The sequence below is a fragment of the Eudoraea adriatica DSM 19308 genome, assembly GCF_000382125.1.
Classification (GTDB): domain Bacteria; phylum Bacteroidota; class Bacteroidia; order Flavobacteriales; family Flavobacteriaceae; genus Eudoraea; species Eudoraea adriatica.
Genome location: NZ_KB907547.1, coordinates 1 through 230,686 on the forward strand (window position 1 = coordinate 1; position 230,686 = coordinate 230,686).

A 230,686-nucleotide genomic window follows, 5' to 3' on the forward strand; every position below is an offset into this window, starting at 1 on the left:
TACGCGTTACGCACCCGTGCGCCACTCGTCATCAAAGTGCAAGCACTTTATGTTACCGTTCGACTTGCATGTGTTAGGCCTGCCGCTAGCGTTCATCCTGAGCCAGGATCAAACTCTTCATCGTTGTATCGTAAAATACGTATTTACGCCTAGATAAACTATGAAAACCCTATCCTAACCCTTGTTTGTATTCTTATTCCAAAATAATTTAATTCTTCCGCCTATCCCATCCCTAATTAAAAAGATGAAATAAACAGAAAAACGCTGTCTGTCAATATGTCAATGAACTTACCTAATCAAAGAAATAAAATTCCAAGATGCTTAAACTGATATACTGCCCAGCTAAGCGGGTGCAAATATAGAGCACTTTTTTTGCTTGCACAACCCTAAATCAAAAAAAAATATCGTTTAAAAATTATTAAATTATAACATGCTGAAAATGAAGCTTTCACCATAAATATTCATTGGTAAAACCCCCGGATATTTAGCTAAAAACAAAGATAGGTGCAAAAGAACCTCAGAACAAAACAGCAGATAAAAGCCAGACCTTCCATTCCAGGCCGTATTAATTTTCGGTTTATATTATAATCAGGAAAAGAAATTCCACACCAAACCAAATCGTATTACAAAATCGCGATACGGGTAATTGGGGGAAGCATAAAAACTATTGCCGGTAAATGACGAATTAAAATGTTCTGCTTTAAGATATATCCTTGCAGTTCTGACTTTTGCGTTTATAAAAAAGTCTAATAATGGAAAGCCCCCCAGTTTCTCCCTGTTCTGTGTATAAAATTCTGCTAAAAGAGGATTATAAGCATCCATATTATAACTGCTAAAATATTTAAAGGTTATTCCTGTTTGTAAAAACATGGCCTTCTTAAAAACATCCTTGGAAAAATACAGCGTATTCCTTGTTACGAAAGCAGGCAGGTTTAAAACTTCATTATCCTGCGTGACGTTCTGATACATTAATGTATTGCTTAACGCCCAGTCTCCAAACTTAAATTCCTTACTGTATTTAACTTTAAGGTAGTTTATGCTATTTGCTTCCTGAACCGGCTTTATAAAAGCATTCTCTAAATTATCCCCGGCCTGTTCATCATTTGCAAGAGAAGTAAAATAAGTATAATTGTCTGTTGTCGTATATTTTGCGCTTATATTTCCCCATACCTGCGATTCCAGGCTAAATTGCAAACTGCTCAGGCGTTCCTTATCAAAGCTTTCAATGTTATACCAATTGTAATTTTCATAATCGGACTGATATAATAAGAAATTAAAATCAGGCAGTCTGGATGAAGAATGTATGCTTGCACTAATTTTATTCTTTTCATTTATTTGGAAACTTGCCGATGCATCCATTATATTTCCTGTTAACTTCCCGGAGATATTGTAGGCTATACCACCTTGAAGCATAAACCCTCCTATTTGTTTTTTATATTTTGCCCCCAAAGCTACTTCTTCCCCCCTTAACTTATTTGGTATAAAGCCTTCGCCTGTAGTAATTGTACTATTAAAAAAATAGTTGTAGCTGTACAAATTAACAGATGCTTTTAAAACACCAAGGGTTCTGTTGGAAAACTCTGCATTGATCTCATTATACATGGTCTTTAAGCTAGCCGCGTCATCAATTGGGCTCACCAAAGCATCTCCAAAGTATTCGTTTTCTGTATCCTGCTGAAATTGATAATTCTTGGTTTCATATGTAAAAACATGTCCAAACCCCAGGTAATTTGATTTGGAGCGAACAGAGTCCGTTTCACTTTTAAGTAATCTGTATTGGTGCTCCAGAAAATATCTTTTACCAATCAGGAAATTCTGGGCATCGGTAAAAAAAACATCTATTCTGGACCTGTCTCTAAAATCCGGGTCGTTAGATTCAAACTGAAGTTCTTTTTTGGAAATCCCTCCGTTTTCCTCTGCTTCCATTTCCTGCGACGTCCAGTGTGCCCTTAATCTGTAACGGCCATTCTCGGTTACATAATTGACCGTAGACCTGAAATTTCCCGATTTAACCTGGCTCCAGCTGTACTTTCCTAATGACCTAAAGCCCTTATAAGCTATTGAGATATTAAATCTTCTGGATGTATTAAAAGTAAGCATTGCATCCAACAGCTGACCCTGCTCGAAAGTAGTTTTAAAAAAAAGGTCCGTCATAGGGGTGGCCACATTGTAATAGGATATATCCTCCACTTCCATATAATTAAAATGTCTGGCTTTGGATCCAAGAGAGGGGTACAGGGTATTGCGCTCCAGGATTAGACCAAGGTGATTGTATGGCTGACCTACATTGGCAAAAGGCATTAATTCAAAATCATCCCTGCGCAAATAGTTATACCTATATTCTTTTTGAATGCTCAGGGTAGTATCCAGATAAGTGGTATCTCTGGAGTGGGAAACAATTTTATAATCCCTGATTGTAATTCCAAGGGAGTCCTTCTTTTTATCCTTTTTATTTTTTTTTGCGCTAAACTTCACAGTATCCTGCGCTTTAGAAGGCACGAGGGAATCATTCTGGGAAAAGAGTGAATGGCTAATAAAAACCAAAAGCAACAAAAGTAAATGTCTCATTGAAAAATTTTGGTTACTGTTTTTGAAATGCCTGATTCTTATACAACCTCTTAAAATTATAATGTAACAACTAATAAATGGATTAATCTGGGCTGGCCAAAAATAAAATTATGCTTCCGTAAAATCATACCTCTGTCAGCAAAGTTAATTTTTTTGTTCCTAACGAAATGTGAAAGTTTTATGTTGCTTAAGCCCTTCAAAAATTCAATAGACAGTAAACCAGAGATTTATCAAATCACAAATAAGTGTGGTTTAGCAGAAAAAATTGAATATTCTTACTTTTTTCAGCATATTTACAAAAAAAATTACATGTTAAGGAAATTGGTGGTTCTCCTCCTGCTGGCAGGAAGCTTTTCATATGGGCAGTTTAATGAAGGTGCGCCATGGATGAAAGATTTAAAAAAATCAAAGTCTTTAAATACTGCAGCTAAAACTGTAAATTCCACGTCAGACAACTATACCATTTATGAAATATCCAAAGCCTTCCATACCTATTGGGAAGGCAAGGATGAAGATAAAAAAGGTAGTGGCTATAAACCCTATATGCGATGGGAAAACTACTGGATGAACTTTGTAGACAGCCAGGGCAATCTGCCTTCCTCTGAACAATTGTGGGCCGCGTACAAGGCGAAAGAGGCAAATACTATTGGTTTGGCTATTAATCCGGTGAGCAACTGGTCGTCCATTGGCCCTTTCACGCATGGAACAAATTCAGGAAGCCTCCCGGGGCAGGGAAGGATAAATGCCGTTGCCGTAGACCCCAATGATGCCGATGTATGGTATGTAGGCGCTCCTGCCGGAGGGTTATGGAAAACTACAGACGCAGGTGGTAGCTGGACTAACCTGTTTGATAATTTTCTTCAAATAGGGGTTTCAGGGATAGCCATTGATGCCAACAATTCCAATATTGTTTACATTTCTACAGGCGATGACGATGCAGCAGATTCCTACAGTATTGGCGTTTTTAAATCAACCGATGGAGGTATAACCTGGCAGGAAACCGGGCTCAACACATCTACAGACCCCAATATTAATCTATTGACGAATGAAATTGTAATAGACCCCACGAATTCCGATATAATTTGGGTAGGTTCAAATCGCGGGCTCTGGAAATCAACAGATGCCGGGGCCACCTTTGAAGTAAAACGACCTGGTAATATTGCAGATTTTAAACTGAAACCCGGAGATCCCAATACAGTATATGCCGTTTCAGTCTCCTCATACTACAGATCCACAGATGGTGAAAATTTTACCAGAATTGATGCTGGCTTACCTGATGATTCAGGCAGGTTGGTACTTGGCGTTAGCCCTGCAGATCCGGACGTTGTATATATCTTAAGCGCAAATACCCAGAGCAGCAATTTTAGTTACCAGGGATTATACAGATCAGATGATAGTGGCCTAACATTTACTAAAACTGCAAATACTACAGATATCCTTGAGTCTAACCAGGCGTGGTTTGATCTTGCCATTGAAGTATCTCCAACAAATGCCGACGAAGTATATGCAGGTTGCTTGAATATCTGGAAGAGCACAGACGGCGGGGATAGTTTTGACCAGTTAAATCAATGGTTCAGAAACACTGCTGCGTATACCCATGCCGATATTCATACCCTAAAATTCTTCAACAACAAATTGTATTGCGGCAGCGATGGGGGCATTTATGTATCTGAAGACGGTGGGATATCTTTCGAGGATTATACTATAAATGGGATTGCTGTGGGACAGTTTTATCGTATCTCAGTAGCAAAAGACGACTCTGCCAAAATGGTGGGCGGATTACAGGATAATTCTGGTTTTGTCAGAAATAATGATGTCTGGAATGTATATACCGGTGGCGATGGAATGGATTACGAGGTAGACCCCAGCAATAATAATATTGTGTATGGTTTTGTCCAATTTGGAACTACTTTGTTTGTCTCCACAAACTCAGGGCAGACCGTGGGCATAGTCGATTCTCCTGCAGGCAGGGGAAATTGGATAACTCCCCTGGCATTGAGTAGCGAAGGAGACGTATATGCCGGATATGATGCCGTTTACAGATTAAATGGGAATTCCTGGGACAGGCTCTCCGATGATCTTGGAAATACGCCAATAGACGATTTGGAGGTAGACCCTAACAATCCGCTGGTTTTATATGCTGCCGAAGGAAACACGGTCTTCAGAAGTGCTGACGGTGGCACAACCTTTACGGAATTCCATATATTTGAATCTGGCATTTCAGATATTGCAATCAACACTACAGACGGGTCTTTTATTTATGTAACCACCTCCAATAGAGTTGGGTTCGCACAAAACCAACAACAAGATTTAAGAGGTGTTTTTAAAGTACCAGTAGAAGTAAACGGGTCTGCCGGGACAGTAGTAGACATCACGCTAAATCTGCCAACAGACCAGGCATACTTTGCCATAGCACATCAGGGCAGGAATGTAGACAATCCTATTTATGTTGCAACCAGCCTGGGGGTCTATAGATTGGATGACACCTTAACCGAATGGGAAGATTATTTCACAGGCTTACCCAGCGTTGCCGTAAGTGATCTGGATATAAATCTGGTTGATGGAATATTAACCGCTTCCACCTATGGAAGGGGTGTATGGCAGTCCCCTATCCCCCTCAAAATTCCCGATGATGACATTGAGCTTATATCCGTTACCCCTATTCCCGGTACGGTTCTATGCGGGGAATTTGCACCTGAAATAGTAGTCAAAAATAAAGGTATTAACAACATTACTTCAATTGATATGGTTTACAGCCTAAATGATGGTGGAGACCAAACTTTTCAGTGGACAGGCAGTTTGGCCAGCGATGCTGAAACCACCATAACATTGCCCTCACAAAACTTAAATATCCTTGGTTCGGTTACCTTAAATGCAGAAGTTACCATTGAAAATGATGCGTTTGCAGATAACAATACTATTAAAAGCACTTTTTACATCAATCCGTTTGGTCTGGGGGGCTTGGTAAACACCTTCGAAACACCGGAAGACGCACTCCTGACTTTTAACGACAGAACAGATGAAATCCTTTGGGAAAGAGGAGTTCCAACCGGCACAAAACTGGGTGCAGCAGCATCAGGAACGCAAGTATACGGAACCACGCTTAGCGGCAATCACCCGGACAATACAAAAGGGTTTTTAGTCAGCAATTGCTATGAGCTTTCAAACATAGTAGCCCCGGTACTTAGATTTAAAATGGCGTACGATCTTGAGCTTAATTTTGACATTGTTTATGTTGAATATTCTACAGATTCCGGGGTTAACTGGAGTGTATTGGGGAACATCAACAGTGAACCCAATTGGTACAATAGCGATAGAACTAATGATTCTTCAGGGACTGATGACGATTGTCAGAATTGTCCCGGTGCACAATGGACCGGGGAAATTCCTGATGGGCAGATAGGCGAATTTCAGGAATATGCCTATGATTTTGTGGCCAATGCGGCTCTGGGCGAGACTGATTTGACAGCTGAAAGTAATGTTATTTTCCGCCTTGTATTCCAGTCTGACCCCGCAGTTACAAGAGAAGGAGTAATAATAGATGATTTTGTAGTGGATGGTTTCCAGGATGACGAAGATGATGACAACGATGGCATTTTGGATGTCGATGATAACTGCTCCTTGATATCCAATTCTAACCAACTCGACACCGATGGAGATGGTGAAGGGGATGTTTGTGACACTGATGATGACGGGGATGGAATTTTGGACAGTAATGATAATTGTCCGCTTATAGCCAATGCTGATCAGGCAGATATAGACAACGATGGTATTGGGGATGTCTGTGATGATGACAATGACAATGATGGGGTCCCGGATGCTATAGATGCCTGTCCGAATACGCAGGCAGACGCCGTTGTAGATGTTACCGGTTGTGCTGTATTTTCTTTACCCGGTTCAAATTTCAGGGTATTGACAATTGGGGAATCCTGCATTTCAAGCAATAACGGAAGTGTAGCGATTGAGGCAGAAACTATCTTAAATTATACGGCCACTCTTACCGGCTCTGGAATAGACACTTCCAATAATTTCTCTGATGCTACAGTCTTTGAAAATCTGTCTGCTGGCAGTTATACGGTTTGCCTGACTGTGGAAGGACAAGCCGGTTATGAAAACTGTTTCGATATCACCATATCCGAACCGGAACCGCTTTCCGTTTCTTCAAAAATTAGTTCCCTTAACAATGAGGTGGTTCTAAATTTCAGCGGTGGCAAAAACTATTTTATTACGCTTAATGGCAGTAGGTATGAGACTTCCGAAAATTCTATTACCCTTCCTCTTTCGGGTGTTGAGAATAAATTATCGGTAACAACAGATAAGGATTGCCAGGGCGTCTATGAAGAAACCATTGTCTTAACAACCGAGCTGTTTATTTATCCAAATCCGGTGTCAGGTGGGAATATAAATGTCTATTTGGGCAATTCCCGCGGGACAAAGCAGGTAGAATTGGCCTTATTTACCATTGATGGCCTTAAAGTGTTCAGCAAGTCTTTTAACGTAATTGATAATGAAGTAAGCTTTAATGTAGATGCGTTAGCCAAAGGCATTTATTTACTCAATGTAAAAACAGAAAATACATTATTGAATTATAAGATCATAAGAAAATGAAAATAACAAGCAGAGTTTTTTCAGTACTAACATTAATTCTACTGGCTGCATGTGGTGGCAATTCATCCGGCGAAGATACCCCGCCACCTTTGGTTGTAGCCGCACCTTCGGCAACCACTTTGGTTTTTCCGGAGGATAATACTGAATGTAATGAGGGGGTAATTTCCGAAACTGATGAAACGAAAAGCGCCGTTACCTTTCAGTGGAATGCTTCGGAAAACACAGATACCTACGAGGTTAACCTAAGAAATATAAATACTAATACTACTACAAAAACCAATTCTTCCTCTGAAGATGCCACCATAACAATAGACAGGGGCACGCCCTACGAATGGTTTGTGATTTCAAAGGCAAATGGAACGAATGAAACTGCTTCAAGTGCAAAGGCAAAATTTTACAATCAGGGACCGGGAATCGAGAACTACGCACCATTTCCAGCGGAAGCCGTTAACCCGGCAAGAGGATCTACTATCCCTTCTGCTACCACGGTAAATTTACAATGGACCACCAGTGATATTGATGATGATATCGTTGGATACGCTGTTTTCTTTGGTACAGAGACTGACCCAACAACAGAAATAGGATCCACGGAAGAAAGCAATCTAGATGCTGCTATAGCTTCCGGAGAAACTTATTACTGGCGAGTTGTAACTACAGATAGTCAAAATAATACGTCCACCTCTGAAATTTTTGAATTTGGAGTAGAATAACTTCTGGTCAAAATTAGTAAGGTAAAGGTTAGAATTCCGGGCAATCTAAACTGCCGCGGTTATTTGAGCCTTAACCTCAATAGATCTCAATCGCAATTGCTCCGTGCGGCATTTAAACTGCAATGCATACATGTCTACCATCTGATATATATTAATATTACCAATATGTATTTAACAGCTGGGTTAAGATGACTTCTTTTATGATCCTAAGGATTAGCTTCAATAAATAATATTCTGACAGCAGACTTAATGCTAAAGGAGTAAAACACTATTCATAACCGTTATTCACAAAAGCTTAGCGGGTGTTTACCAGATACCAGCTCAAATCTTAAATGTATTTGATAAAAAATACGTTTATATGGAAGGAATAAAAAAGGGTCGCCATTTGCATGGCGACCCTCATAATTCATTAAATTAATTACGAATATCTAGTCAATATCCAGGATATTAACCGTGGTAGATCTCAATAAATCTGTACCACCACGACCTACTTCCAAAGCTCCCTCGGCATTGGAAGCTGTATCTAGTGTAACTATTAATGTCTTATCTCCATCGGCAACATCATCAGGCAAAAGTTCCACAATGATGTCCTCGTTAATAGGTCTTCCGTCAACAGCAGGTTCTGTTGGCAAATTGATTTCCAAAGTTCCGCCTGCACTTGTTGCCCCATCTACAATGAAGTCCGTCCCAAAGACAGCCGTACCACTGAAAGAGTAGGTTACAGTTACCGTAGATAAAGTTCCCGTAGGCACCTCAACGTTTAACTCTAAAGTACCTTCATCTTCCGTTACATCAACTGGACCTGGATTTACATTTGTACCGGGTGAATCAAAAGCCACATATCCGGGCAATTCTTCAACCGAAAGTCCTCGGTCATCAAGCTCATATTCTTCGGTACATCCAGTTAAAACAAGTACCAACGCGGATGCTATATATACTATTTTTTTCATCTTTTTTACGTTTTTATTAGTTTTCAAACCACATTGGTGTTTCCGTAGGCAAATTAGCCGGTGTATTTGGATTACTGGTAACTTCATCCGGAGGATAGTTAAATCTTCTCAATGTAGTACCGATTGTAGATGCAGGTGGTGCATCTAACACGGGGATCTGATTTCTTCTTACATGCGTCCATGCCATTACCGGCTGCAAGAATGCAGAAAGATATTGTTGATTGTAAACATCCTCAATAGTAGGAGCTGCTAGACTACTAACGTAGCCAGTAATATCAGCTTCTGAAAGAGTTGCCAATACGCCCGGTATATCCTGTCCCCACCATCTGAGTGAGTTTGTGACACCTGCTCTGTAATTTGCATCTGCAGATCCTGCAGCGGCAAATCCTTCAAGAGCTAATTCCGCCTTATAAAGATCAATTTCTGATGGCAACATTAACATATCAGGCAGATCAAATCTAATGATATTGTTGCTTAATACAGAAGTAGAATTATCCGGAAAGAATGCAAGTTCTGGTGCAGGCAAGTCATTTCTTGCTACCCAAAGGTCGTATCGCGGATCACCGGAATCTCTTAAAAGATTATCAATTGGTGGTCCGGGTCCAAATACATTCTGACTTTCATTGTCCGGCCCGAAGAATGCTGTAATAATGGTCTTCATTGCATTTTGAGCTCCCGGTGCGCCGGTATATATCAAATATGCCGCTTCATCATTACTAGACATTAAGGGCTGTGCTAAAGTAGCGTTGATCTGAGAATCTACACTGGCTCCTCCATTACGCAACAACATTAAAGCACGCAATTTCAAGGAATTTGCCAAAATTCTCCATTTATCCATATCACCTCCATAGAACTGATCGGCAGTTGTTTGTATCGCAAACTCACCATCAAGCTGTCTACTATCTATTAGAGCTATGGCCTCATCATACAAGCCAACCACAGCGTTAAGCACGTCTTCCTGCTTGTCAAAATTCGGTGCAGGAAAATCCTGTCCGTTAAGTGCTTCAGAATAAGGAACGTCTTCCCAAATACTGGTAAGCTCAAAATAAATATGAGCACTAAGAATAGTCGCTATTGCATTAACGTTGTTACTGGTAGGACCAGCCGCCGTAGCGTCAGCTTTAACCAAAGAAAGGTTACCCAATATCTGATTATACATCATGCCCCATGTATTTCCGGTAAGGAAAATACTGGTGCTTCCGTTTTTAGGACTGTTGAATGTGTTTGATATATATTGTGATACATCGCATATCCTTGTTCCCAGTTCTGTTACTTTTCTTGAAGAATACTGAACAAAAACAAAGGGTAGCACAGCATTTGGATCAGCACTAGTGGCTACCAAAGGATCTGTATTTATATCTAATTTGTCATCACAGGATGAAAACGTACCCGATATAAACACAAAACATAGTAGTATTAATTTTAGTTTTTTCATGTCTTATATTTTTTTTTATTAGAATGTCAACCTTATGTTAAACCCTACACTTCTTGTAGATGGAACACTGGATCTTTCGATTCCAAAACCATCCGCGCCAGAACCAAACAATGTGGCTTCTGGGTCTATGTGAGGAACTTTTGAATAAAGAAGGGCAAGGTTTCTTCCCTCAAGTCCAAGTGTCAGGCTTTTAATAAAACTATCTCCAAGTAATTTAGAAGAAAAGGTATATGATATACCAACTTCCCTTAATTTAACATAAGTTGCATCGTAGATATACGGTTCAGCAACACTGTTATCATTTAAGGAAGTCCAAAAATCCTGGGCATTCAACAAAGGAACATCGTTATCCCTCCTGTCAAAAGTGCCGTCACCATTATCTGTTACGATGATACCTTCTGTGTCAATAAAAGTTCCTTCCCTGTTTTGCAGGGTTTCTGTAACCAAACCACCGGTCTGTAAAGACTCAACAGTTGAGGATTTCATAACACCACCCCATCTTACATCTACGGTAGCGTTTAAACTAAAGCCTTTATAACTAAAGTTATTTATCCAGCCACCTGTCCAGTCCGGAAGCACTGAACCTAAAGTTGTAGCTTCTCCGGCTTGTCTTCTACCAGTGTTAGGGTCTATTATTGGTCTGCCTGTTTCTTCATCCTTCAGGTGAGGAATCGCAAACAATTGGAATTCTTCTCCGGGAACCGCAACAACCTGAACACTATTAAAGCCAGAAGCAATAACAACACGTTCAAGCCCGTCAGTCAACGAAACAACTTCCGAATCTACCTTAGAATAGTTGATTGCAGTATTCCATGCAAAATCTCCATTTTTACTTTGAACAGCAAGGGCATCAAGAGATATTTCAAATCCCTTCTGATCTACCCTACCTACATTTGTTGTTCTGAAAGCAAAACCCGTAGATTCCGGAATTGGAATATTCAGGATTTGGTTCTCATTTTTATTATTAAAGTAAGCCGCATCCAGATTTAACCTTCCGTTAAAGAATTTAAGATCCAATCCAAATTCATAAGAAGTTTGTTCCTCCGGAACCAAGTTACTTGGAGGAATTGTGTTTGATGCAGAATAAGCCAAAGCCCCGTTAAATGGAAAATTGTTATTCAGACTATACTGTCCTGTTGCCGTTGTTACGGGATTAAAGTTAAAGTTCAGTTGATATGCCGCAGTGTCATTACCTACCTTGGCCCAACTTGCTCTCAGTTTACCAAAGCTCAGGATATCGTTTGAGATACCAAAGGCATCCGTAAATACAAATGCTAAACTGGCAGACGGGTAAAAATAAGAGTTGTTATCCTCAGGCAAGGTAGAAGAATAATCATTTCTTGCTGTTAAGGTTAAGGTTGCCCAATTTTTATATCCGAGTTCTGCAGAACCATAGATACCAAACAACGACCTTTTGGTGAAATCTCTCTCAGGAATCGCCTGTGCTGCATTTGCAGGGCTAAACAATTCTGGTATTAAAAGGTCAACACCTCGTATACGTTGTCTTTGGAATGTCCTTTCATTATACTGAAAACCACCAAACACTGTTAAATCCCAATCGTCTGAAAATTGGTTGGCGTAAGTAAAAATTAAATCAGTAGTAAGTTCGTTTCTTCTTATTTCGTCCGAATCAAAGTCACCAAAAAGACGTTGTATGGTTCCTTTTCGGTTTGTAAGTAAACGTCTGTCATCCTGAAGGTCAATACCTGCCCTTCCCAAAATGCTAAAATTCCTTAATGGTTTCCAGGTAATTTGTGCATTACCAAATACACGATCATCATCTCTGTCATTTTTGTTCTCGTTTCTTAACCATAGTGGGTTATTGGATAATACTCCCTGGTTGTCAACAAGTTGGTTAATTTGATTGCCGGACTCATCTATCCATGGAGAAAACAGATTCTGATCAAGCGTGCTGCTAAAAGAATTCCCTAAATCAATAATGTTAGGATCATTTGCTCCTGTAGCCCCGGTACCTCTCGTCTTAGTAGTGGTATACTGAACTGAAAATCTGGATTCTAATTTTTCACTGTGTCTTACACCTGCATTCAAACCAACGGTAATCCTGTCTAAACTAGAGCCTGGCAATACCCCATTTTGGTTTAAAGAAGTAACACTTAGCCTGTAATCCATTTTTTCATCGGCATCACCTATGGCAAAATTGTTTATCCGTGTTACCCCGGTATCAAAAAAGTCATTGATTCCATTATCCTTAACTGCTCTTAGCTGTCCCGGTGCATTTGTAACCGGTGCATTAGGAACTGTCTGACCTTCTATTCTGGGTCCCCAGTCAAATCCAACGCTACCAGAATCATATTGACCATTGGTACCCATTGCATATTCCTGCTGATAGTCCGGAATACGGAACAAATTGTCAAACCTCGTTGAGGAATTAAAAGATACCGTAGCTCCACCATCTCCGCCTCTACCTTTTTTGGTAGTTACGATGATTGCACCTGCAGCAGCACGAGAACCATAAAGAGCTGTAGCGGCTGCACCTTTTAATACGTTGATATCTTCAACATCATCCGGGTTGATAACTGCAGCGCCATTGGAAAAATCCCTATTACCGGTAATTCTGCTTCCTGTAACTGTCTGCGAATTGTTAATTAAAACACCATCTACAACCCAAAGCGGATTGTTTGCCCCACTCAGGGAAGATACACCACGAATGATAATCTTAGATGACCCACCCAGGTTACCCCCGGTATTGGTGATCTGTACACCCGTAACTTTTCCCTGTAAAGAGTTTACAATGTTTGTTTCCCTGGCTTTTACCAGTTCCTCCCCTTTTACGACATCTGTGCCATATCCCAGGGTTCTGGTACTCTTTTGAATACCAAGGGCAGTAACAACCACTTCTTCCAATGCCTGAGCATCTTCTTCCATTTGGATATTGATGGTAGTGGCTGCGCCAACTGTTCTGTTTACGGTCTTTTGTCCTATATAACTATAGCGAAGAACATCTCCTTCATTCGCCTGAATAGAATAATTACCGTCAAAATCTGTTTGTGTTCCTGTAGTTGTAGTCACAACTACAATAGATACTCCCGGGAGCGGTAAACCGTTTTGGTCTGTCACATTACCCGAAATCGTTTTCTCCTGTCCATAAGAGAAAGTGATGAATAGCACCAAAAGAGGTGTTAACATCCAGGTTAACTTTGATCTCATTTAAATAGAATTTTTGAATTAGTCAGAGCAAAAATCCTAATTATTTGTTAACTATACAAGTAATATGTAGGCTGACGCTTCTTTTTTGTTAAAATATCCTTAATTATTATGGTATTCTAATAAATATATATGAATAGTTAAATTATGTTTAATATTTAAAGTTAAAAAAAGGAATATATCTAAATTTTTCCTGAATTTTGACCCTAAATACGGTCGGTAAATGTTAAAATATTACAGGAAAAATGAATTTGAAGCAGGAACGGATGAAGCCGGAAGGGGTTGTCTGGCAGGGCCGGTTACCGCTGCTGCAGTTATATTGCCCTCCTCATTTACCGAAAAATCACTGAATGATTCCAAAAAATTATCCGAAACAATCAGAAACAGGCTCCGTCCTTTAATTGAACTAAGGGCTTTATCTTTTAGTGTAGCACATATCCAAACAGATGTTATTGATAACATTAATATTCTCAATGCTTCAATTCTTGCCATGCACAAAGCTATTAATACCCTCTCCAGTAAACCCAGCTTTATAATTGTAGATGGCAACAGGTTTAAACCAATTAATGAAATTCCTTACGAGTGCATTATAAAAGGAGATTCCAAATTTCAAAGTATAGCCGCGGCATCCATATTGGCTAAAACCCATAGAGATGCTTATATGGAAAAAATACATGAAGAATTTCCGATGTACAACTGGAAACAGAACAAAGGCTATGGCACCCGGGAGCACAGAGAGGCAATTATGAAATACGGAATTACCAAATATCACAGAAGGAGCTTTAAATTAAAGCCCGATCAATTAAAGTTAAACCTATAATATAGGGCCGGCAGGTTTTCCATATCCTTTAAATGCCCAATATGCCAATTCGTTTAATAACATTGCTAACTTCCCGGCTTATGGCATAGATAAGAATAGATAAAGTTTTAAATTTGCCTCAAAGCATTTTACATGAGATTAAAATTAGTTTCCACCCTACTTCTTTTTGTCATCCTTTCCTGCCAGAAACAAAAAGATTTCACAACGCCGCTTCTTCAATTTTTACCCCAAAATGCTTCGGTCATCATTAAAATAAATAATCTGACAAAACTAAAAAGCGAACTAAAGAACAACGACTTTTTAAAGCCTTTGGCTTCAACCACAAATTATGACCATGTCCTGGGAAGGCTAAAATCATTAGAGTATATTCAAAGTGATACCACCGGTATACTTGCTTTTACAGAAATTGATTCTCTAAAATCAGAATTTATTTATACATCTCTTAAACCCCTTAGTTTTATTAATAGTACCGAGGAAAAAAGTACTACGGTGGAGGCTGTCACTTTTCAAGGCAGGACCTATAACAGATATGAAATAGAGCAAAGTACTTTTTTTAGTATTGAGCTGGATGAGCATATTATTCTGGGGTCATCACTAAACCTAATTGATTCTACTATCAATAATAGTAGCCAAACGGAAATAGATCCTATTCTCAATTCACTTTTTCAAACTTCGAATATTGATAAAGCTGCCTCGGTTTATGTAAACCTCGAACAGAGCAATTGGATGGATGATTACATTCTTAAAAAAGATGCAACCATCCAATTTTCAGGTTTTGCAGATTGGGTCACCTTTGACATAGAACCTTCTCAGGACTACCTGCAATTGAATGGGATATCCATCACTGATGATTTTACCAAAAACTTTCTAAGCCTGTTTAAGAATACAAGGCCATCACCAGGCGATTTAAGCATGAAAATGCCCGCAAATACAGATGCTTTTATTTCTTTTTCTTTTGATAATTATGATGTTTTTTCACAGAATCAGAAAGAATATTTAGAGGCGGCATTTAAACGAGACAGCGTTTTCAATACGGTTGAAGAAATTGGCGTTCTGTTCATTGAAAATAAAAAGGCTGTTATTTTAGGCACCTATGGCGCGGAGAATATTACGCGGTTTCTGGAGGATAAGAGCAGCAACAATTCCATCTACATGGGTCGGGAAACTTTTGAACTTAGCAGCAATAATTTTCTTTACGATTACTTTAATCCAATGCTTAAGGATTTTAAAGCCAGGTATTATACAATACTCGACAATACCTTTATTTTTTCCGAAGAGCCTGAGGTCATACAAGGAATAATTCAGGCCAATAGTAGTGGTACAACATTCGACAAAAGCATGTTGTATGAGACCTCACGGAACGTTCTGGCAGATGAATCCAGTATTGTTTTCATGGCCAATAAAAAGGGAATGGAAGAAATTCTGAAAATGCATTGCACCAGGGAGCTATTTACTGATTTTAATAAAACTACGGCCTCTGATTACATTTTTGCCGGACAGATTGTTGCCGATGCAAACTTTTATCACACCAATATAATCATTCAAAAAAAGTACAGGGAAAAAGTCAGGAATTCAATTTCTGCTCTTTTTCGTGTAGAATTAGACAGTGATTTAGCAACTAATCCTCAATTTGTAAAGAATCACAGGACCAACAAAAAAGAAATTGTAGTACAGGACCAGGAAAACAATTTGTATTTAATATCTACCAAAGGTAAAATACTTTGGAAAAAGCAGTTAAGCGGAAAAATACAAGGTAAGATAAGTCAGGTAGACCTTTACAAGAATGGACGATTACAGTTAGCTTTTACTACGGGAAATGAATTCCTGATTTTAGATAGAAATGGTAAAGAAGTACCGCCTTTTACCATGAATTTCGCCGGTGGAAACTTAAACGAACTGGCCGTTTTTGATTATGAAGGCAAAAAAAATTACAGGTTTGTGGTTACCCAGGGATCGAAGGTTTTTATGTATAATTCAAAAGGTAAAATCGTAAGAGGGTTTAAATATACCGAAACAGACAGTCCGGTACTTTTTGCCCCCAAACATATTAAAATTGCCAATAAAGATTATTTGGTTTTTATGCTCGAGAATGGGGACCTTAAAATAATGAATCGTGTTGGCAGGTCCAGAGTTCAGGTAAATGAGAAAATAGATTTTTCCTCGAACAAACCATATTTATATAATAACAACTTTATCGTAACAGATAAAACGGGGACTCTTTATTCCATTGACACCAAAGGCAAAATTTCGAAGACAAAACTCAATTATTCTGAAGACCACGGGCTAGATGCAACAATCAAAACCCTCGTAACCACCAATGAAAATATTCTGAGCATTAAAGGAAAAAATGTAACACTGGATCTAGGCGTTTACACCCACCCTGATATATTTTATGTTCATGATAAAATATACATTAGCGTAACGGACATTCAAAGTCAGAAGGTGTATCTGTTTGACAGTAATGCCCAGCCTATTGAAAACTTCCCCGTATTTGGGTATTCCAGGATAGACCTGGATGACATTGACAATGACCGTAAGATTGAATTTATATGCAAGGATGAGGAAAATGCACTTGTTCTTTACAAAATAAACTAAGCCTTCTCCGAAAACCATTTACACAATAAATTGATCAGTTCGTACAATTGTTTCGGGAACTAACTCATTTTTATTTAATTTTCTTTACAAAGTGCCAATAATTATGTCTTTCAACCTCTTTGTTGATAAAAAAAAGACTGGTTAAACCACTTCAAATTTGCCTTAAATATCGTATTTTTAAAATTGGTCAAAGATTACTTAAATCATGAAAGCACTGCCTCAATTTCGCACAATGCCTTTTCTCCTTTTAGCAATCTTTGCAGTTCCTGATACAAGCTCTCAATTATTAAAAAAATCGGGAAGCGGCTAAAAGGGAAAACGGAAATCTCCCGATGGTAAAACACGAAACTGAAGAGCAGAATTTATAAAAATCTAAATAATGAAACTAAAACTTATTTTTATTGGAATGCTCCTTTTATTGGCATTGCCTGTAACAGGACAAAATTGCAGCAAATACTACCCTATGCAGGAGGGCACTACTTTAGAGTACACTTCCTATAACGGAAAGGGTAAAACTCAAGGAACGATCAGTTATACAGTTTCCAACGTAGTAAATGAAGGAAGTACGTCTTCAGCTACGATGGATATGAAATATATGGATGATAAAGGGAAGGAAGCCTTTAGTTCAGAATTCACCTATTCCTGTACAGGGAATAAGGTAACCATAGACTATGAATCCTTAATGTCTAATCAGATGCTGGAGCAATTCAGTGATATGGAGATGGAAGTTTCCGGGACGGATATTGAACTGCCTAATGACCTGGAGGTGGGTATGGAATTACCGGATGCCAATGTTATCATGAAAATGAGCATGAGCGGCATCAATATGAATTCTCAGGTAGATATGATTAACAGAAAAGTAGAAAAACAGGAAACGATTGCGACTCCTGCAGGCACTTTTGATTGCTTCGTTATTTATAGTGAAAACCAGTCTAAAATGATGATGGCAAGTCAAAATTTCCCATCGCGCCTATGGCTGGCTGAAGATGTAGGAATGGTCAAGCAGGAAACCTATAATAATAACGGAAAATTAATGTCCAGTATGGAACTTACCAACCTGAGCAAATAGTTTTTAAAAATTTAAAACCGGGGTTTAGACCCCGGTTTTTTCTTTAGTAATTTGTGCATGAAATAATTCAGCAAAATGTTTTAGCAGTTTTTGTTTTACCTCTCCGATAGGTACTTCTTTTTGACCCAATTCCACATTCAATGAAGTTACCGACTTACCTTTAATGCCACAGGGAATCATCAAATCAAAATAACCCAAATCGGCATTTACATTTAAGGCAAAGCCGTGCATAGTGACCCATCGGCTCGCCCTTACTCCCATGGCACAGATTTTTCTCGCGAAGGGTGTGCCAACATCCAGCCATACACCAGTCTCTCCCTTTGAACGCTCTGCATTCAATCCGTATTCCTGCAGGGTAAGGATTACCATTTCCTCCAGTAAACGAAGGTATTTATGAATGTCGGTAAAGAAATTGTCGAGGTCCAGGATGGGATAGCCTACAATCTGACCGGGCCCGTGATAGGTTATATCCCCGCCCCTGTTTATCTTATAGAATTTTGCACCCCTCTCCGAAAGCTGTTCTTCATTGACCAACAGGTTCGACACATCTCCGCTTTTCCCCAAAGTATATACATGGGGGTGCTCAACAAACAGGAAGTGATTTGGTGTTTCCAAAATGCTTTCCTCCCGCCTGTTTTTGATTTTAAGATCAACCGTTTGCTGAAACAAGAGTTCCTGGTAGTCCCAGGTTTCTTTGTAATCCTTTAAGCCTAAATCCTGAATAGCAACTTTCTTATTCATCACAGGCAAAGATACAACCTTCAGCTCGGATTATTAAGGATTACGAGGGCTGCTATTACCCCGGGGACCCAACCGCAAAAAGTCAATAGCAGAACAATAAGAAAAGACCCGCAACCTTTACCAATGACGGATAAGGGCGGAAATATTATGGCCAGCAAAACTCTCCAAAAGCTCATAGTATAGGTTTTACAATCCCCCGCTCTATTGCGTGGGCTGTGTAATTATTGGACGAAATTTATCGCCGATTGTTACAATCCGGGTTCAATTAATTTGAAAATTCCAAGGTATAAATCAGGCCCTGCGTCAACAGGGCCTTAAAAGCTAATGAATCACTAACAATTAAATTAAATGACTCAGTGATTACAAAGATTCTTTATCAGCCTCAGATAATTCACAAAGTCCTTTCAAAGCATCTTCTATATCACCTGGTGTACTCATGATTTTCATAAAAGTACCCATTGACAAATCCGGCCAATGCAATGCCAAACGGTATTTACCGTGAAGCATAGTTGCGGTTTTGTCCTGCAGGATAATCTCATAGGGCATAGCCGCAATATGGTCTTCTCCAATAGTTGGTAAGAAATAGGCCTCACCTTCTTCCTGGTTTCCCAAACCAACCCCAAATACCGCTACTTTTTCATTATTGTAGAGAATTTTATATACCAGTACTGTTTCACCCTTTTTAGCTTTGAGGTTGCTTTCAATTACTTCTAGTCCTTCCTGAAATGAGGAAAATTCATTCAGGGTAACAGGATCTGTGAAATACGGCATCATTATTTTGTAGTGATATTTTTTTAATCTGTCCGCTTCTACTCCACCACCAAAGGGGGTGAAGTCCATACCTACAATTTCAAAAGTAGTTCTTAAGTCCTTGGTGAAATTATCAAATGTAGATTTATATTGCCCATAACTATCCCGCAAATATGCCCTAAAAAAATAATCCGGATTTGTATATGAAATAGTTACTACATCATTTTTCTGAACCAAACCAACCTTGAATGCCGCAGCCAAAGCCCCTCTGTCGGCAACTTTTACCACTGCATTCTCTATATCAGGCCTTGTAAAAACTATTACCTTTAAGGATTTCTTGTTTGCAGGATTGTAGGATCCCAGAATAGTATATGAATTTTCATTTAATACCGAAAGTATGTCATCAGATACCTGTTCAATATTTTTATTGGATTTGCCAATTTCAATGTAGGGAGCAATTTCCTGACTACCTATGTGCCAGGAGAAAGCAACCAATGCTACAATACTCAATACGATTTTTTTCATTTTTTAAAGACTTTTGTTTTTACTGGATTTTATGTAATTGTTTTTTTCTCAAAGCATTAAAGAATCCCAAAATTCAAGATGATTTCTCCAATAAAGCATAACAATAGAAATCAGGGACAAAGGAAGAAAAGATTAGATATGGAATCTATGATTTTTATCATGATTGTAAATTAGATTATACAAGGAAAACCAATTTCACAACAGATTGAAAATATTGGATTGATAGATTAGCTCATTGTACCTATATTTGCAGCTTTAACGACCAATTTATGCAACTGTCTGAGCAAGAAATCGTACGAAGAGAAAAACTGAATAAGCTCCGGGAAATGGGGATTAACCCTTACCCGGCTGCCTTGTTTCCCGCAGATACGACATCTGTGAATATTTCTACAAACTTCTTAGAGGGAAAAAAAGTTACCATTGCCGGCAGGTTGATGTCCAGAAGGATTCAGGGTAAAGCTTCGTTTGCGGAATTGCAGGATAGTGAGGGGCGTATACAGGTTTATTTCAACCGCGATGAAATTTGTCCGGGTGAGGATAAAACCAAATACAATGAAGTCTATAAAAAACTGTTGGATATAGGGGATATCATAGGAATAGAAGGAGAACTTTTTACTACCCAGGTAGGTGAGAAAACCGTAATGGTCAAAGATTTCACGATCCTAAGTAAAGCCATCAGGCCTTTACCTCTTCCCAAAAAAGATGCAGAAGGCAATGTCTATGACGAATTTAACGATCCGGAGCAACGCTATCGCCAGCGCTATGTAGATCTTGCTGTGAATCCTGCTGTAAAGGATACTTTTATCAAGCGCACTAAAATAACCAACAGTATCCGTGAGTTTTTAAATGACAAAGGCTATCTGGAAGTAGAAACTCCCGTTTTGCAACCCATACCCGGCGGGGCAGCCGCAAGGCCCTTTATTACACACCATAATGCACTGGATATCCCCCTATACCTCAGGATTGCCAATGAGTTATATCTCAAGAGATTGATTGTGGGTGGTTTCGATGGTGTATATGAATTTTCCAAGGATTTTAGAAATGAAGGGATGGACCGCACCCACAATCCGGAATTCACCATTATGGAACTCTATGTGGCGTACAAGGATTACAACTGGATGATGGATCTAACGGAACAGTTGCTTGAAAAAGTAGCCATAGATGCCAATGGCTCAACTAAAGTTACCATGGGTGATAAGGAAATCGATTTTAAGGCTCCCTTTCCACGCATTCCAATCCTGGAGGCCATAAAGAAACATACAGGTTATGAAGTTTCGGGGATGGATGAAGAGGCTTTGAGGGATGTAGCCAGAAAACTGGAACTGGAAGTAGACGAAAGTATGGGGGTTGGCAAGCTTATTGATGAGATTTTTGGCGAAAAATGCGAGGATCACTACATTCAACCCACTTTCATTATAGATTACCCGAAAGAAATGAGCCCCCTTACCAAGGAGCACAGATCTAACCCAGCCTTGACAGAGCGGTTTGAACTTATTATTAACGGCAAGGAAATTGCGAATGCATACTCGGAGCTAAACGACCCCATTGATCAGCGGGAAAGATTTGAAGAACAGTTGAAGCTTTCTGAAAAAGGCGATGATGAAGCCATGTTTATCGATCAGGATTTTATCAGGGCCCTCGAATATGGAATGCCACCCACAGCAGGGATTGGTATTGGCATTGACCGACTGGTTATGTTACTGACAAATAATGCCTCTATTCAGGAAGTGCTGTTCTTTCCTCAAATGAGACCTGAAAAAAAACCACTGGAACTAGGCGAAAATGAAAAAGCGATTTTTAACATTTTAAAAAATCAAAAATCCATGCCTTTAGCCAAATTGAAAGAAGCCGCCGGTTTAAGTAATAAGGCCTGGGATAAAGGTCTTAAAAGTCTTAACAAATTGGGGTTAACAAAAGTGGTAAAAGAAGAGGACACCCTGCTTTGCCAGATAAATGAGTAAAAAACACCTTCTTTTTTCATTCCATTCATTATCAGTATTTTAAGGGCTTTGTATTTCATCGAATGAGTGTTAAATTTTGAAATAAAAAGGCCGGTACTTTCGTTCTATAAAATAGAATCCCAAATCTGTTTTTATGCCGAAAATCTACTTTCTGATCATTTTAGCTGCATTTTTGACTTCCTGTTCTAAGGATACATCGCCTTCAGAGCCGGATAATCCTGATCCCAGCTCAAAATTAGAGGCTTGTTTTGAAGTAAGCAAAGAGATCCTTTTAGTGGGCGAAAACCTTCAAATAAACAACTGTTCTGTGGGGGCAAGCACATACTCCTATAATCTTGGCAACGGGGAAACCCGAACGGAAGAAAACCCAACTGTAGTCTATGGAAAGTCTGGAGATTATACCATAGCCCTGACCGTTACCAATAAAGCTAACGAGACAAAAACATTTTCCCGGCAAGTTCTGGTAAACGATGCTATTGTAGAAGACTTTTTTATTTTCCCCGAAGTGGCAGAAGGATTTAACGGAATTCCACTGGAAACCGGCATAAACCCGGTAAATGGTTCAATTTATTCTATTGAACTTTTGGAAGACCTTATAGGAACCGGAGGCTCAAAATTTTACTACGTAGAATTAAATGAAAGCTATGAATCCTCGGCTATATATTTGGCAGACAAACCTTATAATTCAAATAGTGCTTTTGTTAACTTCTACCCAAGCGGGAATATGAATTTTGTGTTCTCAAGAACATTGGATGGTCTTTATGGCACTCAGGAAGTAACCTATAATAATGCGTTTAACTTTCTTAATGGAATTAATTCATCTTCCAAGCACAGTTATGGTTACCTGACCGAAGGCACCAATTTCCTTTACTTTGGAACAGAGGAGGAAAATGGTATCTATAAGACAGCTGTGGAAACAAGGAATTCCTCTGGTGATGCTTTTACTGTAGTCCTCAATTCTTTTGGTGATGCAGATTCCATGATTGGGGATATGATTAAAGTTGATGGCGGTTACATTGCATTCGGGGCAGTTTTCAGCAAAAATCTTACAAATCCGAAAATAACAAACTATAAACCTTTATTAATATTCTTTGACTCCGGTCTGAATGTATCTACTCATGTTATTTTTGAGGATTCTGTATTGGACTCTAAAATCACCTCTTCCAACGACCTGAATGGAAGTTATCATCTGGAACAACTTAATAACGGCAATATTGCGATGTATGCCCATGGAGAATTAATAATTGCTAATGCAAACGGCACACGGATTTCATCGTCTTATTTTGAAGGCACAAAGAACAACCAGGCTATGCTGTCCTTAGGAGATTCCTTTGTAATATCGACTGATACTAATTTAAGAAAATTTGATGCAAATGGCAGTCAAATTAAAGAACTTAACTATCCGGGAAATTATTTGCCTGAAATTCTAAACTTAAATGGCAATCTATTTTTTATAGCCGGCTATGATATGGGTGGAGAGGTTAAATTGCTATATGGATCAACCGATACAGACCTGAATCCAATTAATTTAAATGACTAGTTCTTTACTGATAATTGAAAAGGGAGGAAGCTAACTCCCTTTTATTTTTATAACTAAAGTAAAAGGTATAGCTTAGGGCCTAAAATATTCTAAATGGGTCTTAACAAGAAACTCGGACTTATTTCCGGTCCGCTTCTTTTCTTCATTTTTACAAATTTACCAAACCTCATTCCGGAAAATGAAAATGCCAATGGTGTTATTGCCGTTGCTTTATGGATGGTGATTTGGTGGATTACCGAAGCTGTTTCCATTTCTGTTACCGCTCTTTTACCGTTGTTGCTGTTCCCGGTTTTGAATATTATGTCCATAACAGATGTAGGGGCGAACTATGGAAGTCCAATTATTTTCTTGTTTTTCGGAGGCTTTGTTTTGGCATTGGCTCTGGAAAAGGTAAACCTGCATAAGCGAATTGCCCTTAACATCATTAAAATTACGGGGACTACTCCAAATAAAGTGGTCCTGGGTTTTATGATAGCTACCGCATCACTGAGCATGTGGATAAGTAATACTGCCAGCACGGTGGTAATGTTGCCAATAGCTATGTCTGTAATTGGATTACTAATTAATGATGAAGACGGTTATACCAAAGATGACCAGAATTTTGCCCTCAGTGTTATGCTGGGGATAGCTTTTTCTGCAAATGCCGGAGGTATTGCCACCGTCATTGGAACTCCGCCCAACTCTGTGATGATTGGTCTGCTGGAAAATGAATATAATATTGAGATCTCTTTTCTAAAGTGGATGACCCTGGGTCTTCCTTTTTCTATACTACTTTTGATAATAGCATATCTTGTTTTGGTAAAGTGGATGTATCCAAACAAACAACTTCAATTCAAGGCATCCAAGGATGTGATAAACGCAGAACTAAAAAAATTAGGACCTGTATCGGGTAAAGAGAAAATGGTGTTGGTCATTTTCGGGATTACCGTATTTCTATGGATTTTCAGAACGGTCATAAACAAACTATTCCCTGGATTAGGCCTTTCAGACACCATAATCAGCATGTTGGCCGCAATTTCTCTTTTTTCTGTGCCCTATAATATCCGGAAGGGAGATTTTATCATAAAATGGAATGATACTCAAAAATTGGCCTGGGGAATTCTTATTCTGTTTGGTGGTGGACTGGCCCTTGCTAAAGGTATGTCTGTAAGCGGCATTGTGGCCATAGTCTCCAACGCCATTGCTACCAGTGAAATCAGTATTTTGTTTACGGCTTCACTTCTTATACTACTTATGTTATTTATGACGGAGTTAATGAGTAATGTAGCCCTGGTGGCGGTTCTGGCTCCTGTAGTCGCAGGTATTGCAATTGGCCTGGAGATACCAATAGTCTATCTTTTAATTCCGGTGACAATAGCCAGTAGTTGCGCATTTATGTTACCCATGGCTACCCCTCCAAACGCAATTGTTTTTGCCAGTGGCTATATTAAGGTTCATCAGATGGCAAAAGTTGGAATCATTTTAAATCTGATTGCTGTTTTATTATTGATCCTGGTTTTCCAGTATGTAATCCCCATGATATTTTAAAAAAAAGCCCCGATACAATGATCAGGGCCTGTTTATTGATGTGTTATACCAATTACTATATAGAAATATTGTCTGATTCTGATGTCCTTGAATACGGATTAAAGTCAGCAGGTAAATAATCTGCTGTTTCCAATTCTAATTGAATGTCATCCATAGGATCAATATAACTTACATTTCGAAAATCCGTCGGATTTCCATACACATTAAAATCTCTTGGTAAATTCTTTTCAGAATCAATATAAACATAAATGTCCTCCACGTAAGAAATAGCATTCAAATCCAAATAATGGTTATATGGATCAAAATCTTCAGGAAGGTATTCTGATGTATTAAAACCAAGATCAAAATTCTCTTCTTCTATATATTCTATGCTGCTGAAATCAAATTGGTTTTCATCACAATTTGGATCCTGAGCATTTAAGCCATTAATAGCTACTGCTATCATAAAGCTACTTACTATTGTTTTTAAATTTTTCATAACGCTATTAGGTTAAATATTTGTACAAAAATACAACTCGTAAATGCACTTCTTATTGCTCTTGATATAGTATTAACAATTGCCCAAATTCAGTTGAAAAACGATTTTCTTAGTCTCTATAGACAAAACTTATGGACTTTTCATAAAAGCTAAACAAAATCTATCAAGATATGGGTATCTATGCCTGGTTGTTAACAATTTGAGAATCCTGTTTTTTAAGTTAAATTTTTGTTAAGTACCTTTTATTCATTATGTATGCCTGCGATTTGGCACTAAAAAAGCCCTTGCAGAGCAAAGGCTTTATGGCGACTAACCCAATAATTCGATAGAAACAAGATCTATTTTCTATACCCTTATTATCTTGATAGAGGATTAAATCCAACCGGTAAATAATCCGCTGTGCTAAAATTAAAATCTAAATCATCTTCGTCTTCTATATACTCTACAGAATCCAGATCCAAATAGAATTCATGTGGATCAAAACCTTCTGGCAAATATTTTGCAGTATCAAAACCCAGGTCAATTGCTTCTTCTTCTATATAGTTAATAGCATCCAAAGTGCCGGGATTGGCATATGCGTTAAAATTTTCAGGCAAATACGCCGCGGTATCAAATCCCAGCTCTGTAACTTCATCATCAATGAATTCAACAGAATTAATATCAAAATAGACATCATAAGGATCAAAACCTTCAGGCAAATAATCTACTGTATCAAATCCTAAATCAATGGAAGTTTCTTCTTCGATATAAACTATTTCGGATACCTTAATATCTTCAGGTGCATTTACTAATGTCCTGCTTACAAGTTTTGGCGCTTTCCATTCAGTTTCAATTTGCATTGCAAGTACTTCAGGATTATTTACATCATCAATACTTACATGAGTACTATCTTCTGTTAAAGTACAATTTGTCGTTAATTTATTTTCTTGCGGCGTGGTGGTTGTGCCCAGCAGTACTAATCCACATAATAATAATAACTTGTTCATTTTATAATTGTTTTTTGTTGATCGTTGTTTGCATATAAGACGGCCGAAAAATTAAATTGTTACACTATTGGCTTTTGTTTAACAGATAATTTTAGCCCTAAAAGCATATCCCAATGAATTATCATTATCTTATATCTTATTGTTAATCAGTATATTAATTAATTAGCCATATAGAGGTTAAAAAATATTATTCTTAGGATTAAATTAACAATAGGCCGGATTAATTTTATGGTTTTTTATACAGTAACAAGCAAAAATCTGTACTATTTAATAGCTCACAATTTTTTCCAAATACATTTACCGGTATTAAATGTTTTAGGGTTACAAAAAATTGTTGGTAGGTATATCTTTAAAATTAAAACGCCTAAAACAGTGGTCAAAGAAGAAATATCAAGATCACAGAAAGATTAAGGCTCGTTGAAATACCTTATTTGAGGTACTAAATGCAAGGCGCTTTTAACCAAAAACCCGGCAAAAACGGGGCAGACCACAAATAATGCCTTTTTAACCATAAAAAAAGCAACATTCACAACAATCATTCCATTTGGCTCGTTATTGGTTATACCTTAGTAAGGAACAAAAACCCCCATAACTATGTCTTATAAAGCGAAAAGTCTTCTTTATTTTGTTTGTTTTGTGTTATCTGCCTTTACCTACTATGAACTGGACAGTTATGAGAACAATGAACAGAAGTTTTCTGCGGTAGCGGTCGTAGAAGTTTCCAATGACTATTTAGCACCTGCGTTCTTCATTGAGCTAGAAGATCTGAATTAGTAAAGCAAATCCATATATAAATTCCTATATAAAGGGCCCGGTATAAACCGTGCCCTTTTTGTTTGTAATAAAGATTTAAATAATACAACTGCAGACTTACCTGCCATGCCCGCTAAGTGTTAAAATTATTATAAACTCAGGACATGGTTTAAACCTAATCACGAATTAACAATCCAATACATATAACAAAAACATAAACACATGAAAAAAGTATTGGTTACAACCGTATTATTAATTGGATTGATGGGTTTTTCTCAAAGAGGGGGCCATTTTGATTCTGAACAAGGTGGGATGAAAGATATGTCTCCGGAACAAATAGCAATCCTCAAGACAAAAAAAATGAATTTGGCCCTGGATTTAAGTGCCGCTCAACAAAAAGAAATCCAAAAGCTCAATTTGGAAAATGCTAAAGAACGACAAGCTTTAATGTTGGAAAGGAAGTCAGTAAAGGAAGAAGAAGGCAGGATCAGGCCCGATGCAGATGAACGATTTGAGTTTCAAAAAGACAAATTGGACAGGATGATTGCTCAAAAAGGAAAAATAAAACAAATTCTTTCAGAAGAGCAATTCAAAAAATGGGAACGTATTCATCATCATCGCAGGAATCATCTAAAAGAAGGCAAGAGGGGCCATGATTCCCATAGGGAACATGGTAAATAGGTCTTAAGTATTAGGAAAAGCGGAATATAGAACAACAACTAATTTGTACTGTATTCCGTTTCTAATTAAAACAACTTCTATTTAAACCAAACTGGGCGCAATTTTCTTTAAGACTTCAATGGTATAGTCCAAATCTTCATAACTAATTGCATCATTGAGGAAATAGCTTTCAAATGCACTCGGTGGAAGATATATTCCTTCCTTTAACATTCCATGAAAATACTTGCGGAAGAATTCATTGTTCCCCTTAGCCGAGCTGTTAAAATCTATTACCGGGTTCTCGGTAAAATGAACAGATATCATTGAACCAAAACGGTTAATTTGATATGGGATTCCTTGTTCTTCCAATACAGAAGACAGACCATTATGAAGATAAATGGTTTTTTTATTGAGGCTTTCAAAAATTTGAGGCCTATTATTCAACTCTGTAAGCATGGCAAGTCCGGCACTCATAGCCAAAGGATTGCCACTAAGGGTCCCGGCCTGGTAGACAGGTCCTTCCGGAGCCAAATAAGCCATAATTTCATCTCTTGAAGCGAATGCGCCAACAGGAAGCCCTCCACCAATCACTTTTCCAAAAGCAACTATATCGGCATCTATTCCAAGGGCCTCCTGTGCCCCACCACGGCCCAAGCGGAATCCTGTCATTACTTCATCAAAAACCAAAAGAATATTTTCCTCTGTACAGATTTTTCTAAGTCCTTTTATAAAAGAATCTGAAGGAACTATACAACCCATATTACCGGCAACCGGCTCTATGATTACAGCGGCTATCTCTCCTTTATTAGCCGCAATCAATGTACGCACGCTATCCAGGTTATTGTATTGTGCAAGCAGGGTATCCTTTGCAGTCCCCTTAGTTACTCCGGGGCTATTCGGACTTCCAAAGGTTACCGCGCCACTACCTGCCTGAATTAGAAAGGAATCTGAATGGCCGTGATAGCATCCGGCAAACTTTATAATCTTTTCCTTAGCTGTAAAGCCGCGGGCCAGACGGATAGCACTCATGCAAGCTTCTGTTCCGCTATTCACAAATCTAATCTTATCAATATTGGGAACCATTGAAACTGCCAATTGCGCTAAATCGGTTTCTATTTCAGTAGGCATTCCAAATGAAGTTCCAAGCCTGGCTTTATCAATAACCGCATTGATCACAGGTTCATGGGCATGCCCCAATATGAGTGGGCCCCAGGAAGAAATATAATCAATTAGTTTATTTCCGTCCACATCGTATAAATAGGCTCCTTTGGCTCGTTCAACAAAAACAGGATCACCTCCAACGGCTTTAAAAGCACGGACAGGAGAATTTACACCGCCTGGAATATATTTCTTGGCCTCCACAAATAAGGCACTGCTTCTCTGATAAATCATACTAGATTATTTTACGCGTTCCGATTTAATAGTCAACTCCTGTCCAATAGACAAATTACTGGAGTTCATGTCGTTGAGTTTCATTAACTCATCGACGGAAATAAAATAAGTTCGGGATATGGAATACAAGGTATCCCCTTTCTGGACAATGTATTTTTTATAATCATATTCTTTAGGTTCTGCCTGAACCAGATATCCCTCGGATATAACTTCTTTATCGTATTTGTAAAGTTCATACCTTTCAATAAAGGAAATCAGTTTTTGAGGATAACTTTTATCCGTGGCATAGCCGGCTTTCTTCAGGCCTTTTGCCCAAGCCTTGTAATCATCGCGCCTTAATTCAAAAAGGGAGGCATAACGTGCTCTGGATGACAGAAAAATACTATGGTCACGAAACGAATACATTGGATGATTGTATTTTCTGAAACATTCCCCTTTTTCATCATCATCGTGATATTCAAACTCACCATTCCATCCATCATGACATTTTATCCCAAAATGATTATTTGTCTTCATAGTTAGAGTACCTGTACCATAGCCACTTTCCAAAATTCCCTGAGCCAAAGTAATGCTCGCCGGTATGCCATAGGCTTTCATTTCAAACTGGGCTATTTGCGAAAAGGTATCCAAATACTCTTCAATGGTGGAAGTAGAGATGTATGTAAACTTTTTGGCATCCTCCGGGAATGGAAACTTTGTATAATCTTTATTGGCTTTGTCGGACTTTACAACCTCAGAGGATGCATTCTTAGAATAGGTAGTTCTTTTTTTAGTTCCGCAACTCAGAAGTAAAAAAGCGAAAACAACTACCAGCGTAGCATGTTTCATATATCGATTATGGGTAAATTTTTACTTTTCAAATATAAATTTATTCCAGCAATTCCTTGCAATCCACCGGTATGTATAGCTAATATTTTTATCCCGGGATCAAAAAAATCCCCGGCAACCAGGTCCAGGACGCCAAAAATCATTTTTCCTGTATACACAGGATCCAAAGGGATTCCGGTGTTTTGATACATCTCATTTATAAAAGATATTAATGATTCATCCACCCTGGCATATCCCCCAAAATGGTAATCTTCACATAATTTCCAGTTCCCATTTTCAACAAATTTACAAATATCTTTTTTTAAAAAGTGGCCTTTAAGGGCAGGAAAACCGATGACCTGTTGGCTGGGAGTAGCACTATTAATTATTCCCGCCAAAGTGCCTCCGGTTCCAACGGAGCAACAAATTATATCAAATTCAGCGTCTTTTGGAGTAAGAATCTCTTCACAACCCCTTACCGCCAGATTGTTAGTACCACCTTCCGGAACCACATAGAATTCACCGAATTCCATTTTTAATTTATTTATAAATGCGGTAGATTCTTTTTTCCTGTAGTCTGTTCTGGAGACAAATTTAAACTTCATCCCCTGCTGATGTGCAGCCGATAAAGTTGGATTATCAGACCATCTCTCAGCTATTTCCTCTCCTCTGATTACTCCTATAGTTTGCATTTTATTCACCTTTCCGGCGTAGGCCGTTGCGGCAATATGATTTGAGTATGCCCCTCCGAAAGTCAGCAGGGTATCATATTTCAATTCCTTAGCCCTGAGGAGATTATACTTCAGTTTTCGAAATTTATTGCCTGAAATTTCAGGATGAATCAGATCTTCACGCTTCAGATGAAGTTCTACTTTCTTCTTCTCTAAGAGAGGATGGGATATCTTTTGATTGCTGACCAACACACCTTCAGGGCTTAATGGCTCCAAAGATATTTAATAAAACTAAACCGTTTTCTTTCTGAAAGGTATTCCATATTTAGTTCATTTTGATAGGCTTCTCGCTCAAAACTAATGTTTTGATATGCTTTGTAGCTGTCAAAATAAAGCAATGCTCTTAACAACCATTCTGTGATATATAAAAAATAAAAAGGAAGAATAAGGAGTTCCTGCTGTTGCCGTAAATGAATCCTTTCGTGATTAATTAAAACCTCATCCTGTTTCAAATAAACATTCTTGAGGATAATAAACGGCCATAGCGAAAGGCCAACATAATTACTGTAAAAAAAATGTCTAATTATCACAATCATAGGCAATTGTATAAAAAGCTGTATCAAATATAATTGTTAATTTTATTTTTGCCTATAAATGACGAAAGCTTACCAACATAATCGTTGAGTTGCCAAACTCAGGTTCTTAGTCAGTTTATCGGGTTTTGAACTGATGAGTACTACTTTATTAACAATATTCCTGTAATTTCGTGTTTATGAAAAAGATATTGCCGGTTGAAGAAGGTGATTTTTACTTATCGGAAGAAGGTTACCGCGTCTTCACAAAAAAGTATCATCTGAAAAGAGGTTATTGTTGTGAGAGCAGTTGCAGGCACTGCCCTTACGGGTATAATGCAAAGACAAATACCCAGTAATTTAACTACCTATTTGGCATGATAATTGTGCCATTATTCTTATCCAAAGATGGTTGACGAACCTAAAATATTTTCTGGTATGAAAAAGATAAAAATAGTTGTAGTTCCGGTGCTTTTCATTCTCTTCCTGACTTCTTGTGCTTCGGTAAATGTATTGTCAGATTATGACAGACAAACCGACTTTACGGCATATAAAAGCTATGCGTTTTATAAAACGGGAATAGACAGGGCGCAGATTTCCGATCTGGACAAGAAAAGAATCCTGAGGGCTATTGAAACGGAAATGGATTCTCTGGGTTTTGTTAAATCCGAAGAACCCGACCTGCTTGTTAGTATTTTTACCAATGAAAGAGTAGAAGTAGATGTTTATGGCCCGGCCTGGGGTTATGGCTGGGGCTGGGGATGGGGATGGGGATGGCCCGGATATTACAATCCTTACTTTTGGGGGCCCGGCTATTACGGCAATAACGTAAGCACCAGAACGGAAGGATCTTTGTATATTGATTTGATAGATGCAGAGAAAAAAGAATTAGTATGGCAGGGCAGAGGCGTTGGCACCCTGAATAATGTGAAAAATATAGAAAAAAAGGAGAAACGTATTCGAGAGTTCGTTTCACAGATAATGCGACAGTTTCCCCCGGAGGCCATGGCCGAAAATTAAACCTGTGACCGCCCGCTTTGGGCGGTTTTTTTGTATCTTTATAAGGCATCAATAAATTGTTATGTCTTTTGAAAGCAATCCTATTTTAGATAAATTACCCTCACATCTTAAACAGTATATAAAACCTCAGAACTATGAAGATTATTCAGCCATAGACCAGGCTGTATGGCGTTATGTTATGCGAAAAAATGTGGACTATCTGAGCACTGTAGCCCATAAATCATACGTGGAGGGACTTAAAAAAACTGGCATATCTGTAGATCACATTCCCAATATGTATGGGATGAATCGCATTTTAAAGGAAATAGGATGGGCCGCTGTAGCCGTTGACGGGTTTATCCCTCCGGCTGCCTTTATGGAATTCCAGGCCTATAATGTCCTGGTTATTGCTTCAGACATAAGACAACTTGAACATATTGAATACACACCTGCACCCGATATTATTCATGAAGGAGCCGGTCATGCGCCAATCATAGCAAATCCCGAATATGCAGAATATTTGAGAAGGTTTGGCGAAATTGGCTCTAAGGCCATTTCCAGCGCGAAGGATTATGAACTTTATGAGGCTGTCCGGTATCTCTCCATAATAAAAGAAGCTCCCGGTATCCCCCCGGCCGATATTGACAAAGCCGAGAAACATATCGAAGAATTGCAGCAGAATATGGGTGAACCCAGTGAGATGGCCCTTATAAGAAATTTGCACTGGTGGACCGTGGAGTACGGGCTTATCGGTACTGTTGAAGAACCAAAGATTTATGGAGCGGGACTTTTATCCTCCATAGGTGAAAGTGCCTGGTGCATGACTGACAAGGTTAAAAAAATACCCTATAGTATTGAAGCTGCGCATATTTCTTTTGATATTACCAAACCACAGCCACAACTATTTGTTACTCCGGATTTTGCCTTTCTGAGTCAGGTACTTGAAGAATTTGCCAATGGCATGTCTTTGAGAAAAGGTGGCCTCATGGGGGTGACAAAATTGATTAATGCTAATGAACTGGGTACTATAGAGCTTAGCACAGGTTTGCAGATATCCGGAATATTTACTGATGTGATTGCCCATGAAAACAAGCCGGTATATGTACAAACAACCGGAGAAACTGCTTTGTCTTACAGAGAAAAGGAACTGGTTGGGCATAGCAGGAAAGAACATGGCAGTGGCTTTGGATCGCCGATTGGTAAACTAAAAGGGATAAATCTGGCCATAGAAGATATGAGCCCCCGAGATCTGAAAGCATATAACATCTATGAAGGTGAAACCATTATACTGGAATTCGAGGGGGATATTACAGTAAAGGGTGAGATTATAACAGGCACCAGAAACCTTATGGGAAAAATTATTCTGATCACCTTAAGGAACTGTACGGTAACACATGGAAAAAATGTACTTTTTAAACCTGAATACGGCTTGTATAATATGGCTGTGGGAGAACGTGTAATATCGGCGTTTAATGGCCCTGCAGACCTCAGCAGTTTTGATTTAGTAACTCATGAAATATCTTCAGTAACAATTAAACCGGCAAAGTCTGAAGCTCGCAAAAAACTGGAACGGTATTATGAGCAGATAAGGCACTTTCGCGAGGGTAGCAATACAACAATATCTAGAAATAAGGTGTTTAGAGAAATACGTGAAAAATACCCCAATGACTGGCTTTTGTCAGTTGAACTCTACGAACTGGCTAAAAATAATAGTGATGATGGCTTCGCACAAGAAATTCGAGCCCACCTGGAGACGGTCAAACTTAATAATCCAAACGTGGGCCATTTAATAGATGACGGCTTAGCCTTAGTTGATGGTCATCTGGTCAGTTAATAAAAAATTATGAAAACGTATGTCTTATCCGCCTGTTTACTTTTTGCCCTCCAAACTATGAATGCTCAAAATATTGCTAATTACGATGAATCCAAGGTCCCGGAATTTGACCTGCCCGATCCTCTGACGACCTTTTCCAATGATAAAATTCGGACAAGTGCCTCCTGGAAAGAACAAAGAAGACCGGAATTGATTGATTTTTTTGAATCTCAGGTTTATGGCAAAGTACCGGGAACGGCAGATGCAATTGCTTTTGAAGTTGTTGAAGAAAGCAATACGGCACTAAATGGGCTTGCCAGGCGCAGGCAAGTAAAGGTAACGGTAAGAAAAAATGAAAGAACATTAAGCTACCTGATACTCTTGTACCTGCCAAAAAATATTGCCAAAGCCCCAATTTTTTTAGGTTATAATTTTCATGGAAATCATACCGTAATTAATGATCCGGCTATAATAATTTCCGAGGCCTGGTCCCTTAATAATGAATCAATAGGTATTACCAACCATATGCTTACTGAGGAAAGCAGGGGAATGCGATCCAGCAGATGGGCTGTAAATAAAATTATCGAAGCCGGCTATGGCCTTGCCACCATTTATTATGGAGAGATAGACCCTGATAAAAATGATTTTACAGACGGTCTCCATTCACTGTTCTACACGGGCGACCAGAAAAGACCTGCCCGGGATGAATGGGGTGCCATTGGAGCCTGGGCCTGGGCTTTAAGCAGAGCTATGGATTATCTGGAAAAGAGCGCGGAGGTTGATCGGTCGAAAGTTATTGTTTTCGGACATTCAAGATTGGGTAAGGCTGCATTATGGGCCGGTGCAATGGATGAAAGGTTTGCGGGGGTAATTTCCAATGATTCGGGCTGTGGAGGAGCTGCCTTATCTAAACGCAAGTTTGGAGAAACAGTGGCTCAAATAAATAAAAACTTTCCTTATTGGTTTTCTGAAAACTTCAAAAAATATAACAATGCGGAGGAAGATTTAATAGTAGATCAGCACGAATTACTGGCTTTAATTGCTCCTAGGCCTTTATATGTTGCCAGCGCAAAGGAAGATGAATGGGCAGACCCCAGAGGAGAATTCCTTTCCGCCTATTACGCCACTTCTGTCTATTCTTTATTTGGCAAAAAAGGCATCCCTTCAAATGAAATGCCTCCTGTGAATTCTCCAATCCAAAATACCGTAGCCTACCATATTCGGACCGGCAAGCACGATGTTACCGAATACGACTGGGAACAGTATATTAAATGGGCTGTTGAACAATTCAATTAAAAGTAATCTTCAGGCACCCATGGGATCAGTTGGATGGAAATAATTCAATAGCACCTTCTTTAATGATTTCATTGTTATATTCCAGGGTCCAGCCTAATGAATTGGTCAGAATATAAAATTTGGAGAGTTCACTTATTAGTCTGTTCTCTGCATTTTTTAGAAGTGAAGAACCCTTTACTTTTTTTAGCAGTGAAGCCTGCACATTTTCCTTAATCTTATTATAATCTTCTGCGCTAAACGGGTTAAAATAATCTGCGCTTACATCATAATATTCAAAATCCGGAGAGATTTTTATTTCCGGTTCCGGGATATGCAATATCCTTAAGGTTTTGGTGGCTTCATCTACCTCAAAATTGATCTCATTCAGATCATATGCCACGCTAACTTCTGCGTTGACAACCACCAATGCCTTCTTATCCGCTGTAAAATAAGGGCCAAATAATTGTTGAGAATCTTTATAACTATATACCTCAGAAAAGTGACCTTCGGTTACTATTAGCTTAGCTACATTTTCTATCTGTTGCCGGATAAGCATACTATTTTCTTTTAAAATAGATTTTTCCACCTTGCCTTTGTTCCACGATTGATAAATTAAAATCATGGCCATTGCGATTACAATTCCTATTAAAATTCGCTTCATGGTTTGAAATTCATAAATGGGAACTCCTTTTGCAGCACTAAAATTTTCTCATTCAGTGATTTTAAAAAAAGTTGATGCTGCTCAGAATCCTCGTTAAAAGGCTTATGGGACAATCCTTTCCGAATTTCCTCAACGGCTTTCATTACACTTCCCGTTTTCTCAGAAATCCAGACATTTTTAAACCTTTCCCAAATGTATTCTATTGCCAGATTATTTGGATGCACCATATCTTCCGCATAAAATCTGTAGTCTCTTAGCTCATCCAGCATAATTTCAAACGCCGGAAAATAGTGGAGGTTTTTAAATTGTTCGGTGGCTTCCATAATTTTCCCCACAGCCAAAATTAAATTTGCCTTACTGCGTTGATTTTCAACAAATCCATCCTTTAAATGCCTTACAGGCGAAATTGTGAAAATCACCGAAGCGCTTTCATTTATCTTTCTGATGTTTGCAATTATACGCTTAAGGCTTTCTTCAATCTCTTCTTCAGCCAGTAACTCTTTGGTAAAGTTCTTTTGGGGCAGCTTATGGCAATTGGCAACCGGCTTCTGGGTTTCAATACTTCTGTATACCCATGCAGTACCCAGGGTAATTATGATATGCGTGGCATTTTCAAGTTGATCTCTTGTTTTTATAAGTGCGCTATTTAAATTGCCAAGCAGCAACTCTTTAGTTGGATCACTCAGGTCTGAATGTGCATCAAAACAGTGCCATCGTTCGTTGAAATAAAAAACATCAGCAGCTTTATATGTCTTCTGCTCAATAGACTTCCCTATAAAGTTTTCTATGGCTAAGGGGTGAAACAAAATTCCAATCGGGTTTTGCAGGGTTTGAAATTGATAGTATTGAAGTTTCTTTCCAATATTTTGAACAAAACAAGAGCCCAGGAGAAATATTGAGCTTTGATAATCAATCTCTTCTTCCTCAGGTTGTAAAGGCACTATTGTTTGAAGTTTCATCCTGTCCATTTTACATGGTTACAAGCACTCGGAGATATTCTCCAGCATTGAATTATAATCCGCCTCCAATTTGGCATCAAACTGATTTATAAATCCGAGAATGCGAAGAAGACGAGCTATTTCCTGAGTTTGTAAAGCCTCTGCCGCCTTGCTAACTTCATTTTGGACCAGACGCTGAACGTTGTACATACTTTCCAGACCATAAAGACATTCATAGCCAAACGCATTAGTTATCCCCATATTCCTGGATGTTTCCCAGGCAATTTCTGATAATTCGGGGAGTTCAAGATTTATTTTGGTATCTCCAGAGTAGCTGTATATAGAATCATTTATTCTCAAAGAATCATTTATTAGCAAAAATCCGGGAAAACTTTTCTGAAATAGTTGCATTTCGGAGATACTAGAAATCACCTGCCCATCTGTTTTAGAGCGCATTTCTTTATATGCCTCTATGGCTTCCGGAATTTTAATATTTATATTCCGCGCAGCCACTAATTCCCTTAAATTATTTTGAATCTCTTCTTCTATTTTATCGATGGCAACCCTTTTATTCTCATCTATTTGATTCGAGGCATTCCAATTATTAAACCAAATAGCCAGGCTAATGCCAATAAATATCAAAAAGATTTCACCCAGAATATATTTCCAATTTACCATATTCGGCTTAAAAAGTCGCATATTTCTTATTTCAGATATTCTTTAGCTTTATCAAATGCCAGCGCAATTCCTTCGGGATTTTTACCCCCTGCAGTAGCGAAGAACGGTTGTCCTCCTCCCCCACCATCAATAAACTTTCCTAATTCACGCACAATTTGTCCTGCATTAAGGTTTTTCGATGCCACCAGTTCTTTTGAAATATAACAGGATAACATCACCTTGCCCTCCTGTACTGTAGCCAGCAGAAGAAATAAATTAGTACGACCCTTACCCAATTCAAAAGAAAGATCTTTGATCCCGGAAGCATTTAAATCTACTTTGTCTGCAAGGAATTCTACTTCATTTACGTTCTCAATCTTCTGGATTAAGGATGTTTGTAGGTTTTTAGCCTTTAACCGCATAAGGCCTTCCACCTCCTTTTTCAGTCTTGTGTTCTCTTCCTGCAATGTTATCAGCGCCTTTAAAGGGTCTTTTATCCCTTTTAATTGATCGCGTATTTCCCGTAATACTTTATCATTCTTTTCATAAGACTTTTTTACGGCATCTCCGGTAATAGCTTCAATCCTTCTTATTCCGGCAGCAATAGCACCTTCGGAAACTATTTTAAAATGCCATATAGAGCTCGTATTTTTAACATGCGTTCCTCCGCAAAGTTCAATAGAATTACCAAAGCGCACAGTCCTTACGGTATCTCCGTACTTCTCACCAAAAAGAGCCATTGCACCTTCATCCATTGCGCTTTTTAGCGGTACATTGCGTTTTTCTTCCAGTGGAATCTGAGCAGAAATTCTTGAATTTACAAAATCCTCAACCTCGGCAAGTTGTTCTTCCGTCATTTTGGTGAAATGGGAAAAATCAAATCTCAAATAATTAGCAAGCACCGCAGAGCCCTTTTGCTCCACATGATCGCCTAATATTTGTCTTAAGCCCTGGTGTAGCAAATGAGTTGCAGAATGATTGTTTGATATTCTTTCCCGATAAAGGCTATCCACTACGGCAATCATAGTCTCGTCGGGGTGTATAGGCAGGTTTTTAGAAAAATGTATAATTTCATTATTCTCCTTTTTAGTGTCAAGGATATAAACGACATCGCCATTAGGAACCTCCAAATACCCTTTATCCCCGGCTTGTCCCCCTCCTTCCGGATAAAATGGGGTTAGGTTGAATACCATTTGAAAAAGAGTTCCTTCTTTTTTAGATATTACTTTTCGATATTTAACTAATTTCACCTGGGTTTCAAGAACATCGTAGCCCACAAACTCTTGTACTACGTCATCCATGAGAATTGTCCAGTCTTCTTTAGATATTTCTGAGGCTGCTTTTGAACGGTCTTTCTGTTCCTTCATAGCCTTCTCAAAACCTGCCTTATCTAATTCAAAACCTTTTTCACTAAGAATCAATTCTGTCAGGTCTATAGGAAAGCCAAAAGTGTCGTAAAGCTCAAAAGCTTTTCTGCCATCAATTACCTTTCCCTTTGCATTCTCCAGAACATTATCTAATAAAAATAAACCCTGCTCCAGGGTTTTTAGAAAAGAAGACTCCTCTTCGCGAATTACATTTTCGATACCATTTCGCCTGTCTACCAACTCTGTATATGTATCTCCGAGGATAGATCCTAATGACCCTATCAAACGAAACATAAAAGGTTTCTTTGTATCCAAAAAGGTAAATCCATAACGAACTGCTCGCCTCAAAATTCTGCGAATCACATAACCGGCCCCCGTATTACTTGGTAATTGTCCGTCGGCTATAGAGAAGGCTACCGCCCTCACATGATCTGCAATAACCCTTATAGCGATATCTGTTTCTTCATCCTTTCCGTAGGTAGTATTTGTAATTGTTTCTATTTCCCGGATTAGGGGTGTAAAAATATCGGTGTCATAATTAGATTGCACCCCCTGCAAAACCATACAAAGGCGTTCAAAACCCATACCTGTATCCACATGCTTTTGAGGAAGCGGTTCCAGCTCACCATTCGCTTTTCGGTTATATTGAATAAAAACCAGGTTCCAGATCTCCACTACCTGCGGGTGATCCTTATTTACCAAAGTTGCACCATCCACCTTTTCCTTTTCTTCATCAGATCTTATATCTACATGTATTTCAGAAGAGGGGCCACAGGGTCCCTGCTCTCCCATTTCCCAAAAATTATCCTTTTTATTGCCCTTAATAATTCTATCCTCGGGCACAATGCCCTTCCACAAATTGAAGGCTTCCAAATCCATTTCCAGTTTATCTGAATCCGAACTCCCTTCAAATACGGATACATACAGGCTGTTCTTATCAATTTTACATACCCTGGTCAGGAATTCCCACGCCCAGTTTATGGCTTCCGCTTTGAAATAATCCCCGAAGCTCCAATTGCCAAGCATTTCAAACATTGTATGGTGGTAGGTGTCTTTACCCACCTCTTCCAGATCATTGTGCTTACCACTCACCCGAAGGCACTTTTGCGTATCCGCCACTCTTGGGTGCTTTATGGGCGAATTGCCCAAAAAGTACTCCTTAAACTGATTCATACCTGCATTGGTAAACATTAAAGTAGGGTCATCTTTTATGACCATAGGCGCAGAAGGCACAATTTTGTGGTTCTTTTCCTTAAAAAAATTCAAAAAATTTGCTCTTATTTCCCTGGAAGTCATCTAAAATGGCAAGGTTTTATTAAATTTAATGGTTTGTGCAAAACAATTTTTATATTTGTTTGTTTTGATAAGACGAAAGCACAAAAATAGGATAAAATCCATTCATGTCTAAAGTAAAATACTATTACGATCCGGACACCCTTTCATATCGAAAGATAGAGCCAAAGAAATCCCGGCGTTACAGGAATATTTTCCTTTTTACCCTGGGTTCAATAATCTCAGGTCTGCTGGGTTTAATTCTTTTGCTCAATACCAACGTTTTAAATACTCCCAGAGAACTTTCACTGCAAAGGGAGGCCAGGAATTATGAATTGCGCTTTGAGCTGCTTAATAAAAAGATGGCGCAAATGGAGCAGGTTCTGGCCAATATCGAAGATAGGGATAACAATATTTACCGACTTTATTTTGAGGCCAATCCTATACCAGAAGAACAGCGAAAAGCCGGATTTGGCGGGGTAAACAGGTACAAATCCCTGGAAGGATTCAATAATTCGGAGATGATAATTTCTACTACGACACGCCTGGATATTATACAAAAACAGATGGTAATTCAGTCTAAATCTCTGGACGAAATTACCAAACTGGCAGAGGAAAAAGAAAAGCTTTTGGCGGCTATCCCCGCCATACAGCCCGTAAATAACGAAGAACTAACGCGAATGGCATCCGGATTCGGATGGCGGTCAGACCCTTTTACGAAGGCAAGAAAGATGCATCGAGGTATGGATTTTACGGCACCTAAAGGCACACCTGTTTATGCTTCCGGAGATGGTGTGGTACAACGTGCAGATAATAGTGCCTCTGGTTATGGAAAGCATATTCGGATAGATCATGGATATGGGTATATGACATTGTATGCGCATTTAAGCAAATACAACGTAAACAGGCGTCAAAAAGTGAAACGTGGAGATCTTATAGGCTTTGTAGGTAGTACCGGCAGATCTGAAGCACCCCATGTTCACTATGAAGTGTGGAAGGATGGTCAGCGTATAAATCCTATAAATTTCTACTATGGAAGTTTATCTGCCGAGGAATTTGAAAACATGTTGAAATTTGCAACACAGGAAAATCAATCACTGGATTAATGCATATAGAATTACCCGAAAAATGTTATTATGGAATTGGCGAAGTTGCCAGGGCATTCGACGTTAATACGTCCCTCATTCGATTCTGGGAGAAGGAATTTGATGTTATCCAACCCAAAAAAAACGCAAAAGGCAATCGGAAATTCACTCCTAAAGACATCCAGAATCTTCAACTGATATATCATTTGGTCAAAGAGCGCGGATTTACGCTTGAAGGGGCCAAAACACATTTGCGTGAAGAAAGACAAAAGACATTATCTAATTTTGAAATCATTCAAAAGCTCGAGGGAATCAAAGCAGAACTGATCAAAATTAAAAGTCAACTTTAAACCTATACATTAAATTAATTATACGATTATGAAAAAATGGTTAATTCCCGTAATTATCCTCCTGGTCCTTGCATTTGCTATTTATAATTGGGCTGTTGGATTCAACAATACATCCGTAGAATATGAAGCCAATGCTAAAACGGCCTGGTCTAATGTGGAAAGTTCCTATCAAAGAAGAAATGATCTGATTGGAAATTTGGTAAAAACAGTACAGGGTGCTGCAGATTTTGAAAGAGGTACGCTTACCGATGTCATTGAAGCTCGTGCAAAGGCTACTTCTACAACTATAGACGTAGACGACCTGAGCCCCGAAAAAATGGCAGCCTTCCAGGAAGCACAGACAGGGTTATCCTCGGCCCTCTCGCGTTTATTGGTTACCGTGGAAAGATATCCGGATTTAAAGGCAAATCAAAATTTCCTTGAATTGCAATCTCAGCTCGAGGGCACAGAAAACCGAATTAATGTGGCCAGAGACAGGTACAACGAACAGGTCAATATCTATGATATCTACACCTCAAAATTCCCCAACAAAATATTAGCCGGTTGGTTTGGCTTTGAGGAAATGGCTAGGTACCAGGCAAATCCAGGCTCTGAAAATGCCCCCGATGTGAATTTTGAATTTAACTAATTCAGCTCCCATGTCAAAAGTAGAAGATTTCTTAACTGCTGATGAAGAACAGGAAATTGTTAATGCCATTCTTGATTCAGAAAAGAATACTTCCGGAGAAATACGTGTGCACATAGAAACTTCAACTTCCGGAGATCATTATCTGAGGGCGCAGGAAGTCTTTCATTTATTGAAAATGGATAATACCAGGGAAAGTAATGGGGTTTTAATATATGTTGCCGTGGATGACAAGAAATTTGTAATCTGCGGAGATAAAGGAATTAACGAGGTGGTTCCAAAAGGCTTCTGGGATACCACGAAAGATGTCATCCAGAACAAATTCAAAGAAGGAAAATTTAAAGAAGGAATTATAAACGGAATCCTCATGGCCGGTAATGAATTGCAGGCCCACTTTCCATGGAAACCCAACGACACAAATGAATTGAGCAATGAGGTATCTAAAACTTAGTCTTCTTCTCTTATTATTTTCCGGGAGCACTGCTTTAGCTCAATTCACAATTCCTGATAAACCAAAACTCCAAACCAGTGTTTACGATTATTACGGTTTATTATCCGATACTGACAAGAATGCTCTGGAACAGAAGCTGATAAGATACTCTGACAGTACCTCCACTCAAATAGTAGTTGCCATCATAGCATCAACAGAAGGTGAAAACATTAACTACCTGGGCGCCCAGTGGGGACAGGCATGGGGCATAGGGCAGGCAAATGAGGACAACGGAATACTAATCCTCCTGGCGCGGGAAGACCGCAGGATTGCCATTAACACGGGTTATGGCGTAGAAGCCTTACTCACCGATGCATTATCCAAAAGAATAATAGAGAATGTGATTATTCCCGAATTTAAGGAAGATAATTACTATGCCGGACTAGACAAAGGATCAGACGCCATCTTTAGTGTTTTAACAGGTGAATTTAAAGCGGAAAGCGATCCGGGAGGAAACGGGGAATTCCCCTTTGGGGCATTTCTGCCAATTATCATTTTTATTGTTATTATAATTATTCTCAGCAGCCGTAATAAAAGAGGCGGCGGCAAAGGAAGGGGTCGTAAAAGGGGCATAGACCTTTGGGATATAATCATCCTCAGCAATATGGGCCGCGGAGGATATGGAGGATCATCATCTTCCGGAGGAGGATTTGGAAGCGGTGGTTTTGGCGGTGGCTTCGGTGGAGGCGGTTTTGGGGGTGGTGGTGCGTCCGGAGGCTGGTAGGCGTCCTAAAATTGAATTGGATAACCACTTTTGGCAAGAAATTCTTTTGGATCGGTAATGGCAAGAATATCCTGAATAGCAACCTCTTTATCTTCGGCATTTTCGTAGTAGGCTTTAATGATCTTATAGCCCACGGCATACCCCAATAAAATAGGACGATCTTTTTGATCTAATGATTCCCACAACCAATAACTGCTATCCTGTTTATTTAAGTCTTTCTCGAACTTATCCCGTAACGCCTTTTCGTCATCTTCAAAATATTTTAACTGGCTGTAGTCTCCCTCATTATCGCGAATTAGATAGTAATTTATAAATTGGGCGCCACCCTCTCTCAATATCAAATCGAGCATGTTATTTGGTTTGCTGTAGGTCCCAACATACGTTTGGAAACCAAGGGACCTTGCCTGCTGAAAATGTGCAAGTTCATGGATAATTACATTAATCAATCGGTCTGGTCTTTTAAGGCTCCTAACAACGGTTATCAGCTGGCCTTGTGGTGAAGCCTGCGCTATTCCCCTATTCGCACCAATTAACAAATAAGTTGGCGGGTACATTGCATCCGGGATTTTTTGGCCAAACTTTACAAACTCTTTTAGCACTTGTTCATTAAACTCTGACAAAGAATCCAAAAAATAGGGAATCTCTGCATACGCCTCAGGAGCATTTCTAATGGCGCTACTTAAATTTTCCGGGGTTAATCCGTGCCTGTTACAATATTCTTTTAGTCCCGAAGATCCTTTATCAAAATAATATTCCCGTAGTATAGCCAAAGAATCCGATTCCGGGTTCAATAATTTATAGGCTTCTATAAAATTAACTATATCCGTACTTATAATAGATGCATCGGCTGGTGTTAAAGGGTATGCAGGCTGCCCCAGAGCTTTAAAACTTAGTATCCCGAAACAAATTATGGTAAAGTAAAATTTTGATATCATGAGTCAGTGTGGATTGGTTCATCTTTGCTAAAGAATAACAAAATGCAAAATTGTTACAAAAGAACCAAAATCTTAAGGCTATTTTTTTCTCATAAAGATGGTTACGGGCACGCCCGTAAATTCAAAATTCTCACGCAGTTTATTCTCCAGAAATCGTTTATAGGGTTCCCGGACATACTGGGGAAGGTTGCAGAAGAACGCAAATTGCGGATAAGGAGTGGGGAGTTGGGTAATATATTTAATTTTTACATATTTTCCCTTATAGGCCGGAGGCGGGGTATGCTCAATTATAGGGAGCAAAACATCATTCAGTTTGCGGGTCGCTATTCGTTTAGAACGGTTCTTATAAACCTCAACAGCCGTTTCTATGGCTTTAAAGATTCGCTGCTTGGTCAGAACTGATATAAAAAGGATAGGCACGTCCGTAAACGGTTCAATGGCCTGCTTTATTCTTTGGGTGTATAGCTTAACAGCGTGGGTATCCTTCTCTACCAGATCCCATTTATTAACAAGGATAACTATTCCTTTGTGGTTGCGCTGTGCAAGCCAGAAAATGTTTGCTACCTGTCCGTCAAATCCACGGGTAGCATCGAATAAAAGCAAACAAACATCACAATGCTCTATGGCTCTCACCGAGCGCATAACGGAATAAAATTCAAGATCCTCTTTTACCTTTGCTTTGCGTCGAATCCCTGCGGTATCTACCAAATTAAACTCAAAGCCAAAGCGGTTGTATTTTGTGTCTATACTATCTCGTGTAGTCCCTGCGATATCGGTAACAATATACCTTTCTTCACCTATCAATGCATTGATAAAAGAAGACTTCCCTGCATTGGGCCTTCCTACGACTGCAAACCTTGGAAGCTCATCGTCTGCTTCTTCGCTTTCAGGCAATATTTCAACAAGGGCATCCAGTAATTCACCTGTGCCGCTGCCATTAATGCTGGAAAGGTTGTAATAATCTCCTAATCCGAGTGAATAAAATTCTACAGCATCCTCTGCCCGTTTTGCATTATCAACCTTATTTACTGCCAAAAAAACAGGTTTTTTAGCACGGCGCAATAAATTGGCTACATCCTCATCCATACCAGTGACTCCGGTTTCTACATCTACCATAAAAATTATGGCATCTGCCTCATCAATAGCCAGTTCTACCTGCTTGTCTATTTCCTGTTCAAAGATATCATCACTGCCAAGGACATAGCCTCCGGTATCTATTAACGAAAATTCCTTCCCATTCCAGTCACTCTTTCCATAGTGCCTGTCCCGGGTTACTCCGCTTACCGCATCTACGATGGCTTCACGTCTTTGTATTAATCGATTAAAGAATGTAGATTTTCCAACATTCGGCCTCCCTACTATGGCTACTATGGCGCCCATACTTGCAAATTAGGGTGCAAAGGTAGTACTAATCCAGGGAATAATTGAATTTCTTTATAAGGCAAAATTTAATGTTCAAAAAACAATAATGCTTATTTAACGCGAAATATTTGATTATAATGGGTCGATGAAATTGCAGACTTTAACGTTTTTCTATTAAGTGATAAGTAAGATTCTCCAATAGATCTATTTCTGATAATCTTAGATGGTGAGCCATAAGACAATAAATGGCTTCCAAGATTATTTAACACTAAAGCCCCAGCACCCACAACAGTATGTTCCCCTATTTTAATATTCTCTATAATTTGAGCCCCTAAACAAATAGCTGAATAACCGCCTAATTCAAAATTTCCTCCTGTACATACTCCAGGGGCCAAACTGGAAAATTCATGCATATTACCATCATGATCTAGAGAAGACAATGTATTTAAAATACAATGATTTCCTATTGTTGAATTTGAATTTATTATTACTCCCGGCATAATAACAACTCCTGAACCAATAGTCACATTATTACCAATCACAGTATTAGGGTGAATTGATGAAATGAAGTTAAAATCTGGTACAATTTTAGTAATCTTTTTGACTAGGATACTTCTTGACCAATTATCCCCAACAGCGACTATGCCCTCTCTAAGATTATACTTATTGATCAAAAAAGGAAGTTCATATTCAGAGCCCAAAATTGGGTATCCATTGTGCTTACTGCCTTTTTTCTTAAACGAATCTAAGAATCCCGCAACCTTATATTTACCTTCTTTTTCAATACAATCTAAAACAGAGCTACCATGACCTGATGCACCAAAAATTATTATATCTTTCATCTTAAGAATCAATTTTGGTAATTTATCGATTAAACCGTACCGTTCATCGATATTTCAAATATACTAATATATATTGTAATGGTATTATTCAATGCTTTAGAAAAGAATATTATTTAGAATTTTCAATTAACTGCTTATGAAAAAACTGCCTAACGATATTGTTCTAAGGCCAAGGTTTCAGCTGGAGCTCTCACAACCAAAGGAAAGTGCCCTGGTATCTTTTGAGAAAAAAAATAAGGAACCCTTTCTGATTAACAGGGTAGATGATCATGTCTTTATAAAATTCCAAAAGAAAGAGGTTCATTTCTGGTCGCCACAATTGCATTTGGAAATTAATGAAATAGATACTGAAAACTGCAAAGTATATGGGCTTTTTGGCCCTAACCCCACGCTCTGGACATTTTTTATGTTTTTACATTTTGGGGTGGGAACATTTTTTATAATCTTCGGTATCTGGGCGTATTCCAGTGCTTCTTTAGATAAATCCTATGGATTACAACTGGGCGCCATGATATTTATGGTTGTCCTGTGGTTTGTTTTATATGCTTTTGGCAGGGCAGGCAGGAGAAAAGGCAAACCGCAAATGAACCAGTTGTTCCATTTCATGCGGGAGGTTTTAAAATTACATTAATTTACTTTTGATCGTACCCAAACCTTCGAAGTTGTCTCGGGTCGCTTCGCCAGTTTTTGTTCACTTTTACATATAGTTCAATATGGACCTGTTTGTCAAAGAATTTTTCCAGATCCTTTCTGGCAGCGATTCCTACCCGTTTTAGGGCAGCACCTTTATGCCCGATTATTATTCCTTTTTGAGAATCGCGCTCTACCATAATTACGGATCTTATCCGGATTATCTTTTCATCCTCCAAAAATTCTTCTGTTTCGATCTCAACAGAATAGGGAATCTCCTTTTTATAATATTCCAGAATTTTTTCACGTATAATTTCGTTAACAAAAAAACGTTCCGGTTTATCCGTTAACTGATCCTTTGGAAAATAAGGAGGAGCTTCCGGCAATAATTCCAAAATACGTTCAAATACTTCTTTTACATTGAAGTTTCGCAGGGCAGAAATTGGATGTATCTCTGCAGAAGGAAGTTGTTCCTGCCAGTACCTTATTTGCTCTTCAAGTGTGTGTTGATCCGAAGCATCAATTTTATTAAGCAAAAGCAGCACCGGAATCTTAGTATTTTTTAGCTTTTCAAGAAAAGAAGTGTCCTTTAATCCTTTTTCACCAATCTCGACCATGTAAATCAGAATATCCGCGTCTTCAAAGGCCGATTTTACAAATTTCATCATTGAATCCTGCAATTCATAGGCAGGTTTAATAATGCCGGGCGTATCCGAAAGTATCACCTGGAAATCCTCACCGTTCACAATTCCCAGGATGCGATGCCTGGTGGTCTGGGCTTTAGCAGTGATAATAGACAGCTTTTCCCCTATAAAAGCATTCATAAGGGTAGATTTCCCCACATTGGGATTCCCGATAATATTTACAAAACCTGCTTTGTGGGCCATTATACGTTGATTTTAGAAAAATAAGTTTTCATAGCTATATTAACTCTTGGCGACAAATAGAGCACCGCAATCATATTAGGGATTACCATAAGTGCAAAAGACAGGTCAATTAAATTCACCACAAGATCTACAGAAGCCACCGCTGCAAAAGTAATACTACCCACGTAAATATAATTATACAGTTTCCCCACTTTAACATTGGTTAAAAACGATAGGCATTTGGTGCCATAGTAAGAATATGTAAAGAGTGTTGACAATGCAAAGGCAGAGACAATAACCATTAATAGCACATCCCCATAACCAAAGAGCGATTTCTTAAACGCAATCAGGGTCATAACAATCCCATTGCTCTCCGCATCCAAATAGGCGCCACTTAAAATAATAACCACTGCTGTTAAGGTGCACACAACTATAGTATCTATAAAGGGTCCTAACATGGCAACCAACCCTTCCTGAACAGGCTCCGTAGTTTTGGATTGCCCGTGGTACATTGGTGCGTTACCCACTCCGGATTCATTGGAAAAAACGGCCCGTCTTATCCCAATGATTATGAGACCCCATAAACCTCCCTGAACAGCTGTTTTGAAATTAAATGCTTCTGCAAGAATTAGCTTTAAAGAGGGCCAGATTTCCCCCGCATTCATAGCCATAATTACTATAACAGCGAACAAATACAAAAGGACCATAAAAGGAACAATTGCCGTAGCTACTTTTGCAATTTTCTTTAAGCCACCGAAAATAACAAAAGAGGTTATGATACTCAACACAATACCAATGCCAAATTTCCAATTGAATTCACCAAAAACCGCAATAGTTTCGTTGGGGTTAATGACCCCCATCAGGGTTTGTGTAAACTGGTTTGTGGTAAAAGCAGGCAGCACTCCAAAAAGTCCTGCAATACAAAAGAAGACTGCCAAAGGCCTTGCTTTTTTGCCCATTCCCATCGTTATATAATACATGGGGCCGCCCTGCAAATTTCCGGCACTATCCTTATCCCGGTACATTATTGCAAGGCTGCAGGAATAGAATTTGATGCACATCCCTACCAGTGCTGTCATCCAGATCCAGAATACAACACCCGGACCACCCAGATAGATGGCAATAGCCACCCCTGAAATATTCCCCAACCCTACGGTAGCCGCAACTGCTGAAGACAGTGCCTGGAGATGACTTACCTCACCCGGATCATCGGGATTATCGTATTTCCCTGAGGTTATTAAAATTGCGTGTTTAAAATAGCGATATGGGAGCAATTTGGAGTAGGCAACCAGGTAAAGCCCTCCGCCGACTATTAAAAAGAGCATTACCCATTCCGTATAGGGAAGCACGGCTGCTAAAAAGTCATTGAATATCTTCATAAATAAACTTAAGCCCCGAAGTTATACAATTTAAGCTTTTGGGATGTGTCCTGGGATAAATAATTCCGGCATGAAGTTTTGATATAACTAAAAAAGCATCGTATATTTGCCGTCCACATCGCGGGGTAGAGCAGTATCCTTCGATTCCTCAGGACAGGGTACCTACTCGACCTTGGGAAAAGAATAAAAAACACTGCCAGTAAAAATATTGAAAGTTCACATCGCGGGGTAGAGCAGTATCCTTCGATTCCTCAGGACAGGGTACCTACTCGACCTTGGGAAAAGAATAAAAAACACTGCCAGTAAAAATATTGAAAGTTCACATCGCGGGGTAGAGCAGTAGGTAGCTCGTCGGGCTCATAACCCGAAGGTCGCTGGTTCGAGTCCAGTCCCCGCTACAAAGAAAACCAGATATGAAAGTATCTGGTTTTTTTATGGAACAAACGGCCAAGCTTGCTTGAGTCGTTTTGTGAAATAAAAAAATAGATAGCGCCTTGCGCTATTGGTTTTCTTTGTAAAGCCACTCCCCAGGCCGCTTCCGATCCGCTTAAGTTTTAACGAAAGTGGAGAGGAAGCAATCCAGTCCTTTATTGAAATTCAAATCTCAATAGTTGTGCTGAATATCTATCACTTTCTTTGCGAAAAACCAAGTTTACTTGAGCTTTTGAACGAAGGAAAAGAAACAGCATCGGTTTAGCGAGGTTGGTAGCTTTCTTTGTAAAGCCACCCCCAAGGCCCATTTCATGCGAAGCCATGAAATGAATCCAGTCCCCGCTACTAATATTAAAGTCAATTATTTGATAAACAAATAATTGACTTTTTTTCTTCCCGAATATTGTCCGAATAGTCTTAAAAGTAGCATTTTTCGTAGAGTCGATAGTTTTGTGATATCATAAGTTTTTAATTAGCCTGGTGCTTCTTTTACAAACTAAAATTATTAAATTAAATGGTTTTAGATTTATTTAAAAATTTCTCCTTTATATATCTCTCACTATAACCTACTCTTTTAGAAATGTCTTTAATAGAAAGGCCATTTTGATACATTTCAATAGCTGTTTCTTTTTTGCAATCTATTAGGACCTCCAAAGTTGTTTTTCCCTTCTTTGAAAGTTTTCTATTTAATTGAACTCTTGAAATCTTGATGTGATTAGACAGTTGCTCTACTGAGAGAATATTATTTTCTTTAATTATTGTTTTAAGATTCTCAATCGAAATTTCATTTTGTCTAAATAAATTATTTGGTTCCTGTTTGGCATAATATTTTTGTCTAAAAAGTATTATAGATGTCATTATAACCAATAAAATCAAAATTCCATATATGTATGGGTTAAGCCCATTTTGATTTTTCTTGTAATCAACTATTTGCAAATTATAATGGTTATTTAACCAAGCTTCTAAAGAATTAGCAGAGATTACATACAGCCCATTTATTGACCCTGCGTACAATAGCTCTTTATCATAATTCAAAGCATGTCTATTAAATTCCGTTTTAGAGACAATTGGAATTTTTAAGGAATTAACCCATGCATACAGACCTTGGAAGTTGGAGAAAATTAAATTTCCTTTAAAATCAAGCAGTTCATAAAATTCAGTTGAATTGCTAATTTGCTTGACCTCATCTTCTGAAAGTATAAACAATCCTGATTTACCTCCAATTAAAATATCATCATTTACAATTTCAATATCTTCAAAGGAATAATTGGTTTGAATTTTCTTTATATTTAATTGATTTGATATTCGATAAATGGCTCCTGTTCTAGATATTGTAATCAATTCTGAATCTATACTAATGGCTCTAGTTATTTCATCCTCGATTAGAAATGTAGAGGCCTCTTTTGTCTCCAGGTTAAATATGGCTACGCCATTATGAAAAATTATAAAAATATTGTCTCCGAATTCTATAAGTTGTATAATCTCATTTGACAGCGGAAATATCTTAAAAATATCTAATTTGTTAGTAGCCCTATCATATTTGAACAATTGATTGTCACGACAGAGAAAATAGTTCGATCCCACCCTTACAAATTCACCATTGGAATAGGCCCCAATCTTTTTCCCGTCGAATTTATCATGGGCGATCAACTCTCCCCCAAAAACGCCAGAATATGTTGAAATGATGCGTAAACCATCATCAGAATATATATGACGTACGGATTTGCCTTTATATTTTAAATTGGTCAGCATATTAATATGATACTCTAAAACATTTCCGTTGTAACATAAGTAGAGAGTATTATCAATTCTCGCTTTAGTTATTAAGGCATTGTATCGTCCAGGCAGTATGTCTCTGACTAGAGTTTCAGAAACGCGATATTCATCTAAGATCTGCATACCATGACTCCAAAAAAAACCATTCCCAACATAATTTTTATTAATAATTGAAAACCTTAATGCTCCTGGCTCTAAATAATTCAATCTTCCATTTCGATAATCATAGATTGAATCACCAATTCTTAGAAATAGATTATTGCCATCAGTTGATATGTTATTTACGTACTGGCCAAAATTATGTGACTGCCTAAATATAGTATCTTGAGCGTAAGTACTTAAAACAATTGAAAAATATATAAATGCTGTTATTTTTGAAAAGTTCATTCTTCATTTATTACACAATATGCGTGTAATGTAACAAATATTGCTTTAAATGATAATTATTTGTTAAAAAAAAAGCATCTATAATAATAAAATAAACGCAAACCATTATGAAGGTTGCAATTTATAATGGTTTATTTTGCGGTATACATTTATTTAACTAATAAAAATTAGCAATATGATAAAAATTGAAGCTAAAATTAGGAAATCTAAATTCAAAGAGGTAAAACGAACTTTAATTAAGGAAGGATTTGAATCATTTAATTATCATCTAACTAGGTGTATAAGTAAAAAATCTGAAAAAAGGTTTTATCGTGGTGTTGAATTTGATACAATCTCTTCAGAAAGAATTGATTTTTCAATTTACATTAATGATAAGGATGTTAAGAATGTTTTAGATATTATAGTGAATACTGGCACGACTGGAGATGCAGATGATTCCCTTATAGGTGTATTTAAGTTAACACAAGCTTTTATGGTTAAAAATAGTGATGGTAGTGATAAATTAATTGAGAAAATATAAGCGAAATGGAAAATGTAGGTATAGATACAATTTGGGTATTAGTAGCATCTGCTATGGTCATGTTAATGCAAGCTGGTTTTGCTCTTGTTGAGATCGGTTTAACAAGAGCAAAAAATTCTATTAATATTTTGATGAAGAATTTTGTAGATTTTTCAACTGGATCAATAATATTTTGGATTTTTGGATTTTCACTTATGTTTGGTGAAGATATGGCTGGATTTATGGGGATGGTAGATTTTATGAGCAATAGTAATGAAATCGATGGAATACCGTTCAAAGCAAGTCTGATCTTTCAAACAGTTTTTGCAGCCACTGCGGCAACTATTGTTTCTGGAGCTATTGCTGAACGCACGAAGTTTTCTGCATATTTAATTTTTTCAGTAATAATAACGGCTTTTATTTATCCGATTTCAGGTCATTGGATATGGGGTGGTGGCTGGTTATCAGAAATGGGCTTTCATGACTTTGCGGGATCCACAGTAGTGCACTCCGTTGGTGCTTGGGTAGGTTTAGCCGGTGCTATGATAGTTGGGCCACGTCTAGGTAAATATGGTGCTAATGGGAAATCGAGAGCGATACCTGGTCACAATCTTGCTTTCGGTGCACTTGGTGTTTTTATTTTATGGTTTGGATGGTTTGGTTTTAATGCAGGTTCACAATTAGCTGCTTCTGGACAAGACAATGCCACAGCAATAGCACATATTTTTTTAACAACTAATCTTTCTGCTGTTTCTGGTGCCATGTTATCCTTAATAGTATCCTGGTTTAGATATAAAAAACCAGCTTTGAGTATTACAATGAATGGTGCATTAGCAGGACTGGTTGGTATTACAGCGGGCTGTGATATCGTATCGCCAGGAGGTGCCATTCTAATTGGTATGATTTCCGGCACAGTACTTGTATTTGCAGTTGAATTCGTCGATAAGGTACTAAAGGTCGACGATCCGGTTGGTGCAGTTTCTGTTCACGGCGTTTGCGGTGCTCTGGGTACAATTTTAGTAGGTGTTTTTGCCATAGATGGAGGTCTATTGAATGGTGGGGGCACCGATTTATTGTTAACTCAATTACTTGGAGTTGGAGCGGTCTTCGTATGGGCCTTTGGCTTAGGGTATTTATTATTTAGATTAATAAAAGCAACAATAGGTGTGAGAGTTAGTGTTGAGCAAGAGGAAAAAGGGCTCGATATTACAGAACATGGTGAAGAAATTTATAATTAACTGAAATATAGAACAATATAAATTATTTCAAATTTGATTACACCAGGTTAGATTGATATAAACCGGTTGCTAGCATTAGAGGCAAAACTAAAGTCAATCATATGCAATCTTTTGATGGTTATGGAGCAAAATTGCCAATTTAAAAGGAAATTTTGTTACTCTTCCGGAGGGAAATATAAAATGTCAATCCTTTAAAAGGAATTAAATAAACATAATTTTTTAAACTAATAATCATGAAAAAAACAAATTTAAAAAACTACCTATTTGGAGTAATGGCTATTTTCTTTTTAAGTGCCTTTAATTCCAATACCGAATCATTAGTAGATCAAAAACATGAAATTACGATTCTTACTTCTTCTGATAATCTTGATCAATTCACAAGTAGTGAAGAGTTAACATTAAAGTTTACCTATGGATTAAATTTTGCCGGAAAGAAAAAGATTAAAAATATGGCCTTAGATAAATTTAAGGAACTTACTGAAAATAAAGGGTTTACTCATTTACTTATTAACGAGGAAGCTTCTTATAATCGTCAAAATGAAACAGGAAAAAGAAACTTTTCGGTTTTGTTGGTTGGTAAGGCGTTTAAACGATAAATTATTAAAATTTAGTATCAAGTATCTTTGCCATAATTGAGGAAAAAGGGCATGATATTACAGAACACGGTGAAGAAATTTATAATTAACTATAATATAATAAAAATGAGTTCGGCATTAACAGCTGTTAATGCCGAACTTTATACCATCCAAAATCAATCTGCTTGCTACAACAAAACCCAGAATTATGTTTGATTTTGAACATCAATTATGATTAATACCATTTTCAATATAATAAGTTCCGTAAATTACAGATTCTTTATTCTTCTTTTATTACTAGTACTTTTTCCTGTCAATACATTTTCGCAGACCAGCTCACTGCAATTTACTGAAGAGGAGAAATCGTGGATTGAAGCAAACCCAGAAATAAATGTTGGGAATGATCAATACTGGCCTCCAATGGATTTTTATTCTGAAGGTCAAGCTATGGGATATAGTATCGACCTGATGAATCTAATAGCCAAGGAAATAGGAATAAAAATAAATTATGTTTCTGGTTTATCTTGGTCAGAGCTGTTAGAAGCCTTGAAAAGTGGAGAAATTACTGTTTTACCCGCTATTAGTAAGACAGATGAAAGAGAAACCTATATTAGATTCTCAGAACCTTATATAAAACTTCCTTATGTAAAAGTTATTCATAGTTCGAGTGACAATGACACTATTAGCAGTCTTGAAGGAAAAAATATAGCAGTTTTCAAGGGAACAAACATTGAAAATGCCCTGGCATCTAATGTCCCTAACGCTAATCTCGTATATATAAATTCTATTGAAGAAGCTCTCCAAAACGTTTCAACAGGAGAGGTAGATGTTTTGATTGAGGACCTGGCGGTCATAAATTATTATTTAGGTCAAAGTTACTTTCCAAATATCACATTGAATTCAGACGACTTAGAGTTTTTAGGTTCATCTGAGGTTTTTATAGGGGTTTTAAAAGAGAATCGAGTTCTTGGTGACTTAATTGACAAGGGATTTGATGCGGTACCTAAAGAGGAACTGGATAGAATTCGTGCAAAATGGCTTGGAACAATTGAATATCCTACTGAAAAAGATGATTCCATCTCCTCCTATGAACTGTTGGAAATTCTAATATACAGTCTATTAGGGTTAATAATTTTAACTTTAGTAATTAGATTCGGCCTAAAGAAATTTTCAAATGAAAAAATATCCTTAGAATTTGGTTCCAGAAGATTTAGGATATTATCCGTTTTAGGAATGTTTATTATCGTTCTTATTATATCCTTAATCGGATGGTGGGCGTTGGATTATAATAAAAAAAGAATACTTTCAAATCTTGAAATCAGTCTTGAAACAACTTTAAGTAATACACATGAGAGGTTAAATAGTTGGGCGGATCAGTACAGGATTCTTATTGAGCAACTTGGAAGAGATCCTGACCTGTTGAGTGAAACAGAAAAAATACTAAAACTTCAAAATGATGATATCTTATCATCCCAGGCTTTGGCCGAATTGAAGTCTTTTTATGATAAACAATCGGGCAAACTTCAAAGCGTCGGGTTTTATATTATAGACAAAAAATTTAATAATGTTGCTTCTTCAAGAAATAGCGACATTGGCATTGAGAATCTTATATATATCCAAAAACCGAATCTGATTAATAAGGTCTTCAATGGAAATACAGTTTTTATTCCACCTATTAAATCTGATGTAGTTTTAGACTCAACAAAGGTTGGCAACTCTTCGTCTAAGCCGCCAACTATGTTTTTTGTTACTCCAATAAAAAATAATTCAGAAGAAGTGTTGGCAGCATTAGCTATCAGGATTGATCCGGCGGCGGGGTTTTCTAGAGTACTGCAATTGTCGAGAATTGGTAAAACAGGTGAGTGTTATGCTTTTGATATTAGTGGAAGGCTTTTATCAGAGAGTAGATTTGACGATGATTTACGGAAGATTGGCTTAATTCCAAAAGATGGAGAAGGTATCTTAAATATAGAAATTAGAGATCCTGGAGGCAACATGGTTACAGGATATCAGTCAAATATTCCCAGGGATCAACAACCTCTTACTCATATGGCTAAATCTGCAACCAAAGGTGGGTCGGAAACAAACATGAGCGGTTATAGAGATTACAGGGGTGTGTCTGTATATGGGGCTTGGTTATGGGACGAAAAATTGGGATTAGGAATTACAGTTGAAATTGATGTTGAAGAAGGCTTGTCTACTTATAACACCATGTTTTATACCATATCCGGAGTTATAGGCATAGCTTTATTGCTTATGATATTTGCCATTTTGTTTACCCTCAATTTGGGTGAGTCGGCTAATAAAGCCCTTGTAAAAGCAAAAGATCAGTTAGAAGATAAGGTGGATGAAAGAACCAAAGAGCTTTCTACTGCAAATAAACAAACCCAAGCTATTGTTGACAGTCTGGCCGATGCTTTGATCATCATCAATGAACTTGGAATTATTGTGTCATTTAGCCCATCAGCGGAAAAGATGTTTCAATACAAAAAAGAAGAAATAATAGGGCGAAATATCCAGGATTTAATGCCCTCACCTCATAAGGAGGCCCACGATGGCTATTTAGAAAATTATAAAAGAACGGGCATAAGAAAAATAATAGGATTCGAGCGAGAAGTTAATGGTCTCCGAAAAGATGGCAGTATGTTTCCAGCCAGCCTCAAGGTTAGCGAAGTTCTCACTGAAAAGAATAGCCTTTATGTAGGGTTAATGAGTGATTTAACTGACCAAAAAAAATCAGAGTTAAGACTTAAATCACAATCAGCCGCTCTTAAATCGGCGGCAAACGGAGTTGTTATTACGAACATAACCGGTGAAATTGTATGGGTCAACCCTGCATTTTCCGAGTTAACCGGATATTCATGGAGAGAATTAGTTGGTAAAACACCGCGAATTATAAATTCTGGCAAACAGGACAAATCTTTTTTTAAGAATATGTGGGATACTATTATGGCAGGAGATACTTGGCAGGGTGAAATTATAAATAAGAAAAAAAATGGAAGCCTTTTTTACGAAGAGATGACAATCACACCAATAATTAATGATAAAGGGGAAATCGATCAGTTTGTCGCTATTAAAAATGACATATCCGAACGCAAAAAAATGGAGGAAATTCTGATCAAAGCGAACGAACGAATGAGTGGAGAGCTAAATATTGCCAAAGAAATTCAAATGAGCATGTTGCCGTTAATATTCCCGGCCTTCCCTAAACGTAGTGAAATTGATATTTATGCCAATTTGATTCCCGCCAGGGAAGTTGGGGGTGATTTTTATGATTTCCAATTCTTGGATGATAATCATATTTATTTCGTTGTTGGAGATGTATCGGGTAAAGGAGTCCCTGCTGCTTTAATGATGGCCGTCACAAAAACATTGTTGAAGTCCACTGCCGGCAATGATAAATCTACAGCAAGTATTTTGACACATGTCAATAATGAAATTGCAAAAGACAATGATGCCTATATGTTTATCACCATATTCATTGCAATATTAAATACATCAACAGGAGAAATGGTGTATTCCAATGCAGGTCATAACCCCTCTTTTATCGTTAAGTCCGACAAAGAAATCATTAAGTTAGGAGAATTACATGGTCCGGTAGTTGGAGCTATGGAAGATATGACCTACACCGAAACAAAAGTAACTATTGACAAAAACGATATGGTTTTCGCCTATACAGATGGTGTTACTGAGGCTCAGAACCTAAAGGAAGAATTGTATTCCGATCCACGCTTAATTGATTTGTTGAAAAACGGTGAATACAAAGACCCCACAACTTTGATTAATCTTGTTGAAGATAGCGTTTTTGAATTTCAAGGTAAAGCTGAGCAATTTGATGACATAACCGCACTATCTTTACAATATTTGGGTGATAAGGAATACGTGATGAAAAACTCTTTTTCAGCAACAATCAAAAATCAATTGAACCAAATGCCTCAGGTTATTGAGGCATTTGAAGTGTTTGGAGAGAAGAATGAATTGTCGTTTGGTATAATTCAAAAGTTCAATATTGCCTTAGATGAATTACTGAACAATATAATAAGTTACGGTTTTCAGGATGATTCGGAGCATGAAATCCTAGTTGACGTGGAATTAAGGAATGAACGACTGATTATTACATTTACAGATGATGGCGTTCCTTTTAACCCTTTTAGAAATGACCCCCCCGATACAAAACTTTCAATTGATGAACGCAATATTGGCGGACTGGGAATACATATAGTCAAAAATTTAGTTGATGAATATGCTTATAGGCGTCATGCCGATAAAAATATCATCACCTTAGTGAAGTATAACATAAACAAATAGAATTATGGCATTAGAAGTACTATCAAAAGAGATCAATGACGTGATTGTTGTCGATTTAAAAGGAAATCTCGATACGAATACAGCTCCGGATGCTGAGACTTGTATAAACGATTATTTGGAGTCAGGAACAAAAAAAATCATCATTAATCTTGGGCAAACGCAATATGTCAGTAGTGCCGGGTTAAGGGTTTTCCTCGCTACAGCGAAGAAATTAACGGCTAGTGGAGGGGCCTTGAAACTATGTGGCGCCAATGAGGTTGTACAGGAAATACTGGACATATCAGGTTTCAGTACCATATTGGATATAAAAGAAACAGAGGAAGAGGCCTTAAGTGCTTTATAAAAAAGTACTTTGAGAAATAAATACTTAATTGAGATCTGAACTTGAAACTAAAGGTCATGAGGTTACTATATATTTCGAAGTAATAAGAAGTAAGGGAAAAACTTAAATAGGAAATAATGAAAAAAAGTATATCGGAAATTAAAGAACTTTATGGGGTGACTGATAAGGATGTTGCTCCTCTTTTGAAAATGAAAGAACCTGCTAAAAAGCAGATGGATAAAATTGTTGACAAATGGTATGAGTGGCTAAAAAAGCATCCTGAATTTGAAGAGTTTTTTGATGATGAAGACAATTGGAAACGAGTTATAGCTCTGCAAAAGAAATTTTGGCATCGCTTTTTTGAAGCAAGATTTGATGATGACTATTTAAGCGAAAGAGTAAGGGTTGGACAAGTTCATGCTCGAATTGGCCTCCCACAAGATATCTATTTAGCCGGGGTTGATAAATTCCTGGAATTATTTGTTGGAATGCTGGATGGCATGAAACTTAATCAGAAAGATTACAGGGACTGTAGAAGAGCTTTAAATAAAATGGCCCACATGGACATGATGATCATTGTTCAGAGCTATGAAGAAATTATAAACTCTAAGATTGCTGCACAGACAAAGTCTCTCATGGAGATGTCCACTCCAGTAACGCAACTTTGGACAGGTTTGCTTTTTCTACCTGTTGTTGGTTTGATAGATTCAAAGCGAGCCCAGGATATCATGAATAATTCATTGCACAAAATTTCTGATACCAATTCACAATGTTTTATTTTGGATATTTCGGGCGTAAGCGTTGTAGATACAGCCGTTGCGAATCACTTAATAAAAATCACCAAAGCGACCCGTTTAATGGGTTGCGAATCAATTATTTCTGGAGTTTCTCCATCTATCGCTCAAACAATTGTTGAATTGGGAATTGACATAGGTGATATTAGGACCACTTCTGATATGAAAGGGGCATTAGAGAGTGCATTTAGAATTATTGGTATGGATATCTCTGGTTAATCTCATAGAATTTTGCAGACAGAGGGAGTAGTAATACAAATACAAAGCGATTGCGTGCTAGCTAGCGTCCAAATGGATTTGGATAGTCAGTTTTTGGACAATCTCAAAAGGGATCTGCTTAATTTTTGCTTTAATAATAAATCTATAAGGGGTGTTATTCTCGATTTATCGGGGGTTAGAATAATCGATGCTGATGATTTTGAAGGGATTAAAAAAATAATTTACTCAATTAAACTAATGGGCTATCCCTGTGTTTTGTCTGGATTGGGAGCGCCAATTGTTTCATCTTTGGCAATATTAGGAACTAATTTTAAGGGGATAAAGGCGTATAATAGTCTGGATCAAGCACTTGCATCATTCGAATCAATATACAAATGAGTCGGTTAAGGCATTTAATTACGAACGAATTAGATATCCATTTCATGAAAAGTGAAGTGGATGAACTTTTTAATTCTTATAATTTGACCGATTCCTATCGAATGAAGGTTAATACTGTGTTATCAGAATTAGCTTATAATCAGCTCAAATACGCCAAAAAAGGTAGTATAGAAACGAGTTTCTTTAAACAGGCAAGTCAATTGGGAATTAAAATAAAGGCTGCTGATAAAGGACCAGGTATACCGGATATTGATCTTGCACTTAGAGATAATTATTCTACAAGTGGTACATTAGGGTTAGGATTGCCGGGAGTCAAAAGATTGGTGGATGAATTTGTAATTAAATCAGTAGTAAATCAAGGAACAACCTTGGAGGTTATTATTTGGATAAAATGAACGAAATAGAAAAATCCCAATTTAACAGGCCGTTTCTTGGTGAGAGAGTTTCAGGGGACCTCCCCTTTTTTCACGATGACGATTCTTTTAGTTATGCCGTGTTAATAGACGGTATAGGACACGGAGATTCGGCACATTTGATGGCAGAGTCCATTGGTCAAGAACTTATACACTATTGGTCTCCCAATCCTTCTAGAATGATAACCTATTTAAATGATCGTCTTTCAAAAAACATAGGTGCAGCAATAGGAGTACTTGTAATTAATAAAAATACTATGAAGTTTTTCTACTCGGGACTTGGAAATATACGCTGTAAAATTATTGGTAATGAAAGTACTACAAACTTAACCTCCACCGATGGAATTTTAGGAATGAGGTATCGCTCCACTAAAAATCACGAGGGTATATTAAGACCTGGAGATCTGGTAGTATTGTGCTCAGATGGAATCAGTAAATTGGATGAAATCGAAAATTGGAATAGGTTTAAAGCATTGAAAAGTTCTACTATAGCTAGACGAATTGTGAATAAGTACGGTACGGACTTAGATGATTCATCGTGCATAGCAATCAAGATAAATTAAAGTGATAATACTTTTTAAAAAAATATTGTCTACCGAGAAGGATATTACTTCATTAAGAAACAAGTTAAATGATGCTTTAATTATTTTAACGGACGATGAAATGTTTTCGACTCAAAAAGCAAGTACCTTATCGAGTGCACTGAAAAGAAGACTTAACGCTCATGCAGAGATATTATGCTCTATTTCTATAGGAACGAACGACACATTTCAAAATCGCTTGGAAATCGATTCCTTTCGCATTGAGCCTGCCTCTGGATCTAATGAAAAAACCTATACTTTGATAGATAAAACATCATTTGTCCATGCATTTGCCGTCAACGAGATAGAAAGTGCAAAGAAGGTTTTTGACGTCAAAACTGTCAACGAATTATTAATTGATATTCAACTTAAAAATACTGAACTAGAGCGGTCGCTTAAAAACTTACGAATAGCAAAGGATCAGAATGCTAGAATGGAGAGTGAATTGGAAGTAGGTCAATCCATTCAAATGAGCATGTTGCCAAAAGAAAAATACCAAAGTGACAGTATTAATCTTTATGCAAAACTGATTCCTGCGAGAGAGGTGGGAGGAGATTTTTATGATTTCTTTGAAGTAGATTCCGGGCGTTTAGGAATGGTGATGGGAGACGTTTCTGGAAAAGGGGTTCCTGCAGCATTGATGATGGCCGTTACTAAAACCTTATTAAAATCGAGAGCCGTTAATGATAAGTCAACAGCAAGTATACTCACTCATGTGAACAATGAAATTGCAAAGGAAAATGATGCCTATATGTTCATAACGGTTTTTATGGCAATACTTGATATCAATACAGGTGAACTCACCTACTCAAATGCCGGTCATAACCCGTCCTATATAATTAATAAAGAAAGTAGAAAGATCAAAAAGTTGAGTGATCTTCATGGTCCTGTTGTAGGGGCTATGGAAGGTATGGCCTATGGTGAAACAAAATTATCCTTGAAAAAAAACGATATTGTATTTTCCTATACCGATGGGGTCACAGAATCACATAATAGTGATGCGGAGTTATATTCCGATCCAAGGTTGGAAGAATTACTTAAAAGCGGAGAATACGATTCCACTAAAACACTTACGGACCTTGTAATTAGCAGTGTAAAAGAATTTGAGGGCGATGCAGATCAATTCGATGATATTACTGTTATGTCTATTGAGTATTGTCAAAGCCCCACTCTCACTTCAAGTATAGTATCATCTATAAATATTACAAACGACCTAAAGCAGATTGCGCAAGCCATAGAGTGGTATGAAGCATTCGCATTGGAAAACAAAATACCTTTCGCTGTAATTCAAAAAATCAATATAGTTCTTGATGAATTATTGAACAATATTATTTCATACGGTTACAATGATGAAGAAGAACATGAAATTGAAATTGAAGTACAACTCATAAAAAATCGACTAATTCTTATTATAAGTGATGATGGAATACCATTTAATCCATTTAAAAATGAAGCTGTAGATGTTAGTCGTTCCATAGAGGAGAGAGAGATAGGCGGTTTGGGGGTTCATCTGGTTAAAACACTAATGGACGATTACGAATATAATAGACTAGTAGACAAGAACATTATAACTTTAATTAAACAAGATATTTCTGCATAAAGGCAAGGGACTAGAAGTAAATATAAATCAAGTTCATGATGTGACAATCGTACATCTAGCGGAAAATCTCGATACGAACACAGTTCCAGATGCTTGAGTGCAAGAAATTTGGACATCTCTTGGTTTAGTGCCATTATTGATGTTAAGAAAACCTTAGAAGAAGCTTTAACTAATATTTGAAATTAAATTGATGCCTATCAGCGAATTTGGAGAGTTGAGAAAACGTTGGGATATAATTATTGCCATCCTAATAGTTATAAGCTGTCTAATTATTCCATTCCAAATTGCGTTTATTCATACAGCCAATCTTGTGGGGTCAATAATTATTTATTTAATAGATCTTCTCTTCATCTTCTCTATTTTCATAAACGCTAATACAACCTTTCGTGCCGGAGGTGAAGAGATAACGGACCAAAGGCGAATAAGGTCTCGATATTTTAAAAAGGAGTTTATTTTTGATTTCTTTGCGGCGTTTCCTCTGGAGGTTATAGTTTTATTTTTTCCAGAATCTGGATGGTACGGAATTTCCTTCATTTTATGGTTTAGGTTATTTCGTCTTGTTAGAATTAGGCAATTATTTGTTATCATTAAAAGATGGCAAAGACATTATGCCTTTAACCCCGGTTATCTAAGAATTGTTAGGTTTCTTTCGGTAATAACCCTCTTATCTCATTTTATCGCATGTAGTTGGTATTTGACTGCATTCATCTCGAAATTTCCAAAAGAAAGTTGGGCGGCCATTTCTAATATTCAGGAAGCTGATATTTTCACGCAATACCTAAGGTCTATTTATTGGACGATAACAACCATGACAACGGTTGGCTATGGGGATATTGTTCCACACCTCAATTATGAATATATGTTTACAATTGTGGTCATGCTTATTGGAGCTTCAACGTATGCCCTTATTATCGGTAACGTTGCTTCGCTTTTAAGTTCTTTAGATTCGCTTAAATCGAAATTTTGGAACGACTTAGATGCATTTAAAATGTATCTTAACGAAAGAGGAGTAGATAAAGTCACAAGTTCTAGGGTGAGGGACTATTTTGAGTACCGATGGGAACATCATAGGGGATATCACGAAGAAACACTTTTAAATAATCTTCCAGAACCATTGCGACTTGAGGTCATGAAGGAATTAGCAAAAAATTTACTGAACGAAGTGCCCCTTTTTAAACATTGTTCCAGTCAATTAAAGAATATCTTAATTCTCAATCTAAAAGCTGAAACCTTTAACCCAGGCAGCTTTATCTCTAGAGCAGGGGATATTGGAAAGGATATGATATTTATTACTAAAGGAGTGCTACAAATTTTCGATGAGAGTTCAGGGGAGGTATACTGCGAATATGGTCCAGGTGAATACTTTGGCAATCTTTCCATAATGCTAGAAGAAAAAAGAACAGCATCTATACGCTCAAAATCGTTCTGTGAAGTGTTTATACTGGATTCAGAAGCCTTTTTTAGGATTAAAAGAGACTTCCCAGAATTCATAGAAGTCATGAAGAAAACAGCCGCTGAAAAGTCGGATAAAACAAATCAACTATTAATGGATGGAATTATAATATAAGCTATGGTTAAATCAATTTTATTTACTCAATGCCTTCAAAACGACTACTGCAAACCAATAGGTAAGTACGACCCAATTCCTAATTTGGTACATATTGGTTATGAAGAATCTGTTCGATTAATGGGGTTGAATCCCAAAGAAGGCCCGGTGTCAAATATCATGAAATGGGCCTATGAGCAAAGTGATGAGGAGATGGAAATAATCCATTTACGGGATTGGCATGACCCGGAGGACGAGAACCAAAGAGAGCATTTGGAATTATATGGGGATCATTGTATTCAGTACACCGAAGGCTCCAGGTTTGCTTTTCACCTGGATAAATACCCGCGAATAGCAACCATTATTGAATCCCTGCAATTAAACGACTTCGTCGATACCGAACTCGAGGATATCTTAGCGCCTTATAAAAATGAGAAGATTCGGATAGGAATAATGGGTGTTATGACAGAGAGTAAAATATCTTTTCTGGCTTATGACCTAAAAACACGCTATCCACAATTTGACATTGCCGTATGTTCTGCTTTATGCGCGGGATCTTCTATTTCCAGTCATTACACCGCTTTGGACAATATGCAGAAGATTTTGGGAATTCGTGTTCTCAATTCACTTGGTGAATTTACCAGCTTTTTAACTGGCAACGATTCGAGTTTTGAAATTCAGGCACCTTCAAAAGATGATTTCCCTAGGCTTGCGTTTAATAAGGAAGCCAATGTTACAGAAGCAGATGATAAGATTATTAGATTTTTATTTAGAAATGCACGCTCTGTTGAATTATCTGTTTTAGATGGTGGCTATTCTGGTAATTTAGTGCTAGGTGCTAAAAGTATAGATAATGAAGGAAGAGAGGAGGCACCTCATGTTCTTAAAATAGGAAAACAAGAAGAAATTGGGAGGGAACGTATGTCCTTCGAACGAGTCGAGTCTGTTTTAGGTAATAGTGCGCCCAGAATTACTGACTTTATTGATTATAAGGGACGAGGAGGCATAAAATACCGATATGCCTCTATGGGCAAAGGAAATTCTACCACTTTTAATAAATTATTTACTTCAGGTGTCCCTCTTGATAAGGCAAGGAAGTATTTGGACATCGTATTTAAAGATCAGCTAGGTAAGTTTTACAATGCGCGTACGTATGAAAAGTCTAATTTGCTAGAATATTATGGACATGATCCTAAACGTGCTGAACGCCTAAAACCTCGTATAGAAGAAGTTTATGGTAAATCTGCGGATGATAAAACCCTTGTTCTTCCTACAGGTCAAGAATTTCCAAACCCATATATCTTCAATAGGGATGTCCTTAAGGACCTGATTCCATTAAACAACAGGTCGAGCTATTTTTCCTATGTCCATGGAGATCTTAATGGAGCCAATATTATGATCGATCCACAAGAAAATATTTGGCTTATTGATTTCTTCCATACACATAACGGGCACGTGTTACGCGATTTAATAAAGCTGGAAAATGATTTGCTATACATCTATACCCCTATGTATAGAGAAGAAGATTTAAATGAGGCAATAAAACTATCAAAAATTCTATTAGATGTTCGTGACTTGGCACAGCCCTTAAAACCTGTTGAAGAAACTGATTTAACCCATCCAGGTTTTATACGTACTTATGAAACCCTGAGAATATTAAGATCTTATTATCCATCTCTAATTGGACATGACAGGGATTCACTTCAGTTGCTTATTGGACAGTTGAGATATTCGTTACATACCTTAATGTTCTTTGAATCTAATCACTTCCACAAATTATGGGCGCTTTATAACTCTGGACACATTAGTGAAAGAATTGCTCAAAGAATTCAATCAGGTGGAAAGCTAAGAGTAGATTGGATTGATGACGAAAAAGTTGATAAAGGAGCTATTGGTTTAACAATCTTACCCGGACGTCAGGACTATAGTCGCTCTGTTGATGAGGATTTGAAACAACTTAAAAAATATGAAGTCTCTACTGTTATACCACTTATAACAGATGACGAAATGAGTCATTTTGGTGTAAGTGATTTATTAAAAAAGTATGACGATTATAATTTTCAGGTGAAAAGACTTCCAATTATGGATCAACTTGTAAGTTCAGAAGAAGAAATGCGCCAGCTTATATCCTATATTGATGAAAAGTTAAAAAGTGAAGAAAAAATAGTTTTACATTGTGTTGGTGGCTTGGGGCGTTCGGGATTGGTGGCAGCCTCTTACTTAAAGTTTAAAGGAAAAAAAGCTAAAGAATCAATAGAATCGGTTAGAAAAGTAAGAGGCCCTAGGGCAGTGGAATCAAGGATACAGGAAGAATTTGTTTACAATTTTGAATTTTAAAAGTATACCCATGACAAAGGATAAAAATAATTTAGAAGCATTAAATCAATTTTTAAACCAACATAATCTCACCGGCAATTCCAAATTGTTCAGATATACTGGTGTTCATTATATCAAACAGGAAGCTGGTGTTGATTATTTAATTGCTAAAGATGAATGCAGTGATATGGCCATTGATCATTATGAAAATAGAGGATATGTTTTCGTGTCACAAGAATTTGGAAAAGGCCTGTCTTTTTTAAGTAATAAAGAAGCCGAATATGAGAAACATGAAAGAATATGTGTATCTATTCAATTGAAGGACGTATTTGATCAAGGTGGATTAGTATATGAGATTACCTCATTGCCAGCTTATCTATCTGGCTACTTTGTATCTCTTCCAGAGGGGCGAATTAAGGTAAAACGAGAACAGTAAAGGTTAATTCAATAAACTCACTAGTTCATAAATTGAAAAAATTATTAGACTCAAAGGATAGTATCAAAGGATATAATATTGGAATAAACAATGGGGATATTGATAGACAATTCATATATCATTGCCATGTCCATTTGATTCCAAGAAGAGAAGGAGATGTTATAAATAAAGTTGAAAAGCTGAATCAATATATTAAGAAGTGATAAATTAAATTGGAGTTGAACAATATTAAATACTAAATAAAATTTTTAAAATGGAGAAACAGAAAGAATTATTGGCTTTTATGAAGGAAAACAAGCTTAACCCAGAGACCAAATTGTACAGATATACGTCTAAAGATTATTTGAAAAATATTGATGGTAAATTGTATTTGAAAGCGAAGACCAAACCAACTGATATGATTATTGATATTTATAATGGTTCTTCAGAAGTATTTATTGCTTCAGAAATGGGGCAAGGAATTTCTTTTTTGTCAAATAAAGAGGAAGAATATGAAAGCTTTGGTAGAGTTTGTATAGAAATAAAAATAAAGGATGTTCTTGATCAAGAAGGATTGATTTATCCTATCACATCGTTGCCAGAGTATTTAAAAGCGTTTTATTGTACCATTCCTAAGGGTTTGGTAAAAGTCAAAATTTCAGAAAAAATAAAAGTTAATAAACCCGAACAACAGGTGGTAAAGCTAAATCCCCGAGTTACTCAACTTTTTAAATCTCTTGATGTTCATAATCGAAAATATATTTATAAAAGTGATTTACTCGAAACACTTAATCGCTGTGGAATTTTATCAAATGACCTAAGAATTAAAAAAGTTGTAAATTCTCTTGATGAATTTGAAGATTCAAAAAAAATAGACTTAGAGGACTTTAATAAACTAATATATAAAAATGTAGGTATTATAGAAAAAACTATTAAGGGGGATTTGATAATTCCAGATTTTCATGAGTTTTGTAATGATATTACGAATATTTATAATGAAGTAAATACAATAAATGAAGGGGATGTTGCTGACTACATTCCTGAATTAGCAAAGGTTGATCCAAAAAAATTCGCAATCTCCATTTGTACAGTTGACGGTCAAATTTTCAACATAGGAGATAGTAATGATAAATACTGTATCCAGTCGACCTGTAAGCCCATCAATTATTGTTTAGCATTGCAAGAAAATGGAGAAAACAAAGTGCATCAACATGTAGGCTTTGAGCCAAGTGGTGTTAGTTTTAATGAAATAATACTTGGTAAAGGAGGATTACCTCATAACCCGATGGTGAATGCGGGGGCAATAATGTCGTGCAGCCTTATTAAACCTTCAATGGATGATGAAGATAGAATGGAGCACGTTTTAAATACGTGGCGAAGAATTACAGGAATTAAGCCTGCAGTTGATAATAAAGTTTACATGTCTGAACGTGATACGGCTGATAGAAATTTTGCCTTGGCCTATTTTATGAAAGAAAAAAGGGCATTTCCAGAGAATACAAATTTATTAAAAACATTGGAGTTTTATTTTAAATGTTGCTCCATTGAAGTTACGGCTCAAGAGCATGCAATAGTTGCTGCAACTTTAGCAAATGGAGGAATCAGTCCTGTTACTGGAAAAAAAATATTTAAACCTGAAACAATTAAAAATTGTTTGTCGCTCATGTACTCTTGTGGAATGTATGATTATTCAGGTAAATTTGCATTCAAGGTTGGTATCCCTGCTAAAAGTGGTGTTTCAGGAGCTATTTTTGTAGTAATTCCTAACGTTATGGGGATAACTATTTGGTCTCCTCCTTTAGATGAAATCGGTAATAGTGTTAAAGGATTAGCTGTCTGTACAAAATTGGTGAATTACTTTAATTTTCACACCTATGATCATCTGTTACTTTCCTCATCTAAAAAAGATCCGAGACTTCAAAAAAATCAGACAAAAATTGAAGGTATAAATAGTTTGTGTGCAGCAGCGAGCCAAGGTGATTTAGATGAATTTGAAAGATTAGCAAATAATGAGCTTGACTTAAATGAAAGTGAATACGATTATAGAACCCCAATTCATTTAGCTGCTTCAGAAGGACATGTCCATGTAATTAAATATTTTATAGAAAAAGGACTGAATCTTAGTCCAAAAGATCGATGGGGTGGTACACCACTGGATGATGCCTATCGGGGAAATCATCAAGAAGTTATTCAACTACTTGAAAAGCATCATGCACAGAAATCAAATATAAAAGGTATACCAATTAAAGAATTTTTACCTGACACATTAAAAAATATCAATTTGAAAGATTCAATTAAATTGTGCTGGGCCGCAAGTGAGGGAGATCTTATAGAAATTAAAAGGCTTGTTGCAAATGGTTTAAATTTGAATGCAGCAGATTATGATGGTAGAACAGCTTTACATCTTTCAGCTTCTGAAGGCCATATAAATGTCGTTAATTATTTAATTAAACATGGAGTTTATGTTAATCCTTTAGATAGATGGGGAAACACTCCTTTAACTGACGCATACCGACATGACTTTCAAAAAGTAATTAAACTTTTAGAAGAAAATGGTGGAGCTCGTTAAAAAAATGTGTCTTTTAAAGGTGTTAAAAATAAATTTAAAAGATTGATAGGAGGGTAAAGTATTATAAACCTTTTATATAAAAGGGTTTAGTAATTTTTTAATATTTATTAATATGTGTTACCTGTAATGAGGTGTAAATTAGTATCATTCTAAAGTTAAGTCATTGCTGTAAGTAATTAAAGTGTGTTCACCAGTTAGGCTTAAAATTAAGTTAGAAGACCATTGTGTCTGTACACAGGGCAAGATAATTCCTTTTAAAAATGTGTTCTATGAAGTTTATATCAGGAATAGGAAGAAAGAGTATAGAGCTTCCAAACATATCTGCTTAGATTGTCCTATCTATAGTGCGTGTTTAAAAAAGAGTCAGGAAAAGCGAATTACCATAACATATTATAATGAGGATTATGCGCGTAACAATTAACTTGTAAACAGTAGATGGGGAAAGTATATGAAAGGTGAACGACAGCGAGCTATTGAGCCTGTATTTGGTACCCTCACACAGTTTATGGGAACCAAAGAGATCAATGCAATGGGTATAGGTTAGGCCAATAAGGTCATGCATCTGTCAGCTATGGTCTATAACCTTATGAAGTACTTGAAATTTATTACCAATACTGTAAAAAGTGCTGCCAAGGCAGTGGGGTCGTTCCATTTTATGGTCAAAAAGGCTAATATCACTTCAAATAAGGCCATTGGACATCTTCAATTTTTAATAAGAAATAGGGTTTCCAAAAACAAAAGCCCCTTAAAAAGAGCTTTTGGATTACTATTTATATTTTTTAGTGCTTTGTGCAACGATTACCTATCTTGTGCGTAGTTTTTATTAAACCAAGCCATTGGAATGTCTGCTTCAAAATTCTCGGTTCCATTATTAATTCTTCTTTCAAATCTACCTTCAATTTTAAAGCCTAATTTTTCATAAAATGTTATTGCTTTTGTGTTACTTTCTCTAGCTATAAGTTCTACTCTTAAAATTTCAGTTCTATTGTCTTCAATATGTTTTAATAGAGATTTAAAGAGTAATTTACCAAGTCCTTGATTTTGAAATTTCGGGTCAACTACAATTGTCAATTCTGATAAAACATGGTCAAAAACGCTAGGAGTTAATTTATAACAATGTATTTCAGCTATTATTTTACTACAATTTGGATTGTCAACAATTAAAGAGATACCATTATCGATCGATTTTTTTAAATTATTGATAATATACGTTTCAGTAATTTCATTTTCAGTTCTTGCAATTCCTCCATTTATTTTTGAAACACGTTTGTAAAGTTTTAGGACATTTTCTTTGTCCGTCAAATTAGCAAATCTTACAGTATAACTCATTGTCAATTTTCATTTTTCAAATTTCACACAACTTGTTAGTTTAGGGCCAGTTGCATGGTTAAGCTCCCCCCAAGGCCCATTTCATGCGAAGCCATGAAATGAATCCAGTCCTTTATTGAAATCTCAATAAATGTACTAAATATCTGCTTCTTTCTTTGCAAAGCCCTCCCGATAGCTTCTCCTTCGTAATACTATGGAGAAGGAGCTATCGGGAGGGCTTACGATCCAGTTCCCTGAATAAATATCAAAATACAAAAGCCAATACTCCTAGATTAAATCTTTAAATTTGAATAACCTTAAAAACGTTAAAATATGAGAAGTCCAATAATTCTTTTTTTTGTCCTGACCCTCGTTTCCTGCAATGAAAAGGTTGCCAAAGGGGAATTAGAATCTTCAAATTCTGGTACTATTGATATTCAGGCAGAATTGGCATCAATAGAAAAAACACGTCAGACATTCATGAAAGCCGTAAAAGAAGGTGATGGTGAAACCATGGGTAAAATCGCGACTTCAGACATTAAGATCATTTCACCCGGAAGCAGCGATTGGATGGAAATGTACAAGGAAAGTAAAAACCAAGGTCCTTTCCCTTACGACAGTATTATCATGTCCCCTATAGAAACAATAATTGCATCAGACAGTATTGCATATGACCTTGGTATTAGTCGTGTATATTATACGAATAGTCAAGGAAATGTGGTTGAATTGAAAGATAGCTTTTTAGCCATCTTAAAAAAAGGTAAGGATGGTACCTGGAGACTTCATCGGGAGGTAGCGTCTTCAAATGTTACCGATTGATTTTTCTTTAATCAAACAAGAACTATTAGCCACAACAAAACCTAAATAATGATAAGAAACATTTTAAATCCCATTGGATTCCTTTTTTCTATTTTATTATTTATTTCCTGCGGGAATTCGGACGAACTTAAATTGTTTAATGGGGAATCGCTTGAAGGCTGGGAAGGGTCAAATACTATTTTCAGAGCGGAAGAGGGAGCCATAGTTGGTGGTAACCTAAAAAACCCAATTGATGAAAGTTACTACTTGTGTACGGAACAGAAGTATGAAAATTTTGAATTGAGATTATCTGCTAAATTTATTGCGAACGACATAAATACTAATGGGGGCATAAGCTTCAGAGCTAAACGCGTGCCCAATTCTAATGAGGTAATGGGCTACCAGGCCGACATAGGATATATTGATGCCACTGCAATTGCTCAATTTTCTGATTTTACACCGAAGGATACAACCGGCCTTTATCCGCTTTGGGGCAGCCTTGTAGATGAGAACAGGCCGGATACTAAGCGATACCCAAGACCAGATATCTTCCCTGTCATATTTTTTAAGGTAGCTGACAAAGAACTTATGGAGGAAATTATTGATCCTTTTGATTGGAATGAGATTAAAATCAAGGCTAATGGCCCGGATATTGAAATAAAAATCAATGGAGTTACAACGGCCAAATACACTGAGAAAGGCAATGTACCTTCAAACGGTTATATATGCCTGCAGGCACATTCCGGAGGGCCCTATGAAATTTGGTATAAAAACATTGTGCTGAATCAATTAGAACCATAATTGAAGGCTCATAACCATGAATATAAACCATTGGTATAGCCCGTTTACAAGACTGTACTTTATTAGTTTTTTGTTTTTCAATCTCATTAGTAATGGTGCAATATGAAATTAAACCTGAAAAGGATATACCCCTCAAATTGGTATTATAGTGGCCACCCAATCCTATACCCGGGTTGAAACTTTGGAAGAACGCAGCTGGACTGATGAAGAAGCGGAATTTTGGGAAGTTGCCGGAGGTTTGGGAGATGAATCAAGAGACAAATTAAAAGGAAAACCCATATAATATTATTTGGACCTTTGGGATCAGGTCCGGAAGGAAACACTCGAAGGTTTTAAAACCAAAGATGATGCATGGTTTGCTGCAAATATAGATGAAGGGGTAAACAACCATTGGGCGTGGTTTCATATTTTAGAGCATTCTGCCAATCATATGGGGCAAATAGCACTAGTTAAGAGCAGACTACCGGAGTAATTATTATTTTTCCATACATCATTCAACATTTTGATATATTTGAAACTATATATAGTCACGAGCTAAATCTTGCTATTAAACAACAACGGCGATAATTCTCCGGAGGTGGACAGGTTCATCAGGTTTGCCGGGGAGGAAATTATATACGGGGTTGGTGGCATTCATATATAATCGCTAAAAAAATGACTAAAAAGAATAGTGTATTTATTGCTACAAGTATTGATGGTTGCATCGCAGACAAAGATGGCGGAATAGATTGGCTTCATTCCATACCAAATCCCGATAATAATGATATGGGATATGTGGAATTCATCAGCAATATTGATGCTCTTGTAATGGGTCGGGCAACATTCGAAACAGTATGCAGCTTTGATATTGATTGGCCGTATGAAAAGCCCGTATTCGTATTGAGTACTACTTTAAATGAAATACCTGAAAGTCACAGGGAAAAAGCTTACTTGATAAAAGGAACAGCCGGTGAAATTATCGGGCAGATTAATAAAAAAGGATATAATCGTCTTTACATTGATGGTGGTGCTACAATAAGAAATTTTCTTAAAGCAGATTTAATTGACGAAATGACAATTACAATAATTCCGATAGTATTGGGTGGTGGCTCATCTTTGTTTTCAGAGCTTCCAAATGAGCTAAAATTCGAATTGGTAAAAACTAAGACATTTTTGAATCAAATAACTCAGAATCATTATAAACGAAAAAGATAGATACGAAATCCCAGGAGGGGTTTAGCGGTATTCCCGCCTGCCGGTCGGACAGGAAAATAGCCTTTATGCTTACATTGTAGGTAAGAAGAAAATAATTATAATTAATAAACTAAACTTTTATAAAATGAAGAATACATTAATCTATTTCGTTTGTATTTCAGTATTAGCCCTAACAGGCTGCAAACAATCATCTACCCAGGTTGGAGTAATGCAGTTCCCTGAGGGCGTTGTTCAGCATGTGGTTTATGCCAAAGACATTGAATGGAAACCATGTCCGCCCAACTTGCCCGAGGGTTGCGAAATGGCTGTTATGGAAGGCAGCCCAAAAAGCAACGACCTTTTTACTGTGCGTTTCAAAGTAAATGGAAAATTTATTATGCCCCCTCACACACATCCCAAAGACGAACGTGCCACTATTCTGCAAGGCAAAGCCTATGTTGCTTTTGGGAAGGATGCCACCAGAGAAGATGCAAAAGAATTCGGACCGGGTGATTATTACGTAAATGCCAGAAATGAGATTCACTCCGTTTGGGCCGATTCCAATACAATTATTCAGCTTACCGGTATAGGTCCCTGGGAGGCTAATTTTATTGAGGATTAATCAAATGCTATTACCAACAAAGCCTTAATACGAAAAAACCAGGTTTAGCCAAACCAATGATTAAAAATAAATTCAAACAAATGAATACAAAGAAAAACTTACTGCTGATTTTAGGAGTCATCTTTCTATTCTCCTGCAAGGACACTGATAAAAAACACTTAGAAAATACGGCGCAAGTATATTTTGGCGGCGATATTATTACCATGGTTGGGCAAGCGCCTGATTATGCCGAGGCACTTGTGGTAAAAGATGGCAAAATCAGCTTTGTAGGTTCATCTTCTGAAGCAATGACTGTAGCTGGCGCAGGGCACCAAATGATTGACCTTGAAGGGAGAACCCTTGTTCCGGGTTTTATAGACGGGCATTGCCATTTTGCTACTTTTGGTGCTCAGGCCATAGGCGGACAATTGCTGGCCTCACCGGATGCCAATGTAGATGACATAGAAACACTTATTTCTGTTATGAAAGAGTGGAACACACCCCAGAACAGAGAGCTTACGGGCTGGATTTTTGGTACCGGCTTTGATGATTCAGTTCTTAAGGAAAAAAGGTTTCCAACAAAACACGACTTGGACAAAATAAGTACCAAGTATCCAATTATGATAACCCACATCTCAGGGCATTTTGCTGTCGTTAATTCAAAAGGGCTTGAAAAATTGGGGATAAACGCTGATACTAAAAACCCGGAAGGTGGTATTATTAGAAGAGAGCAGAACTCCAATGAACCTAACGGTGTACTGGAGGAATTGGCGGCAATTCCATATATGCTGGAGGCAATAGGGCCCAAATCAGAAGAGGCCGGCATAAAATTCTTTGAGGCAGGTCAGGCAATGGCTTTATCTTACGGGTATACGACTGCCCAGGAAGGTCGTGCCATGCAAAACCATGAATTTTTGACAACAATGGCTGACAGTCAGAAACTAAAAATTGATGTTGTTAGTTATATCGACTATCTATTTGTGGATAAGTACATGAATAGTAAATGGAATAGCAAAGAATACATAAACAAATATAGAATTGGTGGCATGAAAGTCACTCTGGATGGCTCGCCCCAGGGTAGAACAGCATGGCGCACCCAACCATATTTGCTACCACCGGATGGAATGCCTGAAGACTATAAAGGATATCCTGCAATCCCCAATGACAGCATCTTATCCTCAATTTATGAGAAAGCGTTTGTAAATAACTGGCAAATCTTGTCTCATACTAATGGAGATGCTGCTGTTGACCAAATGATAAGGACATTAAAACCTTTAAATGAAAAATATGGCAATGAAGGTAGGCGTGATGTTATCATCCATGGTCAATATATAAGGGCAGACCAGTTGGATGAAGCCAAAAAGATGAATATGATAGCATCACTTTTCCCGTTGCATACTTTTTATTGGGGCGATTGGCACAAAGAATTAATTGGTGATTCACTTGGCAACAAAATTAGTCCTGTAAGAACAGCACTAAATAAAGGTGTTAAAATTACGATACATACAGACGCGCCTGTTGCCCTACCCAGTTTAATGCGCGTGCTTTGGACCGCTGTAGAGAGAACATCCCGTTCTGGAAAAGTGATAGGGGAAGATGAAAGATTAACCCCTTATGAGGCATTAAAAGCAATTACCATATGGTCTGCATACCAGCACTTTGAGGAAGACAAAAAGGGAACCCTCGAAAATGGAAAACTAGCTGATTTAGTAATTCTGGATAAAAATCCTTTGAAAGTTAAGGCAGATGAAATAAAGGATATACAAGTAATTGAAACCATTAAAAAGGGGGTAACAGTATTTAAAAAATAACTAATGCCAACATCTGACAAATGATAAAATGACGGAAAAAGAAAAAATGCTCAATGGGGATTACTACAATTCAAGAGATCCCGAATTGATAAGAATTTACCATCAGGCAAGAAAACTTTTAAAGGTCTATAACAATCTTGATTCTGAATTAATGGCCGAACGAGAACAGGTTTTAAATGAATTATTTGAATTTAAAGGTGATGGCGTTTGGATCGAAGCCCCTTTCTTCTGTGACTATGGGGAAAATATCTCAATTGGAGACAACACATTTATCAACACCAATTGTATGTTCCTGGACAATAACAGAATAACCATAGGAAAAAATGGACTTATCGCACCTTATGTCCAAATTTACACGGCAAGCCATCCATTAGAAGCTTCAAAAAGAATAATTGAAAATGGAAAAGAATCTGCTTATCTAACCTCTGCAAAACCGGTAACAATAGGCAACAATGTATGGATAGGCGGAAATTCAATTATTTACCCGGATGTGACTATCGGAGATAATGTAACAATTGGTGCCGGAAGTGTGGTTACCAATACTATTCCCGACAATGTATTGGCCCTGGGAAATCCATGCAAAGTAGTTAAGGAATTATAAAAAACCTATGCAATAAATGGCTAGCCGTAATGCCCACAAAAGCCGGCATAAGAATTTTTAATAGTACGATAAATGAAAAAACTTAAATTTCCAACGGCCCAGACCATACTTATACTCATAGCTGTATTTACAGCAATCTTAACCTGGTTGGTTCCTGCAGGAAAATACGATAGCCTGGCATACAATGCCACAAGCAATACCTTCACAAAAACAAGTTTAGAAGAAAGTACAGAATTGCCGGCAACAGTGGAAACACTTGAAAACCTCAACATTAAAATTCCTATTCAAAAATTTACAAATGGTGATATTTATAAGCCTATTGGCATTCCTGACACTTATAAAGAACTGGAACCAAACCCACAAGGCCTTGGAGCCCTGGTAAAATCGCCTGTAAAGGGAATAATCGCAGCAGCAGACATCATTTTTTTAATCCTTATCATAGGGGGCTTAATTGGGATTATGAACCTCACGGGAGCTTTTGATGCCGGAATATCCTGGCTTGCAAAAATTTTAAAAGGCAGGGAATATATTTTAATCGTTGTGGTAACCACACTTATTGCAGCCGGAGGCACAACCTTCGGACTTGCAGAGGAAACCATGGCCTTCTACCCTATTTTAATTCCAGTATTCCTAGCAGCAAAATATGACGGAATGGTTGGGCTTGCCTGCATTTTCCTGGGCTCTGGAATTGGATCAATGTGTTCTACCACGAATCCGTTTGCAACTATTATTGCTTCGGATGCCGCAGGAATAAACTGGACAACAGGGCTTAACAATCGCATAATTATGCTGCTGGTATGCCTGACCATTACTATTGTTTATATTCTTCGATATGCAAAACGCGTAAAAAACGATCCATCCAGGTCTCTTATTTTTGATCAAAAAGAAGCTCAGGAGAAGCTGTTTGGAATACATGATGCGAATACTACCACAAAATTCACAAACAGGCTGAGACTCATTATCACTGTATTTTCATTGTGTTTTATCGTGATGATCGTTGGGGTGTCATTTTTAGACTGGTGGTTTGTAGAAATGACATCCACATTTCTCTTAGGCGCAATCCTTATTGGTATTATTGGAAAGGTCAAAGAAATTGTTTTTGTGGAAGCCTTTGCAAAAGGGGCGGCTGAATTGCTCAGCGTTGCCTTTATTGTTGGTATCGCCCGCGGTGTAACCATTTTAATGGAAGATGGACTTATTAGTGATACCATTTTATATCATGCAAGTACTATAACACAAGGGATGAACAAAGGGGTGTTTGCAAATGTCATGCTCTATATTTATGGGGGTCTATCCTTTTTCATGCCCTCATCTACCGGGATGGCAGTTTTAACCATGCCAATTATGTCGCCATTGGCAGATACTGTAAATTTAGGAAGAGAGACTATCGTTGATACGTATCAATATGGAATGGGCCTCTTTTATTTAATTAATCCTACCGGTTTAATACTGGCAGCATTGGCCATCGTAAAAATCGGGTTCAATAAGTGGCTTCAATTTATGATGCCGCTCCTTTTTCTACTATTGATCGCAACCATGATCTTGTTGACCATTTCTGTTTACTGAAGGTCTAAAAACACCGCAGCAAAGTCAATGTAATTTAGAGGAATTACTTAAAAATTTATTAAGACATTTGCCAGTAAGTAAGAAATGATTTTTTTTTTACTAAGAACGAATCAGCTAATCACACAAGATACTATCAGGATTACATTTTATGAATTCAATGAACTTGTATACCGATGCCCTAATCCAAATGCTCGCAGCGAAAGCGGATGAAGATGTTCAAATGTCAGAAGTATTTTTAGTCGCCTGCGGAGGTTCTCTGGTAGACCTCTACCCTGCTAAATTCTTCCTGGCCAGTGAAAGCTGTCAGTTACGCTCTGAACTCTATACGGCCAACGAATTTGTTCATGCCGTGCCAAAGGTGCTTGGCGAACGATCTGTTGTCATCCTTTGCTCCCATAGCGGGGATACACCGGAGGCTGTTGAAGCGTCGAAAGTGGCAAAGGCAGCCGGCGCTCTCACTGTTACAATGACCCACAATAAATCATCGAAGATTGCTAATTATACCGATCACAATATTGTATACGAGTGGGGAGATGAATCCAGTGTTAAAAATAATCCGATGGCAATTACCCTGGCACTTTGTCTCGAAATAGTACAGCAAACAGAAGGGTATGCCAATTACAACGAATTCCAGGAGGCGCTTCTAAAGATAGACGATGTTATAAGAAAAGCACGTAGCAAAGCAGGCGATCGGGCAAAGTCCTTTGCAGAGACTTATCAGAATGAGAAATTGTTCTATATTTTGTCGAGTGGGGCAAGCTACGGACACGCCTATGGTTTTGCCATCTGTTCGCTTATGGAAATGCAAAGGCTGCACGCGAGCTCGATTCACTCCGGTGAGTTTTTTCATGGTCCTTTCGAAGTTACAGACAAAAAAACCAATTTCATTGTCTTGGTCAATGAAGGTCGCACCAGGCCACTGGATCTGAGGGTGATCACTTTCCTTAAAACTTATGCCAGGAATTATGTAGTATTAGACGCCAAAGAGCTGGGTATTGGCATACTTCCCGAATCCGTTGTCGAATTTTTCAATCCAATCCTGTTCTACAGTGTACTTTGTGATTACCGGGAAGCTTTAGCCAAAATTCGTAATCATCCACTTGAAACGCGGCGTTATATGGGTAAAGTTGAATATTAATGAAGATAATGGGGGATGGAACATTGAAAGTTATAGGTATCGGAGACAATGTAGTGGACAATTACATTGACATTCGTACCATGTTTCCGGGGGGCAATGCCCTCAACTTTTCGGTATATGCGTCAATGCTGGGCTGTGACTCTGCATATATTGGTGTTTTTGGAAGCGATGACGGCGCTAAGCATGTGCAGCAAACACTCGCCGACATAGGCGTAGACACCTCCCATTGCCGCATTGCTGACGGACCAAACGGACAGGCCATTTTGAAAATCGAAGACGGGGAGAGAGTTTTTATTTCATCAAATGAAGGTGGAATCAGCAAATCTGTGCCAATGGAATTCATATTTGATGATCTCGATTACCTGCAATCGTTTTCAATTGTGCATACGGGCACATATAGCCATATTGACCTCTATCTAAGCAAAATGAAACAACTTAATCCCCTGATCAGCTACGACTTTTCGGATGACTTCGAAAGGGACTATGCGTTATCGCTATGCCAGTATATCGACATTGGGTTTTTTTCCTGTAGCGAATGGGTCGAAAAAGCAGCAATAGAACTTCTTGAAGAAGCCGTGAATGGGGGCTGTACCATGGCCGTGGCCACTCGTGGGCCCCGGGAAGCAATTTTGTTCGATGGAAGATCCTGGTTTAGACAGACACCCCTGGCCGTGACACCAACAGACACGCTCGGAGCAGGAGATGCGTTCATTAGCGGATTCCTGATTTCCTATTTCAAAGGTAAAACCAATGGCAGTGATTCAGCAGACTCTTTGATTGAAAATGCCCTCAGCGAAGCTGCTGCATTCGCTGCAAAGATTTGCCAGGTGCAAGGTGCTTTTGGACACGGTTTATCCTATTGAACAGGTCATTCTCAAAAAATAAGATAGTTCAGCGAGCGTAACTCTAAAGAATTTAATCAACTATATTTGAAAAAACTATAATACCAGCTGTAATGAAATTAAATATCCTTTCCATAATTCTGCTGTTTTCAATTTCCGTTTCTGCCCAGGAAAAGAAAGAGACTACAAAACCAGTACCGGAAGCAAAATCGTTTGTGACCAATCATCAAATAACTAACGGAGGTAAAATAATCAGATATAAGGCTGTTGCCTCAGAGACCTATTTAAAAAATGATTCCTTAGAACCAGTAGCTTCCATATGGTCTGTAGCCTATATTCAGGAAGGAGTAAGCGATCCTGCCAAACGACCTGTTACTTTTGTTTTTAACGGGGGTCCCGGATCGGCATCGGTGTGGTTGCATATGGGAATGCTAGGTCCCAAATTGGTAAAAGTACAGTCAGATGCAAAAAAAGATGATGGAGCCGCACCCTATAATTTAATGGATAATAAAAATGGATTATTTGATTTGACAGACCTTGTTTTTATAGATCCGGTAGGTACCGGTTACAGCCAGGTCATTGGCAAGGGTAAAGTCAAAGACTATTGGGGTTTAAATGAAGATGCTAATTCTATCGCCAAATTTATAAGACAATGGGTAACAAAAAATAATCGCTGGTTTTCACCTAAATATATTGCCGGTGAAAGTTTTGGGACGGTAAGGGCTGCTGCTGTAGCCAATGCCCTGGAAGAAGGGGGTCAGAACATGTCATTAAATGGTTTAATCCTTATTTCCCAAGCCCTGGATTATGCGGGCTCAACATCTGTTCACGACAATATAACCTCTTATCTGACGTACTTGCCCAGTATGGCTGCAACCGCCTGGTACCATAAAAAAGCAGGGCAAGGAAAATCGCTTGAATCATTTATTGATGAATGCAGAAACTACACCTATGATTCATATGCGCCTGCGCTATACAAAGGTTCATTGCTTAGTGAAGCCGAACAAAACAAAGTTGCAGAAAGACTAAGCTATTTTACCGGGCTCGACAAGGGGTATATACTAAAGTCTGATCTAAGAATATTAATGCCCCGATTTCAAAAAGAATTACTTGCAGACAGGGGTCTGGCCATTGGCCGGTTAGATGGCCGTTTTATGGGTGAGGAAGTAGATGCCTTAACTGATGGGCCACATTTGGGAGACCCGGCAAGTTACCAGATTAGCGGGGCTTATACCGCTTCACTAAATCATTATTTGTCCTCCGATCTAAACGTAAGTATGGATCGACCTTATATTACTTCCAATGATAAGGTCTACAAAAATTGGAAATGGAGACCTATTCCGGAAGGAGAACAATGGGAGCCTTCCTTTGTCAATGTTACCCGAAAACTGGCAGAGACGATGCGGCGGAATACGGAAATGAGAGTGATGGTTGCTAGTGGTTATTATGATTTGATTTGTCCGTTTTTTGATGCTGAGTATACCTATTCGCGCAATGGGATAGACAGAGAAAAGATAGAAATGACCTATTATGAAGCAGGACACATGATGTACACGCACGAACCTGATTTCTTAAAATTATCGAATGACATTCGGGAATTTTTATCTGATTAAAATCACAATAAGAGCATCTCATAAAGAAACAATAGGTTTTCAGGGAACTAAACCATTTAAAACACAAAAGAAATGAAGTTTAAAACATTACTATTTTTTGCACTGGTCATAATTCTAACACCTCTAAAAAGCTATAGCATAACATTAAGTTCTTTAGAAGCAGGAAACTTCAACATAGAAAAAGACCTGCTTTTAGTTAATTACGATTGCAAAACCGATGTGGATGATCTACATTCCGTAGCTGCCTTTATTACACTTATGTCCGATCCCGCTTTTAAGAAAGTTAACTATCATGCAGTTGCAGGTACCTATGGCATTCAGGAAGGGCTGTATGTGCCACCCAATGATCTATTCAGGCTGGCATTTGGGGAAAACTGGACAGACGCACATGAAAATTTAGAAAGTGCTGTGGCTCGGGTTAAAGTACTGGCTAAAAAAACCCTTGCAAGCCAGGGCGATATCTGGATAGCAGACGCTGGTCAATCCGATTTTACCGCTGCACTTGTAAAAGAGCTTCAGGCAGATCTGCCAGAATTAAACATTTCGCAACGTATTCATGTGGTTCAGCATAGCGATTGGAATGAAGAAGTTACCGCACCCGAAAACCTGGAATTCGTAAAGAAAAATACTACCTATCATAAAATCCCTGATGGTAATGCCGTTGGAAACGGAACCCCGGGATTTCGCACCCCGGATTATACAAACTGGAAAGATAAAATTACAGACCCAAAGCTGGTTGCAATATGGCAGCTTGCTATTAACCTAGGAAATAAATACAATGGTAAAGATGGTCGCTACAACAATGAAGCGATTGCGGCTGGAGGATTGGATTTCTCAGACCTTTCCGAAGTGTGCTGGATCCTGGGATTAGGGGATATTAAGGATACCGCACATTTTTTTACTCTTTATTCCAATTAGGAAAGCACAATAAACATGTGGAAAGAAAACTTAGAACTATATGATTAATTAGGCGCTAGCTGTGAAAGCTTTAATAGAAAAGGCAAAACCATGCCCTATACATCGGCTAATGGTTATATGTTTTCCTTCTTCAACAAAGCCGATGAAATAGGAATAATGTTTTTGAAAAAAGTACTTGGAGAAAAATAATACGACCATTTACAAATCCTACAATGCTGTAATGAACGGTTATATTTTGATTTCGGAGGAAAGACTTGAGGACCTTAATAATGTTGCCAATCTATTGGATGGAAGCTATTAGTACGTCATGGGCCTTGAACCAAAATAAATACTGCCGTGAAAAAGAGCTAAATTTCTATTTCCTGCAATACCCTGATATCCCGTGAGGAAGTGCCTGACTGAATAGTGTAGCTGCCTTTTTCCAGGGCCCAATCAGATTTATCTTCATCCCAATAGCGCAAATCTGTAATAGGAATACTAAGTGCCAGGTCTGCTGACTCACCTGGTTCCAGGTTTTGGGTTTTAACAAAAGTCTTCAGTTCCTGAATTGGACGATCTATTAAAGTGCCGGGCTTTGAAACATAGAGCTGTATAACTTCCTTTCCTATCTTATCGCCTGTATTTTTAACCTTGAGTTGTACATGGATGCTATCGTTTTCAACAGCAACAGCCATATCACTAAATTCAAAATTAGTATAGGAAAGCCCGAATCCGAATGGATAGGACACCTTTAAATTAGCTTTATCAAAATGCCGGTACCCAACATAAATGCCTTCCTCGTAGATAGTAAAATCCCTGTTTTTAACCCTATCCTCTTCATCTACCTCATCTGCGAATAACATATCAGTTATTTTCAAAGGTTCCCCATCCTGAGGAAAGTTGGCATTTGAAGCATGGTCATCCAAATTTATCGGGAAAGTCATTGGAAGCTTTCCGCTGGGGTTTATCCTGCCACTTAGGACATCAGCTGCTGCGTTTCCACCTTCCTGACCACCCTGCCATGCAAGCAAAATGGCATCTGGTTGTTCTTTCCAGGAATTCGTCTCTATTACGCCTCCGATATTCAGTACTACTACTACTTTTTTACCTGCCTCATGAAAGGCCAGACAAGTTCTTGTAATCATATCTTGCTCCTGTTGCGATAAAAGGAAGTCGTCCTTTTCAACGCGGTCTCCCCCTTCTCCGGCATTCCTGCCAATTGTAATAATAGCCAAATCTGTTTCTGCAGCTATTTGATCTAATTGCTCTGAAGTATATATAATTTGAGGTGGGATATAGGGGGTAAACATGGCTTTAATCCCCTCTGGCCGCACAAATTCTTTGGAATTGGCCTCTCTGTGGTTTTCAAAAAGACTGCTGGCTGTGGCATTGATTTCGTAACCTGCATTATTCAGGCCCTCTTCCAGTGATACAATATACGCTTCATTGACATCTCCGGAACCCGTTCCTCCGGTTATGAAATCGTAGGAGGTGACTCCTAAAAGAGCGACATTTTTTGATTTCTGAATGGGAAGGGTGTTCTCATTTTTTAAAAGAACCATCCCTTCAGAGGCCGACAAGCGTGCAATTTCAGCATGTGCCGTTAAATCCGGGTTATTCCCGTATTGATAATTCTGCATTTTTCTTGATTCAAAAACCAACTTAAGGATTCGTTTAACGGAAGTATCAATATCCTCAATGGTTAAATTACCATTCTCATGAGCCTCTAGCAGGGCTTTCCATTGTTTCCTGGTTCCGGGCTCCAACAAATCATTGCCGGCACCTACCATAGCAGCTGCATCATTCCCACCAAACCAATCAGACATGACCAATCCTTCAAACCCCCAGTCATCCCTCAAAACACCGGTCAAAAGATCCCTGCTTTCTGATGTATATGTGCCGTTGACTTTATTATAAGAAGACATGATCGTCCAGGGTTGCGATTGCTTTACGATGATTTCGAAGCCTTTGAGGTAAATTTCCCGCATCGCTCTGTCTGAAACAATCACGTCATTGAAATTGCGGTTGGTCTCCTGATTGTTCGCTACAAAATGCTTAACAGATGTGCCTATGCCATTGGATTCTATGCCATTGACCATGGCTGCTCCAATATAGCCTGTGAGAAGAGGATCTTCTGAATAATATTCAAAATTTCTACCACAGAAAGGATGTCGCATTATATTGGCTCCCGGTCCAAGGATTACATCAATTCCGTATTCAAGAGCTTCCTGCCCCATTGCATTACCTACCTGGTGTATTAATTCCGTATTCCATGTAGAAGCCAGCAATGTACCAATGGGAAAAGCAGTGCAAAAATATGTTTTGTCTTCTCCTTTACGACGGGGTTCTATTCGCAATCCTGCAGGTCCGTCAGACAAATAAATGGTTGGCAATCCTAATCGTGGAGTTGGAACGATGGTGCCCACAGCCCCGGCAATTCCCTCACCAGGCTCAACCCTGCCCATCGCCGATGCGAGCCCCGAACCTTTGAGTAAATGTATTTTTTCCTCCAGTGTCATCAGAGAAAGGACATCTGTAACTCTTTCTTCAATGGTTCTGCGTTCATCTTCATAAATATCAAGTTTCCCGTTGCCATTTCTATCCAAAAACCGGTATCCATCAATGGTCATTTCATTGATCTCAGTTTTTTCAGCATACTCTTTTTCGAAATTGAGGAAAGATGAATTTACCCAAATCCAACCTCCTAATGCCAACAGAAGAATTAGAACTAGTAGTGATGTAAAAGTGATTAGGGTGATTTTAACTGGTTTTTTCATCTTCTCGCTTATATTTGTGTGAATTGGCGCTCTATAAATTTATAAAATTCGGAAGACAAACGACAGAAAGAATCCGGGATACCATATTGACTTAAACTGAATTCAGTGCTTATTTGAATTAAAAAACAACATACCCTGCATCACATATAGAGAACCTGGGTTTCATTCGTTTAAAGTTGTCCGGAATACAACAATAAAAACCAGATATAACATGAAAAAACAAACACTGCGGTACCTTTTTATTCTCTTTTCAATTTCTGCGATATTCGGACAAGCAACTGAACAGGAGAAAATAGATTTGATTAAAGCCCGGGTGCTGGTTGATAGCCTTGACAAACAATTCTCAAAACATTTTTTTGAGGGAGACTCCTTGGCATTGTACAATATGTATGCAAAAGGAGCTTACTTTGGCACATCAAAAGGAAAGGATATTCTCTCATCATGGGGCAGGCAGATACGTTATTCCATTGAGAATGATATGCCCAATTTGCTATTTGCAACAACTTCACTTACCACGGATAATGAATTTTTATTTGAAACAGGGAAATACCAAATGAAGGATAGCAAAGGTAATTTAAAAGGAGAAGGTAAATATTTATTGGTTTGGAAACAGGAAGACGGGCAGTGGAAAATATATCGGGACATGGGATTGTGATACAATTGCCCTATACGGGCTAACATCTCGTATATGCAGCACATTCATTTTACATCAAACCTGACTTTAAAAATTTCTTAATTTTAAATAAATCAAAGACTGGAAAATTAGGCGTAAATTCAAATTTTTATATTTATGAAATATACTCATCTAAATTCTATATGCATTCTCTTCTTTTTTCCAATCTTCCTTTTGAGCTGCCAACCCAAACCCGGGAATTCTGATGCAACACAGGCCGCTGCACCTGAGACCACAGAACCAACCTGGACACAGGAAGAAGCTGAAATAAAAGCTGCTGTAGACAACTTATTGATTGCTGCCGGCAACTATGACCTTGAAGCCTTGGACAAGGTAGTTTTTGATAATACAAACCTTGGAATAAGTAGCTTAAAAGACGGGGATTGGTCTAGTTCTGTGATCACTATTTATGACTACTTCGAAAATGTCAAAAATCGTATTCCTTTGCCCTATTGCGAAATAATAAGTGACTACGACATCCTGGTAAGTGAAAGCCAAATGGCTTTTGTAAGAGGTGATGCTATCGTTCATCGATTTGGAATTCCACAAACCCGCGAGATTAACCATTTTACCCTCTTAAAGGAAAATGGAATTTGGAAATTTTTAAATATTTCCTTTACTGTAAATCCGATAGCCGAAGAAAAAAAGAAATTTGACTTGGAAATTTTTGCCAGAAGCTATGCGCAGGCATGGTGTAGCAAAAGACCTGAATTTGTGGCCTCTTATTTTGCCAAAGATGGATCATTGCAGGTAAACAAGGGAGCAGCTGCCCGGGGCACTGCGGAAATAACCAAAGTTGCAAAAGGATTTATGGATGCTTTTCCTGATATGATTGTGACAATGGACAGTTTAGTACCCATAGCGGATAAGACCCGGTTTCATTGGACGCTTACCGGAACAAATACGGGGCCTAACGGAACAGGGAATAAAGTGAAAATTAGTGGATTTGAAGAATGGATTTTAGACGAAAACCAATTCATAAAAGAGTCTAAAGGCAATTTCGATGAGGAGGATTACAATAAACAATTAGAAGGGCTCTAAACTAACCTGCCATATCCAAGGCAAAAACATTTGGCCTAACTCCTATATTTCATTTAAAAGTGAGCCAATATCTTTAAAGAATGAAACTTGTTGCGATTATTTATAAGATACTTCCCTGCTTATTTCCACAAAAGGATGCTCGTAATAGTTTTCTTAAAAAAGCGGTTGTAATAAGTTTATTTTGTAACAATTCTTTTAATAGAGCTACCAATTAGCATAAATAGCCAAAACTTTTGAAAACAATGGCACTGACAAAAAAATCCGGGAGAATACTTGGTTTTCTATTTTTATTAACCGTCCTGGCAGGTGCTACGGGAACTGCCTTCAGAGGTCTTGGGGGTGCTGATGCCAATTCTACTGCGTTTCTCGAACAGATTATGCAGCTTACGGGGCAAATGAAACTTGCAATTAGCCTAGATATACTAGTGCCATTGGAGTTGGAATTGCTATCTTTTTATACGCCTTTATAAAAAAGTACGAGCAAAGACTGGCTATCGCTTATTTGGCCATTGCAGGAATTAACTTTACTATTATTGTAGTTAGCAATATCATTCATGTGAACCTGCTATCTCTAAGCGAAGAATTTGCCTTAACTACTTCGGCAACTAATGAATATTATACAACACTTGCCAAAATGCTTTATGACGCGTATTACTGGACACATTTTTTAATGCTCATGATGTATAGCCTTGGAGGGTTAGTGTTGTACTATTTCCTCTTTAGATCAAAACTTATTCCGGGCTGGCTCTCTATTTGGGGGATTCTTGCTTCCATAGTGGTCTTCTTTGGCGGAGCCCTGCAACTGGCCGATATAAAAGTTTCCGGCCTTTTGTTTGTTCAAAATGGTATCTATGTATTAACTTTTATCGTTTGGTTACTTGTAAAAGGCTTCAATCCAAAGTATATTAAGGAATTAGAATGAGATTCTAAGCGCAGGTGTTTTTTAGTACTCGAGTCATTCCCCCGACTTGCTAAGCTAATTCAAAAGAATGGCCAGACATATTAAAACAAAAAATTGCCATACCAAACAGTTTCCAACCATACTTAGGTAAAATAACACTTTAAGTTTAAGTCTTTAAAACTTGTGCTTTTTTAATACATTTATAGTATTCGAAAAATTAAAACCAGGCCAGCTCCTGTTATCATATGCCAACTCATAGAAATAATTAGACCATGAATGCTACTCTGAAAAATATCTTAGCCGTTGTATTGGGATTAATAATTGGAAGTGCTGTGAATATGGGTATAATTATGATCAGCAGCTCAATTATTGAACCTCCAAGTGGTGCGGATGTTACCACAATGGAAGGTTTAAAAGAGTCTATTCATTTATTTGAACCTAAACATTTCCTTTTTCCCTTTTTAGCGCATGCCCTGGGAACTTTCGCAGGTGCTTTTCTGGCAACATTGATTTCCACAAGTCACAAAATGAAAATGGCTTTGTTAGTTGGAATATTCTTTCTGATTGGTGGTATTATAAATATTATAATGCTTCCTTCCCCTGCCTGGTTTACAGTTTTAGATCTGGCAGGAGCCTATATCCCAATGGCATGGCTTGGATATAAATTAGGCAAAGTGGTTTAGAAAAAGTTCAAAAAGTATGTTGACGAAAAAAACACCTGCTTGCAATACTCACTTCACCACCTGAGCTTGTCATAAAAGCTGGTAATTATAAAATTATTACACTTATATTATTTCAAATGGAAAACGCAGGAGAACTTGCCAAACGTTTTAAAGAGGTAATTTTAAATGGTAAATGGATTGCCAATACCAACTATAAGGATCAATTAAACAATGTAAGCTGGGAACAGGCGACGACAAAAATTGGGTCGTTAAACACCATTGCTGCGCTGGCTTTTCATATTAACTATTACATTTCTGGAATTCTGGACGTTTTCAAAGGAGGAGAGCTTGTAATTCGGGATAAATACAGTTTTGACATGCCGGAAATAAAGTCCATAGAAGATTGGGATCAACTATTAAATGAGATATGGAATAATGCAGAACATTTTGCAGGTCATGTAGAAAATATGACTCAAGAAAAATTAGAAGAATTTTTTGTTAAAGAGGAATACGGCACTTATAGAAGAAGTATTGAGGGTGTCATTGAACATAGCTACTATCATTTAGGGCAAATTTCTCTGATCAAAAAAATGATACAGCAAGCAGATTAAGCAGCGCTATCATGTATCGGAATCTACCCCCTGATAAAATGTTTACAAAGGTTTATTGGTCATTCCCGGCCAAAAAAATCACTCTGAGCTATTTACATTTACGCCTTTTCCGGTCTATTTATTTAACCTAAGCATGCCAAATACTTAGTACATTTTTAATACATTTATTGCGCTAGAAAAATGATGCTTTTTATACACAAAACTATTACTAATGAATATTGAAAATATGAAATTTTCCATTTACCTGGTTCTACTATTATTTCTTGTAAAAGTGCAGGCCCAGGAATCACTGACTTATCAAAAACCATCAAAGGAAATACTTGAGCTTGTAGATGTGCCCCGGGCACCATCAGTAATTGTAGATGACAACAAAGATTTTATGCTCCTCCTTTATCGCGATGCCTTTAAAAGTATTGAAGAAATATCCCAGGAAGAATTAAGATTGGGGGGATTAAGAATTAACCCCAAAACCAATATTGGAAGCCGGGTGACCTATTATAACAATTTAAAGATAAAACCACTCAATAGCAATGAGTCCGAAGAAATCCAGGTGAGCGGATTGCCAGAAAAACCTAAATTGACCAATTTTAGCTTCTCGCCGGATCAAAAGAAAATTGCATGCACAAATACCACATCTTCCGGAGTTGAAGTCTGGGTGGTTGATATCCTTAAACAAACTGCACAAAAACTGACCGAACCAAAAGTAAATGCCAACCTTCGAAATGTGATAAACTGGTTCGAGGATGGGAATGCTATTTTGGTAAAAATGATCTCCCCGGGCAGGCAGGAGCTAATTGACACGAAGAATGCCGTTCCCACGGGACCTACCATTTCTGTGAATGACGGAAAAAAGGCCCAAAACCGAACGTATCAGGATTTATTAAAAAATAAAAATGATGAGCATAACTTTGAACAGCTTGCCCTATCAGAGCTTTATAAAGTTTCGTTGGATGGAAAAAGTGAGAAATGGCTGGAAAGTGATTTGTACAATAGTATAATATTTTCTCCGGATGGAGAATATGTTATGGTAACAACTGTTGAAAAACCATTTTCATACCTGGTACCTTATCGCAGATTTCCATCCAAAACCGTTGTTTATTCGAAGAATGGCCAAAAAGTTGAGACCGTTATAGAAGTTCCTTTGATTGAAGATCTGCCACAAGGTTTTATGGCTGTACGCAAAGGGAAAAGAAGATTTAGCTGGAGGAATGACCTGCCCGCAAGTTTGGTCTATGCTGAGGCTCTGGATGGAGGTGATCCTGAAAAAGAAGTATTGTACCGGGATGAAATTTTTCAATTGGATGCCCCCTTCAACGGAGAACCCAAAAGCCTGATAAAAACCATAAACAGATATGACAGTGCTGTATGGGGAGATGAAGATACAGCACTTATTAAAGATGACTGGTGGAATACCAGAAATACCAAGACGTATTTATTCAATCCGTCTGATTCTTCCATAGAACCTAAAATTCTTTATGACAGAAATTATCAGGATAGATACAGTGATCCAGGAGATTTTGTGACAAAAAGAAACAAAATGGGGAGTGATGTCCTGGCTTTGAAAGGGAGTGATGCCTTCCTCAAGGGAGACGGATATTCTGAAAAAGGACAATTCCCTTTTATTGATAAGATCAACCTAAAATCGCTTAAAACGAGTAGAATTTATCAATCGGGTTATACGGACAAACTTGAAAATTTCACAAGTTATGATGTCGACAAAAATGAGCTCCTGGTCAGACTGGAATCACCCAATGAGTATCCTAACTATTTTATCAGGGACCTGAAGAAAAATGACCTTACGCGGTTGACTGACTTTGATAATCCTTTTAAAAGTATCTCGGACATCCATAAAGAAGTAATTAGTTATAAGAGGGAAGATGGTTTGGATTTATCGGGTACTTTATATCTGCCCGTGGGTTACGATATGCAAAACAAAGAAAAAATGCCCATGATTTTATGGGCTTATCCTCGGGAATTCAAAGACCAATCGAGCGCTTCACAGAAGACTTCAAACCCGAATAAATTTACCTTCCCTTATTACGGATCCCCTATTTATTGGGTGACTAAAGGGTATGTTGTGTTGGATGGCGCTTCATTTCCGATCGTAGGTGAAGGTGATGACCAACCTAATGATACTTTTCGAACGCAATTAGTGGCGAATGCCAGGGCTGCCATCGACGCAGTTGATGCAATGGGTTATATAGACAGGTCCCGTGTTGCTGTAGGAGGCCATAGTTATGGGGCATTTATGGTTGCCAATCTGCTTTCCCATTCCGACCTTTTCGCTGCAGGAATTGCGAGGAGTGGTGCTTACAACAGAACCCTGACACCTTTTGGCTTCCAGAGTGAAGAAAGGAATTATTGGGAAGCTCCGGAAGTTTATTACACTATGTCTCCGTTTATGCACGCCGATAAAATGAAGACGCCCTTACTTATGACTCATGGCGAAGCAGATAATAATTCGGGAACCTATCCAATGCAAAGTATCCGATATTTTAACGCGCTTAAAGGGTTAGGTGCTCAGGTGAGGTTAGTGATGTTGCCAAACGAAAGCCATGGTTACAGAGCAAAGGAATCTATTCTGCATTTGCTTTGGGAGCAGGATCAATGGCTGGAGAAATATGTAAAGAACAAACCTTCCGGCAACGCTAAAAAAACGGAAATGAAGTGAGCAACGCATTAGGTTGTTTTCCGTCATAACACTGCTGATTGAAGATCAGGACTATTCCTAAAATATTTTAAGTTTTTGGAAAAGGCAGGTTTCGTGTGCAACAGGTAAATTTGTTATCAGAGAGGATAAAATTTGACCTTATAAAAAATAATGTACAAAGAATTCGAAACAGAGAGAGTACGCATTAAACCAACCTCTGAAGGAGATTCGGAGTTTATTTATAGACTTATGAATAGCCCGAAGTTCATTCAATATATTGGAGACAGGGAAATAAATTCAGTCATAAGTGCAAAAGACTATATTAAAACCAAAATGTTGCCCCAACTCCAAAGGCTGGGTTATTCTAATTATACCATTTTTCAGAAGACGGACAACACAAAAATAGGAACTTGCGGACTCTATGACAGGGAAGGTCTGGAAGGTATAGATATAGGGTTTGCCTTCCTCCCCGAATATGAAGGACAGGGTTTTGCCTATGAAGCTGCGAATAGATTGAAAAAAGCTGCTTTCGAAGAATTTGAAATTGAAGAGATAAAGGCAATTACATCCAAAAAGAATATTTCCTCCCAACGTCTCTTGGAAAAATTAGGACTAAAAATGGTGGATGTAATTATATTACCCAATGATGATGAGGAGCTTCTATTATATAAAATTCAGAAAAATATTCTTTAAGTATAGGCCACCGGTATTTAAACAGCAATTTATTCAAGCTTTAGTAACCGATTGAAAAACTGACTATTGAAGCCAAAGGAAATAAAGTTAAGGGAACTCCATTTATCTGATAAATCGCAATTGGCAAAACTTGCCAACAATAAGAAAATATGGGATAATCTTAGAGATTCTTTTCCTTATCCCTATAGCGAAAAAGATGCGGAGTTATTTATAAACTTAACCATAGAAGAAAACCCAAAACAAAATTTCGCAATAGACTACGCCGGTGATCTTTGCGGTGTAATAGGGTTAATCATTCAAAATGATATTTACAGTAAATCAGCTGAAATCGGTTATTGGATTGGAGAGTCCTTTTGGGGGAAAGGAATAGCAACAACTGCAATTGAATTAATTACCAACTATGGATTTGAGGACTTAAAACTGAATAGGATTTATGCGGGAGTTTTTGAATTTAATAATCTCTCCATGAAGGCACTTGAAAATAACGGCTATAAAAAAGAAGGTATTTTTAAAAAGGCAGTATTAAAGAATGCTAAGTTTTTGGATGAACACAGGTATTTTAAATTAAATACATGATAATACCACTCTTTAGAACCATGATGTTTAAATAAACCGGTAGAAAATCAGAACACGTCTGCTAATTTCCTATAAACTCCATGTATTCCCAACGTCGGAAAGCGGAATACAGCCAAGGAATTCTCCGGGGATAGGGTCATAATTCAGTACATTTTTACCAATTTCTTCAGAGGAAAAATACCCCCATAAGGCGAGCGATTTGATTGTCCGATAAAACCCTACCGGTTTTTGAGCGCCTACGGCAGTCCCCCAGACTTTACCATTAAATTTACCGGATTCAGCTTCATTTTGTTTCAAATATTCTTCTCGATCTGCGGTATTCAATTCTGTGAATTTACTTCCGAATTTCTCCGCAGACAATTCATCAAACCTGTCCATTTCTGCAATCATTGTATCCTGCCCCTTTTTATCAAACAACCTGGCAAATACTACATCAATAAAAAGATCTACCTTCATATCCAGTGCCCCGGGGGTTTCTGTTCTCGGCAATAATGCATCTACTAATGTGGAAATTAATTCGGCCTGATTAACACTTAAAAATATTGGTTCCCAACCCAGTCGCGGTTGCTGCTGACAGGACTGTAAAATGGAAAAAAGTGATGGAACCAGTGCCGCAGACCCTGCTAACACTGTTGTTTTCTTTAATGCTGCCCTTCTATCCATAATCTTATAGGTTTTTCTTTTTGAGTTCGGAAATTGCATGATTCACAGCCCGGGCCGTGAGAGCCATATATGTCAACGATGGGTTAACACATGAAGACGAGGTCATGCAGGCACCATCGGTTACAAAAACATTCTTTGCTGCATGGATTTGATTTGTGGCGTTTAGTATCGACGTCCCCGGGTCTCTGCCCATACGTGCTGTACCCATTTCGTGAATGCCATAGCCGGGCTCGTGCTCATTATCGAACCCCACAATGTCTTTTACTCCGGCCTTTTCCAGCATTTCCACGGCATCTTCCTTTATCTGCGAATTAATCGCCTTTTCATTTTCTTTAAACTCACAATCAATCGCCAGGACAGGCTGACCCCATTTGTCTACTTTCTCTTTATCCAGGGTAACCTTATTCTCGTGATAGGGAAGGCATTCTGCAAAACCTGTAATGAAGAATTCCCACGGGCCGGGTTTCATTAAGCTATCTTTAAACTCTCCGCCAAATTGTTCCTGATTTGCCCCGGCACTCCAATTACTGCGGCTGCCTCCTCCCTGATAACCAAAACCTCTTACAAATTTATCCGTTTTTGTTTTTTCATCAATATTCACATAACGTGGGATATAAATTCCGTTTGGTCGCCTGCCCTTGTAATATTTATCTTCATGACCTTCCACTCTTCCCATAGCCCCAACCCTATAGGTATGGTCCATTAGGTTATGACCCAGTTCCCCGCTGTCATTACCAAGACCATTTGCAAACCTGCCTGAAGTAGAATTCATTAATATCTGAGTAGTGCTTAAAGTGGAAGCATTGCAAAAAATAATTTTTGCATAAAACTCTATGTATTCATTGGTCTCTGCATCTATAATCCGGACCCCCGTAACCTTGCCCTTCTTATCATCATAAATTATGGAATTGACAATAGAATATGGCCTGATGGTTAGGTTTCCGGTAGCATTGGCAGCCGGCAGGGTTACTGCATTACTACTGAAATAGGCGCCATAAGGACAACCCCTGTCGCATCTGTTTCTAAACTGACATTGGCCGCGGCCATTCAATGGTTCTGTTAAATGTGCTACCCGGCCAATAGTCATAACACGTCCGGGAAACTCTTTTTCTATCCGGCTTTTGATATCCTTCTCAACACAATTGAGCTCCATAGGAGGAAGAAAATGGCTGTCGGGCAACTGGGGTAACCCAAGTGCCTGTCCGCTTATCCCGGCAAATTTCTCTACATAGGTATACCAATCTTCTAAATCCCTGTAACGAATAGGCCAATCCACCCCATAACCATCTTCTGCATTCGCCTTAAAATCCAGATCACTCCAGCGATAACACTGTTTACCCCAGAGCAATGAACGACCACCCATTTGGTGTCCTCTAACCCATAGGAAAGGTTTAACCTCCGTATATGGATTTTCTTCATCATTTGCATAAAAATGTTCGTTGTTAGCTCCAACAAATCCCGCCCGGGCACCTATGGCATGTTTTTGAAGATCTTCGGGGGTCAGGGCTCCTCTCAGTTCCAGATCCCATGGATCATTGTTCATGGTAGGATAGTCAACAACATGTTCAACGATCCTGCCCCGTTCCAGCACCAAGGTTTTTAACCCGCCTTCACAAAGCTCTTTGGCGGCCCATCCACCGCTAATTCCGGACCCTATGACTATTGCGTCATAGGTCATATTCTTCTTTGCATCTATATTATAGTTGGCCATTTTCTGCTATGATTTTCAATCTTTGAATTTAATGAATTATAAATCATTAAAGAAAACTAAATAAAAAGGCATTTATCCTAAAGTTTAGTAACTTAGAATTCTTGTAATTAACCAATCACAACTTAAAAAATGAAAAAATCCGACAAATTATTTTACAACACAACCTCACTTATTCTAATATTTCTTGTTGCATTTCTGGTTCAAAGTTGCAATCAGGCACCCAAGGCCGAAGAGAAAGAAATAGCCGAAGAGAAAGAAATAATTGTGGAACAGGAAAAACCCGAGTATTTCCTGCTTCGCCCGGAAACGGAAAAAGCGTACGGGTATTCGCATGCGGTGAAAATTGGTAATGACATTAAAATATCCGGAGCTGTAAGTATGGACGATGCCGGGAATCCAACGGCAGTAGGAGATTTTGAGCAACAAATGAAAAACTGTTATTCGGATCTGGAAAAGATTTTAACGCATTACGGCTGCACTTTTGATGACGTTGTTGTTGAGAATATTTTTACTACCAATATGCCCTTGTTTCTCGAACTTGCCGGGTACCGCAACACCATTTACACCAAGCAATTTCCTACAGGTTCCTGGCTTGGGGTAAAGGAACTGGCCCTGCCTGAGTTTATGATAGAAATTGAACTGGAAGTGCACAAATCGGAATAGCGGTTTTTAATGAACTTAAATCAAATAACTGTTCCTTCGCGCGATCTGGAAAAATCAATTCCTTTTTATGAAAAATTAGGTTTAAAACTAATCGTAAAGGCCATGCCCCGTTACGCAAGGTTTGAATGTCCTGATGGCGATGCCACTTTTTCCATACATCAAACTGAGAAACTTCCATCAGGGGATGGTATATATGTATATTTTGAATGCATCGATTTGGATAAATATGTTGATGAACTGCTTTCCAAAGGAATTGAATTTGATGAATTGCCGAATGATAAACCCTGGCTATGGCGAGAAGCCAGGTTAAAAGATCTTGATGGGAATCAAATCATTTTGTATTATGCCGGGAAAAACAGGAAGCATCCGCCCTGGAAAATTTAATATCGCATTTTGAAGGTTTCAATAAATAGTTGAGTCTCTATATAGTATCGGATTTATTTTTCTATTTTTAATACCCATAAAGACAGCACTTCCCGCCCTGTTTGTCTTTACAACCTGATGTTTATACTTAAGACAAATTTTTAGATCTCTAAATTATGCTGTTAACCATCCAAACCAGTTTTCCGAAGATCCTTTTAGTAGGGCTTACACTGCTGTCTTGCACTACATTTTATGCTCAAAAAGAAATAAATAAACCAGCCCCTTTTGTAAGAGTTTATGATTTAAATGGTAAAAAAACATCAAAGGGAAGAATTATCGAGATAACAGACAGTTCCCTTGTAGTCAGTCGCGGGGAAAAACCGGTCAGTATTGAATTGGGCAAAATTGGTTTTATAAAAACAAAAAGATCAGCAGGGAATAATATCCTTTGGGGAGCCGGAATAGGGGTAAGTACTGGTTTAATTGCGGGAGCAATTGAGGGTGAATCAGAAGGGTATTTTGGAACTACTATTCCTGCGGAGGAAAATATTATAACAGCCGCAATAGTTATGATGCCTTTTGGCGCGGCAATAGGGGCGATCACTGTTCTTTTTAAAAAGTCAAATACTTACCCGATTGCGGGTGATCCTACCATATGGCAAGCTTTCAAAAAGGCAATGCAAGAAGAATGAAAGTTATTTTAATAGAGTGCAAATTCAATTCCCGTTTATACCCCTGGTTATTTGTTGAAATGCCTTTAAAATTATACCCGTATCCACGGCATAAGAAATATATTGAACCCCTATCTTCTCCCACTTTTTGGCATCCTCAACAGTTTCAACAAAAGTGCCTACCACCTTGCCACTTTTTTTAGCTAAAACAACAGCTTCCTCCATCCGCTTTACCACCTTTTCATGGTGTACCTGTCCGGGGACCCCGCAGGATTGAGACAGATCATAGGGTCCCAAAAAGATTACATCAATGCCATCATTTTCGAGGATCGAAGGCAAATTTTCAAGGCCTGAAACCCCTTCAATATGGATGATGGTTACTATGTTTTCATTAGCCCTGCCAAAATGTTCGGCTTTATCAATAGCGGTATATTCCCCGGCCCTTACATAACGGCACATTCCTCGTTCTCCTTTGGGGTGAAACATAGCCGATTTCACTACTTTCTGTGCATCTTCGGGCGTAGCTATCTGGGGTACCTGAATACACTGTGCACCTATATCCAGCACGCGAAGAATTGAAGTTTCACTATTTTCAGTGACCCTTACTACTGCTGTAATACCCCGAGCCTCTGCGGCTCTTAGCATTTGCTGAACGGTTTCTATGCTATAAGGCCCGTGTTCCATATCAATAATCACAAAATCAAACCCGGCCAAAGCGGCTAATTCAACAACAGCAGGGTCCAGAATCTTACAGAAGGGTCCAAACACAGTTTTGCCTTCTTCCAAAGCCTTTTTCAAAATATTAATTTTCATGGTTATTATTGGTTTAACATTCTTTTCTACGGGTTGTATAATAATGGGAAAAATTTACCTTGCATTTTGTGACCTTTTGGAATTATAGGGACCCCGGATAAGAGCTCATCATCAGTATTGCTTAGCGTACCATCTGCAAAAACATTGATCACAAATGCCCGCCTGCTCATTTCAGATTTGTTTTCATAAGAGCCATGAACCAATAAAGGATGATGAAAGGTTCCAAAGCCTTTTTTCATTTCTATGGCAACCGGTTTAAACTCCTTTTTTTGCTCCTCGGTGAGATATTTCATTAATCCATTCATATCGCCCGCAAGAGAAGGTGCATCCAACAATCCCCATTTATGGCTTTTTGGAACATAGTGCAAACATCCATTTTCAGTGGTTGCATCATCAAGACCGGTCCAACAGGTTAAATGTTGCATAGCTATAGTACGGGTCCAATAAGAATAGTCCTGGTGCCATGCTACAACGCCCCCATGTTTGGCAGGTTTATAGAATAATTGATCATGCCAGAATCTTACCGGTTTATTCTCCAATAACTGATGCGCTGCCATAACGAATGCCGGGTTCCACAGAATATCGTGAAAACCACTGGCAATGCGCCATTGTCCCAGTGAATGGAATAAAACAGAATCGGAATCCTCAGACTCATTGCTATGAAACTCATAAAATAAATGGTGTGCGGGGTGCCTGGGATCCATAACCTCATCCAATTGCTGACATAAAACTTCAATTTGATCGTCTTCCAATAGTTTAATCCCGGCCAAATAACCAAACTCGTGAAAATGAGCTACCTGTTCATCGGTTAACCTGTATTGATCCCATTCTTCACGCGACTTTGGTTGTTTAAAAAGGTCTGATACTAATTCGTGATACTCCGCAAGGTCTTTTATTGCTGCCATAATGAATTTTCTAACAGTTTATTTACGATTCAAATTAATAGAATTACGATAAGTTACAAATAGTTTTAAGTTATTTGATAAACTTATTGAAGAACAGCAAACTATCCTTTATGTGTTCCTGCCAATAACTCCATTCGTGTCCTCCAGAAAACTCCTTATAATCATGCATAATTTGTGCCTTATTTAGTTGTTCGTTCAGAAGACGGTTTTGATCAATAAGCAAATCTTCCGTTCCACAATCAAACCTCAATTTTGGCAAATTATCTTTTCTTACCAGAGCCAGTTCAATAACGGATTCCTCCTGTCTGTTTTTCTGTTCATACTCCTTAAGTGATTCCTCTACGAACATAGACATTTGACCTAATTCTGTTATTGAAGAGTGTGCGGATACCGCTTTGAATTTATCTGCATATTTGATTCCCAGGCGCAGTGCTCCAAACCCACCCATAGAAAGTCCGGAAATATACAGGTCCGATTTTACACTAATTGCTTCAACACTTTCAATAACCGCCCTGGGAACATCTTCCACAATCCATTTTTCAAAATCTAAACCATTGTGCGGTACATATCCGGAACCATCCCCCCAGAGTCCGTCAGAGGGCATAGCAATTACCATAGGTTTTAATTCTTTCCTTTGCATCATTTTCCATGCGGCAATATGTACCCCTCCTTTTTGGGACCATTCCCAGGCGCTGCCATATACTCCATGCAGAAGAATTACCAATGGAACATCTTTAAGCCCTTCCAAAGGTGGAACGAAAAGACAGATATCACCCCTGCCCCTTAAGTTATTGGTTTTAACGGTAATGAAACTCAAGTGATTACTTTCAAACGCAGGGTTGGATTTTTGAATGGTTCTGAACATGTTTAAAATTAATCAAATAGTATAACTCCTTTGGCATTTTTTCCTGCCAGCATATCGTCAAACGCATCTTGTAATTGATGCAAAGTGTAGGTTTGGGTTATCATTTCGTCAAGTCGCAATTCCCCGGATTCATAATATTCAATGATTTTTGGGAAATCTTCCTGCGGTTTGCATCCACCATATAATGGGTTCATATAAATTTTATCCCATTCAAATAAATTCATATCTACGGTAATTTCCTGCTCAATTCCACTCACCTGTACCGCTGTGCCTGCATTCCTGACCATTGCCAGGGGTGCTGCACCCAGCTCCGGAACTGCGGTACATTCAAAGGCATAATCTGCTCCCCTGCCTTCAGTCAATGACTTTACTGCTTCTGCCGCCTTTAATAGCCCCTTATCTTCTTTAGCGGCAAGAATAACATTTGTTGCGCCAAACTCTTTAGCCATATCCAGTCTGTGTTCATTAATGTCTATGGCAATAATCATAGAAGCCTTACTTAATTTTGCTCCCTGAATAACGCTTAAACCAACCCCGCCTGTACCTAAAACAACTACAGAACTATTGGGTTTTACTTTTGCAGAATTTACTACAGAACCATATCCTGTCATTATTCCACAACTTATTATACTTGCTGATGCAAAAGACATGCCTGCCGACAGGTTCTTTACAACTGCCGAGGACTTTACCAGTGTATATTCAGATAAAGTCCCAATATTAAATGATCGTTCAATTGGGTTTCCGTTCCATAAACTTCCCCCCAGATGGGCATGACCTTCGGTATAGCCATTGGACCCCGCAACAACCGGGGAATTATTTTCACAAAGATGCTGATTCCCCGAATTACACTGAAAACAATTATAACAGGGAGTAGCCCAATTTAAAATAACAGAGTCCCCTACTTGTATATCTTTAACATCCCTGCCAACCGCCTGTACTATTCCAGCTCCTTCATGACCCAATATCAGTGGTTTTCCCCAATTTAACGAGTCGTAATCCGTATGGCATAAGCCGGCGGCCTTAATGGCTACTAAAACCTCATCTGCATGTGGTTCATTAACCACGATGTCTTCAATAGTGAAATTGCCATTTCCCAAAGCAACGGCGGCTTTACAATTTACAGGCATAATTTAGGTATTGTATTGCATTAATAAAGGGTATAGGAACTGGATTATACTTAAAATATGAAATATTTAAGCCAAGCTAAGAAAAACAACCGGTCTCTTCAAAGTTCTTTAAAGTATTCAATTGTAAAAATGTTTCATTCACTTAACCTTAGATTTGGTTTGCCTAACTTTATATACCGAATAAAATTAACATTTTAATTTTTTTGAATTAGTTTAGTAATGAGTGTTCCAAAAATTGTGCTCTTTAAAAATTATCAGCTCTATTGATGAAGTATATTGTATGTGAAAAACCCGGCAGGTTTAAGCTCAAAGAAAAAAGCAATCCACTAAAAGTAGCAGGAGAAGCCATTGTTAGTATTAAGAAAATTGGTATTTGCGGAACTGATTTACATGCATATACGGGAAACCAGGCATTTTTTACCTACCCCAGGGTACTGGGACACGAGTTAGCCGCTGAAGTCCTGGAAATTGAAGAAAATAACCAAAATATCCAGGTCGGGGATAAAGTAATTGTAATGCCCTATATAAGTTGCGGACACTGCGTTGCCTGTAGAAATGGAAAAACCAATTGTTGTAATAAAATCAGCGTATTGGGAGTACATGCCGATGGTGGGATGCAGGAGCAGATTTCCATACCGATAAACCTTTTGATCCCGGCGAACAGTTTAAGTTATGAGGAGATGGCAATTGCGGAACCTTTGGCAATAGGTGCCCATGCAGTGAGAAGAGCTCAGATACAACCCAACGAATTTGTTGCTATCATAGGTTGCGGACCAATTGGAATAGGTATCATGAAATTAGCACAGTTAGCCGGCGCCAAAGTAATTGCAATGGATAGAGATCCTGGCAGGTTAAATTACGTAAAAGATAAAATTGGAATAGATCATACTGTCCTCGCAGGAAATACAGCTCTGGATGTCATTATGGAGATTACAGATGGTGAGATGGCAACTGTAGTTTTTGATGCTACGGGCAACAAAGAAGCCCTTGAAAAAGGCATAAATTATATGGCTTTCGGGGGGCGATATATTTTAGTTGGATTATCTAAAGGGAAGCTGGAATTTGATCATCCCACCATACATGCCAAAGAAACTGCAATAATCTGCAGCAGAAATGCTACCTTGGAAGACTTTAAATATGTAATTGCTATTTTAGAAAAGGGTGAATTCCCGGTGAATTCCTACATAACACACAATGTGGGATTTACTGAAATGATACCTCAATTCGATAGTTGGTTAGACCCGGGAAATGGTGTGATCAAGGCAATAGTGAATGTTTAAAACGACTAAATCAAATTAATTCATGAAAAAAGTAGTCACTTTCGGAGAAATTATGTTGCGCCTTGCGCCGCCGGGATTTTTGCGGTTTTCCCAAACAAATTCTTTCGATATAATATATGGCGGAGGAGAGTCTAATGTTGCTGTATCCTTAGCCAATTATGGCATACCGGTTAGTTTTGTAACACGTTTGCCCAAGAATGATCTTGGAGAATGCGCTTTGATGGAAATGCGCAAAAGAGGTGTTGGTGTCGAGGATATTATTTTTGGTGGAGACCGGTTAGGGATCTATTTTCTTGAAACAGGTGCGGTATCAAGGGGAAGCAAAGTAATTTATGACAGAGCCCATTCAGCAATTGCTGAAATTAAATCGGGTATGATTGATTGGGAAAAGGTTTTTGAAGGTGCCGGATGGTTTCACTGGACGGGTATCACCCCGGCCATATCACAAGGAGCAGCAGATGTATGCCTTGAAGCTGTACAAAAAGCCTCGGAAATGGGAATAACTGTATCTACTGATCTTAATTACAGGGCCAAGCTCTGGAAGTATGGGGTTGAGCCCGAAGGAATCATGACCAAACTAACCTCCTATTGCGACATTATTCTTGGGAATGAAGAAGATGCTGAAAAACACTTTGGGATTAAACCCGAAGGTTTAGACATCACTACGCAGGGTCATGATGTAAAAGCCGAAGCATTCCTTTCGGTCTGCCAGCAAATGATGGAAAAATTTCCAAGGGCTAAAAAAGTGATCACTACGCTAAGGGGTTCCCTTTCTGCCTCACATAATACCTGGGCGGGGGTAATGTATGATGGTACGACTTTATTTGAATCGCCCCAATATCAAATAACCCATATTGTAGACAGGGTTGGTGGAGGAGATTCTTTTATGGGCGGATTAATCTATGGATTATTAAAGTATCCGGGGGATGATCAGAATGCTCTAAATTTTGCGGTAGCAGCGTCTTGTTTAAAACACACTATAAAAGGAGACGCCAATTTGGTAACAGTAGAAGAGGTCCGAAAATTAATGGGTGGCGATGCCTCAGGCAGGGTAGCCAGATAATTATATATAACATATTATGGCAAAATATTCAAGATTAGAAGTGGCAATGACCATGCGAGAAAGCGGAATGATTCCTTTGTTTTTTCATTCCGATGCAGAACTTGGCAAAAAAGTACTAAAGGCCTGCTATGTTGGAGGTGCAAGGCTTTTGGAATTTACCTCCAGGGGTGATTTCGCCCATGAGGTATTTGCCGAACTCAATAAATATGCAATGGCCGAACTACCGGGAATGATACTGGGTGTTGGATCGATTACGGATGCCGGGGCAGCCTCCCTCTATATGCAATTAGGGGCTAATTTTATAGTCACACCTGTACTAAGGGAAGACATTGCACTAGTCTGCAACCGGAGAAAAGTGCTTTGGTCTCCGGGCTGTGGATCCCTGACTGAAATAGCAAGAGCCGAAGAATTAGGTTGCGAAATAGTAAAACTTTTCCCCGGTTCTACCTATGGCCCGGGTTTTGTAAAAGCCATTAAAGGACCTTGCCCATGGACAGACATTATGCCTACAGGAGGTGTCAGTACTGAAGAATCTAATCTCAGGGGATGGTTTGAAGCAGGTGTAACCTGCGTGGGAATGGGGTCAAAATTAATTTCAAAAGAAATTCTCGTTCAAAAAGATTTTAAGAAATTGGAAGAAGATGTAAGAAAGACGCTGGATTTAATTAAAGCTGTAAGGAGTTAATTACTTAAAAGTTATGCCCAAAAAATATGTTCAAATAGATCCCAGGGATAATATTATCGTTGCTATAACAGACCTTCAGGAAGGCACCATCACCGATATAAATGGTATAAAAATTATTCTAAAGGAAAATATCAGGGCCAAACACAAATTCGCCATGCAAAATTTTGGTATTGGTGATGAGATCTATATGTATGGTGTCCTTATTGGGAAAGCGGTTAAACCAATTAAAAGCGGCTGCGCAATTACCGTAGAGAATGTCAAACATGCGTCATCAGCCTATAATAGCACAAAAGAAAACTTTAAATGGACTGCACCGGATATTTCAAAATTTAAGGAACGGACATTTCAGGGGTATCACAGGGAAGGTGGCAGTGTTGGCACTGCTAACTATTGGTTGATCATTCCTATGGTGTTTTGTGAAAACCGGAATGTAGATGTCTTAGAAGCAGCCTTATCCGAAGCATTGGGATATATAACCAAAAAGGATTTTGCCGTGGACACCCAGGCATTGATAACTAAATATCAATCCGGGGCTGATGAAGAAGAAATATTTGCTACTTCTATTATCCATACCAAAGATGAAATATCTAAAAACAGGATATTCCCGAATGTTGATGGCATAAAATTTTTAAGGCATGACGGAGGTTGTGGCGGGGTCCGCCAGGATTCTGAAGCATTATGCAGTCTTTTTGCCGGGTATATAACAAATTCTAATGTAGCCGGCGCCACTGTATTGAGTTTGGGCTGTCAGAATGCAGAAGTCCGGCAACTGCAAGAGTTCATTGAGCAAAAGGATCCAGACTTTTCAAAACCTGTATATTACCTGCGACAGCAAAATAGCAGAAGTGAACGGGAATTTATTGAAGAAGCAGTAAAGCGTACGTTTATCGGATTGACAAAAGCCAATAAATCAGAAAGAAAACCAGCCCCATTGAGTAAATTGATTTTGGGTTTAGAATGCGGCGGGTCTGATGGATTTTCAGGAATTTCAGCCAACCCTGCATTGGGATATGCTTCGGATTTATTGGTTGCCTTAGGAGGTACAACAGTTCTTTCGGAGTTTCCGGAACTAAATGGTGTTGAGCAAGAACTTATCAATAGATGTGAAACCGACAAAGCCGCAAAAAAGTTTGCAGCGCTTATGGATGCGTATGCTGCAGCGGCCAAAGCAGTGGGCTCAGCGTTTGAAAACAATCCATCACCGGGCAATATTAAGGATGGCCTTATTACGGACGCCATGAAATCAGCCGGAGCTGCTAAAAAAGGGGGGACTTCCCCGGTTGTTGATGTGCTCGATTACACCGAAAAAATTACCAGGCCCGGATTAAACCTCCTCTGTACTCCCGGTAATGATGTGGAGAGCACAACCGGACTTGCAGGTTCCGGATGCAATATGATAGTGTTCACGACCGGTTTGGGGACCCCAACAGGTAATCCCATAGCCCCTGTTTTGAAGCTCTCCAGTAATACTCACCTGTACGAAAAAATGAAGGATATCATAGATATCAACGCAGGTACGGTAATAAGTGGTGAAGACAGTATTGAAAGTATGGGGGTTAAAATTCTGGATTACATCATAGCAACGGCTAGCGGTGAAATAACAGCCAAAGCAAATCTAAAAGGACAAAACGACTTTATTCCTTGGAAAAGAGGTATATCCTTATAATGGAATAATTTAAAAACCCCGAGATTCCGGTAAACAAAATAACTTTTGAAAGCACTAAACAGAAGCACTGTAACTGCCAATTCCTATCCGGAAAGAATACTGCAATTCGGGGAAGGTAATTTTTTGAGGGCCTTTGCGGATTGGATGATCCATGAAATGAACAAAAATGCCAGTTTCAATTCTGGCGTAGTTGTTATACAGCCCATAAAACAGGGGCTGGTCAGAATACTTAATGATCAGGATGGATTATATACCCTGTACTTAAATGGGATCAAAAATGGACAGGCGGTTAGTGAGCATCAAATCATAGATTGTATTCAAAGAGCTATTAATCCCTATCAGGAATATTCAGCCTTCCTGGCTATCGCTGAAAATCCGGACTTGCGTTTTGTAATATCCAATACCACGGAAGCCGGCATTGCATATCATAAAGCTGATAAATTAGGAGATTCTCCCCAAAAGAGTTACCCTGGCAAATTAACCGCATTTTTATACCACCGATTCCGGTCTTTTAAAGGTGCTTCGGATAAAGGATTAATTATACTGCCCTGCGAATTAATAGACAGAAATGGTGATAATTTAAAAAACATAATTCTTCAATATGCTGTTGAATGGGATTTGGCCGGGGAATTTACCAACTGGATCAATAAGCACAACATATTCTGTAATACTTTGGTAGACAGGATAGTCCCTGGATATCCTAAAAATAAAACAGACAGAATTACAGAAGAATTGGGGTACAAAGACAATCTGCTCGTTGAGGGCGAACAGTTTCATTTATGGGTCATTGAAGGCCCCAAAGAAGTTAAAGAGGAATTTCCTGCCATGCAGAGCGGGTTAAATGTTGTCTTTACAGATAACATGGAACCTTACAGAACCAGAAAGGTCCGGATATTAAATGGAGCACACACTTCGCTAGTCCCCGTAGGTTATTTGTATGGCATAGAAAAAGTACGTGAATCTTTGGAAGACCCGGTAGTGGGTGCATTTTTAAAAAACGCCATTTTCAATGAAATCTGCCCAACCCTGGATTTACCTGAAAAAGAATTGATTCATTTCTCAAATGATGTTTTAGACAGATTTAAAAATCCCTATCTGGACCATGCGCTGCTGAGTATATCACTCAATTCTATTTCTAAATACAAAACAAGGGTTTTACCCTCTGTCCTGGAATTTATCAAAAGAAAAAAAACACTGCCCAGGCATTTATTATTCTCGCTCGCGGCCTTGATTGTCTTTTATAAAGGTGAAAGGAATGGCGAACCAATTGAACTTGCCGATGATCCGGAAGTCCTGGCCTTTTTTGAATCAAACTGGGCCAAAGTAACTGGTTCTAAAGAAAGTATCACCCAAATGGTTAATTTGGTGTTGTCCAATTCTAATTTCTGGGACCAGGATTTAACCAAAATCGAAGGGGTCCAAAACGAAGTTATTTTGAGCCTTATTTCAATACTAGACAAGGGAATGCACGGAGCTATTTTAAACTTGGCAGATTAAACCCAAAATAAAGCATTGGAGCACTTCAGAATAAAGGAAATAAATTGAATATGATATAATTTTATAATCTAAAAACAGGAGTATATGGATTTGGGATTAAAAAACAAGGTAGTGGTGATATCCGGCGCAGCCGGAATGAAAGGTAGTATTGGCGAAACCATTTTACATAGTTTGGTTGAGGAAGGAGCTATTCCGGCAATTATTGACAGGAATGACAGGGCTATTGAATACATAGATGAAATTCGCAAAAATGGTATTGATGGCCTCTTTTGCAAAACAGATGTTACAGATCCTGAACAAATTAAAAAGGCAATTGAAACCATCACCAAAAAGTACGGAAGGATAGATGTAGTCATTAACAACGTAGGCGTAAATGATGGAGCAGGATTAGACGCAACTTATGAGGAGTTCATGGATTCATTAAAACTAAACCTGGTAAGCTTTTTTTTGATAGTTAAATATGCCGTACCATTTTTAAAAGAATCAAAAGGGAATATTCTGAATATAGGATCCAAAGTTGCTTTAACCGGACAGGGAGGAACGTCTGGTTATGCTGCTGCCAAAGGCGGAGTTCTTGGTCTAACGCGCGAATGGGCTGTAGACCTTATAGAATACGGTATTCGCTCTAATGCTATAATTATATCTGAATGCTGGACACCATCTTATAAAAGCTGGATAGAATCTATTGATAATGGGGACCAAAAACTTAAATCCATAATAAAAAATATTCCCCTTGAAAACAGAATGACCACTCCTCAGGAGATCGCCAATACATGCTTGTTTACCATTTCCGAAAAATCCTCGCATACAACCGGGCAGTTCATTACCGTTGACGGAGGTTATGTCCATCTGGACAGATCACTTTTAACACAGGAAAATGACTAAACATTCGGGAAATTATCATTATGGAAAATAAGAAAAGAATACCGGTAGTCTCTAAAGAGGTGTTAATCCCTTTTGTATTAATAACTTCTTTATTCGCTTTATGGGGATTTGCCAACGATATTACGAATCCCATGGTTTCTGCCTTTAAAAAGATTCTTGAATTGAACAATACCCAGGCATCCTGGGTTCAGATGGCTTTTTATGGAGGATACTTTACCATGGCTTTTCCGGCGGCCATGTTTGTAAAAAAATACACCTATAAAAAAGGAATAATCCTGGGGCTGATCCTTTATGCCATTGGTGCCCTTTTATTTTACCCTGCTGCGGCCTATGAAGAATTTGGTTTTTTTCTTGCGGCCTTGTACATTCTAACCTTTGGTTTGGCTTTTCTTGAAACTACGGCCAATCCGTTTATATTATCCATGGGAAATGAAGAAACAGCTACGCGCAGATTAAACCTAGCGCAGGCATTTAACCCTATTGGAGCCTTGACAGGTTTATTTATAGCACAAACATTTATTTTAGGTTCTCTGCAGTCAGATGACCTGGACGCACAAGGAAATGTAATTTATGACACCCTTTCTGAAACAGCAAAAACAGCTGTAAGATCATCAGATTTAATGGTTGTGCGCAACCCATACGTTATTCTTGGCTTGTTTGTATTATTCATGCTTGTTCTTATTGCACTCGTTAAGATGCCTGAGAAAAAAGAAGAAGCGGGGGGTTCAGTAACTTCTGCAGTAAAGCGTTTATTTAAGAACAAAAAGTTTGTCGAAGGCACAATGGCCCAAATGTTCTATGTTGGGGCGCAGATTATGTGCTGGACTTATATTTATCAATATGCGGAAACTTTGGGAATTGATAACCGAAGTGCCGTAACATATGCCTATTGGGCACTGATCCTCTTTTTAATTGGTCGTTGGGTCGGCACCTATTTATTAAAATATATCCCGTCCGGGAAATTGCTGATGTATTTCGCATTCGGGGCCATTGCCTTTACACTCGGAGCGATTTTTATACAGGGTATGACAGGTTTATATTCCCTTGTTGGTATATCATTGTGCATGTCTGTGATGTTTCCCACAATTTACGGGATTGCGTTAGAGGGTGTTGGTGAAGATGCCAAATTTGGAGCGGCTTTTTTAGTAATGGCCATAGTAGGTGGGGCAATTATGCCTGTTCTGCAGGGCTCCATTTTAGACTTTGGTGGTTCAGGTTATACCGATATTAAAATCCTTGGTGTTCCGGAGGTAAATTTTTCATTTGTATTACCTCTATTCTGTTTTTTTGTTGTGGCAATTTATGGCTACAGAACTTACAGTATTCATTCCGTTAAGAACCAGATTTGGTCATAAAGCAATGAAAGATAATCAGACAGGGCAATAAACCGGAAAAAAAATTAACTTATTGGCGGCCAGACCTGATATTTCAGATTTTTATAAAACATTCCTTTTTCTTACATGGCTAATATCCAAAGTATCATTCAACTGCCGTTGTAAGTCTAATAAATCCTGAAAAAGATCATCTACTTTAGCCTGATAAGATGGTTCATTTGAAAGATCATTGATTTCCTCAGGGTCCTTTTCCATATCATATAATAAAACCCTGTCCAGCCCGGGATATACTATAAGTTTGAATCCTTCTTTGCGAATCATCCTTTGCAGGTCTACATAGGCCCCATAAATGCCGTTATAGGAGCTTTTGGCCTGCTTTCCTTCCAACAAATCCATCAAACTGTTAAAATAAATATAAGCCGGTTTCTGTATTCCGGCCAATTCCAGACTTGTAGCCATTGCATCCTGTAAATATATATCCGCAGAAATTATTTTTCCTTCAGGAACATTTGGCCCCATTATGACAAAAGGTGCCCGAATACTGTGATCGTACTGGCTTTGTTTGCCTAGCAGCCCATGCCTGCCCATTGCCAACCCATGGTCTGCCGTAAAAATGATATAAGTATTTTGCATTTGCCCACTTTCTTCCAGACTATCTAAAATAACCCCTATCTGATCATCCAAATGGGTTATGAGCGCATAGTACTCCTGTATGTGTTTTTTAATGGCATATTCTGTTCTTGGAAAAGGAGCCAATGCTTCATCCCTTAAATCAGGCCCGTTCCCGATGCCATCTTTAAAAGGATATTCAGGCAAAAAGCTTTCAGGAACACTGATATTTTCCAAAGGGTATTTATCCAGGTAGGCCTGAGGTGCCTGCCTTGGGTCATGCGGCGCATTAAAAGCGAGATACATAAAAAAGGGTTTATCACTTTTTTTAGTGTTGGCAACAAAACCAAGCGCATCATCCTTTAAGACTTCACTCCAGTGTTTTCCTCCTTCCCAGTATCCGCCATATTTTGGATCTGCAGCTGACCAGCTTGAATCTGCCTCGCTTATCGGTCGGTTATAGCCGACAGGCATAAACTTACCGGGTGATGTATCGGTACCTGCAATACTTTTGAAATTCTCTATCATTTCATCATTTTTCCAGGCATCTTTTGGCATACCCGGTCTCACATGGACCACATTTTGAAAAACACTTTCCGCTTCTGCATCAACATGCCATTTTCCTGTCATATAGGTATCGTATCCTGCATTTTCCATAAGTTTACCCCAGGTTTGGTCCATACCTCTGCCGAGAAGCCACTCCTGTCGAAATTTATTAGCATTCCAAACACTTCTGCCCGATATCATCATAGCCCTTGAAGCCAGGCATACAGCTCCGTTCCAGGCTCCCATATTATAGGCGTGGCTAAAAGTCGTACCTGTGTTTACTAATCGATCAATATTAGGCGTTTGTATTTCTTTATTGCCCAAAGCATTAATTGCGGAATAAGTTAAATCATCCGCAAAAATAAAGACAATGTTGGGTTGCCTGTTTTCTTCTTTATTTTGTTCCAAACAAGAAGCAAATAAGAATAGGCCTGCCAATAGGATTAATTTTTTCATGACTTTAATATAGTTCGGTCAGAGGGTTGCAATAATGGAATACTATGACGAATTAAAAATTAATTAAACAATGGAAATAATTGTGATTCTACTCGCGCATCCTTCATCAATTGGTTCATTTTGCTCACTATTTCCGGATGTTCGGAGGAGATATCATTGTTTTCCCATTCATCTTCTGCAAGGTTATAAAGCTGAATTTTGGGATTGGGATCTTTTTGCAAATCGTATACTACCGCTTTCCAATCACCCATCCGTATAGCTTGCCGACCACCTCTTTCACTAAATTCCCAATAGAGATATTCATGCTTTTTTTGTTCCTTTTGTCCCAATAATTCGGGTAAAAATGAAATTCCATCAGTTTCCGATTTTAGTTGAACCCCTGCAATTTCAGCGCATGTTGGCATTATGTCCCAAAATGCGGAAATATGATTTGAGGTTGCTCCGGCCTTTACTTTATCCGGCCAAACTACGATCATAGGTGTGCGAATACCTCCTTCATAGAGATCCCGCTTTACTCCCCGCAAGCCGCCTGCACTATTAAAAAATTCAGGATTTGCGCCTCCTTCCTCATGAGGACCATTATCACTGGCGAACATAATTATTGTGTTCTTCTTAATTCCAAGTTCTTCCAATTTAGTTACTATTTGTCCTACATATGCATCCAGGCGGGTGACCATGGAAGCGAAAACAGCATAAGGCGAATCCTGAGAACAATATTGATGTGGTATAATGTCCGGACCATAATCAGAAGTATAGGAATTTGTTGGTAAATAAGGTTTTTCTTCAAATTTCCCCTTAAATTGTTGCAAGAGCGAGTCATTAGGCGAAATCAATTCGGCATGAGGTAGTACCAATGGTACATATGCAAAAAATGTTGTGTCTTTATTTTCTTCAATAAACCGCAAAGTGGCTTCCTGAATTTTATCCGGAGCATAGGTAATCGTATTCGTCCAATCATTTCCTTTTAAAAATTCCTTTGTTTCATTATGCCATAAATAAGGAGGATAATACCTGTGTGCCATGCGCTGGCAATTATAACCATAAAACTCATCAAATCCCTGTTTATTTGGATCTCCCTCTTCACCAATAAAGCCGAGGCCCCATTTCCCAAAAGCTCCAGTCTTATAACCAGCTTCTTTGAGTAATTCGGCAAGAGTCAAAGAAGATGCCGGCAAAGAACTTTGCCCCTCAATTTTCAGTTCCTTGTTACCCCGAATAGGGGTATGTCCTGTGTGTAAGCCGGTCATTAAAGAAGACCGTGAAGGTGCACAAACGGTAGACCCACTATAATGCTGTGTAAATTTCATGCCCTGCCTGGCAAGATTATCCAGGTGGGGTGTCTGAAAGTTATGCTGTCCGTAGCAACTCAAATCACCATAACCCAAATCATCTGCCAGAATATAAATGATATTGGGCTTTAATTCTTTCTCCTGCTTTACTTCCGAGCAGGATAACACAAAAAGTGAACTTAGGAGGAATATTATAGTTTTCTTCATTAGTCAGCCTTCCTTAAATGTTCCAAAAATTCCTCATCCGGCCTATTTCTCCACTGCCCTGCTTTCCAGGAGCTTTCATATTCTTCCATAAACTGAGGATTAGTTTTTGGTAATTGTGCATTTACATCTTTCCGCCAGGTATTTAAATCGTTTTGAAGTTCCACCACCTTTTCCGGATAACTTAATCTCAGGTTGTTGTTTTCACCAATATCTTCTTTAAGGTTATAGAGCTCCACCTCTTCATTTTCAAAAATCTCAATTAGTTTCCAATCGCCTTTGCGTATTGCGCTATAAGGCTTTGCTCCCTCCAAATGATAATGTGGATAATGCCAGTATATGGCATTCCTGTGAATATCTGCTCCCGAAGTTAAAAGAGGAGTGAAATCTATCCCATCTATATTTTCAGTAGAATGCTCTTCTAGCTTAATACCTGTTAATCCAAGTATAGTAGGATAAATATCCGCAGAAATTATAGGAGTATCAGCAACCTGTCCTTCTAAAATATTATTGGGCCAATGAACAATAAAGGGAACCCTGACACCTCCTTCATAGACATCTCCTTTTCCGGAACGCAGCGGCAAATTTGAGGTAACTTTTTTTCTGTTATTTTCGTAATTGCCCCTAAGCCCACCATTATCACTGGTAAAAATAACAATTGTATTTTCAAGCATCCCGCTTTCCTCCAGCTTGTTCAATACTTTACCAACAGCATCATCCATATGCTCCACCATGGCAGCGTATATGGGATTTTGATGATTGGCACCTTGCTCAACTTGTTTTTCGTATTTTGTTATCTTATCGGCTTTCGCCTGCAGGGGGGTATGTACGTTATAGAACCAGAAGTTCATAAAAAATGGTGCCTTCTCCTGCTTATTTTCTTCAATAAATTCCAGGGCTGCATCTCCTAATCGTTCAGTAAGGTATTCTCCTTCTGGTCCATCACTTAAACGGGGGTTTAAATAAGGCGGGAAGTAACCATTTCCTCCATCTCTTTTTTGTGGGGCACCCATTGACCAGCCACCTATATTGATGTCAAATCCCTGAAATTCCGGCCAGTATTTGTCTTCTTCTCCCAAATGCCACTTCCCAATATGGATCGTTTTGTAGCCTGCCTTTTTGAATACTTCAGCCAATGTGGTTTCTTCCTGTGCCATATATTGCGTCCACTCCGGAATTTTCAATTTGGCAAAGGGTTTTTTATGCCCGCTTATCCAATCTGTACAATTGATCCGGGCCGGATATTTACCGGTCATTATGCTTGCTCTGGATGGCGAACATACGGTGCAGGTAGCATATGCGTCAGTAAATAACATGCCATTTTTGGCAAGCCTGTCCACATTTGGTGTCTGATATAAATCGCTCCCATAACTGGACAAATCAGTCCAGCCCAGGTCATCTACGACAAAAAGAACTACATTGGGTTTACCCTCCTTTGCTGAATTGCAGCTGACTATAAAAATTAACAAAAGCAGGAGTAAGGAACGCATCTACTGTCTATTTATAAAATTTTCATATTTAATCCTATATATTTCAACCGGCAGGTTCAATCTATAAAGCAAGTGTACTAAATGAAATCATGATATATCCCACAATTGCGAGAATCACTATAGAAGTAACAATATCCACCCAATTGTAACTGGCTTTATTTTCCGCCCTTTGTTCCCGGCTAATTGTTCCAAAAGTAAGGCCCTGCAATTGTGCCTGGGAGGGAGCCGGGTACATCATACTAACAACAACCGCTATTCCTATGCACATTGCAAAGAAATAGGCTCCAAAAACCAGCCAATTTATATCTGCAATGACATAAAGAAAACTCCCTTCTGTAAATCCCGATTTTACAATCTCCAGGGTTAGCTTTCCAAAACCAATGATAAAACCACCAATTAAAGTGGCTATAGCACCGTTGGCATTAATGCGCTTATAAAATATGCCCAGCAAGAAAACAGCGGCTATGGGAGGAGAAATATAGGCCTGTACATTTTGAAGGTACTCATAAAGTCCATCGGAAAGTGTTGTAATAATCGGGATCCATAAAAGACCAAGACCAACCACAAAAAAGGTGGCAATTCTGCCTGTTTTCACCAATTCTTCTTCCGGCTTTTCCGGTTTGAGTTTTTTATAAATATCGAGAGTAAATAAAGTAGAACAGGAATTAAATACAGAAGCAAGAGAACTCATCAAAGCTGCCAACAATCCTGCTGCAACCAATCCCCGAAGTCCGGAGGGCATTAAGTTGCTCATTAACACGGGAAAGGCCTCATCCGGACTATCCCAGTGAAGTTTGCCCTGCATTTTAAGAGCAAGTGCAATAACTCCCGGTATTAAAAAAAGGAATACGGGCATAAGTTTCAAAAGCGCTCCAAAAATACTTCCTCTCCTGCCCTCCTTTATATTTTTAGCCGACAGTACCCTTTGAACAATTACCTGATCTGTACACCAATACCAGATACCCACTACTGTACTGGTAATAAAAAGCGGAAGCCATGGATAATCGGGGTCAGAATTTGGGCGCCACATATTGAAATATTCCGGTCCTATTGTTTCCTTAAGCTCACCCCATCCTCCTACGGCATCCAAACCCAGAAAGGTCAATATGCCTGCGCCAAGTACCAGTATAACGGCCTGGATTGTTTCTGTATAAACCACGGCCCGCATACCTCCCAATACTGTATAAACACCTGTAAGAACTACCGTGGCAACTGCCCCGATCCAAAAAGGAATGCCCAGCAAAGCTGAAACCACTACACCTCCGGCATAGATAGTAACAGAAACTTTAGTCAATATATAGGCTATTAAGGAAACCACAGATAAGACCCATCTGGATCTTGAATCGAATCGTTTTTCAAGAAATTCCGGCATAGTAAATACCCCGCTGCGAGCATAGAAAGGAAGAAATACCCAGCCCAGCATTAAAACAATCCAGGCATGTAACTCGTAAATAAGCAAAGGCATTTTATCTCCGGCACCATTGCCCGCAAGGCCTACAACATGTTCAGAACCTATGTTTGAAGCAAAAATGGAGGCACCAACGATAAACCACCCAATGTTACGACCGGCAAGAAAATAATCTTCAGTATTCTTTTGTTTTTGTTTTATAACCCACCATGCAACTCCAAGTAATAGAAGAAAGTAGATTGTAATTACCACCCAGTCTAAGGTATCCAGTCCTTTCATAAATTATGATTTTAAAGGCCATTTCCTTCTAAAAAGAAAAATGGAATAAATGCTTGGAACAAAGTCTTACGCCAGGTAAGATAATCAAAACCTATTAACTATAAATTTTTATGAAGAAAATTGATCGGGTGTATGAGTTATTCTAAATTAAATGAAAGAGTGGATTAAATATAAAATATATAGGAATCCGGAGCCAAAGGGTAAGATGCTTTGGAAACGCAAATAAAAGTAAAAGCCAATGTGTTAAATTTTATAAAATAATGGAGTAAGGTATACTTATTGTTCCAGGCTATTGCCCTGGAAACTTTCGAGAATATTGTTATTAAATTGTGCTGCAACTTCTATCGGGTTACAACAAATCTCACAATCTTCCACGTAATTCTGCTGTTTGACGGAAGGATCTAACAGCATTGAAATTTCTTCCCAGCAATAAGGGCACTGAAAAAAGTGTTCATACATTTAAGTTATGCAACATTAAATTATTAATAGATTTTATGGAATTTGAGGAATTACATTAAAAATCTACATTCAACAATTGCCCGGTTAAATCCAATAGCTGTAATTCAGCCAGTTTAGCATCGTATTTAGCCAGGTTTTTGGTTGTTTGTGCAGTTAAAAGATTTATCTGTGCCTGTCGGAATTGAATTGAAGTAATTCTCCCAAGCTGGTATTGTTCCCTTGATCTTTCAAAGTTATTCTGATTGGTAATAACAGCTTTCTCCTGTATTTCATATATCGTCAATCTGTTTTCGTAAGTTTCCAGTGCATTCTGGATATCCCTTGCAACTTCCAGTTCAACCTGCTTCTTTAATAACTCCTGATTTTCATAAACTATTTTAGCGTTTCGAACCCTGGTTATTGTGTTTCCTCCATCGAAAAGGTTCCAGGTAAATCCGGCCCCAACGGTAAAATTTTGATTGTTATTAAGGGTACCAGGAAAGAAAGCGGATGCCGGATTCTGGTTTAAATTCCAGCCATAAGAACCTGTCAAACCAATGACAGGTAAATAACCCGATTTACTCACTTTGATATCATATTCATTTATTGCCAAATTTCGTTCAGTTTGCAGAATAGCCAGATTGTTTAAGGATACATCATCTATCATTGCCTGAATTTCGAGCATTGGGATAAAATTTATCAGGGTATCTACTTCATAATCAACCATAAGATCCTGATTTAGGACAACATTTAAATCTCTTTTGGTATTTTGTAATAATTGCTGTGTATTCAGTAGGATAATACTATCGTTTGTTACATCTACCTCAGCATTTAATACATCAAGCTGGGTGTTTTGGCCATACTCAAATGCATATTGCGCCCTTTCAATCCTATCTTTTGAAACCTCTAAAGCCTCCTTCTGGGCGTATTCATTTTCAGATAAACGGGCTACCTCAAAATAGATGCTGAGCAGTTGAAGTATCGTACTCTGAATAGTTTCCCTCGCCTGCAATTCTGTCAACTGATATTGTTCCTTAAGTCGCTTATAATTATAGGTACGGCCCAAACCATCAAATAAGGTATAATTAAGATTGAAACCCGCACCATAACGTTTCGTTTCTGCATTATTAATTTCTACATCCGGTCGGGGATTTCCGTTATCATCAACCTGACCAGGAAATTCGATGGTATTATTATCCTCGGCAAAACTTGCGTTGGCTGTTCCGGTAAGGGTAGGCAAAAATCCTGAATTTAAAATATCCTGATTATTATCTGCAATTTCTACCGTATTTTCGGCAACTTTTATTCCAAAATTCTGCTCTAAGGCAAGAGTGATAGCCTCATTTTTTGACAATACATTTTCCTGTGCTTTAGCATTAAAACCCATTGCTAAAAGCACAACAATCCAGATATAGTTTTTCATTTTTCTTTACCTTCTAATTCAATTGAAGCTTCTTTTTTGTTTTCTCCTTTCACAGAATTGTTAGGAGATTCTTTAATAAGTTTTGTAACTAATTGATTCTGTTGTTGAAGTTCCTCTTTTTGTTCTTTTATTGCACGTTCAACATCTTCCTTTGCAACCATATCTCCGGTCACCAGCCATTTAAACTGTACTTTAACCTTATTGCTAAAAGACAGGAAAATAGGCAACATTACAAGTGTAAGAACGGTAGCAAAAGCAATCCCGTAGGAAATTGAAATTGCCATAGGAATGAGGAAACGCGCCTGTCTGCTTTGCTCCAACATAAGTGGTGCCAACCCGGCAACAGTTGTCAAAGAGGTAAGGAAAATTGCTCTAAAACGTGACTTTCCTGCATCAAAAATTGCATCATCAAAGGTCATTCCGGACCGCAGGTTGTTATTGAATTTTCCTATGAGTACCAGACCATCGTTCACCATAACTCCAATAAGCGCAATAATTCCAAGCATAGAAATAATGTTAATAGGAAAATCATGAATCCAATGCCCCCATGCAACTGCAGTTAAACTAAAAGGCACCAGTAATAACAGCATCAAGGGTTGGCTAAAACTTCGGAAAGTAAAGGCTATAGTAACATAAATCAAAAACAATACTGTAAGGCCTACCATTCGAAGTGATCTAATAAGTTTCCCAGCCTCCCTGTTCTGACCTTCGTAAGATGGTGTTACTGTGGGATACCTCGATAAGATATCCGGCATTACTTCTGTCCTTATCTCTGTCATTACATCCGTGGCACTTACAACTTTTTCATCCTTTAAATCGGAGGAAATCTGTATTTCTCTCTGTCCGTTTAAATGGTTTATTGCCACCTCTCCCCTTACGATGTTATAACTCGCTATTTCTTTTAAAGGAATCCTGCTGCCATTTGGGGTGACGATACGCATTTCATCCAAATCTGTGATAGATGATCTGTTTTCTCTGTCGTATCTTACCCATACCCGGATTTCATCCTGTCCCCTTTGAAAACGCTGTGCCTGAACTCCAAAAAATCCGGCCCTTACCTGGTTCATAACAGATCTAAGATTAAGTCCTAACAAATAGGCATTATCTTTAAGTTGAATTCTGATTTCCTTTATCCCCACCGGATCGTTGTCCGCTATATCTTTCAGTGCAGGGTTATCCATCATAGCTTTTTTCAACTCCTCTTTCGCGGCTTTCAATTCCTGGATGTTATAGCCTAACAATGAAACAGATACAGGATCACCTCCAAAATTACCCCCTGAACCATAGATCAGACTTTCAACCCCTATTACAGGCCCTACTAATTCCCTCAACCTATTGGATACAAGTTCAGAGACAATGGCATTCGGTCTTTCTTCACCAGGCAATAAGTTTATAGTAAGTGTCGCTGCTGATGAGCCAGGCCCCAAATTTCTTATTACATTTTCAAAAAGCACTTTTCCTGTACCCTTGAGATATTGTTCAGTTAACTCCTGATTGACAATTTCTGCCTTCTCTTCAATCAATGAAATAATAGAATCTGTAACCTTCTCATGTGTTCCGTTTGGCATCAATAACTCTACCTGGACCCTATCACTGGCAACCCTGGGGAAAAAAGAAGTTCGAATGATTCCACCCCCAATAGATCCGAAAGTGAGGATTAGTGCAAAAACGAAAAAAGAAAAAGTCAATAATTTATAGCGCAGGGCAAATTTTAGTGTGGGACTATATGCTTTATCGCGGAACCAAATCATAATCTTGTCTCCACCTTTATTGATAGCTCTTAGCTTGGAAAATATTTTAGCAATCCCAGTCTTTGGTCTTTTATCTTCCTTGTGTAAGGCTTTGGAATGAGCCAGGTGAGCTGGAAGTATTATAAGAGCTTCTACCAGAGAAACTACCAGAGTAAGTATGACTATTACAGAAACTTCCCCGAAAAATTCTCCTATCCGTCCATCAAGAAATAAGAATATTGAGAAAGCTAGTACCGTTGTTATGATTGCAGATACAATCGGAGGAATTACTTCCATAGTGCCGTCTATTGCAGCCTGTACCGGTGTTTTCCCTCTCTCGTAATGCTGGTAAATATTTTCCGCAATTACAATCCCGTCATCCACAAGAATTCCAATAACGATGATCATCCCAAAAAGTGAAAGTATATTTATCGTGACATTAAACAAACCTGCAAAAACGAACATTCCCAAAAATGCTACAGGTAACCCAAATGCAACCCAAAAAGCCAAACGTGTATTCAAAAAAATCGACAAAAAGATCAAAACCAGGATCATACCCATTATAGCGTTCTTGGTAAGTAATTCTGTTCGCTGATTAAGTGTGGTGGACTGGTCATTGACCACATTTAATTTTATATTATTGTGTTTCTGATTAAAATCATCAATATAATTCCGGACTTTTTCAGCAGATGAAATAAGATCTTCGGTATTGGTGCTTGTAATAGAAGTGCGCACAGAAAGTTCTCCATTAAAATAAGATGCGTTTGGAGATTCTGCAAAACGATCCCTTATAATGGCCACATCCTTTAATCTTATTGTTTGCCCATCTTCATCTGCCCGAATAATTAAATTAGTAAGCTCATCCCCATAATAGGATCTATTATTAGCTCTGATAAGGTATTCCTCTTCACTGGTCTTAATATTACCTCCGGTTACAAGAATATTAGCATTGGATACTGCTTCTGCAACCTCTGAAAATGACATTCCATAGGCCCGTAAATTGTTCTCATCAACTGCGATTTCAATTTCTTCCTGAGGATAACCTCCCATTTCAATCTGAGAAATTCCATCAATTGCCCGAATATCATTTTCTATCTGACGTCCAATTTGTTTTAAAGTTGCAAGTGGAATATCCTTACCACTTATTGCAAAACTTATAGTTTGTCTTATAGCTTCCAACTTTGAGACAATAAGTGGCTCCATTCCAGTTGGGAAGGTTGGCACTCTGTCTACAGCATTCTTTACCTGTAAAAGCATAAAATCTACATCTCTTCCTTTCTCAATCTCTACATTGATATTTCCACTGTTCTCCCTGGATGTAGAAGTAACCCGATCTACTCCTTCAAGACCCTTGAGATTATCTTCGATTTTCAGCACAATACCCTCTTCCACTTCCTGTGGGGAAGCCCCGGGATAGGTAATGTTAATAGAGATGTTCTTAGAAGCTATAAGAGGGAAAAATGAAGATTTTAACGACGTTGCTCCTACAATACCAAAGATGAAAAACCCAATGATTATAACATCAACGGCGACATGATATTTAATAAAATAAGAGATTACTTTTTTCATTAGTTTTCTGTTTTGGCTGTTTCTCCCATATATTTTTTGACCAGCATACCCGCATATGCTCCAACAACGGGCTTCGTTAAAATAGAAATCCCATCTGGAACTTCCTTCAGAACTACTTTTCTATCAGAAAAATAAACAGGCCTTACATCGATAATGTCGAGTACCGAATCTCGCACGACAAAAATCTGGTTGTTTTCCAGCAATAAGTTTCTGTCTATTTCAATGGCTTCAATCTCCTCCTTTGCATTGAGGTTTGCTTCTAGATACATGCCCTCTTTAAGATCCGGGTCACTTACCTCAATAAACGCTTTAATGGTTTGTGTAGCTAAATCAATATTCCCGTTAATTCTGGAAACGACCCCTTTGTATGTTTTGGTACGATCCAGATTAACAAGGTCCACATGCTCATTAAGTTTTAAAAGATCACTATAAGTCTTACTGACCGAAACTTCTAATTCATAGATATCTGTGTTTATAAATTCTCCTAATTTCTGACCTGACCGCACAAGAGTGCCTTCAGTAACAAGGGCCTCTGTTAACACCCCATTAAAAGGGGCTGATATTCGATATTTACGCAAACGTTGTTCCTGATTCTTAACATTGTAGTAGTTAGTTATGATTCCACGGCCTGAAATAAAGAACTTTTCCTTCTCGCTGGTCATTTCAGGAAGCGGTGGGGTAGTTTGATCAAGGTCAAAACTACTAAGATACGCCTGCCATTTTGGAAATACTTCGGGATAATCCAGACGAAGGTCAGGCATAATGGAAGTGATCAAATTGTATAAATTACTTTTGGAAGACTGTACACTGGCATAATACTCAGAGGCATCAATTTTGATAACAGTCTCACCTGCGAAATAGCGCTGACCAGGTTTAAACAGCCTGTTCCCTTTTTGGAATACGCCCTGCACCTCGGAATAGAGTTCTACTCTCCTTTTGGCCTTCAGATTCCCATGCGCCTGTACAACAATAGGAACAGTCCCATTGGAGACCGTCTCTGTAAAAACAGTTTTCACTACTTTTTCTACTTTTGCCTTGGGCCTGGTTTTACTGTTAGCAATTTGTTTGGCCAGAAAAAAGGAGGCTATTATTATTAAGATTCCTAGTATTGATAAAATTATCTTTCTCATTCGATTGTTAATTAATTTGGGACTCTACTGAGCTTATGTTTTTTTGAATACGCTCAAGAGTGTTTATAAGTTGATATATATTTTCTTCTTTAATATTTTTTTCCATTATTTTTTTAAGTCCAACTATTATGGGCCGGGTCTGTCTAAATGTTATTCTTCCGGTTTCAGTAAGGAAAACGCGGTTTACCCGCTTATCGAATTCATCCTGTTCTCTGGATATATAATTTTTACGTTCCATTTTAGCCAGTAATCTCGCCAGAGAAGATTTGTCCCTTAAAGTCAGATATGCCAATTCATTTTGAATAAGGCCATCATTTTCATGTAATTTTTTAAGGACCACCATTTGCTCTTTACTAAGATCAAGCCCCTCGCTTTGAAAAGCTTCGTGCAAATAGTTGTCGACCATCTTGGCAGTACTACCGATCCACCGACCTACAGACGAATCAAAATCTACTAAAATATCTAAATTGTTCATGCGACAAAGATAACGCCAAATTTTATTAGTTGCATATGCAACTAACGTTAAATAAATCATAATTTATGTTTAAATTTTTTACTTTATTATAAAACAAAAAGGGATGCGATATGCATCCCTTTGGCTGAACTAACTAAAGTATAAATCAACTACTAATGTTCTTCTTCGTCCTCAAATTTCGTATCTGCCATGCGCGTTTTGGAAAAATTGACATCTTTGAAATCTAATTTTACATCGTCCTTATCATAGTCAAAAACCAAAAACTCTCTAGTATTCATAAGTTCCAGGTTTTTGTAAGAATTAAATTTGTTATTCTGAATTTGAAACACCTTCAAACTGGCCAATTGACCAAATTCCTTCGGAATCGCGCCGCCCAACTGATTATTAGCAAGTACCAGTTCTTTGAGCAAAACCAGTTGTCCCAGGTTTCCGGGGATATCACCTTCCAGTGCATTCTCAAAAAGTCCGAGGCTTTCAAGTCGGCTAAGATTTCCTATGGAATCGGGTATATGACCCTCAAAATTATTACTGGACAAATTTAAAACCCTCAGGTTAACTATATCTCCAATACTTTCAGGAATATTTCCCGAGAAAAAATTATTGAAAGCGGTGAGCTCTAGCAATTTTACCATATTTCCTAGCTCCGAAGGAAGTTTACCTTTCAATCTGTTCATCTCTATTTTTAGTACCTCCAGATTTTGTAACCGGGAAATTGTAGCTGGCAATTCTCCACTCAGGGTATTAAATGCAAGGTTCAGAATCCTCAGGTGCGTAAGCTTACCGATGCTCTGGGGTATTATTCCTGAAAGATTATTACGAAATAAACTTATCTCCACTACATGGTTCCCTTCAACAGTAACCCCATACCATTCGGAAACAGGCTGGTCCATGTTCCACTGTTTTACCCAGGACGTACCATTAGTGCTTTTATAAAGATCCAATAAAGCCATTTTTTCGGCTTTACTAACCTTTGCTTGCATCATCTGATTAGATGTTATTAATATAACCAGAAGCAGGAGCAGCTTTTTCATAAGATCAGACTTTAAGAAATACTTTACATCACTAAAGAATTGCCTTACAAATATACCAGATTGTATAGACAAAAAACCTAATTAATCGATAAAGTGCTTGTATTTGTTGTGAAAGGCTGTTTTTATGTTGTAAAAATTTTTTTGTCTTACATTTTATTCCTCTACCTCAGTGTTTTCAAGCTCTAAAGTTACTTTTTCCCAATTGGTCATCAATTCCTCCAGCTCCTTTTTTTTAGCCTGATAAGAATCAAAAAAGTCCGGAATAGCAATTGTAGCATCATAATCCATCAGCAGGTCATGATCTATCCTGGCAATCTCCTTCTCTAATCCGGCTATATTACTTTCAAGAGTACTTAACTTATTCTTTAACGACTTTAGTTTTTTCTGACTTTCGTAATCTGAAGGCTTATTGTTGCGTTTTTCTTTCTTTTTCGAATCGATTTGTTTCTTTTCAATCTCCCTGAAATCATCAACTTTTCGCTGTTCAAGAAAATAATCAATATCCCCTAAATACTCTTTAATTTTTTTCTCCTTAAACTCATAAACCTTGTTGGTAAGCCCCTGCAGAAAATCCCTGTCATGCGAAACTACAACCAATGTGCCTTCAAACTGTTTTAGCGCCTCTTTCAAAACATGTTTGGATTTGATATCCAGATGATTTGTTGGCTCATCCATAACCAGAACATTAAAGGGCTGAAGCAACATTTTAGCCAACGCCAGCCTGTTCCTTTCTCCACCTGACAAAACCTTGACATATTTATCTACATCATCCCCGCTAAAAAGGAATGACCCCAAAATATCTCTAACTTTGCTCCGGTTTTTCTCATTCGCGGCATCTATCATCGTGTCTAGTATGGTTTTATTACCATCCAGATAGTCCATTTGATTCTGGGCAAAATAGCCTATCTCTACATTATGGCCAGCTTTTAGTCTTCCCTGATATTCCAATTCGCCTACAAGGATTTTAGCTAAAGTAGTTTTCCCTTGCCCGTTCTGGCCTACAAAAGCCGTTTTGCTGTCCCTTTCTAAAATTATGTCTACGCCATTTAATACTTCTTTATTGCCATAACTTTTGGAAAGCTCCTCCATTTCAAAGATTACTTTTCCGGGGGTTACAGAGATTGGAAAGCGCAATTTCATGGCGCTGAGGTCGTCCTCATCCACCTCAATTCGCTCCATCTTGTCGAGCTTCTTAATCAGAGACTGAGCCATAGAGGCTTTTGAAGACTTGGCCCGGAATTTATCAATTAACCGCTCAGTTTGCTGAATTTCTTTCTCCTGGTTTTTTCTGGCGCTAAGTTGTTGCGCTTTTATTTCGTCCCTGAGTTTTAAATATTTAGTATATGGCTTATTGTAATCATAGATTCTGCCAAGAGATATTTCTATTGTTCTGTTAGTAACATTATCCAAAAACATTCTATCGTGAGAAACCAGCACCAGTGCCCCGGTAAAATTAAGAAGGAACTGCTCCAGCCATAGTATAGAATCAATATCCAAATGGTTGGTAGGTTCATCCAATAAGAGAACATCATTGTTCTGCAGGAGTAATTTGGCCAATTCTATGCGCATCCGCCATCCACCGGAGAATGTGTCTGTACTTTTGTTAAAATCTTCCCTTTTAAAACCAAGGCCTAAAAGGATTCTTTCTGTCTGACCCTGATAATTGTAGCCTCCATGAACTTCATATTGATGGGTTAAATCATTTAAGTCTATTATCAATTGATTGTAAACATCACTCTCATAATCGGTTCGTTCGGCTAATTGTAAATTTATATGCTCCAACTTCTGTTCAAGGGCTTTCAATTCAACAAAAGCTTCGTAAGCTTCCTCCAGGACAGATCTTCCATATTCAAAATCAAGATCTTGCTTCAGACAGCCTATTTTTATATCTTTTTCTGTGGCCAGTGTACCGGTGTCAGGACTCATTTCTTTAGAAAGAAGTTTAAGCAGGGTAGATTTCCCGGCGCCATTCTTACCAATAAGTCCTACCCTATCCCCGGCATTTAATCTGAAAGCGATTTCTTTAAACAGGTATTCTCCTCCAAAAGAAACAGAAAGATTATGAATATGTAGCATTTTTTGTAATTGATGTTACAAGTATAAACTTCTTAAAATTGTAGTTTTACCTAAACTTTTGCAAATGTTAAAAAAAGGAAACAAACTCTACAGTATTTTAACAGGAAGTTGTCCAAGATGCCACCAGGAAAGTATGTATATAGATCCTAACCCTTATCATCTGGGCTCCCTTTTTAAAATGTATACCCGGTGCGCACATTGTAATACAAAGTACAAAATTGAGCCTTCCTTTTTCTATGGAGCAATGTATGTAAGCTATGCTGTTGGAATAGCATTTGCGGTAGCGGTCTTTGTTATTGCTTTTTTAATTATTGGCATTGGTTTATTAAATACATTTATTGCAATAGTGGTTACAATGGTTGTCTTTTTGCCATTTATTATAAGGCTTTCCAGAAATATTTGGATCAACATCTTTATAAAATATGACCCGGCAACTGCCCGCATAGATTAAACTTCTATGTAGTCCTTATCATATCTCGAAATATCCATTTCAGGGTCTATAACCCTGCCATTTTCTATGAATTCAAGTAACTGGCGCGAAGCATAGGGTGCTATCATGACCCCTCTTGATCCAAAACCATTTAACAAGTACATATGGTTATAAACGGGGTGCTTGCCTACCAAAGGCCTTCTGTCGGCTACAGCAGGCCTTATTCCGGCCACATGGTTTACTATTTTATAATCGCAGTTTAAAAAGGTATCCAGCTTAGCTTTCAGTTCCCGTCTGGCTTCTAAGGTTGGTTCATTCGATTTATCCTTCCATTTGTAGGTAGCTCCTATTCTGTAAAGGTTATTCCCAACAGGAATAATAAAAACAGAGGATTTAATAACGCGCTCTTCTTTAAGAAGCGGGGCATTTATTGTTAAAAGCTCTCCTTTTGTGCCATTAAGCGGCAAATAATTGAAATACTTATTGCTTTTTAATCCATAGCCCGTAGCAAAAACAATTCTTTTGGCTTTTATGGTTCTATAAGAGAAGTAGTCGGTTCCTATCTTTAATTCATCAAAGTTGAAAGTTTCCGGGTCTAAAAGTTTCTTTTTGGACAAATAACCGGAATAGGCTTTTGCCAAAACCTTTGTATCTACTCTTCCGGTATGCAGGACCTCACCAAAGCCAAATGGTGCCTTAATACATGGATTATTATTATCCAGAAGTTTTGTAGAAAGATATGGCTGTAATTTTTTTTTGTCGGCGGCCTCAAACCATAAATTCTGTTCCTCTACAGAGGCGAAAATCCTTAAGACAGGAACCTTATAATCCAATGTTATTTTTAGTTTATCTTCCAGGTTTTTGTAAAAAGGCAGAATCATTTTCAATTGTTCATCTGCTTTCCAGGCAAGACTAAATCTTTTTAAGAGTACCGGATTATACAATCCTCCCGCAATATTCGAAGAGGTCTGTGAGTCATCATTAATTACACTGAATGTTCTGCCCTGCTGTTCGAGCCTTTCACAAAAAGCTATTCCGGCCAGGCCAAGACCTACTATTAAGTAATCTACCATAGTGTAAAATTAAAAAACGCTGCACCAATTGGTGCAGCGTTTTTTAATTTATATCTGAATTGGAATTCAAAAAATATTTCTAGTATGCCCACATATCCTGTTCCCTGTCTCGTATTGCTTCTTTAATACGATCTGCTTCAAGCAACTGGAACAGTGCATTATCGGCTATATAATCATTAATTACACGATCTCCCTGAACATTGTCCTCTCTATAGATAAGACCATTAAAACGTCTTGCATTCAATAACATATCAAAAGATATTGGCTGCGCTGAGTTTTGTTGGTTAAAAACCTTGGCTTTGTGTAATATCTCTCTGGCACTAGGATACCAAACCCAAAAAAGTTCAACTTTATTATCATTGGGATCCATAGATTCATCATCTATAAAGTTAACATCGGGAGCTACCGGGGCAATGCCCAACAGTCGATATTTTAATTCGCCCTGCCGCTTATCAAAATACCATATCCCTTTGATACGATACTCTTCAATATCAGCTGCAGTAAGTTCCCTTTGATTAATGTATTCGGGAGAAAGCTGCTCGCCGGCATTGATTTGCTCATACCCAAGATCTGTGGTATCTACTTTTTTCAATGTAGCTTCCAGGTCACTCAAACTCCTTTTTTCAGTAAAATAAGAATCTACATATACGTCAGTAAGCTTACCGTTTTTAATGTTCTTCATAAAAACATCATACAACGACCTTCTGTCCGCACCAATATCTATGGTGTCAAGCGGATAGTACAGTGGGAAATTTACTCTTTCATCAAGATCAATTACCTCCCATACGGTCTTGGACCAAAGGATATCCCTGTCATCTACGTAGCCGTATGGCAGCGGAGCATCATTATCCGCTGCTATTTGCGCTTCTGTCTTTTTACCAATTTCCTCTGGCAGTTTGGCATTTAATATATTAGCCTGTGCCATCATTGATATTGGTAGCAGCGCTACAGCTCCAGCAATTAAAACATTCTTCCAATTCATAAAATAAAAATTTATACTATTCTTAGTTTGTAATCTCCACAATAACCGGAGATACCTTCTTCAGTTTATAGCTTTTGTTATTCGTGATATAAGCTTGAATATCAAATACCTGAACAGCATCGCCTCTTTTTGCTCTTTGCAGGGCAGATTTAGCTCTATTATCCAATTTGTTGCCATTGACACTTACAGTGGGCTGACCCGGCACTTTGAATTTAAATCCGCTAATAGCCAGATTCAGGTCAAAATCGAAGTCTTCAAGCAATGCACCAATTGTTGCAATTTCAAGGTTTCTTCTAGGCATTTTTGCACTACCGGTTTCTCCTCTGATAGATCCGGATGGTCTTGGAATATCCTTGATCCTGAACTCAGATTTTGAGGAAACACGTTGTCCGTCAGGTAAGGTACCTGAGGCCGTTATTGTTACAGTCCTTCCTGTTCCGGGGTTCATGACATACTTGCTGCCTTCTCTCTTCTTGAGACCAGGTGCAGATGCACTAACCTTGTTATTTGGAATTCCGGGTATCGAAATCGACATTGGATTAGAAACTCCGCGATAAACCACATTCATCTTGTCTGCGGCAATTAATGCGGCATTAGGTTTTGTGATCGTTGCAAAAGTTTGAGAAACAGGAACTTCTGTTCTCTCACCATCCTGAATAAATACCAGATTACCGGCAATCTTATGGTCTCCGGGAGCTCCGGCACTAACTAAAAGTTTTACCTGACCATTATCGATCTCATAATCCTTTCCTTCGCTAAGTTTTCTGCCATCTAATGTAAGATTAACTTCATTTGGCCTAGTTGTAGCATCTTTACGACCTAATACAACTGCCCCTGCGAACTTCTCACCAGCATAAAAGGCTGATTTTTCCTGCTCTAAGAGCGTAGTATAATTAGTCATAGATACTTCACTGGTCAACTGACCTTCCAGCATAGACTTTAAAGCATCCTGCTCTGTAGCCTTAACATCAGCTTGTATCTGTGTTATCTTCGTTAAAGAAGCAACCACCGGAAAACCTTCGAAATGATAGTTTATCCAATCCTGTTTCGTACCATCTCTCTTCTCAACTTTGCCGTTAGCATCACCAGTTTCAAATCTGGTTTGAACAGAAGCCTTCACTTCACTCATGCCTTCCGGTAAAGTAGCTGAAATTTGTGTACGATAATCCGTAATCCTTTTTAAGAATTCTTTACCTTCCGGAGCCAGGTTATCCCCCTGAAAAAATTTCTGATCTAAATAATCAGATTTATCCATAACCTGATAATCTTTAGGATCTTTTATCTCGGTTAACATTTTTCCTTTAAGGGCTTCCAGATAATCATAATACTCCTGGGACAATTCCTTAATTTTTCTGGCATCTTCCAGTAGCGGACCAAATTTTTCCGCATTTTCCGATGCTTTAGTTTCTAAACCATTTAAGAACGCTAGATTGTTCTCAGTGGTTTTTGCGTTAGAAGCTTCCAGCTTTTCGTTCATAAGACCGAATGCCGCCAGAACTTCCTTACTCATATTTAACGCCAGCATTGCGATGAAGATCAAATACATTAAGTTGATCATCTTCTGACGTGGTGACAATTTTCCTCCTGCCATGTTTTCTAATTAGTTTTTGATTAAAATTTTGATTTGGGTTTACTAATACACTAATTAGTTTTTACTCATTGCAGATAACATACCTCCGTATACTCCATTTAAGGAAGAAAGATTGGAAGCAAGAGATTCCATTTGATCTTTAAGGGCACTTGCATTTTGGACAACTTCTTCGTTAACAGAAGCTTGTCTGCTGGCGCTTTCCAATTGTACTTTATATAAGCTATTTAAAGACTCCATTTGAGACGCTGCCTCTACCATTTCATCAGAATATTTCTTGGTAGACTCCATTGCATCCACTGAAGGAGCAATTCCTTTTGCAGCACCTTCGAAATTACGAATGCTTTCTCCAAGGCTTTCCATAAGGTTAGCATCAATGTTGGCTTCTTTTAAAAGCTCATCTAATTTTCTGGACAAAATTCCTTCTGCCTCTTTTGCATCCTGAACATCATTTTTACTTCCAGACATGCCGCCTGTTAATTCTGGATATACCAGAGACCAATCGTATTCATCATCTACCGGTTCAAATGCACTAATTGCAAAAATAAGTGCTTCAGTAATAAGACCTACTGCGAGTAGAAGTCCACCTGTAAGAGGTCCAAATTCCCAGTGCAGGATTTTAAACAACGCACCAATGATAACCACTGACGCTCCAAGCCCATAGGCCATGTTAAATAGTTTCTTTGTTGATTTTGACTGTGCCATAATTCTAAATTTAATTTAAGTTTAATGTTAAAAATAAGTATTTGGTTTATTGTTTGATTTATTTATGTACGTAAAAACTACTGTGTTGAGTCTTCTTCTCCCATATAATCTTGAACGGTTCTGAAACCGATATAACTTCTGGCAGAATCTCTGTACTCATAATCTCTGGTACTTACCTGTAGGAAATAAGCAACATCTTTCCAGGAGCCTCCACGTATAACTTTTCTTTTGTTTTCATAATCCCCGCCATTCGGATTCATGGTAGATACGTAATCGTAAGAATTTGGGTCATAGCTGGAATTGGTCCATTCAGAAACATTTCCTGCCATATTGTAAAGATTGTAGTCATTTGGCTCATAGGACTTTGCTTCTACAGTATATAAAGCTGCATCCGCTGCGTAATCACCTCGCTGTGGTTTAAAGTTTGCCATAAAGCAACCTGTATCACTGATCACGTAAGGACCACCCCAGGGATAGGTTCCACTTTCGATCCCACCTCTGGCTGCATATTCCCATTCAGCTTCCGTAGGCAATCTGAATCCATTAACAAACTGTTTGCCTCTGCTTCTCTGATCGTCATTTTTAAATTTCGTCCTCCAGTTACAAAAGGCCTGGGCCTGTTGCCAGGAAACACCAACTACCGGATAATCACTATAGGCATCATGCCAGAAATAGTCATTGTGCATTGGTTCGTTGTAGGAATACTGAAAGTCTCTTATCCAAACAGTTGTATCCGGATATATCTCCAATTCCTCATGCTTTATAAAATCCTTTCTTCTGGCATCTCTCGAACGCGCTGCAGCTTCGATGTCCATCCAGCTGTATTTATATTTCAGCTTAGTAACATCTATTGTGCGCTGCCCGTTATACGATTCCTCTTCCGGAATATATATTGAATCCATTATTTCTGTGTAGTATTCATCCGGGTATTCCGAAGTATCCCAGATTAAATCCTCATCTCTGTTTAATCCTCTCCCTTCATATCCGGTCTCACCCATGCCGGAATAATTATCCAGCATATATTTATCATAGGTAGACATATTAGTGGTGTCCGCATCTTTAAATGCATAATCACCAATGCCTCCGTCTTCCGGACCCATCCCCAGTTCGTCAGCCAGGATTGCCAACTTTGTTCTTACAATGGAATCTTTCACCCATTCTACAAATTGACGATATTCGCTGTTGGTTATTTCCGTATCATCCATATAAAAAGATCGTACGGTAACAGTTTTGGTTGGAGCGTTCAGAACTTTTGCCATGTCTTCCTCACTTTTACCCATGATAAATGATCCCCGGGGGATCAGTTCCATTCCATAAGGTTTTTCCGGATACCACTTTTTACCCTGGACTCCGACTAGTTCTCCTTTTGTTTTAGACCCACAGCTTGTGAGCAAAAAAACAAACGCTATAGATAATAACAATAGCTTCTTCATACTTTAGGTTAAATTTCGATTAAGACTATAAACAGTATTCACAATTATTATTCTCTAAAACTGCATTTTGAATAATTTATTGTATAAAACAGTCTATCCTTTAAAATAAATTAATGTTAGTTAAAACCTTTCTTATAGGCCTTGAACCACCTTTCGGGAATATTTTGATTACATGCGTCTAAATAGTCCTGTTCAGTGCATGGTAATAACGCAGGTGAATTTATTTTAGTATGTGAAGATAAAATTGATGGAATCTCGACCCACCATCTTTCGGTAAGCAAACTTTTGTAAAAAATCAATTGCTCCGTTTCAGTGGGTACATTAAACTTATTGAAGTCTTTGCTTTTAGCACTCGGTATTTCTTTTATTCTGTAGTTATATCCCTCTATAAAATACCATATAATTTGCGAAATTAATTGAATAGAATGGGGAGTATTCTCGCTTTCATATATTCCAAATATTGCAACATTGTCGCTCATACCGGCATACCTGGCTATTGCACAAATTTCTCTTCCGTTAAATCCATTTGGTGAAAAATTCTTTGACCCACCTATCTCTCCGGCTTTAATTGCCCGGGCATCCAGGCTTACAATATGTGCGTTCCGCAATACGGGTTCTGCCAATGAAATGTCTGATGTTATTTCTCCCAACCGGTATGCATCAAAAAACAAACGGTCCATAAGATCTATTTCTTCCTGGGCATTAAAATAACTTTGATAACCAATATTTGAAAAGTTAAATAGATTGTTAGGCTTATCTGTAATTATTTTACTCATATAGGAATGTGAAGAAATGAGCTCCTCATCTGCACCGAAATCGAACCTGCTGTCTATCGACACCAGATTTACCATATCCTTAATTTTATCAAAGGCCCTGTATGTAGGGTAAGTAATATCCTGGGTGGCCCCTATTATTATAGGAATAACATTTTCTTCAAGTAATTCGGCTACAATTTCCTTTACTACAAAATAAGTATCCTCCACCGATTCTCCTTCTTCTACATCACCAAGGTCTACTAAAACTGAATTCCAATTGCCCATCATAAGCTTGTAAAGCTGAATTCTGATCTCAGTCGTATCCAAACGCTCCGATTTCTTTTCAAATGCATTTCTGGACTCCAGAACGCCCATCAGGGCAAAAGAGGCATTAGCTAAAACTGGTAAACCATTTTTCTCAGTATGCTTATTAATATTTCTGCCAAGTGATTGTTGTGGTAAAAGTTCACAATGCGCCAGGGCCATATCATCTACAGGAAGCAAAAAATCGAATGCCATATATATGCTAATCTTAGGTTTTCTTGGTCTTTTTTGAAGGTTTTTTCTTTTCAAGCAATGCCTGTGCATCTTCCAGCGAGATTTTGGCAGCATCTACATCTTTGGAAAGTTCTACCTTCATTTTTCCTTTAATAATGCTATGCCTTCCCCATCGCGCCTTTTCAATCCGGATGCCCTCATCGGCCCATTCCCTGACAAGCTTTTCTGCCTCTTTTTGTTTTTTAGCTTCTATCAACTCAACTATATCAGCCTGGGTAAGATTGTCAAAATCATACTTTTTATTCACATTTATGAACATCCCATCCCATTTGATAAAAGGTCCGAAACGGCCTTTGCCTTTGATGACATCTTTATTCTCATAAACCGCAATAGGAGCATCTGCTTTTTGTTTTTCGCGAATCAATTCAATCGCCCTTTCTAAATCGACATCAAAAGCACTTTCCCCTTTATCCAGTGAAACGAATTTTTTTCCGTATCTGACATAAGGACCAAATCTGCCTACATTGGCCTCTACTTCTTCACCTTCAAATACCCCTAATTTTCTGGGTAATTGAAAAAGCTCCATGGCCTCTTCGTAGGTAATCGTATTAAGCGATTGTTCCGGGAGCAAGCTGGCAAATAATGGTTTGTCCTCTTCCTCAACGGTACCAATTTGAACCATAGGACCAAATCGTCCCAAACGAACCGCTACCTGTCTTCCGGATTTAGGATCTGTGCCCAGGACACGTTCTCCGCTGGCGCGGAGGGCGTTCTCTTCTACATCGAGTACTTGGGGGTGGAAATCCTCATAAAAGTCTTTCAATACCTTTTGCCAATCTTCCCTGCCTTCGGCAATTTCGTCAAAATCTTCCTCCACTTTGGCTGTAAAGTTATAGTCAAGAATATGCGCAAAATTATCTACCAAAAAATCATTGACGATAATCCCAATATCTGTTGGAACAAGCTTTCCTTTATCAGAACCAATTAATTCGGATAGTGATTTTTCCTCAATTTTATCTGACTCCAATATAAGTTGCGAATACTTTCTTTCCTCACCTTCAATACTGCCCTTTTCTACATAACCCCTATTTTGAATAGTAGATATTGTTGGTGCATAGGTAGAAGGTCTTCCTATACCCAGTTCCTCTAATTTCTTTACCAGTGTAGCTTCTGTATATCTGTAAGGAGGCCTTGTAAAGCGTTCCGTTGCCGTTATATAATTATAGTTCAGGTGATCACCAATTTTCATTGCAGGAAGCAGTCCTTCCTGTTCTTCAGCTATGTCCTCTTCGTCCTTACCTTCAAGATATACTTTTAAAAACCCATCAAATTTAATTACTTCTCCATTCGCGGTAAATTGCTCCTGATAGGAGTTGGTCTTTATTTTTACATTTGTCCGTTCCAATTCTGCATCGCTCATTTGTGAGGCAAGTGTGCGCTTCCAAATCAATTCATACAATTTTGCCTGATCTCTCTCCAATGAAGGAGATTGTAAATTCATATCCGTGGGGCGTATGGCCTCATGCGCTTCCTGAGCACCTTTAGATTTACCTTTGTAATTTCTGACTTTACTGTATTTCTCACCATAATTCTTAATGATGGTGTCCTTAGCCGCTCCTATGGCTTCCCCGGATAAATTTACACTATCCGTCCTCATATAGGTAATAAGACCAGCTTCATATAAGCGCTGGGCAACCTGCATGGTTCTTGCTACTGAAAAATACAATTTCCTGGATGCCTCCTGTTGTAATGTAGAGGTCGTAAACGGGGCCGCCGGGGATTTTTTAGCAAGTTTTTTATCCAGAGCGGAAACAGAAAATACAGCGCCGGCATTTTTATTCAAAAATGCGAGGGCCTCATCCTTTGTTTCAAAGTTCTTTAAGAGTTTTGCGCCAAATACACTGCCATTCTCCGTTTTAAATTCCGCCACTACCTTATAGGAAGCTTCCGGGTTAAAAGCATCGATTTCGCGTTCCCTTTCAACAATTAATCGAACAGCTACAGATTGAACCCTCCCTGCGGATAAGCCGGGTTTAATTTTTTTCCAAAGAACAGGAGATAACTCATATCCAACCAACCTATCCAGAACTCTTCTCGCCTGCTGGGCGTTAACAAGGTTATAATTTATTTCTCTGGGGTTTTCAATTGCCTTTTGGATAGCCGACTTGGTAATGGAATTAAATACAATCCGTTTAGTTCTGGATCGATCAAGGTTCAATGTCTCTGCCAAATGCCAGGAAATAGCTTCTCCTTCGCGGTCTTCATCACTTGCCAGCCATATGGTCTCTGCTTTTTTAGCGAGGTCCTTCAACTTTTTTACAACAGGCTTCTTCTCCTGGTCGACAATATATTTCGGTTTAAAATCATTCTCAACATCAACTCCTAATTCCTTGGAAGGAAGATCTGCTATATGTCCAAAGCTAGACTCAACTTTAAAATCTTTTCCCAGAAATTTTTCTATTGTTTTAGCCTTTGCAGGCGACTCTACGATTACTAAATTCTTAGCCATTCATCAGTTTTTGAAAAAACAAAAGTATATGAAATTTTTTATTCTAGCTGATAAGATCGCAAATCCAAGTCCTTAGCAAGTTCAAAGTATTAGTTATTTAGCGCCTTTTATTATGTATTTAGGATTTGTTTTTAATTGGCAAAAAGAAATAAAAAATATGTTATTTTTATCCAAATCGCTAACCCAACATATTATGCTTCACAAAATCTTTAAACTGGTTTTTATCCTTTTTCTAATTATTCCTATAACTTCAAATTCGCAAAGAAAAACTAAAGACAATAACTCTGCTATATATAATGAAGCCCTTTACAAAAGCATAGAATGGAGATTAGTAGGTCCGTTCCGGGGTGGCAGGGCCGGAACCGTAACAGGTGTAAAGGATAATGATTTGCTTTACTATATGGGAACTGCCGGTGGTGGCGTTTGGAAAACTACCGATGCAGGAAGCACATGGGAATGTATTTCTGATGGTTTTTTTGGGGGCTCCATAGGGGCCGTTGCCGTTTCAGAATCTGATCCTAATGTAATCTATGTAGGGGAAGGGGAACAAACGCTGCGAGGAAATGTTTCTTCCGGAAACGGGATTTGGAAAAGTGTAGATACCGGAGAGACATGGAAATTTATTGGCCTGGAAGGTTCCGAACACATTGCCAGAATACGGATTCACCCTACCAATCCCGATATTGTTTATGTTGCAGCCATCGGAAATCTATGGATTCCCAATAAGACCAGAGGAGTTTACAAAAGTCTTGACGGCGGTTCTTCCTGGGAAAGGATTCTTTATATAAGTGATAAAGCTGGAGCTGGTGATCTCATTATGGATCCTAATAATCCCAGAATTCTATACGCCTCAACATGGGAAATGAAGAGAAATGGTTATAGAATGGACAGCGGCGGACCAGATAGCAAACTATATAAAAGCACTGATAGTGGTATTACATGGACGGATATTTCAGAGTATGATGGGCTTCCTTCAGGACCCTGGGGTATTGTGGGCATTACCGTATCACCTGTAGATTCCAATAGAGTCTGGGCAATAATAGAAGCAGAAGATGGCGGGCTTTTCAGATCTGATGATGCAGGAAAAACCTGGAAAAAAATCAACGAAAACAGAGCGCTTAGGCAGAGAGCCTGGTACTATAGCAGAATTTATGCAGATACCCAGGATAAGGATAAGGTTTATGTAATGAACGTAAGTTATGGTGTGTCTGCGGATGGCGGCAAAACTTTTACCTTGAAAAATGCCCCTCACGGTGATCATCATGATTTATGGATAGACCCCACAAATAATCAGAGGATGATTATTGCGGATGACGGCGGGGCTCAGGTATCAAATGATGGGGGAACCAATTGGACAACCTATCACAATCAGCCTACCGCACAATTCTACCGGGTTACCACAGATAATGTTTTTCCATATAGAATCTATGGGGCGCAACAAGACAACTCTACTGTTAGAATCTCCCACAGGAGCTCCGGTAACAGTATCGGTGAAAAAGATTGGGAGCCCACAGCGGGTGGCGAGAGTGCGCATTTAGCTGTTGATCCAAAAAACAATGACATAGTCTATGGCGGCACCTACAAAGGATATATGATGCGATTGGACCATACATTAGATCAGACAAGGTCTACCAATGTCTGGCCGGATAACCCCGCGGGCTCGGGAGTAGAAATTATGAAATATCGTTTTAATTGGAATTATCCTGTTATGTTCAGCATGCATGACAAAAATCGCTTATATGCCGGATCGAATTTTTTGCACATTTCTACGAACGAAGGACAATCCTGGGAGATAATCTCTCCAGATTTGACCAGGGGTCTGCCGGAGACTATAAAATCCTCCGGAGGACCCATTACACAAGATAATACCGGGGCAGAGTTTTATTCTAATATTTTTGCGATCGCAGAATCATCCTTAGAGAAAGGGGTTATTTATATAGGGAGCGATGACGGCCTGGTACATATTACCAAAGATGACGGGAAAACATGGAAGAATATAACCCCCCCATCTCAACTATCACCTAAATTAAATATGATTAATTGTATAGAACCAAGTCCCTTCAAAGAAGGTGTTGCCTATTTGGCTGCGACGTCCTATAAGTTTGGCGACTATACCCCTTACCTTTATAAGACCATTAATTATGGAGAGAGTTGGACACTTATTACCAATGGGATAAAGAACAATCATTATACAAGAGCTATCAGGTCTGACAAAGTTAGGGAAGGCTTATTATATGCAGGTACCGAATGGGGAATGTACATTTCATTTGATGATGGACAGCATTGGTCTTCATTTAACCTTAATCTTCCGGTGACCTCAATAAGAGATTTAGCGGTTCGGGATAACGATCTTATTGCTGCCACACATGGAAGAAGTTTTTGGATGATTGATGATCTGACCCCCTTACATCAGCTCACCGAAGAAATGGCTAAAAGTGATTTTTATCTTTATAAGCCTGATATTACTTACAGAACGCAACAGTCCTCCAGCAGGAGCAAACCCAACCTGAAGTTGGTAGGTGAAAACCATCCTGATGGCGCCATTATAAATTACTATATAAAAGACAGAAAAGAAACAGATACCATTGCCCTTGAAATTTTGGATGCTAAAGGCGCATTAATTCAAAAGTATAACACAACCTCCAAAGCGGACAAACAGGATCCGTCAGCAACAAAACCACTAACAGTTGTAACAGGAGGCAATCGCTTTATCTGGGATTTAAGGTATCCGGGCTTCAAAACCTTTGAAGGAATGGTTTTGTACTCTTCTCCGAATACAGGCCCAAAAGCAGTGCCGGGCACTTATAAGGTAAGACTTACCTATAATGGGATAGCGTCTGAAAAGGAATTTACAATTGTAAAAGATCCAAGGCTCCCAAACACAGAGGCCGATTTTAAAAATCAATTTGATTTCCTCATAAAAGTAAGAGACCAGGTCAGCAGAGCCAACCAGGCAATTATTGATATCCGCTCTGTAAAAAAGGATATGGATTACTTAAAGAAAAAAGTTACAACCGATGAGGAGTTCAAAAAACTTTTAGACGAATTTGAAGCCAGGTTAAACCAGGTTGAAAACAGGATTCACATGACAAAAAACCAAAGCAGGCAGGATCCATTAAATTATGGCATAAGAATAAACAACCGCATGGCTTTTCTGATGTCAGATTCTCAAAGAGGGGATTACCCTCCAACGGATCAGGCACTTGCTTTTTTCGAGGATATTAAAAAGGAATTGGATATAGAGATTAACAGCTTAAACAGTTTGTTTGAGGCTTATATAAATAAAATTAATAGTCAGGTATTAGATAGACAGATTAAAATGATTTCTACCAATTAATACTTATTTAGAGTATCACTTAACTGTTATTCCGCCTTCAAGCTATCTGAATTTAATTCTAATTCAGATAAACAGATGTTTTATGGTGCTATAAACATTGACAAATAATTAACTGTCAATTTGTCACTAGTATGCAGAATGTGTTATCTTTGCAGACTGTTTGAGATACCTCTGGAAGAGACCATAGCATGGAGAAAATTATTGAAGAAAAAAATCAGGGCACTGCACTTACACTGGAAAAAGACCAGAAAAACACCCGTAATTTATATATAGAAAGTTACGGTTGTCAGATGAATTTTTCAGACAGTGAAATAGTTGCTTCCATCCTGGCGCAAGAAGGATTTAATACCACGAACTCTTTGGAAGAGGCCGATCTTGTTTTGGTAAACACATGTTCCATTCGGGAAAAAGCAGAGCAGACAGTCAGAAAAAGGCTGGAAAAGTTCAATGCAGTTAAGAAGACCAGGCCCCACATCAGAGTAGGGGTTTTGGGATGTATGGCAGAAAGGCTGAAGAGTAAATTATTGGAAGAGGAACGCATTGTGGATATGGTGGTTGGCCCTGATGCCTATAAGGACCTGCCTAACCTAATCCGTGAAATAGATGAGGGAAGGAATGCAGTCAATGTAATACTTTCCAAAGATGAGACCTACGGAGATGTAGCACCTGTGCGATTAAATTCAAACGGGGTAACCGCTTTTGTTTCCATAACCCGTGGCTGCGATAATATGTGCACTTTTTGTGTAGTACCATTTACCAGGGGTCGGGAACGAAGCAGGGATCCGCAGTCGATTGTGCATGAAGTGAATGAACTCTGGGAAAAGGGATATAGGGAGGTAACCCTGTTAGGACAGAACGTTGATAGTTATTTGTGGTATGGCGGGGGGCTTAAAAAAGATTTCGATGCAGCCTCAGCTATACAGAAAGCCACGGCTGTAAATTTTTCCAATTTATTGGCTTTAGTTGCCGAAGCCCAACCCAGGATGAGGATTCGTTTTTCTACCTCAAACCCTCAGGATATGACTCTTGATGTTATTGAAACTATGGCCAGGTTCAAAAATATCTGTAATTATATCCACCTGCCTGTTCAGAGTGGCAGCGACAGAATATTAAAGGCCATGAACAGATTACATACCAGGGAAGAATATTTTGAATTAATAAATAACATCAGAAAGATTATCCCGGACTGCGCTATAAGTCAGGATATAATTACGGGTTTTCCAACCGAAACGGAGGAAGACCACCAGGATACTTTGTCTTTAATGGAATACGTTAAATATGACTTTGGGTTTATGTTTGCCTATTCTGAACGACCGGGTACTTTGGCAGCAAGAAAACTCATGGATAATATCCCGGAGGAAGCAAAGAAAAGAAGGTTAAGTGAGGTCATTGATTTGCAATTAAAGCATAGTTTACAGAGAACAAAAGAACATTTAGGCAAGATTGAAGAAGTCCTCATTGAAGGAACATCAAAAAAATCTGAATTACAATGGATGGGACGAAATTCTCAAAATACGGTAGTGGTTTTTCCCAAAGAGAACTATGCTGTAGGAGAATTTGTAATGGTGCGAATAGAAGATTGTACCTCAGCTACTTTAATGGGCAAGGCGGTTGGCTATTCTGAAAATAATTAAGTATGGAAAGCGTACAGGCAATAAAACAACGTTTTGAGATTATTGGCAATGATCCAAAGCTTAATCGTGCACTGGAAAAGGCCATACAGGTTGCTCCTACAGACATTTCTGTTTTGGTTACCGGTGAAAGCGGGGTTGGTAAAGAGGCGGTGCCAAAAATTATTCACTCTTTATCTCATAGAAAACACGCAAAATATATAGCTGTAAATTGCGGTGCCATCCCGGAAGGCACAATAGATAGTGAACTATTTGGCCATGAAAAAGGAGCTTTTACCGGTGCAACGCAAACCAGAAGAGGTTATTTTGAAGTTGCCGATGGCGGCACTATATTTTTGGATGAAGTAGCCGAACTTCCGCTTACAACACAAGTACGACTGCTCAGAATTCTGGAAAACGGAGAGTTCATGAAAGTGGGATCTTCCCAGGTTCAAAAAACAAATGTTCGTATTGTGGCCGCCACTAATATGGATATGACAGAAGCCATCAAAGGAGGTAAATTCAGGGAAGATTTATTCTACAGGCTAAGTACAGTAGAAATTCATATTCCCCCTTTAAGAGAGCGAAGTGAGGATATCCATTTGTTATTCAGAAAATTTGCCTCTGATTTTGGTCAGAAATATAAAATGCCCACAATAAGGCTTCAGGATGACGCCATACAATTACTTACAAAATACAGATGGCCCGGAAATATCAGGCAATTAAGAAATGTTGCCGAACAAATCTCTGTGCTGGAATCAGAAAGAAATATAAGTTTGGCAACATTGAATGGTTATTTGCCGCATGCAAACGATTCTAATCTTCCGGCCGTAATTGCACGAGGGAAAAAGGAAAATGACTTCAGCAATGAAAGAGAGATACTTTACAAGGTGTTGTTTGATATGAAAGCAGATTTGAACGATCTGAAAAAACTTACCTTGAAAATGTTGCAGAACAATGATTCCTCGAAGGTACAGGAGGAAAATGAAAATTTGATACGAAAAATATATGGCACTAACGGTGAGGATATTGAGGATGTTGAGGATATTAAAGAAGAAAAGACCCGGGCCATGAAAGCTTTGCCACTTCCTGAGGCCAGAATAGAATCGAGCCCCGAAGTAGTGAAGGAAGACAAATACCATTTTGCGGAGGAAATTGAAGAAGAAGAAACACTTTCTTTACAGGAAAAGGAAATTGAACTAATACGGAAATCCCTGGATAGAAACAGAGGAAAACGAAAGGCAGCTGCTGCAGAATTAGGGATTTCAGAAAGAACGCTTTACAGAAAAATCAAACAATACGATTTATAACCATATATTTAGTTAATTAGTCAACTCTTTGAACTTTATCTTTTGAAAAAAATATTTAAAAATATCCTGAGCATCTCCCTGGTGTTTCTTACGCTTGGTTGCGGGGCATATAACTTTACCGGTGGCGATGTAGGTACGGCAACCTCGTTTCAGGTAAATTATTTTCAGAATTATGCTACGCAAAACCCCGGATCTACTTTTGATCCCGGTTTGGATAGAGATTTTACTTTGGCCTTACAGGATCTGATCCTTAACCAAACAAGCCTAGATTTAAGAAGTTCTGATGCCGATTTGATATATGAAGGAGAGATTGTAGAATTTAGGATATCTCCGATGACAGCAACTGCACAGCAGCGGGCAGCTCAGAATAGGTTAACCATGGGCGTAAACGTCCGTTTTTTTAACAGAACGAAGGAAGATGTAGATTTTGAACAGCGATTTTCCTTCTTTTATGATTACGATGCCAATACGCAATTCTCATCGGTTAGGGATGAAGCGCTGGGAGCTATTTTTGAAAGGATAACCCAGGATATATTTAATGAATCTTTGGCAGACTGGTAAAAATTGAAATATGCATGGCATGAGTTGTTTTGTTTTTTGTAAAACTTCAAAACGATGATTACGAGTTAATTCAAATGAACGTAGCAGATTTTACATTCTTATTACAGAATCCGGATAAGGTTTTAGAACCTGTCCAGACAAATCAACTGGAAGATATCCTTAAGGAATATCCGTATTTCCAGGCCGCCCGTGCACTTCATTTAAAAGGACTCAAAAATCTAAATAGTTTTAAGTATAATAACGCCCTGAAGGTTACAGCGGCTTATACGGCAGACAGGGACATTCTTTTTGACTTCATTACCTCTGACGTATTTCTTCAAAATTCAATTGCAGATACAATTTCGGGCAAATCATTACCCTTGTCAGACAAGGAGATCATCTCTGAAGAAGTTGAACCAAATCCGGATACAGATACCCATCTTATAGATGACTCTCAGGACCATCCTTTACCTCAGAGCACCAGGGATGCAGATAAAATTCTTGATCCCCAGCTTTTTACTTCAAAAGATCCCAAAGTAGATAAAGTCATAGCGGCCAAAAAAAAGGCAGAAGAAGAATTAGAGATAGGGAAACCCCTGTCTTTTACAAAACGGGAAAAGCATTCTTTTGGGGAGTGGCTGCAGCTTACTTCATTTAAATCTATAAAAAGGAAGAAGGAAGAGTTCAGGGAAACGGAAATGAAGGATATTCATTTTCCATTGGAGGAAGACATCCTGAAAAAGAAAAAATTTGAGATAATAGACAAGTTCATAGAAAACAATCCCAAGCTCGTACCAAAGGAAAATCTGGCTTCAAGCGTCAACATTAAAGAGTCTACCAAACTTGATAAAAATGAGTTGATGACGGAAACATTGGCAAAAGTATATCTGGAGCAAAAAAAGTATAAAAAAGCCATCCAGGCATACAAGATTTTAAGTTTGAAATATCCAGAAAAAAGTAGTTTCTTTGCAAACCGAATAAAAGCAGTAGGAAAGTTACAGCGAGAAAATAAAAAATAAATGAGCACATTTTCAATCTTTTTGGTCCTTATCTTAGTAGTATGTTTACTCCTGATATTGGTTATCATGGTACAAAACCCAAAGGGAGGTGGATTATCTTCTTCTTTTGGCGGTGGGGGTACCCAAATTGTTGGGGGTGTAAAAAAGACCGGAGATTTCCTGGATAAAAGTACCTGGACTTTAGCGACCCTGTTGATAGTTCTTATTCTATTATCTAATGTTGCTCTGAAAGGTAATTTTGCAGAAGCCGAGTCCAAATTACTTCAAGGTGATGATATTGAAAGTACAGTTCCCGAAACTGTACCTGAGGAAGTTCCTGAACAAGTTCCGGGATCTGAGGGCGGTAATTCTTCCGATACAATTCAATAGTGTTCAGAAATGACATATCCTAATGCCAGCAAAAATGACAAGCTGGCATTTTTATTTTAAAATTATGTCAGTTTTGAGCAATGGCATAATTTCTGCCTATTAAAAGGAGAAATTTATAAACTAAAAACTAAATAATATGGCTAAAGTAAACATTAAACCACTTGCAGACAGGGTCCTTATAGAGCCTATGGCAGCAGAGACAAAGACGGCATCGGGGATATATATCCCGGATACTGCCAAGGAAAAACCTCAACAAGGAAAAGTCGTGGCAGTTGGCCCGGGTACAAAAGATGAGAAAGTTACAGTTAAAGTCGGCGATAAAGTACTTTATGGAAAATATGCGGGCACAGAGCTAAAGCTTGAAGGCTCCGATTATCTTATGATGCGTGAAAGCGACATTTTAGCAATTATTTAATAACCAAAAACTACGAATAGAAAATGGCAAAAGATATAAAATTTGATATTGAAGCACGCGATGGTCTGCGCAGAGGCGTTGATGCCCTCGCTAATGCAGTGAAAGTAACATTAGGTCCTAAAGGAAGAAACGTAATAATTAGTAAATCGTTTGGGGCTCCTGCTGTAACTAAAGATGGTGTTACCGTTGCGAAGGAAATAGAATTGGCAGATCCTCTTGAAGATATGGGGGCACAAATGGTAAAAGAAGTTGCTTCTAAAACCAATGATCTTGCAGGTGACGGAACTACAACAGCTACGGTTTTAGCACAGGCTATTGTTAAGGAAGGACTTAAAAATGTTGCTGCGGGTGCTAATCCTATGGATCTTAAGAGAGGTATTGATAAGGCAGTTGAGGCAATTGTAATTAACCTGGCCAAGCAGGCTAAAAAAGTAGGTGATTCTTCTGAAAAAATTAAACAGGTAGCCACTATTTCATCAAATAATGATGAAAACATAGGAGAACTTATTGCCCAGGCTTTTGGAAAAGTTGGTAAGGAAGGAGTAATAACCGTTGAAGAAGCCAAAGGAACAGATACTTATGTAGATGTTGTTGAAGGAATGCAATTTGACAGAGGATACTTATCTCCTTATTTTGTGACAGATTCAGACAAGATGATCGCAAATCTTGAAAACCCGTATATTTTGTTGTTCGACAAAAAGATCTCGACAATGAAAGATCTGTTACCAGTTCTCGAGCCGGTAGCGCAATCCGGGAAACCACTATTAATTATTTCTGAAGATGTGGATGGAGAAGCATTGGCAACTTTAGTAGTTAACAAATTAAGAGGTTCCTTAAAGATAGCTGCCGTAAAAGCTCCTGGATTTGGAGATCGAAGAAAAGCCATGCTGGAAGATATCGCTATTTTGACTGGTGGTACGGTAATTTCAGAAGAAAGAGGATTCTCTCTTGAAAATACAACACTGGATATGTTGGGAAGCTGTGAGAAAGTGACCATAGACAAGGATAATACAACTATTGTCAATGGATCCGGAGCCGCCAAAAACATAAAGACCAGAGTTAATCAAATTAAATCTCAGATAGAGACCACTACCTCAGATTATGACAAAGAAAAACTTCAGGAACGTTTGGCTAAATTGGCCGGAGGTGTAGCGGTGCTCTATGTTGGTGCAGCATCTGAAGTAGAGATGAAGGAAAAGAAAGACCGCGTAGATGATGCACTTCATGCCACAAGAGCGGCTGTAGAAGAAGGTATTGTTGCCGGAGGTGGTGTTGCATTTATCCGAGCCAAGTCGGCTCTTACCAAAGTTTCAGTAGAAAATGCGGATGAAGAAACGGGCTTGCAAATAGTTACGAGGGCTATCGAAGCTCCATTGAGAACTATTGTATCCAATGCCGGTGGTGAAGGCTCTGTGGTTGTTGCAAAAGTTCATGATGGCAAAGGCGATTTTGGCTATGATGCCAAATCTGAGAAGTATGTCAACATGCTTGAAGCCGGAATCATTGATCCAGCAAAAGTTACAAGAATAGCGTTAGAGAATGCGGCATCAGTTGCAGGAATGATCCTGACAACCGAATGTGCATTAACCGACATCAAGGAGGAAAATCCTGCTCAGGGAGGACCACCAATGGGTGGCGGAGGAATGCCTGGTATGATGTAAGGTTCTGAATAATTTAAATTTAAAAACCGTTCTTTTTAAGAGCGGTTTTTTTATGGATACGCTTTAATTGTTATAAAAATCCGAAAGCTTCTCCTTATAATTTTTAAAGAAGCCCCTGATCCTTGAGGCTAAAAATAACATCAGATATATGCCCTTTACCTGTCTTCTCCAGAATATTTCTGCGATGAGTGTTCACGGTATGTACACTTAAAAATATTTTGTCAGCTATTTCTTCACTAGTTAGACCTGATGATACCAATTTAATAATTTCAAACTCCCGAGGAGTTAAATGATGACACATATTCAATAGTTCATCATTAGGATAGGCAAACAAAGAAACATCATCGCCAACATAATAATGAAAAGTATCTCTATGCATTTTAAACCAATCAATATTTGTATTTACCTGAAGATAATAAACAGATTTATGGGGTATTGGACTATAGAACATATAACATTGGAAAAGGAGGTCGGCATATTCCTGATCCGGTTTTAACATTCTTATATTGGTAGATAATAATGCTGCTCCCTTTTTGGCAATGAAAAGATCTTTATCCAGATCCAATAATTTCGACCTCCCTAAACCAAACCTGTGAAGATCTTCAGGATGTACTTTACTCATCATTTTTAAAGGGTCATTCTCAGCGGGCTTAATACCAACCATTTCAATACTTCGCTTACTTGTATAAATAATCTTTGTTTGTGTAAGATCCATTACTATAAGCATTTGATCATTTATCTCCATCAAACTTTCCAATTTACGCATGATCGGATCATTGGAGTCAATATTCAGAAACCCCGAAGGTAAATACGACTCAATAAAATCATGATAAATATTATAGTCATAAGGTGTCTTGAGCATTGTCGATTCCGGATAACAGTTCAATACCTACAAGGTAAGAAAAATACTCATTAATGAGTATTGTCTACCGTCCAAATATGCCATAATTTAGAATACAATTTATTTCCTTTAAACCGAACGAAATGGCAGAATTAACTGCAAAGTTATTTCGTAATTATTTTGGTGGGAGCTGGCTTGGTAAAATAACAAAGAACGGCGAGTTTCAACGTGAAATACTGTTTAACTGGCCCGTTGCATTTGAAAAATATTCTTCGATCGGGACAGAAGAAGGGTTAAAAACTCCTCAGGGTATTGGTTTTTATGACGACACCAATAAAGTGTGTATCGCTGGATGGCGTCAAGACGTTAAGAGGTGGTGCATGACATGGTTTAATGAATTTGGCGGCTATGGTGAGACACAATGGGTATCACAAGAAATCATAAATGGTGTAACTGTAATCTACGGTTATTGTAATGAGTGTAAACAGGAAAGTGATGATATAACCAATCACATTGTTTTATGCGAAATTACAGATCAGGACAATTTCAAATATTCGATAAATAGTTTTAAGAAAGGTCTTGTGGAAATTGAAGCCAGGAGGTTTCGTACGGCCAAAAAATTGAAATCGCTTATGCAGCAGGAGGACAACGCCATTGAAATGTTTACCGAAAGTATAAATTACACGAAGAAGTAGTTTTTTATGAGATCGATTTACATCACCTTAAAATTCAGCAAAAGCAAGGACGTGTGGAATAACCCTTTATTTGTCAATCCTTTAAAATGAAACAAATGAAACAAAAAAGGAGCGCTATTGCAAGGAAGTTGTTATTCTGCACTGCGTTTCTATGGGGGCTGCTGTACCCAACGCTGATATTTGGACAACTCGGTTCCGTCCAGAGCGGCGCAACTAAATCTTCAGCAATACAAGTTGATACTTCAGGAACCGCAGGAAGTGAAGGTTTTTTTAATCAAGAATATCTGACCGGTAATTGGTGGGGGGCACGTTCCTTCCTTGAAGACAGGGGTGTTAGTTTTGACCTGAGGTACAGCGCTACCTATCAGGGTTTAATAGAAGGCACCGGCGACAAAAGCTTTGATTATGGTGGCAAAGTGAATGCACTTATAAATTTTGAAACAGATAAGATGGGGCTTTGGAAAGGAGGGGGTTTCAACTTTCACCTGGAATACAGACATGGTCAGGCACAAGCCAATCTGGGTGGCACCGTCTTCGCAGTAAATACGGCGCTTTTTCTACCTTCAGATTCCCCGGAAGAGTTGATAGCTACAACAGTTACATATACGCAGAAAATAGGAAATGGACACTTAATTAAACTAGGCAAATTTAATCCCATTGATATCTATGCGACAGATCCTTTCTACGGGGGTTGGGGGGTAGACCGGTTTATGAATATCGTCCTTGTAGCACCACCCAGCGGATTGATTCCTGTAGTTTTTATGGGGGGGTTAGCCTCCATAAATCTGGAGCCAGTAACCTTAACTGCTGTCGTATTTGACCCGAATGACCGTACCAACGATTATTTCCCGGGGGACCTGTTCAAAGATGGCGTAACTTTCGGGGTAAATGCCACAAGGGTTGCTAAACTGGCTGGTCGCCACACCTCTTACGGTATCACAGGTTTCTATAGTACAGCAGAGGGAACGGATTACTCCACCCTTGGTAATGGTATCATTAATACATCTACCGAAACGGGAGCCTTTAACATCAATGTGCAATTTAAACATAATCTGCAAGAAAGCACCCGATATCCCAGCGCAGCCTGGGGGATTTCTTTTAAGACTGGAATCGCCGATGGAAATCCCAATTATGTTCGGGCGTCCCTGGTAGCAGGAATCGGAGGGAACCCATTGTTTTTTGGACGTCATCAGGATTCTTTTGGTATAGGTTATTTCTACTACAACCTCAGTGATGTCCTCGAGGATTCCTTTAACCCTCTGGTGTCCATAGAAGATGAATCCGGTATGGAAATATTCTATTCGTATTCTATTACCCCCTGGCTTTACATAGGGGTGGATATGCAATATATCAATCCGTTTAGAGAACGTTTTAAAAATGCATTTATAGGAGGGCTCAGAACTCAGATTCGAATTTAACTCAAAATGTATTTTACGAAAATTTATCGACGATCAAACTAACTAATTTTTACTTATAACTTATTGATTTTCAAGTTTAAATAAAATATTTACCCTTTCCGGAATTCATTAAAAATACCTATTAATAGGTATTTTAATTCGTGTCTATCTGTCGTATATTTATATACAATGTTCTATAGAAATCCTTAGTGCATTATACAAAAAAAACAGTACTGGACCTTCTTGTACTTACAAAGTTAGCGGGGAAAACTCCAGGATTGCGAAAAATTACATTAAAAGGAAAAGGAACCTGATTCTTCATGAATGAAGAAAACAAAATGGATTATAGATCTTATTTGACTGCTGAAAAGGAAGAAAAAGACGAGAATTAGATTACCTATTTCTCGCCAAGTAGAATAATATAAATATTAAAGTTATGGAAAATCAAGTTAAAAGATCCGCTCCAAACATGGATGAAATCCTGGCTGAAGCAAAAAAATTAGGAAAACTCGAGACCGTACCATTAGATTGGACCGAAGTGTATTATACAAATTGTCCACTGGTATCCGCCAGCAATGTGGATCAGGAATTGGGATGGACTAAAGGCGAGTTTAAAAAAATAGGTGTGAATTATCAATATTTGCGGGCTCGTCAAGAGAACAATTGGTACCCACACTATATACACAATATGGATAACTTAATCCGTTTTGGAGGTTTATTTCCTCCTGTTCATGTTCATGCCGATATTAGAAGAACAAAACTGCTTGGGGTAACTCAGGTATATGAAGGTGGCGTTATGATGGTGCGTTCAAGAGATGATATTTATAGGATGGCTGATCTTAAAGGTAAGAAGATTGGTCTTTCAAGAAGTCAGAATAAAATAAAGACTGACTGGTGGGGTATACAGGAAGAACAAGGTATTGAATTAATGTTGCGCATGAATGGCATGACCCGGGATGATGTAGAAATAGTAGAATTTCCGTATCCGGATGACTGGTACGACGTACCTGAAATGATGGGCCCACCTATGGAAAATCCGTCAGAACTTTGGTTAAAACGAGACCACAAACATGACCTTGCATTCCGTCCGCTGGAAACAGCTTTGGAAAATGGCGTAATTGATGCCATGTACAGTCAAAGTAAAGTGCTCAGTGTACTCTCTGAAACAACAGGTAAATTTAAGTCTATAGAGGATCTCTCCCATTATCCGGACTGGACATTGCAGATTGCCAATGTGCCTGCTGCTATTACCTGTACCGCTGAGATGGCTGAACAGCACCCGGAATTAGTGGTCACATTCCTGAAAGGTATGATTAAAGTAGGCCGCTGGGCTAATGAGCATAAACAGGCAGCAGCAGCCATTTTGGACAAACAGACTTTCTACAGGGACGTTGAAGACACATATGAAGGAATTAGACGTGTTGACCTGGTTCCAAACTTGTCGCCACAGAATTTAGTATCTGTTGCTATAGGAAAGGACTTTATGCATAGCCATGGTTACATTAAAAACGATTTTGATGTAAACGAATGGGCAGCGCCTGAATTCTTGGAACAGGCAGCAAGAGAATTGTTGGAAGAAGAATGGAAGAAAAGAACTACTTCAAAACTTCCAAAAGCAGCTGATCCTTTATCAGGCAGAGGTAGAGTTGGTTAGTTTTAAAAGATAAAAGAATATTAATGATGCCTTGGCACTGCAATGATGCCATAGCACTGCCAAGGCTCACTTTGTTTTCTTAATATTTTTATTCGTTTTTCAATTTAAATCCATACTAGTAAATGTTAAAAAACCAGATTATAAGTTGCATTTGCCATTATGAAAAACAATAAAGTAAAATCAGAAGTTGATACTCGTGAAGCTTTAGAGCCCAAAACTGACCTGGCTGTAACCCGAACTATTATGGCAGCCGACCGATCTTTGATGGCTTGGATTCGTACTGGGCTTGCTTTGATAAGTTTTGGATTTACTATTTATAAATTCCTGGATTATTCAAGAGAGCAATTTCTTGGATCTGGTGTGATTTCTCATTCTGCTTCAAGCCCCAAGATAATTGGACTTTTTTTGATTGGGTTGGGTGTTATTTCTTTACTAATGGGAATCATGGAAAATGAAGTGACCATAAGAAAGTTAAGGAAAAACTATGTATTCATTCAAACCAGGTATTCCCTTATTATGTCCATAATACTCATGATTTTTGGGGTTCTTCTTTTTTTTGGAGTGGTTTTACGAATCTCGGTATTACAATGAATGGGTGTTACACTGTCAATCTAAAAATAAAGTGAAATCCGAAATAATAACAGACTCAGAAATATTATAGCCAAAATACATTATTATGACTCCATATGCCCAAATAATAACATTTCTCTTTTTGATGCTAGGGCCTTTTAAGATAATAGCCCCTTTCGCAAAGATTACGGTGGGAGCTGATCCTTCTTTAACTAAAAAAATAGCTTTCCGCTCCATCCTCTACGCATCTATAGCGCTCCTGCTGGCAGGCTCATTAGGGGAAACCATTTTAAGCAAATACGGGATCCCTATCCCTATCCTGGCCCTGGCTGGCGGGATTGTAATTTTCTTGGTGGCTCTTCTCGAAATCATTAAACAATTTACACCTCATGAAACCCCTGAAGCGAATCAAATTACTCCTTCGTTAAAGATGGCGATGAACCCCCTGGCCTTCCCGACCATCGTTACACCCTATGGAATCGCGACCATCATCGTATTTCTTAGCATGTTTTCGGATTCCAGGAGTCAGTTGATCATTGCTGCCATAATTGTTGGGATCATGTTATTAAACCTGGTCACTATGCTCGTGACCAAACGCATTTTTAAATACTTGAGTGTAGTGCTCCCCATACTGGGTGCTGTTCTGGGGATTGTACAGGTAGCCCTGGGCTTACTGATCATTTATAATCAGTTGAAGGAATTGGTTGGCATTTAAAAAGGTGGATCTGGCAAACTAATTTTTAAAAACTCACTATTATGATAACACAGAAAATGAATAAGATACCTAATCTAAGTCCGGGAGGTCCTGGCGGATTATCAAAAGAAAAGGTCAGGGACACGCCCGTCAAAAATAAGACCCCTATGAATGGATATGATACATCCGTAGCTACTAAAAAGTCCAACATATTAATATTGATTATCACCATGAGCATTATCGTAACACAACCAACTGCCGGGCAGGACAAAAGCCCCGGGCTTCCAGTAGAAAAGCAAACAACCCTGGGACTCTACGCAACTGCCAAAGAAGCGTATGAGAAATGGCAACAAGCACCCGATGAAATCAACATACTGGATGTACGCACCCCTGAGGAATACATTTACATAGGGCATGCGCCAATGGCCTGGAACATCCCTGTTTTTATTCAAACCCACGACTGGGATGCCGAGAAACAACATTTTTCAATAAAGCCTAGTGCGGCTTTTCTTAAACAGATCAAAGAAGTTTTTAAATCAACCGATACTATTTATGTTATGTGCCGCTCCGGCGGAAGAAGTGCCTGGGCGGTAAATCAATTAGCTGATGCAGGGTATAAGAATGTTTACAACATTACCGATGGTTTTGAGGGTGATGCTGTATCAGATACCGATAGCCTCTACAAAGGCCAACGACTAAAAAATGGATGGAAAAATTCCGGAATACCATGGACATACAAAGTGGAAAGGACCCTTATGAAACTACCAGAGGAGAACTAATCTGACAACTAACGACCATGAGAACAAATCAATGTTACCTTTTACCTATATTTCTTTTTGCGGGCATATTACTCTCCCTGTTTTCCACAGATCTACGTGCACAGAAAGATGAAACTTCAGCCGCAGGCAAAGACCAATGGTCATTTTTAATTGAGCCCTATATGCTGTTTCCCAACATGAAAGGTTCCGTGGGGCTGGGTGTTTTACCAGATGCTCCGATAGATGCAAACACCAATGATATTTTTGGGAATCTGAAAATGGGGTTTATGCTCAATCTGGAAGCCTCCAACGACACCTGGGCTGTGGGCTCGGACTTTATTTATATGAATCTCTCGAGGGGAGTAGAATCAGGGATTTTAATTGATAGTGGTGATATTTCTGCAAAACAATTTGCATGGGAAATAATGGGGTTGCGAAGAATCACGCCATGGCTTGAAGTTGGTTTGGGAGGAATATTAAATTCAATTAATGCCGGCGTCGACCTAAACCTAAATGCCATAGGGGGTGGTACCACACCTCAAAGCAGGAGTCTGACCAAAACATGGTTCGACCCCATGATCATTACCCGTATAAGGAATGGGGCAGGTGAAAAATTCATATACCAGTTCCGGGGAGAAATAGGAGGTTTTGGGATCGGCTCTGATTTTGCCTGGCAGATACAGGCCTATGCAGGCTATCGATTCTCAAAGCTATTCCATGTCACGGGGGGCTATCGAATTATCAGCCTGGATTATACAAGCGGGAGCGGACAAGATCGGTTTATGTATGATGTAGATACTTCCGGTCCGGTTATACGACTGGGCTTCAATTTTTAGTGCTATTTTTTTTACTCTGAGCTAAGCCAGGATATCTCAAATTAATTGAGAGCATCAAATAGGTAATGGCTAGTTATGACTCTCATGTCCTGTCATTACTTGTTCGGCTTTTTCGTTCATCATGGATTTTTTTCCTTTGAGTTGCGCCGCAGCATCTACGGTAAAGGTGCCATTTGTAACGATTTCTTCCCCTTTTTCTAAACCCGACAAAACAACATAGCCATCATTAATTAGATCGCCAAGGGTTATTTCGCGCATGGTAAAAGTTGGGTTTTCGGGGTCAGTTTTGATATAAACCACTGAGCGTTCCCCGGTCCAAAGAACAGCACTTTCCGGAATAACAAGCATCTCGTTTTTCATTTTCGATCTAAGCCCAATTACGCCAGAGACAAACATTCCCGGTTTTAGCTGGCCTCTTGAATTTTGCAAAACTGCCCTGACCTCAATGGTCCTTGTTGCCGAATTCAATACAGGATCTATAAAGGATATTTTGGCATCGAATTTGGTGTCGGGATAGGCCTTGGCTACAATGTCTATTTTTTGGCCTTCCTTTAAAAGAGAGACCTGATTTTCGTAGGCATCAAAAACCGCCCATACAGTATTTAAATTTGCAATTTTAAACAAGGGTGACCCTTGTTCCACATAGTCTCCTGCTTTTACCATGATTTCCGTTACCGTTCCTGAGACATTGGCATATACAGGGAAGTTTTCTCTAACCTGGCCAGAATTCTCGATTTGCTGGATTTGCTCTTCAGATAATTTCCACAGTTTAAGCTTATTTCGGACGGCCCGATACAAATCTGGCTGGGATTCTTTCAGGCTGGCAGCCGTAATCAATTCCTGTTGGGCCGAAACAAGTTCAGGAGAATAGATTGTAGCCAGTTGTTGTCCGCTTCGGACTTGCTCCCCTTCAAAATTAACAAATAACTTTTCTATCCGTCCGGCAAAGTAGGAAGCTTGTGTTTCCATAGCTTTTTCGTTCTCCTTTATTTTTCCCGAAAGTTTGAGGACATTATCGCCCGAAGCAACCAAACCAACTTTGGTAGTACGAATATTGGCCAGGGCCATTGCATCCTTAGTCAATTTAAACTCATTTATTGCCAAACCATTGGTTTCGGCCTCTGCAGGGATCAAATCCATACCACAAATCGGACATGAACCAGGTTCTGGTTGCATAACCTGCGGATCCATAGAACAGGTCCACATCTGGCTTTCTGTCATTTCCTTACTATGGTCATGTTCTTCGGATGAACTTTCATTTGAGTTATTTCCAAAAATCAGGTATCCGGCCAACAAACCCCCGATTACTGCTAATCCGATATAAAGAATATTTTTTTTCATAATTCAAAAATTTACTTTTTTGTCTTTCTAATAATGGTTCACGACATATGCTAAACCTATGGGCCTACCCCCACCCCGGATTGGGATATGATTCCCCTGTTTTTATACTATTTTACTTTGAACCATATGTTTAACCTATCATCGCATTTCTCAATCTGAGCGAATTGGCAATTACAGAAACAGAACTAAAGCTCATGGCTGCAGCAGCTATCATCGGAGATAGCAATATCCCAAAAAAGGGATACAGAACTCCTGCCGCAATTGGCACACCAAGGGTATTGTACACCAAAGCAAAAAACAGGTTCTGCTTTATGTTCTCCATTACCTTGTTGCTTAGGTTTCTTGCCCTTACAATTCCATGTAAATCTCCCTTTACCAAAGTAATGGCTGCACTCTCAATAGCCACATCTGTTCCGGTACCCATAGCAATACCAACATCGCTTTTTGCCAGGGCCGGAGCATCATTGATGCCATCACCTGCCACGGCAACAAGCTTCCCTTGTTTTTGTAGTCTTTCTACTTCCTGTAGCTTATTTTCCGGAAGCATTTCCGCTTTAAAATCCATCAGACCGAGTTCGCCTGCCACGGCCTGTGCAGTTTCATAGTTGTCACCCGTAAGCATAATAACTGCAATACCATTATCCTGCAAATCCTTGATTGCCTTAGCACTGGTCTCTTTAATTTTATCTCCAATAACAATATAGCCAACGATCTTTTGATCAACAGACAGGTAAGAAACTGTTTTGCCCTGCTTTTGATAGATCCGGGATTCGTTTTCCATTTCCTTCAAATAAGAAGCGTTAGTCTGTTCCATCATCCTGGTATTGCCCAAAGCGGTTTTCTTTCCATTGACAGTTCCTTCAACCCCTTTGCCTGTTACCGAATTGAAACTATCGACTTTGAGGGATTCCACACCTTTTTCTCTGGCATATTTCAGGGTAGCTTCCGCTAAGGGATGTTCGCTTTGGCTGTTGAGCGATACAATGTATTTTAAAACATCATTTTCATTAAAATCATCCCCAACTGCACCTACTTTTTCAACCGTTGGTTTTCCTTCGGTAATAGTTCCGGTCTTATCTACTATCAGGGTATCTACCTTGTTCATGGTTTCCAGGGCTTCGGCATTTTTTATGAGTACTCCGTTCTGCGCGCCCTTACCAACACCTACCATGACCGACATGGGTGTAGCAAGACCCAACGCACAAGGGCATGCAATTATCAATACCGCAATCGCATTTATTAGTGCATATACATAAGTTGGCTCCGGCCCCCAAACAGCCCAGGCTATGAAAGTGATGACCGCTATAATTATGACTATCGGAACAAAATAGCCCGATACCGTGTCCGCCAGCTTTTGAATTGGTGCACGGCTGCGACTGGCATCGTTGACCATTTGGATAATTTGCGATAGTAAGGTATCCGAGCCAACTTTTTTTGCCTTCATCAAAAAAGACTGATTACCATTAATAGTTCCGCTGCTAACCACATCTCCGGGACCTTTACTCACAGGAATGGGTTCTCCCGTGATCATAGATTCATCAATGGACGTTACACCTTCAGTAATTATACCATCCACAGGAATTTTCTCGCCTGGTTTTACTCTTAGAATATCATCTAATTGTATTAGGTCTATGGGAACTTCGCTTTCCTTACCATTAACAACCCTTACTGCCTTATTGGGAGCCAGCTTCAGCAATTCTTTTACCGCAGTATTTGTTTTGCTGTGTGCCTTTGCCTCCAGTACCTGACCTAACAAGACCAGGGTAAGAATGACCGTAGCGGCTTCAAAATAGACATGAACGCTTCCCGATTCCGTTTTGAATTGGGCAGGAAAAAAATCCGGAAAGAGTATCCCAAACAGGCTAAACAGCCAGGCTACACCTGCACCTATCCCAATTAGGGTAAACATATTAAGGTTCCATGTTTTTATGGAGCGATAGGCCCGTTCAAAAAAGATCCGGGTTGTATAGAAAACAACAGGGATAGAAAGTACAAATTGTACCCAGTTCCAGTTTACCTGATCCATTATGGCATAGAGTGGATTATTGGACAACATTTCGGACATTGCAATCAAAAAAATGGGAAATGTGAAGGCCAGTGATATCCAAAACTTTTTTAGCAACTTTTTATAATTCTTTTCCTCTACGGAAAGTTCTGGTTGCATCATTACGAGTTCCATTCCACAGATTGGACAACTCCCCGGTCCTTCCCTGATGATTTCCGGGTGCATGGGGCAGGTGTATTGTACTGAAGATACAGAAGCAATGTTTTGTTCGCTCACCAAGTCCATGCCGCATACCGGACAATCACCAGGATGCTCATACGTCTTTTTGCCTTCACAATGCATAGGGCAATAAAATGGCCCGTTGCCTTCTTCCTTGGGCGTACTCATTTTCGTTTCTTTACTATGCCGATGCTCTCCTTGGTTGTGTATGCTATACCGTCCGCCAAAACTTGCCAGAGCACCTTGTAATCTATCGATGGAAATGTGATTTTCCATCTCAATTGCTGCCTCGGCTTTTTCTAAATCTACCGCAACTACAGTCACACCTTCCACATTTTGGAGAGCTTCCTCCACATGGGTTTTGCAACCGTTACAAGTCATTCCGTGTATGTGATAGGTGTGTTTCAAATTATATTAATTAATTATTTCAGTTACTTTTCCACATTTCAACATTTTATCTCCATAATACGGATTCCTGATTTCCTCAACGTCGGAAATCCAATACCCGCCTTTTCCTTCAAAAGCCATTGGGCAAAACTGCTTGTAGATCGCACCTTCAGAAATAGATTCTTTGAACAATGTTTCCACCTCCGCTGTCATTTGGGAAAACAACTCCCTTTGTTTTTCAATGTCATTGGTTTCAGCCATGGCCATAACCATGGAATTCATCGCATCACCTTCTCCGGTCAGACTTTTGTAGAGATTTCCGGCGGCCAGATTCACTTCTTCGTTATCAGAATTAACCAAAGCAATACGAATCTGCTGATAAGCATTGAATACCTTTCCGGTCATTTCATCGGAAAAGGAAGCGTCAACTATTTCAGGGGTGTCAGCCTTTTTAGTTTCAATTTCTTCTGGTGTACTTATTTCGTTATTCTGCTTCTTCCTGGCATCCCCGCATGAAGCCAAACCAATTAGTAAGATTGTCATGATCGTTAGTGTTACATTACGTTTCATCATTTTGCTTATTTTAAGATTTATATTTAAAATTGATAATCAGTTAATTGTATTTTCTATTGATTAGTGAGGTAGTTGATTATTGCCGTTTGAACATAATTATCTTTTACTGCCTCGATTAGTTTCAACTGGAACCGCAATTGCAGTTCCTGTATATCAAGTACATCGTTAAAATCTATAGTCCCCGTTTCATAGTTTTTTATAAGGATTTCCTCTGCATCTTTTGCCTGTTCCAAATTCCTTAGTTGTGTTTGGTGTTTGATATAAGAGGCTTCCCTTTTATTAAGTGCATCACTCAAAATGGATTCCAATAGATTTCTTCGATTGGCCTTTTGAGAATTGATTTCCTCTTGTCGAAGTTCATTCTGCACGGTTCTCGATTTATAGTTGTTGTTAAAAATGGGAATAGACAGGGATACCATAGGCATGAGAATATCTTTCCCATTATCGCTAAAATCCGGACCCGGTCTTTTCGCCACAGGTATATAGTCCAGTCCAAATCCAATGTTGGGGTTTCCATCCTTCTGATTCAAAACTTCTGAATGTGCCACTGATTCATATAGTCTGTCATATTTTTCTAATTCCGGATGCAGTTCCAGTTGATTCAGTCCTACTTCAATGGGCTCGTATATTGCCAGGTCATCCACTACGGCGATAGAACTATATTCATCCCTATTCAAAAGATTATTGAACTTCGTTTGGATTGCCTGAAATTCCTGTTCCAGAATTAATTTGTCTTCCATCAGTTCATTCTGTCTTATTTGGAGTCGAAGAACATCAACTGCTGATGCACCTCCAACCTCAACAGAGGTTAAGGCCAGCTTTTCATAGGTTTTCAGAAGCTGGATGTTTTCCTCCAACACTACTTGCTTTTCGTTAATGGCATATAGTTCATAATAAGATTGTGATACGGATAGACGTAATTTTCTTTTGGTAATAACAATATCCAAATAATCTACTTCGGCCAGAGAACTTGCATAGTTGTCTCTTAATGTAATGGTTCCAAACCAGGGAAGCATTTGTTTTACTGAAAAACGTGCTTTTTGAGCACCGGTTCTTGTTTCAGGCTCGCTAACAAATACCCCTGCACTTAATTCAGTCCTTGGAAAGGCATCCGCTTCTTCAACCTTTTCCTTTGCGATATTGTATCGCAATTCAAATGCCTGCACTTCGGGATTGTTGTTTTCGGCCTCCAGAATATAAGACTCCAGGGTCTGAGCTTTTACCGCTGTAACCATCAATAATCCGGCAATTATGGTCATTGTATTTTTCATGCATTAATTCTTTTAAGTTGCCATTCGCTTTTCCAACTATACAATACCGGCACCACCAAAAGGGTAATAAGGGCAAACAACATGCCCCCGAAAGAGGGTATTGCCATGGGAATCATAATATCGCTTCCCCGACCAGTAGATGTCAGTATGGGCAATAAGGCCAGAATGGTAGTTGCCGTGGTCATCAGACAAGGACGTATCCGTTTTTCTCCTGCTTCCACAACCGATGCCCTGACAGCTTCAATTGTGTCAGGTTTGTTCCTCTCGAAAGTCTGGGTAAGGTAAGTGGCCATAACAACACCATCATCTGTAGCTATTCCAAAAAGGGCGATAAATCCTACCCAAACCGCTACACTGAGATTAATGGTATGCATCTGAAAAAGATCCCTTAAATTTTCCCCAAAGAAATTAAAATTCAGAAACCAATCCTGTCCGTAGAACCATATCATTAAAAACCCTCCTGCAAAAGCCACGGCAATTCCGGAGAAAACCATCAGTGAAGTTGTTACAGAACGGAACTGGAAATAGAGTATTAAAAAGATGATAAGCAGTGCCAATGGCACAACTACAGACAAAGTTTTTTCGGCCCGTAACTGATTTTCATAGGTCCCCGTAAACTTAAAGTTGATGCCTTTTGGAACCAGCAATTCACCGCTATCAATTTTTTGACGGATAAGTTCCTGGGCATTCTCTACCACATTCACTTCTGCAAAACCATCTAACTTATCGAACAAGACATATCCCACCAAAAAAGTATCCTCGCTTTTGATAACCTGAGGCCCCTTTTCGTATCGGATGTTTACCAATTCATTCAATGGAACTGGGCTGCCTTTAGCCACCGGAACATAAATATTCTTTATGTCCATTGGATTTTCCCTAAGCTCCCTTGGATAGCGTACCCTAACCCCATAACGTTCCCTGCCCTCAACTGTCTGGGTTAGTATCATACCACCCACTGCCACTTCCAAAACCTGTTGAACGTCTTCTACCTGTATGCCGTATCTAACCAGAGCCTCTCTGTCAATATCAATTAGCAAATAAGGTTTACCAATAATCCTATCAGCGAATACGGCTTCTTCCTTAACTCCTTTCACATCTTTCAGAATATTTTCCAATTGGATGCCAAAGGCTTCTATTTCCCCTAAATCCTGACCCTTGACCTTGATACCCATAGGCGCACGCATTCCTGTCTGGAGCATGACCAACCTGGTTTCGATAGGTTGTAACTTGGGAGCAGAAGTAACCCCCGGCAAACGTGTTACACTGATAATTTCCTCCCAAATGTCATCGGGTGAATTAATTTCTGGTCGCCAGTTACGGTAATATTCCCCGTTGGGATCTGCCACCAAATCATTATGCCTTATTTCCGAGAAATCTTTGATCTCTGCTTCCTTGGAAGTATCCATATTTTCTTTGAGCACCGTATTTGGGTTTAAAGTGAAATTACCGTCTTTTAATACAAATAATCCGTCTTCATTTACCTTAAACCGTTGCCGTTTACCAGCTTCGTTAAGCATGTATTCCCGCTTGTACTGAATCACATTTTCGTACATTGATAAAGGCGCTGGGTCCAGTGCTGATTCCGTTCGCCCTGCCTTGCCTACCACAGTTTCGATTTCCGGGATGCTGGCTACCGCCATATCCAATTGTTGCAATACCCGTTTGTTTTCTTCCACTCCGGCATGGGGAAGGGAAGTCGGCATCAATAGAAACGAACCTTCGTTCAGGGCGGGCATAAACTCCTTGCCCGTATTCTGCATGATGAGTACTCCAAAGAATACCATCACTGCCGGCACAGACAGGAACAATACTTTGTTGCCAAGAGCCCAATTCAAAATACTGGTGTAATATTTACGAAAGCTTTTGAAAACTGCCAAAAGTCCAAAACAGATAAGGGCTACAAAGAGTAAATTCCAGAAAATATTCCTATCCCAACCTAAAGGCCTCCAATATTCCGCAAGAAGAAAAATGATAACCAAAACGGAAATCGCAATATTGATGAGATTTGAACTTTTATCTGTTAATGAGAAGCCTTTGAAAAAGCGCGAACCCAGATCCGGGTTCTTTAAAAGTCCTGCTATCCCAAATGCAACTAAAGCCAATCCTGTCCAGTACCCAAAACCTATTGCCAGAATTCCCAGAAAGGCAATAATTCCATTTATTATATAGCTTAAGGTTTTTTTATTGCTTCTCTTTCTAAAGAGAAAAGCAGCAAATGGCGGTATAAGGAACAAAGCAATTATTATGGACGCAGTCAAGGCAAATGTTTTCGTAAATGCCAAAGGACGGAACAGTTTTCCTTCGGCCCCTATCATTGTAAATACGGGAATAAAACTGATAATGGTGGTCATGACTGCCGTAACTATAGCTCCGGAAACCTCTGCCGTTGCATTATAGACAACTGTATTTATAGGAAGCTTTTCTCCATCTTCGTCCAGATGTCGGATGATATTCTCAGAGAGAATAACACCCACGTCCACCATTGTTCCGATTGCGATAGCGATCCCGGAAAGCGCTACTATATTGGCGTCCACTCCAAAAAGTTTCATAGCAATAAAAACCATCAAAACGGCTACCGGCAATAAACCTGATATTAAAATAGAAGCCCTTAAGTTGAATACCATAATTACAATTACCAAAATAGTAATCAGTATTTCCAGGGTTAGCGCTTCATTTAAAGTTCCCAGTGTTTCTTCTATGAGTTCTGTACGATCATAAAAAGGAACAACTGTTAATTGGGAAATACGTCCGTCACTTAACTGTTTGGATGGAAGTCCTGAACTCAGCTCCCTGATTTTTTCCTTTACATTGTTGATGACTTCAAGTGGGTTTGCTCCATATCTGGCCACGACAACACCACCCACAACTTCCGCCCCTTCCTTATCGAGAATACCGCGCCGAACAGCAGGGCCCAATGATACATTGGCTACATCTTTTATGCGAATGGAGGTGAATTCTTCCGAAGTTACTACGGCGTTTTTTATATCATCCAATGATTCCACATAGCCAAGGCCTCTAACCAAATATTCAGCCTGATTGATTTCCAGGGTCTGCGCGCCAATATCACGATTACTCTTTTTAACTGCATTGACCACTTGATGAAGGCTAATATCATATTGTTTCATCAATTCGGGATTAACATCAATCTGGTATTCCTGCACAAAACCACCTATAGAAGCTACTTCGGAAACACCACTTGCTGAGGAAAGGGCATATTTTACGTAGTAATCCTGAATACTCCTCAATTCCTGGAGATCCCAGCCACCTGTAACGTTCCCTTCATCATCCCTGCCTTCCAGTGTGTACCAAAAAATCTGACCTAAACCTGTTGCATCAGGCCCCAATGCAGGATTTACCCCATCCGGCAATAAATCAGTGGGCAACGAATTTAATTTTTCAAGTATTCTGCTGCGGCTCCAATAGAACTCCACATCCTCTTCAAAAATGATGTAGATGCTCGAAAACCCAAACATAGAGGAGCTTCGTATTGTTCTTACTCCCGGTATACCCAAAAGAGAAGTTGTCAATGGATAGGAGATCTGGTTTTCAATATCCTGGGGAGAACGACCGGGCCATTTGGTAAAAACGATCTGTTGGTTCTCACCTATATCCGGAATAGCATCCACCGCAACGGGATTACTGGGTAAAAATCCAACCTCCCAGTTAAAAGGGGCGTTCACAATGCCCCATCCTACAAAAAGGACTAGCATCAGAACAGCTATCAGTTTATTATCTATCAGGTATTTAATGCTCTTGTTTAGCATATGAATTGATTATTAAACAGTTAGAAACCAGAGTTGGTAAAATCTATACCAACACATTAAGCCCGGTGTACAGTCTTAACTGTAGGGCCTTAATTTCAATGTTTAAAAATCAAATGAGAAAGGTCTGATCCAGAATCTGAATGTCCCTGATCAGAGGGGGCGGGGAATACTCCTTAAAGGAATTTATGTTATTATCAACTCCTTTAAACAAGTTTATATAGGTGTAAAAGAATGTTGAGACAAAGATCTGTTGCTCGAAAGTTAAATTATCGATCGAGATTTTCAGATCATCCCGGCCTTCCATTACTATTTCTAAATCGGTGCAGCAGTCCATCTCCATTTGCATAATAGAATTCTCTCCCGGTGATGCAGAAGGACTTGTTGCCATTGAACAACGATCTGCAGCCTCAAAAAAACTGTAATCAACCAGCTGATCCCCACAATAATGCATATCTACCGTAAAAGAGAGGGTAGAGAACAAGACCATGAGAGCCATGCAAAATGATGCTATTTGACGCAAAGTTTCCTTCATCTGAATAACAAAACTACTAAATTTTGTCTTTTATTGCATTGATTAACATAAGTTTAAAAAATAATTTTCCCTAATTCGCACTCTTACAGAGGTAAGATTTATACTAATCCGCGCAATTAAAATTGCCAATTTGAATACTTTTACAAAAAAAAGAGATATGCTGAGTGAATTACACCCGAAAATTGTTTCCATAATACATTCGAATGCTGAGGTATCCCTGCGCCTTCAGCAAATATGTGATCTTCTTCAGGAGTCTGTCCCATATTACGACTGGGTGGGTTTTTACTTTAAAAATGGCAACAAAGAAGAGTTAAAACTCGGGCCATATACAGGTGCTCCAACAGACCATACTATTATTCCTTTCGGGAAAGGAATTTGCGGTCAGGTAGCCCTGAGCAATGAAAACTTTGTTGTACCCGATGTTAAAGCACAGGATAATTATATCGCCTGCAGTATAAACGTAAAGGCAGAAATCGTTGTCCCCCTTTTTGTAAATGGCGAGAATATTGGTCAAATTGATATCGATTCCAATACCCCTGACCCATTTACACAGGAAGATGAAAGGTTTTTAGAATTTATAAATAAGGAGGTAGCGAAAATTCTTTAAAACTTTAACTCTTTTGTTAATAACACTCTCTAAATAATAGCTCCAAAAAAATTACATTTGTTTCCTTTGGCTATTCTATTTAAGCACTACAAAATGAGCACTACAAAAAAAATTAACTCGGCCTTAATTTCAGTATTTCACAAAGATGGCCTGGAACCTATTGTAAGGAAATTTGACGAGTTAGGAATTTCAATCTACTCTACAGGTGGCACCGAAAAATTTATCAGGGAATTGGGAATTGATGTAATCCCTGTTGAAGAAGTTACCAGTTATCCTTCTATTTTGGGTGGAAGAGTAAAGACACTGCATCCAAAAGTTTTTGGCGGTATTTTAAACCGGCAGGATAACGAAGGGGATGTAGCTCAACTGCAAGAGTTTGATATCCCTCAGTTAGATGTAATAATTGTTGACCTCTACCCTTTCGAAAAAACGGTATCCGGAGGTGCATCTGAACAGGAAATTATCGAAAAGATTGATATTGGCGGAATATCCCTTATCAGAGCTGCCGCAAAAAATTATAAAGATGTATTATGTGTTTCTTCCATGGAAGATTACGGTGAATTCCTGGAATTAATTAATACATCGGGCGGGGAGAGCACGGAGAAAGACAGAAGGCATTTCGCCACAAAAGCATTTAATGTTTCCTCGCATTATGATACTGCAATTTTCAACTACTTTAATAAGGAATACAAAAAGCCCGCTTTAAAGATTAGTGAAACCAAGGCGAAGGTTCTGCGATACGGAGAAAACCCACACCAAAAGGGATTCTATTTTGGAGATTTCGAGGCCATGTTCAACAAGTTGCATGGCAAGGAACTCTCCTACAATAATTTATTGGATGTAGACGCCGCTATAAATCTCATGAATGAATTTAAAAATGACGACCCTACTTTTGCCATTCTTAAACACAACAACGCATGTGGATTAGCTACACGAAGCACTATACACCGGGCCTATGTTGATGCGCTGGCAGGAGACCCGGTATCTGCTTTTGGAGGCATCTTAATAAGTAATGTAAAAATTGATGTTCCAACAGCACAGGAAATACATAATTTATTCTGTGAAGTGGTCATTGCACCAGCTTATGATGACGAGGCCTTAAGCATCTTAAAAGGCAAGAAAAACAGAATTGTATTAATTCAAAAAGAAACAGCACTGCCCGATATGCTGGTGAGAACATGTTTAAACGGATTTCTTCTTCAGGACAAAGATTTTAAGACAGATACCCTGGAGGATTTAAAATATGTAACAACCAGGACTCCCAGCCGGGAGGAATTAGATGACCTTATCTTTGCATCTAAACTTTGTAAGCACACAAAATCAAATACGATAGTTTTGGCTAAAAACAAACAGTTGTGTGCCAGTGGCACGGGCCAGACATCAAGGGTAGATGCCTTAAACCAGGCTATCCATAAAGCAAAATCCTTTAATTTTGATTTGGAAGGGGCTGTAATGGCAAGTGATGCATTTTTTCCATTTCCCGATTGTGTAGAGATTTCATACAATAATGGGATAAAGAGCGTTATACAACCAGGAGGCTCAATCAAGGATCAATTGAGTATCGATTATTGTAACGAAAATGGAATGTCAATGGTAATGACAGGGACTCGTCATTTTAAGCATTAATTTTACTACTTTTGTCGATGAAATTCACCCTTTAAACCGAAACCAAACTAACGCAAATGGGATTTTTTGATTTCTTAACTGAAGAAATAGCTATAGACCTCGGCACTGCAAATACCCTTATTATCCATGCAGACAAGGTGGTTGTGGACAGTCCGTCTATTGTTGCAAGAGACAGAATAACCGGCAAAATAATTGCTGTGGGAAAGGAAGCTAATATGATGCAGGGAAAAACCCATGAAAACATCAAAACCATCCGGCCTCTCAAGGATGGCGTAATCGCAGATTTTGATGCTTCGGAAAAAATGATCAATATGTTCATTAAGAACATTCCCGCATTGAAGAAAAAATGGTTTCCACCTGCTTTGCGCATGGTAATATGCATTCCTTCGGGTATTACAGAGGTTGAAATGCGTGCGGTAAAAGAATCTGCAGAACGGGTAAATGGTAAAGAAGTTTATCTTATACATGAACCCATGGCCGCAGCAATTGGAATTGGCCTGGATATTATGCAACCCAAGGGTAATATGATTGTAGATATAGGTGGTGGAACAACCGAAATAGCAGTAATTGCTTTAGGAGGTATTGTTTGTGATAAATCGGTTAAAATAGCCGGTGATGTATTTACCAACGACATCATATACTACATGCGTACACAACATAACCTCTACGTTGGGGAAAGCACCGCAGAGAACATTAAAATAACAATAGGGTCTGCGACCGAGGACCTTCAATCTCCACCAGATGATATGTCTGTGCAAGGTCGGGATTTGCTTACAGGAAAACCAAAACAGGTTTCAATTTCCTTTAGAGAAATTGCCAAAGCTTTGGACAAGTCTATTTTGAGGGTAGAAGATGCCGTAATGGAGACTTTGTCGCAAACTCCTCCGGAATTAGCGGCTGATATTTATAATACGGGTATTTACCTGGCCGGGGGTGGATCAATGCTTCGCGGACTGGACAGAAGGTTATCACAAAAGACAGATTTGCCGGTCTATATTGCTGAAGATCCATTGAGAGCGGTAGTTAGAGGAACAGGTATTGCCCTTAAAAATCTGGAACGCTACAAAAGTATTCTTATTAAATAACCTGAATTCCTCAGGGATTTGAGTTATGACTTGGCATCTCATTTTAAACGCTTAACATAACAAGTGAATGCAGCAGATAATCAATTTTATCATCAGGTATAAAACCTCGCTGCTTTACCTTTTATTGCTGTTAATTTCCCTGGCCTTTACAGTTGATTCACATTCCTATCATCGATCAAAATTCTTTAATTCTTCGAACCGAATATCTGGTTCAATATACAATGCTGCGGATGGTATTACGCGTTATTTTAACCTGAATGAAGAAAACAAAAAACTGGTCGAAGAAAACATTAAATTAAGAAGTTTACTTTTTAATTCAAATAGTGGAGATACAGTCGAATTAGATACTACGAAGTTTAATTTTACCACAATATCCGGAAGAATTATAAAGAACAGTTATGCCAGCCCTAATAATTATATAACAATAAACAGGGGAACAAACCATGGCATTAAACAGGATATGGGCGTAATTACGGCTGAGGGAATTCTCGGCATTATTGAACATACAACAAAAAATTATGCTTCCGTTCAAAGTATTTTGAACACTAAATCAAATATAAATGCCAAAATTAAGAATACTAATTATTTTGGGTCTTTGATTTGGGACGGACGGAGTTATAACCAGGTAAAACTGGAGGATATTCCCAGGTTGGTGCCTCTTTTAATTGGAGATACCATAGTTACAGGTGCCATGTCGAGTATTTTCCCCGAGAACATTCCAATCGGGACTATTAAAAAATTTGACCTGAACGAATCCAAGAGTTTTTATAGTATCGATGTAGAACTTTTTAACGATATGTCTAATGTGAAAAATATCTATATCATATACAACAAAAACAGACCTGAGATCCTGGAGCTCGAAACTAAAATAGCCAATGACCAGTAGTTATTACTATATAAATATTATTAGATTCATTTTACTTGTACTTGTTCAGGTATTGGTATTTAACAGGTTGAATTTTTTTGGCTTTATAAATCCAATGGTATATATTCTTTTCCTCTATTGGTATCCAATAAAGGAAAATAGGATAGTCTTTATATTCATAGGTTTTTTACTTGGTTTGTCTATTGATTTTTTTTCAGACACCATGGCCTTGCACGCGGCATCAACGGTTACCATAGCTTATCTGAGACCAACAATTATGCGTTTTGTTTTTGGTGTTAATTACGAATTTCAAAGTTTCAAATTATCTAATACTACCAGAGTACAACAAATTGCCTTTTTGACGTTATTAATTGTAGCACATCATATGATATTCTTTACTCTGGAAATTTTTAGTTTATCAAATTTGCTGCTAATTTTGAAGAAAGTAATTTTTACAGGAATTGCCACGCTCATATTGTGTTTACTTTTTGGTTCACTTTTCAGTGCTGAGAAAGAATAAATTGGTAATACAACAAAGTATTGAAAGCTAAATTTCAATGAAGAAAATATTATTATCTTCCATAATCATCCTCATCGGGATAACCTTTATAGGCAGGCTATCCTATTTGCAAATATTTAGCTTTTCACCGGATCAGGTATTGGACGACCCGGCCATTAAGGCTATATACGATTATCCGGAACGAGGTTACATCTATGATAGAAACGGAAAACTTTTAGTAGGAAATGACCCCGCCTACGATGTGATGGTCATTCCACGGGAAGTAAAACCTCTGGACACCCTGGAGTTTTGCAGCCTTTTAGGAATAGATAAAGATAAATTTGTACAAAAACTCCGTAAAGCCAGAATTTATTCTCCACGTCTGCCCTCGGTACTGGTGCCGCAACTTTCCAAGGAAGACTACGCAAGGCTTCAGGAGAAAATGAGGAAATATGAGGGGTTTTATATTCAGAAAAGATCTTTAAGATATTACGACACCAAAGCAGCTGCAAACGTGCTGGGATATATCAGGGAGGTAAATGAAAGAGACCTGGAAAGAAACCCTTATTACGTGCAGGGAGAATTAACCGGAGGCAAAGGTGTTGAACAGCAATATGAGGAAATCCTTAGAGGCAGAAAAGGGGTTCAATATATTCAGAAAGACAGATTCAATCGAGATATTGGCCCGTATAAAGGCGGTATACTGGACACTCTTCCGGAGCAGGGGAAGGAAATTAGCCTTACCATAGATAAGGAACTCCAGGAATATGGAGAATTGCTAATGAATGGTAAATGGGGCGGAATAGTTGCCCTGGAACCATCCTCCGGGGAAATATTAGCGATGATCTCCGGACCAACCTATGATCCAGCACTGCTTGTAGGCAGGGAGCGTTCAAAAAATTACAGCAAACTACATTATGATACTATATCCAAACCTCTGTTCGACAGATCTATTTCTGCTGAAGGTTCACCGGGATCACCGTTTAAAACGCTAAATGCCCTCGTAGCTTTGCAGGAAGGGGCAATAAAGCCCGGCACAACTTTTCAATGCTATAATGGATTTTATGTAGGCAGGACAAAAAGGGGATGTCATTGCGGAGGTGGAATAAGAAATTTAAATAGTGGTATATATAATTCCTGCAATGCATACTTTGCAGGAACATTTCGAAAATTTTATGAAAAATTTCCAACGACAGATGAAGGTCAGGATGTTTGGCAAAAACATATGAATAGCTTTGGTCTTGGAAATTTTCTGGGATATGATCTTCCAACCGGAAGACCGGGAAGGATCCCGGGTAAAGCCTACTATGACAAATGGTATGGAGATGGTCGCTGGGCTTCATCATATATTATTTCCAATTCCATCGGGCAGGGCGAAATTGCAGCAACCCCCGTTCAATTAGCCAACATGACTGCTGCTATTGCAAACCGGGGTTATTATTACACGCCCCATATTCTGAAAAAAGTTGAAGGCGAGGATATTAGTATGCCAGAATACGTTCAACCAAAGTATACTACCATAGACAAAGAGCATTTTGAACCTGTAATAAAAGGCATGGCCGATGTTTATAAAAAAGGTACAGCCAGATGGGTACAAATACCCGGAATAGAAATTGCAGGCAAAACAGGTACTGTAGAGAATTATACTATAATTGATAGTGTACGCACACAGCTTACAGACCATTCCGTATTTGTTGCTTTTGCACCTGTAAACAATCCTAAAATTGCTTTGGCAGTTTATATTGAAAATGGCTATTATGGATCCAGATACGCAGGTCATATAGCATCTTTGTTAATAGAAAAGTACTTAAAAGGAAATATTACCAGAAAGGATCTTGAAAAAAGAATGCTCGAAAAAACTCTTGAACATGAATATGCCAAACCATACAGCGGAGAAGAATTCAAGATAAATGAGTATGTTTGGTAGAAAGGCATATAAGCGAATTGATTGGCTTACCGTACTGTTTTACCTTTTGCTGGTGGCGATAGGTTGGCTAAATATTTACTCCAGCACATTTACTGAAGGCGGCGCTTCTATTTTCGATTTTGGCGAACTATACGGAAAACAATTGTTATTTATAGGTTTAAGCCTAATTAGTATCCTGGCATTACTTGCACTGGAGGCTAGTTTTTATGAACGTTTTTCCAGCGTTCTGTACATTATTTCTATGGTTCTTCTTCTTGGGCTATTTGTCTTTGGCAAGACTATTGCCGGAGCGACCTCATGGTACGACCTTGGGTTTTTTAATTTTCAACCTTCCGAGCTTGCCAAGGTTGCCACCGTTTTGGCTTTGGCAAAGTATTTAAGTGACATTCAGACAGATATTAAAAACCGGAAGGATCAATTTTATTCTTTTTTAATTATCCTGATACCGGCCATTTTAATCATTCCGCAACCAGATCCGGGCAGTGCGCTGGTGTTTTTTGCGCTGGTCTTCGTTCTTTTCAGAGAGGGATTACCCCTGTTTTACCTGGGTATTGCCTTTTTAGCCGTGATTGTTTTTATAACCACTCTGATGTTCGGAACTACCTGGGTGGGAATTGGCTTAGCTTTGATAATTGCTCTTTTTCTCTTACTTAAAAGAGCCTCTTTTAAAATTCCGATCTTCCCTTTAATAAGTGTTTTTATTATTACTATCGCTTTTTCGCTTTCCGTAAATTTTGTATTCAACAATGTCTTTGAACAACGCCACAGAGACAGATTCAGCCTCTGGCTTCGTTTGGAAAAAGATCCTGCCAAACTCGAACAAATTCGCAAAACTATAGGCTATAATACATATCAATCTGAAAAGGCTATTGAATCTGGTGGGTTCTTTGGAAAGGGATTCCTGGAAGGTACCAGAACAAAAGGGGATTTTGTTCCTGAACAACATACAGATTATATTTTTAGTACGGTGGGTGAAGAGTGGGGATTTTTGGGCACAACTATCGTTGTCATACTTTTTACACTACTACTTCTACGGCTTGTTTACCTGGCCGAAAGGCAAAAAAACGATTTCAGTCGAATGTATGGCTACGGAGCAATATCAATTTTGTTAATTCATTACTTTATCAATATCGGAATGGTCATTGGTGTGCTGCCAACCATTGGGATTCCTTTACCATTCTTTAGTTACGGAGGATCTGGCCTATTAGGTTTTACAATTCTACTGTTTATATTTCTGAAACTGGATGCAAACCGATTAAATGAGTGGGGCTAGAAACTCCAATATTCTAAATTTATGCTCTGTTCCATTGGAGATTCAATATCTTCTGTCGCAGGTGGGGGGGAATACAGGCAGGGAATATTAAATTTCTCAAACATCCTGGGACATGGAATACAAGGAATTAACAAAGAAATATATATGGTTTGTTAGCCCTCTGTGATCTTCCATGCAACATGATTTATATTTGGTTTAATTCCATTGAATTTTTAATTGAACAGATTGTAAGTCAGAGGTATTAAATCCGACTTAAATTACTTATTTTACCCATTGGTAAAACTTTTAAATTTTAGTATTCACTATAATAATAATTCTATGTTGACCTGGAAAAACATAATAAACTTTACGGTAAACGGAAATCCCGAACCAGACAGGCGTGTTGAAAAAACAGAAAATGAATGGCGCGAAATACTTACGCCAGACCAATTTCGTATTACCCGGAAAAAAGGAACTGAAGCGCCTCATTCAGGGGCATTATGCAGCATCCATGATGCAGGTAAATATTCCTGTGTATGTTGCAACACTCCCTTGTTTGATTCTACTATAAAATTTGAATCAGGCACAGGATGGCCAAGTTTCACTCAGCCCATAGCAGAGAATGCTATTAAATATGAAAAAGATGTCACCTTTGGAATGATAAGGGTAGAAGTATTGTGCAATACTTGCGATGCGCATTTAGGACATGTATTCCCTGATGGCCCGGAACCCAGTGGTCTTCGCTATTGTATCAACTCGGAGTCCATGGTAATTGAAAAGGAGGTTGTTGATGGAAAGTAAAAAATTGGAAATAGCAACCGTGGGTGGAGGATGTTTTTGGTGTACTGAAGCTGTTTTATCAGAGATTAAAGGAGTAGATAAAGTGGTCTCCGGATATTCAGGGGGCAATGCTCCGGGTAAACCAACGTACAGAGAAATATGCTCCGGACGTACCGGACATGCCGAGGTAATACAGATAAGCTTTGATCCCGACATTATTTCTTTTCGCGATCTATTACTTGTTTTTATGACTACCCATGACCCTACAACACTAAACAGACAGGGGGCAGATGTTGGAACACAATACCGTTCTGTCATTTTTTACCATAATCAAAATCAAAAAGAAATAGCGGAAGAAGTTATAGCTGAAATGTCTTCCTATTACGAAAATCCGGTAGTTACAGAATTGAGTCCGTTAAAAATATTTTATGAGGCAGAGGACTATCATCAGAATTATTACAACAATAATCAAAGTCAGGGGTATTGCAATTTTGTAATTACTCCAAAGTTGGCTAAACTAAGACAAATACATGCAGATAAACTAAAAAGCACAAGTTAGTAAGACGAGGATTGGATTAACTATGGCTAAAATGTTTATGCCAGGTGTTTCTGATAATACGGCAAGATATTTTAATAAAAAAAATCTCAATTAACTTGAATGCTTTTATCCAGGTATATTCAAATATTTTATCGCTGTTAATGGCCCTGGAGAATGAAAATAAAAAAGAGCTCCGGCAAAAAACCGGAGCTCTTTTTTTTAAAGTAACATGTACTTCTTAGCCTTTAACGCTGGCTAATTTACCGTTTTTGATATTGTTTAATTTCAAATCCTGAAGCACATTTATTGCCTCTTCCACATAGACATCTTTTGCAAGATTATTATGCCAACGGTCGCGTTTTTCTCTTAATACTGGGTCTTTTGTAAAAAGTTCTTCTTCGTATTTGAGAGATTCAAATGTTAAATGCGAATCGTAATCCGATATGGTCTTAAAATATGTAGATTTTTCTTTATCCTTTTTCTCTTCGCTCTTGTAGATATCATAATTGAGTGAAACTATATTTTCATCCTGCTGCTCCTTAAGCCATTTGGCGTTTTCTTCAATTAAGGCAATCTGCGGATTTTGCGCCATGCGCTTGGCACTATTCTCAATTGTAGCTTCATAATCTATATAACCTTCCCAGGGCTCATAATCTGCCGGTGATATTTTATCCCACGTCAACGGATTTCGCTGATCCCTTTCCCCTAAATCAATATAACTATATCTGTCCGGAACAACAACATCACTTTTAACTCCTTCTAACTGTGTTGATCCACCATTTATCCTGTAAAACTTTTGAGTTGTTAGTTTTATTGCTCCAAGATCACCATGCTCATTGCTCCTAACAATATTTTCCAGGGGGATCACATTTTGCACTGTTCCCTTGCCAAAAGTTTGTTTACTGCCAATTACTACAGCTCTCTTATAGTCTTGCATGGCAGCTGCCAATATTTCAGAAGCAGAGGCAGAAAGTTCATTCACCAAAATAACCAGTGGACCATCCCATTGAATCCTTTCATCCTTATCTTCATATACGTCCTTTTCTTTTCCGGAAGACCTTACCTGAACCACAGGACCATCTTTTATAAAAAGACCGGCCATTTCCACAACTGTTTTAAGAGAACCTCCCCCATTGTCCCTAAGGTCAATTACAAGGCCTTCTGCGCCTTCTTTCTTTAAACGCTCAACCTCCTTGGCCACATCCGTTGCTGCATTTCTCTCGGCATAATCATTAAAATCCACATAGAATTTTGGAAGGTTAATAATACCGTATTTTTCATTCTCCTTAATAACCGTTGCTGATTTGGCATAACTCTCTTCAAGTTCAACTACATCTCTTATGATAGAAATTTCTTCTATGGAGCCATCTACTTTTCTAACGGTTAAATCAACTACTGTGCCCTTAGGGCCTTTAATTAGTTTGATAGCATCATCCAAACGCATCCCGACAATATTTACCGGTAATTCTCCATCCTGCCCAACTTTTAATATTTCATCACCTACTTCCAATTGCTGGTTTCTCCAAACGGGGCCGCCCGAAATTATCTCAACAATCTTAGCTCCCTCCGGTTTTTTCTGCAATCTTGCGCCAATGCCTTCAAATTTACCGGACATACTAATATCAAATTTATCTTTATCCTCTGGAGCAAAGTAATAGGTATGAGGATCAAATTCATCTACAATTGTATTGATATAATATACGAACCAGTCTTCCCTTTTAAGATCATCTACAAAGTCGAAATATTCATCCAGCGTCTTTTTAGTAGATTCTCTGGCCTCTGATTCCATTTGCTCCAGCGACATGCTTTCCGTATTGGGATCGTCTTTCTTTTTTTGTTCCTGGACCTTAAATTTAGAATCAAAAGTTCCGATGGTGGCATATTTAAGTTGTTTTCTCCAGCGTTCTTTAAGTTCATTTCTGGATGCCGCAAATGACTGGTCTTTATAATCTATGTTAATGGATTCTTCGATTGAATAATCGAAAGGATCACTTAAAACCTCCGCATAAAGCGATTTGGCATTTTCCATTCGCTTCATGAATCTTGCATAAACAATATTGAAAAAGGATATATCTGTATTTCTTATCTGATCGTCTATTTGAAATTTGTATTTCTCAAACTCCAAAATATCCTCCTCGAGAAAATACCTTTTTGTAGGGTCTATAACATCGATAAAATCTTCAAAGACACTAACCGAGAAATCGTCATCAATTTCCTTGGGCTCATAGTGTCCGCGTTCTAAAATATAAGTAATAAGATCTAAGAGTAATTTATCCTTATCATCATTTTCAAATGACTTATTGGTAAAACTGCATGATGCAATTGCAATAAGTAGCACCAAAAATCCAAGTATGAGATTTCTTTTCATGTATTTTTTTTTAGGTGTGGTTACTATTGACCCACTTACTAACAAACTAAAATTATAAACAAAAACATGGCAAAGCCAACGAATTCCCTAAGATACTGAAAAAACCATGCCACTTTAAAGCGTGTAGCATTAATTTTTTGTTAAACACCATGAGGGTTTGTCTCCAATAAGGTAAATAATTAATCCGTTATACCGGATTTTTAAGTAATGAGGAAACATATTCAAGAACCTACCATAACCCATGTTTTTGAACAGGCCCTCTATAAGCGCGCCATAATAACATATTAAAAACGTATTTTTACCGGAGAAAGTATACAGTATGCAAAAACCCCTTATTCTGGTAACCAATGACGATGGAATAACGGCTCCTGGTTTAAGAGCTTTGGTTCGTTACATGAAGGAAATTGGCGAAGTTGTTGTTGTGGCACCAGACAGCCCGCAATCGGGAATGGGGCATGCAATAACACTGGATAATGCACTTTACTCCAAGAAAGTTACCATAGATCTTGAAAATGGTGGCCATGAGGAGTACAGCTGCAGTGGAACTCCTGCCGATTGCGTAAAATTAGCACTTCAGGAGATACTTGGCAGAAAACCTGATCTGTGTGTAAGTGGAATAAATCACGGTTCCAATTCTTCTATAAATGTTATCTATTCAGGAACAATGAGTGCAGCTATCGAAGCAGGAATTGAAGGCATACCTGCCATTGGCTTTTCATTATGTGATTATTCCTGGGAAGCTAATTTTAAAAGCACTGAAACAGAAGTGAAAAAAATTGTTGAAGAAGCACTGAGTAATGGTATTCCTAAAGGTGTTGTTCTCAATGTAAATATTCCGAAAACAAAAGGCGAAGGTGTAAAAGGCATTAAAGTGTGCCGCCAGGCAAGAGCCAATTGGAAGGAGAAATTTGATAAACGAACCAACCCAATGGGTAAGGACTACTATTGGCTCACAGGTGAATTTGAACTTTTGGATAAAGGAGAGGACACGGATGAATGGGCCTTGAGTAATGGCTATATTTCGATAGTTCCCACACAATTTGATTTAACCGCGCATCACGCTATACAGGATATAAACAACTGGTCTTTTAATGAATAATAAAAAGGAAATATTAATTGGTTTCACAGTAGGAATTATTGCCAATGTAACCGGCACACTTTTGTACATACTGTTATTTTCCGATTTTGGAATTATGGAAACATTCAGGGCGGCCGTTCAACAGGGACATATTGGAAGTTTACTGGCTCTTGGCGCAATTTTAAATCTGATCGCCTTTTTTGGCTTTCTAAAAATAAGAAGGGATCAAAGAGCAAAGGGGGTATTAATAGCCACTTTACTCACTGCTTTGGTTATTCTCTATTATAAGATTTTCTAAAATGAAGTATTATATCATCGCCGGTGAAGCCTCCGGGGATTTGCATGGATCAAATCTTATTAAAGCAATTCTTGCTAAAGACACCAATGCCCAAATCCGCTGTTGGGGAGGTGATCGAATGCAAAAAGCCGGCGGCACACTTGTAAGGCATTATAAGGAAATGGCTTTTATGGGTTTTGCAGAGGTTATTACTAATCTTAACACCATCTTTAAAAGTATAAAATTCTGCAAGGAAGACATTAAATCTTATAATCCGGATGTTATTGTATTTATAGATTTTTCTGGTTTTAACTTGAGAATTGCCCGCTGGGCCAGGGAAAACAAATACCACACTAATTATTATATTTCACCCCAGATTTGGGCTTCAAGAGAAGGCAGGATCAAAAATATCAAGAGAGATATTGATGCCATGTATGTCATCCTGCCATTTGAAAAGGAATTCTATGAAAAAAAACACAACTATCCTGTAAATTTTGTGGGGCATCCATTAATTGATGCGATAGCACAAATTGAAATTGGCAACGCAAAGGATTTTAGAACCGAACACAATCTGGATCCTGATAAACCAATTATTGCACTTCTTCCGGGTAGCAGAAAACAGGAGGTTCGGCAAATGCTTGGCCTGATGTTAAAGATTAGCCCGTCATTTTCAGAATACCAGTTTGTAATAGCCGGGGCTCCCAGTCTGGACATTGATTTCTATTCCGAATTCTTAAAAAATTATGATGTAAGCCTTGTTTTTGACAGGTCTTATGAATTGCTGAGCCATTCACACGCAGCTTTGGTGACTAGTGGTACTGCCACTCTGGAAACAGCTTTATTTAAAGTGCCTCAGGTTGTCTGCTACAAAGGCAGCTGGATTTCCTATCAGATTGCGAAACGGATAATTACGTTGGATTATATTTCATTGGTCAATTTGATTATGGGCAAAGAAGTAGTAAAAGAACTTATTCAGGCCGATTTGAGCACAAAAAACCTGGAGGTGGAGTTAACCAAAATACTGGTTGGCCCTGCACGTGCAGCACAAATAAAAGCTTATAAAGAGTTGGAAAAAAAGCTGGGCGGCAAAGGCGCAAGTGAGAAAGCTGCTGCACTTATAATAGAAAATGCTTAATTTTAGTTCCTGGTAAATCATATATATCCCGGGATGAATAGAAAGATTTTTGTTTTTTATATCAGCATACTCCTAACCGGATGCGGTGTAGTTAAAAAGAAAACCACCTATGGCAAGGAACGAACTGTTACTGTTGCCGCGGTAGAAAAGGACACTTTAAGCACGATAGAAAATATTCCGGTGGCAGAAACGACAGTTGTCGTCCTCGAAAAAGCAGATCGCATTATTAATACTGCCATGGCTTACTCCGGGGTAAGGTATAGGTATGGTGGAACCACAAAAAAAGGAATGGATTGTTCGGGCCTGCTATATGTTTCTTTTGGAGAAAATGATATTCCTTTACCCCGGGTGTCTTATCAAATGGCTGACGAAGGCCAGAAAATTAAATTGAATAAAGTCACCAAAGGAGATCTTCTGTTCTTTAAAACCAGCAAGAAAGGAAAAAAAATTAATCATGTCGGGCTTGTAGTTGCAGTAGACGGGCGTGATATAAAATTTATTCATGCCACTTCTTCGAGAGGAGTTATCGTTTCTTCATTACAGGAAGGTTTCTGGAACTATGCTTTTGTAAAGGCCACAAGAGTACTTTGAATACAAACTGCATCTTCTGCGGATTGTTTTGCCTAATAATTGATTTCATCTAAATTTTCCTCACTGAACCTAACATTCAGTACCCAATGCTACTTTAATAGCTCGTACAATCAACCAAATAAACTCCATGAAATTATTGGATTTTATTCCGATAAAGCTCACTCTGTTTCTGATATTTGGGATTCTTGCAGGGTATTATTTTACTATATCCCTTTGGTTAGCAGCAAGCCTTAGTTCTGGATTCCTGGTCTTAATGGGTATATCCCGGAGCGGTAAAAACATACTGGATAATCTGCCCTTCGGTATCCTTTCCCTGTTATGTACAATTTGTTTAGGCATGATGTCTGTAGCACTGGCATTACCAGAAAACAGCATAAAATATTACGCCAACTTTAAACTTCCAACGGAACAATATTTACATCTTAAAATCAATAAAACCCTAAAACCAAATAGTTATAATGAACGCTATATTGCCAGTGTAATTGAAGTTGATGGTATTGCAGCAAAAGGTAGAATTCTTCTTATTTTTAAAAAAGACACTTTATTAACCAAATTCAATGTAGATGAGGAAATCTACACACTTAGTCTTATAGAAGAAATTGGTTTGCCCCTAAATCCATATCAATTTAATTATCCTAATTATCTCGAAAAACTAGGAATTAATTATCAACTTAAATTAAATCGTCAGGATTGTATAATCAGGAAAAATCCTTCCTCAACTTTACCTGGTTTGGTTGCTGCTTTTAGACTTAAAATTGTTTCAGGCCTGGAGAAGTTAAATTTTGGCAAAGAGGAGCTCGGCATAATCCAGGCACTGATTCTGGGACAAAGAGAAGAATTAAGCGAGGAAACGTATACCAGCTATAAGAATGCAGGCGCAGTGCATATCCTAGCTGTCTCCGGGCTGCACATTGGAATAGTATTACTGTTTTGTAAATTTCTGCTAAAACCCCTGGAGCGTTTACCCGGGGGAAAGACATTGGTCCTGATATTAACTGTGATTATTTTATGGGGCTATGCCATTTTAGCAGGTTTATCCCCTTCTGTGATAAGAGCGGTATGTATGTTTTCTTTCGTTGCCTATGCTTTGTATCTGAACCGGCCAACCAACACATTTAATATCCTTGCTTTATCCATGTTTTTTATTCTGTTGGCCTATGACCCGATGTTATTGTTCCAGGTAGGATTTCAATTGAGTTATGCAGCTGTATTTTCCATTTTTTGGTTATTCCCCAGGCTACAGCAATGCTGGAATCCTGAAAATATACTTTTCAAAAAATGCTGGCAATTGGCATCAGTTTCCTTAGCCGCGCAAATTGGCGTGCTCCCTCTAAGCCTTTATTATTTTCACCAGTTTCCCGGTTTATTTCTTATCTCTAATCTTATAATTATTCCTTTTTTGGGCGTAATCCTGGGAGCAGGTTTTCTGATCATAGTCCTGGCACTATTGGATATGCTCCCGGATGCACTGGCTGTAATATATAATAAACTCATTAACCTGATGAATCTGGCTATAGAATGGATAGCCCGGCAGGAATCCTTTATTTTCAAGGACATTTCCTTTGATTCCGTACAGCTTGTACTATGTTATCTTTTAATTATTACTGCAGTATACAGCCTCACGCAGAAGAAATTTAAAAATATTCTGGCCTTAGCATTATTCGTAATAGCCTTCCAATTATGGCTCATTTCCACAACGATAATAAAAAGCAGGCAGCAAAAAATCATCGTCTTCCATAAAACAGGAACTTCGGCCCTGCTATATCAAAAAGGAATTTCATTGGAAATAAATTGTTTGGACTCTGTTTCAGTGCTAAGCCTGATTAAAAATCTTAAGGTAGAAGAAAGCATCCAAAAAGTTAACTACAAAACGCTGAAAAACAAATATAAAATTAAAGATCATGATTTATTGATCTTGAATAACGCTCAAATGACCTTCCATAAATTGCAGAAAACTGATTATGTTTTGCTCAGTAATTCTCCCAAAGTAAATTTTAACCGATTCCTGGACTCCGTGAAACCGAAAAGCATAATTGCGGATGGAAGCAATTACAGGAGTGATATTGAAAGATGGAAAAAATCTTGTTCAAACAGAAACTTACCATTTTACTATACCGGTGAAAGGGGTGCATTTATTCTGGAAATAGAATAAAATCAGCGCACCCCATGCATAAGTCTTTTTAAAACCGGGTTTAGTATTATAGAAATTATACCAAAAGCAATAGGTACCAGGGTAAACATCAGAAAGAATATGCTTAAGGAATATTGTTCTGAAATTTTATCTATCATTCCGCCCATAGTGCCTGCCGTCTTTTGCCCTATGGCAATTGCGAGATACCAAATACCAAACATAAAACCAATCATTCTGGCTGGCACCAGTTTGCTCAGATAAGACAGTCCAACGGGTGAAAGACATAATTCTCCCATGGTATGAAGCAAATAGGCCAGAATAAGAAAAATCATGCTTACCGATGCCGTTTTGGACCCCTGTACAACACCGGCAGATCCATATGACAAAATAGCAAATCCAAGGCCCAGAAGAATTAGTCCCAGGCCATATTTCATGGCAGCACTAGGATTATATTTGCTCTCCCACCACCGTGAAAATAAGGGGGCTAGTGTAATGATAAAAAATGAGTTTAAAATTCCAAACCATGATGCATCTATCTGATTTCCCTCTTGTGAAAATTTGTCAATCAAACGATAAACAACTAATCCCCAAATCCCGACAAATGCCAATGCCAAAACAATATTGGAGAAAGCAATTCTGGAATACGTTTTTTTAAACAGGAGATACAAAACCCAGGTAATAATAATGAGTGGTACGGTTGTAAGCAGGGCATCCACAATTTTGAAAACCATGGCTGATGACCCCACCAAATTTCTATTGGTGTAATCTCTTGCAAACAAAGTCATAGAACCCAGCGCCTGTTCAAAGGCGGCAAAGAAAATCACAGTAAAAATCCCGAAGAATACAACTGCAATAATCCTGTCTCTTACCAGAGGAATGTATCTCGAAATCCTTGAAACAAGGAGAATGAGAAACAGAACCAAAGCAAAGAGTACTATGAAATTGGAGCCAGATAAACCCCAGATCTCAAAAGGCAATAAATTTTCTCCGCTTATCTTTTCAATTGGGTCGTTAAAGAGGTAGAGTAATCCACCTATGGCGGACAGAGCAATAAGTATATAATCTAAAGTTAAAAACGGATTTAATTTTTCCGCTGCTTTTTCCTCTTCAATAATCTTCGGAGATTCTTCATTAATGTTTTGTGGTAATTCTACTTCATATTTTTTACCTGGTTTTCCGCCAACGCTGCCAAATAATTTTTTAGCCAGCAAAAATTGCATCATCCCGAAAAACATAAAAATACCTGCCAGTCCAAAGCCCCAGGACCAACCAAAATTTTCTGCCAGATACCCGCACAACATCATCCCGAAAAAAGCTCCGGCATTTACACCCATATAAAAGATGGTATAAGCCCCATCTTTTTTGGATTCTTTGCCTTTATACATTTCGGAAATAATAGAAGTAATATTAGGTTTAAAAAAACCAGTTCCTATGACCAAAAAAGCAAGACCCAGATAGAAGGTAGCAGTAGTTTCTAATGCCATAAAAGCATGACCCAAGGTCATAATAGCACAACCTATTACAACAGCTATGCGATATCCCGTAAGTTTATCGGCAATATAACCACCTATAATTGGGGTTAAATAAAGTAAGGAAGCATAGGTTCCTATAAGTGCCAGGGCGTTTTCGCGTGGCCAATCCCATCCCGGATTATCACTGGCAAAAGGTGCAGTAAGAAAAAGGATTAAAAGAATACGCATTCCATAAAATGAAAAGCGTTCCCACATTTCTGTAAAAAATAAGACCATTAATCCTGCTGGATGGCCTAAGACCTTATCCTTAAACAGATTCTCGATATCGGTATTCATTGGTTTTGGTTTGATTTGTTAACAGTATAGGTAAACCTCTTAAAAAACAGTTTCTTAGTCGGTTATGGCTCGTTCATCCTCTTCAGCGCCATGGGTCAGCCTTTTTAAAGGTTTCAGGATAGCGATCACAAGTAGCCCAAAGGCTACGCAAAAAATAGTAATCCCGGCAAAGATATTCAGCTCACCGGCCTCCGAAGCCGATTCCCCGATTAATCCGGCTACCTTATTTCCTAAGCCGGTAGCTGCAAAATATACACCCATCATAAGGGCGCCATATCTAATGGGTGCCAGCTTGGTTATAAAAGATAGGGCAACCGGCGAGGCGCATAATTCTCCTATTGTGTGAAAAAGATAGGCCAACGCCAACCAGTAAAGTGCAGATTTACCAAGTGTTTCATACTGCATTGAGGCAAATACCATAAAAACGAACCCCAGTCCCATTATAATAACTCCATTTGCCATTTTAAAAAGAGAAGAGGCTTCTTTTCCCCTGTGCTTCCACCACATCCAGAAATTAGCTACAGGCACCGCAAATACTATTATGTAAAAAGGATTGAAAAACTGAAAAGCCGCTGCAGGAATTTGATAGCCAAATAAAAAGCGGTCTGTCCTGTTCTCTGCGTACAAGTTCATCAGGCCACCTGCCTGTTCAAAAGCACCCCAAAAGACAATGACAATAATAAAAGATAGTAGCAATACCAAATAACGATCCTTTTCTACTTGAGAATGAAGGTCCTGGTATATAGTCAACATCATTCCTACAACAACAGAGAGGAAAATAAAGAAAATTATATAGGCCAGCCTCTGGTCTTCAATAAAATTCCATGCGATAACACTTGAAGCAACCGCTAATAATAAAGTTATAGTTAGCGGGATACGGGTACTAAATTGCTGTGTAAAAATATCCTTAATGGACACATCGTCACTATTTGCCTCCTTTTCTTTGGGTTTATTCCCGACTGTAACGAGGTATTTTTGTCCGGACAGATAGATTACCTGACCCATGACCATGCCAATGGCAGCCAATCCAAATCCTGCATGCCAACCCCACAAGTCGGCTACCCATGCTACAACAAGGGCTGCCAGGGCTGCTCCGGTATTTATCCCGATATAAAAAATTGAAAATCCCTTATCCCGGCGTTCGTCACCCTGTTTATACAAACCTCCGACCAGAGTAGATATATTGGGCTTAAGCATCCCTACCCCGGCGATGATAAGTCCTAGGCCGGAGTAAAAGGCCCACATGAGTTCTATAGATAAAATTCCATGACCGGCCACCAGTAAAAAGCCACCTATCATAACTGCCCTTTTTTGTCCAATTATCTTATCCGCTATAATACCTCCCGGAATTGAAGCCACATAGACCAACATAGTGTACCATCCGTATAAGGATAAAGCTTCTCCGTCTAACCATCCTAAACCCGGGTTATCACCCCTTGTCTGAGCTGTCAGATACAACACAAGGATACCCCGCATTCCATAGTAGGAAAAGCGCTCCCACATTTCAGTCATAAACAGGATATAGAGTCCGGCAGGGTGTCCAAAGAGTTCTCTCTGGTGTACTGGTTTTTTTGTCTTAGCCATGGTTTGTTTTGGTTTCTTACAGATTATTTTTTATGAAATTGGTCATTTTAGTATATAAATGCAGGCTGGTATTCCCACCGTAAATTCCATGGTTCTTGTCGGGATAAATTGCCCAGTCAAATTGCTTATTAGCCTGGACCAGGGCTTCTATCATTCTCATGCTGTTCTGCACATGCACATTATCATCACCGGAACCGTGAACCAACAAATAATCTCCCTTTAATAACTCCGGATAATTAAAAGGTGAATTCTCATCATAACCTCCGGGATTCTCAGCCGGAGTTCTCATAAATCGTTCTGTATAAATTGTGTCATAAAAACGCCAGCTGGTAACAGGCGCAACCGCAATAGCCATTTCAAAGGTGTCACTGCCTTTCAGAAGGCAGTTTGTAGACATATGACCGCCAAAACTCCAGCCCCAGATCCCTGTTCTATCCGGGTCTATAAAAGAATATTCACTTAGTTTTTTAGCCACAGCAATTTGATCCTCAGTTTCGTATTTTACTAAATTCAGGTAAGTAACTTTCTTAAAATCACGTCCTTTAAAGCCGGTGCCTCTTCCATCCACACAAGCTATAATATAACCTTCTGAAGCCAGGATCTGGTGCCAATAGTCATTTGAACCCATCCAGGTATTGGCTACTTGTTGAGAGCCCGGCCCGCTGTACTGAAACATCAATAAAGGATATTTTTTGGAAGGATCAAAATCTTTTGGCTTCACCATCCACATATTCAATTCATTACCGTTGATTGCTATTGTAGAAAATTCTTTCGGGCTCATCTCATATCCGGAGAGTTTTGCTGAAAGCTCCTTATTATCCATGATTTCTTTTAATTTAATTCCCGATTTAGTTTTGTGCAGTGTAAATTGATCAGGTGTGGTATTGTTGGAAAACTTATTAATGAAATAGGTAAAATCTGCACTAAACTCAGCAGAATTAGTCCCTTCTCCGGTAGACAATCGCTTTTTATTCTTAGCGCTGATATCAATACCATAGACATCTCTGTTTATTGATCCATTTTCCGTTGATTGGTAATAAATTCTTTTCTCGCCCGGATCATATCCATAGTACTTGGTTACTTCCCAATCCCCCCTGGTAATCTGGTTCTTTAATTCCCCACTGTTCGAATGCAGATAAATGTGGTTATAGCCATCCTTTTCGCTCGTCCAGATAAAGCTGTCATCGGGCAGAAACGTAAGGTTATCGGAAACATCAACATATGCCTCGTCCTTTTCCTGAAGTAAAAGAGATACTGAATTGTCCTGCAGGTTTACTGCATATAAATTTAAATTATTCTGGTGCCTGTTTAAAGTTTGAACACTTATATAATCTGAATTGTTCATTCTGTCTATCCTGGGTATGTAATAGGAGTCAGGAAGTGAAATATCTGAAATTCTATTTGATTCAATATCATAGGAATGCAAGGTGACAACGGAATTATTTTCACCGGCTTTGGGATACTTAAATATATATTGAAAAGGATACAAGTCTGTTCCATAAACATCCATAGCAAATTCGGGAACAGTGGTCTCATCAAATCTTAAAAACACAATTTTAGTGCCGTCCGAGTTCCATTCAAAAGCCCTGACAATTTTAAACTCCTCTTCATATACCCAATCTGCTATACCATTAATAATACTATTCTTTTCTCCGTCAGAAGTTATTTTTACTATTTTACCATCGCTTATATTAAATAGATATAAATTATTATTGTTTCCAAAGGCCACCTTTTTGCCATCCGGTGAAAAGGTGGGTTCCTGAATCCAGCTATCCGCAATTTGAATTATATCTTTAGTGATAAGGTCATAAATATAATAGATCCCCACTTTGGAACGCCTGTATATTGGAACCACTTCCGTTGCCAGCAGCAGTTTGGATTCGTCTGCGCTAAAGGCATATGAGCTAAACACCGCCTTTGAAGGTGTCTCCTGCGAAGTAACCACAGTTTCTATCTTTTCCAGAGTACTGTAATCATATTTATCAATGCTAACAACACCTGTATTTTTATTCGTATTCAACACTGTGTAGTGTTTGCCATTTTTTAAAGGATATATAGCTTCCATGCCCTTGGTGACAAAGGCGCCTGACCAAAGTTCTTCCAGAGAGAGTTTTTTTTGTTGCGCAGGAGCGTAATCTATAAAACAAAAAATAAGAAAAATCAGGAGGAAAGATTTATTCATAAATTCTAAAAAATTTGTTATAAACTACCAAGTTTACTAATATTTTTGCTAAAAAAATAACTTTAAACTTAAAATATTGCAAGTTAATCGCTGATACCCGTAATGAAGAAACTCCCTGCAATAATTGTGTAATCACTATATTTGCCCTTATACAATAAAAGCTCATGAAAACACCTATCCAGGGTTTTTCGAAACTTTCCAAAGAAGAAAAAATCAAATGGATTGCCGATAATTATACTGATAATTCGGATACTACTATACAAATTCTTAAAAAATACTGGAATCAGGATAATGAGTTGCAAAAACTCCATGACGAATTCATAGAGAATACGATCAGTAATTACTACCTTCCTTTTGGGATTGCGCCGAACTTTTTAATTAATGATACCCTATATGCCATTCCAATGGCTATCGAGGAAAGTTCAGTTGTTGCAGCCGCTAGTAAAGCTGCAAAATTCTGGCTGGATAAAGGTGGGTTTAAGACCCGGGTATTAGGAACCCAAAAGATTGGGCAGGTACATTTTATCTTCAAAGGCCCTTCTGAGAAGTTACAGGAATTCATTGATGCAATAAATCCAATTTTAGTTAGTGATTGTAAATCCATCACCCAAAATATGGAAAAGCGCGGCGGTGGAATAACATCAATAGAACTTCGGGATCGAACACATAAACTTGATAATTACTATCAGTTGCACTGTAAATTTGAAACCCTGGATGCCATGGGCGCAAATTTTATAAACTCCTGTTTAGAACAGTTTTCCTCTACTTTGAAAAGAGAAGCGCTAACCTATACATCGTTTAATGAGGGTGAACAGCGAATAGAAGTGGTCATGAGTATTCTTTCCAACTATGTCCCGGAATGCCTTGTGCGGGCGGAGGTAAGTTGCCCGATTAATGAATTGGAGGCAGAACAGTCTGTTTCCCCTGAGGAATTTGCAAAAAAAATGGTAAGGGCTGTAGATATCGCCAACGTTGAACCCTACAGAGCGGTTACACATAACAAGGGAATAATGAACGGTATTGACGCAGTTGTGCTGGCCACAGGGAACGATTTCAGAGCTGTTGAAGCAGGCATCCACGCATATGCAGCTAAAGATGGTTCCTATAAAAGTCTTACACGCGCCTCTCTTGAAGATGGTATCTTCAAATTTTGGATCGAAGTGCCTCTGGCCCTGGGAACCGTTGGGGGACTAACCAGTTTGCATCCCCTGGTTAATCTCGCTTTGGAGATTTTGCAAAAACCTTCAGCCCGCGAATTAATGCAAATTGTTGCGGTAGCGGGATTAGCGCAGAATTTTGCAGCGGTGAGATCATTAGTGACAACCGGAATTCAGGAAGGACATATGAAAATGCATTTGCTTAATATCCTTAATCAAATGCGTGCCTCTGAGGATGAAAAGAAAACTTTAGTCGCCTATTTTAAGAAGAATGCCGCGACTCATAATGCAGTTGTTGAAGCACTACAAAATTTACGGAACAAATTATGACCCGGCGGTTCTACAGCAATGGAAAATTGCTACTAACGGGCGAGTACGCAGTTCTGGATGGTGCTTTATCCTTTGCACTTCCTGCCAAATTCGGGCAAACCCTGACTATAAGTGAGGCAGATTCTCCATACCTTAGTTGGACAAGCCTGGACGAGAAGGGTGAAAAGTGGTTTCATACCTCGCTACATCTGGATCTTTTTCGCAATTCGCAAGAGGGGGGTTCCTATGAATTGAAAAATCTGCCTGCATCGGAAGATAAGGTATCTGAAATGTTGCTCAGAATTTTACTTGAGGCTAAAAGGTTGAATCCGGATTTTTTAAAGGAAAAAATTGGCTGTGAAGTTCAAACGGCCCTTAGTTTTCCCAGGGAATGGGGGCTTGGATCTTCATCCACCCTAATTAATAATGTTGCTCAGTGGGCCAACGTTGATCCTTTTGCCCTTTTAGCTAAAACATTCGATGGAAGCGGTTACGATATTGCCTGTGCCCGGCATAACCATCCACTTCTTTATAAGATAGAGGATGGAAAACCATTTATAAAAGAAATTGAGTTTAACCCTCCTTTTAAAGACGCATTATACTTTGTACACCTCAACAGGAAGCAGAATAGCAGAGAGGGGATAAACAGATACAAGGAAAAGGAATTTGATAAAGAAACTTTAATTAAGACAATTTCAGAATTAACCAAAGAGTGTATTCATTGCAATGAACTAAGCAGGTTTAAAGAATTAATGAATGCACATGAATTACTTTTGGCAGACATCCTTGAACTAATACCTGTGAAGGAAAAACTCTTTCAGGGTTTTAAAGGGGCTGTAAAAAGTTTAGGGGCATGGGGTGGAGACTTTGTGCTTGCCATAGGAGATAATACTACTCCTGAATATTTCTTTAAGAAGGGGTATAAGACTGTAATTCCATATGCAGAAATGATACTTTAAAAAAAGCCTCCCAAATGAGAAGCTTCTTATGATGCCAATTAAAGCACTATTCTTTTCCTGACGTCAAAACCCCAAAGCACTATATTTCTTAATAGAAAGTTGCTCTGTTATCTGCAATCTCTGAATTTTCTTTCAAGGCATCAAATACACTGGTATTAACGCGGGTTCCGTTTGAAGCCTGAATAGAATTGGCGAAAGTGGAATAATTTTCCAACGCAGGACCTTCTTCTTTTTTGGTTACTTCAACTTTAAAAACTCCGGTCTCTCCTTCAATAAGATCTGAAACACTACCTTCTGCCAAGGCATAAGCGGTTCCCACGACCAAAGGCTCTCTTCCTGCACCCGCTATGGTTGGAGTTTTAACTGTTAAGGCAGAAGCCGTTGATATATTGGTGTTGTTATCTGATGCCAGGTCCTCCAATGATTTTCCCTGATTTTGAGAAATAATCATTGCTGCTTTTTTTCTTTTCCTGATTACTGGGAGAACAGAAGCGGAAGCATCTTCAACAGACATTAAGCCTTCTTCATACTTTGCCGTTAGCTGTACAACGGCATAACCGTTGCTAATACCGAATCTCTTAATATCTCCTATTTCCGTTTCGGAGTTAAAAGCCCACTGAACAATAGCCCTCTGGTTTGAAAGTCCGGGAAGGTTTTCGTCCAATTCATTTATTTTATTCACCGGCCTTACAACATATTCATTTTCTTTGGCCAAATCAGAAAAAGACTTTTCAGACGAAGTTGCCGCCATTTCAAATTTAGTAGCATCTGTAAAAAGTGAATTTAGTGTTTCATCTGAGGCTTCTATTTCCCTGCTAAGAGTTGCCAGCTGAACCAAATCCTGCTTATCATCTACGCGCACAATATGATATCCAAATTCTGTTTCAACCAATCCGATATGACCTGCCGCGTTTCCAAATGCAAAATCATTGAACTTTGGAGTCATTACCCCTTCCTGAAAGTAACCCAGGTCACCTCCTCTTGGAGCAGAGGGGCCATCAGAGTTATCTCTAGCCAGCTGGGCAAAAACCGCACCTTCTGCCTTAGCTTGCTTCAGCAGATCTTTTGCTATGGCCTCGGCTTCTTCTTTGGTTCTTTTTATTTCGGGGTTTGCCCTTTCGGCTCCTTCCCATGTAATCAAAATATGACTGGCCTTTACAGATCCATTGGGTTTTTTGTTGACCATTTTAGTAATTTTCCAACTTTCACCGTCATTATAAGGCCCAAATAACTCTCCAATATTTAAGGCCATCAGGGTATCTGCAAACTTTAATGGCAACTCATTTTTAGACTTATAAATAGTGTCGAATTTGATGTCCGAATTTCTGTCAAGAAAAGCAGCGTTATCTGTTGTATTCCTAAATCCGGGAATGGTATCGGTTTCATCGCGTTCTTCAAAATATTCAACGGTATCGCCAAGAAGCTTTGTAATTTGATCTTTTATAACAGCTTCATCCTCAGCGGAGGCTTTATCTTCAAAATAAACAAATTGGATATCTCTGGACCTCTGTTGCTTGTAATCCTGCGGATGTTCATTAATATAGTCGGAAATCTCCTTTTTGGTAATTATAAAAGTACTGTCGGGGATTGAAGCATAAGGAATGCGTACATATCTTATATCTACTTTGTCGGTAGTAAGTTTATAATCTAATTCTCCCTCCTTTAAAGTGGCACCAACTCCTGCTCTAATTAAGTTAAAATAGGTTTGCTCCTTTGCGCTTTGAATAATGGCCTCTTCGTCTTGCAGCCAATCGTTATATTGTGCCGGGGCATTGATTTTCAATTCAGCAATAAAATCCCTGAATTTTGCTTCATCAAATATTCCGTTCTCATCTGTAAATTGCGGGTTTTGAGCTATCCCGGGACTAGATTTAATGACATTTATTATCTGGTCCTGCTCAATATCTATACCCAAATCCTCTATCTGTTGCCCAAGGATTGTGTTTCGTTCAACCTGGTTCCAGACAGTATTTACCAATTGCATTGATGAATTTGTGGGCCCGGATCTTCTTGATGCCCTCTCAATCTTTCGCCTGAAGTCATCGATGGAAATTTCTTCACCATTTATTTCACCTACAGCAGACCCAACTTTTCCACCGGAAAAATCATTGCTGGTAAAAATTCCAGAAATCACGAACGCAAATAAGGCCATCCCTATGATCAGGATTAAAACAGTAGTTCGTTTTCTAATATTCTCTAGAATTGCCATTTTTCGTTTATTTTAAATCAGTTGGCGAAATTAGTATTTTCCATCTAGAAATAAAAACTTAAAGTTGGCTATCTGACTGATATTAATTGGTCTAGTCTTTTTCTTTGACTTCAAGGGTCACCAAATCTATTTTTGTGCTGGAAACTTCCAGGATAGTAAACAAATAATGTTCTATAAGTATTTCAGAATTCTGGTCCGGGATCTCACCCGTTACATTGACTATGAGGCCTCCAAGCGTTTCGTATTCCTCACTTTCAGGAAGTTCCAGCTTGTATTGTTCATTCAGATAATCTACTTCCAGCCTGGCAGAAAATTTATAGGTAGTACTATTGAGTTCCTCTTCCATTAAATCTGTCGAATCATGTTCGTCCTCAATTTCTCCAAAAAGTTCCTCCACAATATCTTCAACGGTCATTATTCCGGAAGTACCTCCGTATTCATCGAGCACTACGGCAATACTTTTTCTTTTTTTTGTCAAAACATTGAGAATATCCTGGATTAACATTGTTTCCGGGACGAATTCTACAGGCAGGAGTATACTTTTTATTGTTTTGGGCTTGCTAAATAACTCATACGAATGAATGTACCCGATAATGTTATCTATGGTATCTTTGAAGACCAATATTTTTGACAAGCCGGTTTCCGTAAAAAGTTTAGCAAGGTTTTTTGGGGTTTCATGTAATTCTACTGCAATAATCTCTGTCCTGGGAACCATAACCTCCCTGGCCTTAACCGCTGAAAATTCAAGTGCATTCTGAAAGATCTGAATCTCAGAATCTATATCATCCTCTTCCATCACCGTTTCCATTTGTTCGGTAATATAGTCTCCTAATTCAAGCTTGCTAAACGCAAGTTGCACTTCGTCTCCATCTGTCTTAAAAAAGGTTTTGAGAAGCACATCGGAAACTTTTATGACAAAATCGGAAACGAAAGAGAACAACAAATAGAAAAAATAGGCAGGTGCTGCAAGAATTTTGAGCAGTTTGTTTGCATAGATCTGAAAAAGTACCTTGGGCAGAAATTCTGCAGTGAGCAAAATTATGATTGTGGAAATAAGTGTTTGGGTTAACAGGCTGAAGTCGGTAAACATCAGTTGAACAAAGTTATTGTCAGCTGGTAATTTGGTTTGGAACCAATTCATTAATAAATCTCCCATGTACAAACCGTATACCACCAGTGCAATATTATTACCGATGAGCATGGTGGCGATAAACTTTGAAGGTTTATTTGTTAAGCGGGTTAGTATCTGCGCCAGAATACCTTCCTGTTTTTTTTCAATTTCAATATGAATCTTATTCGCAGAAATAAAAGCTATCTCCATTCCTGAAAAAAATGCAGATAACACCAAACAAATACAAATGATAAGTATGCTGGAGTCCACGGCTATTGCTGATTATCCCGTTTTCGCTTTTCAAAACGTTTTCTGTAGTTACGCCTGAAAATAAACATTCCAACAGAGACTATTGCAAAGAAAATAAAGATGTATGTGCCCTCTCTGTTACTATTCCAGAGTTCAATTATCTTGTATACTGATATAATTGCCACTACCAAGTACAAATATTCCGTATATCTCAATATTTTAATCATGTTTGATCTTCCTTAATTGTGATTAATCCGTAGGTTTTATGGGCATTGAAAAAACTAAAGTCTTTATTGAAATCCATTCCCTCACCATCCATTATTGTTCCATCTTCCGGATTAGTAAACTTAAATTTCCGCTGCGTAAATATCCATTCATTTGACTGATCATAAAAAAGTTGGGGGGCTTCAAGCTTTTTTCCATCATGAGATTCTATTACAACATTACCCTGCAGGTCTATTAAATTAGTGTTGGAATAGATAATACCGTAATCGGCCCTGATTGTGCTTTTGTTGTCCTCTGCATCAAACAAATCTACTTCTAATCCATTTGGAAAAGTCCTGAACTTAAATCTCATATTGTCATAGTCTTCACTCAACGGGCTTTTTAAGATAGCAATAACCTTTGAATTCTTAATGTCTTCGCTTCCCAATTTTTCCGGAGTCTCTGTATAGGTAAGAATGAAATTCTGAGCAACCCCCTGAGGGTAAATTGTTTGCTGCGCTTCTTCTCCAACCCTTTTGTAATTATCCTTACAGCCATAAAAGAACAATGCCACAGTAAATACTATGGCAATGCTTATAAATTTATTTCCGATAGGATTATTCATTGTTACAAACTGGGCACGGTTACACTGCCTCCAACCCAACAATTAAACGGAATTGTTTTACCTGCTAATCCAGAATTAAAGATATCTGTCTTAGAGGGCGCCTTTGCACTATAGCTGGCTGCAGCCTGATTGGCATTTCCGCTTAATGAGGGATCTACCCTGCCCGCTCTTCTGGCCATATCTGCGGCTTTCCAATAAATTGCTCTTTTCTCAAATGGAGTACTTCCACAATCATTTGCGCTCGTGGCATATAAATTGGCTATAAGTAAATATGCCCTTCCGTTTGATGGATTTGCGTCTATGGCCTTCTGTGCATAGCTTCTGGCTGTAGACTTACTAGACCTTCTGTAACTTGTTGCAATTTTGTATGCAATATTTGATTTCTTTCTAGGATCGGTTTCTAATTCAAGGGCTTTGTTATAATCTGCTATAGCACCTTTACTATCACCGGCCTTATTCTTCAAGGTTCCACCATATACATAGGCATCTGCCGAAGGATCCAATGCCAGCTGTGCTTCAAATAGTTTTTGAAACATCGGATCATCTATGCAATCTTTGCTAAACATCCTTCCCACTGCTCTTTTAACCCAGGTTACGTCTGTTTTTTTGGATTCAAAATTCTTTTCGTAAAGCGGAATCAGGTTGTCGCAATCTGCCAAAGCACCTAATTTTGAATCCACACTTCCGGCAATCTTACCATAAGATTCCGAATTAGTTGTAGCAACCTTCAACCTCCTATTTTCTTTAGAAGTAAGGGTACCCGCCTCTTCCTTCGGAAGCAATTGGCTGATGATATCTGTTAATTTTGTATTCTCTTCTTCAATCTTTTCCGTAACGTCATCGTAAGTATCAAACACTGCCGAAAGATCTTTTTTTCCTGCATTATAAAGATCTACCAGACTTGAAAAATAAAGATAAAGTGCTTTTGGGTTTTTAAAATTGGCCTCATCCTGCTTAAATGCATTATCAAGCAAATTGTAGAGCTCTTCATCAGAAGCCATTTTATTGTCATATAAAAGTAATGCCTTGTCTATGGCAACAACCGCTTTTGGAAATTTATCCGGGAAAACTTTTAAGCTGTTGTCATATAAAGCAAGTAGGTCATTTATATAACCATCTTTTTCTGCGCCTGAACTATTATCAATCTTATAGGACAGAATTTTTTCCCCAAGAGAAAAATTAGCCTTATTAATAGACGGACATGTTTCATATACCATTTTCCATGGTGTATACGCAGCATCATAATTTTTCACTTTTGCATGCTCAGCATAAATAGAAAGATTGGTCATACATTCCGGATTTTGGGCTTGTGCATTTGCTGTGCCCATTACTGCCAGTAAGCCAATCATCATACAGTAAAACTCCTTTTTCATCGTATATAAATTTTAAAGTGGTTAATGTACTAAATTTTTATCAATTTATTTTCCTTTTTTGGAACCATTTATCGTTGAATGACAGTCCCACACTGACTTTGAAGTAAGTTTCCTCAACTAAATTTGCCACCGTAGTTCCCCGTTTTCCATATTCAAAACCTACATTCATATTGGAAAAACCTCCTCCAACCGGTAAACCTAAACCAAAAGTTATGCCAAAATCATGAATGGATTGATCATTTACCATTAAGCCGGTCTTCGAAGTGTGTGCACCTGCCCTGTAAGTGACTCTTTTTAAATAACTTGTAAACGAAGCATAATCGGGCACCAAATACCCGCCTATTCTCAGCGTATTGGCATCTTCATAGGTAACATTATCCGGATCAATAAAATCGTTCCTAAATGAACTCACCCCCTGAAGACTATATTCAGCTCCTAAAAACCACTTTTTATCCCGTCCAAATCCAAGCCCAAAAGTAGTGGTTGTAGGGATTTTTAATTCTGTATTCCTAAGATTTGCAGGTTCTAAATTTACATCCCTTACTTCAATTTCCTCTCCCGTGCTTAATGAAAATGAACCTAATCTTTCCGTATTTGAAGATACCAGGTTTGCCTGTGTATTTACGGTAACTGAAGTAAACAAAGTGTATTTGTCTTTAATTCTGGGAGTATACGTAGCACCATAATTAAAATCATAACCATTTACTTCAGATTGCCTGGTGTTTATTGTGCCATACTGCACTCCTTCAACACTTTGAACACTTTGGTATTGTAAGTTCCCAAAGCTAAAATTGACAGTTGCACCAACGTGCAGGTTTTTGGTAATTTCATATCCTGCAGATAAAAACACTTTATTTAATCCGCCATCGCCAGTAAACTGATTTATCACTGTATCCTGAGTGGCATTGGTGCTTTCGGAAAAAACATTGTATCCTACAGCAGTATAAGGAAGAACCCCAAGCCCGACACCAAACTTTGGCGATAAGGGAAATGCCAGGGCAATATATTCCAGAGAGGTAACAGAAGAACTTTCCTGTTCTGTAAAATCTTTCAGTTTCACTTCTTTATGTCCGCCTGCTGCTGTATAGGTTACCAATCTAAGTTTGCCGTAAGCTGCAGGGTTTCTAAGGTTTACATGAATACTATCCGTGTACATGCTTAAGCCTCCCATTGCCTGATTTTCTATAGTAGCCTGCGGTCTGAAATCTCCAATGCCACCAAATGAATAAGGTGACACGGTTCCGTCACCACTCTGGGAGTAAGCTGTTATTGCAGTTATGCAGAGTATAAGCAATACGAATTTCTTTACCATCTAGCGTTTGTTGTATTCCAGCAAATAGTTCAAGCCTTCTAGGAGAAAATTAGAATTCGCAAAGATGGTATTTTTTAATCGTTTAGACAAAATTTGAGCGTCACCGCCTGTTAAAATAACTGTTAAATCTTCAAAACGCGATTGGTATTGGTCTATTACTCCATCTATCTCCCTGCAAATACCATTTAAAACACCGCTATGGATACTTGCATTTGTTGAATTTCCAATTATATCAAGAATATCCTGAGGCTCAAGCAGTGGCAACTTTGCAGTATATTCATGTAGTGCACTATAGCGCATACGCAGACCCGGAGAAATTGCACCCCCAAGATACTCCCCATAATCATTCATCATATCATAAGTTATACATGTACCTGCGTCTATAACAAGGGTATTTGCGCCAGAATTTTGATAGAACGCCGCTGTTGCAAGTGCAACCCTGTCCATCCCCAGGGTCTGTGGGGTGGCATAGGAGTTCTTAAATGGAATTTTTGTGCTATGACTCAATAAATGAACCTCAGCAAATACGGATAATACCGAAATATATTTTTCATCAAATAGCCCTACCGATGAAATCATTGCCGCTTGTATGGCAGGGTATTTTTTAAATACTTTTTTAACCTCCTTTGGAAAGTCATCTGGTTCGTGCTTTTGTTGCCATAAAAGGGTATTCCCGCTAAAAACAGCCAGCTTTATATTGGTATTCCCTACATCAACAATAAGGTTCATACCGCAAAGATTGTAAAATGAAAAAAAACAGCAGGCTTTTTTTTCTTTTTTGTTTGTAGTTCCTAAATTTGAAAGTATATTTGCCCCCTCCTACGCACTGCGCTTTTGCTTGTGCTTCGGAGGGTGCAAACCCTAAATAAGGTACCTTAGCTCAGTTGGTAGAGCAACGGACTGAAAATCCGTGTGTCCCTGGTTCGATTCCTGGAGGTACCACTTAAAGCACCAAACCCACTCCTGTACAAGAGTGGGTTTTTTATTTGCTCAGATATGGAAGAAGGGAGTTATCTCCCGGAAGACCTAGAAAGAACAATAGAACTACAATTCCAGCAAGATCGCCATGATATTTACCCATGCAGTCACAAAAGTTATTCTTATCCGGAAAATTTTTACGATAATGAGGTATATTAGTATGCATATAACGAGTTGCAAGTAATTGTAAATAAAATAAATAGATTAATTATATTTAACCTTCATTAAATTTTTTCTTTGCTCAATTCCTTAAAAATCAACACAATGAAAATCACTAAAATTAAACAGTACAAAAAAAACACGATCATGCTTGCCTTTGTTTTTTTAACATTCGGGTTGAATGCTCAGAGCAACGATCTTTCTGACTCAGAAACTTCTATTAACACAACCATAGATAATAAGGATTTGAAATGGCTACCTGCTCCAGATTTCTTTCCAGATTGTTCCTTTACAATACTTCATGGAGATATATCTAAACCTAATTTGGATTTTTTCTTTAAAATTGAACCTAATACTCAAGTTGTGAATCATACTCATAATTCTCCTGAAAGAATGATTTTAATTTCAGGAGATTTGGAGGTTCAATACGAAGGAGAAAAACCAGTGGTATTAAAAGCTGGCTCTTATGCTTATGGTCCTGCAGGAAAACCACATAAAGCAAAATGCCTAGATAATGGCCCTTGTGTTTTATTTGTCGCTATGGTCGATCCTTTTGATGCAGTGCCTATTATAAAAAAAGATTAAGGTAGTTTGTAAAATCCAAGCAATTAAAAAACAACTACTTGCTACAATGTATAAACTACACTAAAACATAGTTTATACGAGACCGGTGTGCTTCATTATTCCTACGCTGAAGCTTCGGAATAGAAACTATGACCAACCAATAACTAATGATTAAATTCTTTAGACACATTCGACAGCGACTACTCTCTGAAAATAAATTCAGCAAGTATCTTCTTTACGCCATTGGAGAAATAGTTTTGGTAGTCCTTGGAATTTTGATTGCACTACAAATCAATAATTGGAATGAAAATCGAATTAATTCCCGGAGAGAGAAATTGATCCTAAATAGTTTAAAGTCGGAGCTAATAATCAACCTGAATGAATTAAATACCGATTATGAAAGAACAATCGAATTTCATCAGGCTACCATAAATGTCTATGACTTTATACAAAAGAAGCCGATGGAAATGGAATCTATGTATAAAGATTTTTTTAATTGCGTTCAATTCACTTATTTCTTTCCAAAGACTTCAACATACGAAACTTTAAAATCCGGAAACCTGGAACTAATCAGAACGGACAGTCTGAGGGAAATTATTACTGATGTTTATGAAACTGGTTTTAAGAGAATCGTAAACAAAGTGGATACAAGGAGAAATGCAGCTCGTCTTCTATTTCCTTATTATCAAAAGCATTTTAAAACAAAATTTCTTAAAGATAGAGATAAGGTGGGTTTTCGGGAATATGAATTCATGATTGGTGTACCTAATAATTATACATTCCTTTTAAATGATCCGGAATTTGAAACCTTATTAGTAGAGGCAATTAGTGGCAGGGCAAATTTTCTAAGAGATTATGAAAGAACAATTCGTAATGTAGAATTATGTCTTAGCCAGATAAATAAATATTTAGATAAATGAAAAAGTATGCAGATTGGTTCTTTTTATCATAAAGTAAAACCAAAGGCTAATAAGGTGTATTAGGACATAGGGGCTAATCGCCAGTATTCTTAATAAACATAAACGTTGTGCTTCATCCCCAAAGTTATTGGAACATGCAACCGCTTTTAGCCGGGAGGATGGCGGCAAGCATTGAACCCGGATATATTAATCATTATAAAATTCAAACATGAACAATTTCATTAAATTACCACTCAAATTGATTTTTTTATTTTCTATCTTCATTCTCATGGGAAGTGAAACTTTACATAAACAATCGGATAGTAGCGAAACAAAAAATACAATTGTAATTTTAAAATTCAAAGCCCAACCGGAGAAGGGTAATGAAGCAGTTACTGAGTTGATCAAACTCCTGGAAAAAGTTAAGCATGAACCCCATTTTGTAAATATTAAGCTGCACATTGACCCAAACGACAAATCAAACATAATGCTATATGAAGAATGGGATGACGCTTCTTATTACAACTCGGAACATATGGGGACTGATCATATTCAAGAATTTATGTCAAATTCCAGTAACTTCTTGGTCGGACCGCCGGATATATCTTTTTGGAACATCCAAAATGAATTTAATTAATAATGTCACCTGCTTAACTAGTATATAGGTTATTTCCGCCGGACACACGGGTAAGGAAACGGCTCATAACCTTGTGCTTTGCTCCATTATTTCTGCGCCAGTCTCCTAATTTAGTCAACGTGCTATATGGTAAACCGTTAGACAAAATAAAATGATGAAATTAATCCGACTGATATTACTAACAACCCTAAGCATAATGGCAATAGCTTGTCAATCCCAGCGCAGAGATTCTGAGAAGGAGAAGGAAACAATTGGCAGTGATTTTGCAAAGTAGAAATAACAGATAAAAAAGTATATTTAGTACTGGCAGACAATTTCCGTGGGAAATGTCAGTAACAAATCATTCACGAACCGTTGTAAGTCATTAAAAGAACAATATAATGAATTATGAAATTATTATTAATTCAATAGCAAGTATAGGAGTTATCTTATCAGTCATTTTTCTTGCATATCAAATAAAGAAAAACACAGAAGCTTCCAGGGCTAATTATTATGATTCTCTGAATAAAACAAATATGGAGTTTCTTAGACAGTTAGTGGAAAATAGAGAACTTGGAGAACTGCTTGAAAAGGCGACATCCAATTGGGATAATTTAAATGAAGATGACAAGCGAACTTCTAATTATTTATTTATTCAGCTATTTAGACATTGGGAAAATATGTTCTATCAGCACAAGTTGTCTGTATTGGATAAACAACTTTGGTTAAACCACTTGAATACTATGATTGGATATTTTCATCACGACGGAACACAAGAATGGTGGCTTAAACGCAAAATGGCTTTTGCAAAAGATTTTAGAGATTTTCTTGAAAAAACTGAAAAGCCAAAACAAATTTATCCTACAATTAAGGATTTAACGATCGAAAATAAATAACGCCTTATAACAAAGTATATAAGCCATTAAAACGGCTCGTATACGAGACCGTTGGCATTCATTCCTCTGGATTAGAAAAATGAAAAAATACTTTCTCCCCTTAATTATTACAATTATTTGTTTCTCATGTAACCAGAGACCAGAGAAGATTCATGAGAAACCAATTACAGATGGTATCGCAATTTTTGAAGTCTACCTAGAAGATACCCTTGCAGTTAATAATTTGAGTAACATCCTACGAGACACTCTAAAATTACCTGTTGAATGGGAACCCTTTGATATATTCGGAAATGAGGTAGTTTATGATGCGGCATTCTATCTAGGAAATACAACTTTAGAACTTCTTTCAGTCAACCCTCCGATTGAGGGTATCAAAACTCCAGGTAAATACAATAGATTATTGTTTCATTCCAATAATATCGATTCTTCTTACTCGGCCATAACGGCCAAAGGATTCTCGTCCAAACCCCCTTTTGATTTTAATATTGTTTCAGATGGGGCAGAATTGTCAATTGGCAAGCAAATCAATTTGGATTCCTTAAGTAAGAAGTCCAATGTGAATGTTTCATTGTGGCAGTATCTCAATCCTGGCTACCACTTTAAAGAAAGGTTCATAAAAGAAAATAGTAAGGAAGAATTACTCATGAAATTAGATTCGGAATTTAAAGCCAATCCAATGGGTATTATTGAATTAAAAGAAATCCATTTAAAAGTAACCAAAGAGGTCCTAAATAATTGGAGATTGTTAATGGGTCCGGATACCGATCATAAATGGTTTCTTTCAAATGGCCCTATCGTATCCTTCGAAATCTCTAACGAAAATATTGGTGTAGATTGGATTACCATAGGTGTTCAAAATTTAGATAAAGCTAAGGAGTTTTTATCTAGCGTGGAATTGCTCGCAATCCGGAATAATAGAGTAACTGTATCACAACAAAAAGTGTATGGTTTGAAAATTTATGTGGAAGAATAGAACGACATGCCAACACATTATAAAAACCATTAAAACAGTCTTTATTCCTAACCGTTACCCACAAGCTGAAAACCCACCGCACAAACAGCACATTTATTTTTTGCCATCGCTCAATTCCAACGCTCGAAAAAATAAAAGAGCTGTTTGTGCCAACGCGCGAAACAAAAACTTTGAACGCTAAAATTTTAATCGTAATATTGCAATGTATTAATAAAAGACGAAAATGGGATTAGCGAAAACCGAAATGTTTACAGACCAACAAAATGAAATTTCTCTTTTTGCGAAAGTATTCGGACATCCGGCAAGAGTAGCTATTTTACAACATTTGTTTAAAATCAACTCTTGTTTTTGCGGAGATTTGGTAAACGAAATTGGGTTAGCCCAACCTACAATCTCGCAACATTTGAAAGAACTGAAACATTTAGGCTTGATTAAAGGAAATGTAGAAGGAACAAGTGTTTGTTACTGCATTCATCAAGAAAATTGGACAGCAATGAAAACTGTAATGATCGAATTTCTAAACCAAGACTTAACCGAAAACCAAGATTGCTGTTAAAAAAATTTGAATTAATTAATCGTATTATCGCAATAAACAAATAGTCTTATGAAATTATCGCATGCAAAATCAGTATTAAAAGAGATGGAAACTATACGTTTTCAATTACCAAACGGAGATTTAGTACCAAACCACTTTCACGTAACGGAAGTTGGTAAAATCACAAAACATTTTATCGATTGTGGCGGAACTGAAAGAAATGAAGAAGTCGTAAACTTCCAACTTTGGAATGCAAACGACTATGACCACAGATTGCATCCAGAAAAGTTATTAAACATCATTGAACTTTCTGAAAAAGTTTTAAAAATAGGAGATTTAGAAATCGAAGTAGAATATCAAGCAGATACGATTGGGAAATTCGGACTTGATTTTGACGGGCAACATTTCTTGCTAACCAACAAACAAACAGACTGTTTAGCAAAAGACAAATGCGGAATTCCGGTAGAAAAAACTAAAGTAAAATTATCAACTTTAACTGATGAACCTTGTTGTTCACCTGATGGAAACTGTTGCTAAAACCATTTTAATTTTACAAAAAATGACAACCTCAAAACCAACTCTATTTTTAGAAATAGAAAATTTAATCAAAGAATTAAATCATCAAACAATTTCAAACGAGCGAAAAGAAGTTTTACAACAGCTAACCGATTTTATTCAGTCGAAGGTTTCCGAAAACCAAGAAATCCGTATCAATTTCATTTGTACTCACAATTCAAGAAGAAGTCATTTATCGCAAGTTTGGGCACAAACAATGGCAAACTACTTCAATATTAAAAACGTGTTTTGTTATTCAGGAGGAACAGAGGCAACAGCACTTTTTCCATTGGTTGCAGAAACTTTGCAAAATTCAGGGTTTCAAATAAACACTATTTCAAAAAACGATAATCCTGTTTACAGCATTAAATATGCTGACAACGAGCATCCAATAATTGGATTTTCAAAAAAATTAGATGACGATTTTAACCCAAAATCTGAATTTGCAGCAATTATGACTTGCGATTCGGCAAACGAAGCTTGCCCATTTGTTCCAGGGGCTGAAAAACGTATTCCGATAACTTTTGAAGACCCAAAAGCGTTTGACAACACACCACAGCAGTCAGAAAAATACAAAGAAAGAAGTATGCAAATTGCAACTGAAATGTTTTACATATTCTCTCAAATAAATTCATAAAAAATGGCTTCAAAAAAATTAAGTTTTCTTGACAGAAATCTAACACTATGGATATTTGTTGCAATGGCTTTTGGAGTTAGTATTGGTTATTTTATACCAACATTCCCAAATATTATAAACTCATTTAGTAGCGGAACTACAAACATTCCAATTGCAATCGGTTTGATTTTAATGATGTATCCACCTTTGGCAAAAGTCAATTATTCCTTATTACCAAAAGTTTTTAGAAACACCAAAATCCTTTCTATTTCACTTATTCTAAATTGGATAATTGGTCCTGTTTTAATGTTTATTTTGGCAATTACATTTTTACGAGATTATCCAGAATATATGGTCGGACTAATTTTAATTGGTTTGGCTCGCTGTATTGCAATGGTCTTGGTTTGGAACGACCTCGCAGAAGGAAGTAGCGAATATGGTGCAGGTTTAGTTGCCCTGAATAGCATATTTCAAGTGTTTGCTTACAGCTTTTATGCCTGGGTTTTTATAACGGTTCTTCCACCCTATTTCGGATTTGAAGGGGCTATTGTAGATATTTCAATCCGAACGATTGCAGAAAGTGTCGCCATTTATTTAGGTATTCCTTTTGTAATGGGAATATTGAGCAGACTAATTTTAGTGAAACTAAAAGGCGAAGATTGGTACTCAAATAAATTTATTCCGACAATTTCGCCAATAACCTTAGTTGCGCTTCTGTTTACAATTGTAGTTATGTTCTCTCTTAAAGGAGAATTGATTGTAGAAATTCCAATGGACGTTCTGATTATTGCAGTTCCTTTGCTTATCTATTTTGCATTAATGTTTATCATTGGATTTTTCGTCACCAAAGCAACGGGAGCAGAATATGACAAAACAGCTTCAGTTGCATTTACAGCAGCAGGAAATAATTTTGAGTTAGCGATTGCAGTTGCAATTGCAGTTTTTGGACTGAATTCAGGACAAGCATTTGCAGGAGTTATTGGTCCTTTAGTTGAAGTGCCAGCTTTGATTTTATTAGTTCGAGTTTCCTTTTGGTTGCGGAAAAAATATTTCGGAAAAGGCATCGCTTAAAGCCATACACATATGCAATTAGCACCAGCCAACGCTTCGCCAAAAATTGCAAAAGAACATGTCTTTGCCAATGCTGATAACCAAGCTGAATGAAAAAAGCCAGTGAGTAACAACGTATTTAAAAAATAGGGGTTTAGGTGCAAATCTGAACCGCTTTTGCTTTTAATTAAGTATATTGTTTTCCGAAAAGTTCGTGCAAAAAATCCGCTACTTTTCATATACAGGACCGTTAGGCAAAATAGAAAAAATGAGATCAAAATTGTTATTAATAGCTGGGATATTTGTTTTCATTACAGCATGTCAGAATCAAAAAAAAGAAAATCTGAAAAGTAGTGAGAGCGTACCAGAGGAGAATCACTTTGATTTCCCTGATAGTTTATCTGCCAGGAGAATTTCTTTCGTTCTAAACCTAAAACAAGCTGTTGCTAAAAATACATGGCCCGACTTTGGTAAAAAAAGCACTGAAGGCACTTTGATTTACTTTAATACAAACAAGTCTGAAGTTTTCTTTCCCGATTCGCTGGTAATTAAAACTTTAGTGGCCTTCGATAAGTACAGTGATGATTATTTGTCTGCATCAAGGACAGACAGTATTCCTTATCATATGGAAAATATGTTAAGTTTCGACCCTGCAGATTCCACTCATTTCTACTATGATAATCCAGTAGAACAATATTCTTCTGTTGAAGAAATTGGTAATTATATTCCCTCTGTAGAGAGCTCTGAAATGTGGTCTACAATGGTGATACATGAAATGTTTCACCATTATCAATTCAACAATGTTAACTATAAAGAATATGCTAGAAATGAAATTAACCCACTATCATTTAATCCTAATAATTTATATTCTTTATGTAAAGAAGACGAAAATTTTTTGACAATGATTCAAAAAGAAAACGACCATCTTATGAAAGCCATTTCGGATAATAATGGAAGTGGTCGTGATTCATTAATTTCAACCTACCTGGAAAAGAGAAAGAATCGTATTGAGAAATATAGCATGGAGTATCCAGATTTAGAGAAAGTAGAAGATTTCTACGTCATTCAAGAAGGATCGGCCAGGTACATTGAGTATAAAAGTATGTTTATTCTTTCCGACTATGCCAACAGTTCAGATTCCATTGTCATTTTAAATGACCCAATGTTTAAATCATATGTCGAGTTTAAAGAGGTTGACCTAACCAAGCAAGCATTTAGTTATCTAACATATGCAGCTCCTTCGGATTATCACTATACTATTGGATTTAATATAATGCGACTTTTGGATGTATTAAGAATTGACTACAAGCCCTATCTGCTCAACAAACCACAAAATGGTTTGCACAAATATTTAGAAGATTATATAAATACTTTGCCAAACAATAGTTATGTGCAATATTAAAAAACAAGAATAAAAATGAGAAGATTATTACTTATAACTCTAATAGCAATCTCTCTGGTTTCTTGCCAAGACAAAACTAAAAAGACGGAAGATTCCATTAGTACCATTCCTTTGAATTCTGAAAGAACAGTTAAGGCTGATATTAATTTTAAGAGCAACCCCATAGCTGAAAGTTACAGAACTGTAATCACCGAAAAGTATAATGAACTTGAGGTGAATTTTGCTTCCTATTATGTAATTACAACTTGGGGTTGTGGTTCTGGTTGTGTGACCGGAGTAATGGTTGATATTCGAGATGGTTTTGTTTATTCAATGCCTGAAGACAAGGATTGGGGAGGTAACGGAACATATATTGAATCAAAAAAAGAAAGCAAAATTCTTAAAACAGTTGCAGTAGCTCAATCGTCATCAGCAGAAATTGAAGAGAGCAGGAAATACTGGGAATGGAATGAGGATTTAAAAAAATTCAGGTTTATAGAAGAGGAATCTGTTTTAGTGAAGAAATAAGAATACAACAAGGTAAAACAAAGAACTGAGCTAAAAAAAAACTCTTTTCTAAGCTAATTTACCTCTGTAATTTTCATCATAATTCAACCCTGATTTTGCGATACCGTAAGCCTGTTTTATTAGCTTATTACTAACTGCTATCAAGGCTAATTTTGACTTCTCTCGACAACTAGATTCAAATTTTCTTATTGAATAAGTATTAAACTCCCAAACAAGTGCCAAAATCTGGACAAATTTTAGGTAGAATTAACCATACATGAATAAAAAAAAGAATTATAAAAAGAAGACCAATTAGTAATGCGTGACGGATATATATACTTCATCTCCTGCTGGTTTTAGTTTTGGCCACAACAATCCAAAAATACCTGTCACAAATAATAAGAAAGGAACTCCAGAGAAAAAAACGAGAAATTGCAAGCTAAATTGTTCTTGTAACGAACCGTAAAAAATAAATCCAATAATTAATGAAAGTATTAAAGGAAGCAAGTAGATTATTTTTCGTGGGTTACTTTTAGGCTTTTTATGATATATAGTTTTTTATAGATTAAAGCTACTTAACTAAACTATTTTGAGAAATGACAATCATCACTTGTTACATTTTTATGTCCTTATTCTGAATTTTTTTAAACATCAGTTAATAAAAAGAATATATACGGTTAGACAAATTTTGAAATCGATAAAAATAAATTATAAAAAAGCCAGATGCCCAGGCCGTTGTGCGCAATAGTTAATATGCCCTACTTCTGCAATTTGTAAATGACATACGGTGCAATCGTTACCCATATCAGAACTAAGATCCAAACTCTCCCTTTTACAATATTATAATCATGAAGCAACTTGTCCCAGGAATGTCCAACAATATAGTGTCCAAATAAAAACTCAAATATTACTGTGAATAAAAGCCAAAACACGCCTATCATTAGTGCCTGATTGGTAGTTTCAGGCTCCCATATTTTAAGCAGCACCCATACATAGATGCCAAAAAGCAGAATCATGGAAGCAGTGGAGGCTTGGTGAGCCTGAAGTTCATTTAAACGTCCGGCTAAGAATTTCTCTCGAAATAATCCGTTGGCAATTGCTATAATAATCATGGGAAACCAGGCTACTATATATTTACCCATTAGAATAATCTTTTATAAATGATTTGACTTAATCTGTAAAATAAATGTACGCAACTAAGCACTGCATTTTAATGACTTTTTTCACTATATGGTACAAGATGGTGTATTGCCCACAACTCGTGATATACTCAAAAATTCATTAACTTTCACTCTAATAAATTTTTGTGTGGCCAGTGCAACTGTTATTCACAGTGCAGGCCATATAAAAGACCGTTGGCTGTAATTAATATCTTGCAATAATATTTATGAATTCTCTTCAAACTGCTTTTTATGTTAGTATAATATCACTTTTCTTACTTCCTCGAATTGTAATGGCTCAAGACAGCCTTTTGGTAAGGTTGGCTATTGACAATCAAAAAGAATTCAATCTAGAGAACAATAAATTTCATGGTGAAGGATGGGAATATATAAAAAGGAAAACCATAAATAGTAAAAATATACTGGTGGGAGAAGATCATTTTTCTAATGAAATACCGGTTTTTGTGAAAGCTCTAACTGACATAACATCATTTGATAATTTCTATATAGAAGTTGATCCATACAGCACCAGGATTCTCGAGAAGTCTTTAAAAGAGTATTCGGATTCTGAACGGCAAAAATTTAATGCCGTGTATGGTGAGTTGTTTTCATTTTATTCTATGGAACCTGAATATAAACTTTTAGAGCATATTGCCAATAACGGGATTAACTTATTGGGTTCGGATCAAATAGTAATGTATGCCGACCGGTTGATTGTCCAGGATTTAATGACCAGATCAAAAAACCCATCTGCAAAAGAAATCTACTCGAAAATTATTGAAAAATCCCTAATAGAATTCGAAAGGTTTCATGAGGTCACAAAAAATCCATTGACAATGTATTTTATGACCTCAGAATTTTTGGATGATATAAATAAGCTGGAGGCACTAGTATTAAGTGAAGAGGAGGATATGATTATTGCAGACATGAAAGAATCTGTAACAATATATAAAGAACAAAATCACAGAAAAAGGGTGAGACTGATTTTAAATCAGTTAATGAAAGATTACCCGGAATGGAAAAATTCAAAAAACCTTTTCAAATATGGAGCAAATCATATGGCAAGAGGAGAAAGCTTTTTGACAACATTTGATATAGGCAATATGGTGGCAAATATCACAGAAAGTAATTACCAAGAATCCTTCCATATAATGATTATAGGTGAAAGTGGAGCCTTAGGTTCTCCCTTTAAGTCTTTTCCTCCAAATCCCATAGATATTGAAAATGGGTTTTATTTAAGTTATTTAAAACCGTTTTTTAATATTACAAAAGGCACAAATTGGAAAATGTTTAATCTAATCCCCCTTAGGAAGATGGTAGAGAGGAGAAAGCTTCAATTAGATAACATAAATTTACTTAGAGTCATAAAGGGGTTTGATATTTTAGTTATTGTTCCAGAGGTAACCCCAGCTAAACTATTAACAACACCAAACAATAAATAATTACTAAGGAAACAGTTCTTATACGAAACAGTTGTTAGTAATTAAATACAACCAATTAACTTTTTAAAAAAATAGACATTATGAAAATCCGAATACAATTATCAATAGTTCTTTTTTTAATTGTTGGACATAATTCTAATTTATTCAGTCAAACGCATCCAAAGGACTTTGATTGGGACGAATTCAATAGGAAGGCAACTTATTTGAGTGATCTTCAATTTTCACCGGATGGCAATTATATTCTATACGCTACGAGGAATTCAGATTTTGATTCAAATAAATGGGTTGTCGAACATCATGTAATGAATATTTCGAACAAGAAGGATTCCATTTTAAAATTTGAACATAAAGGTGTTCGTGAAATTAATTGGTCTCCTTCAGGGAAATATTTGTCATATTTAGCTAATGAAGATGGTAAAAGCCAAATATTTATTCAGGAACTGCCAACTGGAAAAGTAAAAGTTATTAGCAATCATTCTTCAAATATTTCCAGGTTTTACTGGAGTCATGACGAAAGCAAAATAGCTTTTATAGCAAAGGATACCCCAATTGAAAAAGAAGAAAATGAAAAATTTATTTCCGCTTTTGAAGTCGGACCACAAGGGTATCTCAGTGACGATCAATATTTACCCTCTCACCTCTATCTATTAGATGTTAAAACCCAAAATGAAGAACGATTGACCCAGGGAAAATGGACCATCAATTCTGCTGTAAGCTGGGCGTTAAATGGCGAAAAACTTGTGTTTGCAAAAAAAGCAGATGCTTATTCTTCTCGCTGGAATGATTCTGAAATCATGTTTTATGATTTAGCAACCAAGTCTTTGATTCCATTTTCCAAAAACAACAAATTTGAATTTAATCCTGAATTTACACCAAAGAATAACCGGATGTTATATTGGTATAAAACAGATAAGAATCCCGCAGGATTAACGGACTTATATATCAGAAATGAAGACAATACATCTGTAAACCTTAGTTTATCTTTAGATAGAAATATAAAATCCTATGTTTGGCTCAGTTCTGATGAAGGAATTCTAGCATATGGCCAAGACGGCACTAAAGATGGTGTTTGGATTATTTCTCTTGACGGCAAAATCAGAAAAGCATCTTTCAGCAATTCTTTGGTGATTTCCAGTTTGACTATTAATAAAAATGGGGAATTAGTATTAATAGGCTCTAAAGGGAATCAACCTTTGGAATTGTTTTATCTAAAAGATCATTCCTCTGCACCAATTCAACTTACTCAATATAATGACACTTTTAAAAAAATGAAACTTGGTAGCGTAGAAACCATTGAATGGAAAACAGATCTGAATTTAACAACAGATGGTGTAGTAACCTATCCACCAAATTTTTCAGCCAGCAAAAAATATCCCTTGGTGTTGTTAATTCATGGAGGTCCAACTGCCTCATCAATGGAGTCATTTAATCCGGTAGCACAAGAGATGGCAGGTAACGGATGGATTGTATTCCAACCAAATTATCGCGGAAGCAACAACCGTGGCGATTCATTCCAGGAAGCGATTATGAATGATGGTGGCGAGGGGCCGGGCAGAGATGTAATGAAAGGCATTGAGGCCTTGAAATCCCGGGGATATATTGATGAATCCAAAATAGCGGTTTCGGGTTGGTCGTATGGAGGTTTTATGACCTCATGGCTTATTGGAAGATATCCCGACGTCTGGAAAGTTGCAGTAGCCGGTGCCGCTCCAATCGATTTTACAGATATGACCAGTCTAAGTAATATGAATCTTACCTTACGTCATGCTATCACTAATTCACCATGGGTAGGAGATAACTACAAGGATCATTACAATATGTCCCCTTTAAAAAATCTATCTAAGATAAAAGCTCCAACATTAGTAATGTCTAAGGTAGAAGACCAGGTTGTAACAGTGACAGGATCATATAAATTATATCATGCTTTATTGGCAAATAACATCCCTACAAAGTTCATTGCTTATCCCGGAGGAGGTCATTTCCCTTCCGACCCTATAAACAGAAAAGATGTCTATGACAGGTGGATTAGCTGGTTAAAAGAATATTTGAATTAATAAAACATGAAAAATATTCTGCTCTGCATTGCTATCGTATTATTTGTTTCCTGTGAAAGGAAATCGAACAAGGCATTGGACCTTTCGGATGGGGTTTCGAAAGAACTTGCATCGTATCGAAAAAATCAGGTTTCAAACGTCAAATACCACCTTTTCTTTAAAATACCTTCAACTAAAGAAGACTCCATAAATTCCAAACTCATTTTAGAATTGTCAGTACATGATTTAAGTAACCCTCTGTTCTTAGATTTTAAGTCGAACAAAGAAACACCTCAATCATCGGTTGTAAACGGCAAAAGTGTTCCAATTCAATATCAAAAGGAACATTTAACTATCCCCGTTGAACATTTGGTAATAGGCAGCAATAAAATTGAAATCGAATTCATAGCAGGGGAAATGTCATTGAACAGAAACGATGACTATCTGTATACCCTGCTTGTACCAGACCGGGCAAGAACTTTATTCCCTTGTTTTGATCAGCCAAATATTAAAGCAACCTACCTGTTAAACATTAGTGCCCCGAAAGACTGGAAAGTGTTATGTGGGGCACCATTAGACAAAACTAAAGACAGGCCTGGTTTTGTAGAATATCAATTTAAAGAATCTGATAGAATGAGCACCTACCTATTCTCATTTGTCGCAGGAAAATTTGATGAAGTAACCTCAACCGAAACAAGATTCAAAATGTCTTTACTTCATCAGGAGAAAGACAGTACTAAAATTCAACTAAGCACTTCAAGAATATTCGATTTACACCAACAATCCGTTGACTTTTTAGAAAAGTACACGAACTATAATTTTCCTTTTCAAAAATTAGATTATGCCTCCATATATAGTCATCCTTACGGTGGCATGGAACATACCGGGGCCATCCAATACCGGCAATCCCCGCTCTTCCTGGATAAAAGTGCCACTCAAAACCAGAAATTAAGGCGAGCCAAACTAATAGCACATGAAACTGCTCACATGTGGTTTGGAAATTTAGTGACCATGCAATGGTTTAGCGATGTTTGGCTAAAAGAGGTCTTTGCCAATTTTATGGCAGACAAAATTGTAAATCCACAGTTTAAGAGTATAAACCACGATTTGTCTTTCTTTATCGATCACTATCCGGAAGCCTATACTATAGACCGCAGCACAGGGGCAAATCCCATCCGCCAAAATCTTGACAACCTCAACAACGCAGGGTCGCTATATGGTAATATAATCTATCATAAAGCACCAATAATGATGCGCCAACTGGAGGCCCTAATTGGGAAAGACAATTTCCAAAAAGGCATAATTGAATACATAAAAACGTTCGAAAATGATAATGCTGATTGGAGCGATCTGGTAAATATCCTCGATAAATATTCGGTGTTAGATTTAAAGGAATGGAGTAATGTATGGGTTAATTCACCGGGGCGCCCCATTATTGAAAGCACTATTCTCTATGATGATAGAAATAACATTAAATCCTTTGATATTGAACAGCAGTCAGAAGATAATTCCGGAAATATCTGGCCTCAGCTATTCGAAATATCACTTATTTATCCGGACAGTGTGCATATAATAAAAGTTGGTTTAAAAAAACAAAAAATCCGGCTTACGGAAGCAGTGGGTTTGCCAAAACCAAATTACGTAATATACAATAGCAATGGACTGGGGTATGGGGTATTTCCGGTATCAGATACAGCCTTGGAATTTGCGTCAAAAGTTAAGGATGAAATAGCCCGGGCAAGCATATACCTTAGCTGTTATGAAAATGCATTAAACGGTAATATCTCCATAAACAAAGCATTCGGGATTTTACAGGAGGGGTTAAAAAAAGAAAAAAACGAGTTGCTGTTATCATTACTCTCCAACCAAATAATTCATTTGTACTGGACCTATTTTTCGGAAGAGGAACGAAATAAGAAACAAAGCGAAATAGAGGAACTCCTGTTTACCCGGCTCCAACAGGATGAAGAACCGAGTATTAAAAAAACACTGTTTAATACATTTCAATCCTTTGCTTATACCGGGATTGCCCGGGATAGACTTTACAAAATCTGGCGTAAGGAAATAGTCATTCCCGAATTGCTTTTAAATCAGGACGACTTTACAGGAATTGCAATGAGATTGGCCCTTTATGAACACAAGGCAGCACCTGAAATACTTGACGAATCAAGGGCAGCCCTCAAGGATTCTAATAAGGTGAAACGATTTGATTTCCTAATACCGGCACTGTCTGCTGAAAATGAAGTCAGGATGGATTTTTTCAGGTCACTGGCAGATAAAGAGAATCGGGAGAAAGAAAATTGGGTGCTGTCTGCCTGCTATTACATCCACCATCCTTTAAGACAAGAAACGCCTATTGAATCGCTGGACCTTAGCTTAAATCTAATTGAAGAAATTCAGCAAACCGGGGATATATTTTTTCCAAAAGGATGGTTAGACAACACTATTGGCTTACATTCATCCGGTGAGGCATACGCCATCTTAACGGAATTTCTCCAGGCTAATCCCGAACTGAACCCCCAACTCAGGTTGAAGATCTTACAAGCCACAGATGATTTATATCGAATTCAGCGTAAAGGCAATGGAAAACCTTAAATTAGGATAATGTCAAAAAACACTACAACAACAATTATTATAAACAACTAAAAATGAAACAATCAACTATTTTTTCAATATCCAAACCCAAAGGCTATCTCACTCTTATTTTTTGGATTTTTATAATTGTATTTGGTGGTAGTTTTATCTTAAAAGATGCTCTGCCCTATTTCGGATTCAATGAAGATATCCTCGGCAGATGGTGGGAGTACAAATGGTCTTTAATAGGACATATTTCAGGTGGTCTTTTGGCGATATCAATTGGGCCATTTCAATTTTGGAAAGGTTTCAGAAATAAATACCTGAAAACGCACAGGTGGTTGGGGCGAATATATCTAATTGCCATTTTAATTGGAACCATCTCAGCAACTCATTTGGCATGGACAAGTGCATTGAAAATCCATTGGACCTGGGCATTTGCACTTCAAGGCTTAGCCATTGCATGGATTATAACCGCTACCATGGCATATGTTTCAGTTATGCGAAAACGAATCCAGCAACATAAAGACTGGATGATCAGAAGCTATGTAGTAACTTTTGCTTTCGTAACATTTCGATGGTTAACTGAATTGCCAATGGTTCAGGAGTTGGGTTCATTCGTGGAACGGGGGCCTACGACAATTTGGGTTTCCTGGGCAATCCCATTATTAATCACTGAAGTATTTATTAATTGGAATAAGAAATAATTACTGAATTAATTATTATCTTGAAACAGCAGGCTTTTTTAAAACACAATAATGAACAAACTTATTATTTACCTGTGGACAGTTTTGGCGCTACTCATACTTTTGGTCGTTGGTTGTGAGTCTAAAACCAAGCTTATTCCTGGGGAAGGCTATGTGCCAGTTAAAGGTGGACAAATATGGTACAGAATTGTCGGTGACAGCGATAAAACCCCGCTGCTATTAGTACACGGTGGGCCGGGATTCCCGAGTTACTATTTAAACCCATTGAAAGAATTAGGTAAGGACAGACCGGTAATTTTTTTCGATCAGCTTGGTTGTGGAAGGTCAGAAACTGAGGTTGACAGCACATTGATGACCATTGATAATTTTGTGGAACAACTTGAAACCCTTAGGGTAAATTTAGGGCTGGAAAAATTTTACCTCTATGGTCATTCATGGGGTACAATGTTAGGAATGGATTATTATCTTAAATATCCCGACCGTGTAAAAGCACTGATCTTTGCAAGTCCGGCACTGAGCATTTCGAAATGGACAGAAGATACAGCAGAATTAATAAAGACACTCCCGGATTCTATCCAATCTGCTATTAAAGTTAATAATGAAAACGGTACCTATGATTCACCTGAATACCAACAGGCCATAAATATATTTTATGAGAATTTTGTGGCTAAAAAACTGCCATGGGATGCCAATATGGATAGTACTTTTACAGGGGCAAATATGAATATATACAATTATATGTGGGGGCCGAGCGAATTCAATGCCACGGGGATACTAAAGGATTATGAACGGGGCGAACAATTAAAAGAAATAGAAATCCCTACCCTGTTCGTTTGTGGTGAGTTCGACGAAGCCAGACCTTCAACAGTACGGCATTTTCAAAGTCTTGTTCCAAACTCAAAGATGGTCGTAATTGAAGATGCCGCTCACATATCTATGCATGATAACCCAGATGAAAACAACCAGGCAATCAGGGACTTTTTGTTCGAAGTGGAGAATTGAATTAAACATTATTCGTAATTAGTTATTGTTGCTGTAGAAAAGCTTGTGAAATCAAACCTTCGGGTAGTAAATAAAAAAATATGCAGACAATATTAGGAGCTGGTGGAGCCATTGGGGTAGAACTAGCCAGGGCATTAAAGGATTATACCAACGACATAAAGTTAGTTAGTAGAAATCCGAAAAAAGTGAATGAGACGGATGAACTTTTTAAGGCAGATCTCCTCAATGCCTCGGAAGTTAAGAACGCCGTGAAAGGCTCATCCATAGTCTACGTTACAGTTGGGTTTCCATATAATCTCAAAATCTGGAAAGAATGCTGGCCAAAATTTACAGAAAATGTTATTGATGCCTGTATGGAATATGATTGCAAACTGGTATTTTTTGATAATATCTATATGTATGATCCAAACTACCTGAACGGTATGAATGAGGAGACACCCATAAATCCCCCAAGTAAAAAAGGTAAAATACGTGCACAAATAGCAGATATGATCCTGTCTAAAGTGAAAGAAGGAAAACTTACTGCCCTTATTGCCCGTTCGGCAGATTTTTATGGCCCGGGCATTAAAAACACAAGCATGTTAACAGAAACGGTTTTTAATCCTTTCTCTTCAGGCAAAAAGGCAAACTGGATGGCTTCACTAAACTACAAACACTCTTTTACCTATACTCCGGATGCGGCCAAGGCCACAGCACTACTAGGCAACTCTGAAAAAGCATATAACCAGGTATGGCATCTTCCTACTGCTAAAAACCCGTATACCGGACGCGAATGGATTCAGGCAATTGCAAAGGAAATGGGCGTAGCACCTAAAACGCAGACGGCTGGCAAATTTATAGTACGCCTGCTTGGGCTTTTTATTCCCCTGATGCGGGAAATGCCGGAAATGATGTACCAGTACGACAGGGATTATGTCTTTAATTCGGATAAGTTTGAAAAATATTTCGATTTTAAACCCACTCCCTATCCGGACGGAATAAAGGAAATTGTAAAATCAGATTACAGTAAATAACAAAACTTAGTAATAGAATTATCAAATGAGGAAAATTGGTTTTTACATCACAATATTAGTTGTAGCTATAGCTTGTCAGACTCATACTAACATAGTATCTGTTGAGCCCGAGGGCCTGGACTGGCTTCCGGAAAGTGAGGAATTTAATGCCGGGGCAATCCTCGTACCTGAGAATCATGATAACCCTGATGGTAAAAAAATTCAGATTACGTATATCGTTATAAAAGCTAAAGACACCCTTTCCAAGGAGTTTCCAATGATCTTCTTTTCCGGTGGCCCGGGAGGCAATACGTTAAGTCCCGGGATGATTCAATTTTTAAAGGAACACCCACTGAGAAATGAACGTGATATTATTTTGTTTGACCAGCGTGGTATAGGCTATTCATCTGCCATGCCGGATATGTCTTTTGATGCTTTTAATATTATGGCTGAAGACGCTAATGAGGAAGAAGAACTGGCATTAACCGTTAGCATGATAAGTAAATATAAAAAGATGTGTGAGGAGCAGGGCATTAACCCGGAATATTATAACACCATACAAAATGCCCGGGACGTAGGAATGCTTTTTAGACATTTGGGATATGAGAAATACCATCTCTTTGGGGGTTCTTACGGCACCCGCATCGCACGGGTGGTTCAGGATATGTTCCCGGAATATATTCATAGTTCTATCCTCGATTCACCTGCACCATTAAGTGGTGATTTTCTTGTCAATCGCCTGGACAGCTATTCACTGGCCCTGGGTAGGATTTTTGAGTTTTGTGATAACGATCCCGATTGCAAAACAAAATATCCCGATCTTAAAGAGGATTATTTTAAAGCAATATCTGCTTTAGAGGAAAAGCCATTGAAAACAAGCCTGAACGATTCTATAAATGTAACTATTAATGCACAGGACGGGATTTATTTATTGCGGAGGTTGTTGTATCAAAGTAATTCCAGGGAAAAAGCCCCGGAGCTCATAAACGCATTCAATGAGGGAGGCGGTGATGTAATTAATGAAGTTTTGTCGTTTGAATACCAGTTAATAGGCGGACTAAATCTTACAATGTTATTATCTGTAGAAAAATACGAAAACTTTAATCCGGCTAATACGCCTGAAGTTATCCTGGAGAACTACAAAAAATATCCCTTGATTCCAGTTAAACTAGGCTTTTTTGATGCTTTCTACATTGCCGGGATGAATTGGCATTCCAATAATTTACCCATGGAAGATCGCAAATTTCAGGATTCTGAAGTGCCCACCCTTATTTTCGTAAACAGGTATGATCCTGTTACCCCTCCAAAAAACGGATATCTTTTTAAAGAAAATCTCAGTAACGGAACACTGCTGGTACTTGATGAAGGAGGGCATGGTGGTGGAAACGAAGAATGCAAAGACAAGGTTATGATCAATTTCATGAACAACCCGAATGCGAAGCCGGATGTCTCCTGCCTGAATTTATTTGAAGAATAAAATTGAACAAGCAGTTTAGGCAATTGATTCCAAAGGTACTAAAGTTGGAAATGCTTTAGGAAAAAGCTGTTTGAAGAATTTCGTAAATACCATGTTCCTGAAATGGTATAAAAAATCTCCGGAAAGCGTAAGTATTTATTTGGTTTTGGGACTATATTGCAATAAAATTAGCACTCTTTGATAGCTATAGATACCCATACATCCATACCCACCCTTCAGAAATTACTGGAAGACAACAATTGGTTAAACCCAAATGAAAAAATAAGTGCACTGTCCAAGCCGGGGGAAGGCAATATGAATGTAGTGCTTCGCGCAGAAACAAATCAGCGCTCCTTTATTCTGAAACAATCACGCCCGTTTGTACAAAAGTACCAGCAAATTGAAGCCCCGCTTAACAGAATAGAAGTGGAATATAAGTTTTATAAAGCCATCCATGATGCATCCATAACTTCTCACATCCCTTCAATTTTAGGCTTTGATCCAAAAAATTACCTCTTGCAAATGGAAGACCTTGGGCAGTGTGAAGACATGACATTTTGTTACCGGGATCGCAGCATTGCGCAGGAGATCCTTGAAAAACTGATCAACATAGCAGCAGCTATCCATAAAGTAGGTCCTTTAAATGACTTTCCCGAAAATATGGCTCTCAGGAAGTTAAATCACCAGCATATTTTTGTGCTGCCATTTCTGGAAGACAATGGATTTCAATTAAATGATGTGCAGGAAGGTTTACAGGAATTATCACTTCCATATAAAAGGGACAATACAATTAAAGCTGTTGTTAATAAACTTGGAGATATGTACCTTTCCAAAGGAAATGTTTTGATCCATGGCGATTATTACCCCGGAAGCTGGATGCAATTGGAAGATGAAGTTTATATCATAGATCCGGAGTTTGGTTTTATCGGTTTCAGGGAGTTTGATCTGGGTGTTATGACAGCTCATTTAATCCTGGCAACTATGGATCCATCTTCCCTGAAAAAAGTAATGCAACTTTATAAGTCAGATGCAAATGCCGGTCTGGTTTCCCAGGTGGCAGGAGTTGAAATTATAAGGCGCTTAATTGGCCTTGCACAGTTACCCCTAAAAAGAAGCCTCAGTGAAAAAGAGGATCTTTTAAAGCTCGCCAGAAAAATGATTTTAGTATGAAATATCCCATTTTAATTATCAGTTTGGTTTTGTCCGTAAGTCTGTTATCATGCAAGGATCAGAAAGCGCAAATAGATATCCCTGAGCCAAAGAAATCTGCTTACGCCAAGGATTCTCTTGTTTTAGACAAGGAAGAACTTTATGACAAGATTCTTGGTGCACTGGTTGGTTCTGCAATAGGAGATGCCATGGGTGCATCTACCGAGATGTGGCACAGATCTGACATTCAGAATAAATATGGATATATTACCGGACTTACGCCCGCGGAGCGTATTCAATCTCCTGAAGGAACCTGGGAGCATAACCTCAATGCCGGGGCTACTACGGATGATACAAGATGGAAGTACTTTATGGTTTCTTATATTGAAGCAAATTCACCCGACCTCAATGCCAATAATTTTGCAAAATTTATTATAGACTATTATAAATCTATTGCCTCAAAGCTTGGCGATAAAGCAATCCTGGCCTCGCCAGATGCCCTGGATTCGAGATTAGAAAAGGTTGACTGGATTAAAGAATGGGCAAGGGTAGCAATGGCTTATCAGAATAGCACGGAGGAGTATCTGGAGGCCCAGAATAGGTTTTACGGAGGGGAAATGTCCTGTGCAGGCATGTTATACACCCCGATGTTTGGTTTGTTGGAACCCAACCCCGAGATTGCTTATCTCACAGCCTACAAACATTCGCTTTTTGATATTGGATATGCCAAAGACATTTCCGGACTGGTGGCCGCTATGACACAAATGGCTATGCGAACCACAAATATGGATTCTATACTCAATACGGCTGTCTTTATAGATCCTATGCGTTATCAGGATAGCAGGCTGGTTGGGCGACTTTCTTACAATACTGCAAACGCCACCCGAAAATATGTAAACCTGTCCAGGGAAATAGAAATATCAGATTCCATCTTGTCAAAGGATGCAATGGCAATGAAAATTCCTGATCGCTATAATGGGACAAAAGAAGATTGGATACAGCAAGAATTTGTTTATGCACTATTGGAGGAAGACGAAAAGGCCGTCCCTTTTCATGCAGGTGAGATCTGGCAAATATTAATAGCCGGACTGGCTTTCGGGGAAGGCGATTTTGAAAAAAGCATTCAGTTTATTGTAAATTATGGCAGAGATAATGATACCGTAGCCGCGGTAGCCGGAATGATCCTTGGTGCCAAGGACGGATTTAATAAATTACCCCCTGAATTGCGCACTGAAGTACTTCGTGTTAATAAGGAACAATTGGGAATTGATCTGGAGGCACTTGCATCCAGGATGGTTGAATCAATGTTGCCGGCAACCATAACAACAAATTAATATGGCTATAAAAAACTTTATACACGAAGATTTTTTATTGCAGACCTCTTTTGCGAGCAGGCTGTACCACGATTACGCCAAAGACCTGCCCATTATTGACTACCACAATCACTTGTCTCCCAGTAAAATAGCAGAAGATTACAAGTTTGAAAATATTTCTCAGGTATGGCTATATGGTGACCATTATAAATGGAGGGCAATGCGTACGCTAGGTATTGCTGAAAAATATATTACCGGGAAAGCCTCGGATTCAGAGAAATTTATGAAATGGGGGGAAACTGTTCCATATACAGTCCGAAATCCCTTATATCACTGGACCCACCTTGAATTAAAGCGCTATTTCAATATCGATGACCTGCTGGACCAAAATAACGCAGAGGAAATTTACAACACTTGCTCTGAACATTTACAAAGTCCGGATTATAGTACTTTGGGTCTCCTGGAAAAAATGAAGGTTGAAGTCGTCTGCACCACGGATGACCCTCTGGATACGCTTGAATACCACAAAAAAGCAAGTAAAAATGATGGCTTAAAATTGATGCCCGCATTCAGACCAGATAAAGCCTATGCAGTTGAAAATACAACCGCCTTTCTTGAATACCTGGGCAAATTGGAAGGAGTTATCAATGCTCCAATCCATTCCTACCCCGATCTTCTGGATGCCTTAGAATCAAGGATTAATTATTTCCATGAAAATGGCTGCAGACTTGCGGATCACGGTTTGGATTATCTCCCTTTTTATAAAGGTGAATCTTTCAATGCCTCTAAAATCTTTAGCACCTTAAAAAATGGAGTCTCGCTGAATTTGGATGAAATCGCATATTTTAAATCTGATATGTTAAAATTTCTATCGAAGTGTTACCATAAAAAGGGTTGGGTGCAGCAATTTCACCTGGGCGCCCTCAGAAATAATAATCAAAGAATGCTACAACAGCTGGGGCCGGATACCGGATTTGATTCTATAGGCGATTTTTCGCAGGCAAATTCCCTGAGCAATTTCCTGGATTACCTGGACAGCACCGATGAGTTATGCAGGACCATTATTTATAATTTAAACCCGGCAGACAATGAAGTCATTGCTGCGATGATCGGGAATTTTAACGATGGGAGTGTAAAGGGTAAAATTCAATTTGGCTCTGCCTGGTGGTTCCTGGATCAAAAAGATGGGATGGAAAAACAATTGAATTCTCTTTCCAACATTGGCCTGCTTAGTTGTTTTGTAGGGATGTTAACAGATTCCAGGAGTTTCCTGTCATTTCCGAGACATGAGTATTTCAGGAGAGTACTCTGCAATCTTATTGGCAATGACGTAGCAAATGGGGAATTACCGGAAGATGAAAAGTGGTTGGGTAAAATTGTGTCTGATATTTGTTACCACAATGCAAAGGCATATTTCCCATTTTAGTTTGGGAGGTACTTTAAGAATTTAACTTACTTAAGTTATATTTGGAAACAATAAGCAGATTTAGGGAATCTGTATTTAAGAGCATCCTAAATGAATTACACCTAACAAAGCATCTATGTCTGATTTATTTTCGGTAGACAACAAAATTATTGTCATTAGTGGGGCCACGGGTATATTGGGTTCTGCTATTACGGCATATCTGGCAGAGCAGGGAGCCAATGTAGTTGCTTTGGGCAGAAATCCGGATAAAGTCAATACCTTAATCGGGGAAATTAAAGGTACAAAGCATAAAGTATCTCCGCTGATTGCGGATGTGACCAATGCGCAAGACCTGGAGCATGCAAAACTGAAACTTGAAAATGGATTCGGCAAAATAGATGTCCTGATCAATATGGCAGGTGGGAATATGGCCGGGGCAGTAATTACTCCTGAACAAAGTATATTGGATGCCGGCATAGATGATCTGAACAAAGTAATGGAATTGAATTATATGGGTTCCTTTCTTCCAATTAAAACATTCCTGCCCTTGTTTCTCAAAGATTTGAAGGGAAGTATCGTAAATATTTCTTCCATGGCTGCCCAAAGGCCTGTTACCCGAGTTCTGGGATATGGCTCAGCCAAGGCGGCCATTGATAACCTGACCAAATGGTTAGCGATAGAATTTTGCCATAAACACAGTGTGGAATTAAGGGTAAATGCTATTGCACCCGGTTTCTTTTTAACAGAACAAAACCGCACCCTGCTCACCGGGGCAGATGGCGAATTAACAAAACGCGGCAGACAAATTATAGCGAATACCCCAATGGGCAGATTTGGTAAACCCGATGAACTGTTTGGTGCACTTCAATGGCTGTGCAGTGATGCCTCAAAATTTGTTACGGGAACAATTATTCCGGTCGATGGCGGTTTTAATGCTTATTCAGGCGTATGAGAACAATGGAACAAACTATGCGATGGTACGGGCCAAAAGACCCCGTAACCCTGAGTGATATAAGACAAGCCGGAGCAACAGGTATTGTAACTGCTTTGCATGAAATTCCAAATGGCGAGATATGGAGCGTAGAGGAAATACAAAAACGAAAAGGTCTCATAGAAGATGCCGGACTGAGATGGTCTGTTGTAGAAAGTGTCCCTGTACATGAATTCATTAAGCGGCGCAGCGGAAACTTTCAGGAACTTATAGAAAACTACAAGAAAACAATCATAAATCTGGCCTCAGAAGATATCAATATCATCTGTTACAATTTTATGCCCATTTTAGATTGGATTCGGACTGAATTGGATCATGAGCTTCCCAATGGTGCAAGAACATTAAATTTTGAAATGAAGGCTCTTGCCGCTTTTGACTGTTTTATACTCAGGCGAAAAGGTGCCATGGAATCTTATCCTCCGGGCATTATTAAAAAGGCTGAATCTTATTACGCAAATTTGGATACCAAAGGAATAGAAAAGCTAAAAAGGACCATCCTGGATAATCTCCCCGGGGCAGAAGTTGGCTATACCCTGGATGAATTTCAACAGGCATTGGATAATTATCAGAATATTGATCGTGCTATTTTAGAAAGGAATCTGCATCTTTTTCTGAATGAAGTACTACCTGTTGCTGAGGAAAATAATGCTTTTATGGCCATACACCCGGATGATCCACCTTATCCAATTCTCGGTCTGCCAAGAATTATGAGCACTACGGCGGACATTGGGAGAATCCTGTCAGAAAATAATAGCCCAAATAATGGAATTACATTTTGCACGGGTTCACTCGGGGTAAGGAAAGATAATGACCTTGTACAAATCGTAAAAGATTACGGAGATCATATTCACTTTGTTCATCTCAGAAGCACTAAAAGAGATGAAGAAGGAAATTTCTATGAAGCATGCCACCTGGAAGGAGATGTGCCAATGTATAAAGTAGTAAAAGAACTCCTGCAATTACAGGAAAAAAGAAAGAAGCAATTACCCATGCGCCCGGACCATGGGCAACAAATCTTAAACGACCTCAGCTCCAAGACCAATCCGGGTTATCCCGGTATTGGCCGCCTTAAAGGACTGGCAGAATTAAGAGGGCTAATGCATGGTATTTTAAATCAAAACAATTAAGGGCTTACCATATTGACTCGGCCCGGCTAACTTCAAAATCATTGATTATCAAATTTTCAGCAGAAACATTTTTGAAGGTTAGGTATGTATAGTTTTCATTGGGAAATATCTGTGCAGTCAACACCCGCTGACCATTATTGATAAAAATTTCAACAGATGACCAATCCATCAAAACTCTCACTTCAATTTCCCCGTCCGGTATATCGGTGATGGGCGCTTTCTGAATAATTTTTCCAAACTCCTCTTGGAAATCGGTTTTTCCGGATTTACTGCGGTCTAACAAAAACAGTTCCTTCTCCCCATCTAAGGCCATGGATAACTGCTCCCCTAAACCATTGCCAAAGATAAATTCAAAATTTCGGTTAGGAGTTTTAAACCTTATTTCTGACTGATTAAAATGATCAAAGGATATCATTTCTGAACCTTCAGCCACCAGTTCAAAGTCCTTTTTCAATTCCGGTTTAAAAATAGTCCCTAAATTATCCAAAGGGTAATTCGTCAATTCATATGAATTACCCGATTTATTCAGTGATAAACTTCTTGGTACGGTCATAGCACTTCGCCATTCCCTGGTTGGTGTATCCCTGGCATAGGCCCAATTGCTCATCCATCCGATAAAGATTCGTTGGTCATTTGGTTCATTATTGTATGTTATCCCGGCATAATTATCCGTTCCCCAATCTATCCATTTTTCCTCCTCCTGGTCAGATGTAAAAGTAGTGCCATCAAATCCCCCAATAAAATATTGGGTGCCACTACCACCGTTTGGCGCACCGGGATTTATGCTAATAATAAGAACCCATTTTTCCTCCCCCGAATCAGAGACCTTTAATGGAAAAAGATCAGGGCATTCCCAAACGCCGCCATGTGCTCCGGATTCTTTTCCAAACTCACTTAATAAGTTCCAGGAAATCAGGTCCTCAGATTTGTAAAACCGGGCATGGTCGCCCGCAACCAGTACCAATATCCAACTTTGCGTGGGGTCATGCCAAAAAACCTTAGGATCCCTAAAGTCCCTTATCCCTTCATTGCCTAATACAGGATTAGACTCATATTTAGTCCAGGACTCGCCATTATCGAGGCTATAGGCAATACCCTGTGTCTGAAAATCATCGGAACCGTCTTTCTCTTTATTTATATCGTGGTAGGTAAATATGGCCACTAAAGGCGGGTTATCCGGTGTTCCCAATCCGGAGGTATTATTTCTATCTACAACGGCGCTCCCTGAAAATATATAACCATTTTCATCAGGGAATAGTGCAATAGGTTTATGCTCCCAATATATAAGGTCCTTACTGGTAGCATGGCCCCAATGCATAGGGCCCCAAATAATATCTTCAGGATAGTACTGGTAGAAAAGATGATATATCCCATTATGGTAAACGAGTCCGTTGGGATCATTCATCCACATCTCTGCGGGAGTGAAGTGAAATTGTGGTCTGTAAGGTTCCTTAAATAAGGATAATTCGGGTATCGGGGCTGTTTCAGTATTATTCTCTTCTTTATTCCTGCATGAAAATATGGAAACTACAAATAGGCATATAAAAAGATATATTAATTTGACTCTCATAGTAAACACTTTAATTTTATAAAACTACATTTTATTTGTTGGACCTGAAAACCTGAACTTTCAGGAAAAATTTTACCTAAATGAGTATCTTTACACCTTGTATAATTCTAATACAATGCAGTATTTTATAAACTTATTGTTTTCTGGTTTTCTGTTACTTTCTGCTTGTGCACAGTCTTCAATAGACGAGGCTCTTGAGAGGTATAATGATGAAAGTGTCCCTTATATTACGGTTGCAGAAATGCAAAATTTCCAGAACAAAATTATTCTGGATGCCAGAGAGCGGGAAGAATACAATGTAAGTCATCTGAAAAATGCCATATGGGTAGGTTATGATAATTTCAAAATTTCGGAGATAGAACAAATATTGCCGGATAAAAGCGCAGATATCGTTGTCTATTGTTCCATTGGCGTGAGATCTGAGAATATTGGCGAAAGACTTTTGGAATCCGGGTTTTCCAAAACCAAAAATTTATATGGAGGCATTTTTGAATGGACCAATCAGGGGTATCCTGTTTATAACTCCAATGGTGAAAAAACCAAAAAAGTACATGCCTATGGTAAGTTATGGGGAAAATACCTGACCAAGGCGGAAAAAGTATATTAGTATTAATTCATAGATGAAGTTGGAAGAAACTAAAGAAAGATTGCTACTTATTTTTTCGAGAAATCCCAAATTAGGAAAGTGTAAGACAAGATTAGCAGCAACAATAGGAGATCAGGCTGCACTGGATATTTATATGATCTTACTAAGACACACCGCTGAGATTACTAAAGACCTGAATTGTTCAAAAGAAGTTTATTATACTGAGGAACCTTCGGCAAACGATTTATGGGATATAAAAACCTATTCCAAACATTTGCAAAAAGGCAAAGACCTGGGAGAGCGAATGTACAATGCTTTTAAATCAGGATTTCAAAAGGGTTACAAAAAGATAGTCATAATAGGAACTGATATTTATGATTTAAACAGCATAACCATTGAAGAAGCTTTTACAAAATTGGAAAAATCCGACTTTGTAATAGGACCCGCAGAAGATGGGGGCTACTATCTTCTGGGGATGAAATCAATAAATAAAGAGATATTCTTTAACAAGAAGTGGGGAACAAATAGTGTGCTGAAAGACACTCTCAATAACTTAAGTCACAAAAATGTAGCACTGCTTCAAACTAAAAATGATATTGATGTCTACGAGGATTTAAAGGATGTTGATATTTTTGAAACTTTTTTAATAGCGTAAGTCCATGACACAAAAGCTGCTGGAAGAATCTTGTCTATACCTGAAAAATAAAGGCTTTGAAAATCCGGAAATCGGAATTGTCCTGGGTACAGGGCTTGGCAGGCTGATTGACCATATTGAATTTGCTGTTGTTGCTCATTACCACAACATTCCTTTTTTTCCCCTGGCTACTGTAGAATTTCACAGCGGCAAGCTAATTTATGGCACGCTCGAGGATAAAAAAGTAGTGGTTATGCAAGGTCGTTTTCATGTTTACGAAGGTTATGAATTTGAGGAGGTTACCTATCCTATTCGGGTAATGCGGGAATTGGGAATAGAGAAGCTTTTCATCTCCAATGCAGCAGGAGCTGTTAACCTAAACTTTAAAAAAGGTGAGCTTATGCTGATAGAAGATCATATTAATCTCCAGGGTGGATCCCCATTGGCATTTAAAAATGTTGCAAACTTTGGAATTCGATTTGTGGATATGAGCCAGCCATATGACCTGGAGATGTGTGAAAAAATTAAATACATTGCCCGGCGCGAAAATATTGTCTTGCATAAGGGCGTATATGCTTCAGTAGTTGGGCCTCAGCTCGAAACAAAGGCCGAATATCGAATGTTAAAAACCATAGGCGCAGATGCCGTTGGCATGAGCACCGTACCCGAGGTAATTGTTGCCAACCATTTAAACCTCCCGGTAGTAGCAGTCTCAGTGCTCACAGATGAATGTGACCCTGATAATCTGGAGCCGGTACATATATCGGAAATAATTAAAGTCGCTGAGGAAACCGAGCCTAAAATGATAAAATTATTTTTGGAATTGATTAAAGATTTATAAATAAGTCATATGTCACATTAATTTATGGGTAGTTAATGCCGGGAATTAAACTCTCCATGCAACCAGAAAAATTTGTAAGTTTTAAGCTGCCTGTTCAACTAATAATTTAAAATTTTCAATGCTCCGAATAAGCATACTTCTTTTATTTCTTCTTTTGCAGCCTATATCACTGTGGTCGGACTCAGTAGCTATAGTTCCAATTACAAATGAACAGAATTGCGCCTCTTTAGACCATAATATCTGGGACAGATTGCTGAATAGCTTCGTTGACGACAATGGGAACGTAAACTATATTGGCTTTAAGAAGGAATCAGGAACATTAAACCGGTACCTGGAGCAATTAGGCAGTAATACGGTAAATGAAGACTGGTCCAGAGAAAAAAAGCTGACATATTATATTAATCTTTACAATGCCGCCACGGTAAAATTGATACTGGATAACTATCCGTTGGCAAGTATAACAGACATACCTAAACCCTGGGATAAAAAATGGATAAAATATGGTGGAGAACTCATTTCTTTGGGAGAAATAGAGCATAAAATCCTTAGAAAAATGAATGAGCCCCGTATTCATTTTGCCATCAATTGTGCCTCATTTTCATGCCCGAAATTACTAAACACAGCCTATACAGAAGATAAGCTGGATAAGCAATTGGACATGGCGGCTAAAGATTTTATAAATGACCCCAGCCGAAATATTATATCTGAAAACAAAGTACAATTGTCCAGGATCTTTAAATGGTATAAAAAAGATTTTGAAAAAAACGGTTCCTTAATATCCTATTTGAACCAGTATTTAAAATCTTCAATAAGTCCGGATACGAAAATTGAATACATTAAATACAATTGGAGTTTAAATGAAATTAAGTAATAATCCCAGTCTTAGCATAATAATACCTGTTCTAAATGAAGAAAGCAACATAGTTAGGCTTTTGGAATATATTCAGGAAAATTCAAGCAATGTCAATATCAAAGAAATTCTTGTAGTAGATGGCGGGAGTACGGACGAAACCAAAGAAGCCGCTTCACAATATGATGTTCTGGTCCTCCATTCTGAAAAAGGTCGTGCAAGGCAAATGAACCTGGGCGCGGAAAATGCCAAAGGTGAAGTACTGTATTTTCTTCACGCAGATACTTTTCCGCCAAAAAACTTTGACAAGATAATTTTAAATGCCATTAAAAAAGGAACAAAAACGGGTTGTTTTAGAATGAAATTTGATAGTGATAGCCGGTTTTTGAGTTTCTTCTCCTGGTTTAGCAGGATAAACCATAAAATATGCAGGGGTGGAGACCAGTCACTTTTTATAACCAGGGAATTATTTAATAAATCGGGTGGCTATGATGAAGCCTATAAAATATACGAGGATAATGAATTCATAAGTCGCCTCTATAAGATTACTGATTTTAAGATACTTCCCGATCAGGTACAAACCTCAGCAAGAAAATATGAACAAATAGGCAACTTCAAACTTCAATTTTATTTTGGAATAATTCATCTTAAAAATTATTTAGGGGCAGATCCCGAACAGCTGTACCGATATTACAAAAGAAAAATTTCCACTTAATCCCGGCTGTGAATATTTAATCTTTACTCCGCCTCGTAATCAAGAATTACACCTTCAGAAATCCATTTAGCCAGGGCCTGCCTATTATCGTAATCAAGAATGCGTCGCTGGTCCTTTTTATTTCGAATATTCCCAATTTCAATAAAAGTCATTGCAGGCAAGGTTTTCTTTACCAGGTATAAATTGCTCCTGTCTTCAAAAGTTCCCGAATAACTTCGATTTGGCTGGTATTTTTTGTATTTATTTTTAAAAGTATTGTGAATACTTTCCGCTAGTTTTTTGCCTTTCTTGCTTTTCTCGTGGTAGTAGAAAAAAACATCAATATTTTGCCCTTTACTGCGGCTGTCAACATGGGTAACTACCAAACGCTGATGCTTGCCTTTATGCTTAACATATAATTTATTGACGGCATTTACCCTTTGCTCCAGTCTGTCCTTTTGGTTCAACGGAATAGCCTGGTCCGGTATGACCAACTCGTCCTTATCCATTTCCAGAATTCGCTCATCTCGTATACCATCATCAGGATCCCTCACTATAACATATACCAATGCGCCATGGGATAGTAATTCTCTGGCCAATCGCAAAGTAACATCATAAGCGTATTCATCCTCCGAAATAGACTTCCCGGCAGTTTGAGTCATTGCTCCCGGATCAGGGCCACCATGACCTGAAATTAAATAATAAACCGTTCCTTTTAAGCGCTCACTTTTACTAATTACCTCAGCATATTTCTCGCCAAATATATCATAGGAATTAGTCTCAATCGAATTGTTTGATCCTTCCGTCTTAGTTTCCTCTTTAGCTTTTTTCAGGCTTTCTCCTACCCCTTCAGGAATTATATAAGACATTCCCTCGTATAAATGCATACTATCCCTGAGTCTTGGAAGATTCAAAGCAATGAAGTCATCATAGGTAATATAAGGATCAACACCCTGCTTGCGGAGCAAAGAATAAATCCCGTCCCCTTTTTGGGCAATTACCGTATTCAGAGAATCCTGGGCAATTAAGATAGCGAAGGGAAAACACAACAGAAGTACTAATAGGGATTTTATAGATTTCAAAAGCACAATAATCTTTTTTTACAAAGATTATCAAAAATGTTACCAAATTGCAAATACTTCCGCTTAGGAAAAATTAAAAACAATTAGTTGGTCAATTGGTTTGATAGAATAATTTAATGATTTCTTCGGCAGGTTTATTTTGAGGTGTAAACCTGTTGTCCATTCCACCACCGGCCTTTTCGTGATTAATAAACCACTTCCAGACAAACCCCCCTGCAAACCATTCTTCCGCCCAAAATTCTTCAAAAATCGCTTTTTTAGCGTTTACCTGCGCCACCAGGTTTACCCCTTCTTCATTGCGATCAACAAGCCAGGGTTTTTTAGCGGTGTAATCCATACTTCTATATCCGAATTCGGTAAAAAGCACAGGGCGTGAAGTCTTCTTTGCCAGGGCAGCTATATTCTCCTTCCAGGGCCTCCAACCCTCTTTTAATTGCTCTACACTTGGAGTTTTGGCATCAGATAACGGAAAATAAGCATCAATCCCAATATAGTCCAGGGATTCCCAAAAAGGAGTTCGCTTATATTCATCCCAGTTGGAAGCATATGTAAGTTTCCCTTTATATACCTTTCGGATTTTAACAATTAAATCTTTCCAATACTGTGGCCTGTTACTAACAAATTGCTCCAATTCTGTACCAATGCAAAGAATTTCGGCTTTGGTATCCTGGGCCAATTGGGCATAGGTAAGCAAAAATTTTTCATAGGATTCCTCCAGAATCTTCCAGTCTTCCTCTGTTTCCATCTTTAGGCCTCCGGTAAATGCCCCGCGCCATATCCAGATTTGCGGTTTTAGCATCACCTTTACTTTGTTTGCCCTCAGGAGTTCAATATATTGCCTGGCACCACCCTGGGTTTCGCCATACCACTGGCGATCTGTATCAAATATTATTTCCGGACTTTTAATATCCCGGATGAAACCAAAAGGCATTACAGCCGCATGATCCGCATGAATCTTCAGAAAAGCATCTACATGCTCCTGCACCGCTTTATCCCTGGAAGCAACAAAACTTATTCCATTGATCTTATTAACCGATTGGCTGGAACAAGAAATCTGGAGAAAGGCTAAAAGTAAAAACCCGTATCTTTTCATAATTGGTTTAAAAGGACATTTACAAAAATAAGGTAATAAAACTTGATATAATTTTAAAATTGCTGTTAAGTAATTTTCTTTATATTCGACTTAATAGCTATCAACCTGTTAACAGTATGGAAAATATTGTAATAATTGGGAATGGAGTCGCAGGGGTAACTGCCGCCAGACATATCCGCAAGAACTCAAACAAGAGAATTATAATAATTTCAGCTGAAACAGACCATTTCTTTTCCAGAACAGCATTGATGTATGTTTATATGGGTCATATGAAATTTGAACATATTAAGCCCTATGAAGACTGGTTTTGGAAAAAAAACAGGATAGAACTATTAAGAGGTTTTGTTAGCAAGGTTGATTGTGATAAAAAAGAACTTCGGATTGAAGGTGCCCCGGTTCTGAAATACGACAAGTTAATTCTGGCTACCGGATCAAAACCCAACAAATTTGGTTGGCCAGGTCAGGATCTCCACGGGGTACAGGGTTTATATTCCAAACAAGACCTGGATCTATTAGAAATAAATGCCCCAAATAAAGAACTATGTAAGCGGGCTGTTATTGTCGGAGGCGGATTAATAGGAATTGAATTGGCCGAAATGTTAAGAAGCCGGGATATCCCTGTAACTTTTCTGGTACGTGAAAAAAG

At 38.4% G+C, this 230,686-nt stretch carries 198 protein-coding genes, 2 tRNA genes, 1 rRNA gene and 2 pseudogenes (1 of these 203 cut by a window edge); 131 read left to right on the top strand and 72 right to left on the bottom strand.

Annotation, left to right across the window (positions count from 1 at the left end):
- Positions 1–124, bottom strand: a 16S ribosomal RNA gene (locus tag G504_RS0103590); the annotation flags it as partial.
- Between the two features lie 464 nt (positions 125–588).
- The gene (locus tag G504_RS0103595; protein ID WP_019668772.1) at positions 589–2,568 is read right to left on the bottom strand and encodes a putative porin; all 1,980 of its coding nucleotides are present in this window, start codon (positions 2,566–2,568) and stop codon (positions 589–591) included.
- 309 nt (positions 2,569–2,877) lie between these two features.
- On the opposite strand from G504_RS0103595, the gene G504_RS0103600 reads away from it, so the two are divergent.
- Together G504_RS0103600 and G504_RS0103605 are read left to right on the top strand one after the other, a co-directional pair.
- Positions 2,878–7,176, top strand: coding sequence for a T9SS type A sorting domain-containing protein (locus G504_RS0103600; RefSeq protein ID WP_040443826.1), 4,299 nt, complete (start codon positions 2,878–2,880; stop codon positions 7,174–7,176).
- Complete coding sequence (locus G504_RS0103605) at positions 7,173–7,886, top strand: hypothetical protein (protein ID WP_019668774.1); 714 nt, start codon at positions 7,173–7,175, stop codon at positions 7,884–7,886. The genes G504_RS0103600 and G504_RS0103605 overlap by 4 nt, the downstream gene beginning before the upstream one ends.
- Positions 7,887–8,314: 428 nt before the next feature.
- Here the strand turns inward: G504_RS0103605 and G504_RS0103610 are convergent, their stop codons facing one another.
- From G504_RS0103610 to G504_RS0103620, 3 genes are read right to left on the bottom strand one after another with little or no spacing between them, the layout of a single operon-like run.
- Positions 8,315–8,836: a hypothetical protein gene (locus G504_RS0103610; RefSeq protein WP_157473036.1), complete on the bottom strand. Its 522-nt coding sequence runs from the start codon at positions 8,834–8,836 to the stop codon at positions 8,315–8,317.
- A gap of 16 nt (positions 8,837–8,852) precedes the next feature.
- Positions 8,853–10,271: a SusD/RagB family nutrient-binding outer membrane lipoprotein gene (locus G504_RS19075; protein WP_083930692.1), complete on the bottom strand. Its 1,419-nt coding sequence runs from the start codon at positions 10,269–10,271 to the stop codon at positions 8,853–8,855.
- A gap of 18 nt (positions 10,272–10,289) precedes the next feature.
- Entirely contained in the window at positions 10,290–13,439 is a 3,150-nt protein-coding gene (locus tag G504_RS0103620; RefSeq protein ID WP_019668777.1) for a SusC/RagA family TonB-linked outer membrane protein, read from the bottom strand.
- 220 nt (positions 13,440–13,659) lie between these two features.
- On the opposite strand from G504_RS0103620, the gene G504_RS0103625 reads away from it, so the two are divergent.
- The 3 genes from G504_RS0103625 to G504_RS0103640 all read left to right on the top strand — a co-directional run bounded on the left by G504_RS0103625 (position 13,660) and on the right by G504_RS0103640 (position 17,920).
- A complete protein-coding gene (locus G504_RS0103625; RefSeq protein WP_019668778.1) occupies positions 13,660–14,256 on the top strand; it encodes a ribonuclease HII in 597 nt (198 codons plus the stop codon).
- 132 nt (positions 14,257–14,388) lie between these two features.
- Positions 14,389–16,851, top strand: a complete 2,463-nt coding sequence (locus tag G504_RS0103630; protein ID WP_019668779.1) for a hypothetical protein — start codon at positions 14,389–14,391, stop codon at positions 16,849–16,851.
- A 379-nt stretch (positions 16,852–17,230) separates the two neighbouring features.
- The gene (locus G504_RS0103640; protein ID WP_019668780.1) at positions 17,231–17,920 is read left to right on the top strand and encodes a TapB family protein; all 690 of its coding nucleotides are present in this window, start codon (positions 17,231–17,233) and stop codon (positions 17,918–17,920) included.
- Positions 17,921–17,944: 24 nt separating this feature from the next.
- Here the strand turns inward: G504_RS0103640 and lipB are convergent, their stop codons facing one another.
- From lipB to G504_RS0103650, 3 genes are all read right to left on the bottom strand, one after another.
- Positions 17,945–18,661 (bottom strand): lipoyl(octanoyl) transferase LipB, encoded by a 717-nt coding sequence (lipB, locus tag G504_RS0103645; RefSeq protein WP_019668781.1) that lies wholly within the window; start codon positions 18,659–18,661, stop codon positions 17,945–17,947.
- Positions 18,662–18,681: 20 nt separating this feature from the next.
- Positions 18,682–18,837 (bottom strand): YqaE/Pmp3 family membrane protein, encoded by a 156-nt coding sequence (locus G504_RS19420; RefSeq protein WP_083930693.1) that lies wholly within the window; start codon positions 18,835–18,837, stop codon positions 18,682–18,684.
- Between the two features lie 184 nt (positions 18,838–19,021).
- Positions 19,022–19,936: a hypothetical protein gene (locus G504_RS0103650; protein WP_019668782.1), complete on the bottom strand. Its 915-nt coding sequence runs from the start codon at positions 19,934–19,936 to the stop codon at positions 19,022–19,024.
- Positions 19,937–20,205: 269 nt separating this feature from the next.
- Between G504_RS0103650 and lysS the strand changes: the two genes are divergently transcribed.
- From lysS to G504_RS0103665, 3 genes are all read left to right on the top strand, one after another.
- Positions 20,206–21,897, top strand: coding sequence for a lysine--tRNA ligase (lysS, locus tag G504_RS0103655; RefSeq protein WP_019668783.1), 1,692 nt, complete (start codon positions 20,206–20,208; stop codon positions 21,895–21,897).
- 133 nt (positions 21,898–22,030) lie between these two features.
- Entirely contained in the window at positions 22,031–23,437 is a 1,407-nt protein-coding gene (locus G504_RS0103660) for a PKD domain-containing protein (RefSeq protein WP_019668784.1), read from the top strand.
- Positions 23,438–23,530: 93 nt separating this feature from the next.
- On the top strand, positions 23,531–24,964 hold the full coding sequence (locus G504_RS0103665) for an SLC13 family permease (RefSeq protein ID WP_019668785.1): 1,434 nt from the start codon (positions 23,531–23,533) through the stop codon (positions 24,962–24,964).
- 55 nt (positions 24,965–25,019) lie between these two features.
- Here the strand turns inward: G504_RS0103665 and G504_RS0103670 are convergent, their stop codons facing one another.
- Both G504_RS0103670 and G504_RS0103675 read right to left on the bottom strand, forming a co-directional pair.
- Complete coding sequence (locus G504_RS0103670) at positions 25,020–25,442, bottom strand: hypothetical protein (protein ID WP_019668786.1); 423 nt, start codon at positions 25,440–25,442, stop codon at positions 25,020–25,022.
- A 356-nt stretch (positions 25,443–25,798) separates the two neighbouring features.
- Entirely contained in the window at positions 25,799–26,428 is a 630-nt protein-coding gene (locus G504_RS0103675; RefSeq protein WP_019668787.1) for a hypothetical protein, read from the bottom strand.
- Between the two features lie 594 nt (positions 26,429–27,022).
- Here G504_RS0103675 and G504_RS0103690 point away from each other — a divergent pair.
- Positions 27,023–27,202 (top strand): hypothetical protein, encoded by a 180-nt coding sequence (locus G504_RS0103690; RefSeq protein WP_019668790.1) that lies wholly within the window; start codon positions 27,023–27,025, stop codon positions 27,200–27,202.
- Positions 27,203–27,403: 201 nt separating this feature from the next.
- Positions 27,404–27,862, top strand: coding sequence for a hypothetical protein (locus G504_RS0103700; protein WP_019668792.1), 459 nt, complete (start codon positions 27,404–27,406; stop codon positions 27,860–27,862).
- An 81-nt stretch (positions 27,863–27,943) separates the two neighbouring features.
- Here G504_RS0103700 and hemL read toward each other — a convergent pair whose 3' ends face one another.
- From hemL to G504_RS0103720, 4 genes are read right to left on the bottom strand one after another with little or no spacing between them, the layout of a single operon-like run.
- The gene (hemL, locus tag G504_RS0103705; RefSeq protein WP_019668793.1) at positions 27,944–29,233 is read right to left on the bottom strand and encodes a glutamate-1-semialdehyde 2,1-aminomutase; all 1,290 of its coding nucleotides are present in this window, start codon (positions 29,231–29,233) and stop codon (positions 27,944–27,946) included.
- 6 nt (positions 29,234–29,239) lie between these two features.
- Entirely contained in the window at positions 29,240–30,061 is an 822-nt protein-coding gene (locus G504_RS0103710; protein WP_019668794.1) for a glucosaminidase domain-containing protein, read from the bottom strand.
- A complete protein-coding gene (locus G504_RS0103715; RefSeq protein WP_019668795.1) occupies positions 30,058–30,987 on the bottom strand; it encodes a 1-aminocyclopropane-1-carboxylate deaminase/D-cysteine desulfhydrase in 930 nt (309 codons plus the stop codon). Before G504_RS0103715 ends, G504_RS0103710 begins: the two co-directional genes overlap by 4 nt.
- Positions 30,975–31,307: a hypothetical protein gene (locus tag G504_RS0103720; RefSeq protein ID WP_019668796.1), complete on the bottom strand. Its 333-nt coding sequence runs from the start codon at positions 31,305–31,307 to the stop codon at positions 30,975–30,977. The genes G504_RS0103715 and G504_RS0103720 overlap by 13 nt, the downstream gene beginning before the upstream one ends.
- 176 nt (positions 31,308–31,483) lie before the next feature.
- Between G504_RS0103720 and G504_RS19760 the strand changes: the two genes are divergently transcribed.
- The 4 genes from G504_RS19760 (at position 31,484) to G504_RS0103735 (ending at position 35,391) form a co-directional block, all read left to right on the top strand.
- Positions 31,484–31,642 (top strand): DUF5522 domain-containing protein, encoded by a 159-nt coding sequence (locus tag G504_RS19760; RefSeq protein ID WP_169336896.1) that lies wholly within the window; start codon positions 31,484–31,486, stop codon positions 31,640–31,642.
- A gap of 79 nt (positions 31,643–31,721) precedes the next feature.
- On the top strand, positions 31,722–32,303 hold the full coding sequence (locus G504_RS0103725) for a DUF4136 domain-containing protein (RefSeq protein ID WP_026348372.1): 582 nt from the start codon (positions 31,722–31,724) through the stop codon (positions 32,301–32,303).
- A 61-nt stretch (positions 32,304–32,364) separates the two neighbouring features.
- A complete protein-coding gene (locus G504_RS0103730) occupies positions 32,365–34,116 on the top strand; it encodes an aromatic amino acid hydroxylase (protein ID WP_019668798.1) in 1,752 nt (583 codons plus the stop codon).
- Positions 34,117–34,125: 9 nt separating this feature from the next.
- Positions 34,126–35,391, top strand: a complete 1,266-nt coding sequence (locus G504_RS0103735; protein ID WP_026348373.1) for a glucuronyl esterase domain-containing protein — start codon at positions 34,126–34,128, stop codon at positions 35,389–35,391.
- A gap of 25 nt (positions 35,392–35,416) precedes the next feature.
- Here the strand turns inward: G504_RS0103735 and G504_RS0103740 are convergent, their stop codons facing one another.
- The 4 genes from G504_RS0103740 to alaS are packed head-to-tail and all read right to left on the bottom strand — an operon-like array spanning position 35,417 to position 40,289.
- Entirely contained in the window at positions 35,417–36,031 is a 615-nt protein-coding gene (locus tag G504_RS0103740) for a DUF4230 domain-containing protein (RefSeq protein WP_019668800.1), read from the bottom strand.
- The gene (locus G504_RS0103745) at positions 36,028–36,990 is read right to left on the bottom strand and encodes a GSCFA domain-containing protein (protein ID WP_026348374.1); all 963 of its coding nucleotides are present in this window, start codon (positions 36,988–36,990) and stop codon (positions 36,028–36,030) included. Before G504_RS0103745 ends, G504_RS0103740 begins: the two co-directional genes overlap by 4 nt.
- 18 nt (positions 36,991–37,008) lie before the next feature.
- Positions 37,009–37,668, bottom strand: a complete 660-nt coding sequence (locus G504_RS0103750; protein ID WP_019668802.1) for a hypothetical protein — start codon at positions 37,666–37,668, stop codon at positions 37,009–37,011.
- A gap of 5 nt (positions 37,669–37,673) precedes the next feature.
- Positions 37,674–40,289: an alanine--tRNA ligase gene (alaS, locus tag G504_RS0103755; RefSeq protein WP_019668803.1), complete on the bottom strand. Its 2,616-nt coding sequence runs from the start codon at positions 40,287–40,289 to the stop codon at positions 37,674–37,676.
- A gap of 104 nt (positions 40,290–40,393) precedes the next feature.
- Between alaS and G504_RS0103760 the strand changes: the two genes are divergently transcribed.
- The 5 genes from G504_RS0103760 to G504_RS0103780 are packed head-to-tail and all read left to right on the top strand — an operon-like array spanning position 40,394 to position 43,539.
- Positions 40,394–41,371: a M23 family metallopeptidase gene (locus G504_RS0103760; protein WP_019668804.1), complete on the top strand. Its 978-nt coding sequence runs from the start codon at positions 40,394–40,396 to the stop codon at positions 41,369–41,371.
- On the top strand, positions 41,371–41,700 hold the full coding sequence (locus G504_RS0103765; RefSeq protein WP_019668805.1) for a MerR family transcriptional regulator: 330 nt from the start codon (positions 41,371–41,373) through the stop codon (positions 41,698–41,700). The genes G504_RS0103760 and G504_RS0103765 overlap by 1 nt, the downstream gene beginning before the upstream one ends.
- A 28-nt stretch (positions 41,701–41,728) precedes the next feature.
- Complete coding sequence (locus G504_RS0103770) at positions 41,729–42,328, top strand: LemA family protein (protein ID WP_019668806.1); 600 nt, start codon at positions 41,729–41,731, stop codon at positions 42,326–42,328.
- 10 nt (positions 42,329–42,338) lie between these two features.
- Positions 42,339–42,776, top strand: a complete 438-nt coding sequence (locus tag G504_RS0103775) for a TPM domain-containing protein (RefSeq protein ID WP_019668807.1) — start codon at positions 42,339–42,341, stop codon at positions 42,774–42,776.
- Positions 42,757–43,539, top strand: a complete 783-nt coding sequence (locus tag G504_RS0103780; protein WP_019668808.1) for a TPM domain-containing protein — start codon at positions 42,757–42,759, stop codon at positions 43,537–43,539. Before G504_RS0103775 ends, G504_RS0103780 begins: the two co-directional genes overlap by 20 nt.
- 5 nt (positions 43,540–43,544) lie before the next feature.
- Here G504_RS0103780 and G504_RS0103785 read toward each other — a convergent pair whose 3' ends face one another.
- From G504_RS0103785 to G504_RS0103795, 3 genes are all read right to left on the bottom strand, one after another.
- Entirely contained in the window at positions 43,545–44,474 is a 930-nt protein-coding gene (locus G504_RS0103785) for a DUF2268 domain-containing putative Zn-dependent protease (protein ID WP_019668809.1), read from the bottom strand.
- 78 nt (positions 44,475–44,552) lie between these two features.
- Positions 44,553–45,854, bottom strand: coding sequence for a ribosome biogenesis GTPase Der (gene der / locus G504_RS0103790; RefSeq protein WP_019668810.1), 1,302 nt, complete (start codon positions 45,852–45,854; stop codon positions 44,553–44,555).
- A gap of 92 nt (positions 45,855–45,946) precedes the next feature.
- On the bottom strand, positions 45,947–46,678 hold the full coding sequence (locus G504_RS0103795) for an acetyltransferase (RefSeq protein WP_019668811.1): 732 nt from the start codon (positions 46,676–46,678) through the stop codon (positions 45,947–45,949).
- Between the two features lie 136 nt (positions 46,679–46,814).
- Between G504_RS0103795 and G504_RS0103800 the strand changes: the two genes are divergently transcribed.
- Complete coding sequence (locus tag G504_RS0103800) at positions 46,815–47,309, top strand: hypothetical protein (protein WP_019668812.1); 495 nt, start codon at positions 46,815–46,817, stop codon at positions 47,307–47,309.
- Between the two features lies 1 nt (position 47,310).
- On the opposite strand, the gene era is transcribed toward G504_RS0103800, so the two are convergent.
- Positions 47,311–48,195 (bottom strand): GTPase Era, encoded by an 885-nt coding sequence (gene era / locus G504_RS0103805; RefSeq protein WP_019668813.1) that lies wholly within the window; start codon positions 48,193–48,195, stop codon positions 47,311–47,313.
- Entirely contained in the window at positions 48,195–49,553 is a 1,359-nt protein-coding gene (locus tag G504_RS0103810; protein ID WP_019668814.1) for an alanine/glycine:cation symporter family protein, read from the bottom strand. Before G504_RS0103810 ends, era begins: the two co-directional genes overlap by 1 nt.
- Before the next feature lie 325 nt (positions 49,554–49,878).
- Between G504_RS0103810 and G504_RS0103815 the strand changes: the two genes are divergently transcribed.
- Positions 49,879–49,951 (top strand) — tRNA-Met (locus tag G504_RS0103815).
- Between the two features lie 544 nt (positions 49,952–50,495).
- Here G504_RS0103815 and G504_RS0103825 read toward each other — a convergent pair.
- Positions 50,496–52,148, bottom strand: a complete 1,653-nt coding sequence (locus tag G504_RS0103825) for a helix-turn-helix domain-containing protein (protein WP_019668816.1) — start codon at positions 52,146–52,148, stop codon at positions 50,496–50,498.
- A gap of 175 nt (positions 52,149–52,323) precedes the next feature.
- On the opposite strand from G504_RS0103825, the gene G504_RS18235 reads away from it, so the two are divergent.
- The 15 genes from G504_RS18235 (at position 52,324) to glsA (ending at position 69,921) form a co-directional block, all read left to right on the top strand.
- On the top strand, positions 52,324–52,668 hold the full coding sequence (locus G504_RS18235) for a P-II family nitrogen regulator (protein WP_019668817.1): 345 nt from the start codon (positions 52,324–52,326) through the stop codon (positions 52,666–52,668).
- A 5-nt stretch (positions 52,669–52,673) separates the two neighbouring features.
- Positions 52,674–53,885, top strand: coding sequence for an ammonium transporter (locus G504_RS0103835; protein ID WP_019668818.1), 1,212 nt, complete (start codon positions 52,674–52,676; stop codon positions 53,883–53,885).
- A gap of 233 nt (positions 53,886–54,118) precedes the next feature.
- Complete coding sequence (locus tag G504_RS0103845) at positions 54,119–54,481, top strand: hypothetical protein (protein ID WP_019668819.1); 363 nt, start codon at positions 54,119–54,121, stop codon at positions 54,479–54,481.
- A 210-nt stretch (positions 54,482–54,691) separates the two neighbouring features.
- Positions 54,692–58,768, top strand: coding sequence for a SpoIIE family protein phosphatase (locus G504_RS19080; RefSeq protein WP_019668821.1), 4,077 nt, complete (start codon positions 54,692–54,694; stop codon positions 58,766–58,768).
- A 4-nt stretch (positions 58,769–58,772) separates the two neighbouring features.
- Positions 58,773–59,111: an STAS domain-containing protein gene (locus tag G504_RS0103860; RefSeq protein WP_019668822.1), complete on the top strand. Its 339-nt coding sequence runs from the start codon at positions 58,773–58,775 to the stop codon at positions 59,109–59,111.
- 116 nt (positions 59,112–59,227) lie between these two features.
- Positions 59,228–60,103: a protoglobin domain-containing protein gene (locus G504_RS0103865; RefSeq protein ID WP_019668823.1), complete on the top strand. Its 876-nt coding sequence runs from the start codon at positions 59,228–59,230 to the stop codon at positions 60,101–60,103.
- A gap of 12 nt (positions 60,104–60,115) precedes the next feature.
- Positions 60,116–60,481: an STAS domain-containing protein gene (locus tag G504_RS0103870; RefSeq protein WP_019668824.1), complete on the top strand. Its 366-nt coding sequence runs from the start codon at positions 60,116–60,118 to the stop codon at positions 60,479–60,481.
- Positions 60,482–60,525: 44 nt separating this feature from the next.
- Complete coding sequence (locus tag G504_RS0103875; RefSeq protein ID WP_019668825.1) at positions 60,526–60,876, top strand: anti-sigma regulatory factor; 351 nt, start codon at positions 60,526–60,528, stop codon at positions 60,874–60,876.
- Positions 60,873–61,457 (top strand): SpoIIE family protein phosphatase, encoded by a 585-nt coding sequence (locus G504_RS0103880; RefSeq protein WP_019668826.1) that lies wholly within the window; start codon positions 60,873–60,875, stop codon positions 61,455–61,457. Before G504_RS0103875 ends, G504_RS0103880 begins: the two co-directional genes overlap by 4 nt.
- Before the next feature lies 1 nt (position 61,458).
- The gene (locus tag G504_RS0103885; protein WP_051089560.1) at positions 61,459–63,075 is read left to right on the top strand and encodes an ATP-binding SpoIIE family protein phosphatase; all 1,617 of its coding nucleotides are present in this window, start codon (positions 61,459–61,461) and stop codon (positions 63,073–63,075) included.
- 190 nt (positions 63,076–63,265) lie between these two features.
- A complete protein-coding gene (locus G504_RS0103890) occupies positions 63,266–64,642 on the top strand; it encodes an ion transporter (RefSeq protein WP_019668828.1) in 1,377 nt (458 codons plus the stop codon).
- 3 nt (positions 64,643–64,645) lie between these two features.
- The gene (locus tag G504_RS19085) at positions 64,646–66,958 is read left to right on the top strand and encodes an isochorismatase family protein (RefSeq protein WP_026348378.1); all 2,313 of its coding nucleotides are present in this window, start codon (positions 64,646–64,648) and stop codon (positions 66,956–66,958) included.
- A gap of 10 nt (positions 66,959–66,968) precedes the next feature.
- On the top strand, positions 66,969–67,373 hold the full coding sequence (locus G504_RS0103900) for a hypothetical protein (protein WP_019668830.1): 405 nt from the start codon (positions 66,969–66,971) through the stop codon (positions 67,371–67,373).
- A gap of 11 nt (positions 67,374–67,384) precedes the next feature.
- Entirely contained in the window at positions 67,385–67,576 is a 192-nt protein-coding gene (locus G504_RS20120) for an HIT family protein (RefSeq protein ID WP_083930694.1), read from the top strand.
- A 50-nt stretch (positions 67,577–67,626) separates the two neighbouring features.
- Positions 67,627–69,921: a glutaminase A gene (gene glsA / locus G504_RS18255; protein ID WP_019668831.1), complete on the top strand. Its 2,295-nt coding sequence runs from the start codon at positions 67,627–67,629 to the stop codon at positions 69,919–69,921.
- A gap of 798 nt (positions 69,922–70,719) precedes the next feature.
- Here the strand turns inward: glsA and G504_RS0103915 are convergent.
- On the bottom strand, positions 70,720–71,250 hold the full coding sequence (locus G504_RS0103915) for a GNAT family N-acetyltransferase (protein ID WP_019668833.1): 531 nt from the start codon (positions 71,248–71,250) through the stop codon (positions 70,720–70,722).
- 312 nt (positions 71,251–71,562) lie between these two features.
- On the opposite strand from G504_RS0103915, the gene G504_RS0103920 reads away from it, so the two are divergent.
- From G504_RS0103920 to G504_RS0103985, 13 genes are all read left to right on the top strand, one after another.
- Entirely contained in the window at positions 71,563–72,048 is a 486-nt protein-coding gene (locus tag G504_RS0103920) for a YybH family protein (RefSeq protein ID WP_019668834.1), read from the top strand.
- Positions 72,049–72,096: 48 nt separating this feature from the next.
- Positions 72,097–72,828, top strand: a complete 732-nt coding sequence (locus tag G504_RS0103925; protein ID WP_019668835.1) for a 3-keto-disaccharide hydrolase — start codon at positions 72,097–72,099, stop codon at positions 72,826–72,828.
- A gap of 148 nt (positions 72,829–72,976) precedes the next feature.
- Entirely contained in the window at positions 72,977–73,111 is a 135-nt protein-coding gene (locus G504_RS20055; protein WP_019668836.1) for a hypothetical protein, read from the top strand.
- Between the two features lie 6 nt (positions 73,112–73,117).
- Positions 73,118–73,300, top strand: a complete 183-nt coding sequence (locus G504_RS19090; RefSeq protein ID WP_019668837.1) for a DUF664 domain-containing protein — start codon at positions 73,118–73,120, stop codon at positions 73,298–73,300.
- Positions 73,301–73,482: 182 nt separating this feature from the next.
- Entirely contained in the window at positions 73,483–74,022 is a 540-nt protein-coding gene (locus tag G504_RS0103945) for a dihydrofolate reductase family protein (RefSeq protein WP_019668839.1), read from the top strand.
- A 124-nt stretch (positions 74,023–74,146) separates the two neighbouring features.
- Positions 74,147–74,623, top strand: coding sequence for a cupin domain-containing protein (locus G504_RS19095; protein ID WP_019668840.1), 477 nt, complete (start codon positions 74,147–74,149; stop codon positions 74,621–74,623).
- 80 nt (positions 74,624–74,703) lie between these two features.
- Positions 74,704–76,413, top strand: coding sequence for an amidohydrolase (locus G504_RS0103955; RefSeq protein ID WP_026348380.1), 1,710 nt, complete (start codon positions 74,704–74,706; stop codon positions 76,411–76,413).
- Between the two features lie 28 nt (positions 76,414–76,441).
- Positions 76,442–77,014 carry a sugar O-acetyltransferase gene (locus G504_RS0103960; protein WP_019668842.1) on the top strand — a complete coding sequence of 191 codons (573 nt, stop codon included), beginning with the start codon at positions 76,442–76,444 and terminating at the stop codon, positions 77,012–77,014.
- A 72-nt stretch (positions 77,015–77,086) separates the two neighbouring features.
- A complete protein-coding gene (locus G504_RS0103965; RefSeq protein ID WP_019668843.1) occupies positions 77,087–78,580 on the top strand; it encodes a YfcC family protein in 1,494 nt (497 codons plus the stop codon).
- Positions 78,581–78,737: 157 nt separating this feature from the next.
- The gene (locus tag G504_RS0103970) at positions 78,738–79,718 is read left to right on the top strand and encodes an SIS domain-containing protein (RefSeq protein WP_019668844.1); all 981 of its coding nucleotides are present in this window, start codon (positions 78,738–78,740) and stop codon (positions 79,716–79,718) included.
- On the top strand, positions 79,718–80,581 hold the full coding sequence (locus G504_RS0103975) for a PfkB family carbohydrate kinase (protein WP_019668845.1): 864 nt from the start codon (positions 79,718–79,720) through the stop codon (positions 80,579–80,581). The genes G504_RS0103970 and G504_RS0103975 overlap by 1 nt, the downstream gene beginning before the upstream one ends.
- A 92-nt stretch (positions 80,582–80,673) precedes the next feature.
- Positions 80,674–82,173, top strand: coding sequence for a S10 family peptidase (locus tag G504_RS0103980; protein WP_019668846.1), 1,500 nt, complete (start codon positions 80,674–80,676; stop codon positions 82,171–82,173).
- A 72-nt stretch (positions 82,174–82,245) separates the two neighbouring features.
- Positions 82,246–83,091, top strand: coding sequence for a hypothetical protein (locus G504_RS0103985; protein WP_019668847.1), 846 nt, complete (start codon positions 82,246–82,248; stop codon positions 83,089–83,091).
- A gap of 347 nt (positions 83,092–83,438) precedes the next feature.
- On the opposite strand, the gene G504_RS0104000 is transcribed toward G504_RS0103985, so the two are convergent.
- Positions 83,439–85,847 carry a glycoside hydrolase family 3 C-terminal domain-containing protein gene (locus G504_RS0104000; protein WP_019668850.1) on the bottom strand — a complete coding sequence of 803 codons (2,409 nt, stop codon included), beginning with the start codon at positions 85,845–85,847 and terminating at the stop codon, positions 83,439–83,441.
- Positions 85,848–86,058: 211 nt separating this feature from the next.
- Between G504_RS0104000 and G504_RS0104005 the strand changes: the two genes are divergently transcribed.
- The 9 genes from G504_RS0104005 (at position 86,059) to G504_RS0104045 (ending at position 93,654) form a co-directional block, all read left to right on the top strand.
- Positions 86,059–86,502, top strand: a complete 444-nt coding sequence (locus G504_RS0104005) for a DUF4440 domain-containing protein (RefSeq protein ID WP_019668851.1) — start codon at positions 86,059–86,061, stop codon at positions 86,500–86,502.
- Between the two features lie 135 nt (positions 86,503–86,637).
- Complete coding sequence (locus G504_RS19600) at positions 86,638–87,561, top strand: ester cyclase (protein WP_019668852.1); 924 nt, start codon at positions 86,638–86,640, stop codon at positions 87,559–87,561.
- Between the two features lie 242 nt (positions 87,562–87,803).
- The gene (locus tag G504_RS0104015; RefSeq protein ID WP_019668853.1) at positions 87,804–88,031 is read left to right on the top strand and encodes a hypothetical protein; all 228 of its coding nucleotides are present in this window, start codon (positions 87,804–87,806) and stop codon (positions 88,029–88,031) included.
- Between the two features lie 17 nt (positions 88,032–88,048).
- Positions 88,049–88,483, top strand: a complete 435-nt coding sequence (locus G504_RS0104020) for a DUF4386 domain-containing protein (protein ID WP_240473027.1) — start codon at positions 88,049–88,051, stop codon at positions 88,481–88,483.
- 251 nt (positions 88,484–88,734) lie between these two features.
- Entirely contained in the window at positions 88,735–89,145 is a 411-nt protein-coding gene (locus G504_RS0104025; RefSeq protein ID WP_019668855.1) for a hypothetical protein, read from the top strand.
- Positions 89,146–89,261: 116 nt separating this feature from the next.
- Complete coding sequence (locus G504_RS0104030; protein ID WP_019668856.1) at positions 89,262–89,735, top strand: DinB family protein; 474 nt, start codon at positions 89,262–89,264, stop codon at positions 89,733–89,735.
- A gap of 211 nt (positions 89,736–89,946) precedes the next feature.
- Positions 89,947–92,406 (top strand): S9 family peptidase, encoded by a 2,460-nt coding sequence (locus G504_RS0104035; RefSeq protein WP_019668857.1) that lies wholly within the window; start codon positions 89,947–89,949, stop codon positions 92,404–92,406.
- A gap of 150 nt (positions 92,407–92,556) precedes the next feature.
- Positions 92,557–93,078, top strand: a complete 522-nt coding sequence (locus G504_RS0104040) for a GNAT family N-acetyltransferase (protein WP_019668858.1) — start codon at positions 92,557–92,559, stop codon at positions 93,076–93,078.
- Positions 93,079–93,144: 66 nt separating this feature from the next.
- Positions 93,145–93,654: a GNAT family N-acetyltransferase gene (locus G504_RS0104045; protein ID WP_019668859.1), complete on the top strand. Its 510-nt coding sequence runs from the start codon at positions 93,145–93,147 to the stop codon at positions 93,652–93,654.
- 69 nt (positions 93,655–93,723) lie between these two features.
- Here G504_RS0104045 and G504_RS0104050 read toward each other — a convergent pair whose 3' ends face one another.
- Both G504_RS0104050 and G504_RS0104055 read right to left on the bottom strand, forming a co-directional pair.
- Positions 93,724–94,317, bottom strand: coding sequence for a gluconate 2-dehydrogenase subunit 3 family protein (locus G504_RS0104050; RefSeq protein WP_026348384.1), 594 nt, complete (start codon positions 94,315–94,317; stop codon positions 93,724–93,726).
- 4 nt (positions 94,318–94,321) lie between these two features.
- Positions 94,322–96,028: a GMC oxidoreductase gene (locus G504_RS0104055; protein ID WP_019668861.1), complete on the bottom strand. Its 1,707-nt coding sequence runs from the start codon at positions 96,026–96,028 to the stop codon at positions 94,322–94,324.
- Positions 96,029–96,157: 129 nt separating this feature from the next.
- Between G504_RS0104055 and G504_RS0104060 the strand changes: the two genes are divergently transcribed.
- The 3 genes from G504_RS0104060 (at position 96,158) to G504_RS0104070 (ending at position 97,746) form a co-directional block, all read left to right on the top strand.
- Positions 96,158–96,691: a RidA family protein gene (locus G504_RS0104060; protein ID WP_019668862.1), complete on the top strand. Its 534-nt coding sequence runs from the start codon at positions 96,158–96,160 to the stop codon at positions 96,689–96,691.
- 9 nt (positions 96,692–96,700) lie between these two features.
- The gene (locus G504_RS0104065; protein ID WP_019668863.1) at positions 96,701–97,075 is read left to right on the top strand and encodes a VOC family protein; all 375 of its coding nucleotides are present in this window, start codon (positions 96,701–96,703) and stop codon (positions 97,073–97,075) included.
- 155 nt (positions 97,076–97,230) lie between these two features.
- Positions 97,231–97,746 carry a hypothetical protein gene (locus tag G504_RS0104070; RefSeq protein ID WP_019668864.1) on the top strand — a complete coding sequence of 172 codons (516 nt, stop codon included), beginning with the start codon at positions 97,231–97,233 and terminating at the stop codon, positions 97,744–97,746.
- 24 nt (positions 97,747–97,770) lie between these two features.
- Here the strand turns inward: G504_RS0104070 and G504_RS0104075 are convergent, their stop codons facing one another.
- From G504_RS0104075 to G504_RS0104090, 4 genes are all read right to left on the bottom strand, one after another.
- Entirely contained in the window at positions 97,771–98,538 is a 768-nt protein-coding gene (locus tag G504_RS0104075; RefSeq protein WP_019668865.1) for an HpcH/HpaI aldolase family protein, read from the bottom strand.
- A gap of 26 nt (positions 98,539–98,564) precedes the next feature.
- Positions 98,565–99,443 carry a phytanoyl-CoA dioxygenase family protein gene (locus G504_RS0104080; RefSeq protein WP_019668866.1) on the bottom strand — a complete coding sequence of 293 codons (879 nt, stop codon included), beginning with the start codon at positions 99,441–99,443 and terminating at the stop codon, positions 98,565–98,567.
- 70 nt (positions 99,444–99,513) lie between these two features.
- Positions 99,514–100,308 carry an alpha/beta hydrolase gene (locus tag G504_RS0104085; protein ID WP_019668867.1) on the bottom strand — a complete coding sequence of 265 codons (795 nt, stop codon included), beginning with the start codon at positions 100,306–100,308 and terminating at the stop codon, positions 99,514–99,516.
- 8 nt (positions 100,309–100,316) lie between these two features.
- The gene (locus tag G504_RS0104090) at positions 100,317–101,435 is read right to left on the bottom strand and encodes an alcohol dehydrogenase catalytic domain-containing protein (RefSeq protein ID WP_019668868.1); all 1,119 of its coding nucleotides are present in this window, start codon (positions 101,433–101,435) and stop codon (positions 100,317–100,319) included.
- A 266-nt stretch (positions 101,436–101,701) separates the two neighbouring features.
- Between G504_RS0104090 and G504_RS0104095 the strand changes: the two genes are divergently transcribed.
- From G504_RS0104095 to fucP, 7 genes are all read left to right on the top strand, one after another.
- The gene (locus G504_RS0104095) at positions 101,702–102,715 is read left to right on the top strand and encodes a zinc-binding alcohol dehydrogenase family protein (RefSeq protein ID WP_019668869.1); all 1,014 of its coding nucleotides are present in this window, start codon (positions 101,702–101,704) and stop codon (positions 102,713–102,715) included.
- Between the two features lie 22 nt (positions 102,716–102,737).
- Positions 102,738–103,778 carry a sugar kinase gene (locus G504_RS0104100; protein ID WP_019668870.1) on the top strand — a complete coding sequence of 347 codons (1,041 nt, stop codon included), beginning with the start codon at positions 102,738–102,740 and terminating at the stop codon, positions 103,776–103,778.
- Between the two features lie 16 nt (positions 103,779–103,794).
- The gene (locus tag G504_RS0104105; RefSeq protein WP_019668871.1) at positions 103,795–104,463 is read left to right on the top strand and encodes a bifunctional 4-hydroxy-2-oxoglutarate aldolase/2-dehydro-3-deoxy-phosphogluconate aldolase; all 669 of its coding nucleotides are present in this window, start codon (positions 103,795–103,797) and stop codon (positions 104,461–104,463) included.
- 13 nt (positions 104,464–104,476) lie between these two features.
- Positions 104,477–106,129 (top strand): UxaA family hydrolase, encoded by a 1,653-nt coding sequence (locus G504_RS0104110; RefSeq protein ID WP_019668872.1) that lies wholly within the window; start codon positions 104,477–104,479, stop codon positions 106,127–106,129.
- Between the two features lie 45 nt (positions 106,130–106,174).
- Positions 106,175–107,626 (top strand): tagaturonate reductase, encoded by a 1,452-nt coding sequence (locus tag G504_RS0104115; protein WP_019668873.1) that lies wholly within the window; start codon positions 106,175–106,177, stop codon positions 107,624–107,626.
- Positions 107,627–107,710: 84 nt separating this feature from the next.
- Positions 107,711–108,511: an SDR family oxidoreductase gene (locus G504_RS0104120; protein ID WP_019668874.1), complete on the top strand. Its 801-nt coding sequence runs from the start codon at positions 107,711–107,713 to the stop codon at positions 108,509–108,511.
- Between the two features lie 20 nt (positions 108,512–108,531).
- Positions 108,532–109,866 carry an L-fucose:H+ symporter permease gene (fucP, locus tag G504_RS0104125; RefSeq protein WP_019668875.1) on the top strand — a complete coding sequence of 445 codons (1,335 nt, stop codon included), beginning with the start codon at positions 108,532–108,534 and terminating at the stop codon, positions 109,864–109,866.
- Between the two features lie 81 nt (positions 109,867–109,947).
- Here the strand turns inward: fucP and G504_RS0104130 are convergent, their stop codons facing one another.
- From G504_RS0104130 to G504_RS0104180, 11 genes are all read right to left on the bottom strand, one after another.
- Complete coding sequence (locus G504_RS0104130; protein ID WP_019668876.1) at positions 109,948–111,456, bottom strand: sulfatase-like hydrolase/transferase; 1,509 nt, start codon at positions 111,454–111,456, stop codon at positions 109,948–109,950.
- Positions 111,457–111,515: 59 nt separating this feature from the next.
- Complete coding sequence (locus G504_RS0104135; RefSeq protein ID WP_019668877.1) at positions 111,516–112,952, bottom strand: arylsulfatase; 1,437 nt, start codon at positions 112,950–112,952, stop codon at positions 111,516–111,518.
- On the bottom strand, positions 112,952–114,439 hold the full coding sequence (locus tag G504_RS0104140; RefSeq protein WP_019668878.1) for a sulfatase: 1,488 nt from the start codon (positions 114,437–114,439) through the stop codon (positions 112,952–112,954). The genes G504_RS0104135 and G504_RS0104140 overlap by 1 nt, the downstream gene beginning before the upstream one ends.
- Before the next feature lie 61 nt (positions 114,440–114,500).
- Positions 114,501–116,126: a sodium:solute symporter gene (locus G504_RS0104145; RefSeq protein ID WP_019668879.1), complete on the bottom strand. Its 1,626-nt coding sequence runs from the start codon at positions 116,124–116,126 to the stop codon at positions 114,501–114,503.
- A 276-nt stretch (positions 116,127–116,402) separates the two neighbouring features.
- Complete coding sequence (locus G504_RS0104150) at positions 116,403–116,585, bottom strand: CPXCG motif-containing cysteine-rich protein (protein ID WP_019668880.1); 183 nt, start codon at positions 116,583–116,585, stop codon at positions 116,403–116,405.
- A gap of 55 nt (positions 116,586–116,640) precedes the next feature.
- Positions 116,641–117,987 carry a TolC family protein gene (locus G504_RS0104155; protein ID WP_019668881.1) on the bottom strand — a complete coding sequence of 449 codons (1,347 nt, stop codon included), beginning with the start codon at positions 117,985–117,987 and terminating at the stop codon, positions 116,641–116,643.
- Positions 117,984–121,286 carry an efflux RND transporter permease subunit gene (locus G504_RS0104160; protein WP_019668882.1) on the bottom strand — a complete coding sequence of 1,101 codons (3,303 nt, stop codon included), beginning with the start codon at positions 121,284–121,286 and terminating at the stop codon, positions 117,984–117,986. Before G504_RS0104160 ends, G504_RS0104155 begins: the two co-directional genes overlap by 4 nt.
- Positions 121,286–122,416, bottom strand: a complete 1,131-nt coding sequence (locus G504_RS0104165) for an efflux RND transporter periplasmic adaptor subunit (protein ID WP_019668883.1) — start codon at positions 122,414–122,416, stop codon at positions 121,286–121,288. Before G504_RS0104165 ends, G504_RS0104160 begins: the two co-directional genes overlap by 1 nt.
- A 7-nt stretch (positions 122,417–122,423) precedes the next feature.
- A complete protein-coding gene (locus G504_RS0104170; RefSeq protein ID WP_019668884.1) occupies positions 122,424–122,891 on the bottom strand; it encodes a MarR family winged helix-turn-helix transcriptional regulator in 468 nt (155 codons plus the stop codon).
- Positions 122,892–123,043: 152 nt separating this feature from the next.
- A complete protein-coding gene (locus G504_RS0104175; RefSeq protein ID WP_019668885.1) occupies positions 123,044–123,922 on the bottom strand; it encodes a leucine-rich repeat domain-containing protein in 879 nt (292 codons plus the stop codon).
- 153 nt (positions 123,923–124,075) lie between these two features.
- Positions 124,076–125,998 (bottom strand): ABC-F family ATP-binding cassette domain-containing protein, encoded by a 1,923-nt coding sequence (locus tag G504_RS0104180; RefSeq protein ID WP_019668886.1) that lies wholly within the window; start codon positions 125,996–125,998, stop codon positions 124,076–124,078.
- Between the two features lie 64 nt (positions 125,999–126,062).
- Here G504_RS0104180 and G504_RS0104185 point away from each other — a divergent pair, with 64 nt between their 5' ends.
- The gene (locus G504_RS0104185; RefSeq protein WP_019668887.1) at positions 126,063–126,449 is read left to right on the top strand and encodes a DUF983 domain-containing protein; all 387 of its coding nucleotides are present in this window, start codon (positions 126,063–126,065) and stop codon (positions 126,447–126,449) included.
- Here the strand turns inward: G504_RS0104185 and G504_RS0104190 are convergent.
- The 7 genes from G504_RS0104190 to topA all read right to left on the bottom strand — a co-directional run bounded on the left by G504_RS0104190 (position 126,446) and on the right by topA (position 135,971).
- The gene (locus tag G504_RS0104190; protein WP_019668888.1) at positions 126,446–127,501 is read right to left on the bottom strand and encodes an NAD(P)/FAD-dependent oxidoreductase; all 1,056 of its coding nucleotides are present in this window, start codon (positions 127,499–127,501) and stop codon (positions 126,446–126,448) included. The genes G504_RS0104185 and G504_RS0104190 overlap by 4 nt on opposite strands.
- A 79-nt stretch (positions 127,502–127,580) precedes the next feature.
- The gene (gene porN / locus G504_RS0104195; protein WP_019668889.1) at positions 127,581–128,483 is read right to left on the bottom strand and encodes a type IX secretion system ring subunit PorN/GldN; all 903 of its coding nucleotides are present in this window, start codon (positions 128,481–128,483) and stop codon (positions 127,581–127,583) included.
- Between the two features lie 22 nt (positions 128,484–128,505).
- Positions 128,506–130,074 carry a type IX secretion system motor protein PorM/GldM gene (gene porM / locus G504_RS0104200; RefSeq protein WP_026348386.1) on the bottom strand — a complete coding sequence of 523 codons (1,569 nt, stop codon included), beginning with the start codon at positions 130,072–130,074 and terminating at the stop codon, positions 128,506–128,508.
- Positions 130,075–130,128: 54 nt separating this feature from the next.
- Positions 130,129–130,776: a type IX secretion system motor protein PorL/GldL gene (gene porL / locus G504_RS0104205; RefSeq protein ID WP_019668891.1), complete on the bottom strand. Its 648-nt coding sequence runs from the start codon at positions 130,774–130,776 to the stop codon at positions 130,129–130,131.
- A gap of 77 nt (positions 130,777–130,853) precedes the next feature.
- Positions 130,854–132,209 carry a T9SS ring complex lipoprotein PorK/GldK gene (porK, locus tag G504_RS0104210; protein ID WP_019668892.1) on the bottom strand — a complete coding sequence of 452 codons (1,356 nt, stop codon included), beginning with the start codon at positions 132,207–132,209 and terminating at the stop codon, positions 130,854–130,856.
- Between the two features lie 116 nt (positions 132,210–132,325).
- Positions 132,326–133,483 carry a formimidoylglutamase gene (locus G504_RS0104215; RefSeq protein ID WP_026348387.1) on the bottom strand — a complete coding sequence of 386 codons (1,158 nt, stop codon included), beginning with the start codon at positions 133,481–133,483 and terminating at the stop codon, positions 132,326–132,328.
- 13 nt (positions 133,484–133,496) lie between these two features.
- A complete protein-coding gene (gene topA, locus G504_RS0104220; protein ID WP_019668894.1) occupies positions 133,497–135,971 on the bottom strand; it encodes a type I DNA topoisomerase in 2,475 nt (824 codons plus the stop codon).
- Positions 135,972–136,164: 193 nt separating this feature from the next.
- On the opposite strand from topA, the gene G504_RS0104225 reads away from it, so the two are divergent.
- The 8 genes from G504_RS0104225 to groL all read left to right on the top strand — a co-directional run bounded on the left by G504_RS0104225 (position 136,165) and on the right by groL (position 146,232).
- Positions 136,165–139,308 (top strand): WD40/YVTN/BNR-like repeat-containing protein, encoded by a 3,144-nt coding sequence (locus G504_RS0104225; protein WP_040443860.1) that lies wholly within the window; start codon positions 136,165–136,167, stop codon positions 139,306–139,308.
- A 188-nt stretch (positions 139,309–139,496) separates the two neighbouring features.
- Complete coding sequence (miaB, locus tag G504_RS0104230) at positions 139,497–140,942, top strand: tRNA (N6-isopentenyl adenosine(37)-C2)-methylthiotransferase MiaB (protein WP_019668896.1); 1,446 nt, start codon at positions 139,497–139,499, stop codon at positions 140,940–140,942.
- Positions 140,943–140,944: 2 nt separating this feature from the next.
- On the top strand, positions 140,945–142,228 hold the full coding sequence (locus tag G504_RS0104235) for a sigma-54 interaction domain-containing protein (RefSeq protein WP_019668897.1): 1,284 nt from the start codon (positions 140,945–140,947) through the stop codon (positions 142,226–142,228).
- Between the two features lie 42 nt (positions 142,229–142,270).
- Positions 142,271–142,789 carry an LptE family protein gene (locus G504_RS0104240; protein ID WP_019668898.1) on the top strand — a complete coding sequence of 173 codons (519 nt, stop codon included), beginning with the start codon at positions 142,271–142,273 and terminating at the stop codon, positions 142,787–142,789.
- 74 nt (positions 142,790–142,863) lie between these two features.
- Positions 142,864–143,787, top strand: a complete 924-nt coding sequence (locus G504_RS0104245; RefSeq protein ID WP_019668899.1) for a hypothetical protein — start codon at positions 142,864–142,866, stop codon at positions 143,785–143,787.
- Positions 143,788–144,156 (top strand): preprotein translocase subunit SecG, encoded by a 369-nt coding sequence (secG, locus tag G504_RS0104250; protein ID WP_026348388.1) that lies wholly within the window; start codon positions 143,788–143,790, stop codon positions 144,154–144,156. It abuts the gene before it with no gap.
- A 136-nt stretch (positions 144,157–144,292) separates the two neighbouring features.
- The gene (locus G504_RS0104255) at positions 144,293–144,571 is read left to right on the top strand and encodes a co-chaperone GroES (protein ID WP_019668901.1); all 279 of its coding nucleotides are present in this window, start codon (positions 144,293–144,295) and stop codon (positions 144,569–144,571) included.
- Positions 144,572–144,594: 23 nt separating this feature from the next.
- Positions 144,595–146,232, top strand: coding sequence for a chaperonin GroEL (groL, locus tag G504_RS0104260; protein WP_019668902.1), 1,638 nt, complete (start codon positions 144,595–144,597; stop codon positions 146,230–146,232).
- A gap of 103 nt (positions 146,233–146,335) precedes the next feature.
- Here groL and G504_RS19100 read toward each other — a convergent pair whose 3' ends face one another.
- Positions 146,336–147,094, bottom strand: coding sequence for a LuxR C-terminal-related transcriptional regulator (locus tag G504_RS19100; RefSeq protein ID WP_019668903.1), 759 nt, complete (start codon positions 147,092–147,094; stop codon positions 146,336–146,338).
- A gap of 122 nt (positions 147,095–147,216) precedes the next feature.
- Between G504_RS19100 and G504_RS0104270 the strand changes: the two genes are divergently transcribed.
- The 7 genes from G504_RS0104270 (at position 147,217) to G504_RS0104305 (ending at position 153,677) form a co-directional block, all read left to right on the top strand.
- Positions 147,217–147,768 (top strand): hypothetical protein, encoded by a 552-nt coding sequence (locus tag G504_RS0104270; protein WP_019668904.1) that lies wholly within the window; start codon positions 147,217–147,219, stop codon positions 147,766–147,768.
- A gap of 95 nt (positions 147,769–147,863) precedes the next feature.
- Entirely contained in the window at positions 147,864–149,186 is a 1,323-nt protein-coding gene (locus G504_RS0104275; RefSeq protein WP_169336898.1) for a carbohydrate porin, read from the top strand.
- 415 nt (positions 149,187–149,601) lie between these two features.
- A complete protein-coding gene (locus G504_RS18280; protein ID WP_019668906.1) occupies positions 149,602–150,819 on the top strand; it encodes an ABC transporter substrate-binding protein in 1,218 nt (405 codons plus the stop codon).
- Positions 150,820–150,978: 159 nt separating this feature from the next.
- The gene (locus G504_RS18285; protein WP_019668907.1) at positions 150,979–151,410 is read left to right on the top strand and encodes a YidH family protein; all 432 of its coding nucleotides are present in this window, start codon (positions 150,979–150,981) and stop codon (positions 151,408–151,410) included.
- 85 nt (positions 151,411–151,495) lie between these two features.
- A complete protein-coding gene (locus tag G504_RS18290; RefSeq protein WP_083930696.1) occupies positions 151,496–152,104 on the top strand; it encodes a MarC family protein in 609 nt (202 codons plus the stop codon).
- 41 nt (positions 152,105–152,145) lie between these two features.
- Positions 152,146–152,862: a rhodanese-like domain-containing protein gene (locus G504_RS0104300; protein WP_019668909.1), complete on the top strand. Its 717-nt coding sequence runs from the start codon at positions 152,146–152,148 to the stop codon at positions 152,860–152,862.
- A 17-nt stretch (positions 152,863–152,879) separates the two neighbouring features.
- Positions 152,880–153,677: a hypothetical protein gene (locus tag G504_RS0104305; protein WP_019668910.1), complete on the top strand. Its 798-nt coding sequence runs from the start codon at positions 152,880–152,882 to the stop codon at positions 153,675–153,677.
- 75 nt (positions 153,678–153,752) lie between these two features.
- Here G504_RS0104305 and G504_RS0104310 read toward each other — a convergent pair.
- The 6 genes and pseudogenes from G504_RS0104310 to G504_RS0104335 all read right to left on the bottom strand — a co-directional run.
- Positions 153,753–155,018: pseudogene (locus tag G504_RS0104310) on the bottom strand (efflux RND transporter periplasmic adaptor subunit); the annotation flags it as partial.
- A 130-nt stretch (positions 155,019–155,148) separates the two neighbouring features.
- Positions 155,149–157,623 (bottom strand): heavy metal translocating P-type ATPase, encoded by a 2,475-nt coding sequence (locus G504_RS0104315; protein WP_019668912.1) that lies wholly within the window; start codon positions 157,621–157,623, stop codon positions 155,149–155,151.
- 33 nt (positions 157,624–157,656) lie between these two features.
- Positions 157,657–158,202, bottom strand: a complete 546-nt coding sequence (locus tag G504_RS19105) for a DUF3347 domain-containing protein (RefSeq protein ID WP_019668913.1) — start codon at positions 158,200–158,202, stop codon at positions 157,657–157,659.
- A gap of 53 nt (positions 158,203–158,255) precedes the next feature.
- The gene (locus G504_RS0104325; protein WP_019668914.1) at positions 158,256–159,473 is read right to left on the bottom strand and encodes a TolC family protein; all 1,218 of its coding nucleotides are present in this window, start codon (positions 159,471–159,473) and stop codon (positions 158,256–158,258) included.
- Positions 159,470–163,237: an efflux RND transporter permease subunit gene (locus G504_RS0104330; RefSeq protein WP_019668915.1), complete on the bottom strand. Its 3,768-nt coding sequence runs from the start codon at positions 163,235–163,237 to the stop codon at positions 159,470–159,472. The genes G504_RS0104325 and G504_RS0104330 overlap by 4 nt, the downstream gene beginning before the upstream one ends.
- A gap of 109 nt (positions 163,238–163,346) precedes the next feature.
- Positions 163,347–163,769, bottom strand: coding sequence for an HYC_CC_PP family protein (locus G504_RS0104335; RefSeq protein WP_240473021.1), 423 nt, complete (start codon positions 163,767–163,769; stop codon positions 163,347–163,349).
- A 157-nt stretch (positions 163,770–163,926) separates the two neighbouring features.
- Here G504_RS0104335 and G504_RS0104340 point away from each other — a divergent pair, with 157 nt between their 5' ends.
- The 9 genes from G504_RS0104340 (at position 163,927) to msrA (ending at position 172,969) form a co-directional block, all read left to right on the top strand.
- Complete coding sequence (locus tag G504_RS0104340) at positions 163,927–164,376, top strand: GAF domain-containing protein (protein ID WP_026348390.1); 450 nt, start codon at positions 163,927–163,929, stop codon at positions 164,374–164,376.
- Positions 164,377–164,469: 93 nt separating this feature from the next.
- On the top strand, positions 164,470–166,002 hold the full coding sequence (gene purH / locus G504_RS0104345; protein WP_019668918.1) for a bifunctional phosphoribosylaminoimidazolecarboxamide formyltransferase/IMP cyclohydrolase: 1,533 nt from the start codon (positions 164,470–164,472) through the stop codon (positions 166,000–166,002).
- Between the two features lie 56 nt (positions 166,003–166,058).
- The gene (locus G504_RS0104350) at positions 166,059–167,087 is read left to right on the top strand and encodes a rod shape-determining protein (RefSeq protein WP_019668919.1); all 1,029 of its coding nucleotides are present in this window, start codon (positions 166,059–166,061) and stop codon (positions 167,085–167,087) included.
- Between the two features lie 67 nt (positions 167,088–167,154).
- Complete coding sequence (gene mreC / locus G504_RS0104355; protein ID WP_019668920.1) at positions 167,155–167,973, top strand: rod shape-determining protein MreC; 819 nt, start codon at positions 167,155–167,157, stop codon at positions 167,971–167,973.
- Positions 167,963–168,472 carry a hypothetical protein gene (locus G504_RS0104360; RefSeq protein ID WP_019668921.1) on the top strand — a complete coding sequence of 170 codons (510 nt, stop codon included), beginning with the start codon at positions 167,963–167,965 and terminating at the stop codon, positions 168,470–168,472. Before mreC ends, G504_RS0104360 begins: the two co-directional genes overlap by 11 nt.
- Positions 168,473–168,509: 37 nt before the next feature.
- Positions 168,510–170,378, top strand: a complete 1,869-nt coding sequence (locus G504_RS0104365) for a peptidoglycan D,D-transpeptidase FtsI family protein (RefSeq protein ID WP_019668922.1) — start codon at positions 168,510–168,512, stop codon at positions 170,376–170,378.
- Positions 170,368–171,651 carry a rod shape-determining protein RodA gene (gene rodA / locus G504_RS0104370; RefSeq protein ID WP_019668923.1) on the top strand — a complete coding sequence of 428 codons (1,284 nt, stop codon included), beginning with the start codon at positions 170,368–170,370 and terminating at the stop codon, positions 171,649–171,651. Before G504_RS0104365 ends, rodA begins: the two co-directional genes overlap by 11 nt.
- Positions 171,652–171,969: 318 nt before the next feature.
- Positions 171,970–172,431 (top strand): peptide-methionine (R)-S-oxide reductase MsrB, encoded by a 462-nt coding sequence (gene msrB, locus G504_RS0104380; protein WP_019668925.1) that lies wholly within the window; start codon positions 171,970–171,972, stop codon positions 172,429–172,431.
- Entirely contained in the window at positions 172,421–172,969 is a 549-nt protein-coding gene (gene msrA, locus G504_RS0104385; RefSeq protein ID WP_019668926.1) for a peptide-methionine (S)-S-oxide reductase MsrA, read from the top strand. The genes msrB and msrA overlap by 11 nt, the downstream gene beginning before the upstream one ends.
- Before the next feature lie 217 nt (positions 172,970–173,186).
- Here msrA and G504_RS0104395 read toward each other — a convergent pair whose 3' ends face one another.
- Positions 173,187–175,316, bottom strand: coding sequence for a carboxy terminal-processing peptidase (locus G504_RS0104395; protein WP_026348391.1), 2,130 nt, complete (start codon positions 175,314–175,316; stop codon positions 173,187–173,189).
- A 319-nt stretch (positions 175,317–175,635) separates the two neighbouring features.
- Here G504_RS0104395 and surE point away from each other — a divergent pair, with 319 nt between their 5' ends.
- The 5 genes from surE (at position 175,636) to G504_RS0104420 (ending at position 180,549) form a co-directional block, all read left to right on the top strand.
- Positions 175,636–176,415 (top strand): 5'/3'-nucleotidase SurE, encoded by a 780-nt coding sequence (gene surE, locus G504_RS0104400; RefSeq protein ID WP_019668929.1) that lies wholly within the window; start codon positions 175,636–175,638, stop codon positions 176,413–176,415.
- Positions 176,408–176,692: a hypothetical protein gene (locus tag G504_RS0104405; RefSeq protein ID WP_019668930.1), complete on the top strand. Its 285-nt coding sequence runs from the start codon at positions 176,408–176,410 to the stop codon at positions 176,690–176,692. The genes surE and G504_RS0104405 overlap by 8 nt, the downstream gene beginning before the upstream one ends.
- Before the next feature lies 1 nt (position 176,693).
- Entirely contained in the window at positions 176,694–177,806 is a 1,113-nt protein-coding gene (lpxB, locus tag G504_RS0104410) for a lipid-A-disaccharide synthase (protein WP_019668931.1), read from the top strand.
- A 33-nt stretch (positions 177,807–177,839) separates the two neighbouring features.
- A complete protein-coding gene (locus G504_RS0104415; protein WP_019668932.1) occupies positions 177,840–178,397 on the top strand; it encodes a C40 family peptidase in 558 nt (185 codons plus the stop codon).
- Positions 178,398–178,524: 127 nt separating this feature from the next.
- Positions 178,525–180,549 carry a ComEC/Rec2 family competence protein gene (locus G504_RS0104420; RefSeq protein WP_019668933.1) on the top strand — a complete coding sequence of 675 codons (2,025 nt, stop codon included), beginning with the start codon at positions 178,525–178,527 and terminating at the stop codon, positions 180,547–180,549.
- Positions 180,550–180,551: 2 nt separating this feature from the next.
- On the opposite strand, the gene G504_RS0104425 is transcribed toward G504_RS0104420, so the two are convergent.
- The 3 genes from G504_RS0104425 to G504_RS0104435 are packed head-to-tail and all read right to left on the bottom strand — an operon-like array spanning position 180,552 to position 186,102.
- A complete protein-coding gene (locus tag G504_RS0104425; RefSeq protein ID WP_019668934.1) occupies positions 180,552–182,336 on the bottom strand; it encodes a peptide MFS transporter in 1,785 nt (594 codons plus the stop codon).
- 54 nt (positions 182,337–182,390) lie between these two features.
- Entirely contained in the window at positions 182,391–183,920 is a 1,530-nt protein-coding gene (locus G504_RS0104430) for a peptide MFS transporter (RefSeq protein ID WP_019668935.1), read from the bottom strand.
- A gap of 16 nt (positions 183,921–183,936) precedes the next feature.
- The gene (locus G504_RS0104435) at positions 183,937–186,102 is read right to left on the bottom strand and encodes a S9 family peptidase (protein WP_019668936.1); all 2,166 of its coding nucleotides are present in this window, start codon (positions 186,100–186,102) and stop codon (positions 183,937–183,939) included.
- 164 nt (positions 186,103–186,266) lie between these two features.
- Between G504_RS0104435 and G504_RS0104445 the strand changes: the two genes are divergently transcribed.
- Together G504_RS0104445 and G504_RS0104450 are read left to right on the top strand one after the other, a co-directional pair.
- A complete protein-coding gene (locus tag G504_RS0104445) occupies positions 186,267–187,589 on the top strand; it encodes a hydroxymethylglutaryl-CoA reductase, degradative (RefSeq protein WP_019668938.1) in 1,323 nt (440 codons plus the stop codon).
- Positions 187,586–188,527: a GYDIA family GHMP kinase gene (locus G504_RS0104450; protein ID WP_019668939.1), complete on the top strand. Its 942-nt coding sequence runs from the start codon at positions 187,586–187,588 to the stop codon at positions 188,525–188,527. Before G504_RS0104445 ends, G504_RS0104450 begins: the two co-directional genes overlap by 4 nt.
- Positions 188,528–188,615: 88 nt before the next feature.
- Here G504_RS0104450 and G504_RS0104455 read toward each other — a convergent pair whose 3' ends face one another.
- The 6 genes from G504_RS0104455 to G504_RS0104485 all read right to left on the bottom strand — a co-directional run bounded on the left by G504_RS0104455 (position 188,616) and on the right by G504_RS0104485 (position 196,339).
- Entirely contained in the window at positions 188,616–190,736 is a 2,121-nt protein-coding gene (locus G504_RS0104455) for a peptidylprolyl isomerase (protein ID WP_019668940.1), read from the bottom strand.
- A 91-nt stretch (positions 190,737–190,827) separates the two neighbouring features.
- On the bottom strand, positions 190,828–192,117 hold the full coding sequence (locus tag G504_RS0104460) for a hemolysin family protein (RefSeq protein WP_026348392.1): 1,290 nt from the start codon (positions 192,115–192,117) through the stop codon (positions 190,828–190,830).
- A gap of 202 nt (positions 192,118–192,319) precedes the next feature.
- A complete protein-coding gene (gene lptC / locus G504_RS0104470; protein WP_019668942.1) occupies positions 192,320–192,925 on the bottom strand; it encodes an LPS export ABC transporter periplasmic protein LptC in 606 nt (201 codons plus the stop codon).
- A gap of 2 nt (positions 192,926–192,927) precedes the next feature.
- On the bottom strand, positions 192,928–194,298 hold the full coding sequence (locus tag G504_RS0104475; protein ID WP_026348394.1) for a hypothetical protein: 1,371 nt from the start codon (positions 194,296–194,298) through the stop codon (positions 192,928–192,930).
- A gap of 40 nt (positions 194,299–194,338) precedes the next feature.
- Entirely contained in the window at positions 194,339–195,610 is a 1,272-nt protein-coding gene (locus G504_RS0104480; RefSeq protein ID WP_019668944.1) for a hypothetical protein, read from the bottom strand.
- Positions 195,611–196,339, bottom strand: a complete 729-nt coding sequence (locus G504_RS0104485; RefSeq protein WP_019668945.1) for a type III pantothenate kinase — start codon at positions 196,337–196,339, stop codon at positions 195,611–195,613.
- 140 nt (positions 196,340–196,479) lie between these two features.
- On the opposite strand from G504_RS0104485, the gene G504_RS0104490 reads away from it, so the two are divergent.
- The 13 genes from G504_RS0104490 (at position 196,480) to G504_RS0104555 (ending at position 205,360) form a co-directional block, all read left to right on the top strand.
- Positions 196,480–196,552: transfer RNA gene (locus tag G504_RS0104490), tRNA-Phe, on the top strand.
- Between the two features lie 300 nt (positions 196,553–196,852).
- Positions 196,853–197,332 (top strand): cupin domain-containing protein, encoded by a 480-nt coding sequence (locus G504_RS0104500; protein ID WP_019668947.1) that lies wholly within the window; start codon positions 196,853–196,855, stop codon positions 197,330–197,332.
- A gap of 146 nt (positions 197,333–197,478) precedes the next feature.
- Positions 197,479–198,231, top strand: coding sequence for a DUF6090 family protein (locus tag G504_RS19110; RefSeq protein ID WP_157473040.1), 753 nt, complete (start codon positions 197,479–197,481; stop codon positions 198,229–198,231).
- A 208-nt stretch (positions 198,232–198,439) separates the two neighbouring features.
- The gene (locus G504_RS0104510) at positions 198,440–198,847 is read left to right on the top strand and encodes a putative quinol monooxygenase (RefSeq protein ID WP_083930698.1); all 408 of its coding nucleotides are present in this window, start codon (positions 198,440–198,442) and stop codon (positions 198,845–198,847) included.
- A 151-nt stretch (positions 198,848–198,998) separates the two neighbouring features.
- Positions 198,999–199,121 (top strand): hypothetical protein, encoded by a 123-nt coding sequence (locus G504_RS20060; RefSeq protein WP_262493633.1) that lies wholly within the window; start codon positions 198,999–199,001, stop codon positions 199,119–199,121.
- A 106-nt stretch (positions 199,122–199,227) separates the two neighbouring features.
- Positions 199,228–199,722: a hypothetical protein gene (locus G504_RS0104515; protein ID WP_019668950.1), complete on the top strand. Its 495-nt coding sequence runs from the start codon at positions 199,228–199,230 to the stop codon at positions 199,720–199,722.
- A 79-nt stretch (positions 199,723–199,801) separates the two neighbouring features.
- Positions 199,802–200,695, top strand: coding sequence for a hypothetical protein (locus G504_RS0104520; RefSeq protein WP_019668951.1), 894 nt, complete (start codon positions 199,802–199,804; stop codon positions 200,693–200,695).
- A gap of 223 nt (positions 200,696–200,918) precedes the next feature.
- The gene (locus tag G504_RS0104525; RefSeq protein ID WP_019668952.1) at positions 200,919–201,251 is read left to right on the top strand and encodes an ArsR/SmtB family transcription factor; all 333 of its coding nucleotides are present in this window, start codon (positions 200,919–200,921) and stop codon (positions 201,249–201,251) included.
- Positions 201,252–201,299: 48 nt separating this feature from the next.
- Positions 201,300–201,767, top strand: coding sequence for a DUF6428 family protein (locus tag G504_RS0104530; protein ID WP_019668953.1), 468 nt, complete (start codon positions 201,300–201,302; stop codon positions 201,765–201,767).
- Between the two features lie 22 nt (positions 201,768–201,789).
- Positions 201,790–202,422 (top strand): low molecular weight phosphatase family protein, encoded by a 633-nt coding sequence (locus G504_RS0104535; RefSeq protein ID WP_026348397.1) that lies wholly within the window; start codon positions 201,790–201,792, stop codon positions 202,420–202,422.
- Positions 202,423–202,425: 3 nt separating this feature from the next.
- The gene (gene arsB / locus G504_RS0104540; RefSeq protein WP_019668955.1) at positions 202,426–203,472 is read left to right on the top strand and encodes an ACR3 family arsenite efflux transporter; all 1,047 of its coding nucleotides are present in this window, start codon (positions 202,426–202,428) and stop codon (positions 203,470–203,472) included.
- 247 nt (positions 203,473–203,719) lie between these two features.
- Positions 203,720–204,853, top strand: a complete 1,134-nt coding sequence (locus tag G504_RS0104550; RefSeq protein WP_019668957.1) for a hypothetical protein — start codon at positions 203,720–203,722, stop codon at positions 204,851–204,853.
- A 15-nt stretch (positions 204,854–204,868) separates the two neighbouring features.
- Positions 204,869–205,360 carry a hypothetical protein gene (locus tag G504_RS0104555; protein WP_019668958.1) on the top strand — a complete coding sequence of 164 codons (492 nt, stop codon included), beginning with the start codon at positions 204,869–204,871 and terminating at the stop codon, positions 205,358–205,360.
- A gap of 48 nt (positions 205,361–205,408) precedes the next feature.
- Here the strand turns inward: G504_RS0104555 and G504_RS20160 are convergent.
- Positions 205,409–205,555, bottom strand: a pseudogene (locus G504_RS20160) (IS110 family transposase); the annotation flags it as partial.
- A 542-nt stretch (positions 205,556–206,097) separates the two neighbouring features.
- Positions 206,098–206,481, bottom strand: a complete 384-nt coding sequence (locus G504_RS0104565; RefSeq protein ID WP_019668960.1) for a hypothetical protein — start codon at positions 206,479–206,481, stop codon at positions 206,098–206,100.
- A 245-nt stretch (positions 206,482–206,726) separates the two neighbouring features.
- On the opposite strand from G504_RS0104565, the gene G504_RS0104570 reads away from it, so the two are divergent.
- From G504_RS0104570 to uxuA, 12 genes are all read left to right on the top strand, one after another.
- Positions 206,727–207,941, top strand: coding sequence for a hypothetical protein (locus tag G504_RS0104570; protein WP_157473042.1), 1,215 nt, complete (start codon positions 206,727–206,729; stop codon positions 207,939–207,941).
- Positions 207,942–208,021: 80 nt separating this feature from the next.
- Positions 208,022–209,995 carry a S9 family peptidase gene (locus tag G504_RS0104575; protein ID WP_019668962.1) on the top strand — a complete coding sequence of 658 codons (1,974 nt, stop codon included), beginning with the start codon at positions 208,022–208,024 and terminating at the stop codon, positions 209,993–209,995.
- Positions 209,996–210,001: 6 nt separating this feature from the next.
- Positions 210,002–212,569, top strand: a complete 2,568-nt coding sequence (locus G504_RS0104580) for a M1 family metallopeptidase (protein WP_019668963.1) — start codon at positions 210,002–210,004, stop codon at positions 212,567–212,569.
- Between the two features lie 53 nt (positions 212,570–212,622).
- On the top strand, positions 212,623–213,255 hold the full coding sequence (locus G504_RS0104585; RefSeq protein WP_019668964.1) for a DUF2306 domain-containing protein: 633 nt from the start codon (positions 212,623–212,625) through the stop codon (positions 213,253–213,255).
- 51 nt (positions 213,256–213,306) lie between these two features.
- Entirely contained in the window at positions 213,307–214,257 is a 951-nt protein-coding gene (locus G504_RS0104590; protein ID WP_019668965.1) for a proline iminopeptidase-family hydrolase, read from the top strand.
- A gap of 80 nt (positions 214,258–214,337) precedes the next feature.
- Positions 214,338–215,270 carry an NAD-dependent epimerase/dehydratase family protein gene (locus G504_RS0104595; RefSeq protein WP_019668966.1) on the top strand — a complete coding sequence of 311 codons (933 nt, stop codon included), beginning with the start codon at positions 214,338–214,340 and terminating at the stop codon, positions 215,268–215,270.
- A 25-nt stretch (positions 215,271–215,295) separates the two neighbouring features.
- A complete protein-coding gene (locus tag G504_RS0104600; protein ID WP_019668967.1) occupies positions 215,296–216,726 on the top strand; it encodes an alpha/beta fold hydrolase in 1,431 nt (476 codons plus the stop codon).
- 177 nt (positions 216,727–216,903) lie between these two features.
- Positions 216,904–217,875, top strand: coding sequence for a phosphotransferase (locus G504_RS0104605; protein ID WP_019668968.1), 972 nt, complete (start codon positions 216,904–216,906; stop codon positions 217,873–217,875).
- The gene (locus tag G504_RS0104610) at positions 217,872–219,188 is read left to right on the top strand and encodes an ADP-ribosylglycohydrolase family protein (RefSeq protein WP_019668969.1); all 1,317 of its coding nucleotides are present in this window, start codon (positions 217,872–217,874) and stop codon (positions 219,186–219,188) included. Before G504_RS0104605 ends, G504_RS0104610 begins: the two co-directional genes overlap by 4 nt.
- A gap of 1 nt (position 219,189) precedes the next feature.
- The gene (uxaC, locus tag G504_RS0104615) at positions 219,190–220,593 is read left to right on the top strand and encodes a glucuronate isomerase (RefSeq protein WP_019668970.1); all 1,404 of its coding nucleotides are present in this window, start codon (positions 219,190–219,192) and stop codon (positions 220,591–220,593) included.
- Between the two features lie 115 nt (positions 220,594–220,708).
- Positions 220,709–221,524 (top strand): SDR family oxidoreductase, encoded by an 816-nt coding sequence (locus tag G504_RS0104620; protein ID WP_019668971.1) that lies wholly within the window; start codon positions 220,709–220,711, stop codon positions 221,522–221,524.
- Positions 221,525–221,529: 5 nt separating this feature from the next.
- On the top strand, positions 221,530–222,690 hold the full coding sequence (gene uxuA / locus G504_RS0104625; RefSeq protein ID WP_157473084.1) for a mannonate dehydratase: 1,161 nt from the start codon (positions 221,530–221,532) through the stop codon (positions 222,688–222,690).
- Positions 222,691–222,694: 4 nt separating this feature from the next.
- Here the strand turns inward: uxuA and G504_RS0104630 are convergent, their stop codons facing one another.
- The gene (locus G504_RS0104630) at positions 222,695–224,260 is read right to left on the bottom strand and encodes a glycoside hydrolase family 32 protein (protein ID WP_019668973.1); all 1,566 of its coding nucleotides are present in this window, start codon (positions 224,258–224,260) and stop codon (positions 222,695–222,697) included.
- Between the two features lie 115 nt (positions 224,261–224,375).
- On the opposite strand from G504_RS0104630, the gene G504_RS0104635 reads away from it, so the two are divergent.
- From G504_RS0104635 to G504_RS0104655, 5 genes are all read left to right on the top strand, one after another.
- Positions 224,376–224,867: a rhodanese-like domain-containing protein gene (locus G504_RS0104635; protein ID WP_019668974.1), complete on the top strand. Its 492-nt coding sequence runs from the start codon at positions 224,376–224,378 to the stop codon at positions 224,865–224,867.
- A 13-nt stretch (positions 224,868–224,880) separates the two neighbouring features.
- Entirely contained in the window at positions 224,881–225,501 is a 621-nt protein-coding gene (locus G504_RS0104640) for a TIGR04282 family arsenosugar biosynthesis glycosyltransferase (RefSeq protein WP_019668975.1), read from the top strand.
- 4 nt (positions 225,502–225,505) lie between these two features.
- Positions 225,506–226,321 carry a purine-nucleoside phosphorylase gene (locus G504_RS0104645; protein WP_019668976.1) on the top strand — a complete coding sequence of 272 codons (816 nt, stop codon included), beginning with the start codon at positions 225,506–225,508 and terminating at the stop codon, positions 226,319–226,321.
- Between the two features lie 118 nt (positions 226,322–226,439).
- Complete coding sequence (locus tag G504_RS0104650; protein ID WP_019668977.1) at positions 226,440–227,192, top strand: DUF547 domain-containing protein; 753 nt, start codon at positions 226,440–226,442, stop codon at positions 227,190–227,192.
- Positions 227,179–227,886 carry a TIGR04283 family arsenosugar biosynthesis glycosyltransferase gene (locus G504_RS0104655; protein WP_019668978.1) on the top strand — a complete coding sequence of 236 codons (708 nt, stop codon included), beginning with the start codon at positions 227,179–227,181 and terminating at the stop codon, positions 227,884–227,886. Before G504_RS0104650 ends, G504_RS0104655 begins: the two co-directional genes overlap by 14 nt.
- Positions 227,887–227,909: 23 nt before the next feature.
- On the opposite strand, the gene G504_RS0104660 is transcribed toward G504_RS0104655, so the two are convergent.
- Together G504_RS0104660 and G504_RS0104665 are read right to left on the bottom strand one after the other, a co-directional pair.
- Positions 227,910–228,947 (bottom strand): N-acetylmuramoyl-L-alanine amidase family protein, encoded by a 1,038-nt coding sequence (locus G504_RS0104660; RefSeq protein WP_394330229.1) that lies wholly within the window; start codon positions 228,945–228,947, stop codon positions 227,910–227,912.
- Between the two features lie 91 nt (positions 228,948–229,038).
- On the bottom strand, positions 229,039–230,040 hold the full coding sequence (locus tag G504_RS0104665; protein ID WP_019668980.1) for a glycoside hydrolase family 113: 1,002 nt from the start codon (positions 230,038–230,040) through the stop codon (positions 229,039–229,041).
- A 116-nt stretch (positions 230,041–230,156) separates the two neighbouring features.
- On the opposite strand from G504_RS0104665, the gene G504_RS0104670 reads away from it, so the two are divergent.
- Positions 230,157–230,686 carry the 5' portion of an NAD(P)/FAD-dependent oxidoreductase gene (locus tag G504_RS0104670; RefSeq protein ID WP_019668981.1) on the top strand. Its footprint extends 817 nt past the window's final position, so the window shows 530 of its 1,347 coding nt (coding positions 1–530); the start codon lies at positions 230,157–230,159; its stop codon lies beyond the right edge, outside the window.

What these genes read in the sequence shown, in the direction of transcription:
- G504_RS0103595 (WP_019668772.1), bottom strand. Translation starts at nt 2,568, where the DNA reads ATGAGACATTTACTTTTGTTGCTTTTGGTTTTTATTAGCCATTCACTC.
- G504_RS0103600 (WP_040443826.1), top strand. Translation starts at nt 2,878, where the DNA reads ATGTTAAGGAAATTGGTGGTTCTCCTCCTGCTGGCAGGAAGCTTTTCA.
- G504_RS0103605 (WP_019668774.1), top strand. Translation starts at nt 7,173, where the DNA reads ATGAAAATAACAAGCAGAGTTTTTTCAGTACTAACATTAATTCTACTG.
- G504_RS0103610 (WP_157473036.1), bottom strand. Translation starts at nt 8,836, where the DNA reads ATGAAAAAAATAGTATATATAGCATCCGCGTTGGTACTTGTTTTAACT.
- G504_RS19075 (WP_083930692.1), bottom strand. Translation starts at nt 10,271, where the DNA reads ATGAAAAAACTAAAATTAATACTACTATGTTTTGTGTTTATATCGGGT.
- G504_RS0103620 (WP_019668777.1), bottom strand. Translation starts at nt 13,439, where the DNA reads ATGAGATCAAAGTTAACCTGGATGTTAACACCTCTTTTGGTGCTATTC.
- G504_RS0103625 (WP_019668778.1), top strand. Translation starts at nt 13,660, where the DNA reads ATGTTAAAATATTACAGGAAAAATGAATTTGAAGCAGGAACGGATGAA.
- G504_RS0103630 (WP_019668779.1), top strand. Translation starts at nt 14,389, where the DNA reads ATGAGATTAAAATTAGTTTCCACCCTACTTCTTTTTGTCATCCTTTCC.
- G504_RS0103640 (WP_019668780.1), top strand. Translation starts at nt 17,231, where the DNA reads ATGAAACTAAAACTTATTTTTATTGGAATGCTCCTTTTATTGGCATTG.
- lipB (WP_019668781.1), bottom strand. Translation starts at nt 18,661, where the DNA reads ATGAATAAGAAAGTTGCTATTCAGGATTTAGGCTTAAAGGATTACAAA.
- G504_RS19420 (WP_083930693.1), bottom strand. Translation starts at nt 18,837, where the DNA reads ATGAGCTTTTGGAGAGTTTTGCTGGCCATAATATTTCCGCCCTTATCC.
- G504_RS0103650 (WP_019668782.1), bottom strand. Translation starts at nt 19,936, where the DNA reads ATGAAAAAAATCGTATTGAGTATTGTAGCATTGGTTGCTTTCTCCTGG.
- lysS (WP_019668783.1), top strand. Translation starts at nt 20,206, where the DNA reads ATGCAACTGTCTGAGCAAGAAATCGTACGAAGAGAAAAACTGAATAAG.
- G504_RS0103660 (WP_019668784.1), top strand. Translation starts at nt 22,031, where the DNA reads ATGCCGAAAATCTACTTTCTGATCATTTTAGCTGCATTTTTGACTTCC.
- G504_RS0103665 (WP_019668785.1), top strand. Translation starts at nt 23,531, where the DNA reads ATGGGTCTTAACAAGAAACTCGGACTTATTTCCGGTCCGCTTCTTTTC.
- G504_RS0103670 (WP_019668786.1), bottom strand. Translation starts at nt 25,442, where the DNA reads ATGAAAAATTTAAAAACAATAGTAAGTAGCTTTATGATAGCAGTAGCT.
- G504_RS0103675 (WP_019668787.1), bottom strand. Translation starts at nt 26,428, where the DNA reads ATGAACAAGTTATTATTATTATGTGGATTAGTACTGCTGGGCACAACC.
- G504_RS0103690 (WP_019668790.1), top strand. Translation starts at nt 27,023, where the DNA reads ATGTCTTATAAAGCGAAAAGTCTTCTTTATTTTGTTTGTTTTGTGTTA.
- G504_RS0103700 (WP_019668792.1), top strand. Translation starts at nt 27,404, where the DNA reads ATGAAAAAAGTATTGGTTACAACCGTATTATTAATTGGATTGATGGGT.
- hemL (WP_019668793.1), bottom strand. Translation starts at nt 29,233, where the DNA reads ATGATTTATCAGAGAAGCAGTGCCTTATTTGTGGAGGCCAAGAAATAT.
- G504_RS0103710 (WP_019668794.1), bottom strand. Translation starts at nt 30,061, where the DNA reads ATGAAACATGCTACGCTGGTAGTTGTTTTCGCTTTTTTACTTCTGAGT.
- G504_RS0103720 (WP_019668796.1), bottom strand. Translation starts at nt 31,307, where the DNA reads ATGATTGTGATAATTAGACATTTTTTTTACAGTAATTATGTTGGCCTT.
- G504_RS19760 (WP_169336896.1), top strand. Translation starts at nt 31,484, where the DNA reads ATGAAAAAGATATTGCCGGTTGAAGAAGGTGATTTTTACTTATCGGAA.
- G504_RS0103725 (WP_026348372.1), top strand. Translation starts at nt 31,722, where the DNA reads ATGAAAAAGATAAAAATAGTTGTAGTTCCGGTGCTTTTCATTCTCTTC.
- G504_RS0103730 (WP_019668798.1), top strand. Translation starts at nt 32,365, where the DNA reads ATGTCTTTTGAAAGCAATCCTATTTTAGATAAATTACCCTCACATCTT.
- G504_RS0103735 (WP_026348373.1), top strand. Translation starts at nt 34,126, where the DNA reads ATGAAAACGTATGTCTTATCCGCCTGTTTACTTTTTGCCCTCCAAACT.
- G504_RS0103740 (WP_019668800.1), bottom strand. Translation starts at nt 36,031, where the DNA reads ATGAAGCGAATTTTAATAGGAATTGTAATCGCAATGGCCATGATTTTA.
- G504_RS0103745 (WP_026348374.1), bottom strand. Translation starts at nt 36,990, where the DNA reads ATGAAACTTCAAACAATAGTGCCTTTACAACCTGAGGAAGAAGAGATT.
- G504_RS0103750 (WP_019668802.1), bottom strand. Translation starts at nt 37,668, where the DNA reads ATGCGACTTTTTAAGCCGAATATGGTAAATTGGAAATATATTCTGGGT.
- alaS (WP_019668803.1), bottom strand. Translation starts at nt 40,289, where the DNA reads ATGACTTCCAGGGAAATAAGAGCAAATTTTTTGAATTTTTTTAAGGAA.
- G504_RS0103760 (WP_019668804.1), top strand. Translation starts at nt 40,394, where the DNA reads ATGTCTAAAGTAAAATACTATTACGATCCGGACACCCTTTCATATCGA.
- G504_RS0103765 (WP_019668805.1), top strand. Translation starts at nt 41,371, where the DNA reads ATGCATATAGAATTACCCGAAAAATGTTATTATGGAATTGGCGAAGTT.
- G504_RS0103770 (WP_019668806.1), top strand. Translation starts at nt 41,729, where the DNA reads ATGAAAAAATGGTTAATTCCCGTAATTATCCTCCTGGTCCTTGCATTT.
- G504_RS0103775 (WP_019668807.1), top strand. Translation starts at nt 42,339, where the DNA reads ATGTCAAAAGTAGAAGATTTCTTAACTGCTGATGAAGAACAGGAAATT.
- G504_RS0103780 (WP_019668808.1), top strand. Translation starts at nt 42,757, where the DNA reads ATGAGGTATCTAAAACTTAGTCTTCTTCTCTTATTATTTTCCGGGAGC.
- G504_RS0103785 (WP_019668809.1), bottom strand. Translation starts at nt 44,474, where the DNA reads ATGATATCAAAATTTTACTTTACCATAATTTGTTTCGGGATACTAAGT.
- der (WP_019668810.1), bottom strand. Translation starts at nt 45,854, where the DNA reads ATGGGCGCCATAGTAGCCATAGTAGGGAGGCCGAATGTTGGAAAATCT.
- G504_RS0103795 (WP_019668811.1), bottom strand. Translation starts at nt 46,678, where the DNA reads ATGAAAGATATAATAATTTTTGGTGCATCAGGTCATGGTAGCTCTGTT.
- G504_RS0103800 (WP_019668812.1), top strand. Translation starts at nt 46,815, where the DNA reads ATGAAAAAACTGCCTAACGATATTGTTCTAAGGCCAAGGTTTCAGCTG.
- era (WP_019668813.1), bottom strand. Translation starts at nt 48,195, where the DNA reads ATGGCCCACAAAGCAGGTTTTGTAAATATTATCGGGAATCCCAATGTG.
- G504_RS0103810 (WP_019668814.1), bottom strand. Translation starts at nt 49,553, where the DNA reads ATGAAGATATTCAATGACTTTTTAGCAGCCGTGCTTCCCTATACGGAA.
- G504_RS0103825 (WP_019668816.1), bottom strand. Translation starts at nt 52,148, where the DNA reads ATGAACTTTTCAAAAATAACAGCATTTATATATTTTTCAATTGTTTTA.
- G504_RS18235 (WP_019668817.1), top strand. Translation starts at nt 52,324, where the DNA reads ATGATAAAAATTGAAGCTAAAATTAGGAAATCTAAATTCAAAGAGGTA.
- G504_RS0103835 (WP_019668818.1), top strand. Translation starts at nt 52,674, where the DNA reads ATGGAAAATGTAGGTATAGATACAATTTGGGTATTAGTAGCATCTGCT.
- G504_RS0103845 (WP_019668819.1), top strand. Translation starts at nt 54,119, where the DNA reads ATGAAAAAAACAAATTTAAAAAACTACCTATTTGGAGTAATGGCTATT.
- G504_RS19080 (WP_019668821.1), top strand. Translation starts at nt 54,692, where the DNA reads ATGATTAATACCATTTTCAATATAATAAGTTCCGTAAATTACAGATTC.
- G504_RS0103860 (WP_019668822.1), top strand. Translation starts at nt 58,773, where the DNA reads ATGGCATTAGAAGTACTATCAAAAGAGATCAATGACGTGATTGTTGTC.
- G504_RS0103865 (WP_019668823.1), top strand. Translation starts at nt 59,228, where the DNA reads ATGAAAAAAAGTATATCGGAAATTAAAGAACTTTATGGGGTGACTGAT.
- G504_RS0103875 (WP_019668825.1), top strand. Translation starts at nt 60,526, where the DNA reads ATGAAAAGTGAAGTGGATGAACTTTTTAATTCTTATAATTTGACCGAT.
- G504_RS0103880 (WP_019668826.1), top strand. Translation starts at nt 60,873, where the DNA reads ATGAACGAAATAGAAAAATCCCAATTTAACAGGCCGTTTCTTGGTGAG.
- G504_RS0103890 (WP_019668828.1), top strand. Translation starts at nt 63,266, where the DNA reads ATGCCTATCAGCGAATTTGGAGAGTTGAGAAAACGTTGGGATATAATT.
- G504_RS19085 (WP_026348378.1), top strand. Translation starts at nt 64,646, where the DNA reads ATGGTTAAATCAATTTTATTTACTCAATGCCTTCAAAACGACTACTGC.
- G504_RS0103900 (WP_019668830.1), top strand. Translation starts at nt 66,969, where the DNA reads ATGACAAAGGATAAAAATAATTTAGAAGCATTAAATCAATTTTTAAAC.
- glsA (WP_019668831.1), top strand. Translation starts at nt 67,627, where the DNA reads ATGGAGAAACAGAAAGAATTATTGGCTTTTATGAAGGAAAACAAGCTT.
- G504_RS0103915 (WP_019668833.1), bottom strand. Translation starts at nt 71,250, where the DNA reads ATGAGTTATACTGTAAGATTTGCTAATTTGACGGACAAAGAAAATGTC.
- G504_RS0103920 (WP_019668834.1), top strand. Translation starts at nt 71,563, where the DNA reads ATGAGAAGTCCAATAATTCTTTTTTTTGTCCTGACCCTCGTTTCCTGC.
- G504_RS0103925 (WP_019668835.1), top strand. Translation starts at nt 72,097, where the DNA reads ATGATAAGAAACATTTTAAATCCCATTGGATTCCTTTTTTCTATTTTA.
- G504_RS0103945 (WP_019668839.1), top strand. Translation starts at nt 73,483, where the DNA reads ATGACTAAAAAGAATAGTGTATTTATTGCTACAAGTATTGATGGTTGC.
- G504_RS19095 (WP_019668840.1), top strand. Translation starts at nt 74,147, where the DNA reads ATGAAGAATACATTAATCTATTTCGTTTGTATTTCAGTATTAGCCCTA.
- G504_RS0103955 (WP_026348380.1), top strand. Translation starts at nt 74,704, where the DNA reads ATGAATACAAAGAAAAACTTACTGCTGATTTTAGGAGTCATCTTTCTA.
- G504_RS0103960 (WP_019668842.1), top strand. Translation starts at nt 76,442, where the DNA reads ATGACGGAAAAAGAAAAAATGCTCAATGGGGATTACTACAATTCAAGA.
- G504_RS0103965 (WP_019668843.1), top strand. Translation starts at nt 77,087, where the DNA reads ATGAAAAAACTTAAATTTCCAACGGCCCAGACCATACTTATACTCATA.
- G504_RS0103970 (WP_019668844.1), top strand. Translation starts at nt 78,738, where the DNA reads ATGAACTTGTATACCGATGCCCTAATCCAAATGCTCGCAGCGAAAGCG.
- G504_RS0103975 (WP_019668845.1), top strand. Translation starts at nt 79,718, where the DNA reads ATGAAGATAATGGGGGATGGAACATTGAAAGTTATAGGTATCGGAGAC.
- G504_RS0103980 (WP_019668846.1), top strand. Translation starts at nt 80,674, where the DNA reads ATGAAATTAAATATCCTTTCCATAATTCTGCTGTTTTCAATTTCCGTT.
- G504_RS0103985 (WP_019668847.1), top strand. Translation starts at nt 82,246, where the DNA reads ATGAAGTTTAAAACATTACTATTTTTTGCACTGGTCATAATTCTAACA.
- G504_RS0104000 (WP_019668850.1), bottom strand. Translation starts at nt 85,847, where the DNA reads ATGAAAAAACCAGTTAAAATCACCCTAATCACTTTTACATCACTACTA.
- G504_RS0104005 (WP_019668851.1), top strand. Translation starts at nt 86,059, where the DNA reads ATGAAAAAACAAACACTGCGGTACCTTTTTATTCTCTTTTCAATTTCT.
- G504_RS19600 (WP_019668852.1), top strand. Translation starts at nt 86,638, where the DNA reads ATGAAATATACTCATCTAAATTCTATATGCATTCTCTTCTTTTTTCCA.
- G504_RS0104015 (WP_019668853.1), top strand. Translation starts at nt 87,804, where the DNA reads ATGGCACTGACAAAAAAATCCGGGAGAATACTTGGTTTTCTATTTTTA.
- G504_RS0104025 (WP_019668855.1), top strand. Translation starts at nt 88,735, where the DNA reads ATGAATGCTACTCTGAAAAATATCTTAGCCGTTGTATTGGGATTAATA.
- G504_RS0104030 (WP_019668856.1), top strand. Translation starts at nt 89,262, where the DNA reads ATGGAAAACGCAGGAGAACTTGCCAAACGTTTTAAAGAGGTAATTTTA.
- G504_RS0104035 (WP_019668857.1), top strand. Translation starts at nt 89,947, where the DNA reads ATGAATATTGAAAATATGAAATTTTCCATTTACCTGGTTCTACTATTA.
- G504_RS0104040 (WP_019668858.1), top strand. Translation starts at nt 92,557, where the DNA reads ATGTACAAAGAATTCGAAACAGAGAGAGTACGCATTAAACCAACCTCT.
- G504_RS0104050 (WP_026348384.1), bottom strand. Translation starts at nt 94,317, where the DNA reads ATGGATAGAAGGGCAGCATTAAAGAAAACAACAGTGTTAGCAGGGTCT.
- G504_RS0104055 (WP_019668861.1), bottom strand. Translation starts at nt 96,028, where the DNA reads ATGGCCAACTATAATATAGATGCAAAGAAGAATATGACCTATGACGCA.
- G504_RS0104060 (WP_019668862.1), top strand. Translation starts at nt 96,158, where the DNA reads ATGAAAAAATCCGACAAATTATTTTACAACACAACCTCACTTATTCTA.
- G504_RS0104065 (WP_019668863.1), top strand. Translation starts at nt 96,701, where the DNA reads ATGAACTTAAATCAAATAACTGTTCCTTCGCGCGATCTGGAAAAATCA.
- G504_RS0104070 (WP_019668864.1), top strand. Translation starts at nt 97,231, where the DNA reads ATGCTGTTAACCATCCAAACCAGTTTTCCGAAGATCCTTTTAGTAGGG.
- G504_RS0104075 (WP_019668865.1), bottom strand. Translation starts at nt 98,538, where the DNA reads ATGAAAATTAATATTTTGAAAAAGGCTTTGGAAGAAGGCAAAACTGTG.
- G504_RS0104080 (WP_019668866.1), bottom strand. Translation starts at nt 99,443, where the DNA reads ATGGCAGCAATAAAAGACCTTGCGGAGTATCACGAATTAGTATCAGAC.
- G504_RS0104085 (WP_019668867.1), bottom strand. Translation starts at nt 100,308, where the DNA reads ATGTTCAGAACCATTCAAAAATCCAACCCTGCGTTTGAAAGTAATCAC.
- G504_RS0104090 (WP_019668868.1), bottom strand. Translation starts at nt 101,435, where the DNA reads ATGCCTGTAAATTGTAAAGCCGCCGTTGCTTTGGGAAATGGCAATTTC.
- G504_RS0104095 (WP_019668869.1), top strand. Translation starts at nt 101,702, where the DNA reads ATGAAGTATATTGTATGTGAAAAACCCGGCAGGTTTAAGCTCAAAGAA.
- G504_RS0104100 (WP_019668870.1), top strand. Translation starts at nt 102,738, where the DNA reads ATGAAAAAAGTAGTCACTTTCGGAGAAATTATGTTGCGCCTTGCGCCG.
- G504_RS0104105 (WP_019668871.1), top strand. Translation starts at nt 103,795, where the DNA reads ATGGCAAAATATTCAAGATTAGAAGTGGCAATGACCATGCGAGAAAGC.
- G504_RS0104110 (WP_019668872.1), top strand. Translation starts at nt 104,477, where the DNA reads ATGCCCAAAAAATATGTTCAAATAGATCCCAGGGATAATATTATCGTT.
- G504_RS0104120 (WP_019668874.1), top strand. Translation starts at nt 107,711, where the DNA reads ATGGATTTGGGATTAAAAAACAAGGTAGTGGTGATATCCGGCGCAGCC.
- fucP (WP_019668875.1), top strand. Translation starts at nt 108,532, where the DNA reads ATGGAAAATAAGAAAAGAATACCGGTAGTCTCTAAAGAGGTGTTAATC.
- G504_RS0104130 (WP_019668876.1), bottom strand. Translation starts at nt 111,456, where the DNA reads ATGAAAAAATTAATCCTATTGGCAGGCCTATTCTTATTTGCTTCTTGT.
- G504_RS0104135 (WP_019668877.1), bottom strand. Translation starts at nt 112,952, where the DNA reads ATGAAGAAAACTATAATATTCCTCCTAAGTTCACTTTTTGTGTTATCC.
- G504_RS0104140 (WP_019668878.1), bottom strand. Translation starts at nt 114,439, where the DNA reads ATGCGTTCCTTACTCCTGCTTTTGTTAATTTTTATAGTCAGCTGCAAT.
- G504_RS0104145 (WP_019668879.1), bottom strand. Translation starts at nt 116,126, where the DNA reads ATGAAAGGACTGGATACCTTAGACTGGGTGGTAATTACAATCTACTTT.
- G504_RS0104150 (WP_019668880.1), bottom strand. Translation starts at nt 116,585, where the DNA reads ATGTATGAACACTTTTTTCAGTGCCCTTATTGCTGGGAAGAAATTTCA.
- G504_RS0104155 (WP_019668881.1), bottom strand. Translation starts at nt 117,987, where the DNA reads ATGAAAAACTATATCTGGATTGTTGTGCTTTTAGCAATGGGTTTTAAT.
- G504_RS0104160 (WP_019668882.1), bottom strand. Translation starts at nt 121,286, where the DNA reads ATGAAAAAAGTAATCTCTTATTTTATTAAATATCATGTCGCCGTTGAT.
- G504_RS0104165 (WP_019668883.1), bottom strand. Translation starts at nt 122,416, where the DNA reads ATGAGAAAGATAATTTTATCAATACTAGGAATCTTAATAATAATAGCC.
- G504_RS0104170 (WP_019668884.1), bottom strand. Translation starts at nt 122,891, where the DNA reads ATGAACAATTTAGATATTTTAGTAGATTTTGATTCGTCTGTAGGTCGG.
- G504_RS0104175 (WP_019668885.1), bottom strand. Translation starts at nt 123,922, where the DNA reads ATGAAAAAGCTGCTCCTGCTTCTGGTTATATTAATAACATCTAATCAG.
- G504_RS0104180 (WP_019668886.1), bottom strand. Translation starts at nt 125,998, where the DNA reads ATGCTACATATTCATAATCTTTCTGTTTCTTTTGGAGGAGAATACCTG.
- G504_RS0104185 (WP_019668887.1), top strand. Translation starts at nt 126,063, where the DNA reads ATGTTAAAAAAAGGAAACAAACTCTACAGTATTTTAACAGGAAGTTGT.
- G504_RS0104190 (WP_019668888.1), bottom strand. Translation starts at nt 127,501, where the DNA reads ATGGTAGATTACTTAATAGTAGGTCTTGGCCTGGCCGGAATAGCTTTT.
- porN (WP_019668889.1), bottom strand. Translation starts at nt 128,483, where the DNA reads ATGAATTGGAAGAATGTTTTAATTGCTGGAGCTGTAGCGCTGCTACCA.
- porM (WP_026348386.1), bottom strand. Translation starts at nt 130,074, where the DNA reads ATGGCAGGAGGAAAATTGTCACCACGTCAGAAGATGATCAACTTAATG.
- porL (WP_019668891.1), bottom strand. Translation starts at nt 130,776, where the DNA reads ATGGCACAGTCAAAATCAACAAAGAAACTATTTAACATGGCCTATGGG.
- porK (WP_019668892.1), bottom strand. Translation starts at nt 132,209, where the DNA reads ATGAAGAAGCTATTGTTATTATCTATAGCGTTTGTTTTTTTGCTCACA.
- G504_RS0104215 (WP_026348387.1), bottom strand. Translation starts at nt 133,483, where the DNA reads ATGGCATTCGATTTTTTGCTTCCTGTAGATGATATGGCCCTGGCGCAT.
- topA (WP_019668894.1), bottom strand. Translation starts at nt 135,971, where the DNA reads ATGGCTAAGAATTTAGTAATCGTAGAGTCGCCTGCAAAGGCTAAAACA.
- G504_RS0104225 (WP_040443860.1), top strand. Translation starts at nt 136,165, where the DNA reads ATGCTTCACAAAATCTTTAAACTGGTTTTTATCCTTTTTCTAATTATT.
- miaB (WP_019668896.1), top strand. Translation starts at nt 139,497, where the DNA reads ATGGAGAAAATTATTGAAGAAAAAAATCAGGGCACTGCACTTACACTG.
- G504_RS0104235 (WP_019668897.1), top strand. Translation starts at nt 140,945, where the DNA reads ATGGAAAGCGTACAGGCAATAAAACAACGTTTTGAGATTATTGGCAAT.
- G504_RS0104245 (WP_019668899.1), top strand. Translation starts at nt 142,864, where the DNA reads ATGAACGTAGCAGATTTTACATTCTTATTACAGAATCCGGATAAGGTT.
- secG (WP_026348388.1), top strand. Translation starts at nt 143,788, where the DNA reads ATGAGCACATTTTCAATCTTTTTGGTCCTTATCTTAGTAGTATGTTTA.
- G504_RS0104255 (WP_019668901.1), top strand. Translation starts at nt 144,293, where the DNA reads ATGGCTAAAGTAAACATTAAACCACTTGCAGACAGGGTCCTTATAGAG.
- groL (WP_019668902.1), top strand. Translation starts at nt 144,595, where the DNA reads ATGGCAAAAGATATAAAATTTGATATTGAAGCACGCGATGGTCTGCGC.
- G504_RS19100 (WP_019668903.1), bottom strand. Translation starts at nt 147,094, where the DNA reads ATGCTCAAGACACCTTATGACTATAATATTTATCATGATTTTATTGAG.
- G504_RS0104270 (WP_019668904.1), top strand. Translation starts at nt 147,217, where the DNA reads ATGGCAGAATTAACTGCAAAGTTATTTCGTAATTATTTTGGTGGGAGC.
- G504_RS0104275 (WP_169336898.1), top strand. Translation starts at nt 147,864, where the DNA reads ATGAAACAAAAAAGGAGCGCTATTGCAAGGAAGTTGTTATTCTGCACT.
- G504_RS18280 (WP_019668906.1), top strand. Translation starts at nt 149,602, where the DNA reads ATGGAAAATCAAGTTAAAAGATCCGCTCCAAACATGGATGAAATCCTG.
- G504_RS18285 (WP_019668907.1), top strand. Translation starts at nt 150,979, where the DNA reads ATGAAAAACAATAAAGTAAAATCAGAAGTTGATACTCGTGAAGCTTTA.
- G504_RS18290 (WP_083930696.1), top strand. Translation starts at nt 151,496, where the DNA reads ATGACTCCATATGCCCAAATAATAACATTTCTCTTTTTGATGCTAGGG.
- G504_RS0104300 (WP_019668909.1), top strand. Translation starts at nt 152,146, where the DNA reads ATGATAACACAGAAAATGAATAAGATACCTAATCTAAGTCCGGGAGGT.
- G504_RS0104305 (WP_019668910.1), top strand. Translation starts at nt 152,880, where the DNA reads ATGAGAACAAATCAATGTTACCTTTTACCTATATTTCTTTTTGCGGGC.
- G504_RS0104315 (WP_019668912.1), bottom strand. Translation starts at nt 157,623, where the DNA reads ATGACTTGTAACGGTTGCAAAACCCATGTGGAGGAAGCTCTCCAAAAT.
- G504_RS19105 (WP_019668913.1), bottom strand. Translation starts at nt 158,202, where the DNA reads ATGATGAAACGTAATGTAACACTAACGATCATGACAATCTTACTAATT.
- G504_RS0104325 (WP_019668914.1), bottom strand. Translation starts at nt 159,473, where the DNA reads ATGAAAAATACAATGACCATAATTGCCGGATTATTGATGGTTACAGCG.
- G504_RS0104330 (WP_019668915.1), bottom strand. Translation starts at nt 163,237, where the DNA reads ATGCTAAACAAGAGCATTAAATACCTGATAGATAATAAACTGATAGCT.
- G504_RS0104335 (WP_240473021.1), bottom strand. Translation starts at nt 163,769, where the DNA reads ATGAAGGAAACTTTGCGTCAAATAGCATCATTTTGCATGGCTCTCATG.
- G504_RS0104340 (WP_026348390.1), top strand. Translation starts at nt 163,927, where the DNA reads ATGCTGAGTGAATTACACCCGAAAATTGTTTCCATAATACATTCGAAT.
- purH (WP_019668918.1), top strand. Translation starts at nt 164,470, where the DNA reads ATGAGCACTACAAAAAAAATTAACTCGGCCTTAATTTCAGTATTTCAC.
- G504_RS0104350 (WP_019668919.1), top strand. Translation starts at nt 166,059, where the DNA reads ATGGGATTTTTTGATTTCTTAACTGAAGAAATAGCTATAGACCTCGGC.
- mreC (WP_019668920.1), top strand. Translation starts at nt 167,155, where the DNA reads ATGCAGCAGATAATCAATTTTATCATCAGGTATAAAACCTCGCTGCTT.
- G504_RS0104360 (WP_019668921.1), top strand. Translation starts at nt 167,963, where the DNA reads ATGACCAGTAGTTATTACTATATAAATATTATTAGATTCATTTTACTT.
- G504_RS0104365 (WP_019668922.1), top strand. Translation starts at nt 168,510, where the DNA reads ATGAAGAAAATATTATTATCTTCCATAATCATCCTCATCGGGATAACC.
- rodA (WP_019668923.1), top strand. Translation starts at nt 170,368, where the DNA reads ATGTTTGGTAGAAAGGCATATAAGCGAATTGATTGGCTTACCGTACTG.
- msrB (WP_019668925.1), top strand. Translation starts at nt 171,970, where the DNA reads ATGTTGACCTGGAAAAACATAATAAACTTTACGGTAAACGGAAATCCC.
- msrA (WP_019668926.1), top strand. Translation starts at nt 172,421, where the DNA reads ATGGAAAGTAAAAAATTGGAAATAGCAACCGTGGGTGGAGGATGTTTT.
- G504_RS0104395 (WP_026348391.1), bottom strand. Translation starts at nt 175,316, where the DNA reads ATGAAAAGAAATCTCATACTTGGATTTTTGGTGCTACTTATTGCAATT.
- surE (WP_019668929.1), top strand. Translation starts at nt 175,636, where the DNA reads ATGCAAAAACCCCTTATTCTGGTAACCAATGACGATGGAATAACGGCT.
- G504_RS0104405 (WP_019668930.1), top strand. Translation starts at nt 176,408, where the DNA reads ATGAATAATAAAAAGGAAATATTAATTGGTTTCACAGTAGGAATTATT.
- lpxB (WP_019668931.1), top strand. Translation starts at nt 176,694, where the DNA reads ATGAAGTATTATATCATCGCCGGTGAAGCCTCCGGGGATTTGCATGGA.
- G504_RS0104415 (WP_019668932.1), top strand. Translation starts at nt 177,840, where the DNA reads ATGAATAGAAAGATTTTTGTTTTTTATATCAGCATACTCCTAACCGGA.
- G504_RS0104420 (WP_019668933.1), top strand. Translation starts at nt 178,525, where the DNA reads ATGAAATTATTGGATTTTATTCCGATAAAGCTCACTCTGTTTCTGATA.
- G504_RS0104425 (WP_019668934.1), bottom strand. Translation starts at nt 182,336, where the DNA reads ATGAATACCGATATCGAGAATCTGTTTAAGGATAAGGTCTTAGGCCAT.
- G504_RS0104430 (WP_019668935.1), bottom strand. Translation starts at nt 183,920, where the DNA reads ATGGCTAAGACAAAAAAACCAGTACACCAGAGAGAACTCTTTGGACAC.
- G504_RS0104435 (WP_019668936.1), bottom strand. Translation starts at nt 186,102, where the DNA reads ATGAATAAATCTTTCCTCCTGATTTTTCTTATTTTTTGTTTTATAGAT.
- G504_RS0104445 (WP_019668938.1), top strand. Translation starts at nt 186,267, where the DNA reads ATGAAAACACCTATCCAGGGTTTTTCGAAACTTTCCAAAGAAGAAAAA.
- G504_RS0104450 (WP_019668939.1), top strand. Translation starts at nt 187,586, where the DNA reads ATGACCCGGCGGTTCTACAGCAATGGAAAATTGCTACTAACGGGCGAG.
- G504_RS0104455 (WP_019668940.1), bottom strand. Translation starts at nt 190,736, where the DNA reads ATGGCAATTCTAGAGAATATTAGAAAACGAACTACTGTTTTAATCCTG.
- lptC (WP_019668942.1), bottom strand. Translation starts at nt 192,925, where the DNA reads ATGAATAATCCTATCGGAAATAAATTTATAAGCATTGCCATAGTATTT.
- G504_RS0104475 (WP_026348394.1), bottom strand. Translation starts at nt 194,298, where the DNA reads ATGAAAAAGGAGTTTTACTGTATGATGATTGGCTTACTGGCAGTAATG.
- G504_RS0104480 (WP_019668944.1), bottom strand. Translation starts at nt 195,610, where the DNA reads ATGGTAAAGAAATTCGTATTGCTTATACTCTGCATAACTGCAATAACA.
- G504_RS0104485 (WP_019668945.1), bottom strand. Translation starts at nt 196,339, where the DNA reads ATGAACCTTATTGTTGATGTAGGGAATACCAATATAAAGCTGGCTGTT.
- G504_RS0104500 (WP_019668947.1), top strand. Translation starts at nt 196,853, where the DNA reads ATGAAAATCACTAAAATTAAACAGTACAAAAAAAACACGATCATGCTT.
- G504_RS19110 (WP_157473040.1), top strand. Translation starts at nt 197,479, where the DNA reads ATGATTAAATTCTTTAGACACATTCGACAGCGACTACTCTCTGAAAAT.
- G504_RS0104510 (WP_083930698.1), top strand. Translation starts at nt 198,440, where the DNA reads ATGAACAATTTCATTAAATTACCACTCAAATTGATTTTTTTATTTTCT.
- G504_RS20060 (WP_262493633.1), top strand. Translation starts at nt 198,999, where the DNA reads ATGATGAAATTAATCCGACTGATATTACTAACAACCCTAAGCATAATG.
- G504_RS0104515 (WP_019668950.1), top strand. Translation starts at nt 199,228, where the DNA reads ATGAATTATGAAATTATTATTAATTCAATAGCAAGTATAGGAGTTATC.
- G504_RS0104520 (WP_019668951.1), top strand. Translation starts at nt 199,802, where the DNA reads ATGAAAAAATACTTTCTCCCCTTAATTATTACAATTATTTGTTTCTCA.
- G504_RS0104525 (WP_019668952.1), top strand. Translation starts at nt 200,919, where the DNA reads ATGGGATTAGCGAAAACCGAAATGTTTACAGACCAACAAAATGAAATT.
- G504_RS0104530 (WP_019668953.1), top strand. Translation starts at nt 201,300, where the DNA reads ATGAAATTATCGCATGCAAAATCAGTATTAAAAGAGATGGAAACTATA.
- G504_RS0104535 (WP_026348397.1), top strand. Translation starts at nt 201,790, where the DNA reads ATGACAACCTCAAAACCAACTCTATTTTTAGAAATAGAAAATTTAATC.
- arsB (WP_019668955.1), top strand. Translation starts at nt 202,426, where the DNA reads ATGGCTTCAAAAAAATTAAGTTTTCTTGACAGAAATCTAACACTATGG.
- G504_RS0104550 (WP_019668957.1), top strand. Translation starts at nt 203,720, where the DNA reads ATGAGATCAAAATTGTTATTAATAGCTGGGATATTTGTTTTCATTACA.
- G504_RS0104555 (WP_019668958.1), top strand. Translation starts at nt 204,869, where the DNA reads ATGAGAAGATTATTACTTATAACTCTAATAGCAATCTCTCTGGTTTCT.
- G504_RS0104565 (WP_019668960.1), bottom strand. Translation starts at nt 206,481, where the DNA reads ATGGGTAAATATATAGTAGCCTGGTTTCCCATGATTATTATAGCAATT.
- G504_RS0104570 (WP_157473042.1), top strand. Translation starts at nt 206,727, where the DNA reads ATGAATTCTCTTCAAACTGCTTTTTATGTTAGTATAATATCACTTTTC.
- G504_RS0104575 (WP_019668962.1), top strand. Translation starts at nt 208,022, where the DNA reads ATGAAAATCCGAATACAATTATCAATAGTTCTTTTTTTAATTGTTGGA.
- G504_RS0104580 (WP_019668963.1), top strand. Translation starts at nt 210,002, where the DNA reads ATGAAAAATATTCTGCTCTGCATTGCTATCGTATTATTTGTTTCCTGT.
- G504_RS0104585 (WP_019668964.1), top strand. Translation starts at nt 212,623, where the DNA reads ATGAAACAATCAACTATTTTTTCAATATCCAAACCCAAAGGCTATCTC.
- G504_RS0104590 (WP_019668965.1), top strand. Translation starts at nt 213,307, where the DNA reads ATGAACAAACTTATTATTTACCTGTGGACAGTTTTGGCGCTACTCATA.
- G504_RS0104595 (WP_019668966.1), top strand. Translation starts at nt 214,338, where the DNA reads ATGCAGACAATATTAGGAGCTGGTGGAGCCATTGGGGTAGAACTAGCC.
- G504_RS0104600 (WP_019668967.1), top strand. Translation starts at nt 215,296, where the DNA reads ATGAGGAAAATTGGTTTTTACATCACAATATTAGTTGTAGCTATAGCT.
- G504_RS0104610 (WP_019668969.1), top strand. Translation starts at nt 217,872, where the DNA reads ATGAAATATCCCATTTTAATTATCAGTTTGGTTTTGTCCGTAAGTCTG.
- uxaC (WP_019668970.1), top strand. Translation starts at nt 219,190, where the DNA reads ATGGCTATAAAAAACTTTATACACGAAGATTTTTTATTGCAGACCTCT.
- G504_RS0104620 (WP_019668971.1), top strand. Translation starts at nt 220,709, where the DNA reads ATGTCTGATTTATTTTCGGTAGACAACAAAATTATTGTCATTAGTGGG.
- uxuA (WP_157473084.1), top strand. Translation starts at nt 221,530, where the DNA reads ATGGAACAAACTATGCGATGGTACGGGCCAAAAGACCCCGTAACCCTG.
- G504_RS0104630 (WP_019668973.1), bottom strand. Translation starts at nt 224,260, where the DNA reads ATGAGAGTCAAATTAATATATCTTTTTATATGCCTATTTGTAGTTTCC.
- G504_RS0104635 (WP_019668974.1), top strand. Translation starts at nt 224,376, where the DNA reads ATGCAGTATTTTATAAACTTATTGTTTTCTGGTTTTCTGTTACTTTCT.
- G504_RS0104640 (WP_019668975.1), top strand. Translation starts at nt 224,881, where the DNA reads ATGAAGTTGGAAGAAACTAAAGAAAGATTGCTACTTATTTTTTCGAGA.
- G504_RS0104645 (WP_019668976.1), top strand. Translation starts at nt 225,506, where the DNA reads ATGACACAAAAGCTGCTGGAAGAATCTTGTCTATACCTGAAAAATAAA.
- G504_RS0104650 (WP_019668977.1), top strand. Translation starts at nt 226,440, where the DNA reads ATGCTCCGAATAAGCATACTTCTTTTATTTCTTCTTTTGCAGCCTATA.
- G504_RS0104655 (WP_019668978.1), top strand. Translation starts at nt 227,179, where the DNA reads ATGAAATTAAGTAATAATCCCAGTCTTAGCATAATAATACCTGTTCTA.
- G504_RS0104665 (WP_019668980.1), bottom strand. Translation starts at nt 230,040, where the DNA reads ATGAAAAGATACGGGTTTTTACTTTTAGCCTTTCTCCAGATTTCTTGT.